Genomic DNA, 179,887 nt, shown 5'->3' with positions numbered 1-179,887 from the left:
GGTAATGAGGAAGTCTCGGTCGACCATCATCATCGCCGTTTGAGATTGATCSACAGASGCTTGTAATCGCGCCACATCATTGTCTCGATTGAACTTCTCGGTAACGTCATCCCACTCTAGAGTGTTACCGACATAATTCCCTTCGGAGTCAATCATCGCCGCCACGTTGAGCTCAATCTTCACCCCTTTCACATCAATCACGGTGTTGTAAGGCAGGTTGTTTACATCCGCGAGCAGTTGACGTTGGTGCGATGGGTCTTTATGAAAACCATCAATACAGTAACCAATTAAGTGCTCTTCGGTTGCTTTGAARTTCGACCACACGCTTTGGAACAAGGCTTCGTGCGTTTTCAATAAATTGAGCGTTTTTTTGTTGGCATAAGTGATGAGGAAGTCTCGGTCAACCATCATCATTGCCGTTTGTGCTTGGTCTACAGAGGCTTGCAAGCGTGCCACTTCATTATCTTTAGCCTGTTGAGCGGTTACGTCCTGCCATTCGAGCGTATTACCCGTGTAGTTACCGTGATCATCGATAATCGCGCCGACATTCAGTTCGATTTTTACGCCCTGAACATCGATGACACTTTTATGAGGAAGGTTTGCCGCGCTAGAGAGAAGCTGGCGTTGATGAGCAGGATTCGCATGGAAACCATCAATACAGAAACCAATCAGTTGATCTTCTTCGGCAACGAAACCTGGCCATTGCGATTGAAACAATGCCTCGTGATGCTTTAATAGCTTCATTGACTGTTGATTGACGTAGGTGATTTTGAAGTCGCGGTCAATCATCATTAATGCAGTTTGGGCACCGTTCAAAGCTGCCATCAGCTGAGAGTGAGACAAGGTACTGTTTGATGTGTCATCCATTAAGCTGTCATTAGCGTGCGCCACAAACTGAGTGGCTGTATCCTTTTTCTTATTCCAAAAAGCCATGTGTAACCCCTTAAACTGTCGCTTCTTCAACTGACGTATTGTTTAGCTCTTCGTTATCAAACAGAGCTTCTAAATTAATAAGTATTAGGTGACCACTGTCGACTGACGCAATCCCTTTTATGTACGATTGATCGACCGTCACTGATACGTGCGGTGCAGGTTTAATCTGTTCTTCGGATAAGTCGTAGACTTCAGATACAGCATCAACAATCACACCTAGCGGATGGTTGTTTGCATCGTTGAGCACAATCACGACCGTGGTGGTACAAATTTCTGCCGGCGATAAATTAAAGCGCATTCGAAGATCGACGATAGGTACATACTCGCCTCGAATATCGAGAAGCCCGTGAAGATAATCTGGCGAGTTAGGCACTTCACGCACCGTATTCCAACCTCTCACTTCTCGTACATCCAGTATTGGAACGCCATACTCTTCATCAGCCAATACAAAACTTAAGAACTCTTGTCTCGCCATTTTTCTGCCCTTGAAAGTTATTCTGTTTTTAGAATTGAACTAATATTGAGTAACGCTTCGGTATCAAGAAGAGACATCACTTCCTCGTCGACGTTGAGCACGCCATGCATATATGCCGTAACTCCCGAGTCTCCCTGCGCTGGGTGTAGTTCACTTTCCCCTTTGCTCACGACATCACTCACTGCATCAACCACTAACCCCATCAAGCGATCTGTTTCTCCGGCTGAACTTCTTAACACCAAGACCACCGTAGTTGGTAAGTAGGTGTAATCACCAAGAGCAAAGCGCGCTCTTAAATCGATAACAGGGACAATCATGCCACGTAAGTTGATCACGCCTTTGACAAAGCTTGGCGCTCGCGGAATCGGCGTTGGTGGCTCCCAAACTCGAATCTCTTCAACGTCATTAATCTCGACGCCATACAATTCGCTAGCGAGTCGAAAACTGAGGAAGTCTGCACTTTCATTGTTATCGTCATAGCGATCGGCTTGCCCGTTATACGACTCCGCATTATCGCCTGAAGACTGAGAACTAAGACTCGTATCCATATCGCCTCCTAGGCTGCAATGCCTTTGTTACCTGAATTAGTAGACTTGGTTAAGTAGCTTGTTATTAGTCCTTGAATATCGAGTATCAGAGAAACAGAGCCATCACCTAATATGGTTGCGCCAGAGATTCCCGGAACTTTGCTGTAATTGGACTCAAGACTTTTGATGACAACCTGCTGCTGATCCAATAATTCGTCGATAACAAGACCGACACGACTTCCCGCCGCTTCAACAAAACATAAAATACGATCGTTCATCTGTCCGCTTTCGCCCATTTCTAACTCGTCTTGCAGACGTAAAATCGGTATGTTTTCATCGCGAAGGCGATAGAGCTCCATCCCTCCCGACGCATGCTTGATGCAATCTGGGACAATCTGCATAGATTCAATGATGGTCAATAGCGGTATGATATAAACCTCACCACCCACTCGAACTAGCTGACCATCAAGAATGGCAAGAGTAAGAGGTAAATTGATCACAAAGTGGCTGCCAGTACCCAGCGTTGAATCTACTTCGATATGGCCACCCAACTCTTCAATGTTTCGCTTAACGACGTCCATACCTACGCCACGACCCGAGATATCAGATACTTCATCGGCGGTTGAGAAACCTGGTGCAAATATTAAATTGAGGACTTGCTTATCGGTCATCTCTTCACGACGAGAATCGGCAGGCAATACCCCTTTCTCGATGGCTTTTTTCCACAGCACATCGCAATCAATGCCTGCGCCATCATCTTTTATCTCGATGACAATCGCGCCACCTTGATGATAAGCATTTAACGAAATGACGCCTTCTTCGGGTTTTCCACTTGCTGCACGTACTGAAGGAATCTCAATGCCGTGGTCAATGCCATTTCTCACAAGGTGAACTAACGGGTCGACAATACGTTCCAATACGGTTTTATCGAGCTCGGTATTTTCACCGGTGATTTGAAGGTCTACCTGTTTTTCCAAGCGGCCACACAAATCACGAACAAGACGAGGGAAACGGCTGAAAGCAAAACTCATTGGGAGCATTCGAATATTGAGTACATTTTCTTGAAGGTCTCGGCTATTTTGCAGTAGTTGATCGAGCCCTTCTTTGAGTTTACCGAGTTTATCGATTGAGAAATCGTTGCCTATTTCATTCAGCATTGATTGAGTTATAACGAGTTCGCCAACAAGGTTAATAAGCCCGTCAACTTTGTCGATATCTACTCGAATGGAACTTACACTTGAGTCGCCCTTACTGGCTTTATTGCCCGACGCGGATTTGGCCTTCTCTTTCGACTCAGATGGTTCTTTAGTAGTAGCTTCTTCAACTATTGAGTTATCATCGACCTCAGTCGTAAGTTCTTCCGGTTGCTGAGCAGCAAGTTCGGTGTCTTGTGGAGCATAATGGGGTTCAATGGTTAAATCACATTCGTCCTCTACCCATTCAAAGACTTCTTCGATATCACTGAGTGGTACTTCTCCATTAATCGTGATTTCCCAATTTAAATAGGATAACTCTTCTTCTATTTCTGCTAATTCTGGTAGTTGATCTAAACAAGCCTTAATGCTTCCTTGATCGTTCGACTCCATTAGCTCTCTGATAATTCGAAGCGGGTCATTACCGCTAAAGAACATCTCTTTATGAGGCTTGAATTGAATAGTCCAAGTGAGGGGCGTTCGATTGTCTTCTTCTAGAGGCGCTTGTTCCGGTTCGGTCGATGAATCAGAATTTGTTTTTTCAGATTTTGCCGAAGAGATCTCGACTTTGGGCTCTTGGTCGTCATCGAGTAGTTTTTCAATAAGGGTATTCACTGAAGATTTCAGCTCTTCATCAACGACTTCTTCACTCTCATGCCCTTCAAGCATGTTACGAATGACATCACCGCCTTTAAGTAGTACATCGATACTGTATTTGGTTAGGTCTTTTTCATCATTTCGTACGAGATCAAGATAGGCTTCGATTGCATGGGTAAATTCACTAATATCAAATAGATTAAACGTAGCGGCGCCGCCTTTAATTGAGTGAGCTGCCCGAAAGATTGTGTTTATGGTTTCCTTCTCAACACTTTCTATTTCAATATTGAGTAATTCATTTTCTAGCACTTCGAGATTTTCACGACACTCCTCGTAAAACATCTTGCGAAGCTGGTCCATATCTAAAGCCATATCTAGTCCCTGCGCGTTGACGTTGTATTTATTTTTTTACTATTCGCTAGATGACGCGTTTCAACGTTTTAAGTAACGTTTCTGGATTGAACGGTTTCACTAGCCAACCTGTCGCACCCGCAGATTTTCCTTCCTGCTTCTTTTCGGTACTCGTCTCGGTAGTTAGCATAAGTATTGGAATAAACTTGTACTGGGGTTTTCCTCTGATCGCACGAACCAAATCAAAGCCCCCCATGATGGGCATGTTGACATCGGATATAACGACATCAAATTTAGTTAGCTGAGCTTTCTTCAAAGCATCACTGCCATCGTTGGCTGTTTCTACTTCGTAGCCGGCGTCTTTCAGTGTGTGGGCCACCATCTGGCGAATAGAAATAGAATCATCTACAGCTAGAATTTTTGTCATATTGCTCACCTTCAAACATCCTTTTCATCATTGATAACACTGGTTAACCCAAGCGTTTCCAGCGCTTCTGTTAGTACAGAAGTAGCATTGCTCAATTCAACAGTCACACTCAGTTGCTTCGCGCTCATAAAAAATGAAGCTAATAACTGAAGCCCTGCAGTGTCGACCTTAGAAACTTGTGACGCGTCAATACGCAACGAAGAGGATTGTTTAAGCCATTCTGTATATTGGATTTTGGAATCCATTACCGTAGAGATTTCTAGCGATTCACCTAACAAACAGTCCATGCAATATTTTCCTGTAATCTATTGTTATTAGTGCTTACTGATGTTGTTTCGTTGTGTACTGACGTTAATTCTGAGTGTAGGAAGGATTGGCTATTACGCAAACTGACAGAAGAGATAATAATCTTGAGATGTGGCTAAAATAGACGCTTTATTCAAAATTCCTTTGTTATATTAGCGACTTATAATTTAGAAGTAGCTCACAAAAAAAATACCCTACAATTTTTAATAGAATTGTAGGGTATGCACACTAAGTTGATATAAACAGGCGATATTTTGTGAGTTTACAATGTAAATTCAACGACGAATCTATGCCGACAAAAGGTTTACAGTGTAAATTCAAAATTGGCTAACAACGGTCGCTCGTTTTACAGTGTAAATTGGTCATTAGGTTTTCAGTATCTAGCCGTAATTGAGATTCACATTGTTTGCGACCCGTAGCCGAAACTAAGGGTGAACACTCAGCCCAACTCTTCTGCTGCAACACTTTAGAAATTAATAGGTCACTCACAAGGGAGGCATTGTTCTTTTGTAGCGAATCAGATACCTGCCGAAGAGATTCCATCAGTAAACGACGAATGAGATAAGCGACACTGTCAAAACTTGTTCCGCCTAAAACGTAATTGCTTAGCTGACTAATTTCTTGATCCGACAAATCGACCGTAGATAGTTGGGCGCCTTCGAGAATTGCACGCAGCGCATCAATCTCCATGTCGATGAGACTGTCAGTAATTCGATATTCAAGGTTTGCACAAAATGCAGCTTCAGCTAATTCTAACCAATCAACTCTGTCACTCTTAATCATGATGACAGAGTAACAGCCGCTCGCTTTGTCTCTTTGGCTTCCAAGCTTCACCGATACGAATCCATTTTGACGCCAGAAGTGGATTAGTTCGCTCGTCGCTCCGAAGCTAGTCGATAGGTAATGTTCAGTATTGAGATCTTGTAACTGACCTAGCATTGATGAGCCAATGCCCTTTCCCTGAAAGTCTGGGTGAACAGCAATCCGCATGACACGTATACTTTTGTCTTTTGCTGCCTTGGCTATCCCTAGTTGATTGGCGAGAGTGACAGAGACAAGCTGCCCACTGGGTCTGCGTTTTCCTTGCTGAACTAAAGTAATGATGTCATCACTTAGCCCACCCTCTTCAACCGTCAGTAGGCAACCGACACACTCCCCATTCCAAATAGTCGCGTATAGCTCAGTTTGGTCGTCACTCAATAGATGAAAAAGATCGTTCGGTGATGTTTGATAATGGGCGTTAACCAAAAGTGCGAAGCAACGTTTCAATTGTTCTGGGTGAGAGATGAGTTCTTGTTTACTTAACTTAGTAAGAACGAGAGAACTTGCATCTAAAGATTCAACTGACCTTCCTTCTTCAAATTCAGCATCAAGCAAAAATGTCTGATTATGCCACCGCTCTAACGGGTCATTTTCTTTCCAACGAATAGGTTGTCTAAGATGAGTATCAACGCTGTTTGCTCTCTGTAGCTTAAGCCAAGGAATAAACTTAAGACTAAAACCTCTTCCGGAACCTTCGTAACCATGAATTGTGCTCGACAATACCAATCGATGATAGCTTTCGACGTAAGCTTTAAGCATTGGAATTGGGATTGCAGCGGCTTCGTCGACAATCAATAAATCACACTCTATCTTCGTTTTTATTACCTCGTCGGGCGCTACAAAACGCAATGTAGAAGTAACGTGCTCGTCTGCATAATCAAGTACTGAGCAATTTGGAAGAGATGTTAGCGATAGTGATTCGGCGGCGTGTTTAAACAATGGAGCAACCGTTGCAAGTGACGGTGCAGTAATAATGATGGTTAACGATCTGCTTTTCATTAGCGTGGCAGAAGCTAGCCCCAATGCAGATGTTTTCCCTCGGCCTCGATCAGCAGTTAAAACTAATGGGCGCTTACGATGGCCTTCGACAACATGAATAGTTTTTTCGATCGCTTGTTCTTGCTCTCTGTAACCGACTTCATTCTCACAACCTTCTTTAACAGGCAATGACGGTAAGTGATCCCCTTGCTGAATATTGATTAACTTCTGTAAGCCTTGTTCTAACCATTTTCTATCAAGATTTTGTGAATCTAATGACGGTTCAATATCATCACTCACTTGATCGAAATAAAGAATAATTAAAGTACCGCCACCGACCAGTGTGCCGATTGCTGCGCTAAAACTATTGGCATCAAAACCGTCAGAGAAGTCACAAACCAGTACTTGGCACTCTTGCCCTAGTAGTTGCTTGCCTTGCTTGAATGAAACCCGCTTAGTATGAGGAAGCGATTCACCACCTAACTGAAAAATGGTGTTTGATTTATTCGCCTCAATAACCCCTTCGACCGTTTTAGTTTTCCATGATTTTTCGCCACGCAATACCACACCGAAGCGTGCATTATTGTGTTTTGCAATTGAAGACAACTGGGATAGAAACGTAATGGACGAAGACATATAAGGGGCATTCAAGCAATAAATGATGATGTCATCTTATCACAACCCATAAAAAAAGCCGCGAGAGCGGCTTTTTTTAACAGTGAGGATTAACCCAGTTTATTCTCAATAAACGAGAGAATATCTTTCATGGTTTCGTCATCAACCTTTTTAAGATTCAAGGCTAAATTGGCACCTTTACGACTGTACGTCGCTCGGCCTTTGATCAAATCAATTTTGTTACTGGCCACTTTCTTTGGTGGAGAAAGTTCGATTATCCAATTTTCAATGGTTTCAGATACTTCTTTGGTAAGCCTTGCCACCCCTTGAACTTTACTACGCTGCCAAACATAACCATCACTTGATTGGCATTTGTCTAACAAGTTCGACTGGTGCTCATCAGATAACTCATGGTATTGCTTATGAAGCTTTACAATAGTTGGGCGACCTAAGTCCCCAACATTTGGGTATGCTTGAAGTAATGCCAGTGGCAATGATGCCGCTTTTAATGCACCACTTACTAGAGCTTCACTGCATTGAAACATGCGAGCAAGCGCTTTTTGATCTTCTGCTTCACCGCTATCAAGCTTCGCCTGCATCTCTTTACCCTTTTCGTAAAGCGAGAGGGGTTTATGTGCGTTCGCGACATCAGACAGGAACTTAGCGTGCTGCGAGTTAATGTCTTCAGCAACATAAATTAAAAACTCTTTGTCCGCTAAGATACAAGACATACGACGACGGCTACCGTCTAAGACTTCAATCTTACCGTTTTTACCTTTTCGCCCTACTGCTGGATACTGCTGACCGCGCTCTTTTAGCGTTGTTAAGACATCAGAAAGTGCATGTTCGTTAAGAAAAGATTGTTCACGAGCATTGTCTGCAAACACCGTTGTGCGACTTTCAACTTCATTTGCAGGAATACGTACCAATTCAAACGATACTAGATCTTCACCGGCAACGGCCAGCTCAATGATTTGAGCCTGCTCTTTCGCTGCAGTTTGCGCTTCTTGAGGCGTCGTAGCTCTGCGTTTATTGGCCTTGCCAAATAGTTTTGCATTCAAGTCAGACGTTTTAATTGCCATTTTTTATTACCCCTGATTTAGTGAAGACCAGTTACTGTGTAGAACACGTTCTAATTCTAACGCACCCTTTTGAACTGCATCCTGGGCTGTTGCTAATGTTTTCTTACCACCTTCAAAATCACCAACGGTGAGATCAAATACCGTGCTGTACGTATCGGCACAAGTTTCAAATGCACGGCTTCTAGGAATGGTAGCCATTGTTACCTGATCACCAAGTAAATAGTTCATTTCGGTTAATACCGAGACTTGTTTTTTGTTGTCGTCTTCAAACATCGTTGGCATTAGACGAACAAACTCTAAGCCTTTCCAATCGTCAGGGAACATTTCGTACACGGTTGGTAAATGTTGGAAGAAATTCACTGTTGATGCCCAATCTAAACGCTTTGCCGCACATGGAATCAATAGCGCGTTTGAAGCGTACATTGCATTCCATACAAGTGGATCAACGTGTGGGCCGGTATCAATCATAATGACATCAAAATCATCAGAAATTTTATCAATCAGTTTCTCTTTTAACAGTTTGACGATATCGAGAGATTGGTTCTTGGAAAGGTGTTGCCACGCTTCCGCATTGAACATTGCATCTTCAGGGAATGCCGAGACTGTTTTTAGGTTCGGATATTGAGTCGGCATCATGACGTTTTTATGTAAAAAGTCTCTGTCTACTTCAACATCATCAGGCACGTTATCCAGCATAATATCGACAGCTGAATAAATATTCTCATGCTCCGCAATACTGATTTGAGGATTCAAAAATAGACGCAGTGACCCTTGTGGGTCTAAATCGATTAAACAGATACGGTAACGCTTATCTAGGTTCAATGCTAAACAAGCAGCCAAGTGCACCGCTGTCATTGATTTACCGGTACCACCTTTTTGGTTCTGTACGTTAATAATCCATGGCTTGTTATCGCCATTTTTTTTACGTTGATGAAATTTAGCAACGCCAGCTGCATCCATTAACATGTGTGCTTCTTGCAACGAAATTGAATAATGGTTAGCGTTATTTTTTGTAAACTGATGCCCTGCTGATTCTAGTTTGTTTATCGCTTCATCAAGTTTTCGTCTTGTTAATCCAGAGCGCGTTTCCATCAGAGCTTTTGACATAGCAGGAAAATGCTCATCACTTCTTTCTTCTAACACTATCTCAATACGGTCAGCTTGTACTTGCTGTGTTTGTTCAGCGAGCTGGTAGAGATTTTCTATCGTTTGTTCTCTTTTCATTGCTAAATTCCGTTATCAATTATCTAATTAACGAGTGTACAGCAATGTTTATTATACTCAAGTAAAAGGTGAACATTCACTTAAATATGACAATCACATCAACAAGACTATTATTGATGTTATTATTGATAATTGAAGTTTTTGATTGAAATATGCACAAATTTCTAGGGTAGCTACGTCAATAAATAACTCCAGAATAGAAGTGTTACCGCGTCACCTATTTACAATGTAAAATTAATATTTTGTTACTTATCAGCAATATTATGATTTAACACACGAAATATTGGCCATTTATCTCGGAACGATTATAAACATTGCTTGAATTACGGTCAGTGTCATTTGGATTTGTCTCTCTATCGAAAATATCGATAGTTGTACAGAAAATACTTGGAACTGAAATGGAGTTCGCTATGGTCGACAGTGGCTGACGAACATTTGGCCAATAGCGGAAGAATGATCAAGACCATCATGGTGATCATTCTTCCGGTGATAAACTGAGTTTTCGGAATGATGATCAAGGGTAAACCATTCAGTCATTCACTATTGAATACGATCGTATATTAAGATCAATCAACGGAACGATGATCAAGTGATATTTACCATCGGAAGCATGTAAATTTGCTCTTACTTTACGGAAGAATGTAGATGGAGTAGTGCCTAACGCCATATATGGTCATTAATCCATGCTAAGCGTATCTTTACTGTCAAGCAGGCGTTCAATCAGGAATACTCATGATCATGCTTTCAAAGATAAGAACTTATACCAACAATCACTCATAGTTAGAGCTAATCATGCAGTTCAACGCACGGTTGTATAAAAACCAAACATATTAAGATGCTTTCTACACTTTCTTGATCATGTTTCCGTAGAGGGGAATTATATTTTGACCTTGCTTTGAATTGTTCAGGATGACATTTGTGCGAATGCTATCCAGTGCTTGTGGATAAGCTGTATAAAGATGATGATCATGCTTTCACTATTGCTTTGATCATCTATCCCTGTTGTTATTGATCATGCTTTGGTAATTGATTGATCATGCTTTCATGCTCAGTATGATCATCGTTTCGGGATTCTTATGATCATGCTTTCAGCCACGTTTTTTTTATTTCGTTTTAATACAGTGAGTTACAAGCAATTTGTTGCCCGGATCATTAGATCATATAATCAATATAGATCATATTAATCAAATAGATCAGTTATTTAAAAGCAATAAATTTTTCTTTATTTATGATCTTTTTTTCTTTATTCTTTTGGAACTATAGCAATATTACGGTCAGTGTGATCCGGATCTAATAATGAGTTCAGAAGAAAAACTATTGATTAAGGCTCCTCGAAGCCACAAGGGTGGGCACCTTTTTGAGGTTTCAGAAGCAGCAGTCAGCTGGGTTGAGCAGTATCAACATTTTAAAGGTGTGACTAAAAGTATTGTAGAGCTTCTGAATCTTATTTCATTGCAAGGTTTTCGTAGCAAGGATGGTTACGTATCAACGACTGAATTAATTGAAGCAACAGATGGCCAAATAACTCGCGCGGCGATACAGCAACGATTGAGAGCAGCAGTTAGTATTGGGCTTTTTAAGCAGATCCCCGTTCGCTTTGAAGAGGGGCTTGCTGGTAAAACGATGTTGCACCAATTTGTAAATCCAAACTTATTGATTTCAGTACTAGGTTCAACCAGTTTGGTTACTGAATCTGTTAAACAAAATGAAAAACAGAAACGTTCTAAAGCACTCGCTCAAACGCAAGTAAATAAACGATTATTGAATGAACATGGTTTGAACATTCCACCAACCATGAAAGATGAAGCGGATCAGTTTATTGTTTCACCAACAAACTGGGCTGGGATCATTGATCAAGCGCTCGCGCCACCAAGAACTCGTAAAAATTATCAAAAATCAATGGTTTCGATCTCTGGTACTCGCGCTGTCATCGAAACACGATCATCTAAAAATATTATGACCGTTGATGATCTGATGACTCTTTTTGCGTTGTTTACCCTAACTGTTCAGTATCATGATCATCATCGCGAAGACTATCAACTTGAAGCCGAGCAAGCACCGAACAAAACGCCGCTCTACATCACTGATATTTTATCGTTACGAGGCAAAAAAGACAGTGGCCCGGCACGGGACTCAATACGCGATAGCATCGACCGTATTGAATTTACCGACTTCCAACTACATGAACTGACTGGTAGATGGCTCAGTGAGAACATGCCAGAAGGCTTTAAGAGCGACCGTTTCCGATTTCTTGCCCGTACTATCACTGCATCTGAAGAAGCCCCTACAGAGAACGCTGACGGCGAAATTCGTATCAAGCCGAATTTGTATATTTTGGTTTGGGAGCCTTCATTTTATGAAGAGCTAATGACACGAGATTACTTCTTCTTGTTTCCACCAGAGATCTTGAAACAACATACTCTTGTTTTCCAATTGTACTCATATTTCCGTACTCGTATGTCACGTCGTCACACAGACTCAATGCTACTTACGGAATTAAATCAAAAGCTTGCTCGTAATATCGAATGGCGTCGATTCTCAATGGATCTGATCCGAGAGTTAAAAAAATTATCAGAAGGTAAGGGCGATGAGGATCTATTCGTGGTTAACCTTTGGGGGTATCACTTAACGATCACATCAATGATCGAGAAGGGAAAGATCACTGATTACCAAGTCGATATTAAATGTGATGCTGAAGAAGTTTTACGCTACTCGCGTGCTCGTACGACCAATGCCGGCAAACGCAATATGGCTCCAACATTGCCAAACCCATTAAGACACGAGATGGTGTCTAAACAGAAACTGGCCGAACTTTCTGAAATCATCGATGGTGAGTTTGAACCGATCCAGCGTAAAGCGCCATCGCCACGTGGTCGATTAGGTCGTCGTGTTAAGCTAAGAAAGCACCTAGTTGAGATTAATGCGGATGAAATAACGATAACGCTTTCTAAATATACCTCTGAGGAAGCCCTAGAGCGCGGTATAACCGCTTTAGCTGCTATGACAGGGCATTCACACTCTTCAATCAAAGAAGAGTGTACAGAGCTTCTAGACAAGCTTGACTGGCTTCGTGTTGGTGAAACACCACTTCCGTATGAAACGTTGAGTAAGTTGGTTGAGTTATATAACCAGCAACGAGAAAACAAACACTTGTCTATTGAGCGCCTTATCTCAGGTCTAGCGGTGAGAAGAAAAGTGTGCAAACAGGTCTTTGACGGTCATTTAGATGAAGCTGTCTTTAGGGCACTGGATGAAGTCGCAGTTTAAATTGCTCGCTATCGGACGTTAAGTGTAATCAGCTAGCATGATTATCACTTTGTTACGTTTGTTAAGCATTAGACATAATTAGTTAAATTTGGATGTAATTTAAACAGTTTTAAGACATTGAGCTGACGTAGTACTGACATTAGAGAGCAAAACCGAGGCTAGTATTAATCTCGAATAGACAACCTTTTGTCCCTTCTAATTAAATTAATAGATTGGCTCATATTGTTACATTCATTCTGAATTGTTTTGCGAGTTCTTATGGACTCGCATTTTTTTTGTCTAAAATTCAGTGGATCTTCTTTATACTCGAAAGCATGATCAAGGATGTTGATGATCATGCTTTCAGTGATCGAAGTTTAGGCCTCCATTCTTATTCACGATTGTCGTTACTTGCGATCAATGAAAGACACTCGATCGACTTGTACCTTGATCATCGTTCTGTACATTTGCATCATGATCATTCGCGGCCATGAAGTGTACATGTGCTTCAATTATTTGATGTGACTGAAGTTTCCAATCGCTTAACTCTTGTTTACTTGTCAAGCTCTGCTGATTACAAAATTCAAGCAGTAGTACCACCAAATGCTGTATTCGCTTCATTGACCAATCTTTTAGCTCGTATTCAGCCGTGGGGTTGCAAACAACTTGTTGAAGCTTACTGTATGCGAGCTGAAGATACTGAAAGGCTTTTTCAGATGCTTCGTAACGATTGTTTTCAAATACTCGTAAACATGCATCTAACCAGCAGGCAATTGCTTTACTTTGTAGTGTGGTGATAGTTGGGCCCCATACTTGAGTTGGCGCTGCAATCACTAATGGTTCAAGAAGTTCCACTTGATCATGCTTTCGGAGTCCATACCAGGACTCCATTTGCTTAACCCAACTATCTAGTTCGTTCATGCTGCGTTATCCCATTGTTTTACGAAGTGATTATGTCCAATTTGTTGAGTGTCCGTTTGTAGTAAATTACAACGTTGGCGAACATTATCAGCGTCTATAGAGTAGTTTGGTTCACTTTGAACCAGTTTGCCAAACGGTAAGTCAGGATCGGGGACTGCTGAGATCAAAAGCTTTGTGTATGGATGTTGAGGGTTACTTAGGATAGATTGGGTGTCACCCCACTCAACAATTTGTCCTTTGTACATCACCGCTGTCTCTTCCGCGATGTAGTGGGCCGTTGCGAGATCGTGGGTAATATAAAGAAACCCAATACCCAGTTCTTTTTTCATTCTCTGCATAAGGTTGAGCACGCCAAGGCGGATTGAAACATCCAGCATTGAAGTTGGCTCATCCGCTAATATGACTTGCGCTCCAACCGCTAAAGCCCTAGCCAAATTGACCCTTTGTCTTTGACCACCACTTAATTCGTGTGGAAACTTTTTCAACGTATCAGGATCGAGTTCCACCATCGACAGCAATTCTTGAAGTCGATCTGGAAGCTCATTGGCATGTTTGATCTGTTTGTGGATCTTTAATGGACGAGTTAAATGGTGCTCAATGGTATGAGTTGGGTTTAAGGATCCAAACGGGTCTTGAAACACCATTTGAACTTTACCTCTATATTCTAAGATCTCTTTTCTAGACGTTATTTCGTTGATATTTCTGCCATTAAATAGAATCTCCCCTTCCGTTGCCGGATACACTTTTGTCATTAATCGGGCACAAGTACTCTTACCGCAACCAGACTCACCGACAAGCGCCAAAGTGCGCCCTGCATGTATATCAAAACTAATTCCTTGTAGAGCGCGAAAGATCTCTTGTTTACCAAACCCTCCACCAACAGTGAAGTCCTTGATAACATTCTTAACTTGTAAGATGGGCGGGTTCATAGTGATGTTCCTTGTAAATGAGTCTCAGAGGGTGTATGCGCGTTAATTTGACGGCTTTTAGGGCTTTCATGGATGTTAGGGAATGATGCCCACAACTTCTTCGTATAGGGGTGCTGAGGAGTATTTCGAATAGATTGAGAGGTATTCACTTCAACGATTTCACCATGGCGCATAATCGCAATGCGGTGGCATAGCTGACTCATCAGGGCCAAATCATGAGTAATAAACAGTATCGAGAAACCGAACTCTTCACGGAGCTGGTAGATTTGCTGCAATATTTCTCGTTGAACGACTACATCGAGGGCGGTTGTTGGTTCATCCATGACGATGAGTTTGGGATTGAGAGACAGTGCAATGGCAATCACCAGACGCTGACGCATTCCACCACTAAATTGATGCGGATATTCGCCTAAACGTTCACGTGGAATGTTGACTAAATCCAATAACTTTTCAGCGCGGTCTTTCGCCTGCTCATCGCTCATGCCTTTATGATGGCGCAGTACGTCGCAAAATTGTTCTTTGATAGTGAGAACTGGATTTAATGAGTTCATAGCACTTTGGAATACCATGGCGATCTCACTCCAGCGAAGGGTGTTAATTTCGTCATCAGACAATTTTAATAGGTCTTGACCATCAAAGTGAATTGCACCACCTGAAATGAACGCCGGTGGCTTGTGTAAACGGTTAAGAGCAAAGGCAATGGTACTTTTACCGCAGCCAGATTCGCCCGCAAGTCCAAATATCTCGCCTTTACCGATATCAAAGCTCACCGATTTCACGGCGTTAAAGTCACCGTTATCGGTAATGTAGTCAACGCATAGCTTACGAACGCTAATGATTGGGTCAGGGTGAAACGCATCATTTAAAAGAACTTTATCCATAACAGGTCCAAATATAAATTAATGAAATGATAATTATTATCATTAACATTTAATTCAGAACGACACAGTTAGCGGATAGAGAAAAAGTGAAGTGACTCGAAAAAATAAGCATGGCTCAGCGGTCGATCTGTTGGAAATTTCATCTTTTAGAAGGGCTGATGCTGATGCTTGAGAACAGAAAGTGGGATCGGGATCAAACCGACTTTGAAAAGGGTAATTCCTTAAAAGTACGACTACAATGAGAAGGGTGCAAAGGTTAAATGAGTGAAATATTAATTAGATTTTAGATTCATTATCTTTATCACATTCTGGCTCTAAAATTCTTAACAAGCTGAATACGGTTTGCTACAGATTACCTGTCCAAACATGGTTTATTCGGAGGAAATATGTCCATCAATTCTATTGACCATGATGATATGACTAACATTGCCAATAAGTGGGATCTTGAGGAAGAGGAGATCAACACTCAGCAGCCGGTTAAAAAAGTCAAATCCGCTGAAGCTCGTCGTCGCATTGAAGCATTACGAGAGATTCGAGAAAGTGGATTAACCATTGAAGAGGCGAGAGAGTTAGGCATTCTGCATTAACGGAACTTTGTTCTAATGGCAATTTGTACTAACGACATTAGCAATACACAGCAAGGGTGGCTTCATGCCACCCTTATTATTTTTGTAAGATAAATTGATCTGAATCGGGACAAATCCCCCAAAATACCTCATCTCTGTGCTATATTTCGTGCCCATGTGCTGACTACAACAAACCGTTATGACTATTAATCTCTCACTACTGCCTGCCGATGAAAAAAACAAGATTGAGCTTGATAAACAAGCGTCGTTCTTAGTTTGGAAACTCCGCGAGGCGAAATCGATTCCGAGCGAAATTATTGAACAAAAAAATAAGATTGCTGATGAGCAAGAAAGAGAGTGGTTTGAGCAGTCAGTTGCAAAGTACAAGCGAGTCATGGGCGTGATGTAGGATAGTACGTCTTTGTCTTTGCTGAGCTAAGAATTGAAATGGTTCAGCTTTTTGCTAAAATCCTTCGCGTTAAATTGAATTAGAGAGAAGACCCCGATGGGAAGAAGTTTTGAAGTGCGCAAAGCCTCAATGGCGAAAACAGCAGGCGCAAAAATTAAAGTTTATTCTAAATACGGTAAAGAGATTTACATGTGTGCGAAGAACGGCAGTTCTGATCCAGACATGAATCTACCTCTTAAGCACCTGATTGCTAAAGCAAAGAAAGATCAAGTACCGGCTCACGTTATCGACAAAGCGATCGATAAAGCTAACGGCGGTGGTGGTGAAGATTACGCACCTGCTCGTTATGAAGGTTTTGGCCCTGGCGGCACAAGTGTAATTGTTGACTGTCTAACAGATAACGGTAACCGTACATTCCAAGACGTACGCCAATGCTTTGTGAAAACAGGCGCGAAAATTGGAGTAGAAGGCACGGTTTCGCACAGTTTTTCTCATCAAGCTGTATTCCAGTTCAAAGGCGATGATGACGAAATCATTCTAGAAACGCTAATGATGGATGATGTGGACGTTACTGACGTTGAAGTTGAAGATGGCGTGGTTACGGTATTTGCACCGCACACAGAGTTCTTCAAAACGAAGACGGCTCTAAATACTGCTTTCCCAGATCTTACGCTAGATGTTGAGGAGATCACTTTTGTTCCTCAAACGCATACGCCGGTTGCGGAAGAAGATTCAGAAAAGTTCCAGAAGTTCCTTGATATGCTAGATGATTGTGATGATGTTCAGCAGGTTTACCACAACGCTGAGCTATAATTTACATCTGATTGTAGATAACAAGTAGATGACGAAAACCGAGCCACTGGCTCGGTTTTTTTATTTCTGCTTCAACAGAAGCATCCCTTGATCATTCTTCTGAAGTAGCACTGTTTTGCATTTGTATTCTTTGTACATACTTAGTGCAGTTGGCTGACGGAGCGCCTACAGCGAATGCGTTTAAAGGCGAGTCGCTGAATTCATTCAACTCCAGTGCGGCTTTTTCTCTGGGTTTGGTTGCCCAGATAGAAAACTTTCTTACAAGTGGTAAAACGGTAAAGCCGAGCAATAAAGCCACTGGAAAAGAGAGCAAGAAACTTTGTAGCCATACGGGCGGCCAGTCTGAGCTAAATCCCATTTTTGTTCCTGAAATAAAGCCTGACATTATCGATGCCATGACTAAGCAAGATAAAATCGTATTTAACCACATCTGTTTTTTATTCATGATTGTATCCTGTGAAGTTAGTCGGCAATGAAGGGTTGAACTTCGATATAGAAAGGTTATAACTATCCATATATGAAATAAATAGGTAGATATAGAACCATGAATTCCATATTTGGAAACGTTGATGATCTCTTTCTATTTTGTACCGTTGTGGAAGAAGGATCTTTACTGTCGGCTTCGAAGAAACTTCAGTTGCCTGTCTCTACGATGTCACGCCGGCTGACTGCTCTAGAAGCTCGTCTGGACGTCAGATTGCTTGAGAAGCAAGGAAGAGAGCTTGTGGCTACACAAGCTGGGGAAGCTGCTTTTGAGGCACTCAGCAGCGGTATGGAGTCGATACAAGATGCCTTTATGGGGCTGCTGACGGAGAGGGAAGCGGTCCAAGGAAGAATTAAGCTCGCGATTCCTCACAACTTTTACAAAGGGTTTGTAGCAAAAATCATTGAAGCTTTTTTAACTGAGTACCCGAAAGTACAGCTCGATCTCGTATTAAGCCAAGAGCAGCTGGTGCCTGAAACCGATAGGGACTTGCTCATGACCTTTGATATCTCATCGCTGGAAGGCATGATCGCGCGTCCACTGTTTAAAGCAAAGCATGGATTTTTTGCAAGTCCTGAGTATTTAAAAACCCATTCGGTGATTACAACGCCTGCGGATTTAGAAGAGCATGAATGGATTAGTGTTGATCATTTATTGCAACTGCCCGTTTATAAAGATGAGGAGCTTGCACAAATGATATCGATAAAGCCCAAGTTAACGGTGAATGATATACACGCAGTTGTTCAAGCGACAGAGAAGGGGATCGGTGTTGCATCGTTGCCTTTTCGGCATGTATCTCAAAATATGAACCTAATTCAAGTGCTACCTGAGTATCATCGTAGTGACCGACAAGCGTATTTGGTGTACAAAGAGAGAAAATATCAGCCAAAGGCGTTGACGTTACTGATTGAAGCATTGATTGAAGGGGTTCAATTGGCGCAGAACGCAGTTCCTGTCGAATAAAGGAGAAAAGAATGAAAGTTAGTTTTATCGGGCTGGGTGTGATGGGTTTCCCTATGGCAGGGCATCTAAAAAATGCAGGCTTTGAAGTTTCTGTATTTAACCGCACTCATACAAAGGCAATCGCGTGGGCTGAAAAGTTTCAAGGTAATGCTGCCAGCACTGTCGCGGAATGTGTTGCCGATGCTGACGTCGTACTTGTTTGTGTGGGGAATGATGACGATGTACGTAGTATGACAACCAGTGAGGCTGGTGCGCTCTCATTTATGAAATCGGGTGCGATCCTAGTTGACCATACAACGACTTCTGCACTGCTCTCTGAGGAGCTAGAACAAGCCGCGAAAGCCGTAGATGTTCAGTTTATGGATGCGCCAGTTTCTGGTGGTCAAGCAGGCGCTGAAAATGGTGTGCTTACTATCATGTGTGGTGGTGAACAGCCATTATTTGATTCTCTTCAGCCTATTTTTAAAGCTTACGGTAAATCGTCTGTTCTTATGGGCCGAGTAGGCCAAGGTCAGCGCGCTAAAATGGTCAATCAGATCTGCATTACTGGCATATTGACGGGGCTATCTGAAGGTCTTGTTCTCGCTGAAAAAGCAGGTTTGGATATTCCAACATTGGTTGATTGTTTGAAAAATGGTGCGGCAGGGTCGTGGCAGATGGAGAATCGAGCAGTGACAATGGCTCAAGATAAATTTGATTTTGGTTTCGCTATTGATTGGATGATCAAAGACTTAGGTTTTTGTCTCGATGAAGCGAAACGTCAAGGTGTGTCGCTGCCATTAACTGAAAAAACCAATGAGCACTACAAAGCGTTAAGTGAAGCAGGGGACAATCGTATGGATACTTCTGTGTTAATGCGAGCGATTAAAACACAATCAGAAAAGTAGAGCTTTCAAAACGATACTTTCAAAGCGATGTATTCGTTGCGTTAACAATTATTGTTCACTTTTAATACTTCGCAATAGGTCAGCTACCACTCTATAGCTGACCTATTTTATTGTAATGAGCTTAATTTGGCTTATCCGAGAATTTGTTTAATGGTGACTTCAGCGTTTTGATAGTCGATCGGCAGCTCTACAGTTCTTCCTTGTTTTTCAAGAAATAGAGACGGAAAGCTGTTTCCACCGATTGAGCGCGCAAACCCAATTTCTTTTAACAGTGCCTGCTGAGTCTCTTCGGCGATGAGCGTTTGTTGAAACTGTTCACGATTAAGGCCAATGCTATCAGCGAGTTCGATTAACACTTCATTATCGCTTGGGTTCTGTGCATTTAAGTAGTAGCCATGCTGTATCGCTGTGAGCATGGTTTGTTCTTGCCCTTGCTCACGGGCAGCCAGCAAAGCACGACAAGCCGGATAAGTAGAACGCCTTGGTGTGTTTTCATTCCAAAAATCGTAATTAAACTGAGTCCCTAAAAAGCCTTCTATTTTTTTCCAATAAGAGGCGATTTGTTGCTGCATCTCTTTGGGCATCGCTACATCGCTATCTGGCGCTAAGCCGCCGAGTACATAGACAAGTTCGACATTGTCAGCAACGCTATCTTTTATTTTTTGCCATGTTGGTTTGTATCCCCAGCACCAAGAGCACATTGGGTCATAAACATAATAAAGTTTTGGTTTGATAGATGAAGGCATAGTTTTTCCGTATTCGATTAGAGAAGCTTTACACTGTAAATGTATGCTACGTAGCTGATTCTATTTGTGTTAATCAAGACTCATGTTGGCAGTTCCAGCACAGTTCAAATGAAGGTTCATTGGTTTCTGAGCAGTTTGAGCAGACCCAAGTTGACCTGTTTATAGGTGCGTTAATGGATTTTATAGCATGGATAGCGTCGTCGTAATCACTATCATCAACCACCCACAACTCTGGCCAGCAATCAAACGCTGAGATCTCTCCTACTGCTCCTGTAGAGAACTCATTTTTGACAAACGTTTCAATGTCGAGAGCATCCAATATGTTCTTGGCATTAATGATAAGAAAGTGATTCTCACAGGTGTGAATTAGCTTCATACGCTTCCGTTAAATTATTAAGTTTTAAGACTTATCAATACGACCGGAGTTTTCAGTAAAAGTTTTCAAAATTAAGCATTTGAACCTTCGGGTACCACCATCGGTAGGTCAGTACAGCCATAATCTAATCCAAACTGGCTTAATAGGGTGGTTAGTTGACCTCGGTGGTGTGTTTGATGGTTGAAAATATGCTGACAAAATTCAGCGACATTTTTTTCAATCGTATTGCCTTCAGTTGTCGTGTAACGAACTATTTTGGAACACGTGTCGGAATCAAAACCTTGGGCCATATCAATGTAGATGCGATCAACCTTTTCTCGAAGGGATTTCAAAGAGTTCATATCTTCTGCAAAGGTGTCATGGATACGAGTGGCAATGGGCAGGCTTTGTTGGAGTCTTCCATCCAACTGTACGATTTGATTGCTCACAAGACGTTGAAGCATGATCAAGTCACCGAATAACACATGATTCCAATGATTCATTACTGAAGGGAAAAAAGCATGGGTATCTTGATGTAGTTGCACGTCAGTGAGCTGCTCGCAGACATTCAGCAATTGTGTGTTCATGCGCTGATTGTATCTTGCCAACATTCTGAAGTTAGAGGGTAAATCCATTTATTCCTCGCATATCTAATAGTATTAACGGTTTATTTATGGCTGCTTATCAAAGACTTTTACGCCTTGTGGAATGTCGTACCAACTTTGCTTTTCGCTCACCCAAACATGAACTGTTGGCTCGAATAGAGAATCGTCTTCTAAATCGGTTGGTTTCAACTTCAATTTTAGCGTTGAAAGATCGGCCGGGTTAAAGTGGTAAACGCGATTGCCACAGTCCGGACAGAACTTAGCGCTGTTCTTATTGCCGCTGTCAGCAGGGCGAGTCCACTCTTTTAGTTCGCCTTTAAATTCTATCGCGCCTGTTGGAAATACAGCGGTGACGCTAAAAGGGCTAGTTGATAACTTCTGGCACTCTTTACAGTGGCAAGCAAGCACAAGGTTAGGGGCTTGTTTAATTTGGTAGGTGAGCTGCCCACATTGGCAACTGCCCGAGATTGGGTATGTCATTATTAATTCCCTTTAATGAGTGTTGTGTTGGTTGATTTTTATCCACTGTAGCACAGGAGAAAGACATTAAAAGCGGTTTCATCCCAAGATGATTGGGCGTTAAATTGATGGGAGGAAACCGCGTTACGTGATCATTATCAGGGAGTTACTATTAATCGACGACAACCGCCGTACCGCTCGCTGAAACCATCAGCATGCCATTAGCTTGACCTAGTACTTCATAATCAATATCCACGCCAACCACCGCGTTTGCGCCGAGTTCTTTTGCTTTCATCTCGAGCTCTTGGAAGGCAATCAAGCGCGCTTTTTCTAACTCTCTTTCGTAAGTGCCAGAACGTCCACCCACCATATCTCGTACGCCTGCAAACATATCTTTAAATAGGTTTGCGCCTAGTATGGCTTCGCCAGCAATGACGCCTTTGTAAGCGACAATTCGTTTTCCTTCGACGGATTGGGTTGTGGTAACAATCATATTACTGTCCCTTTGTTTATGATGAATTTAACGAGTGAGTAGCAAGATTAGCTTAGTCGTGACGATCCGACTGTGAGGAGGTTTGTGTATTGGCTTTTCGATGGTTAGGCGCCTTGTTGTAGCAAGGCGCTTTTATTAGGCAAGTTCCGTTTATTCTAGACAAGCTTCGCCTGTTTCAGTCGGGATTCGTTTAGGCAGTATTAGCGAATATTTCGACCCAAAAGCTGAATTTCGTTGAAGTTATTCCAGGCGTTTTCTCTATTTCCATTACAGACGAAGCGTACGTAACGAGCAGTCAGCTTATCGACAGGGTAGCTTGTCATAATCTCATTTGTCACAGCGGTAGTGACCTGAGCGACATCGCTGAAGTTGATACCGTCGATACTGGTTTGGAGAGTAAAGTAATAAGGACGCACGTTGCCTTTGTTTTGCGACCACTGGATCTCGGTGAGTTCATAACTTGTGTCTAGCTCTAGGGTATAAGTGACCCCTTGACCTTCACCAGACCAACGGGTCTCTAGATCGCCATCAATAGCGTTATTGGTTTCTCCTGTACCGTTTGGATTCTCTTTGGAAGCGGAAGCATTGACGGGAATAAGCTGGTGGGGTTTTGCATCTGCATAGACGTAAAGTTCTGATAAGTTGAGGTATTCAGTCGTCGTAGGATTACTCTCTATTCGCACATAACGAACAGGCAGAGTTGAGAAGTCTCTTGGCGCTCCCTCAAACAGGTAGTGATCTTGTATTGGTAGCGCATCTGAACGCCATAACTCATTACGTGAAGCATCCAGAAGAATCATGTAGCCACCTTCGAGCCGTTTACTGTCACTGGTGCGATTTTTAAGGTGTATGGCGTTGATATACGCATCTTCAAGGAGATCAACTTCAACCCACTCTTCGAGCTCTTTATTGGTTTTCATGTAGTTAGATGCATCACCGTCAACTAATCGGTCAGGTGTATACGTCCCCTTATTAACGGATGAAGCGATGGCTGGTTTTCCAAGCGCAACATTGGTTCCGAACAGTTCTTCTAGTCGCTCGGTGTTGATGCTGCGAAGGGCCATGTACTCTTCCCAAGTTAAAGGTTCAGCAAGTATGTTATTGCTGAGATCCAATTTGACGGCAGTGTCAGGGATCCATCCCCCTCCTATTGGGCTACCAAATTGAGCGGCGATGTAAGTGTTGTCTTTATCTAACCACTCATCAGATACGTCGCCAGCGTGGGTTTCAGAAGGGTAGGGGATATAGTCAGGCTGCTGTTCTTTTTCCATGTACACACGATAGGGCTGTGGCCATGAGTCGATATCAAGCAGCATATAAGAGGTTGAGCCTGCGTTAAAAACCTTGCCACCAAAGTGAAGGTCAAAATGTGTTCGCTCTCGGCCGTTCAGTGCAGTGTCAGTGAGTTCACCAAACTGTATATCACCTTGAATAATAGAGGTATGGGCGTAATTCCAACGTTTATGAAATTCAAAGTCGACCACGTTGTTTGAATAGGCGTTGGTGAGTGTTGATGTCCCTTGGCGCTCGGTGAGTTGATAGCCAACTTCCATTCCCTCAATGTGCATATTGTCTAAACGTATTGAACCTGCATTACCAAATTTCTTAATGCCAATACCTGAAGGGTTGTCTAGGTCGCCGATCATGACAAAATTGCTGTAGTCGACGCCCCCAGCATACCAGCGGGTATCGCCAGTGCTTATGGTGTGGGCGACAACGCCATCGATGTCCCCTGATCCTCGTTCATCTTTGAGTGCGGTTGGTCCGCCATACACGATTAAGTTTTCATACAATCCACGGACCCCACTTTTTTCTACTAAGGTGTAGGCATCCACGTATTCTTGGTCATTGTATTTATCCGTGAGGTGCGCAATCGAGCGTGTATCAATTAAGTTATCGCCTGCATTGTCGATAAGCTCTTTCCATTGGTGGATACCCACATGAGCAAAACCAGACGCGATATTACCGTCCATTCTAATCATGCGAGATTGAACCCAGAAGGCACTACCAAAATGACCGAGGTCTTTGCCTTTGCTACCGAGCCCGTGGCCTCTTACGCCCAATCCTGGTGTTTTACTGCCAATGGAAAGCATGGCGATGTTGTCATCAAATCGGCCTAACTCATCACCCGCTTCAGAGGCGAAGCCTGCGCCCATCGTATTAAACGCAACGTTATGTTCAAATTCGCCATAACTGGAGTGGTTTACAAAGCCCCAAGCGGTTGAACCGTCAACTGCACTCCCTAATACATAAGCCGGCTGTCCTGCACCACCAGCGCGGTGTAAATGGAAGGGGTAGCGTGCAATTGGGTTAAGCCCAATGGTGTAGTTCCCAAGTTCATCAACGGTGGTATTGTTCTGACCCCAACGTTTGTTGGTGCGCCCCATGTTTTCAAATGAGGTGAATGCAACGTCAATCGCATTAGAGTGCATCATCATGATATGGCCACGTTTGGTGAATTCTTTGGTGTTGTAGCTATCTGTGTGTTCAACAAAAACGTCTTCGTTACCAGCAAAGGTTTTGAATGTGATGTTGCGAGTCAGGTTAATCACATGAGCGGTGAGCACTAGATTTTCTTTGGTGTGTTTTGGCAAGAGGTGGTCGTAAATCAAAGGGACGTCTAATGTTAGGCTCGTTCCATCAATCGCCGCGATGGTACGTTCTTCTTGCTGATTATTATCCTGCGTAATGCCCGCGACAACGATACGGTCTCCTGTTTTCCAATTAAGAGGGGCTTGTTCAAGGGCTATTACATTATCTCCAGCTAGCGCCTGTCGAAACTCCGCTACTGGTGATTTATCTTCACCGTGTGTTCTAACTGCCCCCATCGCGACAAGCCCAAGGCCTAGTTTATAGGGATCAAATCTCGGGTTAGTGGGAGTATCAGTAATAAACCCTAGATCAGCGTAATCTTTAAAGATGATAGTGGCTTGTTTCCCTTGCGTAATTGGATCTGCATGATGGCCGATCTCAAGAAGACCGATACGAGTCACTACGATCGTGTCGACGATCACCTCTGTGTCTGATAGAGTCGCGAAGGTCAATACCCCGTCGATCCTAATGGTATCGTGTTCAATGTTATTTTTTTGATTAAATTCAACGGTATGCCCAGCAGAAATAATCACTCGGGATCCACTGCTTGGAATGCTTCCGCCCCATGTTTCAGGGGCGAACCAAGAACCTGATGTGACTGAAATATGAGTCGCTTGAGCATCGCTCACCATATTTAAAACGGCTTGGTGTTCTCGCATCATATCTTCACGCATGTCGTGTCTTTCATCGGGGACTAAACTTGCGATATGACGATGTTCACCAATACCAATGGCGTTAACGCTGAACGATATTATTAATATTATGGGTAGCCAACTGACGTGTATCTTCATCCTTTTCTCCTTGGATTTTTCGGTAGAGCTTTCCGTTATCTCTAGGTGCTCGAGCTAGCTGCCAGAACATGGGAGTATCTTTCTAGAAACGTCGTAACTGATAAGCCTGTGAATCTTGTGAGGTCATCGAGAATATTGAAGCCACTCGATTGATATGAGTCTAGGTTGGTATTTGCTAGTGGGTGATATAACAATTGAGGTATTTCTTTGAAAGGTAATCTACTGCCCAGAACCAATGTAATAACAGGATCTAGTTTCATAAAGAAAGCAGTATTGAGTAGACGGGTGGGGGAGGAGCGTGTCTGGCTCAATACTGCGTATTTGTGGGCGCCGTATTTCTTGGTTTATTGAAGCTCGGTCTGCTGCCAGTGACATAGTTCAATCAAGGCCATGATCATCGCCTTTTCTAACCAGTTATCACTTACCTTTAGTCGCTCGAAGTAGTGTGTAACTAAAGGGGCGTTATTTTGTTGATAAGATTTTGAGCACATCGCTTTTCTCCTTCTCTTAATGACCTCAACAGTTTGAGGCTCAAAGAGGAAATGAAAAACAGAGTAAATTTACATTTATTGTTCCTATTTTGTCCGGTTTAGTTGGGTAACTGGTTGTATTTGGCGATTTTGGGATGAAATGAGGAACAACATGCAGGTAAGTGTTCTGCGTTTTTATGACGAATTTTCGCTAAAATAGGAGTATCAACCTAACTGATAAGGCTTAACTAGTGTCTGATTTGAATCTATTACGTTATTACACTCGTTTAACACCGCTTGGTGTGGGAGTGGAGATAAAAACAGCATTGGTCGATATCTCTGAATCGCTATTTACTAGTTTGCGCCACGCTCGAAATTTATTAAATCAAATGCAAGATTTAGGTTGGCTGACTTGGGAGCCTAAAGCGGGTCGTAATAAACGATCGAGCTTGATATTGAACCTAGAGCTCGACGTACTTAAAAAACAACTGGCCGCTGAGCGAGTTCGGGCTGGAAAATATGAAAAAGCACTCAATATTTTAGATAACGATAAAGTTGAGTTTGGCCGTTTATTACAGAGCACGTCAGGTGCTTCTATCCGTGAAGGGCAACTGCATATTCAGTTAACCTATAAACGGCCATTTGAACGTTTAGTCCCTCATCAATTGCAGCGCAGTAGTGAGCGTTATTTGTTGCGTCAGATCTATTGTTGTTTGGTGGCAAGTGGTTTTGATGGTCACGTAGAGCCCCAGTTGGCACACCACTGGGAGTATGACTCTGAACGCTATCAATGGACTTTTTATCTACGTCCAGGCCTGACATTTCATGATGGTTCTTCTATTGATTCTGATGCCATTGTCAGCTTATTTGCAAAGCTTTCTAGCCTTAAAGAATATCAAACAGAGTTAGCGCACTTAGAGAATGTGAATTCCCTACAGCCACTGAAAGTCGTGTTTACGTTATCAGAACCAGACCGAGGTTTTGCAGGCCTGATCTCGGGCGTTCGGTACGCTATTCAGCCAACGAGTCAGATCAACTCTGCAGCATCGTATTTCGTTGTAGGAAGCGGCCCGTTTGAGGTTGCTGAACACTCTCATGAAAAGCTACGTTTACAAGCTTTTGAACGTTACTACGCCTGCCGAGCCTTGACGGATAAGGTGACAATATGGCTGCTTAATGAACCCCAGACCAAGCCAAGCTTGATCGAAACAAATCAATTAGCGTCGATGAATGGCAAAGAGTGTCAACATTATGTGTCTTATCATGTTGGGGATGAACGTAATGATGACAATGAGATACAGCGAGGAATAAAGCACAGCCGAATTGAAGATGGCTGTATGTTTGTGTTGTTTAATCAAAGTACGAAGACTTTTTTAAATGAACAGCAACGGCGATATCTTTCGAGCGTCCTCTCTGCGCAGAATGTGTATAAGGAAATGCGTGAGCAAAAAAGCTTGTTCGGCTGTGAAATAGCAGGAAATTTACTGCCGATGTGGCACACGACTCTACGCCCATTTCGAGTCGAAACCTCTCTTCCCAAGTCTTTATCTATTGCCGTTTATGATTACACGGCATTGAAAAGTTGTGTCTACGGTATACAAGCTCTTCTAGAAAAACTCGGCATTAGCGTAGTAGTAAATACTTACTCATACCGAGATCTGGCTGAGCGCTCCGCTGCGGGAGAGTTAACTGAAGAGCTCGTTATTACCAATATTAACTTGGACGATAATCGTCATGCCTCCGCCTTTGGTTGTTTGTTCAATAACCCAACACTGCACAACTCAATTGGATTGTTAGCCAGTGAATGGTTAAGTCAGTCGTTAACGGTATTACGTGCTCAAACAGAGTTAAAGGATTACCTCAATGCTCTGGAGCCCATAGCGTCGACACTCATTTCTGAATGCTACTTGTTGCCACTGTTTCATCACCGGCAGACGCTCCGTTTTCACGGGGTGCTAAAGGATGTCGAGCTAACCAATTGGGGCTGGCCTGATATTCGAAATGTGTGGTCTGCGAATTAATACAGTGGTTAGTAGAGAGCTATTAGGGTGAATGATCGAGCTGCTCGTCTTTATTTTGTTTCATCATCTTTTGAGCACTATCGAAAAATAGAAGCTTGATTTTGTAGTTTGATTATCTATCGGGCAATCTTGGGCGCATGAGACAGTTTACTTTTATCATGCGTATTGTTAATTCGATTGAATTGATGCTACCGAGAAAGCTCGATGTGACGAAACTAGCTCAGCAGCTGAATGTCAGTAAATGGCACTTACAGCATGAGTTTAAACGTTATACGGGAATGTCCGTAGGACACTACTATCGCGCTCGTTTACTCTCACTAGCGGCAATTGAAATTGCTAATAGTGATAAGAGGTTAATCGACATTGCCCTCGAGTTTGGTTTCGATAGCCACGAAGCCTTTTATCGTGCGTTTAAAAAGCAGTTTCATGTCTCGCCAAAGCACCTAAAATACTCATCACGATTTGCCGAATTCATTTTCGAGTTGCCCATTACGCCGGCTTACCTTACGTTTGTTTCAACGATGGAAGCTAGCCCTCCAGTACGTTCAGTGTTCTCTTCTACTCGGGTTCAGGGCGTACCTGAGGTATTTCTTTCAATTTCGATCTGTGGTGATGAGTTTAGTGTGCCATTGAAAAAATTATGGTCTGAATTTGAGCAAGCAACAGACGGCTGGAATCATCAAGATAGAAAGTACTACACATTAGAATATCGCAACAATTGCACTTATCTTTCAGGGCTATTTCAAATGCTAGTGGTTTGTGATGGACTACCAGAAGAAAGTAAGCACACGCTAACAGAAGTCACCTTACCTACCAGAGACATGTGGCAGTTTAGAGTAGAAAATGTCGAATCTATTGCTGTTTTTTTTCAATATCTTCATTTAGTTTTTATGCCCAAACATCAGTTTACGGTAAAAGCTTTACCTATTATTTGGCACCAACAACCCGATGGCGTTTTGATATGTTCTATTGAACTACTGGCGCAGCAAGAAAACACCTTACCGAAAAGTGTACTTGAATTGGGCACTAAGCTCGTTACACGGCCTTTGCAGCAAGGGGCACTCGATTCTTATCAAATTTCTTCTCATTGTGTGCTTAAACATCAACGACTCTCTGAAGTCATTACCCATTTTAAATCTAAACAACAATTGATTAATTCGGGACTTGGGGCCATTTTGATTGGGCGAGATGACCAAGGCGTGTTTGAGCCAAAACACGATTATGACAGCGCTTTTTTTGAGTTTTCACAAGGGAGTGGTCAAGTACTACCCGCAAGTTATTTGCAGTGTAAATTGCAAGGAACAGTCAGGGAAATAGGCGATGATCTTGAGATGCTCTATTACTACTATTTGAGCGAGTCTCCATTTTATTTAGTACGAGGCTATGAGTGGATTACATCATTGATCTCTATAGGTCCAAAAAGTGAGGATCAAGAGTGGCAAATGGAACTCTTGATCCCAGTTAAGAAACGTTAGATCGACTATCAATATCAATATCAATATCGATAATCGATCATCTGTATCTCTTGAGTATTATTTTCGGTAACCTCAAAACCAATCATCGCGAAAGTGGGGGGCCCTTGAAGAATTGGGTTGTTTGAAAAACCAAGCGGCTCTTGTGGCACAACACCAGCCATAGTGAGTTGTCCATTGTTATCAATGTCTTGATAAACATGTACCGAGTAATACCCTCCTTTCAAGTTTTGAAACATGATTGGATTAGAGAATTCACTCATATCTATGTTCCTCTCCTCCAGTATTTGATCATTTTCCTGATGCAGCTCTATTCGAACGATGCCGCCTTCATCTGTAGTGCTGGATAGGTTTACCGCCAAAGTATGTAACTTTGAGCTATCGGCTAGATTTAGATTATCGAGGTTTTGTAACTGCTGGGCTGACTGGTCACAGCCCATTAATCCAATAGTGATCATTGGTAATAGTAAAAATTTCACTTATGTACTCCTGTTAAATGTGAATCGACGAATTGTTAAGTGTTTTTCTCTAATAAGAGGGGGGATAAAGAGCAGTAGAGCAACGGCTACCAGCATCAAGTTGTAATGGGTAGCACTTTGAATGAATAGGCGTGATAAAGGCGCGAGCGTAAAAATGACGACATAGTGCCAAGCAAACACGGGTAGAGAGTGACGACCGAGCAGTGCGAGAGGGCGAAACGTTAGATAATGAGGTTTATGGTGAATAACGTAGCTGATTAAATAGATAAGCATTGCTAGGTTTAATACTCTCAACCAACCGAGCGTAGGCTTGTTTGCGAGTTGATAAAGCGTGCCTTGATGAATCCCAAAGGCCTGAGCGAAAACATTGTGATGCGTAAGAAAAATAAACGTCGCGATTATCGCTGTGACGATTAGCGCGCTTTTGTATTTAAACCATTGGATTGAAAGGTGGTGATGACTATAGCCAAGGCCGATTCCTATGACGAATGGGAGCTGCCAAGCTAGCCAGCTAAAGTAACCGGTATTGATTGGTGTTAACGGTGCAACTTGAGCCGCCCAGAAGGATGCGTCAACCCACGAACTACTCAGCCACATGGCAAGGCTTATAGCGATGATTAAGACCACTTTCCCTCGGTATAATAGCGTGATAACGAGCGGTGCAAGCAGCATAAAAGCGATGTACATGGGTAAAATGTCAAAGTAGGCGGGTTTGTGGATCATTAAAAGAATGAGTGGCGTTGCCAGTTCAGGCTGTCTGGTGAGAAATGGAAACATCGAGTGAATAAAAGAAGGATCGATTGACCATAAATAGGATAGGGAAAAAGATAGCATGATGATGAGAATCAGTGAGGCAACATGATAGCTGTAGAGCTGCTTTACCCGAGTAAATAATGAGCGGGTAACCTGCGCAGCTGAAGGTCGACAATAGATCAGTCCAACCATTAGTCCCGAAATAAAGATAAACCCTTCTGCCGCTCCTACTTGACCGAAAGGCTGTAGCGTTAATCGCTGAACAACGGACCACCCTCCGGTTATCCAAATGTAATGATTGATGGCCATACAGAGCAGTAATAGCCCTCGAACTGAGTCTATGGCGTGGTTCCTTTTCATCATTTTCTCCGTCTATTGCAAAGCGAGATATGTCCTCGCTTATCTGTTACTGATAAGGCTAAAGAGATGAATAAAATAAAACTGACTTATTGTGTGGTTTCATCAACCTAGCGGATCTCTTGTCACACTTTTTACACTCTTCTGTCGGAGCATCTAGCGAATGTGCCAGTATGAGTTGGGATTGGGTACTTTTTGAACGTACGAAAGGGAAGAGTGATTTGGTCGAATTAGAAAAGGTTTATCGCTAGGTTTAATAGATGAAAAAACAACAGAGATACACATTTCAATATCCATTACTAAGTATGCTGCTTTGCGCCCCAGTTGTTGCGGAAGATAAACGTGTTTCAACTAACCTGCCCGAAGAGAGCGAGATATCTACCCCTGTCACACCTATTCAGCCAACGGTAACGATTGAAAAAGATCAAGGTTGGATGCAACTCACCTCGGGTGAGGTTTTACTTGGTAGCTTAACGGGAACGGTTCAGGAAGATCAGAATTCGTACGAGCTTGTTATTGAATTTGATAGTGATGAACTTGGTGACGTTGAAATCGATGTCGAAGATATTGCCGTTCTACAAACTGCGGATACTTTTCGAGTTCGTCTTGTTAATGGGGAAACTCACGAAGGGCGTTTGACCATCGTTGGCGATAAGCTAACGATTCAAAATGAGAGCTTGCACGTATACCCTGTGAGTTTAGTTGTCTCAATCTATAGCAGCGTTGAATCAGAACTAGAACGCTGGGAAACGGACCTGTTCCTCGGTGCTAATTTTAGTAAAGGAAATACCGATGAGTTGTCGGTTTCAGGTGAGGTGAGTGGTAAAAGACAAACCGTCAGCTCGCGTACATTACTTAAATACATTGGTAATGTGACTCAATCTTCTGGCGAAAAAACCGCTCAAAATCATCAGTTTGATGGTTCTTACGATATTTACCTGAGTAATCGGCTGTTCTTTCGTCCAATCAAAGCAACGGTCAACAGTGACAAATTTCAAAATATCGATTACCGAATTAACGCCTCAATGCAGCTCGGTTACTTTATTATTACTCAATCAGATTTAGAGTGGGATGTCTCGCTCGGCCCTGGTTTCCAGTACACCCAGTTCGATACGGTATTGGAAGGGGAGAGCGCCTCAGAAAACAGCCCAACGGTGGTGTTCTCTTCTGATTTGGAATACGAACTCACTAAAGACATCGATTTTAGCCACACCTACGACTTGAACTGGGCTAGTAATGCCTCGGGCGGGGTTCGACACAGTAACCACTTTAGTTTTGATATGGAGTTGGTGGACGATCTCGATTTTACCGTCAAATTTATTTGGGATCATAACTCAAACCCTAAGGTTGATTCTGATGGCAATATACCGGATCGAAATGACTATAAGCTCAACTTTGGTCTGACATTCGATTTCTAAAGTTTCAATATCCATCCCCCTTTCTTATGTCAAAACACCTATTCATCACCTGATACTTCATCGTTATAAGTATGCAAACTCCCGCTTTCCCTCAGGTTTAGTTAATTATCCCGAGATATCAAATCTTGTATGTATTTCTACGCTCAACATTTTCAATAATACATCTTTAAATAAAAGTGTCAGCTTAACTCAGGGTTTGAGATCTGGCTTTGAGTTTTCTATTAACCTTGTCACTAATATGGATAAAGAAAAATACACGACACAAGCTAAATGATAGGTGTTGTTCTTCACCGAAGTAGAGCAAGGAGTAATAATGGAAAATAATATTATAAAGCGAGCAGTAGAAGTCAGATGTGGTAGTTCAATATTGTCTACAGTGGTAATTTCGAGCTTTTTATTAACGACACTATTGATATCTAATGTTGCGGTTGCAAACCCTGAGGTAACATCGAGAGAGTACAAACTAATGCTTGATAAAAAGCAGTTTAATTTCTCTAACGAAACTCAGAAAGTCGATCTTTTTTTTCGTCAGATGAAATCTGCTGTTGAAGCGGCGATTGAACGGGAAGTCTCTGGCGAGCACGAACTCGCGAAAGTTCGTGAGGTTTCATTTTTTGATACCCCAGGCAGCTGCGTACTACGAAAAAATGGTTACTCTTACCGGGATCGTATTGATCACGGTGAGTCTACTACGTCATTAAAATTCCGTAGTCCGGATCGTTATATTGTTGGTTTTGAAGATGTATCTTCTATAGCCGATGGAGCGAAAAGTAAGTTTGAACTTGATATTGGTGCAAACCCTACTAATCCATTTGTGGGCGTCTACAGTGCTTCTACAAAACAGCCTAATAGTGAAACGGTTATGACGATGGGCGACATTAATCGTTACTTTACTGGCTTTGCTTCACGCTACGATTTTGATGATTCTCTTGTCTTGAGCCAAGTTAGTGACTTATTGGTTTATGAACGTGTATATCGAGGAGTTGAGATTGATCTTGGAAAATTCGATGCTGAAGTTGATTTAACTCTTTGGTACCAGGAAAACCCAACTAATGGCTCTAAACCAATCGTTGCAGAAGTCTCATTTAGTTATGAGGATAAGAAGGCAGAATATACGAGAAAAGTAGTAAATAGAGCTAAGACCGCTTTTGAGGCTATATCAAACATGAGCCCTTGGGTCGATGTTCACTCTCAAACAAAAACAAGCTTTGTATATAATTACGATGCAAACTTTTGTCATTAATGGAGGGTAAGCTAATGAAAGTAATGTTAATTGGTCCCCCGGGTTCTGGCAAAGGAACGCAAGCAAATGTGTTAGAGCAACGTTTTAATATCCCTCAAATTTCAACGGGTGACATACTTAGAAATGAGCTTAAAAAAGAGTCAGAACTTGCTTTTAAGTTAAGGCAACAAATGAATCAGGGCGAGCTTGTGGATGACGATACTGTCGTGTCTATTGTTAGATCCAGACTTTTGGAGGCCGATTGCCAACATGGCTTTATTCTTGACGGTTTTCCCCGCACTATTGCACAAGCTAAGAAGTTAGAGCAGCTTGGTATCAAGATAGACATAGTCGTTGAGCTAGATGTGAGTAGAAAGATTATTGTTGATCGCTTATCTGGCCGACGAATACATGAAAAATCGGGTCGTACTTATCATCTAAAATACAACCCACCTATCATTGAGGGTTTAGATGATAAAACAGGTGATCCGCTACTTCATCGAAGTGATGATCAATCCGATGTCATTCAACATCGCCTTTCTGTTTACCGTGAACAAACATCACCTTTGGTTAAGTACTATCAACATATCTCAGATGAAACGGCGATGCCGTACATTCACATTGATGTCGAAGAGTGGATGCTTAAAGGCGATGTAACCGCCCAATTGCTTGAGAAACTATATTGTATTGAAAACAAATACTGTCCGTATTGATTCGTTTTACTGTTCGAAGAGAGCGAATAATAAGCAGCCTAGCCACAATATAGGCTGTTTTTTTTTGTTTTTTGATTGAGTACAATCATTTAGCTTCAGTAAGCTGTAATATCATTTTCTGTAGAGTAAAAACTATCAATTGATTGGCGATAGTAATGTGAGGAAGAGCAGAGGCATAATGAAAGATGAATCGGTTCGATCAAAACTGGCATTTTTACGCTTGGCTGAAGAGCTAGGTAATGTATCGAAGGCCTGCAAGATATACGGCTATAGTCGAGATAGTTACTATCGACTAAAGAAACTCTATGAGCACGGTGGTGAAGCGGCTTTAGTGGAACAGGTTCGAGATAAGCCACTGCTCAGAAATCGAGTATCGAAAGAGATACAGAGTCAGTTGCTTGAGTTTACCTTTGAACACCCTGAACTGGGGCAAAAGAAAGTATCCGAAAAACTGAGTGAAATGGGTTTTGCTATCTCTCCAAATGGCGTTCGCTCCGTTTGGTTGCGTTATGATTTAGAAACCAAGCTTAAACGTGTTACTGCTCTCAAAGTAAAAGCCGATCGAGGTGAGTTCATGCTCTCCTCTAAACAATTAGAAGCAATAGACTTACTGACAAACAGCCTGAATAATGAATCCGGACAGCTTGCCACTAGTGGTCCAGGCGATTTACTCATTCAAGATTGTATAAAGTTTGAATACTTCCCTCAATTTCCAACCATCTACCTACATATTGCTATTGATAGCTATAGCCGTTTTGTTATTGCTCAGTTTTCTGAAGATAAAAGCCCACGCTCAGCGCGCACATTTCTACGTACTAAAGCGCTCCCGCTAATGTCATCTCATGATATTAATGTTGAACGCATGCTCACCGATAGGGGAGCCGAATTCTTCACTGCAGGAGATGGTAATGAGTATCAAGATTACTTATTACAGCACGACATCCAACACTTAAAAATTAAGGCTTATAATAGCTCTAAAATCAATGGATTGTGCTTCGAGTATTATCAGTACATTCTCGCTCACTTTTGTAGTCAAGCAGCGAGACAACACCGCATTGATACACTGAGTGACCTTGCTACTGTATTTGAGGAGTGGCTAGAGTTGGATAATACGACGCGCTCGGATACAAGTGCCTACTGTTTTGGCAAAACTCACTATGAGACTTTATTAAGTAACCAGTAAGCTATGAGACCTTATTAAGTAATCAGCAAATAGATATAAAAACACAGAGCCCATCAGCTAGGACTTATCTTATTGATGGGCTCTGTTAGTTTGGGCGTTTAACATTTCGCAATAAAGCTACCGCTCAACGAGACTGTGTTGGAGTAAGGTTGTAATATCATGTTGTAGTTGTCGATTGTATTGTTTGTTGAGTACGGTATCTTCCGCAGCTTGCCACTTAGAACTAAGGCTACTCAACGCTTGTACTAACTGCCAAGTGTGGTTGAACTCATGACCATCTAGCTGTAATACCGCGTTATGTCGTTCAGGTTGCAGCGTATTGACCCACTCGTTAGGTATCGTATCGAGTTGAACTTTTGTCGGTTGTAACAACGAATGCTTAATGATCGCTTTCGAGAATTTACCATCAACACCAAGCTCATCTATTTTCATCTGAAACGACCGAATATCATTGAATGTTTGCTGATGAATGGTCTTTAGTTCATTACTGTGGAATCCAAGCTTATTCAATTGTGATTCAACCTGTTGATTGACTTGATAACTCATTGGCGAGTAAACAATCAAACTGAAAACATTTTGTAGGCAGAACAGCATTAATATACAGCAAGTCATAGCGATAGGGGGGGTGGTTACCCAACCAGTGACAATCTTTCCTAATACTCTCCAATCAAGCTCTTGCCCTCCTTTTAGTAAGCCTATGCCAATAATTGCCCCTACAACAGCTTGAGAGCTAGAGACAGGAACAAGAGGAATCGTTGGAAGCCCGTTACTTGCAAGTACCAGCTCTAGCCCCTCAGAAGCAAATAAAAACAGCACAATAGAGTGCGCCATTACAACAATGCCAGCCGTTATTGGCGTGAGAGGCATCATGCTATTACCAACCGTTAGCATGACACGTTTGGAGTAGGTAAATATGCCAATTGCAATGGCGACAGCACCGAGAAAAAACAGTTGCTGGGCAGTATTGAAAGAAACTGAGCCAATGGCTAAGTCATCCAAAGTAATTGCGTTGACAAACACTCCCATTACGTTGGCGATATTGTTCGCCCCTAAACTGTACGACCCAAAAGCCCCCGCAATAATCAGTGCGGCTCTGGATGTCCAATCAAGATTTAAAATATGGGGTTTGACCGTATTTAATGTCCACTTCACTATGCCATGTAGTAGTACGGCCATGATTGCGGAAAGGATGGGGCACAGTACCCAAGTCAGCAGAATGTTGAGCAGTATACCCATGTCAGTTTCAATGCCGACAAAGATGTTCCAACCAATAATCGCACCGACGACGGCTTGACCGGTTGAAACGGGAAGTTGGCACTTTGTCATGACTAGCACAGTTAGAGCTGCGGCTAGCGAGACTACAAACGCCCCACCAAGAGCGTTTACTTCTCCAAGCTTCCCTAGTGTATGAGCCGCGCCCGATCCACTCAGTGTTGCCCCTAAAATAACAAAGACAGATGAAATGAGTGCCGCAGTTGAGAATTTCACCATTCGGCTACCAACTGCAGTACCAAACACGTTTGCTGCGTCGTTTGCGCCTAGAGCCCAACCAAGAAATAGACCACTTGATAAGAATATAAGTAAAAGTATGTCCATAATTATCCTTACAATGAGCGCTTAATGGCGTAAATAACCAGTGAATCAGCAATGTCTTCAGCATGATTTGCAACGTTATCAATACGTTCAATAAAGTAACGGATATGAATCTTCTGAGCTAAATCTAACTCAGATGAGAACACCTTCTGCTTCATTCGTGTGCTTACTCTATCGGCTTCACTTTCAACAAATATCACTTTATGAACATGATCTCTGACCTGGTTTTGATCTCGCATAAATGCGCGACATGCATCAATAAGGTGCGCCCCACACTTTGCAACGGTAGATTGCAACTCAATGAAATCATTATGGTATTCCTGAGGGATCTCCGGTCTTTCGTTGATGAGATTAAATGCTGAGGCTTGTTGTAGGTTAATTAGCACATCTACGCCTTCAATTATTTTTAGTAAATCACTTCGAAGATCAGGAACGAGTGTTTTTTCATACAAAATACTTTCAATATCTCGACGTAATTGATCAGCGGTTAGTTCTATTCGGCTCAATTGTTCAAAGCGAAGCTCTATCTGTATTTCATTATCTTTAGAAGCCGATAAGCTATTATCGAGATAGAGACGAAGAATGATCTCAAATACAGATGTAGAGTCACCGAGTAGGTCATAGAAAGAATCAATATTATTTTTTAGTTGAATAGTATTATTCATGAAACTAAGAATGTTTTTTTTCATCGAATATCCTTAATAATGAAAGCTATATTATAAATAAAGACAATTTGCAGATGGCAATGCACGAAGGCTATCTGTATTGAACTAGAAACAAAGACAAGAAGAGTGAGGAGTCAATATCAGGGATACTGACTCCTGTTTAGGGTTAATTTGGTGTGTGGGCTAGCGAGTTTTAATTAGAAGAAACCAGGTGAGATACCTATCCACACAAGCCATGTTTGGCCGGCAACTAGCATTAATAGCCAAGTGAAGATACTCGTCCATAAACCGTAGCGCCAAGTTTCACCCATCGTATACTTGTTAGTTCCATACAATAGAGCGGCAGGCTTTGAGTTAAATGGGAATGTCCAACAAACGTTAATGCAAAGTGCCACAGGTAGAGCTAAAGATAGGATGTCGTATTCCATCGCTTGAGCAATACCAATAACAATAGGAATGAAGATTACGGTACGCATGGTTTTACTTTGGAATATCCAGTGCGACGCAATAAAAATTCCCGTTAAAATTGTGTATAAAGAAAAGTAGCTCATGCTCTCCATACCCATCGCATTCATCATGTTAGTAATGGCTATTTCCATGATTTGCGTCTCTTTAAGCCCTGCGCCAATAGCGTATGCACCTGCTGAGAAAATTAATAAATGCCAAGGTAGGTCAACATCATTCCAAGTAATTAGTTTTGTTTGCGGTGCAAGCATGACGATAGAGCCAATGAGAGCGATCATTGTTGGGTGAACACCATGCAGCTTATCGGTGGCCCAAAAAGCAAGTACCGTTAAGAAGATAATCGCGGCTTTGATCTCATTCCATTGAATTTTTCCTAAGCCATCGAGTGCACTTTTAATTGAGTCCATTCCACCTTCAAGTTTTGGCTGTTCGTCTTCTTTGGTCAAAGGGAAGATAAACTTCACACCGATAATGTAGGTGAAAATACCTAATGCAATAGTGATTGGTAGCCCTGCTAGTAGCCAATCAAAATAGTAAAGAGAAGCGCCGGCACCTACCATCATTCCCGCTGCAACAAGGTTTGCCCCTGAACCGGTTAAGAACGCGTTACAGCCAGCATTAATCATCAAAAGGTTATGTAAAATCAGGTTTCGAGCAAAGTTGTTTGTTTTTGTTCCCGATGCACCATAAACGGCTGAAACAACCATAAAGATAGGCATGAGAAGCGCTGCTTTTGCTGCTGTCGCATTAATAAATGCACTGAGGATCAAGTTGACAGCAATAAAGCTGAGGAAGATCGATCCAGAGTTCCTTCCATACTTAACAATAAACAGTAGTGCTACCCTTTCAGCCAGCTTAGTTTTGACAAGGGCTGATGCGAGTATGAAAGCTGCGATATTTAGCCAAATGATTTGGTGGCCAAGAACGGATAGCGCTGCTTTTTGTGAGACGATATCAAGTAAAATAACGCTAACAATAAGTGCGATGGAAGTTAAGTAGTTCGGAATAGACTCTGTAACCCAAAGAACGATACAAGCAACGAATAACCCCAACATATACTGTGCTTTTTGATCCAGCGACTCAAAGTTAAAAATAAAGCTAAAAAGAACAAAACAAATAATAGAAGCAGGTAGCCCCCATTTCTTCATTAATAGCCCTGTTTTTGTTGGTGGCCTCTCAATGACTTTACCCATTTTATACTGAGACATATCCAGGGGATCTTTCTCATTCTCGACGTCTACGACGGCAGGGGACAATTCTTTTTCTGGGCTTCCAGCTGCTCCGGGAGACCAATGGTTTACTTTTTCCATATCGATGTCCTTATTTAATTTTCGTTATTATTTCTAACAGTATCTAGAGTGACATTAGGGTGATTTTATTCGTTGATCTCAATCAATTTAATCATTTCGAGTCTCGACTAGTTATGACATTTTTGCTTGCTGTCACGAATCGAATAATCCCTCCAGCTATGTCTATTTTGTTATAGCCTTTGAGTGGCAACGCTTGGCGATAGATTTTACCTGAGCAGAGTTAGATATGTTACTACACGTGTCAGATTTGGTTGGGGTTTATTTGAGATTGATCACTTTTATTTTTTGTCGGTAGGGATAACGTAAAAAGACATCGAGTGACAAATTAATTATCTAAAAGGAGAATACTGATGAGCGAAAAATTAGTCATCGGAGAAGTGTCAAAGCCACGTTTTGAGTTTCGTACATTTGGCCAAGATTTTGATCAAGCAGCTAAAAAAATGGCTAGATTATCGGTTCCTGTACCTGAAAAAGTATGGGAGCGAAAAAGTGATGAAGTTTATATTCTGTCTAGAACTAATGATGTGAATAACACTAAGATTAGAGATGGAAAAATGGACATTAAAACCTATGTTCAAACAGTAGATGGTCTAGAGCAGTGGAACCCACTAATGAAAGGGGAGTTTCCTATTCCTGCCGCATCATTAGAGGCTGAGGTTTTTCCAGCTTTCCAAGTGGAAATGTTACCTCTCACCCAAGAGAGCTACACATTAGAAGAGTTTATGGCAATCATTGAAGCTCATGAAGACTTGCAAGCGGTAAGAGTTCACAAGCATCGATTTGGATATATGGTAAACAATACTATTTGTGAGGTGGGTGAGGTGCTTATCAATGGCGCGAAGGTTCACACGATTAACTCTGAATCGACGGAAGTTGAAGACATTAAGAATACGATGGCAGAGGTTGGCATTGAATCGGTAGAGAACATTAATTATCTACAAGCGATTAAACGTGTAATTGGTATGATTAATAAACCGTTGGCGAATTAGGAGTTAAGTATGTTCGAGATTGAACGTAAGTTTTTAATTAAAAGTGATGACTTCAAAGTCGACGTTGTGAAACAAACACGTATTACACAGGGCTATTTAAGCTCAGTACCTGAGCGCACTGTACGTGTGAGAGTGAAAGGCGATAAAGGTTTCATTACCGTCAAGGGTATAGGAAATGAATCTGGTGCGAGCCGCTTTGAGTGGGAGCGTGAAATATCGGTTGAAGAGGCTCAATCACTTCTCAAAATTTGTGAGCCTGGCGTTATCGATAAAACCCGTTATCTAGTTCCGTGCGGTAAACATACATTTGAAGTTGATGAGTTTTATGGAGATAACCAAGGGTTAACGGTTGCTGAAGTCGAGCTTTCGTCAGAAAACGAAGCATTTCAAAAGCCTTCTTGGTTGGCTGAAGAAGTGACCGGACAAACCCGCTACTATAACTCTATGCTAATGAAAAACCCTTATAGCTCATGGGAGCTTGAAGCCGTTTAAAATAAGTCACGTTATCCTATTGGATTTGCCCTCTAAGCGACTCGACACTTAGAGGGCTTTTTTATGGGTCAATACTCTTAATTATGATTCTATCTTATTGATTGTAAATTGGAATTATCATTCGCTTAGAGCTACTGTTATAAGTCGGAATAGCTACATTAAAAAACAAATGTAAAGGAAGACACGATGTTGAAACTTATTTTGCTAGGATTTGCATTATGGGTGCCTATTTCATTGGCATCCTCAGTACAAGATCAAGATCCTAATTCATTTATCCAAGTTAATATCAGCTTAGATCTTCAAGGTATTGAAGAGTCTATTGATATGACGAGCCAATCATTAAACTCTTTAGCTGAATCATTAAATGCGATTGCGGAAAGCCCCGACCTCACCCCAACACAACAAGAAAATATTGAATCAACAATCAATAATGTTAATCAGCTCATTGACGTTTCAACTCGATCGCTAGAGCAACTTCCTGTCGCCTTCTCTCAATCTAAACAAGTGGTTGGCGACAAGACACAACGGTTTCTTGATGATGTGAAATTCAAACTTATTTTGATTTTGTCGGTGATGGTATTGGCACTGTTGGCCATCATTGGTTGCATCTATTGGCTACTTTTAAGGCCATTGCAGTCAACCGTATTGTCCGCCACTCACAATGTCTCTCAAATGGCGCAAGCGCTTCAAGTAACAGCAAAAGCAGTCGAAGTGTGCACTGAAAAACAACATGAAATTTCTCAGCAAATGTCACGTGACGGTTAACTCATTAAGTGTCTTTGAGGCAATCATTGTTAGTTCTCAATACCGAAAGTTAACGCTTGTTATTATGAGTCAGTGCGCCAAAGTAGAGAGAGAATCGATAGAAATTGATGACAGGGAAGTAGAATAATGAAGAATAAAGTCGTGTGCATGTTAGCAATATTGCTTGCTGGATGTACAACCTCAGTTGAGCCACAAAGACCGATGGATTTTGGTGTGGTGATTAGTGGAGACAGCCAGCGATTTCAATCTGTATCTACTTTTGCTTGGCATGAACGTTCTGGCACTGTACTTGTGAAAGATAAAGCACAAGCTCAAAAAGCATCACAGTTGTATCACTCGTTGGTTGAGCAGCAAATGTTAGAAAAGGGCTATCGTTTGGTTTCGCAGCCAATGGAGGCTAATGTATTGCTCGTGGTCGCTATTGCACAGCAATCGATGGTCAGTGATTCTGATATTTTTGCAAAAACACTCCTTTCAACGGGAATCATTACTGTTGATGAAGATGGTGACACGGTAGAAAAAGGGTCATTGTATTTGGCTGCTTTCCCTAATGACGCCATTGAACAGGCGGTGATTGAACAACCGATATGGAAGGCATTGGCTCAAAGACCGATGAAAGAGGGTGTTGATGAAGCAACGCGTCAAGCACTCGCCTCTGACTTAGTAAAACGAATGATGTCTTCTATTCCTGTGTCGAATAATTAATATAACTTGAACACTGTACAATTAGATTATATAACGTTGATTAACGTTATTTTGAGGGTAAGTGCATGGAATTAGTTTGTGGTAATGAAGAGCAATTAGCATTTGATCAAGAGCTAGACGCCACTTTTGAGCAAGTTCAGCAGAAATATAATCAAACGCCTTACCCCAGTTATGATGAACGTGTTGAGTTACTTCTAAAGCTGAAAGCTGAGTTGATCGCCAATCAAACCGAGTTGGTTGATGCGCTTAATCAAGACTACGGTTATCGCTCAACGTTCGACAGCACCATTTGCGATCTTATGCCGACAGTAAATCATATTGATTACACGTTAAAAAAGCTTAAAAAGTGGATGAAGCCAGACACCCGTTCGGCAGGTTTACTCCTTGCTCCTTCTAAAGCGCAACTTCACTTTCAGCCTGTAGGCGTCGTGGGTGTGATGGTTCCATGGAACTTCCCAATCGTACTGAGCCTCGCACCAATAGTAACCGCTATTGCGGCAGGCAATCGCGTGATGGTGAAGCTGAGTGAAGCTACTCCCCATACCAATGAAGCATTGAATAGAGTATTTGCTAGTTTAAGCGAGCATATCTACCCGATTGAAGGGGGCGTATCTCTTTCTGCTCATTTTAGTACTTTGGCTTTTGATCATTTGGTTTTCACAGGCTCAACGGCTGTCGGGAGAAAGGTTGCACAAGCGGCGGCTAAAAACCTGACTCCTGTTACGTTAGAGCTAGGTGGAAAGTCACCAGTGATTGTTGGTCAAGACGCTGATTTGAAAAAAGCTATTGATGCGATGATGCTCGGAAAATCGATCAACAGCGGTCAGATCTGTGTCGCACCTGATTATGTTTTTGTCCCTAAAGATAAAGTCTCGGAATTTGGTGCGCTCTATTTAAAGCGGTTTGAATCTCTGTTCCCAGTTAAGAAAGGCCAGCGAAATCTCACCAGTATCATCAATCAAGCTCAATACACTCGCTTGCAACGTTATCTAGAGGATGCAAAAGAGAAAGGCGCTAAGGTTGAAACCATAGAGTGTGACAAGCTTATTAAGCATCAAATGTTACCTCATATTCTGACTGAACTGACGGACGATATGTTGGTGATGCAAGAAGAGATATTCGGCCCACTGCTGCCTATTATTGGTTACGATTCTATGGATGAGGTTATTCAGTTTATTAATCGACGTGAAAGGCCACTGGCTTTGTATCTGATGAGTGATGATAAGGAGCTTCAAGCGAATATCCTCGAAAATACCCACAGTGGTGGTATCTGCTTTAATGACACGTTACTGCATGTCGCGTTAGATGACGCTCCCTTTGGTGGAAGTGGTGAATCGGGAATGGGGCATTATCATGGCATTGAAGGGTTTAAATCTTTCTCCAATCAAAAAACGGTATTGATAACGCCAAGTTGGCTAACTCGTGGCCGAATGATGCTGAAATGGCGAAATATTGCGCAAAAGGTTATTGGTAAACTGTTTATTCGCTAGTTTTAGCGTATCGATTGTAGTTTTAGCAAAAATAACACGCTAACATAGCCAAGCTTGAGTTTATGGCTAAATAGCCTAGGCAAAAAAGCACATACATTTATTTTTTATTCTCAGGGCGGGGCGAAATTCCCCACCGGCGGTAAATCTTATTTCTTTTTATTGATAAGATCAGCCCGCGAGCGCTCGATACGTCGAGGTCAGCAGATCTGGTGCAAACCCAGAGCCGACGGTTAAAGTCCGGATGAGAGAGAATGAAAACACGTCAGTAGGCAGCACTAACTTGATTGGTGATGCCTGCTGACGCATTTCGTTTTGGATATTTTATCCCTCATACAGCCCTGATTCTGGTGATATTTAGGAGTTTAACCATGAATCAGTCTTCAGTTCTTGCCGAATTTGGCAACCCAATCACACGTGTTGAAAACGCTCTCGAGGCTTTAAGAAAAGGCCAAGGTGTCATCTTGCTTGATGACGAGGATCGTGAAAACGAAGGTGATATTATCTATTCAGTCGAGCACCTAACGAATGCTCAAATGGCACTGATGATCCGCGAATGCAGCGGCATTGTTTGTTTATGCCTAACTGACGCACAAGCGACTAAGCTTGAACTTCCACCTATGGTTGTAAACAACAACAGCGCGAACCAAACGGCATTTACCGTGTCGATTGAAGCCAAAGTTGGCGTGACAACAGGTGTATCTGCGCAAGATCGCGTAACAACGATTAAAACGGCTGCAAATCCAAACGCGAAGCCAGACGATTTAGCTCGCCCTGGCCACGTATTCCCACTCCGCGCTCGTGCAGGTGGCGTTTTGACTCGTCGTGGTCACACTGAAGGTACCGTTGACCTAATGCAGATGGCTGGTCTTCAGCCTGCAGGTGTACTGTGTGAAGTGCAAAACGAAGACGGGACTATGGCGAAAACGCCAGAGTTGGTTGAGTTTAGCCGTAAGCACAACATGCCAATCCTGACGATTGAAGATATGGTCATGTACCGTACTGAGCATGACCTAAAGCTCGCTTAATGTCATAATCGATTTAGTATCGGTGAATATGAACAATACGCCCTAGCTTAACGAAGAGTTGAGCTAGGGCGTTTTCTTTTCTGTTGATTTATCTTTAGGTATAGAGATAGGTGATTAATTAGAAAAACGCTCAACCATAAACTGTATGAACGCCTGCAAGCGTTTTGGTCGATATCTGTCTTGATGATACAAAATAGAAAAGTCGACACTGGGAATATGCCAATCTTCAAATACATCGACTAACTTCTCTTGCTCTAATTCAGCTAAACAGTAAAGCCTAGGCACCCGAATAATGCCGTTACCACTGACTGCACTCTGCATTAACACTCGTCCATTTTTACACTGTAAATGCCCTTTAACCGACACATCAGCCTCGTGGTTAGCTGAGTTGAAAAAGGTCCACTTTCGCACCGAACCCGTTAAACAGCGATGCTGACTAAGTGACTTAGGGCTATCGGGAGCACCATATTTTTTGAGATAGCTCGGGCTAGCAAAGGTGCCCATTTCAACATCGATTAGCTTACGTGCAATAAATCCCGCATCGTCAATCTTTCCCATACGAAAGGCAACATCAAAGTCGTCACTGATAAGATCAATACGGTGGCTACTGAAATCCAAATTGATGGTGACATCGGGATAGAGCTGCATAAATTCACTTGAATACTGCGCGACCATCTCCTCTCCTAAATAGCCGCCCACACAGTTCACTCTAATTTCACCTTGAATGACGTCAATGTCATCAGATACGCCAAGAAGTGCTTGGTCTATCTGTACTAAGGCTTGTTGACACTGCTGATAGAAACGCTCGCCAGCGCTCGTGAGCTTGAGCGTTCGGGTAGTACGTATAAGTAATGTCGCACCAATCTGTTTTTCTAGATTACTAACTTGTCGAGAGACATGTGAACGAGAGACATCGAGTGTTTCCGCCGCCTTGGTGAAATTGCCAAGCTGTGCAATCAATACAAAAGATCGAATGTCCGCCAAATTGATGTCATTAATCATGTTCTTTCCTTCGTCATTTCGAGCCTGCGCACTATTGTTGTCTTATTGTTGCTGTATGACAACAGTGTTTTAACTATAGGGCTATATATCAACAATGCTGTCTCACTTAATATGGCGTCACTGCTTAGGGAGAGTGCTTCGAACTCTTCTTAGATTTTTTAAAGAATGGCCTGTCCAAATAAATAGGAAAAAAAGATGAACACGAATACAACACAACAAACTAAAAATCTAATCGTTATTACTGGTGCAAGCTCAGGTATTGGTGCGGCCATCGCTCGTCATTTTAGCGACCAAGGCCACCCTCTTTTGTTGTTGGCACGTCGTGTAGAGCGTTTAGAAGCAATGAATCTTCCTAACACTCTATGTGAGCAAGTGGACGTGACAGACAAAGCGAGCTTTGAAGCAGCAATTGCTAAAGCAGAGCTTGAGTATGGCCCAGCAGATTGCCTAGTGAATAACGCGGGTACTATGTTGCTAGGACAAATTGATACTCAAGACGCATCTGAATGGAAAAGCATGTTTGACGTAAACGTTCTAGGGCTACTTAACGGCATGCAAACGGTTCTAGCACCTATGAAGGCTCGCAATAGCGGTACTATCATCAACATTAGCTCTATTGCCGGTAAAAAGACGTTTCCGGACCACGCAGCGTATTGTGGTACTAAGTTCGCGGTACACGCTATCTCTGAGAATGTTCGAGAAGAAGTAGCTTCATCGAATGTTCGTGTCACCACTATAGCTCCAGGAGCGGTGGAAACTGAATTGCTTTCACATACAACCTCAGAAGAGATTAAAGAAGGCTACGGCTCATGGAAAGAGTCCATGGGTGGTGTGTTAGCTGCAGATGATATTGCTCGTGCCGTTGTGTTTGCATATCAGCAGCCACAAGGTGTGTGTATTCGTGAGATTGCTTTAGCACCAACCAAGCAACAACCGTAGAAGATACGTAGAGATAAGGTGATGTTGGTTGGGTACTCCTGACCTCACCTTTTCTTCAACAATCATAGGTTTTAGGCTAAAGGCCTAACTCAAAAACTTGATGAAATTGTATTCATATCTTATACCTATTTAAGTGCTAGCTAGATAAAAAAATAGGCTTAGATATGACGACAAATGCTGAAGAAGCGGAAAAAAAATCAATCGATTTATCTGATGATAATCAAAAAGATGGTGCCCAAGGCAGCAACAGTGAGTCTAACGGTGATTCCAACGAAGGCGCAGCTAAAGTCAATGACGCTAGCAATATTGTCTACGGAGAGGACGCGTTTAGCCGTGTAAACCCGCTCAGTGATGTTGCTTTTGTTATCTCGACTCCAACGGGGAAAGCTTTAAAGTGCCGATCTAAATTTATAGGTATTCATCCTAATAATTTGTTGGTCCTTGAGAAACCAGGTGTGAGCCCACAAGAGTTTGCGGTGTTTTTTCAGCGAGGTTACGCAATAAAAGCGTGTGCTATTGCCCAAAAAGGAGAAGGAGCCCGAGTCTATTTTAAGAGTAAAATTGAATACGTTGTTGATGCTGGCCCTGAGTGTTTGGTGTTAATCACATTGCCAAAAGCAACGCAAATGGCAGCAGGGCTTCGTTCTGAAGCAAGATTGGAGATTGCATTGGAAGGGCTATTGGACCCTGATGGTCACAAGTATTTGTGTCAGATTCGTGATATTTCCAATACTGGATGCCAAGTAGTGACCGATAGAGATACGAACAATTATAAAGTGGGCAATGTTGTCGAGGTTAAGATTCTCGATACCGACTGCCCAGATAAGAGTGCGATTGTATCGGGTATCGTTAGAAATAAGAAGTTATCTAGCCATTATTGGACTTATGGTGTTCAATTTGATGAGACGAGTCAAGACGTTGCCAATGAGCTGTTAGATAAGCTGTCGTTTGATCACGCAAGGCATCAATTTTTACTTTAGATTATTTATTGAAGAAAGAAGGGCGTACTTAAGTGCGCCCTTTTTTTCAATTGACAATTTATCAGAAGATTAAGATTGAAAAGTATTTAAAACGACTTGGTTACGCCCTAGCCCTTTTGCCTGATAGAGTGCTTTATCTGCTCTTCCTATTGATGAATGTTGGCTTTCATTTACTGAAGTTATGCCAATGCTTATTGTGTACTTAATTGTTTTCTGTTCGCACTCTAAAGACGTTTGCTCTACTCGATGTCTTAGCATTTCACACAAATCATAAGCATGGTTTTCATCGTTGGCCTTAAATAGAATTCCGAACTCTTCACCACCAAAGCGGGCCAAGCTGGTAGCCTTTGGTTTAGGGAAGCAAGCTTGCATCAATTTGGCAGTATGTATGATGATATTGTCGCCAGCCAAATGGCTGTATTCATCATTAATTGAGCGAAAATGGTCTATATCGACTAATGCTAAATAGACGTGTTCTTGCCCTAATTGATCATCTAATTGATTACGAATCGTTAGCTTATTATCCAAGTTCGTCATGACATCTTTACTCTGCATCTTTTGATTCAGCAGCAGGTTATTCAGTGCCACTTCCGCCGAGTTCCTAATCATTTGCAATAAGCTACGATGTGTGGGGAAGAACATCGGCATGTAAATAATGGCAATCAATCCTTGGGTATTAAACAGTGGAATCGTGTAATGGCGCGCATTGATATGCAGCTTTTTAGCTAGATCATCTCCATTACGCTTACCAAAATAGTAAATTTCATTTGAGTTATATAGTGTTCTGAATTTTTTATCACTATGAATGACCTTCTCATTACCATGAAAATCAATCGTTGATAACTGACCTGTATCTTGCTCATATAAACAAAACTGAACGCCTTGATGGTGACAGAATCGGTCGAGTATGGAGCGTAACTGGTGCTTATAATCCGCAATGGTCTCTTTAGTATTAAGCTTAGACAATGAGTTACTAAGTTGATAAATCAGATAATTAGTAGCAGCGATGATGAGCAGTAATGAGGCAATAACGACTGCAGCTAAGTTAAATTGGTAAGAGCTAGAAAGAATATCAGCTCGGTTAGTGCCAGAGACAAAAACTAAGTTTAAAAAGTTATCTGCATCATAAACAGACACTTTGTGCTGATTTTTATAGTAGTACTCAAAAGTTCCATAATTACTTCCCTGTTTAACTAGCTCTCGGATTCCACTTTGATAGCTGATTGACTCATCACCTATTCTCTGAGGGTTAGGGTGAAAGACCAGCTTACCGGTCAGTCTGTCCACTACAAATAGATAGCCATCATTGAGTGTTCTCATACCTTTAAGCAGGTTTGAACCATGTAAAAGATCAAATTCAACCCATAAGGCTTCGCGCTCATTTGGCTGATAACGCGTGGCGAAAACCCATCGGCCGTTAGTGGTTTTGTATATTGGGGAAATTGAAAAGTCAGAAGAAAGCCCCGTTATTGATCGCCACTCTAAATGGCTCAATGTGTCCACATCAGGCTCTGCACGACGAATTGATGTGTATTGATGAGCGTGTGAATCGACCAGCAAAATATCTGAATAGAGTAACGTGCTGCTAAGTATGTTTGTTGCTAAAGTTTCAAACGAGCTATTGCTACGCGCATCATGAAGCAGGTACAACTTACTCGCTGCAGCTTCAATATGCGAAGCAACCAGTAATGAGGCGGTGTGTATGTTTGCTTTTGATTGAATATATGCTTTTTCTTCAGAAGACTTAAGTTGTTGAAAGGCTAGGTATATCATCCCTATTATCAATAGGAATATGCACGGCCTAAGCGTGCGTATTAGTAGTTTTGGTAAAGCCATTTATTGAGCCAATTGATTTAATAATTATATTTTTATGGCGTCATACTAAATGGGATTAGTGAGCATATCAACGAATATTAATCCATACCCAATAATGATAAATGAGCGATATATATACTATATCGCTCACAGTTTTATGATTATTTTTTAAAATGAAAGATTGCTATAGAAGTCGGAGCGATAAGCACTTGCTTTTCATCGATCGTTTTATGCAGTTCGTGGGAGTCTGTATTGCACACCATCTTCCACTGCTGGCCATGATCCGTAGGAAGACTAAACCTAGCAGGTGCGTTTGTTTGGTTGATGCAATAGATCATCTCATCACCAGATTTACCAATACCAAGGTGCAGTGCAACGGAGCTTAGAGTATTCCAATCATCATGCTCCATATTAGTGCCATTAACGCGACGCCAGAATATACGGTTATCATTACGGCTATCACCACTAAACGCGTGAAGAAATGGCACCATGTAGGTATGTCTTGCCTGAATCATATCGGCAAGCCATTCTTGGAATGCCGCTTGATGCTTGTCTTGCTCCCAATTTAGCCAACTCAGTTCGTTATCTTGGCAGTAAGCGTTGTTATTGCCTTGTTGAGAGTGAGAAAGAACATCTGCCGTCAAAATGTGTGGCATGCCAAAAGCAAATAGCAAACTAGCCATAAAGTTACGCTTCTGCTTTTCACGCAGCTCTATGATTGTTCTATTTTCAGATGGCCCTTCTACCCCGTAGTTGTCAGAGCGATTATCACCATGACCATCTCGATTTTGCTCACCGTTTGCTTCGTTGTGCTTATGCTTATAAGAGACCAAATCTTGCATCGTGAAGCCATCATGGTAAGTGATGTAGTTGACGGTGAGGTTAAATGGCCAATTTGATGCACTATATAGATCGCGCGACCCCATAATGCGTGTGGCAAACTCTTTTAAATAGCCCTTATCACCGCGCCAGAAGCTGCGTGTGATGTCTCTTAGGCGATCATTACATTCATTCCAACCTAGTGGGAAATTACCCACCTGATAGCCGTTAGGGCCAATATCCCAAGGTTCAGCAATAAGCTTTACTTGCTTCAATACCGGATCTTGAGCAACCGCTTTGAAGAAAGCTGATTGATTATTGAAATGGTCGCCTTCACGGCCAAGCGTGGCGGCTAAATCAAATCTAAACCCGTCGATATGATATTCACTGACCCAGTAGCGCAGGGTGTCCATTACAAGGTTAAGCGAAGCTTGATGACTAATGTCGACGGTATTACCGCACCCGGTGTAGTTGGCGAAGTGCTGCCCATGTTTAAGGTAGTAACCAGAATCTAAAGGCTTCAAGTTAAAGACAGGGCCGTCTTCTCCTGATTCTGCAGTGTGATTGTAAACCACGTCGAGAATGACCTCGATGCCTTGCTTGTGCAGCTCACGAACGGTGGTTTTTAGTTCGGTTACGGCGTCACTGTTTGCGTATCTAGGATCAGGAGCCATAAACAAATAAGGGTTGTAGCCCCAGTAATTGACTTTGTCCATATTCAGCAAGTGAGGCTCATGCATACATGCAGCGATAGGTAATAGTTGGATGGTATTGATGCGTTGCTTTTGATAAAAATCGAGCATCTCATCGCTGACCAGGCCCAAATACTTACCTTGCTGGTTCTCTGGAACCTTTGGATTGAGTTTGGACACCCCTTTCACATGCGTTTCGAATATAACGGTCTCTTCTCTCGAGATTCGAGGAGGCAGTGTCTCTTGCCAATCAAATTGATCGCAGGTTACAACGCTCTTTGGCAGTTCGAAACTCGTTTTTGAAGTGAAAGGAGGTTGGTAGTAGAGCGGACCATCTATCGCTTTCGCGTACGGATCAGAAAGCAGGTGAGGCTCTTCATCGATTTCGATAAGAAACCCATATTTTTGCCCAACTTGAATGTCTTCAATAAAAATATGCTTAACACCTGCATAGTCGTTACTGATTTGATGAATCTGTTGATTGTTTGCCGCATCAAAAAGGACCAAAGCAATGCTTTTTTGGTCTGGTGCATAAATAGAAAAGTTGCATCCATGCTGGCTTAATGTCGCCCCTAAAGGGTATGGCTGTGAACTTATGCCTATCATTATTCTATATTTTTTGCTTTTTATTTAGGAGCTCTTAGTAAAAGACTTTGAGTAACAATGGTCAAGCTCCTTATCAATAAATTTTAGATGTAATTTTATTTCAGTTTTTTTGCGATTCGGTTAAAAAACTTGAGCTTGATATCATTTTGATCTGTGAAAACGGATGCTATTTAGTCGTACTCCCCCTTAGTTGTGTGATCCAACTCTATTAAACAGCGTATTTTTCAGTTTCTCCTCCTTTCTCATCCCCCTTAAATAAGTCAAAGGTGGAGGACGCAGCACTACTCCTCCCTAGGTAATCTAGCCACAGTCGAAACAAAAGGGATTCAATCCCAGCTTATCTTTTTCTTAATTAGGTCCATTTCTGCCTTTATGGGTTTAGTTAAAGAGATAAGAAAAATAAAAACCCTAAATGGAGTTAATAATGAAAAAAGTAAGTTTAATTGCTGCTGCAGTGGCTACGTCTCTAAGTGCTGGTGCGTTTGCAGCGGCTGTCGATTTCCACGGTTACGCTCGTGGTGGTGTTGGTCTTAGTGGGGAAGGCGAACATGTAACATACGAAAAGAACAAAGTAGGTCGCTTAGGTAATGAAAGTGACTTGTATTCAGAAATCGGCCTGAACGCTGAGCTGTACAACAACGATGATGTGACTTTTAAACTTGAGTCATTGGTTGCTTACGGCCAATCTGGTAACAATAACTGGGAAGGCGACGCGAGCGCACTTCGTGTTATGAACGTTCAAGCACAAGGTCTTTTTAGTGATAAAGAAGCCGTACTTTGGGCTGGTCAACGTTACTACCAACGTAAAGACATCCATATTACTGACTTCTACTTCCTAGACACATCTGGTGGAGCTGGTGGTGGTATCGAAAACCTATCTGTTGGTGGCGGTAAGCTATCTCTAGCTGTAATGCATGATGATGGTACTCAGAAAGTAGATGATGGTTATGCCAGTTCACTTACTGAGTCTGGAGCAGCTGCATGGAGTGCTTGTAATGGTGATAAAACTTGTGAGTTAGCTATCGAAGGTGATGCAAACAACTACGAAACGACAGCTCAAACTAAAGATGAAACCGTTTCTGGTTACACATTTGACATGCGTTACGCTGGTATTGACCTTTGGGAAGACGCTAACCTTGAGCTTGCTCTAGCGTATGATTTCGCTTCAGAAGCAGAAGGGCAAACTGTTGCTGCAGATAATGGTGTACTTCTTACTGCGGTTATTGGTCAAGGTCTAGATAACGGCTTTAATCAAACAGTATTACAGTACGGTACAGCGGCTTATGGTCATCAAATGGCAACATATGGTGGTGGCGGCTGGTATAACCGTGCTGATGATAACAATGACGCAGATGGCTTCCGTATCATTAACTGGGGTGTTGTTGGTTTCGGCGAATCTTGGGAAGTGGGTCACACCGTAATGTATGCACAAGCGTCTGATACTGTAGATGGTGATATCACTGCATACAATGCGGTAGTTCGCCCAGTTTACAAGTGGGATGACCACATGAAGACTGTATTTGAGGCGGGTTACTTTGCTGACGAAACTAAGAAAGGCGGAACAACAACAGACGCTTCTGGCTCTAAGCTAACGATTGCTCAGGCTTGGTCTGCTGGTTCTAATTTCTGGGCGCGTCCTGAAATTCGCGTATACGGTTCGTACTTCATGGACCATGAGAGTGACAGCTTTGCTAACAAAACAGATGACAACGAATTCAGTGTTGGTATCCAAATGGAAGCTTGGTGGTAAACATTCGTTGTCCACAATTGAATAGTTCATATTTAAATAGTCCATATTTAAGTAAGTGATAAATCAAGCCGGCTTTGTGTCGGCTTTCATCGTTGAGAGAAGTGAGGTTCATATGAAACGATTGGTTCTAGGTTGCGCGATCAGCATGGCATTATTAGGCTGTGCGACGACAGAAACCGTTGTCTTTGACGCCGAGAACATTGAGCAAGTAGCGCAGAGCTACGCTCAGATACATTGGGCGGAAGTTGAGCCGACTAAGCGTATAAATTTCTCAATTGATGAATTAAATCAAAAATTTGAATTGTCAGAGGGAAAAAGTTACATCGCAGCCTTTGATATTGATACTCAAGGAAAAGAGCTTGAGTTAGAGATAATCAGCCATTTTAAGAAAACCGTTTTCTACCCAAATGCAGTACTGCTGAATGAACACAATCAAATCATTAAGACGTTTGAAACCGATGACTTTGAATATAAGCACGCTTATGGAATGGATGGCGATCGTTTAGTATCTAAAGTGACTATCCAGCCCGTTGGAAAACAACGTGTTAAATTGCTCGTGTATACCACGCCTGAGTTAATTGAAGGGGAATCAGAGGTCTTACACCCGGTTAAGCTTGATGCAATTGCTCGTGGGAACTACCCGCCGGACGTACCAAATCCAATGATTCCACACTCGCCATTCGGTGAACTGAGTATTGTTGCGAAGGTGGATGACGCACTTGTATTGGATGAACCTATTACGGTAGCGAGTTCCGATACCGCGCAGCAAAAGTTCAAAACTGATCTTGCAGAGCAACAACAGCAAGTTGCCGTAGATAAAAAAGCGGCAATAGCCACTGTCTCATTGAGTGACTCAAACAGTGATATAGCGACTCTAAGTTCCGCTCAGCAGCAATTTTACCTAACCAGCATTGAAAGCGCAGTCAGTGTTGGCATGCTAGATAAAGCACTCGCTCTACTTGATGAAGCGAAAGCCTTGAACGTAGAAGGCGCTCAAGAAGCCTTTATAAAAGCCGTCAACGCTAGCAAGTAGCGATTTATACATCCAATATCAAAACTGCATTAGGCCCTCAATTAAGAGGGTCTAATTAATTGTCCGCTCGATCACTTCCCCTAACTGTATTCGTTTCTGCAATGAACGCTAGAGCTATCACCACTACGAGCTTACTTGTTAATAGCCTATTCATCTTGAATGTCTTACCCTAAAGGGATAGAACTTACGGCTTAACGGGCTCAATAATTTAGATGAACAAAGACTTTAACTTACTCCAACTTTTACTCGTTCTAAGTGAAGAGAAGCAGACGATATCTGCTGCGAGACGTCTGCACGTTAGCCAACCAACAATCAGCGTGATGCTTAGAAAGCTGCGTGAGCAGTTTAATGATCCACTGTTTGTGAGGGACAAAAATCAGCTTGAACCGACCGCTCGGTGCAAACAGTTACTGGAACAACTCCCAAGTGTGCTTGATAGTTTAGAAGCACTCTATATTGACGAGAAGTCATGGGATATTAGCCAGCTACGAGGAGAGGTTTCATTGATTTTCTCACCGCCTCTTATGCCAACTATTGCTACTCAACTGGTTCTAAAGCTGACTCAGTTAGCACCCAATGTCACCGTGGAGTGCTACCACTGGGGTTTTGATGCGCTGCGAGATTTAGAATTGAAGAGCCAATGTTGGGGCTTTAGTTACCTACCGATGGAAACCAATAAAAACCTCACTCAGATGGACATTGGGAATGACGAATTTGTGGTCGTAGCAAGGCACGACTTGCCGCTTGCTTCATTTAGCCTAACGGATTTATTGCAGTTTCCATTGTGTATCAACTTGATTCATGGAGAAACAGAAGCGTCACGTAGTGAGAAGTTGATTAAGAAACTCAACTTATCAAAACACATCAATGTTAGGACCAGTGATATTAATGTCATGTTGAACTTGGTTGAACATGGTAACTATATTGGGGTCGTCTCTAAGCATGCTGTCGCTAATCTTCCTGCGCATTTTCAATCTCTGGCGCTGCCTGAAGAGCTCACCAAAGAAGCGCAATTTAGGCCGGTATCACTGTTCACTCATCAACGTAACCGAATGGACCCTTTGACGCATTGGCTCTATCAAGAATCTAAAATTATCATCAGCTAAAATACGGCGTTGTGGTCACCTCTATTAAAATAAGTAATAGAGGATATCCAATCTATTCGATTTGAGCGGATAAACGCCTCTGATAGCCTGATCCAGTAAGTTCAATTACTGGATTAAGGTCTACCATGAAAAAATCATTTCTTGCCATCGCATTAGTCTCCGCTTTTAGTACCACATCGTATGCAGCAACCGAAGTTTCTGCCGAGGAAGAGTTAGCCTATAACCTAGGTATTCAAGCGTTTATCTATGGTACAGGGCCATTAACGGTCGCAGCAGTACGTCAGACATCAACATCGGTTGAAGCGCCAATGGATAACGCGATGGCACCACTGAATGAGATGGGGAAGACACGTGTTCTAGCAGGGCCTGAAGACCGTATCGTGCCAACCGTTAATAACGACACATTATATTCTCAAGCTCACTATGACCTTGATCTTTCAGGTCCGATGGTCATCGAGATCCCAAAAACCGATGATCGATACTACATCGTACAGTTATTGGATGCGTACTCTGATTCGATAGAAGATCTTCATCGAAATAACGTGGGGGATAAGGGCGCAAAGGTTCTTCTAATGAATCAAGATTGGAAAGGAGAGATCCCTGAAGGTATTGATGCGATAGTTGAGTCTCGAACGCCTTATGTATGGCTGATTCATCGTACCGGTGTTGCTGGCGATCAAGATCTTGATGCGGCGTTACAAGTCCACGATCGTTTTATTAGCTATCCGTTAAATGAACTGGGACAAGATCATGGGCCACTTAAATTGGCTAAATCAACCTCGAAGATCCCACCAATGGCCCGCCCATCAGGTCTTGAATGGTTCGCATTGATCGACCGAGAGTTACGTAAGAGCCCGATAGCCGAAGATGCAGCGATTGTCGATCAATTTGAATACATTGGAATTGGTGGTGAGCAACCTTTCAATCCAGACAATCTATCAGCCGATCAAAAGAATGGCTTAATGCGTGCACTCGCGTCATCTCAAAAAATAATTCAATACGCTGGCCGAAATGTAGGCGCAACAAACAATGGCTGGTCGATGATGTTTGAAGGTGGTCGCTACGGTAACGACTACTTAAGCCGCGCAAGTATTAACCTGCGAGCTGCCGGGTTAAACGTACCGGAACGCGCTCTGTATCCTAATCGCTATACCGATTCAAAGGGTGAGCAACTATCGGGCAAACATCAATACAGAATGACTATGCCTGCGAATACACCAGCAGAAGAGTTCTGGTCACTCACCATGTATGACGCAAAAGACTTGTACATGGTTGAGAATGATATCAATCGTTATTCGATCTCTACCAATCGTCAGGATGAGCTCCGATACGCAGAAGATGGCACGTTGCCTATCTGTATTCAGCATGACCGCCCAGCGGATGTGTCTTGTAACTGGCTTCCTGCCCCTAAAGATGACTTCTACCTACACGTTCGTTTATACGAGCCAACACAAGAAGTATTGGATAACCAATATCCAATGCCCCAAGTCGAGAAGCTGTAGCTCTTTTCTACCTTCTAGCGCTTCTTATTGAAGCGCTTTTCTATTTTACGTTACTTGCCGATGTAGATGTATTGGCACAGGACTTTTATGAAAAAACAATCCCTTTCTCTTACAGCGATCACATTGGCTGTTATCTCGTCATACAGTCACTCAGCGGCCACCCTTGTTTCTGAAATGAGCCACTTACATGTGAGTACCGCAGGCGCAGGGACTGCCGCCATTGCTGAAAGTGCCTCAACTGCTTACAGCAACCCTGCGGCTATGGCTTACTTAGAAAGTCGCTCATTATCAATTAACTTAGCGATGATGGATCTAACTGTTCGCTACGACGATAATCGATCTGATGCTTTGAGTAGCGCTAATGCAGGTGGGTTACAACCCTATGGCTCTCTTTATTATGTAGAGCCCGTCAATGACTCAATAGCGTTAGGTGTGGCGCTTACCTCAACAGGGGGAAGTGCGTTAGATTATGGCAGTCAATATGCGGGTTCATTGGCGCTTAATGACCTTCAGTTAACCGTAATGCAGCTCAACCCTTCATTGTCTTATGAACTCTCGGATAAAATGAATATCGGTGTGGGTGTACAAATTGATCACGCTACATTTGAACAAACCGCTTTGGCTAATCAAGCGACTTTGAACTCTGACTCGGTTGCGTTTGGTTATAATTTGGGTATGACTTATCAATTAAATGATGAACACCGCTTAGGCATGACATTTCGTTCAAAGATGGAGCATCAACTGCAAGGCGATCTTCAACTAGGCAGTCATTCGAGTGAAGCGGAAGTCACCTTGGTCAATGCGGCAAGACTTGAGATATCGGGTCTTCACCAATTAAATGATCCAACCAGCTTAGTTTGGAGTGTTGGTCAAGAGTATTGGAGCCAGAACAAAGAAACCTTGATTGATATTGGCCAAACAGCCGTGAGCAAGAATCGATCTTTTGACGATGTTTGGTTTGCCTCTTTGGGTGCACGTTATGAGGTTTCAAAGGAACTTCGATTGGAAGCAGGCGTGGGCTATGTGAGCTCACCTTTGGATGAGCCAACTCTACAGTCACCCGATCTTCCTGTTGCAGAGCAGAAAAAGTATAGCCTTGGCGTAACTTATCAATGGAGTGATGCTACAACTCTTAATGCTTATTACAGCTATGTCGATTATGGTTCTCCTGAGATTGATTCTGGTTTAATGAATGGTGCATTCAACAATTCGAATCAGTTCTTTGGTATTGAGATAGGGTATAGATTTTAATAATGCTCCCCCTCATTTCTGTGTTGAGAGTGAGGGGTATTACGTCACCATAACTCTTCGTTTATGAAGGCTTTACCTCCACCCTTCAACTTACATATTGAAACATTATTCTTAAATGTCCGATCTCATAGTGAATATCGACAAACAGTAGATCCCTTATTGACCATATTAAAAGTAAGGACTCCATTAAAACAGTAACTTAAATGATATTTCTTTGGCTGAAAAATTGGCTTAAAGATATATCACTGCCAATTCTTAGTAGAAACAACTCCCTTGGTTGCAATATCTGCAACTTAACATTGCCCCTTAGCTTGTTCTATTTGCCACTCAGCGCTCTAAAATTTGCCACTCAAAATAGTGACAACTCGTTTTCTCATAGACAGATAAGCAAAGTGAGTTGTTGCTTTGTATTCCAATAATTATTTTTATTTAGGAAGTTCTTTATGAAAAAGCACATTGCTGCATTGGCCGTTCCTGCACTGTTAGTTACCTCTAACGCAATGGCAATTGAGTTGTATAACGATAGTACCAATAGTTTTTCAGTCGGAGGGCGCTTGAATATTGCGTTTGAAAACAAAAAAACAGACGAGCGAAATACGACTGCGGAAGACATGGCTTCACGAATTAACTTTGTGTTTGGTCGTGATATGGGTAATGACTGGAGTGCAACGTCTGTACTCGAATATGGAATGGCAACGCCGCAAAGTGATAACTTCAATAGTTTCTATAACCGCTTAGGCTATGTACAGATTGGTCATGAAGATTACGGACGCTTCTCATTTGGTAAGCAGTGGGGAACCTACTTTGACGTAGCAGGTGTTACAGATGTTCTTTGGGTATACGGTTCTACGGCGAATGGTACTCGTGAGAACGGCGGTGTAGCGGGTACGGGACGAGCTAACGATGCACTTATCTACCGCAATAACTTTGGTAACGTGAATGTATCAGCTCAATACCAAGTGACTGATCAAAGTAATGGCCGTGACCGAGGGTATGCGGCAGCTATAGGTTATAACTTGGGTGATTTTACACTTGGTACCGTCTACAACGTGATGGAGCGTACTGATGCTGAGAAAGCGGATATAGGCGCTGGCGATGCACAGATGTGGAACACGTCGGTTCGTTATATGACGAGCAACATCTACTCAGCGGTAAGTTATGGCATCTATAAGGATCACATATCGATAGGTTCTTTGTATGGTAATGGGGAGCAAACGCTTGTTGCTGAAAAGGCTCACGGATTAGAAGCACTTTACATGTACACGCTAGATTCTGGCATTCAACTTTACACTGCAATGAACTCACTCAATGACGATAACAGTGACGCTCGCTGGCAATACTACAGCCTAGGCACCATGTACAACTGGAATGAAGTTCTGTTTTACGGTGAGTTGAAATTTGAAGACAGCAAAGATGAATTTGGTATTGATCGCAACGATAACATGGGTGCTATCGGTGTACGTTACCACTTCTAATTAATGCCTTAGTTAGCGTACTAATTAAAGATTTAATAAGGAAAATTAAATGCTTAATACAGCAGCACTATCCAACATTATGCAAAACACCCGAATTGTAGGTTATTTTTTAACGGCAATTCGTTGTTACTATGGTTACTCTTGGGCAAAAGCGGGCTGGGGGAAAGTGACCAGTGACTTTGATGTCGTCGGATTTTTTAACTTTTTTGTTCTACAAGATCACTCGAACGTTGTATTTCAAGCGCAACGTGGTGAGTGGGGGGCGACGATTTGGCAGTGGTTCGTTGAATCTGTTTTTATTCCTTTGGCACCAGTATTGAACGTGTTTATCCCTTGGGCCGAACTTATTTTAGGTGTCATTCTGATATTAGGTTTGTTCCGAGTATGGGCTTGTGTCTTTGCCATCTTCTTAAATCTAACGTTTATTATGTCAGGCATTGTCTGGCCTGGAGTGCATTTCGTATTCTTCCAAACACTCATTGCCGCTTCTCGCAACAAACATGAAATATGCGTAGATAATGCGTTGGTAGCGAGAAAGACTCTGAGTCAAAGCACACAGAATTAGGTTATAGATCAACTACCCATTCTTAATACTCGGCTAGAGTGAGCGCTTTAATATTCCATCAATACGCGTAAGGAGTAGTGGTGAATAGCAGTGATTTAGAAGCGTTCGTTCTGGTTGTGGAAAAAGAAGGATATACCCTAGCAGCGAAGTCCTTGGGTATATCCTCATCGACCTTGAGTCGCAGAATAAGCTCACTTGAAAAGCAGCTACAATCTAAATTGCTGATCCGAGACTCACACCGAGTGAATATGACCGCAGCTGGCAAAGTTCTATACTCCTCTGCACAGAATATTATTAGTGAAGTCAAATACCTGCAGTACACGCTTGATCAAAATAATGATTCACTCGCGGGTAAGCTAACGGTCCTGTCTTCCCTTGGAATGGCTAAAATTTCCAGCTCAACGATTGCGGCAATGGCCAAGCAAGATCATCAGCTTGAGGTTGAATGGGTCTTGAGTGAAGGTCGTCAGCATGAGATGGCGCGGATCAATTTTGATGTCATGCTTCATATCGACTATCCGCAAGATACTAGCCTAGTCGGTAAACTGGTTGGGCAACTTGAGCTCGATTACTATGCGACTCCTGAATACCTGACTAAAAATGGAAAAGTCGCTGAGCCTACTGATCTGAGCAGATTTAATCTGATTTATTCGTCAGTGAATAATCACTTACCAAAAGTTTGGACGATTCAGCATAACCAACAATCTTTTCAAGTTGATATTGCCCCTCGTTTTGTCACAGGTAACCCAGAGGTGTCGTTAGAGTTTGTATTGCAGCACCTTGGTATCGCCCGTTTGCCGAAGTTTTTAGCCAAAGAATATGAGGCGAAAGGAATTATATCCAAAGCGTTCATCCAGCCTCAGAAATTTAGTTTTCCTATCTATGCTATCTATCCTTGTCGCAAGTTTTTACCAAAGCGAACGCAATTGTTTATCGACTCTATAACTGATGTCTTAAGTAAGATGGATTAGATAAGCACGGCTTAGATGTTTTCAGGGACAAGCTACATAGAATTTAGGCGTCCTTGCCATGGTTATTATGGACTTTCAACGTATATAAAGTGGACGCTACAGTTGGTAGTTGAATTCGATACGGTGGTCGCCATCCGAGAAATCTGTGTGTTCGCTCCAGTTTGCAAAGTATCGAACATTGAATCGTGGTGTGAATTGGTAAGAAATCGCAAATTCATGAGTGAGGACACTGTCATGGTTTTCAAAGCCATGTTGCTTGTAAGTGTCTGAGCCCGATAAAGTGGTTAGCCACATAGGGTTGTAGTTCAACCACAGCTTGTCTGATAGATTCAGCTTTGCGTAGGTACCCACCACACCATATGTTCCTGGAATTGAATAGCCGCTTATCACATCACCATCATCACCGACAACGTTATTGCCAAAAGCGACACCTGCACCTGCTAATGGGAATAGGTTTATAGGACCGAGTGCTGGTAAAGCTTGGATAACACTGTATGAAGCCATACCAGATTCACTATTGAGGTCATATTTAGCATCAATTTGTCGAGCACGACCTGTTTTAATGTTCGCGTTAAAGTTACGAAGCCTAATGGAGTCAACGCTATTACTTAAGCGCTCTTCATTGTCATGCCAACCAAAGACCTCGCCACCTGCACCTTTTATTTCCAGTACGTTCATACCCGCGGTATTTTCGATACCCGTGTCGTAAGATTTTCCAAGTTTAAGGTTTAAGCCTTTGTCTGTGATCCCACCGCCCACTTGAGTGTATATCGCGAGTGGGTCTGACATGTCTTGTACTTCGCTCTCTTCAGCCATTGCCGGTAACGAGAGACCAGCAGTTATCATGATTGAGAAGTAGATTGCTTTATGTTTGTTCATTGAGAACCCTTATAAATTGAAAAGTGGCGGAGGCGGTACCGCCACTTTATTGTTGAGCTATTGTTGTGTTTACTATGATTTATTCGTGTGTTTGGGTAATACCCGGAACTGTCCATTCCATGTTGAGAACTTCCCCTGTTGGAATGTATAAGCGAGTTAGGACGTAAAATTGCCCATTTGGCGTAGGGAGCCAGTTGCTTTCATCGACCTTATCTTTTGGAGCCTGATGAGATAAATGCAGTTGGAATGAACCATCTGATGCTTTGTAAAGATCAGATAGGTTACTGATGTTGTAGCGAGCGATAGGGTTGTCGACGAGCATTTTTGTTTTTGCGTCATAGATAGTGACTGACCAAAAAGCGCCTACAGGTGGCTCTTTATCAAAGCTCATTGTGTAGTTATTCTTCCCCATTAACGGTTGACCGTTCACATCCATCGCAGCCATTGGGTAAATCGCTTCTTTTGGACCTTGTCCGCCTAAATAAGGGTGAGCAATCAGCGATCGCATCGCGTTATCATCACCAAATGCATCCAGTGCAAAGGTGTATACCCAACCGTCTTTCATTTCTAAGTTCGCAGGGTTTGCTTGTTGCGCCATCACGATTTGTTTGGCGTTACCGATAGAGCGCACTAATTCTGACTTTGCCGCTGCGTTCAGTACCGATGGGTCGAACCCTTCTTCTGTTAGTCCAATTTTTTTAAACTGACCTACCATTGCTTTTTGTCGCTCATTAAGAGGGTTCTGTTTTAGGTATTCACCAAGCTCAACAAAAAATCGGAGTGGATCGCTTGCCTTACCAGGGCGTGGTGATAACTCTTGAGGCTTATCCTTTATCGATTCACCGGATTGGTACTCATTGAGTGGAGTCAATGTGTACTGATCTTGTACAGCATGAGCGGCTGAATAATCTTGTTCATCAAATACTTGAGTGCGACCCCAAAGCCATACTTTGGAAGTGGGAGCTTCAATAATGGTGAGCTCTCGTGGAAGTTCTTCTGTTGGTTTCCAGCCTCGCTGAACGATTAGAAATTGCTTGGCTAGACTGCCCGTTTCTCGAGTGCCCACGTATTGAAATAGGTTGTGCCACATATCAAACATATTAATAACGAAGTAACGATCAGTGACCTCTGGCGTCTCTAAAACGATAGGACCTTGGCTAAGGTCTAAAACGGCACTTGAATACAAAGTATCGCGATTTGCGGTGGGCATATCGGTATCTTGAGGTGTACTTAAGCGCCTAGCATGTCCAAAAGTATTCAGTGGCGCACGATAACTGGTGTCCGCTTGTGGGGAAGAGACATCGGTATATTGTCGGCTAATCTGTTCCATTCGAACGAGCGTTGAGCCCCACAGGTAGGCACTTACAGCTAAATTGTGGGTTTCATTCACTAGTGCCTGCTCAACAGGGCTTAGTTGAGGGGCGGGAGATGCTGCCGCCGAGATAGATGGAAGCGAAAGGCCTGCTCCTAGAGCAATCACCAATGAAAGAGTTAAAGGTTTGAATCGAGTTTTAAACATAGGGCTTCTCCTCAGTTGCGGTCACTATACTGAAAAGACGAAAAACTATGTTCTATACCCTCTATTAAGATTATTAATAGAGGTTTGTTGAGAGGAATGGATTATTGGGATGGTAATTTATTTTATGACAGGCGGATTGAATTTAGCACGAGCTCGGTGAAGAGCTAGTCAATACTCGTGGAAGTGGTTATCTATTTAAACCTCTGCGCTTTGACCAAACTCTTTGCGGTATTGTCTGGGCGTGACGTGTTTGTAACGCTTGAATAAGCGGTTGAAGTTAGCTTGATTGTGATACCCCACTTTTTCAGCGATTAAGTGGATTGGTAGGTCGCTGTGGGTGAGTAACTCCGCTGCATGGTTCAAACGTACTTTCTTTAGATGCTGGCTAAAACTTTCATGAAAGTGCGCTTCAAATATTCTGTGAATGGAGCTTTCACTTGTGCATAGGGATTTAGCCAAATCAGCCAGTGTTATGGGCTCGTGGTAATTCTTTTCTATTAAAAAGCTCAGCTTTTCAATCTTGGCTCGATCGTATTTGTTATTGGTTGGCTCCCGTTCATCGGAGTGTTGTCTTTTGAAAGAGAGTAGTGTTGTGGCACTCTTGTCTTCCGCCACGATACCCAAAATCAATATAAGCGTTGATAAGCACTCGATGTGGCTATCGACTTTAAGCTTAATGAGTAACTGATAAATACGTTCTCCAGACTCTTTCGAAAGACAAATTCCTTTTTGAGCGCGCTTAAGTACAGCGTCGAGTTTTCTAAGCTCAAGGCAGTTAAATATCATGTTGGCTATCCACTCTCGTTTGAACCAAACACTATGACGTTCTGGAAGTGTCTCTTCTGAGAGGGAACGACATTCAAAAGAGTGTGGCGTATCTGGCGAGATTAGCCACAAAGTATTGTGCTCTAATTCACCTTGATAATGGCCAGCAAAGCCATTGCCTTGTATATGTCGATGCAGTACTAGCTCAAATTCCTGATGATAGTGCCAGTCACAAACACCTGAGCAATTTTTCGTTCTTAAGTAGCGCCATGAAACCCCAGGTCGTTGGGGGATTTTTTCAAACTTCGCTTTTTCCATATCGATACTCAATTAGAAAGTACTGTAATTTGACTTAATAGTACTTATATTTTGGCTGAATCCTATTCATTGATGAAATAGTACTGAAAGTTGACGATTGAGGATTAGATGATGGTCACAAAAATTCTACTCTAGCATCATCAAGACAGAGAGGGTTTCACATGAAAAAGCTACTAGAGACAATGTCAGAATGTATCACTAGCACTCGAATGGATTGGATTGCATTAATGGTTAAAGGGTATGGAATGGACTACCCAAATATGTGGAAGCTATTAGGCTACCCATCACAGCAACATTATCAATTTGAACTTACCGAGAGTGAAGCCAGCCTCCCTACCGCATTAACAAAGAATCAGCCTTTAAGTTAGGTTTTTCTCATAAAGGTATTGAGAGTCTGCTCTTTTAATCGTTCCCCCTATCTGGCGTCGTTAACTAGTCACTAGCGTCGCTGGATTTTTCAATCTTAATCATTAGGTGTTTATTATGTTTACGTATATTCAACGCTTGGGTAAAGCGTTAATGCTGCCCATTGCCACTCTTCCTGTTGCTGCGATGCTGCTCCGATTCGGTCAGCCCGACTTATTAGATATTGCGTTTATAGCAAAAGCGGGGGGGAGTATCTTTGATAATCTTGCTCTTATTTTTGCCGTTGGTATTGCAATTGGTTTATCAAAAGACAACTCAGGAGCGGCGGCGCTTTCTGGCATCGTCGGTTACTTTATATTGACTGAAGCAACAGTGGCGATTAACCCAGATATTAAGCTAGGGTTCTTTGCTGGTATTATCTCGGGCATCATTTCTGGTCATGCCTATAACCGTTTTTACCAAGTCACTCTGCCAGATTTCTTAGCATTCTTTGCTGGTAAACGATTAACGCCGATTATGTCCGGTCTATTCTGTCTGGTTGCTGCCTTTGTGTGTGGCGAGGTATGGCCGACTATTCAATCGGGTATTGATGCGTTCAGTTACTGGATTTCAGAAAGCGGCCCTGTAGGACACTTTATCTATGGCATCATGAACCGTGGTCTTATCCCTTTAGGTCTCCACTATTTCTTACACTCGGTTTTTTGGTTCAGTCTTGATGAGTGTGTGAGAGTGAGTTATGAAGTGGCTTCGTCGTTGCAGTTTGTTTGTCTAAACCCTGACGTAGTTGCACCTCTGTCTATTGGTCAAGCCCTTCCTACTGTGGGTGGCTCTGTGATTACAGAAATTTCACAGAATGTAGCTCGTGGTGATTTGAACCGATTCTTCTCTGGCGATCCAAATGCTGGAGTTTACATGGCGTGGGCATATCCGATTATGATGGGTGGTCTTCCTGGTGCCGCATTGGCTTTCTATGTTGCAACTGAAAAAGCAAAGCGTCCTCTTATTATAGGCATGCTGAGTTCATTGGCTCTGACGTCATTCTTAACGGGTATTACCGAGCCGCTAGAGTTCAGTTTCTTATTCATTGCTCCTGTATTATACGTTGTACATGCGGTGATGAGTGGCATCGCAATGATTGTGACTAACTCTCTGGGAATCTTGCACGGCTTTGGCTTCTCTGCAGGCTTCATCGATTTCGTACTTAACTGGGGTCTTGCAACCAATGCGTGGATGTTACTACCGCTCATTGCAGTATTCTTTGTCGCCTACTTCGTTATTTTCCTGACCATGATTAAGGTGTTCAAACTACCAATCCCAGAAGCAGAAGAGAGTGACACGGTTGAAAATGAAGGTTCTGCCGATGAAGTGGATGCAAACGCCTATGTTGCAGCCTTAGGTGGAAAAGATAATATCAAAAGTGTTGATGCCTGTATTACTCGCCTTCGTTTGCAAGTTGAAGACAGCACTGCCTTGAATGAAGAAAAGCTAAAAGAATTAGGCTCGAAAGGGGTAATAAAAATCGGTAAGTCTGGTGCTCAAGTGGTTCTAGGACCAAAAGCTGAAGTTGTTGCGACAAGCTTAAAAGCACATCTATTTTAAAGCCTCTTTTTAAGAAATTTATAGTGTAAATTACGTTTGGTATTGGCCTCTTTTAGGGATAAAAGAGGCCTTTATTTTGAGATTAATCTCGGTCTTGGTCAAAGTCCCCATGGAAATGGTCGTGATCAGACACACTGTCTGCGGCTTTGAGTTTGGTTCCCACGCGGAGCTTCTCAGTGGTATCAACACTGAATGCTTGCATCATTGGTTGCGGTTCTTCTGCTGGGAATAGTGGCTCACTGAAAGCGTAGTAAGTCGTCACATACGCGAGAGCCTGTGTATTTACGAACAATGCCTTGTGGCTGACATTATTAAGATCATCACACGCTTGGTGATAACAGATATCGTAAGCTACATCTATTTCACCGCCAAACTGGTCGACTTCCTCGGCTGATTTAACCTTTTCCGCACCCGTAAACAGTCCGCCAAAGGCAATACCCCAATCGGCGAAGCCTGCATAGTCAGAGCGTTTTGACAGTGCTTGTGGAACAGTCGCTTCAGATTGTCCATTGAAGAACTGATTAAAGATAGATTCGATATCTGAGGTGCCAAATGGAGGTTCGAAACTTCCAGTGTAGGCATTGTCAGGGCTATCTTTTGTATCAGACAAGTCACCATCCATTACGCCAAATACATAGTTTGGTGATCCGATCATATCGAAGTTGAGGTAAAGCTTGATGTTATTACTTTGCAGATAACGCTGCTCGATGAGGTCATAATGCTCTGCGGTTAATAGACTAGGGTCGTCAATACCAAGCTCTAACATCACGTCTGTTTGGGCTTGACCATAGAGCGCTGAAAACAGGTCGTTAGTATAGTATTCAGACCCTACCAGCCCTGCCTCTTCAGCAGCCCACCATGCAAAGCGGACTTTGTTTTTAACTGGGGCACGAAGATTAGCAAGGGTGACCGCGTATTCTAATAATCCTGCGGTGCCTGAACCGTTATCGTTAATACCAGGGCCTTCAGGCACGGAATCTAGATGGGCACCAAGCATGACGACTTGCTCTTCATTTCCGCCTTGTGTTTCTGCCAATATATTTTGAGTTAGAACTACTTCGTCATGAACATTGATGTTGAAACTCGCAGTAACTGGTGTGCTTTGACTGGTTTGATACCACTGTTCGCCTAAGTCGAATCTTGCTCCAAAAGCGGGAATAGTTGCTTGGCTATCGCTGCCGAGAGTCCCGTTCACAACGCTCTTACGCCCTTCATCGTTACCTTGGTTAAAGACAATAACGCCTTTTGCTCCGGCATTTTGTGCATTGATGACTTTAGAATTAAAGGTACAGCCACCACGTTGAATGACCGCGACTTTTCCTGTAACGACTTTGCCGTCAAAATCAGAGGCTTCACAGCCATCGGTACTGTCATAATCAGCGGCTTCAAATCGAAAATCGGGAGTGATGAAAGCGAGTTCACCAGAAAGGGGGCCATTTGAGTTACCAGAATAAGACATTGCTGCGAAATCAGGAACGATACCATCCGTAGCGTTACGTACACCGATTAGGTCGGAACCATCGACATTAAGTGTCGTACCTGCCAGTTCTTCCCACGCGCGGAAATCAAACTCTTGAGTGGTAACGATGTAGCCATGGTCTTGCATGGTTTCAACGATATAGTCGAGAGACTCCTTATATCCTTGTGTGCCAGCAGCGCGTGTAACGGATGCACCATCTGATGTGGCAGAAGCTCGACCTTCGAGCTCTTCAAGGTGTTCAACGACGTCGTCACTTTCTATTTTACTACTGACGTATTTTGCTGCTTTTACTGGGTCATCCCAGTAGCAACCGCTAAGTAACGTTGAACTGACCACGGTGGCGAGAATCGTTTTTATTGTTGTTGTGCTTACTTGCATTTGTGACTCCTTGTATTAATAAGCCAATACATAGTTGCCCAAACGTTACGTTAATAGAATGTTACAATTTAATGACGCTTGAGAATAGGAATCGATTTCAAAAAATATTGTTCTGTCTATTTTATCATTTACATTTGGTTACGACAGCAGGTCACATATTCAACAGGATTATATAACTTGTTGTAATGAAAAGAAGTTTTCAATTGCATAAATATACAAAAAGCCACGCTACTGCGTGGCTTTTTTAACTCATAACGAATCGTGCTAGCGAAACTTATGCGTATCTATTCATTTAAACTCGAACGTGATTCGAGAAAATAAGCTTAGAAACCTTTGATGTTCTCAGCTTCTAACTCAGAGAAGTACTTAACCGTTTTAACTTTAAGCTCTTGAGTTGATGGCTCATCACAAACGATCACTGATTTAGGGTGAAGTTGTAGAGCAGATACAGTCCATAGGTGGTTTACAGAGCCTTCAACAGCCGCTTGCAGAGCAAGTGCTTTGTTGTGGCCAGTCACTAGGATCATGATTTCATGAGAGTCCAGTAAAGTGCCAACACCGATAGTCAGTGCGTATTTTGGCACTTGCTCGATATCACCGTCGAAGAAACGAGAGTTAGCAATACGAGTATCTTCTGTCAGTGTTTTAATACGAGTGCGTGAAGCAAGAGAAGATGCAGGCTCGTTAAATGCGATGTGACCGTCGTTGCCTACGCCACCCATGAATAGGTTAATTTTGCCGTAAGACTTAATTTTGTCTTCGTAACGTTGACACTCAACTTCGTTGTCTGTTGCATTGCCATCAAGAAGATTGATGTTCTCATCTTGGATATCAATGTGGTTGAAGAAGTTTGAGTACATGAACGTACGGTAAGATTCTGGGTGATCTGAAGGAATACCAATATACTCATCCATGTTAAACGTAACAACGTTCTTGAAGCTAACTTCACCAGCTTTATGTAGCTCGATAAGTGCTTTGTACGTAGCAAGTGGAGTACCACCTGTAGGTAGGCCAAGTACGAATGGACGCTCTGCAGTTGGGTTGAAATCGTTGATGCGCTTAACGATGTGTGCTGCCGCCCACTTGCCTACTTGTGCTGCTTTGTTTAACGGGATAAGTCTCATTGTTTGCCTCGAATATTTGAATTTTGGATGCTTTGAAACATTAATTCGCATTATAAAATAAGTTTTTGCGATCTGCTATTGTTTTTGGTCAATTTTTTTGCGTTTACTTTCGCCAATGTCATCTATCGTTGTTGTTTCTAATAAATAATTCAATAATTTAGTCATATTTTCTCTTGCTAGTCTGTCTCGAGCATAATATTAGAAATTATGTGTACTGCTGTTAGAGCTATTGGGTTTAACAAACTTTACGCTGACACATTTTTTGCTGGGAACTTATGCAATGACGTAGTTTTTTATCCATACTCAGTATATGTAACTTAAGGGAGAGTCATACGATGAAAGACAGTCTAAACCCGAAAAAGATATTTCTTGCTTATGAGCAGGTGATGGCTTTAGGGGTGGTCACTCCAAATGGAAAAGTATTCAGTGGTATAGAGGCGTTTAGTGAACACGAAGGCTTTCTTGTTCATCTGCGCGGGGAAGGGATTGATTTAAAGGTCTGCTCTTCGCATCGTTTTCACATCGATTACAATGAACCCCACTGCCGTGATACATTTTTAGAAAAGCTGGCGACACTTGCAAAATAGCCACGATACTATGGATGGATATTTTGCTAATGCGGCCAGCGGAGGATTAGGTGCATTGTCAGGGATTGTCAGCCACCTGCTGTGGTGAAACCTGAATTGAACCTTGAGATAGATTTGAGTGGCTTAGTTCAGCCTCTTCTGAAGATAATTCGTCGAGTGAAATTTCAGTATCGTAATTTAACTCGTCATCGTTAGCAATGTAAGTACTCGTATGACGTCGTTGATTACTTCGCGGCTTTTCACTGCTGCTTAATGAGTGGAATCGTTTCTTGCCACGTGTTAGCTGGATGTATTTAAGCCAGACTTTTTCTAATTTAGATTTAGCTTTTTGTGGTGACTTTAATGCTTTGATAAACTGCTTTTCTTCTGAGTTTGTTGGCTCAATATCACCTTTTTCAAGTGCTTGCATGGTATCGCCATACATAACCATTAGCTCTTCTTCTGCAAGGGTGAAATCACCTGATTTTGCAAATCCTCTCGGGAATTTCTTGTTATCGTAAAATCTCTTTTTTCCGAATCTAAACTCAATGTCAGACATAACAGCCTCTATTAAATACAATCGTGAACATATCACTTTTAGGGTTTATTATTGGACGAAACGAACAGAGAGTTTTGTTTGTTTCGTTGCTTAATTTTGCTGATTTATATTTCATGAATATTGCAAAAAAAAGAAACAATAGAGACAGTGTTAGAAGTTTGAGGCAGCGCCGATAAAGTAAACTAAATATATGAGAAAAAGTGATTACGATTGAGTTCCGAAAATGGCTAGCTCAAGTAATCATTATTGTTACACTCTTACTCATTATAGGATTTTAAGGCAAAGGAAGATGGCTCTTACCCAATACTCAGCTTTGACTAGTGAACAATGCCAAAGTGCACGATTAACCCGAGATGCCCGCTTTGATGGCCAGTTCTTTATCGCGGTCAAAACGACGGGCATATTTTGTCGGCCGATTTGCCCAGCCAATTTGCCTAAAGAGCAGAATGTTGAGTACTTTTCAGACAAGGCTGAAGCACTCAATGCAGGCTATCGCCCTTGCTTACGTTGTCACCCTGACAGCTCACCTAACTCTTGGGCGTGGAAAGGCGTAGAGACGACTTTTCATCGAGCAGTTCAGTTGATAGAACAAGGCGCATTGATCAACGGCAATATTGAACAGCTATCTGACAGATTGGGAATAAGTAGTCGTTATTTGCGCCAATTATTTCAAACTTATCTTGGATTGTCGCCAAAACAGTATGCTCAATATCATCAGCTTATGTTTGCTAAACAATTGCTTCATTCAAGCTCGATGGCCGTGACAGGCATTGCTTATGCGAGTGGTTTTCAAAGTGTTCGTCGTTTTAATGATGCGTTTAAGAAAACACTCAAACTCACACCAAGTCAGGTGCGAAAACAAGAGAAAGGGAATTGCTTAGAAAATACTATTTCGATGGCATTTCGAGGCCCCTTTAACTGGCCACATATGCTTAATTTTTATCGAAACCGTGCAATAGATGGGGTTGAATTAGTGACGGAAACAACCTATGAGCGACATGTTCGAATCAACGGAAGTCAGGCATGGTTCAAGGCTTGGGTTGAGGGAAGCCAGTTGCATGTTGAAGTTAGATTGGACGAACTGAGTCAGCTTAGGCATCTGGTTAATCGAATTCGGACTATGTTTGATTTAGATGCTGACATCAATAATGTAGAGCAACATTTGTCTAATATCGCTCCGGGGTTAGTTCATACATCCGGAATTCGCATTCCAGGAGTCTGGAGCCCTTGGGAGGCTGGTGTTAGAGCCATTATTGGCCAACAAGTCTCAGTAAAAGCCGCAATCGGGCAACTTAATCTATTAGCTAAAAAGTTAACGAATGTAGATACCGGAGACAGATATTTTCCAACAGCACTTGAAGTTGCTAACGCGGATTTAGATTTCTTAAGAATGCCTCAAAGCCGTAAAGATACTTTAAAACGATTTGCTAATTTTTATATTGAAAGTGAAGAAGCAAATCCGCAGGAATGGATATCGATTAAAGGGATAGGGCCATGGACAATTGATTATGCACTGCTGCGGGGCTTATCCATGCCAGATCGATTCTTATCTGGCGATCTTATCGTTAAAAAAGCGATGAGTGCATTTCCTCAACTTAATCAAAATTCAGTTTCACCATGGGGTAGCTACGCTACTTTTCACTGCTGGGAATACTTGCCATGAACAGATACACCAATTATCAAAGCCCTTTTGGATTACTCACCTTACAAGCCAATGAGCATGGCTTATTAGGCGTTTGGTTTCCAATTCATACAACTCAACCAGCACAATTAGGACAAAAAGATGAGAGTTTTCCTATACTAAAAGAAACGATAACTCAGTTAGATGAGTATTTTTCTCAGCGAAGGAAAGAGTTTTCATTACCAATAGCGTCGCAGGGCACCGATTTTCAACAACAGGTTTGGCGCGCCTTATGCATGATCCCTTATGGTGAGTCTTGGAGCTATCAGCAGTTAGCCGAGAAAATTGGAAACCCCAAAGCAGTACGGGCGGTAGGGTTAGCAAATGGAAAGAACCCTGTTTCTATCATTGTTCCTTGCCATCGAGTGATTGGTAAAAGCGGTAAGCTAACGGGTTATGCTGGTGGTATAGATGTCAAAAAAAGCCTATTGAAGTTGGAAGGTATTTTAAAGTAAGGAAACAAAGGCTATGGACAAATCTTTGACACTTAAAGCTGTCATGATAATAGGGCTACTCGCCTCTTTGCAGGGGTGTTTTCAAGAAAAACTAGAAGAGATGGTGAACCACGAAACCTTAGCTTTCGAAGGTTTATATTCCAATCAATATAACGATAATACGTTGACGTTCAAAAAAGGAATAATGAATCAGCAATTTGAGGATCATTTGATTGTTCGAGAGTTTCAAGTTGAAGATAGCCATGTTTATATCAAGTTGGCGAATAGCTCAAAAGAGAAGCGAGAAGATTTAATAATGCGCATACATGGTGATGGAGAAGTGCTGACATGCAGTACTTGTGCGAAATACAACATGGTGAACATTTGGGTGAAAGAGGATTTTATCGCTCCCGCCCAACCTATGATACTTAATGATAAAAATTAGCCTTTCTGCCGGATAGAAAAACGCCACGTAACAGATCATCTATAACGTGGCGTGAGATAGTGTTATTTGTTATTAAGTAAATAGCTGCCCGTTAAGCATAAGATGCGCAGCGATACTGGCAATGTAACCTAACATGATGACAGGCATCCATTTAAGGTGGCCAAAGAACGTATATTTACCATGAGCCGCGCCCATAAGAGCAACCCCTGCTGCAGAACCAATTGATAGCAAACTACCACCAACCCCAGCAGCAAGTGTGACTAACAACCAGTTGCCCATGGACATAACCGGCTCCATGGTTAGAACGGCAAACATGACCGGAATGTTATCGACAATCGCTGATAGAACACCAACCATGATATTTGCCCAGACAGGATCCCACTGTGAGTACATGATCTCAGAGGCAAGTCCTAGATAACCGATCAGGCTTAGACCTCCAACACACATTACTACCCCGTAGAAAAATAGCAGCGTATCCCACTCGGCGTGAGAAACACGGCGAAATACATCAAAGGGAACCACAGAGCCTAAACGTTTCAGTGCATAGTCATCACCGTTAGCAATGGCCATCGCGGCTTTTTTGGTGAGTGATGTGTGTAGAGTTCGACGTAAGAAGAAACCAAAGAACTGCAAATAAGCGAGTCCCATCATCATCCCTATTACTGGTGGGAAATGCAGTACGGCATGGAAAGCAACCGCAGTAGCGATTGTAAGAATAAATAAGCCGACAATGCGTCGCGCTCCTCGCTTTAGCTCAACGTGTTTGTGTTCAACGTTAGGTTTAGTTGCAGGAATAAAGAACGACATAATGACTGCTGGTACAACGTAGTTAATGACCGATGGTAAAAATAGTGGCATGAACTCAGAGAATGAGACATGGCCTGCTTGCCATACCATTAACGTTGTAATATCACCAAATGGACTGAATGCGCCGCCAGCATTGGCTGCAATGACGATATTAATACACGCTAGATTTACAAATTTGGTGTTATCCCCGCCAACTTTTAGTACTACAGCACACATCAGAAGTGCCGTTGTTAAGTTATCGGCAATTGGGGAAATGAAAAATGCCAGTACACCTGTTATCCAAAACAGTGCTTTGAAATCGAACCCTTTGCCTACCATCCACGCTTGCAACGCATCAAACAGTCGCCGCTCTTCCATAGCGCTGATATAAGTCATGGCCACAAGCAAGAATAGTAGTAATTCCGCGTATTCAAGCAAGTTGTGTTCAAGTGCTGCTTTTGCAATATCTATCATGCCATTTTGCTGATAGACATAACCGATCATTGCCCAAATTAAACCAGCGGCAAGCAGCACAGGTTTAGATTTTCTAAGTTGGAGATACTCTTCTAACATCACGAGTATGTAGGCGAGGGTAAAGAGAGCGAGCGCTGCAAAGCCTACGGTAGATTGGGTAAGAGAAAGATACTGTTCACTATTAACGGATGCAAAAGATGGGGATGCAAAAAAGGTGAGTAGCGCACCGAGAATTAACCACTGCTTATTCATACATATTCACTCCTTGAAATGATGACTTGTGCCAGTGTATACATCTTTGTTTACATTCACTGTGAGGCATATCGGATCTGATTGAATTACATCCATTCGTTGATTTTACATACCTATTTATGACGTGAATTAAAATTCTTAAGTTATTTATTTCGATGGTGTATACCTCTGCTTTATTGATGATTGTGTAAAATTTGATCTTGGTTCGGTGTGGTATTTTAGTTAGAAGCTCTGCTTGATTTAGATCATCAAAATGGATGTGTTTTTAAGCAATATTATAGCTGTCTTGTTTTATATGCAGAGGTATTTATATGTCTAGTTCCATCGTGTCAGATCGTAAAGTAACGTGGGGGTGTTATGTTGCGCTCGCGTTTGCAGTGGTGTTCTTTTCTGGTTTATTTCAATCGAGTGAATGGTATGGCGTTTTTGACTTTACCACGCTCAATGGCGCGTTCGGTAGTGTAGCAGGGGCGGTAACCGAAACGGCAGATGGCGTTCAGGTTGCTACAACGACACTTCGCGGCCAAGGTGGCAGTGGTGCTAGAGATGGTTTCATCTTTGCGCTGACTTTAATTCCGACAGTTATGTTTGCGCTGGGTATGATCAATGTATTAGAGCACTACGGCGCACTAGAAGCGGCTCGTAAACTATTAACACCTCTACTTCGACCTTTAATGGGTATCCCTGGTAACTCTGGCTTAGCGTTAATTGCTTCACTACAAAGTACTGATGCGGGTGCGGCAATGACACGTCAGTTGAAAGATGAAGGCCATTTAACCAAGCGTGAAACGGATGTTTTTACTATGTTCCAGTTTACTGCGGGCGCGACGATTGTGAACTTTTTCTCATCTGGCGCGGTTCTGTTCACGCTAACTCTAGCCGATGGGTCTTTAGCTGTAACTTCCTCAATTGGCTTGGCTGTTGTGGTTATGTTTGCATTCAAGTTTATTGGCGCAAATTTGTTTCGTATTTACCTCAATATTACTGAGGGCAAAGAGGACGATTTAAAAAACAATAATGAGAAACAGGGCAACGACCAATCTGAGTTAACCGAGGAGAAAGCATAATGAGCGAAGTAAAAGCGAAAAAACCGATGGTGACGGACATTTTTGTCGAAGGGGCAAAAAAAGGTTGGGTGATTGCAACGACATCAACCGTTCCTAATGTTTTGATGGCGTTTGTGATCATTAAAGCGCTGCAAATTACGGGGGCTCTTGAGCTGATGGGGATTTTATTTTCTCCAATTATGGCGGTATTTGGTTTGCCGGGTGAGGCTGCAGCTGTTCTTATTGGTGCTTGGATGTCTATGGGTGGTGCTGTCGGTGTTGTGATTACACTATTTGATCAAGGCATTCTCAATGGTGTTCATATTGGGATTCTTGCGCCTGCGATCTATTTGATGGGTTCACAAGTTCAATATATGGGGCGTATTATGGGTCCTATTGGAACGGAAGGGCGCTACATTCCCGTGATGATTGCGATATCAGTGCTTAACGCATTTGGTGCAATGCTTGTTATGAACCTCATTCTGTAAGGAGAAACAATGGACTTTTCACTCAAACAATATTTAGAAGAGTTAAAGCCGCTCGTCAACTTGGATTGCGGGACCTACACCATAGATGGTATTGAAGCCGTAGCTGCTCAATTTGAGCAAAAGTATGTTGATTTGCAGGGCTGGAATATAAAACGCATTGATTGTGGCGTAGCTGGCGTTGGGCTTGAAGTTCGAAATAAGCCTGAGGCAGAGCATATTGATGTGATGCTTATTGGCCATTTGGATACTGTCTTTGCTCCGGGAATAGCCTCAGCTCGGCCGATGAGTATCGATGAGCAGAAAGCCTATGGTCCTGGTGTTTCTGATATGAAGTCGGGGCTGCTGAATGTTGTTTATGCGCTTCGAAACCTTGATCCAAAAACATTAGATAAACTCTCGGTCTGTGTCTGTATGAACCCAGATGAAGAAACAGGATCATTGTATTCCGTTGATTGGATTCAAGCGACAGCAAAGAAAGCGAAGCATGTATTAGTTGCTGAAGCCGCTCGCGCCGATGGCGGTTTGGTCAAAGCCCGAAAAGGCATGGCTCGCTACAAAATAGTCTTCCATGGAAAAGCCGCCCATGCGGGTAATGAGCCTCAAAATGGATGCAGCGCAATAACCGAAATGGCGCAATGGATCATTGCGATAAACAAGCTAACAAACTTTGAATCAGGCAGTACGTTGAATGTAGGCGTTGTTTCTGGAGGCTCAGGAGCCAATATAGTCCCAGATTATGCCGAAGCCATTGTGGATGTACGCTTTTGGAATAACGATGAATACGATGCGATTGACAGCCAGTTGACGGGAATGAGCCAAACTCCCTTCCTTGATGGAGTTAGCATAGCGCTTGAGCGAGAAGCTTATAAACCTTCTATGGTGCCAACAGAAAACACTCAAGTATTAATGAGTTTGGTTGAGCAAAGCGCCAGTGAACTTGATATTGATATCAATTGGAAAGAAGTTGGGGGAGGTTCAGATGCGAATAATACTGCGATTTTGGGTATTCCAACACTGGATGGTCTAGGCCCAATTGGCGCTGGTTTTCATAGTGACGAAGAGTACCTGCTACTTGAATCGATTGAGCCTCGCATTCGCTTATTGATGCGAGTGCTAGAAAAGCTTGCTAAGTAAACATGACTTAAGCTTGTCTCCAAAACGCGAAACAAAGAAAAAGCCCTAATCACTCTTTCATATATTTGAATAGAAAGTACGATTAGGGCTTCATTTTTATGTTGTGTTTGTTTCTGTATTTTCGTGTCTATATGACCGGGACTAGGCGTTCACTTTCTCTAAGTGGACTTCTTCTTCCTTCTCACCAGCCTTTGGATCGTTGAATACTGATTCATCCAACGCACCTTCAGATTTAGCAACAATCATTGTCACGGCGCTATCACCAGTAATGTTTACTGCGGTACGAATCATATCAAGAAGACGGTCAACACCCATAATCAGCGCGATACCTTCTAGCGGTAGGCCTACTTGGTTTAGAACCATAGCCAGCATGATCAAGCCTACACCAGGAACACCAGCTGTACCGATAGACGCTAACGTTGCCGTTAGAATAACAGCAAGGTAGTCACCCATTGTAAGGTCAATGCCGAATGCTTGTGCGATAAATGCTGTTGCAACACCTTGCATGATCGCCGTGCCATCCATGTTCACTGTCGCTCCGAGTGGGATAGTGAATGACGCAACTTTATTGTCAACGCCTAGACGGTTTTTAGCGGTTTCCATGGTCACTGGCATGGTTGCATTTGAAGAAGCGGTAGAGAATGCAAACATGATCGCATCTTCCATCTTCTTCAAGAAGGTAATAGGGCTTAGGCCCGTGAAACCTTTAAGTAATACGCTGTACGTTACTAGGCCGTGAAGCAGTAGTGTACCTGCAAGAACTGCGAAGTAACCTGCTAGGCTCCAAATAGCACCTAAACCTAAACCTGTGAATAGCTTCGCCATTAGGAAGAACACACCAAATGGTGCAATGTGCATCAGCAAAGCAACCAGCCTCATGATGACAGCATTAAGATCGACGAATAAGCTAGCAATACGTTCACCAGATTTACCCGCGGTGCTGATAGCAATACCGAATAAAATAGCGAATACGATAATTTGTAGAGTCTTACCTTCCGCCATCGCATTGATAGGGTTGGTCGGGAACATGTTAATGATAACTTGTCCCAAAGATGGAGCTTCTGCAGATTGGAAAGACGCCGCTGCAGTTAAGTCTGCACCTGCACCAGGCTGGAAGAGCGTACCCATAGTCAATGCTAGAGTAATGGCCACAGCAGTGGTGACGATATAGAACGCAAGTGTTTTACCACCCATGCGGCCTAAGGTTGAAAGATCTTTAAGTGAACTCGTTCCACATACAAGCGAAACAAAGACAAGTGGAACAACAAGCATCTGTAAGCTAGCAATAAAAATTTTGCCACCTACTTCAAATAGACCATTCACAATGTATGTGTGAACAAAGCCTTCATCACCAAACAGGAATCGAACGGCGAACCCTGTCAAAATACCCGCTACCATGCCAAGAATAATTCGGCCTGTTAGCGACATCGGTTTTTTTGTATTCATGAAGAACACTCCTTATTTTTATATACTTCAAGTTCGGTTTGAAGCGAGCAGGAGACTATCAGTCATTCTTGAAAATAAAAAAGCAAAAACCATGATCAGATTGATTGATGTGACTGCTATCACGTAATTTCATGGCATTTTAACGATGTATATCTATTTATCACAAGAGGTATTAACTGGTTTTATCATAACTGCAACATTTATTTCTTTGGTTATATCAACTCTGCTCACTTGTTAACATTTGTGGTGGCGCTTCTTGTATGAGACTGGTTGCAATAAAAAACGGGTTCTATTGATTTTTAATTAAGTGGAACATCGGAAAATCCGAGTTTGTTTTTCAGTTATAGCAAAGCTTAAACCCCCATGAATAAAGAGATTGAGTATATTTATGGTTACTTTGTGAACACGAAGAGACAGGAACTAAAGAGCACAAGTTAAGGTTGGATTAATTAGGCTAATAGAGTGGTTCTTTATTATTCACTAGGTAGATGTATTAGAGTTTCTATGTGTAATGTATTCGATTACACGGCTAGAAAACGTTCGAACTGAAAATGCACGGCATGGTTCAATATAGAAGGAAATGAAAAGCCGCTTGCCTGAGTGGTTAATTTAGAACGATCTCTATTGCGAATTAGTCTAACTAGGTAAGTGGAAGAATCGATCAATCCTAGTCGAAATTTACTAGGTATATAGAGGGAAGTAACTTTAACTAAAGAAAGTGAGCAATAAGAGTGTCGTGAGTGGGTAAAGAACATTGAACTTCACCCTACTTTATCGCTTAGTTACCATTGATATTGCATTGAGAGCCCGTAGCTGTCATTTTCTACCCATGGTATTAGCTGAACATTCTCATCAAATGCATCGGTGAACACCCAAGCAGAAACCGATCCTATTGCTGCGCCAGCCAATACATCCTTCCAATAATGTTGATCAGCTTCAACTCGCCCGACAGCAACCAGTGTTGCTAAGGTATAAGCGGGTAATCCAGCCTCCCAGCCATAACGTAAATGCAGTGTAGTAGCAGAAGAGAAAGCATTGGTTGTATGGCCTGATGGGAAGCTGTTGTAATTGCTTTTATCTGGTCTTTCCGCATCAATCGTTTTCTTACCAATAAATGCGACCCCCGCGGCTGATGCAATACTAAAGCCCGCTTGTTGGAATCCTTGCCAGTCTCCCTTATATGCCGGAACAGCTAATGCAGCGCCCACTAACCCATAAGCACCAATATCACTCACTGTTTTCCAAGAATCAGAGCTCATTGCTTGAGTAAAAGTCGACACAGCCAAAAGAGGAAGGGCAAGGTAAGCAGCCTTAAGGTTCATTCAAAATACCAATAGTTTATGATGGATAATGGTTTATGACGGTCAATTGATTAAAGCGTTGAATCATCGCCGCATTTATAACACAGCGAAGGGTATCTGAGTAGCGTACATCGAAAGACAAGGGGCAGTCAGGCTTATGAAAGAATGCGTTGGTGGTCATTTTTATGAGCGCGACACATTATTTAGCCATAGGTACTTGTTTTCAAGTGCTTTGAGTTCAGAAATATCTTGCTGAGCGAGGTCTAAAACCCACTCTACAATGTCAGCGATGATTGGCGATTTTGTGCGTTGGTGGCAATAGTATTGCCACGCACCGGACTTTACTTCTGTTCCTTCTGGGCAATAAAGAAACTTTTGCTGTAGCTCTGGAAGTATTAGCAAAAGATCAGTCACGGTTACCCCTTGTCCTGACAGGCAAGCACTCAGTGCAAGATCGAGAGTAAAGAAGGTTGTATGCTTTACCGAACTTGGTGAAGGAATAGGGTGAGAGGCGAGCCAATCATTCCAATCATCGTGTGCGAGGGTAGAATGAAGCCTGCGCATGGTTAGTAATGAGGCGAGATCCTGATTCTCAACCGTGCTACTGATACGACACACTGGAGCCATGTACTCATCACGCAATAAACGAACATCAGGTAAAGATGGGTATCCATCCTTTTGTCTAGAACTGAATATCAATAAGTCGTAATCACCGCTGTTTAGGCTAGCTTCCTCCTCAAGTGACGGTATCACCGTAATATCATGATCAGGGTAGCGTTCACTGAGTTGATGTATTTTGGGAATAAGGCATCGAGTCGCGTAGGTTAACGCCGATTTAATCACTATTTTCTCGCGCTTTGGTGCTTGCCATGACTCAATCAGTGTTTGCAATGATTGGTAGTTGTTCTGCAACGTATGCGAAAGCTGCTGACCTTTCTCTGTCAACTCAATAGAACGATGGTGTCGAATCACCAACGTTGCCATAAGCTCCCCCTCCAATTGTTTCACCTGACGGCTAACCGCACTTTGGGTGACGTGCAATTCATCAGCAGCCAATGTAAAGCTTGCTAGCCTAGCGACGGCTTCGAATGCTCTCAATCCGTTATGAGAATGAGGAAGGGTTGAATATGGTGTCATACAAGTGCCTTTCACATGAGTTTAAGGAATGTCAGTGTGACTGATATATCATTTGAATGCCATCTCTATCCCTCATAAAATTGGCGGAAATAGAAGAGGTCACCATGAAAAAGATACTATCACTCGCATTCCCATTAATCATATCTCAACTTATTGCTATGGCATTGGTATTGACTGACGTGTGGATGATGTCGCGAATTAGCGTTACAGCGATTGCTGCGGGTGGTTTAGGGGCGTCTGTCTATTTCTTTATCTTTATTATTGCAAGTAGCACAGTGGGTTGTGTTGCCAACCTCATTGCTATTGCTTATGGTCAGCGAGTTGCTCGCCCAGAGTATGGCAATCAACAGATCCGTTTTGCCATTAAAGGGGCAGTGGTCCTTTCCGTTATTTTATCTATATTGCTGTTGGTTCTATTTCACCTAGCACCTTGGGTATTAACAAAAGCAAACCAACCAAAAGAAGTTGTCACGCTCGCAATGCTTTATGTTGATGCTTTGAAATGGGCAATATTCCCCTCGCTCATCCTTTTAGTGTTAAGAGGATTAACCAGTGCGTTAGGTCATGTACGTTCAGTGATGGTTATGTCGGTGATCACTGTCATTATTAATATCCCTATCAGCTATCTTCTGGCGTTCCCGCTAGGTCTAGGACTCACAGGTCTAGGGGCAGGGACGGCGCTATCTGCATTATTAGTCGCGATTGGTTATGGTGCTTGGGTCTTTCAGCGTGAAGAGTTCGCACCATTTGCTCCTTGGGTAAATTTAGACGAATACTCGCTGTCTTTAACCAAGCCTTTACTGGCTATGGGGTTGCCTATTGCCGTAGCCGCTCTACTTGAGCATGGCCTCATCTATGGTGGTACTTTGATGGCAGGCACCATTAGTATCGCTGCGTTAGCACTACATCAAATACTACTTCAGTGCTTAAGCTTAACTTGGAATGTAAACTTTGGTTTATCGCAAGCGGCAGCAATATTAATCGGCCGAGATTTTGGTGCTGAAAATTATCAGGAAATGAAAAAGACTTCGTGGAACAGTTTTGTCTTAGTGACGCTGATTAGCGTTATTTTGGCGGCTGGATTTATCTTGAAACCAGAGTTGGTCGCCCAGTTCTTTGGTATTGATGACCCACATTTGGTGATGATGCTATCTGGTGTTATCTGGGTGGTTGCGCTTGGGTTTATTGTTGATGCGTGGCAGCTTCTTGCAATTAACCTTTTGAGAGGCATGAAAATTGTCGTCGCACCAACATTTGTTACCTTGGTTGGATATTGGTTATTTGGCTTACCTTCTGCTTGGTGGCTAATGAACCATTTCGAACTTGGCGGAATATGGGCAGGCATTGGTATTGGCCTTGGTGTCACCGGTGTCCTTCTACTGGTTCAATTGCTTCATGCACTAAATAGACATCAAGATAAAAACCAAACACTTACTGAACATGGTGATCTCGCCCGCGTTAGCTAGCCAATAGTTGTCACTAGTTAGTCGCGACTAAATCATTTTCAGATTTTAGATCAGACGTACTGAGTGTCAGCATGATAACGCTGGCAATTAGGACGACTAAGGCAGCAATCAGAAAACCAAGCTCCGTTAACTTAAAATGGCTTAACAGCGCAATAAGTACATAGCTTAGGCTTTGCATCATGGTCGCAAACATGGCCATGCCCCCATCGACACGACCCCGCTGATTAATCTGAACGGTTAAATGCATAAGATTAGTTCGAGCGATTCGATTCGTTGCGTTGATAAACCCAAAGCCGAATGTAAAGACCAGTAGATAGATTGGCTCGAGTGAAACCCCCATTCCGAATAGCATTACCACTAACCCTAACATTGAAAATTGCATCGCAGTTTGGTGCGTGAACGTACCTAAAATACGGCTAATCAGAAACCCTGTGAGTAACGCCCCGGCACCGAAGCTGACGTTATAGGCTGCAAGCCAGTTTCCTGTCACACCATTTTCAGCGAACCAAATAGGAACCAGTTTCCCTAGGAATGTCACAATAGGGTACGACAACGTCGACAACAGTAAAAATAGGTAGAATCGAGGAGCGAGACGATAGATCCCAATACTCTCTATTAGCTGCTTAGAGAACGGTGATTTTGGCTGTTGTAAACGGTTTCGTTGGTAAGGCGTGAGGAGATAGCAAACAGCAGCAATGGCCGAGGCAATTGAGGCAAATAGGGCGAACTCAAGCATTCCCCAAGTCTGAAGTAACACAATCCCCAGCGCCCCCGCACCTAGTGTCGTCGTTTGTAATACCACCTCTTGAAGGCCTGAGATCGATGTGTATTCATTCTTGTTGTAGTTTTCCTGAGTAAAGGCGCTGTTGGTCGCCCATGCAAAGTTACTTGATACCCAAAATATCAGTTGAGACGCAGCCAGTAGCCAGTGATTACCCATATCTAACCAATAAGCGATGGCAACACCCGCTGCGGTGAGTGACTGAATCCATTGGTTTAGTATCAGCAGAGACTTACGTGAATTTCGGTCAATAGAGGTCGAGAAAAATGGGGTCAATATGAATGAAGTTACTGTACAAGCTAGAGCGACTAGGGCGACGAACGTACCCATGTTCGGAGTCTGAAGAATCACCCAAGGCAATGCCATCATAAAAAGACCTGATGAGATACCATCAAAAAATCGTCCGGTTAAATAGGGGGCTGTTTTGTTTTTCATCGTCTTCTCCATGTATGAAACTCCATTTGGTGTTACTGTAAAACCTCAACCTAGATTAAGGTAAAGCTTTTTCTTTACTAAATGAACGGAACTAGAAATAGAGGTGCGATATGGATATCAGTATTGGGGAAGTCGTTAAACGTTCGGGTGTGAGTAGTTCCGCTTTGCATTTTTATGAGCGAAAAGGTTTGATTACGAGCTGGAGAAATCAGGGAAATCAGAGACGCTACCATCGAAGTGTACTGAGGCGGGTGGCTGTGATCAAAGCGGCTCAGCAAGTGGGTCTTACCTTAGAAGAGATCTCTGCCGCGTTGGCTTCCTTACCAAAACATCAGGCTCCAACTAAGAAGCAGTGGGCAACGCTAGCGAGTTCATGGCATGAGATGTTAGAGCATCGCATTCATACCCTGAAAGCGTTGCAACAAGACCTAGATGGCTGTATTGGATGTGGTTGCTTATCTCTTGATAGCTGTAATTTACGTAACCCTCAAGATGAAAATGCGAAAACTCATCAAGGTGCTAACTTTTTAGTGGATGACAACGGTGAGTGATTGGTTGGCTTAAATAAGTGCTTCTTTGCTGTATGGTTTGATCACAAGAAAAGAGCTTGTGGTGTAACTCATATGGACAGAAGTGAGTTAGTAAAATTGAACGGTTGAATTGATATCCTGAAATTAACTAAGGTAAATTCCTGATATTCAGTAATTGAGAACAGATGGTATTTATTACTTAAAACTACGCTCTGGTTGACTCATCTCGGTCACTCTTTAAGAAAAACCTTTTAAGTAATAAACCAAAAATAATTGAACCAGAAACATACGTATATATGACAGTCTCTAGATTTAAATCCCAAATTAAACGAATCAACGTAATGATTAGGCACATACTGCTAATAGCTATCGTGATGCGTTTAAATGCCGGGTACTTTGCTAGTAATGCATAAAAATCCTTATCGAATATCAAAAATGTAGATAGTAACAACATGCTGAACAATGCGAACATATTGAGTTCTATAGCCGCAAGTATAACGGCATGAATAGAAAAATATCCTACTGAACAAGCCCTTGACTTAAATGTATAACCTTTAATTCCCACCAAACCGTCCTTGAGATTCAAAACGTGATTACATCAATCAACTCCTAACGTAACAAAAAGATGCACAATTAAAAAGTAACGTTACAGGCAACCTAGAAGTATGAATAAATCTAGTTTAGTACTAACGAGAGAAGTAAAAACAGCAACGCTGAAAAGGAATGGGGCACCTTCGAGTTAGAAAGTGCCGACTATAGCTGTTCTGGATATTTTAGAGTTAGAGCTTCTAAAGATTAGAATAGATAAGGTCAGAATTGACAATAAAAATGTTTACTATCAAAGTACTTATCACCATTTCATATTTGAATATTTTTTGGCAGAAGCATTTCTGAAGTCAAATCGGTGGAGTGATGGATTCCGTGATTCTCATAAGAATAGTTTATTTTTTATTAAGATAATCATTGTATTTTTTTGCAATCCATTGATGCAAATGAAGTCCCGTTTTACGCTTTAGGAATGTATCGACCCCAGCTAAAATCAATAGCCCAATTATTGTTCCCATAATCATCTCCAAGCTTAGTTATAGTTCATAATTCAATTTAATTAATACAAGTCAAAATTATAATTAATCCATAGATTTCATTATCTTATCAATATTAAGTCCACCAAGTTCCTCTAGGTTACTTTTAATCTCTTCATCTATTGATAGGTGGCGTTCAACTTTCTTGATTTCCTTCTCAAGGAAATTTTCAACTTCTTGAGATACGTTGAACATCAACCCCTTTTCACGCGCTGCTTTTCTAGCTCGTTTAAGACGCAAATCTAAGTCTGATGAAATTTTAATGTTTAGTGATACTTTGGATTGTTTTCTCTGTAATGGCATATCGATTCTCAATTTCAACGTAATAAGACTATATATTTTTCTACCTTTTTAGCAAGAAAAATAAGCGTAGACTGTGACTGAATTGGAATCAGAACTGATAAGGTGACTGTATGTTAATCTCATGCCACTGACATCTTCTATAGGTACTCAGTGCCACAAGCCATTGATTAAAATCCGCTAATTGGCTCTGCACTACTGAGAAGTCACCATTTTCAATACTACTCTCAATCAGGCTGATTCATGAGAACGAACACAAACATGACAATCGATAGGATATAAAGAGGCTGCGTTTTCTAAAGCCCTATGCGCTCTAGCAAACACAACCCTATGGGCGTGGCCAATATTAGATACTCACATATATCACTATGAGTAGCCGTTTAAAGCATCTGTTCACGAGTATAAGGGTTAATACTCTTAATTTTTTAGCCAAGTAATTGATCTTACACAGCGATACCGTTATCAGTGTCGTTGAGCCTATTTTCAACAATATCCACAAACGTTAGAATCCGTTCCAATTTCATTTGGCACATTCAGCAAAAGGCTTCTGATGACTACACCAACTCAGTTCGAACTTTATAACATCCTCAAAACCTATGAAGATAACTACCAAAATGGTCCTTTCTTTGATGCCAAGATGCCGGTTCGCCCAGCCGTGACTCAGACTCACAAGGTGTTTGATTTTGAAGTGAACTCTCGTCTAGGCGTACCAGCAGGGCCACTGTTGAACAGTCATTGGTGTGATGTCTATGCTCAACTTGGCTTCGACATTCCTGTCTATAAAACGGTAAGAAGTGTTGAGCGTAACTGTCATCCTGCTCCAAACTGTATCTTTCTAAACAGTGACAAGCAGTTTAACCATACCGACATTAATACAGAGATTCAGCCCGGCCTGCGTCCATCACAGGATGAGCGCATTACCATCACCAATTCGTTTGGTGTCCCTTCGTTAGCGCCATCGGTTTGGATGAAAGATATTGAAGAAGGCAACCGCAAGATGGGCAAGAACCAGCTTATGATTGTCTCTGTGAATGGTACTCCCGGTTTGGCAGAGCGTGATCTAGTTGAGGATTATGGCTATGTCTCTGCAATGGCCAAAGAAGCGGGCTCTAAAGTAATTGAAGTGAATTACTCTTGTCCGAACCTAGGCGGAAGTAAAGAGGGCGCGCTATTCTCTGATCCAGAAAATTCAGCGTTGGTTTCTAAAAAAATCCGTGAGTCTATCGGTGATACACCTTTGCTGATAAAACTTGGTTGGATGCCAGCAGAACAGTTGGAAAAAGTGATTGAGGCGAACCGACCGTATGTCGATGGTTTTGCTGCCATCAACACTATCCCACGTCAGGTAATGACCCCTGATGGCAAAACGGCTTTACCGGGTGAAGGACGCCTTTCTAGCGGGACTTGTGGCTTTGCGATTGGCGAACTTGCTGAAGAAGTGACACAAAACTTGATCGATCTTCGCACGAAGTGGAAAGACGATTTCGTTATTTGCTCTGTGGGTGGAATGATGAATGCTGAAGACCTGCACCGCAGGCTTGATATGGGCGCAGATTTAGTAATGAGTGCGACTGCTGCCATGTGGGATCCGTACCTAGCGCAAAAATTCCATCAGTACAAATAAGCAACTCTTATAGTCACCGCTAAACCGGATGAAAATGCTATTAGCTCAATATTATTGGACTAATAGCATTTAAAAAACAGTATCGGGGTTAGGTTTTGGCTATCCATTAGTTTTATAAATGGCAAAAAAGAGTCTACATGTTACATATTCAAGAGCGTTAACCCATATACGGGCTAATCAAGTTAGCACTCCTCTCTTCGCTTATTTAGGCTTTTCCTGATTAACAAGCATTGCCATGTATTTGGTAAATCGTCTCTGTCTGGTTTCAGGCTTCTTTGCACTTAGTAATCCGTAAGCGATAACATAACGACTTGATTTATTCAGTGTTTCAAAAAACTGCCTTACTTTGGGCTGATCTTCTAATGCAACTAAGAAGTCAGAGGGTACTTCCATTTCACTGGCCACATAGGCTTTTTCCCAGCGACCGTCGGCTTTCGCTGCACGAACTTGCACAAGACCCGGCTCTTCCATTCGGCCATCGATAATCAAACGTTCAACATGCTCTGTGTTCCTTTTAGACCAGTTGCTTCGTTTTGTTCTGGGTGTTAGACGTTGAAGGTAGGCTTGTTCGTCAATAGACTTTTTGACACCGTCAATCCATCCCCAGCATAAAGCTTCGATTACAACGTCATTCCAAGTAACGCTCTGAACCCCCGTGTTTTTCTTGAATATTTTCACCCATAATTCATTTTCAGTTGAGTGATTCACCTTGAGCCACTCGCTGATCTCTGTCGATGTTGTAAATGAAATGGCTTTCAATAGATCTGGTTCGGGCATAAGGGTTGATTCTCTTTGGAGTGGAGCTAAATTGGCGGTCTCTATTCGCCTAGGTTTATAAAAACTATATCGCTCTAGTTTATTGAGTTGCCGTTAGTTCAGTGTTTCTTCACCTATATTGAGGTTGGTGTTCCTTTTCTTTGCCCAAGTGGTGACTAACCATGTGCTAAGAACAAAGGGGAAAGTGAATAACGTCATATCAAACAGATAACCAACCCAAGTTAGAATACTAGCGGTGATCGCACCTAAAATAATGGTCATTTTCGAATATGAATCAGATTGACATAAAGCGAGCGTAATCAGTGCACTGTTAAAGCCATAGAGACCTTGCGATACTGTATCGAATGAATCAGTCCCAGTTATTATACTATTGATGAACGCGGCTTCAAAGATTCCCCCTTCTAGTATCGTTACAACCACCCCAAAAGCAAGACCAATGCTCGCACCAATCAACGTCCATAAACCTGTTTTAAGAGAACTTGCTGCAATACCGATAAGAATAATGACACTAAACAATAGGCCTGATTGAAACAGTACTTGCCCAATACCATTTAGCAACGATGTTGAATATTGAAGTACTGTTGAAATAGGCTCTTCAATGGTTGGAATCGAATACTCTCTTAGTGATAATTCAAACAGCGGAGCAATATGGAATATAAAGGCAATTGTGATTAAGAAAGGAAAAGTGAACGGCGACACTTTCCAACGCCAGGTGTGCATAACCAATGATGTAAAGGCTGAGCCAATAAAAACCAGCAATGCTAATGACCAGCATGGTATGAAAAAGGTGGTACTTGCCAGCCCAAGTAGAGCGCCATTATACCCATACAGGCCTTGTTTAATGTGGTCATAGTTAGCCCCAATCAGGTAAGCCGTTGCCAACGACGTCAGAGCCCCGAATAGGGTTGCAATAAAAACAGAACTTTGGAGGAGAACCAACGCGTGTTCATCAAAATCGAAGCGATTCAAATCATGAAAAAGCAGCGCAATTAGAAACAGTGCGCCGGTTAGCGCACTGTTAACTAGGGCAATCTGCCCAATACCTTTGAGCGTTGGTCGCACTATTTGGTAGTAGAATGTTTTCATTAGAACTTAAACTGGCCTACTAAGGCTTCAAGGTGGTTCGCTTTTTGTCTCAACGCTTCACACTCTTCTGCTGTTCTTTCTACGCTCGCATCGTTTTGTCGTGCAATCTCAGAAATATTAGTGACGTGAGGCGATATTTCACTCACGACGTTGGATTGCTCGTTGGTTGCCGTTGCGATCTGCATATTGATGTTATTCATTTCACTGACATCAGAAGAGATAGACGTTAACTGCTGTTCAGATTTAGAGGCTTCAGTTTGACATTGGCCTGCCAGTTCCGCGCTAGTAGAAATAGCAGAAACAACCGCCTCTGTACGTTTTTGTAGCTTTTCTATAATGGCGCGAATCTCTTCTGTCGATGCTTGGCTGCGTGAAGCAAGAGTTCGAACTTCATCTGCAACGACGGCAAAGCCTCGACCTTGCTCGCCAGCACGGGCTGCTTCAATCGCCGCGTTCAGAGCCAATAGATTGGTTTGTTCAGATACGCCACTGATTACATCAAGCACGGTATCAATGGAGCTTGCATCTTGAGCTAGCTCATTGACCACATTGGTCGTTTCATTGAGCTGTTTGTTCATATCGTTAACGCTATCTGAGGTAACTGATACCGCTTGTAAGCCAATGTCGATGGATTCCATTGCAGAGGTGGCACTGGTTGCTGCTCCATCAGCACTGCTTGCTACTTCTGAAGAGCTTGCGCCTAACTCATGAATGGCTGTTGCCACTTGTTCAATTTGACTGGTTTGTTGTTTAATTTCCTCTTCCATTGAGTGCGCCATTTGATCAACGCTTTGAATGGAGTTGGAGATCTCTTTCCCGGTGTTAGAGACATCGCGCAGCAATTCAGTTAAGTATTGAACAAATTGATTGTAGCCTTTGGCCATTTGGCCGACTTCATCATGACGAGTATCATCAAGTCGTTTGGTTAAATCACCACCGCCTTTACCTATATCTTCTAAAAGCTGAGCGACATGGGCAAAAGGTGCGAGAAGTTTGTTGGTTGACCACGCAGCAATCGGAATATAAATAGCGGCAATCAGTAGCGCCATCCAGATCATGGTTTGACTAAATGTCTTTAGTTCAACCAATACATCGGCTCTGGGCTCAAGTGTAATCAGTGTCCAGCCAATGGTTTCAAGGGTTTTAGCACCAATAACTTGTGCTTCGCCATTAAGTATCACTTCTTGAATGACTGATTCTGTAGGGTTTAAGAAGGCGTTACTATCTTTGATCCCAATACCTTGCAGCGTTTGGTTTACGCGAGACTTATTTGGGTGGACTTTAATCTGTCCTGATTGATCGACAAGAAAGACAACCCCATTCTCTCCAATTCGATATTGACTGATTAGTTTTGTCACACTATCGAGTGTTAACCCAACACCAGCCACGCCAATTCGCTTGCCATTTTTCATAACGACATAGTTAACAAACATGGTTGGAATGCCTGTGGAGCTATCGGTATCAAATGAAAGCTCAAACTTCTTATTGGATTCAATAAACCGGTAAAACCATTGATCGCCACTGTCTCCTTTATCTAAGGTTTTGAGCACGCCTTCAGCAATATAATACGTTCCCGTTTCACGAGAGACAAAATACGAGGTGATGGCACTGAACTCTTGCTTAACAGCAGCTAAAAGTTGGTTGATATCTGCTTGGGGGGTCGCTGCAGAATAGTCAGTGAAAAGTGGTGAAGTGGCCAGAACTTGAGAGGCGATAACAGGCACGTCGAGCTGGGCATTCAGGTCATTACTTACTTCACCTAAAACCGCGGGAAGCTCACGCTCAAATGTTTTATTTAATAAGATACTCCAACTGGCGTTGACGGAATATGTCCCCATGACTCCGATGATCAGTAGCGCGGCGATCACGGTTGAAATTATGGCCTTTGCGCGAATTGTTAGCTTCATGCGAGTTCTCCTACTCATAGCATCCATTCTATTTTAGTCGTTTATTTAGCATACCGATCACTATGTAAATATTATGTTAAATTCTGACCTGTTGGTCAATAAATATTAAAGTTGTCAACGACAGGAGTGTGAGAAAGGGGCGTTTTCTTGTTATCTGGTGATCGTTTGGTCATCCAATGTAACCGGTAAATGATGCCAATATCACTGTTTATCATGGTGAAACATGTGTGAAGTTTTTGTGTTAATTGTTTGATAAACAATATGATTCATTGATTTATAAGAGAGCCATTATACACATAGTTTTTAATGGAAACGTCTGGTTACATTTGTGGTTGGATATGCATCGTAATTATGATCTAAATTAAGAAACAAGACTTTTGAAACTTCTATATTTCCGCTCGGTAAAGTCAATCAAATTAAAAATATAAGTAAAATATAAAGGAAATATATAATGAAAAAGCTATTAGCATTAGGTGTTGCAGCAGCACTTTCGTTCCCAGCAGCGGCGCAAGATACAGTAATCGATGGAATGGATTTTGGCCCACTAGCTCAACTAGTCGGTACGTGGAAATCAGTCGAGACGGGCGGCGTTGATATGTCTCCAGGTCAAGAAGGTTCAGATGCTGGCCTAGGTGGCCCTGCGGTAACACCATTCTACGAAGTAATGACATTTGAAGTAGCAGCGGATGCAACTAACGCAAGTGATCAATACCTTGTTGCTCTTTACTACAAGCAAGAAGTATTTAGAAAGGCTGACGATTCTAAGTTCCATGATCAGCGTGGCTACTTCATTTACGATAAAGCAAACAATACAGTGTATAACTCTTACTGTGTGCCTCGTACAACATGTGTGACGGCTGAAGGTGAAGCAGGCAACAGCATGACATTGAAAGCATCTAAGCGCGGTATCGCTGAGTCTGAGTACATGACAGACAACGCAACAACGACTGATTTCACAATGACGCTAAACATCACGCCAACAGAGTTTACTTACTCTCAAAATACGGTTCTTGATATCTACGGCAAGCCATTTGCTCACACCGATTCAAGCACGCTTAAGAAAGTAAAATAATTCGACTTTTGAGTTGTTAACAGACGAACAGCATAGAGCCTTATGACGCGATCGCTGATCTGCATCATAAGGCTTTTTATTTTCTTGTAGAACAGCAACTGAGTTTATCTATTCAATCACGGAAGAATTTCGGAAGTTTAAGTACTGTTTGAATTACGCCGTCAACACCACTCTAATTGCAAGTAGAATCAATACCACCCCCGACAACCGATCAATCAGAACGGCTTTAGAACGAAGAGTTTCAACCACTCTAGGGTTGGAAAGTAGCAACGTGATGAATGAGTACCACAACCCGTCAAGAACTAATGGTGTCGCTATGATGATGGCTTGATTGCTAATACTGTTGCCAAGAGCAACAAATTGGCTAAAGAGAGCAATGAAAAATAGAGCGATTTTAGGATTTAAAATGGAGATTAGAAAGCCTTCGCGAGCCGATTGCATGAGTGTAGCTTGTTCCCCTGATTCCAACTTTGCCGCCACGCCCCCCTTTGAACGCAAAGCATTGACGCCCAAATAAGCCAGATAGGCCGCTCCTCCTAGACTAATCACCTTAAATAGCACCGGACTTTGTTGCAATACAACAGCTAAGCCAATAAGCGTGATAAAGGCATAAACACCGATTCCCATCGCATGCGCCCACGCGGTCACCAATCCGTTAACTCGTCCTCCGGCAAGGGAGTGTTTCGCGACAATAGCTAAACTGGGACCCGGTGACATCGCCCCTAATAAACAAACAGTAAAAAGTGATAACCAAACAGTTAGTGACATATAATTTCTCCTCTTTGGCCATAACTTATCAGCACAAGAGGTATAATTTGAAATCACCATTTATCATGAGTCTTATGATCTAAAATCATAACTGTGTCATTTGTTAATGGCGGATCGAAAACTCAGATAATTGCATGACCGCTCGTACCTCTTCTCTAACCCATTTATGGGCAGAATCACTGTCGTACTTTGGGTGCCACATAAGCCAGTATTTATGAGCCTGAGTATCAATAGGGAGCTGCTTATGTGTAATACTCCAATACTTAGCAAGGTTCACTGCAATGTGTTTAGGTACGATCATTAAATGTTCGCTAGACACTAATCGATTGATGGCTGCGGAAAAGAACGGCACTTTTAACGTGATGTGGCGAGACAGCCCTAACTCTTTCAAAGCGAGGTCTGTGCTGGAATCTTTATCTCCACCGCCAGTAACTTTGATATGTGAATAACGAATCAAATCATCAATACTGAGTGTATCTTGATTGGCTAATGGATGAGTTGCTTTCATCAAGCACACAGAAATATCGGAACCGATATTAATACTCGATACTCCTTCTGGCTTTTCTGGGTACATCGACGACGCAATATGGATACCTGTTTCATGGAGTCTATCTAAGGTTTCTGGATGCCAAAGCTGATACGTCATATCCAACTGAGGAGCGAGTTTGGTAAGATGAGAGGCTATATCGGGTAGCACGTATTGGGCAACGTAATCACTTGATGCGAGAACCAATTCTCCTTGCCAGTCTTTGGGATCAAAGGGTTTATCATCGAGTAGATGGTCGAACTCTGATATTAGCCCATCCAACTTTTCTTTTAATAATAAAGCTCTGGGCGTTGGAATTAGTGTATTGCCTTGACGAACGAGAAGAGGATCACCACATAATTCACGCAACTGGGCCAACTGACGGCTGACCGCTGATTGCGTAATATTCAATCTTTTTGCCGCTCGGCTGACATGGCACTCTTCGAGCAAAACATGCAAAGAGCGTAATAAGTTTAGGTTGATGTTGTTCAGCACACACGACTCACTTCTGTTGCCAAGTTATTGATACTTATATTTAGGTCACTATTTTACAATTGATGTGTTCAACTAATTCCAGTCAGATATAGCAAAAACCACCGTTTTTGTCAGGGATCTATTCTATTTTTATTCTCGATTCGTTTTGTATGAAGGATTTGAGGGGCTAACCAACGCTATTCGTAGTATTTTTTATACAACAGCTTAGTTTCGCCGCTCTGGTACATATTCTTTAAAGTCTGTTCAAATTTGTAGGCTATCGATCCGGCACTGAGCATGCTGGGGCGATTGTGGTTAGATAATGGATCGTCGTTGTTGTAATTGGGGTTTGGCTGTTCAGAAATATGCTCTGATAAACGGGAGAAGCCAAGATAAGAGGGAATAATACCGCCACAACAGTCAGGGTGAAGCTTAATCTCACGATTCCCATCAACCTTAAGCTGATACTCCATTGACGCTTTATTATAGATAAAGAAATCACCTCTATTTTTAGCCAGTAATTCCATAGCATCAGTGATGGTCATTTCTGGCTCGGCACTGACAAAAACGCCTCCAATACCTTCAAGATAATCTGGCCCGCCAGAGGCTTTTAGTAGAGTGTAGCCTTTTAGCTGTTCTAGATGAGTGATGGTGGGAAAATTCATGCGAGAGGCGCCTATATCCCCGCCAGGCAACCCATTTTCAATATAGAAGGTGTATCTAGCGCGTTGGAGGGTAAAGTTGAATCCAGGGTAGAAATCGAGTTCACCTTCTCTAAGTTCTTTGAGTATGCGCTTTTTTGGAGCGCGGATAATGACGAGGTCACAGCCGATCTTTTCTGCAGCAACACGATACAATTCTGAATACAGTCCTTCGTTATTTGGAGCTTTGTTTATTAGCGGTGGTCGTTCGTTGGTTCGATAACCCATTTTTAATGTACAAGAGTGAGCAGGAGTACTGAGAAGTCCAAGTATTATTAAAGTGAGTATAAGTAGTGAAACCTTCGTAGGGTTTAGCAGTGCGATTGAAGCGTTGACAACTTTCATTAGCTGGCTCTCCAGACGATGAGTAATCCCTGACGATGACTAAACTATATAAGCGTAGACAAAAGAGAGCCGCTTGTGTGATTAATCCGTTAGCTTATTAGCTTATTAGCTTATTAGCTTATTAGCTTGCTAGGGGACTTGGGGCAATTTTGTCATTACTCATCAGGTAATACCGACTTCGCGATGCTCAATAACCAATGCGTCTTTTCGGTTTGGTAATTTTTGTAGTGGAAGTAACAGTAAATATCTGGGACGACAGAAGGTTCATTTAATTCAAATTTAAGAGTTCGGATGTCGCTTAGGGTATTGTAATTTGAGAAGCGAGAAACAGGCGCAATCATATCGCTAAATTGTACCGCTTCTAGAATAACTAAAGGCAGTTCAGAACGAAGGACAACATTGAGGTTCAAACCAAGTTTTTCAGCAATGATTTCAGCATTCGATACTCTTTCGTTCCAGTTTGGTGTCAGTATCAAGCCAAACGGATATTGGGCCACTTCCTCTGGGGTGATTGATGAACCTTTATGTGGGTGATCTTTACGGCACATCATATGCAATTTATCAGTGGCGAGCTTTTTCGAGACGAGTGATTTGAGGGTAAAATCACTGCTATAGCTGATCGCAAGATCGATTTCACCATTCTCGATTTCATTTTGTGTATTCTGATTCCAAGTTCTAAAGGTGACACTTAAATTGGGGGCGGCTTGGCTTATCAGGCGAAACATCTCAGAAGATATGGCACTCATGAGAATTGGGGATACGGCTATCGTTATATCACCGGTTAAATGGGCAGGGTCAAAATCCTGTCGATTATTCAGTGTGACTTCTAGGGTATCTAACACCGGGGATAGTGAAGAGAAAAGCTCTTCTCCATAAGGGGTTGGTGTTAACCCTTTAGTGCTTTTAACAAATAGGTCATCTTCAAAATGCAGGCGTAATTTGTTCAGTGATTTACTGATCGCAGGTTGGGTAACAAATAGTCGAGCGGCAGCAAGGCGCATATTTCGTTCTTGAAAAAGAATGCTAAAAACACGCAATAAATTAAGGTCAATATTTGTATAAAGGTCTTTGGCCATTGTTTCTGTTAACTACCTGATACGATTGGTAACAAGCTTAGCATAATTGGATGCAACTTTTTCGTCAGGTAAATGTCAGGAGCCCTTCTCACGTCTCAATATAGAGAGCTAAGCAGCCACTCCTTTACCATTTCTACCGCTTCTTGCTCACCATTAACAACAATCCACTTTTCATTCAAAGCTTGGTCTACGGTGATCTTTTGGTCAACGATGGCACTGAATACGCTCATCTCACTCATGATCATTAGATCTTCGGCTTTAGGCCTTCTGCTTTCAGGGTAGTTATCGAATAGGCGAAATGAGGCGTCTGAAATCATCGAGTAATGCCCTTCAATCGCTTGATAAAAGGTAATGTCTAAGTCTGGTTTTGTTGAGCCCATCTTTTGAGCTAGCTGCCAATTAAGCATGGCTTCTGGTTTTTCAAAGGCAGGGATAACTTCACTAGCGGATGCGACAGCAATGTTGGATATGCTAGTGAATAGGTTCGGATAGCTAGGTATCTGTAGTCCAAACCCGCCATGAAAATTACAGGCAGTGGCGTAAAAAGTAGAAAAGCCAATTAATAGCAAAGATAGAATACGTTTCATTATTAAGCTCCAATAAAGAAGGAGATGCATGCATCTCCTTATGAATCACTGTATTACGAGTGTTTAGTCACTAACGATTAACGAGCAATCAGCTTAAGCTCTTCACGTGGTGTTGGCTTTTCAAAGCTTGCCATGAACACTTGGAAAGATTCCATGTCGCCCGTTGTAAATCTGAATTCACCCGTTTGGATTGCTTGACCAAGAACGGCATTCGCCCCATCTTTTGCTGCTAGCATGTCGTTAAGCAGTGCACGAGTTGTTTCAATAACCGTTGTACTATCGCTCAGTACTTCTTGGTGAAGTTGTGCAATACCGCGGCGGATCTCAAAGGTGAAATCTTCGTTTGTATCGGTAAAACGAATCGCTGTTGAGAAGTGAGCATCAACCACATCTTCCGCTTTTAGGCGAACTGTCATCATGTCCATGATGTTTTTCGATGGTAGCTCACGCAGCACTTCATCACTGGTAAAGTCAGCACCTGTTTCAAAATCTAGGTTGTTTTGCAGTTCACCTACGGCGGTCATTGCCCAGTTACGCCAGTTTACATTCAATTGATCGTAGCCCCAGTTACGGTAAGCGTCTGCTTTAAGGTTACGTGCTTCAACATCGTCAACATTCATAGTGATCACAGGCGTTAGGATCTCTGCTGCAAATGTGAAGTCGCCATCTTTGATGTACTGCGCAGCCGCTTTCATTACTGCGTCACGTCCACCCATCATTTTTACCGTCTCTTCTGCACGACGGTCATATTGCATTGGTTCTAGCTGCCACGGATCTGCGTGGTAGAAACCAATATAGTTGCTGTATTGCTGTTGAACCGCGTGTGCAACGGTGCCGTAGTGCTCACCAAGCCAAGGATGCTCTGCAAGGTGCTTCGGCAGTTTCACTGCTTCTATCATCTCAAATGGGCGGTAGCCGTGGTTGATGTAACGAACCGATTGGTCATGCGTGTATTGAATCGCGTCACGATAAGCCGTTAGAACGTTCGCAACGTTGTCAGCACCTTCAACTGGGCGACCGTGTGCGTTAACCATAATTTCTGCTGGGAATTGACGCATTTGGTCAATACCGTTGAACCATACTTCAGCATCACGCGCTTTGGTGCCGCGAATTGTGTGTAGGTTCGGGAAGTTTTCACCTTGCAGTACTTCTGCAGCGTGAAGAATTTTTTGGTCAGGTAACCAAGCAACGATCTCATCATTAGTTTCTGATGGAATGTAGTGAAGCTCAATGTTTAAACCCGGAATGCTGATGTCCAGTACGTCAGCAAACGTATCGGTTGGTAGCATGAAACCGATATGGCCCACATCAAACTGAGAACCTAGAGCAGAGTTGATTGAACCGTGTGGACCAATACCTGAGAAAGAAGCCGCAGTGTATGAAGTACGGTGACCAAGAATGTTACCTACGTTTGAAGACCAGTTAGCCACAGCGCCTACAAGTGTGTCGTGTGCGTAGATTTTAGCTTTACCAGAATCTACATCTTCTTGTGAAACCCAACCGCGAACACCAGAGATATGGTCGATATGGTTGTGAGTATAAACAATGCCAACAACAGGTTTAGTGATACCAGTGGCAGCGCGGAACACTTCGTGAGTTTCTGCGCCATGCTCAGTGGTTTCACCTGGATCAACAACGATTAGGCCATCTTTACCTTCAAATACAACCGGGGCAGTAATACCGTAGCCGTAGATCATGTAGGTGTTGTCATCGACTTTGATAACAGACTGGTCCATCTTGCGTGAGTGTTCAGTTAGCTTAGGGTGAACGCGCTTATCATCTTCCGTGTAAGCTTTGTTTTCACCGTTGCGATCGATGACTTGAATACGGTCACCTTCGCCAAAGAATAGGTTTGACTCATGAACTTCTAGAGCAAGGGCTTGACTAGAAGCTAGTAGGCCACCAATCGCGAATCCAAGTAGGGTTTTAGTCATTTTCATTTCACATTCTCTTTCGATTATGGGTAGGAACGTGGTTAGTATCTTGGATATTGAAAGTTAGCACCATTGACCCAGGTGCATCTAGTACATAAGCTGTGCTTATCTTCGTAACATTCCAGGGTATTTCACATGAGTGGCTTTGAGCAGTTCGATCTCAACTTATATCGCACCTTTGTTACCGTGATGCAGACAGGCAGTTATGCCAAAGCAAGCGAAGCGCTGGGAATTTCACCTCCGGCGGTGAGCTTGGCGATGGGGAGATTACAAGGCATCTTAAAACAAGAGTTGTTTGTTCGCGGCAATGCGGCGATTCAACCAACAGGGGCTGCTCAGTCACTGTTTCGAACCATTGAGCCGCAAATGTTAATCTTAGAACAGAGCTTTAAATCGTTTGATCACTTTTCACCCTTAACCTCACATCATGTTTTCCACCTTTCAGTACCAGAAGAGCTGCAACCGTCATTGCTAGAGTCGCTGCCTCTTGATACTAATGAGCATATTCAATTTGATTTGGGTGGCCAAGAGAGTGAAGAGGGAGGAGTGATAGATACACTGCGTCATCGTCAAATCGATTTGGCTTTCGACAGCTATATTTTTGATGACCGAAGTATTGAACATGAGCTGCTTTATGAGGATGACATTGTACTTGTTGCAGCGGAAAGCCATCCAACGGTTAATGGAAAGATGAGTTATAGAGAGTATGAAGTACTTCCTCAAGCGGCTTTAAGTATTCGTAGAAACAACAAATATGCACTTAGCATGGTGGCTGATACCGCAAACTTACAGCGGAATATAGCTCACCAAGGGATCTCGCTTATTTCAAATATGCTGGTAGCGTGCCGAACAAAACTGTTTTGTCATACGACGCGTCGACTAGCGAATATGTACAAAGAGAGCCTTAAGCTACAGGTCATTGAGCCACCATTAGAGTTAAAGCGGTTGCCCTATTACATGATGTGGCACAAATCGAATAACCATGTTGCTAGCCACGAATGGCTAAGAGAGCGTATTAAGCTTTCTGCGAGAACGTGGTGATGATTGATTAGAAAGTATTGAAGTAAAGGGAAAAGAGATCTTGCTTAAAGGCAACTAGCAGTAGAGTACTGCTAGTTGTTTACAACTACAGGTTATTCTTGAAAATTAATGCTTTTTCGGGCCATTTCGGACTAAGTCTTTACCTGTTTCGAATATTTCTTGAGTAATCCAGCGAGCTAAAAGTAGTTTCTGTTGCTCATCAAAAACAGCGACAAAGTGACGGCCATCTGCATTGTTTGTAGCCATTCCAACGCCTGCAACGCCTTCTAATCCGAAGCCGCCATTCTCAACAGAGATAAGAAATTGTTCTAAATCTTGCAGGTTATCAATTACATCAGTATTGTTGTTCATTTGTTTCATTCTCATATTGGTTTAGCGTATTTAATTGACTAGGGCTAATCATATTCTGGCTAGATATCTCTAGTTTAGTGCTGATACTACTCCAATTAGGAGCCAGAAATTAAATAGCGGATTTTAGCCGCTTAGTCGATGAGCGTACTCTACAGATGAAGTGGAAGGATTGAAACTCTGTTCTTTTGCTTAGTCATGTAAATCCCAATCACCTATAGGTAATCAAAAATAGGAAAGAAGAAAGGGGCATGTTCCTCTCCTCTCTCAATCAACCAATTAGCTCTCAATTATGAGTGCTGGCTTTCTAGGGCAGGTAAAGCGATGACGGCCTCAATCTCAACTAATAAGTCGGAGTGAAAAAGCGCGTCTACTTTAACCAGTGAACTCGCAGGAAAGTGCCCGTTGTAGATGGTCATTAAGGCATCCCGTGCCTCGTTAAGAAGTGATAAGTCAGTAATGTAGACGGTCACCTTAATTATATCTTGAAGCCCTACTTTATGGTGGTTGGTGATTAAACGAATCTGGCGAAAGATATCGTTAATTTGAAGCTGAACATTTTTTTGTTGAGCATCGCCACCAAACGCGGTCAGGCCTGATGTGTAGAGCACATTTTGGAAAGAAGAGGCGTGAACATAGGGGCCAACAGCATCTCCGAGAACAGGGTAGTTATGTCTATTAAGAGTGGTTGTTTTCATATCAACTCCTTCTTCGTGATACTAAATAATAGAGAGGTCAAAGCTTGTACGTACGGTCCAAAGACAATTGAAATGATGGTTGCTGCCGGCCAAGCCAGAATAAAAGCCTTGCCCCATTGTGATAAGAAGTTAGTCACGTAGCCTAGATTCAGCCAAGTAACCCAGAGGGTCATCAAGCTTGATAGTACAAGTGACATTAACAGTCCGAAAACGATCCTTCTTGGCATAACGCTCTCCTAAACTGCTTCAAGTTTTTCGATATAAACCACATCAGTCAGATTGTGATTGAGGTAGGCCTTGGTATGACTCTTCTGGAAGTGTTTCGCCAATGATTGCTCATTGTCCCAACGTTCCCAAAGCGTGAAAGTCGTAGCATCTTCCTTATTTACGAGTAATTCAAAATATTGGCAACCTGGCTCTTTTTTTGTCTCCTCAACGAGCAGAGAAAGTTGCTCCAATGCGAATTCTCGGTCACTGTCAGCAGTTAATTTAAGTCCCGCATTGATGAATAAAGTCGTCATGTTGTTTTCCTTGTGAGTGATTTTTGTGCAAGAAAAGAATAGATAATTCCATAAATTATTTATATGGTTAATAAATCAATAACCAATTCCAAAAATGGCATCATGTTTGACGATATTGCTCTTTTTATACATATTGCACAGGCGCGGGGGCTTGCTGGGGCGGCAAAGCAGTTACACATCCCTCCGGCAACGGTGACTCGACGTTTAAAAAAGCTGGAAGAGAAACTGGGCTGCCAATTAATACATCGTTCGGCTCGGCAGTTTAAGCTGACATCTGAGGGTAAGGTCTACTACGAGTCCTTTAGTCGCTTGGTGAGTGACTTCGAGTCTATTTCTGAGGGGCTAAGCTCTGAGGCTCAATCTCTGCAAGGCAGCCTTACTGTCCTTGCTCCAACCAATATTTCGATTGGCTTTCTTCAACCAATGTGGTCTAAGTTCATTTGTAACTTCCCCGATATTCAGCTCAATTTGAAGCTCAATAACGACAATAAAGACATTATTGAAGAGCAGGCAGATATTGCTTTGAGGATTGGTCCACAACGAGATTCAGACTTATATCAAGTCGGGTTAGGCTCTATACCCACGTTATTGGTGGCTTCCCCTGAGTATTTACAAAATAGCCCCGTTTTGGAAAGCTTGGAGGATATTCACCAGCACAAGTGTATAACCGTCTCTCATCTCAGTTCGTGGCCTTTTAAGCATACAAAGTTTAAAACCGAGCTAACGATTAATCAGCGATCCAGTTTGGCGGTAGACGATATTAATATTGCGAGTCAGTTCGCTAAAGATGGGCATGGGCTTGCGTTATTACCGGCGACGGAGGTTTTGGACTATCTAAACCGTGGGGATTTGGTGTTGCCTCTGCCTGATTGGCAAGGCCCAAAACGAGAGTTGTATCTGATATGGCCGAGTGGCAAATTATTAGGTGCGAAAGCTCGCGGTTTGAAAGGTCACATACAAAGCTATTTAGCTGAAGCTCTTAAAGAGCTACAAACAATGGGCTAATTTGAACAAGTACGTGGGTTCCATATTCGTTGGTATTGATACTGAATAGGAACCCGAACTCGTCGCTGAAACATTAGGTTTTAGCGATACTCTCTAACTGAAGAACAGGCGCAGCATCAATATCTTCAGCATTCATCATGGAAGAGACGCGTTGCATTGAAGATAACAGTAGGCTCTGCTCCCAAGCTTCTAGATTTTGAAATTTATTGACGAAGCTATCCTGCAGAGGCTGTGGTGCTTTACTGAGTAAAACTTTGCCTTTTTCAGTGAGATTGGCATGAACTTTACGTCGATCCGATTCACTGCGAACACGCTGTACGTAACCGTTCAACTCTAAACGATCGATAATTGTCGTTGTCGTCGCTTGGCTTACATTGGTGTGATTTGATAATTCTTTGATCGTCACATTATGCATTTCTTGGATAGCACGCATCAAAATTAACTGAGGGCCGGTCAAGCCATACTCTTTACTTAATTTTTTTGATTGTAAGTCGATTGCGCGAATGATCTGGCGAATAGCGACTAGAATTTCATCATGTTTTTCCAAGTGACGGACCTTTGTATAATGCTGTATTGAAATGGAAGAATTACTTCGTTAATTTTTCGCATTGTACTCATGTTCGCACTATTCTCAATCTTTTCTAATGTGCGAAAGGGGAATCTCACCCCTTTGTTATAATTTTAGTCTATATATGTTGGCTTAAGCGGCATTATTGGATTGAAAATTGCCAATCAGAGCGTTGTAGAACTCACTATTATCGAGAATGCCGACTAACTGGTTATCTTCAACTAAAAGAATAGGGTAGTTACTGAGCTGCTTTAGTTTGATGGCATCACGCATACCTATTTCAGGGCTAGTGACGACAACAGTAGAAGCATCAATTGACTCTAGATCGCAGTTTGAATCGTGCCATTTGACCAAGGTTAACGTTGATTCACCGACGATTTTCACTTCATCTTGATGTTGTTTAACCCACAAATCTTTTGAATCACAGATCTGCCAGCGTTCATCATCTTGTGTTAAAGCGTCTAAAGGCTGCATCAATGAGCGACCTTTTAATACGTTAAGCGGATTGGTATGAGCGACAAAGTCTCGAACGTATTCAGTCTTCGGCGTGAGTACGATCTCTTCAGGCTTACCGTGCTGAATCAACTTTCCAGATTCCATAATGGCAATGTTGTTGCCAATTTTAAGTGCTTCATCTAAATCGTGGCTCACAAACAAAATCGTTTTGTTGAGTTTACTTTGTAGAAGTAACAGCTCATCTTGCAACTGGGCACGGATCAGTGGATCGAGCGCTGAAAACGGTTCATCCATCAGCAGAATGTCGGTATCCATAGCAAAAGCGCGAGCAAGACCAACACGTTGCTGCATTCCGCCAGAAAGCTCGTGTGGGAATTTACTTTCCCACTCGGCAAGACCGACCATTTCTATCTGTTCTCTGGCTTTCGCACGGCGTTCTGCTTTTGGCACACCTTGCATCTCTAAACCAAATGCCACGTTATCAAGGACTGATAACCAAGGCATAAGAGCGAATTTTTGGAATACCATTGAAACACGGTGCGTACGTAGATGACGTAAGGTGGATTCGTCACACTGGGCCAAATCAACCTGTGTATCGCCATCTTTAATTTCCAATGTTCCGCGGCTGATTTCATTCAACCCATTGACTGCGCGCAATAAGCTTGATTTTCCAGAGCCAGACAAACCCATCAAAACACAAATCTCACCTTCTTTAACAGAGAGTGATACGTTGTCGACACCCACAACTTGACCAGTTTCATCAATGATTTCTTGGCGAGTTTTACCTTGGTCCAACTGCTCTAGCGCTAATGCTGTTTTATCACCAAACACAACATCAAGATTTTTGATGGTAATCGCATCAGAACCTTCCTTATCGATAGATAGGGTCTCAATAACTGGAGTATCGTTCGATTTAATCGTCATCGTTATGCGTCCTTCTGGTTTGGTGTCTTACATAGGCGGTCAAGAATCATTGCTACCAGTACGATAGCCAGACCAGCTTCAAATCCTTGTGAGATATTCACGGTATTAAGCGCGCGAACCACTGGTTTTCCTAGGCCATCGGCACCCACTAATGCAGCAATCACCACCATAGAGAGTGAGAGCATGATGCATTGAGTCACACCGGCCATAATGCTAGGCAGTGCGGCAGGTAACTCTACTTTCAGTAGCAGTTTCATTTTGCTTGCACCAAAGGCTTTACCAGCTTCAATGAGCTCTTCGGGTACTTTGATTACGCCAAGGTAAGTCAGGCGTATAGGGGCTGCAATGGCAAAAATAATGGTAGAGATAAGGCCCGGTACAATGCCGAGTCCAAATAGAACCAGTGTTGGAATTAGGTATACAAACGTTGGAACGGTTTGCATGAGATCGAGAATAGGTCGAAGCGCGGTGTAGAGCCATGGTCGGTGTGCGGCCATGATGCCAATTGGAACACCGACTAATACAGAGATTGAGGTCGCAGCGAAAACGAGAACAAAGGTTTCTAGCATCTCTTGCCAGTAACCGAGATTGAGAATGGTGAGAAGAGCGGCGACTACGAATATGACAAGCGAAGGCTTGCGATGTAAAAACCAAGCAATGGCTGCAGTGATAAGAATTGGGAGAGCAGGCGGCATCCATTTGAAGATGTCGACCAAAAATAGGATGACCGTTTCTAAAAAGAATGAAATGGCGTCAAAAAAGCCTGCCGCATTGATTGTTAGCCAGTCAACGCCAGCCTCCATCCATTGACCTACAGGTATTTTGTTATCCGTAATAAAATTCACATTAATGCCTTTACTGTTTGTTTTTTCGTGATCTTTCTAAGAGATATTACTGAGAGAATCTTTATCGTTACTTTTATAAATCTATCGGTATAGGGTGGGCCGAAACCCACCATTACTTATAAAACCTAGCTATCTATTTTAGATATTTAGCTACGCTTTAACTTGCTTTAGATAATCAGTCACGGCTTGTGCTGCAACATCACCTTGAAGCGTTTTCACGTTTTCAAGCCATGCTTTTACTTGCGCTGGATTGTTTTTTAGCCACTGTTGAGCAGCTTCTTCTGGTTGTACGTTTTGGTTAAGAATGGCCTCCATCAACTCGTTTTCCATCTCTAGCGTGAACTCTAGGTTTTGTAGAAGCTGACCAACGTTTTGACACTCTGACAGGTAGTTAGAACGAACATTGGTGTAGACGCTTGCGCCGCCATAGTTAGCACCAAAGAAATCGTCGCCACCAGAAAGGTATTCCATCTCAACATTGCTGTTCATTGGGTGTGGTGCCCAACCAAGGTAAACGATCCATTGGTTACGACGAACGGCGCGAGTAACTTGCGACACCATGCCTGCTTCACTTGACTCAACAAGGTTGAACTCTTTTAGACCAAATGCATCTGAATCAATCATGTCTTGGATAAGGCGGTTACCATCGTTACCCGGTTCGATGCCGTAGATGCGGTCTTTAAATTTGTCGGCATGTTTAACTAGAGCTGCGAAGCTTGTTACGCCTGCATCGTAGACGTATTTCGGTACGGCTAATGTGTACTTTGCACCTTCTAGGTTAGCGCGTACTGTTTCAACGGTTCCTGCTTCACGGTATTTCGCGATGTCACCTTCCATTGTTGGCATCCAGTTACCGAGAAAAACATCGATATCGCCATTCGCCATTGATGAGTAGGTAACAGGAACAGAGAGAAGGTCAGTTTTTGTTGTGTAACCAAGCCCTTTTAGTAGTTCCGTTGTCACAGCGGTTGTTGCTGTGATGTCTGTCCAGCCTACATCGGCAAAACGCACGTTTTCACACTGTTTAGCTTCAATCGCTGCATAAGCGTTAAATGCGAGTGAGCTGATCGCGAGTGTTGCAAGTGTCTTTTTCATGGTTGACATAATGATTCCTTTTAATCGATCCTTGAAACTGGTTTAAGCAGTTCCTCTATATGTGATTACGGTCGGTGACGACTGACTATTTTCGTTCTAACTTATTGTTTTTATAATAATGTGTTTATCTAGTTGCCTTTAAGAGAGGTTATCGAGTTCTCTCAAAGGTTGATTAATTCGTTGTTTCTCTTCCCATTCTGGTGATATCCATACTGGAACATTCTGTTGTTCTAGCATTGAGTTACCAAGAATCATGTCTGCTGCTCGCTCGGCGACCATAATGGTTGGCGCGTTCAAGTTTCCATTAGGAATGGTTGGGAAAATCGATGAGTCCACAACACGAAGGTTGTTGATGCCGCGAACACGACACTGTTCATCGAGTACCGCCATAGGGTCGTTGTCTGCGCCCATTTTGCAGCCGCAAGAAGGGTGATAAGCACTCTCCACGTTCTCTTTTACCCATTTATCGATATCTTCATCCGAGGTGATTTCTTCTCCCGGTTGAATCTCTTCACCACGGAAGCCATCCATCGCAGGTTGAGATAAAATCTCGCGAGTTAAGCGAATGCAATCACGCCAATCTTGGCGATCTTGTTCGGTCGAGATGTAGTTGAATATGATTTCAGGTTCAGCGTGAGGGTCAGCAGAGGTGATGGACACCGTACCGCGGCTCTCTGGCTTATTCGGACCAACATGAACTTGGAAACCATGTCCATCAAATGCGGCTTGGCCGTCATAACGCATCGCGGCTGGAAGAAAGTGGTATTGAATGTTTGGCCATTTCAGCCCTTTGCGTGAGCGAATAAAAGCACACGATTCAAAGTGGTTAGTTGCGCCAAGCCCTTTTCGAGTGAGGATCCATTCTGCGCCAATCATCCCTTTGCTGACTAAATCGAGCTTGCCATTCAAAGTGATTGGTTTCTTGCAGTGATACTGGAAATAGACTTCTAAGTGGTCTTGAAGGTTTTCACCAACGCCAGCTAGCTCATGTTTTAGCTCAACGCCTGCTTTATCGAGCACCGCTTTAGGGCCGATGCCAGAGAGTTGTAGAAGTTGAACTGAGCCGATAGAGCCAGCGCTTGAAATCACTTCTTTGTTGGCACGAACTTCAATGATCTTGCCTGACTTTTCAAACTCAACGCCCACCGCGACTTTATTTTCGAGGCCTCTTTCTTCAAGAAGAACCTTACGGGTAACTACACCCTTCATAAGAGTGACGTTTGAACGTTTTAGAGCGCGTCGAAGATAGGCGTTTGAAGTGGAAGCGCGAATACCTTTATCAACGGTCATGTGCATCGGGCCAAAGCCTTCTTGCTGGTAGCCGTTGTAATCTTCAGTTTTCGGGTAGCCTGCATCTTGACCTGCGTCGATAAACGCTTGGTAAAGAGGGTTCAGTTCCATTTCATTACCGCCACAGGTGCCTAACGGGCCATTACCGCCACGGTATTTGTCTTCACCTTGTATCCATGTTTCAGCACGGCGGAAATAAGGTAAACAGGCTTGGTAGTTCCAACCTGCTGCGCCTTTTTCTTCCCACTCATCAAAATCACAAGCGTGACCACGAACATACACCATGCCGTTAATTGAAGAGCTGCCACCGAGAACTTTCCCGCGTGGGCAGTGCAGCTGTCGTCCATCTAGGCCAGACTCTTGCTGCGTTTCAAATTGCCACGTGTATTTGTCAGTGTTCATTGGGTACGAAAGCGCCGTTGGCATCTGGATGAAAATACTCATATCCGTTCCGCCAGCTTCTAAAAGTAATACGCTGTGTTGACCGCTTTCGGTTAGCCGATCAGCTAATACGCAGCCGGCCGAACCCGCACCGACGATAATATAATCGTAGCGTTGTTGCATGTTGTGTCTCCGTGGTGTCTAGCCCCGTTGTGTAATCTCTTGTTTGTGCTTTAGGTTTAAGCACTATTTTTTAATGAGGTTAAAGGGCTAGAAAACTTATAATTTGTGTTGAGTGTTCAAATCAGCATAAGGATTAAGCATACGGGCTGGCGTAGTCTCCAAGTTCGATGAGAATGCTCTTTGTTTGGGTATAGCTAAGTAAGGTTTCTGGGCCATTTTCACGTCCGATACCTGATTGCTTATAACCGCCAACAGGCATTTCAGCTGGAGAGTCACCCCAAGTGTTTACCCAACAGATCCCAGCTTGCATTTGATGAATTACGCGATGAGCACGAGATAGATTCTGTGTGAAGATGCCTGCGGCGAGACCATACTTAGTGTCGTTTGCGCGACGAATAACATCGTCTTCATCGGTGAATTTAAGCACTGACATGACAGGGCCAAAAATCTCTTGCTGCACATGGGGCATATCATCTTCGCAATCAACAAAAACGGTTGGAATGACAAAGTTGCCACTTTCCAGCCCATTTTCTGTTACCTGATAACCGCCAGTTAGCAAGGTTGCACCGGATTGCTTTGCTTGTTCAATGGCATTGAGCACTTTAGATAGATGATCTTTGGAGATGAGCGCGCCAATTTGAGTGTCCATATTCATTGGGTCGCCAACGACGAGCTTCTCTGTACGGGTTTTTAATTGAGCGATGAAATCGTCATAGATGTTTTCATGAACATAAACGCGCGTGCCGTTGGTACAAACTTCACCTTGTGTATAGAAGTTCGCAACCATCGAGGCCGACACAGCATCGTTTAACTTAGCGTCATCAAATACGATCAGTGGTGATTTACCACCAAGCTCCATCGTGACGCTTTTCAGAGTCTTAGCGCTGTCTGCCATGACCGCTTTACCCGTCCCTGTTTCGCCTGTGAATGATACTTTGGCAATGTCAGGGTGAGCCGTCAGCATTTGGCCAACACGATAGTCACCTTGAACGACGTTAAATACGCCATCAGGTAGCCCTGCTTCGGTGAATATTTCAGCAAGTTTTAGTGCCGTTAAAGGCGTTTCTTCTGATGGTTTGAAGAGCATCGCATTGCCTGCTGCTAGAGCAGGGGCTGATTTCCACATCGCGATTTGAATCGGGTAGTTCCACGCGCCGATACCTGCACAGACACCTAATGGTTCACGGCGAGTGTAGAAAAACTGGTTCTCGCTCAATGGTTGTTGCTCACCTTGCATAGAAGGAATAAGACCTGCGAAGTACTCAATAACATCCGCGCCAGAGGCGACATCAACTTCAATGGCTTCTTGTAGAGGCTTACCAGTATCGGCCACTTCAAGCTCAGCAAGCTCATTGTTTCGTGCTCTAAGGATTTCTACAGCTTTCAGCAATATACGGCTGCGCTCTACTGCTGACATAGCAGACCAAACACTAAATCCATGCTGGGCTGATTTAACTGCTCTTTCGATGTCTTGCTGTGAAGCTTGACCAAGTATTGCGATAGTCTCGCCATTAGCAGGATTCGTGCTAGTAAAATGTTCACCAGATGTTACGGGTGAGATTTTGCCGTCGATGTATAACGAGTTCATTTCCATTTGAGTATCTGACTTAATAATTAGTGGTGTTTGAGGTGCAAGCGTAAAACGTGAGCTGTTTTTCAAGGTAGTCATTGATGATGGCGCGCGCTCTGTCAGCGTTAATCCCTTCAGGGTTCAATGTGCCTCTCAGCCAAATACCGTCAATGAGGGACGCGATACCTTGTGCAACGAGTTCTGCTTGTTCTGTGTTCAATAGTGCTTTCAATTCGATTCGTAAATGAGACAGCAATCGCTTTTCATTTACGCGCTGTAGCCGCTTAAGTTGGGCGTCATGCATTGAGTAAGACCAAAATGCCAACCATGTTTTCGCCACCTTGTTTTCAGCCTGATAACCTTCAAAGTTGCCACTGATGATGGCGTTAATTCTTTGTTGGTGGGCATTGGCAGGTAATGCTTTGAGCAATGAACCAATGGTATCGGAGTGCTGGCGAAGGATCGCTCTCATGGTCTCTTCAAGAAGGCCATGTTTGCCACCAAAGTAGTGATTAATGATCCCTGTAGATACACCAGCTTCTTTGCTGATCAAAGCAATGCTCGCCGCGTGCAATCCGACACGATCAATGACCGTCATTGTCGCTTTAACAAGCTGCGGTTTACGTATATCAGGCATCCCGACCTTGGGCATTTTTGGTCCTTTTTATTTTTTATTGAACGTTCAATTAATTATAAAATGACAGATAATTCATTAGAGTTCAAACTATTATTTAGGGGTGGGTGAGTGCGGATTTCGTGGTTTTGTTAGGTTAGTTGTTTAAAAACAATTGGTTATTGATAGTTTGAGTGCTAAGCATTAGAGGTGTAAAGATTTGAGCTGTGATGTTTATTGGTCGAAGTTTATTGTGTTTATTAGTAGTGATGGTGCAGGTGAGTGAATGTTTGAATCTTGGCTTTTAGGTCGTTATTTTAAGGTAGAAGCCAGAACAAAAAAGCGCAGTGGATTAACTACGCTTTTGTGAGATGAGTGATTTATTGCGCGTGAAAAGGCGTTAATTAAACTCGTAGGTATATGAAATTCCCATACGGTTGTTTTGGCCGAAATCGTCGTCTGCCATAACACCAAAGAAATTGAATGATTGAGCTTGAGTCAGTTTGTGGCTTAGCCCCGCACCAACCCAATAACCAGAGTAGTCATCAGACCCCATCGAACCGCCACCAAAAGTCATCAGTGACCATTTCTCGCTGAGTGGCTTTAGAGCAAACATGCCCACATAACCACCATGAGAGGTAAAGCGAGTCATAACGTAGTCGTTGTCACTCTCGGATTTTTCTCCAGCGATTTCACCATCATTATAGCTGTAGCCCGCCATAGGGAAGATTTGCCAACCGTAAGGGGTAATATCAAAGTAACTCAGCGGAACAAATGAGCCGATGCTGTAGTTATTTTTATAACCATCGTGATCGTACTCTGCTCGGCTAAAGTTAAAATTGAGGATGCCCATCGGCAATAGCCAAGACCCCCCGACACGCCACTCATCTCCATCTGAGTTAATACGGGCGTTGATCATGCGGGCGTCATCTAGGCCTATTGAGCCTGAGAACTGCACACCATCAACGTAAGCAAGACCTGCTTTGGTGACAATTTTAGTCGGGTCTTCGTGGTGCTTTTCTTCTTCTGCTTGCACAGAAAAAGCACACGCGGTCAGTGCAAAGATAGAAATTAAAGATTTTTTCATGAATTAGACTTCAAAGTGAGTGCTGCACCCAAATATGGGTTGAGGGAGTCGGTGATACCGCTGATATTCTTGCTGTATCGCTTACACGGATAATGAAAACCTATCCAAATATTCGGCCATTATTGTAACGTTCGAAACTCTCTGCCTGCGCACTGAGAGTGCGCAGGCAGAGAAAGATCAAATTTATTTATGTTTTGTTTTTCGAGCACTAACTTAGAAAGTCACACTCATGCCAACGAAGTGGATTCGACCATCGAATGTACCGTTAATTCCCACATTTTGCCCACCTTTAGCAATATCTACGCTGCCAAGGTCAGCGTACTCATAGAATACGTCGAATGTGTAATCATCCCAAGTTGTCGTTGCGCCCACAGAGTAGCGGTATTGGTCACCCACTGGCAGGTCAACCCACTGTTTACTTGGGTCATCTTGTGGTGAAGTTTCGTAAGAGAAGCCTGCTTTCAAGCGCCAATCAGTATTGAGTTGGTAATCAGCACCTAGTGCAAACTTCCACACATCATCCCAGTCACGATCGATCGCAATTGGATTAGTATCAACTACCCCAAAATCAAACACAGTCTCGTCCCATTCACTCCAGCGGTGAAGTTGAATAGAGGCTAGAATGTTCAATTGGTTCGTCGCTGCGTAGCTAGCGCTCAAATCCACGATTGCAGGCACTGAAATCTCAGAAGCAACTGCTGGGTTGTTTCCTGCTGGACCGCTTAACGTTGTTGAGAAGTCGTGCTCTACTTTAGAACGGAAACTAAAGCCAAGGTCTAGCTTTTCACTTTGTTTGTACATTACACCAGCGTTAAAGCCGTAAGCCCAATCTGATGCTTTGTCTAGTTGTACAGAGCCTGAAGCCAATCCCATTTCAAGTGAAGCCCAGTTAAACTGCGCGCCAATACCCCAAGAAACTTGGTCTGTAACTCGGAAGCTAAGAGAAGGGTTGAATTGAAGTGCAGTCAGAGTTACATCTGTCATTAAATTGCTACCTGCCCAGTCGTTACCATAGCTAGCGCTAGAACCGCCAACAGTTCCCAGAGCCAAACCAAGGTGCACATCGTCGTTCAGTTGACGAGCATGGAAGATACCGATAGAGGGCATAACTGTATCAGCCTTGCCGTTTTGTTTATCGCCTGAATCTGCGTACTTCATTTCTAAATCGAGCAGCATGGTGTTAATAGTCGTAAGACTTTCACCCATGTGAGACATGGTTGCTGGGTTTGCCCACATTGCAGCAGCAGATTGAGTGTAAACACCGTCACCTGCGCCACCAGTACCAGCATTGGCAACGATAGCCTCTTGCATGAATAAGCCGCTTGCATTTGCAGCGGTAGCACTAAACATAGCCGCGCCTAGAAGAGACAAAGCGAAAATAGGGGTAGCATGGCGAGTTTTAGATTGTAGAGTCGGGGACATTGATGTTTGCATTATTCAGTCACTCTTATAGGAAGCTTCCTGCCTCGAACGAAAGCCTATGAATCCTTGTGACATAGACAGTTAAATTTGCGTTGAATTGTAACTAATCGTTCCCGTACAATTGGAATAAAGCTTATTCCGACTTAATACTTGCAATACAGTTGTAAAATCGACTTGAGAATAGAAGGGTGATCTTTATTCAGGAAAACCTTATCTAGTCAGAGGTCTCAAGCTAGGCTGTAATGATAGACTTGCGACATAATCGAATAGCTTTACGAAAAATAATAAAAATACAGACAGTGATTACTTATAAATGAATGATTTAAATGCCCTACATGTTTTTCTAGCGTTAATGCATACACGTTCTACCCAGCGGGCAGCAACGAAGTTGGGCCGTTCCCAATCGTATGTATCCAAAGTATTAGCGCAACTGCGTGAAGACTTAGGCGATCCTCTATTTTTACGCAATTCCATGGGTCTTGTTCCTACTAGTTATGCTGAATCAATAGAACCTAAAGTAAGAAATGCACTTGAGCAGTTAACCATTGCTTTAGAGCCAGAGCGTTTTGACCCAATGTCATTGGATAAGGTCACGATTCATATTGTCAGCCCTTACTTGGCTAATATTGGTAAAGATTTAATTGTCGCATTAAGAAAAGAGACCAAGGCGCTTATCGAACTTCGCGAATGGACTAATGGTTCAGAGCCACTGATACTGGCTGAGGAAGTCGATATTGGCTTACATGCGATCAACGACAAACCGCAAACTTTTTATCAAAAGCGAGTTCATTCAGGCGCTGGTTATTTTGCGGGCAATAAAGAAGGCGAGTACATTAAATTTCTAGTGCCAGGAATCAATGAGAGTGCTGATCATTTTCGTACGTTAGATCCTAATATTGAAGTCGGAATTATCATAGATAATCAAGTGGTTATGAATGATATGATGGATAGTTGCTTTACGCTTAAATACGAGCCGTACTTTGAGTCTGACCATCATGTAAAACTCAATCTAGATGTTGCTTTAATTATGAAGGCTTCTTTGCGCCACTCTCCAAAACAACAATGGCTTGCGAGCATCATCGAACCGATTATCAAACAGACAGTTGAAATATGGATAGAAAACAACAAAGGCATATAAAGCTTTTGTTTTGAAGAAAAGAAAAAGGGAAGCGCATTGCTTCCCTTTTTAGTATGTAATGAAAATGAACTATAGCGCTGAAAGGTATGCTTTATAAGCCTTTAAACGTACGGTAGCACCACCGATGATGTCCATGAAACCAAGCATTGGGTGAGGCTTTTTAGCTGAAACCCAACCTGAACCTGTAGCACCGATAGGTACGTTGTAACCTTCTGGCTCTTCAAATTCGATGATAATTGTACGGCCGTGTGATCCCATGTTATTACCAACGTGTTGGCGAACATGTTGTGAGCCGTTTAATACTGAAACGCGCGCTTCACCAGTACCGGTTGTTACACTGTGTACGCGGCCACGGAAAATTTCACCTGGGTATGCATCAACGTAAAACTCAGCAAATTGACCTATTTCGATGCCACGGAAGGTTTGATCTGCAATACGCATTTCAACAAACTTCTTACCAGTGTTGTACAAGTGCATGTTACCGACACGAGTACCGTCAACAAGGTTGGCGATCGCAAGTTGTCCATCAAATGGAGCTCGCACTTCACGGCGCTCATTTTGCCATTTAGCCGTCGCAACTTGTGCATCTAGAGCTAGGATTTGAGCGTGTGCAGAAGCGATTTGAGCATGAGTAGATTCGATGCTTGTTTGCAGATCGTCACGTGCAGACTGTTGTGCAAAGTCATTAAGTTTCGTTAATCGGTCAAGGTTACGCTCGTCGTTCTCAATTTTCAGTGTTAGCGCTAAGATTTCAGCGTGCGCTGCTTTCTTTTGTGCATCCAATCCTTCTAATTGGTACTCCGTATCTTCCGCTTTTAGCGTGTAGATAAGATCGCCTTTTTTAACCATTTGGTTGTGGTCAACAAAGACGGTTTCTACTTCTTGGCCCAATAGTGGGCTAAGAACAGCGTGTGGCGCTTTAACAGTCGTACTGTCTGTTAAATCCGCTGGAGACCAGAAACGGTGAGCAGTAAAGAGTGCAAATGCAAGCATTACACCTGTACCGACGATGATAACCGCGTTGCGTAGTGTCCACGAAATCACACCTGTTTTAACTAAGATCCAACAGATAAGTACATAAGGGAGCATTATTTCTTTCATGGCTTATTCCTCTACCTTGACTGCTGCTGGTTTACGACCGTTACGGATGATGTTTGAAAGTTCTCTTGCAAGAACATCCCAACGAGCGAATGCGATGATGATGGCAAGTACCCACCATGCTTTATCAATAAATAGGCCACATAGAGACAGTGCAAATACGATTTGAGTATGTGCGCTCGACATCTCTGCTGCCTTGTGGACAGCAACTTCATGCAGCTGCCAGAAGAGGTAAATAACATAAACGATGATGGCGACAGTGACGAAGAAAACGAAACCCATAAAGATTTCAGAATCAAGCAGCTTTAGAATTGTAGGGAAGCCATTAGAAAAATACTCTTCAGGAAGATCCTTACCATGAATGGTGCCAAGCTTAGATAGCCCAACAGATGAGCTAACTAATGTACCGAGAATGATAACGGTTTTGATGATAAACATTACGGTAGTTTTGACAATCCTAGTCAATTTAGCCCATTGCCCTTCCATAGGTGCTTGGGGTTCGTTATTGGTCGACATAATGTGTTGTACCTTATTTATTGATCTGCTGCGTACTTTACACACTGTGATATTTTTTATGGAATAACCTTTATTCCGAGTTCACCCTCAACTTTTATTTATTCACGCTTGATTTATAAATAGATTTAACATTAGTCCAAGTGTGGTCATTGATTTGAGTGTTTGTTGTTTTAGGAATAATCGTTATTCCTATACACAAATTGATATATCGCTACACTACCGCACAAATTTTCTCCTGCTCTTTATCAATTTAAGGAATCACTCGATCCATGAAATTCAGCACAAAAGTACTTGCTCTAGGCACGCTAATTAGTTTGATTGGCCTGTCAGTATTAAGCTTTATTCAGTACCGGACCATTAGCCAAGAAGTAGAAAAGACGATTGAGTCCACGATTGAACTGGCAGCGAGCCAAGTGGCTGAAGTGATTAATAGTGAGCTACAAGGGAAAAGAAATTTAGCCAACTACCTATCAGGTTTACTGGCAAGTACAGAAACTGAAGACGTTAAAGGCCTAATTGAGCAACAAAGCTTGGCCAGTGTTTTTGTTACTGCTGGGATTGGTTATGAGAGTGATGGTTCAATCATTCATAACGATTCTGGTTGGACAGCCCCTTCAAATTGGGATTCACGTACACGTCCTTGGTATCAAGATGCCAAGCGTAATGGAAAGCAGAGTGTAACCAAACCTTATGTGGATGAAGGCACAGGTGCGGTTCTTATCTCTATTTCACAGCCTGTATATAGTACAAGTGGTTTTGTGGGAGCGTCGTTTTTTGATGTAGATCTGACGTCACTGGCGTCGCTGATTTCTAACGTTGAGCTTGAATACGCAACGGTATTTGTTGTCGATGGTGATGGTACTGTCATCGCACACCCTGATAACAATCTTAACGGCGAGCACATGTCGAAATTTATTGGGCGCAGTGCGATTGTTGAACGCACTGAGCTGATTGATGTTCAAGGCAAACAGTATTACCTCGATTTCCATGCGACAGCTGGTGAAAACTGGTTTGTTGGTATTTTACTGCCTTATGACGAAACACATTTACCACTGGAAGAGATGAAAGTGACGGTGTTGATTCTATTTCTGGTTATCTCAATTATTTCATTCGCTGTGTTTATTGGCGCAATGAAGGTCTTAATGCGTCCGTTATCGGCACTCAATCAAGCGATGAAAAATGTTGCTTCAGGTGATGGCGATCTAACAAAGCGTCTTGATACCAATACAGATCAAGAGTTTAAAGAGCTTGCGACTAGCTTCAATGGCTTCGTTGCAGTGATTCAAGAGCTTATCCAAGATACCAAACAAACAGCAACGCACATTACTCAGTATTCAAGCGTTGCAGCGAATAGCGCGAAAGATTCAGAAGGGTTGTTATTTACCCAGCAACAAGAAGTTGAACAATTGGCGACGGCGATGAATGAAATGTCTACCACATCGGGTCTTGTTGCTCAGAATGCTCAAAGTGCCGCAGAGTCAGCACAAACCGCTGATGTTGCAGCGGGTGAAGGCAGTAGCATTGTCCTTGAAACCACGCAAGCGATTCAGAACTTAGGGGATCAGCTTGATGATTCAATGAGTGCAGTAAGAGATCTGGGTAACTCAATTGGTAATATCGAATCCATTGTTAGCGTTATTAATGAAATAGCCGATCAAACTAACTTACTGGCGCTCAACGCAGCGATTGAAGCAGCCCGCGCTGGAGAGTCAGGTCGTGGCTTTGCCGTTGTTGCCGATGAAGTGAGAACACTTGCAAAGCGTACTCAGGATTCAACTACTGAGATTCGCTCTATGATTGATAAGCTTCAAGAAGGCTCTCAATCGGTGACTAAGACCATGAATACCAGTCACAGCCTTGCGATGTCGACCGTTGAGCAGGCGCAAACCGCAAATCATGCGCTGGAAGATATTCGTTCAGCTATCTCTTCAATTACAGAAATGAACATTCAAATTGCTTCGGCTGCAGAAGAGCAAAGCCTTGTTGCGGAAGAGATCAATAACAACACCGTCAGTATTAAAGAGCTGTCAGACAAAGTCGCGGGTAAAGCTTCCCATACGAGTGACCAAGTGAACCAGCAGTCTGAACATATAGAAGAACAGAACAAGCAGCTTAATCAATTTATTGTTTAAATACGCTTAAGAAACAGACGAATAACGACACAATCTTGCTGTTGGTTAAATAAAATTGGCAGCAATATGACATATTGTAAGCATGAACATGTTCTATTTTCCAAATGAATGCTTTGATGTGACATAATTAGCACGACAATGCTTGTTCGTTGAATAGCGAACCCGCCATGTCGTTGATATTAAGTTTTCCATATATTTATGAGGAACCATTGATGAATCTTCATCACCTTGACTTGAATTTGTTGAAAACCTTATTGGTTTTACTGCAAGAAAAAAATACCAATAGAACAGCAGAACGTCTCAATACAAGTCAGCCAGCCGTTAGTCGAAATCTCGCTAAGCTAAGAGATCAGCTAGGTGATCCACTCTTTATTCGTCAATCTCGTGGGTTGAAGTTGACGCCTAAAGGTGAAGAATTGGCAGAGCGTTTACCTAAAGTGTTTGAGGATTTAACTGAAGCACTGTCGGGTGAAGAGTTCTTACCTGAAAAACAGGTTGGTGTGATTAAAATCGCGATGAATGGATTCTTAATAGAAACACATGGCTATCAAATTTGTGAGGCGATTACTCAATCAGCGCCGAACGTGACGGTCGAGCTATTGAGTTACTCAGCAAAAACTGGCGCGGAGCTGATTAATGGTGAGCTAGACTTTGCCGTTAGCTACTATCCACTTGATGTATCAAAAGAACTAAGACAAGTACCGATAGGCTTACTTGATTTTGTTGGTATCGTGCGCAAAGAGCACCCGCTGGAAGGCGCAACAGTCTCTATCAATGAAATGCTTAAATTCGATATTGGTGGTTTAATTATTCCTGAATTCAATCATAGGCATATGTTGCTTGCTGATTTCGTAAAGACGGAAGATTACTTCAGACCAAAATTTAGAAGCCAAGCTATTAATCCACTTCTAAGTTCGGTTCGTAATTCAGATTTGGTCTTTGTGGCTCCAAAGTCGTTAATGAACACCATTGATGACAGACAATATGGCTACGTAGAAGTTTTTGATATTGAAAAGCGCAATGAGATTAAAGTTGGGCTTTTGTATAACAGTAAGTATTTGAAATCAGAAAAATTCAGATGGATAGAGTCAATTTGTGATTCGATCATTCCACCTGATATGATCAAATAATTCCATGCTCGTGGTGTTATAAACGACACGAAAAGAAAACCCGATAACGAGTAATTCGCTATCGGGTTTTTTGTATCAGTAACGTTGCCGTTTACTTACCAGTACCAGTACCAGATTAGAATTGGTAGTTGTATTCAATTTTGTGATCACCGGTTTGGTAACGATTGTTCTCATTCCAGTTTGCGTAATAGCGAACGTTTGAACGTGGGTTAATTTGGTAACTTACAACCGCTTCGTGAAGTAAAATTTCTCCGCTATCAATCCCAAAAGCATTTGCTTTGTAATCATCAGAACCGGATACGCTGCCCATGTACATCGGGTTGTAGTTGAGCCAGATGTTATCAGTGATTTCAACTTTACCGTAAAGGCCAACGACATAGAACGTACCGTGTATGTCCCAGCGATCTTGTAATTGAGCATCACTACCATTAGAAGAGTTTGGTAACTCCTCACCAAACGCCATCCCCATACCCGCTAGTGGATATAGGTTAACTGGACCCATCTTTGGTAGAGCCTGAATAAAGCTGTAAGACGCTGAACCTTGAGCACCAAGGTCTTTATCAAACGCCATGTTTACGTCGACTTGAGCACCTCGTCCATTTGTTAAATCGACAGTAAAGTTGCGGTAGCGAATTGAGTCAATGCTGTCATCTGCGCCGCGACCATTCCAACCTACCGCTTCGCCTGCGATGCCTTTTACTTCAATGATGTTCATGCCCATCGTTGTATCACTACCTGTATCGTACGTTTGGCCGATTTTAAGGTTGATACCTTTGTCTGTGTAGCCAACACCTGCTTGGGTAAAGACAGCAAGAGGGTCAGACATGTCTTGAATGTCATCTTCAGCAAGTACGTTAGAAGATAATAGAACGGCTACTGATGCTGCAATAGCGGTTAGCGAAAGTGGCGCTTGGTTTTTCATAACATTACTCCAAAAAGGGATGAGAAGTAATGTCCGTTTACTTCAAAAAATTTGAAGTAAATATATAGGAGCAGATATAACTATCAATGGTCTAGAGGTTATACCAGATATACAATACACTTATATTAGCAATCTCTAAACTTAGGCAGAAAACTTGAGCGATACTGGTGCGGAAAATTGCTGTTAGTTAACTCTACTTAGTATGCGGTGGGTTAGTAGCAACTGTTTTGATAGTCGGTTATTTTTAAACCGCAATATGAGCTTCGGAACCCATATAAGGTGCGTTATTAATCGGCTTACTCGTTTTATATGAATCGTCGAAAGGTGAAACTCGTCACACCATTGCCTCAGTGCCGTTAATCGAGTTTCTTGGCTGACCCCTGACAGCCGGAATGAATCAAGAAGAAACAGCAGAATATCTCGTGCTCTAAGTAACGAACTTGCCGAGCGTCTCGCCTCCTCTAAGTCAAGCAGTATGACCTTACCTTGGCTATCCACGACCATATCGCGCATTGCAGGGCGACCATGAACGATCTTCGCTTTATGCAGAGAGTTCAGGCTATTAAGAGCGGAATAGAACAGAGTCTTGTTCTCTGTCTCTTGTTTCGTGGTGATTGGTTTTCCTGCACATAGGGTGACAAAGTAAGCTCTCCCTTTCGTGTAGAGGCGTGGAATGGGTAGATTGAGGCGCTGGCAGTCAGCCAGTATCGAGGTCTCTTTAGTAAAGCGTTGCATTGGAGATAGACCGCTGTGCAAGATCAGGTGTCTCCATGGTTTATAGATAGTTAGAAAACCATTAATTAATAGACTGACCGCGTTACGTTTTTCTTCACCGCGTTTTTTAAGCCAGTAGCGTTTCCCACCACGCTCAAGCAGGTGCACATATTCTGTATTCTCACTATGCATGAGCTACTTTCTCTTTGTATAGCGACGTGATTACGTCGGTTATCCATTTAGTGATAGGCTTATTGGCATTTTTTTGAGCGTACGAAATTACAATTGGAGTGTCGGCCAATTGAGCCTTATCGAAATCTAGTTGTAGTGGCCTCAGTGCAGTGCGTGAGGGATCACAAATTCGAAGTGATGAAGGTAGCAACATTTGTGAGCTTTCAGCAGCTTGAATGGCTAACGAGATGCTGTCGGTTTGAAGTTTGATCTGTGGTACCCCACCAAGGGCGTTGCAGACGTGATTGAACTTTTCTTGCTTCTCATCCCAACTTGGTACAGACAAAGAGATAAAAGGGAAGTCACAGATGTCGCTCCAAGATAGTAATGATTTTTTAAATAGCGGGTGATTTGGTTGAGCAAACATCTGAAATTTATCTTCTGCGAATGTTTGTTGAATAATAGATTTAGGATAATGAGCAGAGAAGTAGTTGACGCCTAGTGTAGCTCTATCATCAAGAAATTGTTCGACAGCATTGGATTCCCACCCTTTCAAATACCAAGTTGCATTAGGTGCTGCTTGTGACAGCTTTTGAAAAATATCAATGCCGAATAGTTGCTGGGTTGGGTGGTTTAGGAAGATCTGATATTTTCCCGATAATAATTTTGGGTCAAAATCAAAGTTAGTACTTACCACTTGCTCAAGGCTATCAATAATCAAGGGAAGTTTAATAAGCAACTCGGCCATTAAAGCGGTAGGTTCAAGCTTATTGGCAATCCGAACATAAAGTTGATCATTTAGAGTCGTTCTATTTTTAGATAGGATCCGAGCGACTGCTGACTGGGATAGGTCAAGCCTTTCTGCAGTTAAATACGTATTCTTTGTTTCATTTAAATCGATCAATACTCGCATTGATCGAATGTCTAAGTTATCAATCATCCTTACACCACTTACGTTTACTATAGTTAGGTTCGTTGCTGATTAAGTTCGTTGCTAATTAGATTTAAAGCCCACCTTATGATGAGCTTTAAATTGTCCGTCCATGACTGCTGCTTTTTTAGAAGCGACAGTTTTTAGAAGCGCCAGTCAAAGCCGATTGATACTTTTGCTTCTTCACCACGTAGGTAATCTCTACCCGGTAATCCATTCAGTTCGTTGATCTTAATGTTGGTGTATTTACCTTCTAAGTAGATATTGAAGATCGCTCCACCAACTTGTGTACGTGTACCTTGCAATAGCATTATGTCGACCATCTCCATTTCTACACCGCCATAAGATGAGCCACCAAAGGCTTGGAACACTGTGTAGAAAGTGTCATTCCATGGTTGCAAACCATACAGGTTAACCGAAACCATGTGAGCGTCATCGCCACCAAGTACACTTTCTACAGCCCCTGAATTAATACCTGAGATGCTATTAAGTGCATTAAAGACACCTGCTTGACCAGTACCCGTTGAGTAACCATTCATTTCGTTGGGTACGATCGTTCCACGAATATTTTGTGCGATCTGTTTAGTGTCAAAATCAACGTACGAGTAATTTACAGAAGGAAATAACATAGTTTTATCGTTCGTTGCGGTCAGTGGTAGCATGTAGCCACCGGTATACATATTCGTTGTATCGGTGAGGTAGATATCCGCGTATACCCCACCAAAACGCTCATCAAAATTGGCTAAACGAAAGCGAAAATCTTCTGATTGACTAAAGTACTCCCCAATCATAATCGTTTGTGTTTGATACTCACCTTCACCATATAGGTTGTTAAAGCCACCACCGGCAACCAGTTTAATCTCACCTTCATGGTCGGTTGCAATGCCGCCACGCCATGCAGTATTACGCGGGTCAGCATCATGAACCTCATGAGACTCTTCTTCAGCGTAAGCGTTAATAGAAGCAAGCGTACAAGTTGTTAGTGCAAGGCTAAGTAGTTTTTTATTAAACGTGTTCATAGTTTTATCACCCGTATAAGAGCTTTCGCTCTAGAATCAAATTTAGGGTGATTATCAATAGCTTCAGTCGATATGTTAACGCCACTTATTGACATTCAGCAAGTCGGTATTCGACTGGGAAATATATAAATAATATTTATATTATTTAAGGTTATTGTTTTTAAAGTGATTTATTTTAATGGGTTGAAAATTGAGAGCTTTATTCCAAATGGAATAATCATTATTCCAATTAAAATTCGACTTGAAGTGGTGGCGGGTGGAGATAAGAGAGGATAAAAAGAACCTTGGATAAGGGTAAGAGTGCTGATAGGCATCAACACTCCTTTCATGATTGAGTTAGGTAAGCAGCGCTAATTCTGCTTTAACTCACTTAACACGTGGTGAAGAGAAGAGCGAACAAGAGGGGAGAGAGCCAGAACTTCTTCGCAGGGTTCAACTAAGTCTGGGATCTGGTAAGTGATCATCTCAGCTGCAATGGCCGAGCGAACGCCATTGTTGGAGTCTTCGAATGCCAAGCACTGTGTAGGGTCTATATTCAAACGTTGTGCTGCAAGCAAGTAAATTTCAGGATCTGGCTTACCATGCTTCACTTCACAACCTGTCGTCAGGTTATCAAAGAAGTGATCCAATCCAGCAAGCTTTAGTTTAATAGCAGCCACGTCTTTTTGTGTCGAAGTCGCAACCGCAGTGGGGATGTTGTTGGACTTTAACCAAGTGAGTAATTCAACCACGCCTTCCTTCACAGGGATCGCTTGGTGTTTTACCACTGCATTATATCGCTCCCGCCACTCAATATGCAGAGCGGGGTAATCAAGGTCAGGGCCGTAACCTTGGCGAATAACTTGCTCAATACCCGCGGAGTTACGGCCAATAATCGAGAGATAAACATCCTCTAAGAAAGACACATTTTGGGCTTGGCATGCTTGTTTAAAAATCGACATGCAGACTCGCTCGGTATCGAGAAGTAATCCATCCATGTCAAAAATCGCGGCTTGAAAATTCATAGAGTTCGTATCGTTTATCTATCCAAAAAAGAGTGGGCATTGTGGCATGTTTAATTATAGACGACTACAAATGCGAGCCATTTGTTATCTACAAGACTGAATGTTAATCGAGTGAAATGAATGTGTAATTGTAAGGTAGCCATTTAGTGGTAATTTATGTGAATTTTGAGCTTGGAATTATCTAGATCAATGAATGTGCGATTAATCGTTTTTTGCATCGTTTCAATCGATATTTTTCAATAATTAACCCTCGACAATGAGGCTTATGAAAAGGTAATGTCACACGAAATTAACCTTAATATTAGTATGGTATTTACTTTACTAATGTGTGCTTACGGGACGGTAAGTGGCAGGGTATAGATAAAATAAAGAAAAGGTTTTATAGCGACGCATCAAGAATATTGCCGCTATTTCAATGGCCTAGAATATAAATGGAAGTAACGTCTCTTATTGAGCGAGGAAAATATGGTTCAAATTGTCATCGATGGCAAGTTTAGGATTGTTGAAGAAGGTCAATCACTACTAGAAGCATCAAAAGTATGTGGGTTAGAAATCCCTTCTCTTTGTGGTCTTAACAAATCGTCAGATAAGATCCCATGCGATCTCTGCGTTGTTGAAGTCGAAAGTGGCGGCATGAAGCGCTCATGTGAAATGGAAGTGTATGATGGATTAAACGTGATTACACAATCACAAGCCTTAACCGATCATCGCAAGCATGCGTTAAATCGTATTATGACTGACCACTACGCTGACTGTGAAGCGCCATGTAAAACAGCATGCCCCGCGGGCGTAGACATTCAATCCTACCTGTACTACATCGCTCAAAATGATCATAAAAAAGCGATAGAAGTAATAAAGCGTACACTACCAATGCCTTTATCTATTGGTCGTGTTTGCCCTGCATTTTGTGAAACAGAATGTCGCCGAAATCTTGTTGATGAGTCTATTGCGATTCGTCAGCTAAAACGTCACGCAGCTGATGCCGATTTAACCGCACAAGAGAGCTATACACCACCGAAAAAAGCCGACAAAGATAAGTGTGTCGCTATCGTTGGTGGTGGGCCGGGCGGGTTAACCGCAGGTTACTATCTTTCAAACGAAGGTTATTCAGTCACCGTATTTGAATCGATGCCGAAAGCGGGTGGTTGGCTTCGTTACGGTATACCAGAGTACCGTCTACCAAAGAGCATTCTTGATAAAGAAATTGAGCTGATGTGCCGTAATGGCATGGAAATCAAAACCAATCAAAAACTGGGCGAGCAGATCACGCTGTCTCAGTTAAGTGAAGATTACGATGCCGTGTGTTTAGCCGTTGGTGCATCGGCTGCGGTAGAGATGAATTATACAGGTAGTGATTTTGATGGCTGCTATTTAGGTGTTGATTACCTAAAAGATTACGTCACAGATCAGAACTACACGACAGGTAAGAAAGTCGCCATTATTGGTGGTGGTAACACCGCGATCGACTGTGCTCGTACTGCGGTTCGTGATGGCGCGGACACCACACTTATCTATCGCCGGACTCGCGATGAGATGCCAGCTGAAGATTATGAAATCGAAGAAGCGGAACATGAAGGGGTGAAGTTTCACTTCCTAACTAACCCTGTTGAGAATATAGCGGATGAAAACGGGCGAGTTAAAGAGATTCGCCTTGAGCGCATGAAGCTTGGTCCTGCCGATGCTTCTGGCCGTCGTAGCCCAAAACCGACCGGAGAATACTTCATTGAAGCGTTCGATACGGTTGTGGCTGCGGTTTCTCAAAAGCCAGATCTGAGTTTTATGGATAACGAGTCGCTTGAGATTCCGTTAACTCGTTGGAACACCGCCGATGTAAACCCAGATACTATGCACAGTGGTACGGGCAATATCTTTAGCATTGGTGATTTTCGCCGTGGCCCTGCAACGGCTGTAGAAGCGGTTGGCGATGGCCGTATTGCGGCTGAAGCGATGGATCGATTCTTTAATGGCGATATGGAAAACATTCCAGTTACGCCATTTAATTCTCGTAAAGAGAAAAAGCTGAAGCAGATTGATCCCCTTCAATTCGAAAATTTGCAAAAAATCGCACGAGTTATCATGCCAGAACTCACAGCAGAGCAGCGTGAACAGAGCTTTGAAGAAGTGGAAACAGGCTTTGATAATGCCGATGCAATTGCAGAAGCAGCTCGATGCCTAGAGTGTGGCTGTCAGGCAAATACCGCGTGTGACTTGCGTGATTATTCGACTGAGTATGGCGCGGTTCAGACATTCAAACCTACGGAACAATTAAGTCAAACCGTTGAGATGCAATCGGATGATTACTGGCAGCAACTTCGAAGTAAAGATGCGCGCCAAAAGTGCGAGATTGATACAAGCTCAGAGTTTGTTGTCTTTGATGCTAACCGCTGTATTAGCTGTGGCCAATGCGTTCAAGCGTGTCGTGAAGAGTCTGTTCATGGCGTTCTAAGCTTTATGACCAACAAAGACGGTACGCCAGCCTCTCGCCCAGAGTGTCGCCCTAATTTTGGTGCAAATGGCACTGCAATGGGAGATTCTAACTGTGTTCAATGTGGTGCGTGTGTTCAGGCTTGCCCTACTGGCGCAATGTATGATGCTCGGGACCGATCTCAAGGTCGAAAAGAGAACCTAAAAGCCGTTGATACCATCTGCACTTATTGTGGTGTGGGTTGTAAATTGACTATGTTTGTTGATGAAGCAAACAATAAGATCAAATACGTTGAAGGTGCTGATTCACCAGTTAACGAAGGCATGCTGTGTGTTAAAGGTCGCTTCGGTTTTGATTTTATCTCTGATGATACTCGTTTAACTACGCCACTGATTCGAAAAGATGGTTGGCTACAGCCTGCTTCATGGGAAGAGGCGATTTCTCTCATTGCTGAAAAGTTTGGTTCAATCAAACAGAGCTTTGGTGGCAACGCCCTAGCGGGTTTCTCATCAGCAAAAACCACCAATGAAGATAACTACGCATTCCAGAAGTTCATTCGTCGTGAACTAGGCACGAATAACGTCGACCACTGTGCTCGTCTATGTCACGCATCAACAGTGACAGGTCTTGAAGCGTCACTTGGTAGCGGGGCAATGACTAACGATATTCCGAGTATCAAACACTCGGATGTTATCTTTATTATTGGCTCTGACACGACAGCCGCTCACCCAATCATTGGCTCGCACATCAAACAAGCGGTTCGTCATAATGGCGCGCGCTTAGTAGTTGCCGATCCAAAACGCATTGATATTGCAGACCATGCAGAGCTTTACCTTGCTCACCGTCCGGGTACCGATGTGATGTTGCTCAACGGTGTAATGCAGCAGATCATTAAGCACGGTTGGTATGATCAAGAGTACATTGAAGAGCGTGTTGATGGCTTTGATACCCTACTGCAAGAGGTGATGTCACCAAACTACTCCCTTGAAAAAGTGGAGCTTGTGACGGGCGTTAAGGCTGACGATATCTTCGCTATGGCGCGTTTGATTGGTACGGCAGAGCGTACGGCGGTGTACTACTCAATGGGCATCACGCAGCACACGACGGGGCACGATAACGTTCGTTCTATTGCTAACCTGCAGCTACTGTGTGGCAACATTGGTATTGAAGGTGGCGGTATTAACCCATTACGTGGTCAATCAAACGTTCAAGGTGCCTGTGACATGGGCGCGCTGCCAAACAACTACCCAGGCTATCAGAAAGTGTACAACCCAATGGTACGTCAGAAGTTTGCTATGGAGTGGAACGTCTCTGATCTACCAGCAGAGATTGGTTTAACCCTTACTGAAATCATTGATGCAGCGTGTAAACGCGATGTTCGTGGTTTGTATGTCATGGGCGAAAACCCAGTACTAAGCGATCCAAACCAAGCGCACGTTATCGAAGGACTTGAAGCACTTGATTTCTTAGTCGTTCAAGACATCTTCCTAACCGAAACGGCGCAGTATGCCGATGTGGTTCTTCCATCCACCTCATTTGCCGAAAAAGCGGGTCACTTTACTAATACTGAGCGTCGTGTTCAGCGTTTAACGCCAGTGGTAAATGCGCCGGGAGAAGCGAAAGAAGATTGGAGAATCATCCAAGACATTGCTATTGCGATGGGCAGTGATTGGGATTACAAAAACGTAATGGATATCACCAATGAGATCGCTCGCGTAACGCCTCAGTATGGTGGTTTACGTTGGGAGGCGATAACAGCGGAAGGGGTTCAATGGCCAAGTAACAAGAAGAACCCTGACGGCACGCGTATTATGCACCAGACTCAGTTTACCCGTGGTCGTGGTCAAATGGAGGCGATTCCGTTTAGGTACGCAGCAGAGCTTCCTGATGAAGACTACCCGCTAGTACTAACAACAGGCCGTGTGCTTGAGCAGTTCCATACCGGCACAATGACACGTAAAACCAAAGGGCTTAATAACCTTGCAGGTCCACGTGCGATGGTGAGTGTGGCGGATGCGGAAGAACTAGGAATCACCAACGGTCAGATGCTGCGTGTTTCAACGCGACGTGGTTGCATTGAAATTGCCGCGTTTATTACTAAGCGTATGCAAACGGGCGTTGTGTTTATTCCATTCCACTTTGTAGAGTCACCAGTGAACCGATTAACTTCTACTGCAACGGATCCACACGCTAAGATCCCTGAGTTCAAGGTTGCTGCCGTTAAGGTTGAAGCGCTTGTACCGGGTGAAGTGGATTGTGAATGCAATGATGTCGTGTCTATGTAATTGATGTAACATCGCTCGATAAAAAAGGCTCGCTTGCTGATACCAGCAAACGGGCTTTTTTATGTGAGGAGGATAATTTGAGCAAGTCGCGTTAACTTTTAGGTGTTTGAAGGCTAATAATCAGAAAGTTCAAGTTCCCTTTTCTTCCAATTCACTCGGCTGTTACTAGAGCGCCTATATTATCGACATAAGTCACACTTCTATCTTCGCGTACTTTCTATTGATTCAATAAATGATTAACTTATCTTCAAAATAATGAAGATAAGTTAATCATGACTGTAAAATACATCAGTAAAGAAGGCTCAGCGATTATGAATATCGCTCAATATTTGATGACAACCGCAGAAGGTGATCGTCTAAGAACGATTGACCTGCTCTCTGAAGAGTTTTCAGTTTCTGTTGGCTTTATTCAAAAAGCACTCACAACCATCGAGCAACGTGGAGCTGTGGTACTTTCAAAACAGGGTCGAAACGGAACGTTTATCTCTCAACTTGATTATCGTGAGTTGGTTTCTTGTGCCGGGCTAAACAATGTCGTTTGTGCTATGCCACTACCTTACACGCGCCACTACGAAGGTTTGGCAAGCGGATTGAAAGATCAAATCGGTGACTTACCGTTGTATTTTGCGCATATGCGTGGGGCGAGCGTTCGCGCTGAGTGTTTAAGAAATGGCACTTATGACATTGCTATTATGTCCAAATTAGCCGCTAGAGAGCTTGCTGGTGGCCTTGTCACTGCGATTGATTTGGGCGCACATTCATACTCGCATGAACATAGACTCATTTTTAAAAAAGGCTGTTATGACAGCATTTGCCGTGTCGGCGTAGATCCTGATTCACCAGACCAAAAGATTCTCACAAGTGAAGCGTTTGCTAATAAAGAGATTGAAATTGTTGAAATACATTATGGTGAAAGTTTAACTCACTTAACCAATGGCGATATTGACGCAGTCGTATGGTTACCGGAAGCGATTGACATGGATAAATACGGCCTTGATGAACTGTCTTTGAGCCATACACCATCATGTAAAGATGCGTCAGAGGCCGTCATGCTCGTTAATGGTACGTCGTCGAGCATAACGATTTTACTAAGAAAGCTGCTGAACACCGGGCAGTTGCGAAGCCATCAACAATCTGTGGTCAGTGGCAGTATTACCCCGAGCTATTAAGTGCAGATAAATAATTACTGTCTATTAAGTAACGAAACTTAGGAATTAACATGGAACAACGATTTTCATTATTGCTGCAAGCAAACGCTATCAGTCAGCAAGCACATGATAACTGCTTACGAACTATCACTTTAATAGACAGTGAACTCGGTTTGCCACATGACAATGAGCAGTACCAAATGGCAGTCACGCATTTGTCTCGAGCCGCCGATCGTCTTTGGCAAGGAGAACCGATAGAGGAAGGGCTTGATGCTGATATTCTTGATGAAATCCATCAAGATCCAGATGTAAAAGTAATCATGGGTCTTCACGAAAAGATACTAGATTCGATGGCTTTAAGTAATGTCTGCTCTAAAGAAGAAGGCTTTCTAATCGCCAATGTTTACGCGTTATATCAGCTTAGTAAATCCATAGAAGCGTAGGAGCTCCTCCATGATAGACAGCACAGGTTACACATATTGCCACGAACATTTGCATATTGATTTGTCTCCTCAAAAAGGTGATATCGATTGCCGATTGGATCAGTACCAACTGCTTTGTGATGAAATGAAAACGCTTCAAGAACGTGGTGTCCGTAATATTGTAGAAGTCACCAATTCTTTTATGGGGAGAAATCCTCATTTTATTGAAAATTTAATAAATGACACAGGGATTAACGTCTTACTTTCTACTGGATTTTACATTGAAGGCTTCTTCCCAGAATTCTTGTACAAGATGAGTGTCGAAGAGATAGCCAAAGGGATGATTGATGAGATAGTCGATGGTATCGACGGCTCTTCCCTTAAAGCTAGCGTCATTGGAGAGATAGGAAGCAGCGAAAATGGTTTCACAGATACCGAGAAAAAGGTCTTTCGTGCTGCGGCGATCGCACACCTAGAAACAGGAAAACCTATTTCAACACACCAATCAATGAGCACTATGGGCAAGGCACAAATTGAATTACTTCAAAGCTGCAATGTTCCAATGAACAAAGTCACCATTGGTCACTGCGATCTACGAGATAACTTGGATGATATCGTCTGGATGCTCGATCAAGGCTGCTATGTGCAATTCGACACGATTGGCAAAAATAGTTACTACCCCGATACACACCGAGCAGAATCGCTGCGGACTTTGTGTGAACGAGGATATGCCGAGCAAATCATGCTTTCAATGGACATCACCCGTCGTTCTCATCTGAAGGCGAATGGCGGCCTTGGCTTTAGTTACCTAATTGATGAATTCCTTCCCTTGCTAAAACAGCGTGGGATTACTGACCACCAAATCAGCACCATGTTACAAGCTAACCCTACACGCTTATTTGGATAAAGAGCGACATGCTCATAAATAAAAGGACATAACATGAAAAAAATCGCTATTGCAGGTTTGCAACGAGAGCAAATTCGAGACCAGATAGAAGCCTGTGTGCCTGACACTTTCGAATGTCATATTCTGACGGATATGGATGCAGCGATGAAAGTGAAGGCTGGAGAAATGGACTATTTCATTGGGTGTTGTAATACCGGTGCAGGTGGCGCATTGGCCATGGCTATTGCCATTATTGGTTTCAATCAAAGTTGCACTATCGCTAAACCAGCTATCAAAGCGAAGGAAGAGCAAGTGGTCGACTTTATCGAGAAAGGCTACGTTGCATTTGGCCTTTCTGTCGAACATATCGAGCATGCTGTACCCATGCTTACCCGCTTACTCGCTGAAAAGTAGGAACCAATTATGGATATAATGCACATTGGACTCGTTGCCACATTATGCGCAATGACCGCGTTAATCGCGAATATGAGCGCCGCGGTTTTTCATGATGGAATTCGACCGATATTGCCTCAATTAGTTGAAGGTAACATGACTCGACGTGACGCTGGCTCAGTCGCTTTTGGTCTGTCGATAGGTTTCGTCGCGTCCGTTGGTATTTCGTTTACGTTATCAACAGGGCTACTCAACCCTTGGCTATTGTTCTTACCCACTGATATTCTTGGTGTTATGATCGGCAGTCGCTTTTTAGCCGCCGCGGCTGGTGGGTTATGGGGAGTGCTTGTTGTCACCTCACTTGCTGGTGTTAATGCAGTGCTTACCGGACTACCTGTCGACGCTCTCGGCGCATTGGGTGAATTAGGTACGCCGGTCATGTCAGCTTTCGCTCTGTTTCCTCTATTGGCTATCTTTTACCAGTTTGGTTGGAGAGCAGGGGCTATTGCGGCCGTTGTTATCTTAATGTCTCGCCTAATGATCATTAAGTTCACTGGTATTTACCCTGAGTCAATTCAGATCTTTGTCGGTATGTTAATGCTGGTTTTGTTTGCCATTCGTAAAGATTTATCTGACCGTAAAAAAGGCATTGAAGTACCTAATATGTCTGGGCTACATGGGCTCTTTGATGAGCGGACCAAACGAATCGTAAAGAACTTGCCTTTTTTAGCCGTTACAGGGGCATTAATAGCGGCTGTATCTAACATCGGGATTTTTGCCGGGTCAGAGGTTTCAATCTACTCACTTGCAGAGGCATACAATATTACAGAACCTGAAGCGCACGATGCTGCCATCAAGCAAGTTGCGTTATCTGAGTTCATGCGTGGCCTTGGTTTCATTCCGCTTATTGCAACAACGGCACTAGCAACCGGTGTATATGGTGTTGTCGGAATGACGTTTGTTTTCGTTGTTGGCTATCTATCACCAAACATGCCAGTCGCGGCTTTACTTGGGGCCATAACGATTTGTGGCGAAGTTTTCCTATTGCGTAGTATTGGCCGTTTCTTGGAGCAATTTCCGTCAATCAGAAATGCATCTGACAATATTCGAAATTCCATGAATACTTTAATGGAGTTTGCTTTATTAATTGGTGGTGTGCTGGCGGTAATGAAAATGGGGGCAACAACGGGATTCACTATTTTCGCTATCTTGTTCTTCTTAAATGAAGTACTTGGCCGACCAATATTGAAAATCGCTGCACCAGCCGTCGCTGCCATTTTAACAGGTGTTATTCTTAACGTTCTTCATGTATTAGGTCTGTTCGCTTTGTAATTAATATCAAAATTACCCAGTTATCTTATTAAGGAAAAGGTATTGAGCTGATCATCAGCTTTATATAACAACCCAGCTTTTATTATTAACTCGTTATTAAGCAAGTACATCAGAAATGATGTGCCGGATTAGCTCATGCCTAAAAAAGGGGAGAATATGTTTTTAGATGCGTTAGAACAGCAAAATCCCAATTTAATTAATGCCACACTTGCACTATTTAAACAGGGAAAGTTGCAACCGGATACCACCGTTATTGACGTAGACCAAGTGATTGACAATGCAAAGTTGATGAAACGTATTGCTGATGACAATGGAATACAATTGTATGCCATGACCAAGCAGATTGGTCGTAATCCAGAAATTGCTAAGCGACTTGTCGCAGAGTGCGGCTATAAAGGTCTTGTGTGTGTTGATTTTAAAGAAGCGCGCACCTTAGCTTCTCATGGTTTACCGATAGCTAACGTTGGGCATTTAGTTCAGCCACCAAGTAATATGATTAAGTCTTTGGTGTCGGATGTAAAACCCCAGGTCATGACTGTTTACAGCCTTGAGAAAGCACAACAGATTTCAAACGCTGCTGTAGAGGCCGGTAGAAAACAGGGGCTATTGCTTAAGTTTTACCACAGTAGAGATAAGCTTTACGTCAATCAGGAAGCTGGATTTGCATTGTCCTCGGTGGAAGAGGTCGTGAGTGCAATACAGGCGATGCCGGGTGTTTATATTGAAGGGGTCACCCACTTCCCATGTTTTTTGTACGATTCGGTTAAAGAAGAAACACAACCAACACCAAACCTAGTGACTTTGTTAGAAGCCAAAAGAGCACTAAATGCATTAGGGATTCCTTGCGCTCAAGTTAACGCGCCTTCCTCTACTAGCTCAGAGACAATTCCAATGTTGGCTGAGTTTGGATGTACGCATGGAGAGCCGGGACATTCGCTTACTGGTACAACTCCAGCCAACGCGGTTAATCCCCAAAAAGAGCATATTTCGATGCTCTATCTCAGTGAAATATCGCATCATTACGAAGAGGACAGTTACTGTTTTGGTGGTGGTTATTATCGCCGAGGATTACTCGAAAATGCCAACATCTATCAGAATAATGAGTATCAACGTGTTCCGATATTTAATGATGAAACGGACAGCATTGATTACCACCTTCGCATTCCTGGGCACCACTCAATTGGTGAGCCAGTCATTATGGCTTACCGAACTCAAGTCTTTGTGACGCGTAGTGATGTCGCGTTGATAGAAGGAGTATCTACAGGCAATCCGACGCTTCTTGGCATTTATGACGCATTAGGTAATGAGGTGCAAAATGGCTAGATTTATTGTGGTTGTCTTGGATGGTTTCGGAGTGGGTGAAATGCCCGATGTCGTTGATGTAAGGCCGCAAGATTGTGGGTCTGATACGGCAGGAAAGCTGCTCTCTCACTTTCCTCTTAAGCGTTTACCTGTTTTGGAAACGCTTGGGCTGCAAAATGTTGTAGCGAATAAATCCTCTGTTATGACAGTTAATCTTTCAGCTAATACTGGGCGATCCAACCTAGCCCATGAAGGAGGGGATACCTTTATGGGGCATCAAGAAATAATGGGCACGTTTCCAAAACCGCCACTCACTCAGCCCTTTCAGGTCGCATTGCCTGAGGTTGAAGCTGAATTAATAAAACACGGATACAGCGTCTGCCGTCATACTCAACAAGGGTTATCACTCTTAGTTGTGAATGAAGGGGTCATTATTGGTGATAATCTAGAAGCCGATTTAGGCCAAGTTTATAACCTGACCTGCAATTTCAATGTTATTTCTTTTGAAATATTGTTAGATATTGCTGCGGTTGTACGAGCTTCTAACCCTGTCAGTCGAAATATCGCCTTTGGTGGAAATATTCAGGTAGAGCGCGGTGCCAGCAATATAAACTTAGATACAGACAACATGGTCGCAATGAGTAGCATTTATAATGCCATTGAAGTCAAAAATAATGCAGAAGGGAAAGCTACTTATATCGGTGTTAACTCTCCTGAAACAGGAGCATACGAAAATGGGTTTCAAGTCGCGCATTTGGGTTATGGCGTTAATGCCAAGACTCAAGCCCCCTGGCTATTGCGTGGTAGCAATATAAAGACGTGGCTGTATGGAAAAGTTGCAGATATCGTAGAGAATACCTATGGCGAGTCGTATACGTCAATTGTGGATACTGACGAAGTATTCCGCCTGTTAAACCACGATCTATCTGTAGAAAAAACAGGGTTCTTTTGTGCTAACGTTCAAGAGACGGATTTAGCAGGTCATCAGCAAGATCCTAAACAGTATTGGCGAACTCTAGAAAAGGCGGATCGAGGTCTTGGTGAAGTTATTGAACAGATGACCGAGCAGGATATATTGATTGTAATGGCCGATCACGGTAATGACCCTTTCATTGGTCATGCCAAACATACCCGAGAACAAGTTCCTTTACTTGCCTATAAAAAAGGAAAACAGGCTTTAGATTTAGGTGTGCGAACAACCATGTCTGATGTAGGGGCAACGGTATGTGCTTTCTTTGATTCAGATCTACCAGAGAATGGAACGGTGATAATTCAACTATTAGATGAAGAGACTGGTTAAGATTGCGATGTTCGATTTGGGACGTTTATGTATCTATAGTGTGGGGCGATTTGGATAGCTATGTATAAAATAGCGGTGTATCAAATAGCCCCTTCTGTATTTACGGCAAATAAACTTATCGTGCAATACACATTGGTGAACCCGCTATCGGATCTTGAACAACCTTAGCATCAAGGCTAAATACACTTTCCAATAGCTGCTCGGTAAAGACTTGTTCTGGCGAGCCTTGAGCGACTAACTGCCCCTGATTTAAGACCACCAAATGATCACAATAACGACAGGCTTGATTTAAGTCATGTAAAACAACAATCACGGTTTTACCTTGTCGGTTCATATCACGCATTAATTTCATCAGTTCAATTTGATGGGAAAGGTCGAGATACGTTGTTGGCTCATCTAGCATCACCACTTCTGTATCTTGAGCTAAGATCATCGCAATCCAAGCTCGTTGACGCTGACCACCTGAGAGTGATTCTATCTTTTGCTCCGCGAGTGAAAATACCCCCGTTTCGCGCATCGCTTGGTCGACTTTTTCTTTATCGTTGTTGGTAAGCCTTCCCCAGTGAGATATATAAGGAGAGCGGCCATATTCAACTAACTTACGCACCGTTACACCTTCTGGACTAACGACCACTTGGGGTAGCATCGACAATCGCTGAGCGAGTAATTTATCTTTAATAGCCGATAGCGATTGGCCTTGAATCAAGATATTTCCGGCTGATATACGATTGATTCTCGACAGTGCTTTTAGCAAAGTCGATTTACCGCAACCATTAGGGCCAATTAGGGCTGTAATTTTGCCTTCTGGGATATTGAGCGATAAATTTTCAATGATGGTTTTATCACCATAGGCGACCGAAAGTTGCTGAGTCGTGATCATTACCAACCCTTATAACGTTGCAGTAAAAAAATAAAATAGGGTGCACCAATCAGCGAGGTAAGCACACCAGCGGGCAATTCAATGGGTGGCTGAATGCCTCGGGCAAGTACATCTGAAGCAAGCACCAATAGCGAACCGATAATGGCAGCGCCGGGCAGCAATAACTTATGATTATGGCCAAAGAGCATTCGAGAAAGATGCGGTGCTAGCAGGCCAACAAAACTGATGGTGCCGCACACAGAGACACTCACGCTGGCCAATATTACCGCACAGCCCAGCGCAAGAAGCTGAATTTTATTTGGAGAAACGCCAAGCGATGCAGCGGTTTCTTCACCAAGGCCCATAATATCAAGCCGCCAAGCGAGCCAGTAAGAGAGCGGAACTAGTAGCGCTAGTGTCCACCAAATGAAAGGCACTTGCTCCCAATTTCGTCCCCATAAACTGCCTGTTAACCAGATCATGGCGGTGTTGATCTCAATGGGGTTAACAATCATTAGAAAATCGATACCACTGCCTAAAAAAGCACTGATGGCAATACCAATAAGCGCAAGCCTAGCAGGGGTCGGATTAGAAAGGTAAGCGAGTGCTAAAATCATGAGTGCTGCCGCAACGCCGCCAGTTAGGGCGGATATAGGCAACCAAATTAAAGGGGCACTTGGCCAATAGACCAACAGCGCGGTCGCTGCTAACCCTGCACCAGCACTAATGCCCATGAGATCAGGTGATGCAAGCGGGTTACGAATGATCCCCTGTACTAGAGCCCCGGAAAGACCCAGCCCAGCGCCAACACCAATCGCCAGAATAAATCGAGGTAGCCGATATTGATTAATGATGAAGTCTTGTTCGCTCATTGACGTCAGCGCACTAAACACCTCATAGATGGAGAGATCCACTGCGCCGACAAAGAGGCTCGAAAACCCTATCAGAAAAGTAACTAGAGCCAAGGCAGACAACGTTTTGTACTGACTCATAAGCGGCTCCGAACAGCTAATAGAATAAAGCAAGGGGTGCCAATTAACGCGGTGATCACGCCCACTGAAGTCTCTGATGGAAATGCGATGCCTCGCGATAATCCGTCGGCCCAGACTAAAAGCAAGGCACCACAAAGCGCGCTTGCTGGAATCAATACTAGGGTATTGTTACCCACTAATTGACGAGCTACGTGCGGCACAATAAGCCCAACAAAGCCAATCGGTCCTGCTACGGAAACGCTCACACCAGTCAGAAGAACTATGGCAATGCAGGCTGCAATACGGGTTAAGCCTACGTTAAGCCCCAGCCCAGTAGCCACGTCATCTCCTAACGCCAATAGATTTAAGTTTCGGCTGATTAAGATGGCCAATACTAATCCAACAGCACTGGCGGGCCAGAGCTGATGCCACTGAGACCAATCGACATTCGACACCGTACCAGAGAGCCAATAGATCACGCTGTAAGCCTTATCATCAGCTAAGATCACCGAAGCTCGCGTTAGCCCAATGAGCAGTGCATTGACCGCAACACCAGCCAAGACAAGTTTAAGTGGGTGTGGCCGAGCAGAAAAGAATCCACCCAGTAGCATAACCAGCGCACCGCTCAGCACGCCCCCAGTGGTCGCCACCACCACACCAGGTAGTGTGTTGAGTGACAGTAAACCAACACTGGCCATTGCCATGCCACAAGCTGCCCCGGCATTAATGCCAAGAACAGAAGGTGAGGCGAGGGGGTTGCGTGTCATGCCTTGCATTAATACACCAGCCACTGCAAGGTTTGCACCAATCAACATGCTGGCGTAAACCCTTGGCGCGCGCAGAGTCGCGATAATTTGCTGCTCCATGCTTGAGGCATCAAAAGCAAATAAGTAACCCCAAAGGTGCTGCTTTGATAAGGTAAAACTAGACCAGCTGATCATGGAAAAGCAAAAGCCGGCAAACAAGATGCCGGCTATCGCAACAAAGTAGGAAGAAACTCTATTCATGATTAGTTTGTTAATATGCTCTCAAGATTTTGAGCAATCCCTTCCGCCGCCAACATGCCGCGATTCAATGACCACAGTTCAGGAGAGACCTTTACCGCTTGCTCTTTTTGGCTCACAGTCAACATTTTGTATAACGGGTTATTTTGCCAATCGTCGACCACAGTTTGCTCAGAGTATGGGCCAAGTAGTAGCCAATCAGGATTGGCTTTTAACAGCTGCTCAAAACTGGTTGGGAGATACGCTTTTTCGGTTTGATTTGGAATGGGGCTATTGAGGCCAAGCTCAGTGATGACACCACCTGCGTAAGAAGCAGGTCCATGCATCCACATTCCTTTCTCTGTGATGACTGCAAATTGAATAGTCTCTTGGTTGGCGAAGCGCTGCTTGTATGCCTCCATTGTGGCTTTATGCTGAGCAATACGAGCCTGCATCTGCTGCTCTTTATTAACCACAATGCCGACAATGGCAGCTGCTTCTAAATTCTCTTGATAGGTTTCACCACGGCTTTTGAGCAGCAAAGTTGGTGCAATACGATTCAGGTCTTCATACACAGCCGTATGTCGCTCTACATCTGCGATGATCAAATCAGGCTTAAGCTCTGCGATCACTTCCAAGCTAGGCTGAGAGCGTACACCCACAGAAGTCCAAGGCTTGATCACCTCACGTACAGCAGGGATCACGCGTTCTATTTTCTTGTCATCAGCAATGCCGACTGGGGAGATATTCACTGCCGCTAACGCATCAACAAACGAATATTCCAACACTACAATTCTTTCCGGTGTACCCGAGATTGAAAACGTACCGTGTTCATCGGTGACAGTACGCTGATCTGCAGTGGCAACCTGAGCGTAAAAAAGTACAGTGATAGAAAAAAGTGTTTTAAACAAGAGTCCTTTGTTCATAGCAAATATCCATGGAAAAGTAGTGGATTGAATACTATTTTATATTGTAATGATAATCAATATCATTTTTATTTATGGGTTGGGAAAGAGGTTTAATCATGAACGTTTTCCATTGCGCTGATTCTCTGCTGGTTGGCAAAAATCCGAGTTTATTGTAAATCGTTATATCGACTAGTCATCAAACTATCACTTAGTGAAATTAAAAAATTCACATCATATTCTGGAATATATGCCTATTGGTGCTATTAATTAAGTTGCATGCATTTGATGATGAGTGTTGTAACTAGTATCTATAAAGATGGGCTTCATCCCTGCAAGCACAAAGAAACCGATTATCTAAAAATCACTTATCGACATCGACCTTCCTAAAATGGCTTATATAGGAATGGTTATTTGAGGTTTTTGTTAAAAATTCTAATTTTTCAATAAATTACGGACATAAAATTATTATAAGGAACGTTTAATGGCTAAGGATAATGCAATGCTCCCTTTGTATGGGCGCAGCGAGTTTAAACAAGGTGTGCCAAAACTGAGGATACCTAAAGAACCAATGGCTCCAGAATCGGCTTATAGAATGATAAAAGACTCCCTGAATCTTGATGGAAGTCCTGCACTGAATCTCGCGACCTATGTCAACACTTGGATGGATGACTACGCAGAGAAGCTTATTCACGAAAACCTAGATAAAAACTTCATCGACCATGAGGAGTATCCACAAAGCTCCTTAATTGAAAAGCGACTCGTTCGAATGATGGGCGATATGCTTGGAACCGAGTTTGCCCCGGAAGATACTGACCCAGATACAGGTAAGGGCTTTTACGGTTCGGTAACGGTTGGCTCTTCCGAAGCGATAATGTTAGCGCTGATTGCACACCGTAAACATTGGCAAAACTGTAATAAAGGCATTAAAGATGAAGATGGAAAAATAGCTACACAAGGTAATAAAAACCGTCATCCGTTGGATCGCCCATTTTTACTGATGAGTACTCACGTACACAGTTGTTGGGATAAATATTGTCGTTATTACGATGTCGGTGCTTTATACGTTTCAATGGGGGCAGATAAATACACCTTGACGGGTGGCGATGTCGCTGAGGTTCTCAATTGTCCGATAGAAGACAGCCCCTATAGAAAGGATATCATCAATCTTTGTGAGTACCCTGATGAGTACCTTCCAACCTTAGATAAGAGAACGGTAGGTGAGCTTGTGATGGCGGTTGGCTCTATTGCGGGATCGACATTTACTGGTAATGGTGACGATACTGCAGGAATAGATAAAGTGGTAGACGATTATTGCAACCGTTTCTCACACGAGACTAAAGTTGATATCCCAATTCATATTGACGGTGCAAGCGGCGCCTTTATGCTTCCGTTTACGAACAAACGCGCTGAAAAGAAGATGCGAAAAGAAGAAAGGGAGCATAAGAAAGAGGTAATCAATTTCCAGGGCACCAAACGGGTACGCTCGATTAACGTCTCTAACCATAAGTTTGGGATGGTATACCCTGGAATGGGGTCAGTGATATTTCGTAATAAAGATGTTGTTGATAAGGATCTTATCTATGACATTACTTACCTTGGTGGCAGTTTCGTCGATTACACGGTGAACTTCTCGAGAGGTTCGGGCGTCATTATCAGCCAATATTACAACTTCTTGAGCTGGGGGCGTCAAGGGTACCAAGCTGTATTGAATAACTGCATGGACAATACCGACCACCTCATTAAATGCATATCTGATAACCCAACTCTTAATAAAATTTTCACTCCTATTAGTGACAACCTTCACTACCCGATTGTGGTCTTTAAACGAGACGAGCGTAAGGGTGGGTATGCTTGGAACATGTCTGATTTCGCTGATGAAATGCGCGAGTATGGCTGGATCATCGCTTGCTATAAGCTGCCGACTACCGACCCAGAAAATGCCGATGGTTCCTATGTGTTTCGAATCGTAGTGCGACAGGTGATTACCTCAGAGCAAATTGAGTCTATGGCTACCCACATGACAATGGTTGTTGATGAGCTAGAAAAGCTTGATCGTAAATCGCTTCAGATCCTACGCATTCAAAAACGTACTGTTTATACAGCATCAAGAATCTAAGGAGGCATGGAATGGGAATCAAGAAAGATCAAATAAATTGCCATGGCAACATGTGTTCCAAAGGTGAAACCATCAAGGACTGTCGTTACCCAATGGTGAAAATGAGCCTAACTGGTACTGAGCCTCCTAGATCCGGTGAGGGGCTGCGTATTGCAGTCTATCAGGGAGAGGGGTTAGCGGGAGACCAAAAAGCCATTGATTACAACCTTAAGTGTTTAAAAGAGTGGGCGGAAAAAGCGGCCAGTTATCAGGCTCAGATATTGGTACTGCCAGAGCTTTTTCTTTGTGGCTATAACATTCTACCTGACGACATCGATAAGGTTGTTCGAACGGCCTCTCAAGTACAGGACCTTGTGGGTTCCATCGCGATGAAAAACGAGATCGCTATCGTTTGCCCTTATGCAGAGCTAGACCCTGACACGGGAGAGCATTTCGATACCATCTTGATGCTAGATAAAGGGGGAGAGATCCTTCGTAACTATCGTAAGTGTCACCTGTGGGGAGTGGAAGAAAAAGCGAACTGGAAATACCCCTATGTGGACGACCCTAAAAAGGCATACCGCCCTTTCAAGGTAAACGGAATTAATGTCGGTCTGATCAACTGTTATGAGGCTGAGTTCCCAGAGGTATACCGAGTTTACGCACTGAAAGGGACTCAGGTAGTAATTGCACCAACGGCTGCTGATGTGGGGACGGTTGATAAGGACGGTGTTTTTGCTAGCTCTTGGATCTATCCAGACATATCGAAAACGGCCATTCCGGTTAACGCCTACAGTAATAAAATGTTCACCGTATATTCTAACCATGCGATGCGCCAGTTCCGATCAGATGGCAGCTTGTCAGGTGTCTATTTAGGTAACAGTGCGATTGCAGACCCTTATGGTGAATTACTCGCTCACGCCAACAACATGCCCACACTTTTAATTGCTGATTGTGTTCCGGGTAACTACCTGCCAACCCACCCCTATGGTGAAAGTGATTACATCAAAGATCGTCGCCCAGAGCTCTATTCTGCTCTAACCAAAATGAAAGCAACACTACCTGATGGGAGTACTTATCATTACCCCAAAAACCCCAATAAACATTCTAATGATGATTAACAATAATTCACTGAATAATCAGTCAGATAACAAACGATCATTAGTCTCTATGCTAGGAGAGAAACATGTTAAATAGAAAACAATCACATAAAAGAATAGTAAATAGCACTCTGTGTGCTGCTATTACATTTGGCTTATTTACCACACAAAGTAGCGTTGCTGAGGAGGTTTCTGTAGGGAGCTATTATGGCAACTATGATGTAACTCAGAAAAGCCCGGGCCAGCAGTCCCTTAGCCTACGAGGACCCATCATGGAAACGTGGGCTCTACCTGCTGTTCCAGATAAGAAGCTTCGTATCGGTATCAGCATTCCACATGTTCAGGACTCTTACTGGCACGCCGTAAACTACGGGCTTACTAGTGAAGCTGAACGGCTTAATGTCGAATTTGTTGTAAAAGAGGCGGGCGGATATTCCTACTTAAATACTCAGCAGCAACAGCTCAATGAGCTAGTTGAACTGGGCGTTGATGGCATCATATTGGGTTCGATCAGCTATAGCGGAAATAATGAATTAGTTCAGCAAATCGATACTCAGGGTATTCCTGTTATTGAAGTGATTAATGATATTGAAGCACAGAGCATATCAGCAAAGTCGATAGTCAGTTTTTATGATATGGGCTACTTAGCTGGTGAGTATGTCGCTAATGACGCTGAAGAAGCAGGCAAAAATAAGGTAAACGTCGTATTCCTACCCGGGCCAAAAAACTCAGGCTGGGCTGATGATTCCTTCACGGGTTTCCAATCCGCAACGGATTTCTTTCCCGGAGAGTTAAATGTCGTGGCTGTTGAATGGGGTGATACTTCAGCTAAAGCGCAAGGTGATTTACTTGCCAATGCGTTAGCAGCCCACCCTGACGTAGATTACGTCATTGGGAATGCCGTTGCAGCAGAGCTTGCTCCAGCTATTATTTCCAAGTCAGGTCAAAAGTCTAAAGTGATCGGAACCTATATCACTCCAGCACTCTATAAGGGCATTACAAACGGTACAATTGCAGCGGCGCCAGCAGATATGACTGTTGATCAAGCTCGTATAGCCATGGGGATGATGATTCGCCTACTTAAAGATGAAAAGCCAGGTACAGACTTTCCATTTAGAGCCGGACCACTCATTCCAGTACTCAGCAAGTCGAATATCACTGATTACTCTTACGAGAAGCTTTTTGGTCCTAAAGACTACTCCGTTCGAATGGACAATCTATAACGGCATAGAGGCCCTTTATCTAAAGGGCCTTAGCTTCGTAAATAGAAAGCAATCATTATGTTTTCAGGTAGATACGTTTACGAGTAGCTATGGTTACGGGTAGCAAGAATACAAGTAGCTAAGGAATAGCGATAACGATTTCTACTTCAAGACTCTTCTACTTTAAGGAATAAAGTATGTCGGTTAGAAAATTAATAATAAGTGGGTTTGGATTACTGCTTGTAATAATCTCGGTGATTACTGTTAAGGGGTACTTATCCGTTGAAAATGCTTCCCTTGGTTTTGTTTCCTACCAAGAGCTGGCTGATGATGCTAACTATGCGTCCAATTTGCGTGCTCAGCTTTTGGAAGAGAGCTTGCTGGCCAACAAGTATATTATTTCTGGAGATAAAAAGGCGCTGACCATCTATCAGGAAGCGGCTAGTGAGCTAAAAGGCAAACTTGACACAACCAGCGGTGAAATCGAGGATCCTGAACGAATTTCAATCATGGCAGACGCTAGGGAGCTACATGATAGTTACATTGGTGCATTTTCTGAAATTGAAGCACTTCAAAAGAAGAGAGAATCAGAGGCTGCAACGCTGACTACGCTTGGTGAGGATCTTCGCAGCTCGCTAACTGGGCTTATTGATAATGCATTTAAAAGTAATAATATTTCGGCGATCTATTATGGGCAAAAGGCACTTTCACATGTTCAAGCAGGTCGATTAGGCATCGTTAAATTCTTAAGCACCCGTGACGAAGCGGCGGTAGAGTCAACTCGTCAGGAGTTTCAGGAGTTTGGAAAAGTCTTGCAGGTGCTGGTCGGTTTGGTGCGAGATCCTCAGCAACGTAAAGTGTTGGTACAAGCCCGAAAGGCAGCTCGCCAATATGTTGCAATGACTGAACAGCTTGTTAGTACGGTCCATAACTGGGATTCTGCCATTAATGGTTCAGTTAGTGAGATAAGCCCGCAATTAATGGCGAAAGCTGAAGCATTTAATAAGTCAGTACAGGATGAGCAGTCTAGCCTTGGTCCTATGTTAGCTAAAACCAATCAAGCGACTTCTTGGACGATTCTCTCGGTAGGATCAATTGGGCTAATCATCGGTGTTATCGCAGCGGTCATCATTACCAGAGCGATCATCAAGCCAATAACCGCTGTTATTACGCAGCTGTCTGACATAGCCGAAGGAGAAGGCGATTTAACCAAACAACTCCCCGTTAATGGGCAGGGAGAGCTTGCTCAACTGGCGACTAACTTTAACTTATTTGTCGGGAAAATCCGTAATACGGTTGAGGACTTAACGTCGGTCAACAGAGAGTTGGTGGGTTACTCTGAGAACATGGCGGCAATAAGTTTGCAAACGAGTGAAGGGGTGAATGGTCAGCAGGAAAATACCGAACAAGTTGGCCTCGCCATTAATGAGATGAGCATTACTATTCAAGAAGTTGCCCAAAATGCCAATTCCGCATCAACGGCGACAATGCAGGCAGAACAGCAGTCCAAGAGCAGTAAGGGGATTATTGGAAATACAATCAATCATATAAACACACTTGCGGATCAGATAAACAAATCAAGCCAAGCGGTACATAGCTTAGAAGCAGAGACAGAAACCATAGTATCCGTACTTGATGTGATTAAAGGGATCGCCGAGCAAACCAACCTTCTTGCTCTCAATGCGGCTATAGAAGCAGCGCGGGCTGGAGAGCAAGGGAGAGGTTTTGCGGTAGTCGCCGATGAGGTTCGAAGCTTGGCGTCACGCACTCAAGAATCTGCGGGTGAAATCGATAATATGATTGAAGGATTGCGTAAAGAAGTTCGTAATACCGTTGAAATGATGAACATGGCACAAGAACATGCTGCTTCTGGTGTTGTTCAAGCAGAAAAAGGCGGGGAAGCGATTGAAGAAGTCGCCAAAACGATCTCTCAAATTACCGATATGAACAATCTCATTGCATCAGCAACAGAACAACAAGGCGCGGCTGCGAGTGAAATCAATTCAAGTATTAGTAGTATCAGTGGAATTGGTCAAGAGACATCACAAGGCGCGAATGAAACGGCCAGACTGTGTGAGTCGACTCAGCAAAAGGCCGCTCATATCAGCGAAATATTAAAACAATTTAAGGTGGCATAAGTTGTCTTACGTTTTATGAGCATGGGCAGCTCTCTTCAATCGGCTAGTACTGGGTGAAGAGGGCTGTGGCTGAAATTATGTGGTTCCAATTTAATTACATTTCTAGTTTACCTGAAGAGAAATGGGGCTGTGGATTTTTACCTGCCGATGTCAGGTGTGGACATTAAATTTAAAGCCAATAAACAATGGCGAAAATGGAAGTGTTTAGGCAGTGTGAGCGGTATTGCAAAGAATACACTGTTAAAGGAATTATTTTGGCTACCGCCAAGATATAAGGTCTACCGGAGACCATTGCAGGAAAGCTAGATCGCGTAATCCCACTGAGTGTTTCGGCTCTTTATTCATGTTTATATATTAATAAGAAAGGACTGAAGTTATGAATATAAAATGTTTATCGATTATGGCGTTATCTACTTTTCTGATCGCTTGTGGTGGTGGGGGAGATGGTGACTCTTCTTCAGGAAGCAGTGGCAGTAGTACAGACACCTATACTTACACCGCCATTGATGGATTGCTTGGCGATGCTGAGGTCTGGGTCGATAGAAACGGTAACTTACAAGCCGATGATGGTGAATATGCTGGCCTGACAGATGCAAACGGTGAAATTCAAATCACGGAAGCGGATGCTGTCTATGACATCATTGTTAAAGTCATCTCTGGGCAGACGACAGACACGGATGTCGGGGGGGTCGTAAACTACAATAAAGAAATGATTGCCGTTAAAGGCCAACGAACCATCACGCCTTTTTCGACCTTAGCTAAACTTCAAGGCATTTCTCTCAGTGATCTTGCGGCCATTTTGAACTTATCCGAGGTGGATATCGCGGGAAATTACGTGGCGAACGACGCGGCACTTGCGCATGCGATTGCTCGCTCTCTCCAACATCAGCTAGGTGAAACACTCAGTCAGTCTGGTGCAGATGTTGTGGCTCTACAAGAAAAAGCAGGTCGATTTGCCAATCATTTGGCTTCGTTTGACCCTTCAAACCTTCGCAATGTCGTTATCGAAATTGATGGTGATGGTAACTTGGTCGATAGCACGATATCCATCATCCGGGGAAAGTCTTATGTTGTCCCGGCCTTGGAACTGGCTTGGGAACAAACTAATTTTTCAGGCTTAACCTACGCAGGCTCTTTTCACCCTTGCTACACACGCAAGTGGGGGAATGTAATCATTGTTTCTGATTGTGCCAGTACGAAATTAATTTTACTGGACATGAAAGATGGGACCATCGTTGCCGAATCAGATACATTAAACGGCGAAACATGGTTTGTGGATGGTCTATATATTGGGCTCTTGGCAAACAGCACACTTCGTTATCTTAATCGTAACCTTGAACCTATTACCCCTAATTCAGAGAACCTTAAATACAATACAGGAAGTGTTATCGCGTTGGGTCGTCGTGGCGTGATAAAAAATCAAGTAACGTTTGCCGAAGTGCCGTACTACAGCTATCGAAATCAAATTGCACTCGATAATGAAGTGCAATTTTACGACGAATCCGCAAGTCGTATAAGAACATTCGAATATATAGGTGAACTTCATTCTACCGTTATTGTTTCTGTAGACACCGTTAAGCAAGCTATCTATGACATTGCTCCTCAGTTTGGTGCTGGCGGGGTCAGTCTCGATGACTATCATGTGGAATACATTTATGGCGAAGCGTTCGTTATAAGGTTGGACACGTCAGGGTCTGATGGTTATGTCAGTAATGATTATCACTTTATGTACACTGAACATGGCATGGGATATCTGGGACAAATGTATCAAGGCCATTGGTACTTTGGTTTGGATAGAACAAGTGTTAGTTACTATTCAACATACAAAGGGGCCGGAAATGAAAATCATATCATTCGACAATTTGATTTAGTCGAGGGGCAATCGCTAGGTGTGTGGACAAAAACGATGGCTCAATTCCCACCCAATTTATACGGACAAGAGCACACGACTCAAGGCATTATTGCCGTATCAGATTCATATTCAACAGTGTTATTGTTAAAGTGACAATCAATTAACCTGCTCCATTTAAAAGCCAGCTAATGAAATGTAGTTGGCTTTAAATAACGCAAGCATTACCACCAAGTAAAGAGACTGGTATTCGAATATAAATGTTTACAGCCTAAATTAAAGCCGTAAATCAGTTTGAAAACAGTGGCGGTTTACCGCTCTAATTATCTAAGTCTAATGTGGGAACCAACCATTTTGAACTTAATGGCATAAATGCTTCCAATTGGCAAGAAAACTCAGCTAAATAGCAAAACTTCGTGGTCTCGAAGAGGGAGTAATTTTAATTCTTCCCCCAAAAATTGGAAAGATGGAAATGTTGCGTATCGCTCATAACTTAGATGCTGCTAGATAAGGTGAAGAAACAATTTCACATGAAAAGCTCTTGGAATACTAGATTTCAAAGTGCAATGCTTTAGGAACAACGAATAAGGCTAGTTTGTTGAAATCAGCAAGCTGGCTTTTTTATCAAATCTAATTATATGAATTTTTATAATGTCACATTAATTGCTGGAATAAATTTACCTTTAGAATCCTCTCGTTACACCTTGCCTAAATCCTATTCAAACAGTTGTATGGCTTTACAGTTTTTCATTGTTATTTGAAGCAGCTTCATATTTTTAATGTTAGTGTGCATCAACTTTGGTCTTTGTAACTAATTGATTAATATCGATTTGTTGTGATGTTGTAAATATATAAAAAGAGAGCTTATGGATATTAGAAAAGCATTGATGTCACTTTCGGTCTTACTCCTTGTTGCAGGGTGCAGCGACAGTGATAGCGTTGGTAATAATGGTGGCAATAACGCAAATGTGAAAATTAAAACCCAAAATGCCGCCGCGTTCGCGATGACAGATAGTTCTACTGGTGAACTTCAAGTGCTTGATTCAAGTGTTATGTACACCTCTTCATCATGTTTAGATTTTGTGCGTGCTATTGAAGAAGGTCATATTAATGTACCAAATGCGCTTGCTCCTGTGTTTGAATTTCCAAATGACGTAGGGAACATCGATTGCACTGTTAATTCTGTCGTTGCCACCCCTGATAATTTATACCTTCAGGGTGATTTCTTGAACTTCTCACTTGCACCAGAAATTGGTGAGGATGAATTAGACCCTGAAGATGTAGCTCCGGTAAACATGAGCTGCAACATCCTTAAAATTCCAATGTATGATTCAGGTCGCCAAGGTGAAGTCGCAGAGTGCCTATCGGAAAGGATTGTTGGAGATTTCGAATGGCGTCATAACAGTGCTATTGCCCTAGACAGAAATACAGACACATTATACTTTACGGAATATGCCGGAGATGCGTCACAAGGGGATGCAACACTATATTCGCACAACGAGAACTATGGCTTAGTCGAAGTTTTAGCTAATATCGAGTTTTCAAATGTCGGCAATCGACACGAGGTTATCCTATCCGAAGATGGTCAAACAGCGCTAGTGAAGCATGGTGGTTTGACATATATCAACCTTGTTACTGGAAGCTACGAATCATTTGGTTATGATTGGAATGGTTGCTACATTCCTGACCACATGGAATATGGTTGTAATGATTGGGAAGGGGATACAATCAGTAGTCGAGTTGATGCACAGCACTTTGGTGATACCGTAGTAACGGGGCTATTTAAGGACGGTGGCTCTAATTTGGTTTTCGATTTAAGTAACGGCACATACGGTGAACTGAAGTTACCTCATCCTTTAAGAATTCGATACGGAGATAACAGACCACCACTTGTATATGGTGATCGCGTCAATGGCAGAATCTTCTCACAGGGTGTCCATTGCCTTGCTGACCCTTCAGTTTCGTGTCTAAGTGAGTTAGATGTAGACACTCTTGAGTTTAATAGAACAGGTCATGAGGGTGGTGCTTTTTCTGAGGTACAGAGTGATGGGAATATCTACTTCTATTTCCATGCTTGTGGCGATACTACTTGTGGTCAATCTGGCTCAGGTCAATTTGGTATCCCTCTTCATGTATGGGATGTGGGTAGCGATTACGTTGACCATCGTGATCTGACAAGTAAGTTAGTGACCGACTTCCCTGACATGATTCAAAGTCAAGTTATTGGCTCTTGGGTGGGCGGGGCAGTTCTTTTACTCACCGATCCGCTTGGTAAGACAGAAACGGTGTATATGAACCACCGAAATGATTATGAGCTGTACGAAGGCGAGAGTGCAACTGGCCTTGTTAATTATTATCAAATTCATTAGCACCACAATTTTTAGCTAATAAAAACCGTATTTATTGCGGTTTTTTATTCTCTGAAATATGACTTAATTCTGGGGTAATATTCACTTAATTTACATTTCAATGCTGAGTAACCGCTAGTCTGTAATATTGGCTCCCTTTACTGCATTAGCAATTTAACTGATTTACGATGTCATTAATATTCATTCTTTTATGCTTTAACATAAGTATTCATATTGAGTGTAGGGGAGATAACTTCCGAGGTGTGGTGTTTATTCCCTTCCATTTTGTTAAATCGCCAGGGAATAAGTTAACGTCAATAGCAACTGACCCACACGCGAAGATCCCTGAGTTCAAAGTTGGGGCAGTGAAGGTTGAAGCGCTTGTGCCTGGTGACGTAGATTGTGAGTGTTATGACGTAGTGTCTATTTAATCACGCTTTTTACAAACGATAAAAGCTGAAAAACCCAGTTTACTGAAATGAGTAAACTGGGTTTCTTTATTATACAACCTGTATTCAACTTACATCCTTTAAGATACAAGTGAAGATTGATGGTACAGGTTATTGAGCTTTCATAAACTGACGAATATAAGTAGCAGGGTGGTCATTTTCACCACGGTTACTAAACCATACTGCCGTCATGTTCTTGTCTGGAGAGATGTAGATACCTTGGCCTTCCATACCTGACTTAAACATATCACCATCTTCCCAAATCGCATCAAATTGATAACTTGCACCTAACGGCTGTTCACCAATCATGTTGACAAAGTGATTCCCCATTTCTTCATTGCCAAGGTAAACACCTTTAGTGAATGAAGTGCGTATGGTTTTGACTACGTTTTCTGAGATTAAGCGTTCTTTTGCAGTAGCTGGCCAGCTGTCAGTGAACAGCATTGCGTAGCGTGCCATATCTTCTGTATTGCTGCTGTAAATACCGTGAACAATTTCGAAACCGTCTGGTGTTAGGCTCATAATACCGTCTGAGCTCATCCCCGCTTTTGACCAGATACGTTGTTCGAACACTTTTGATAATGTTTTATTTTCAACACGGGCGATTAGCATGCCTAAAATTTGGGTGTTAGCTGAACTGTACTCGAAGGCTTTCCCTGCTTCAGACTGTTTTTTTGGTCGAAGTAAAGTGTCTAAATAGTCAGGGATATGACCTGTTTCAGCCATAAATATTTGAGCTATCGAAGTGTTTGGGTTTGAGCGTGCTTCAGCGTTTTCACGAACGTCCATGCCTGATTGCATGTTCAGCACATCGATTACTTTGACATCTTTCCAATCAGAATCTGCAAGCTCTGGTAAATACGTAATTAATGTGTTTGATACATCAATTTTACCTTCTTCTTCGAGCAAGGCGATAAGTAGGCCTGCAATAGTTTTAGCATTACTCATCCATACGTGCTGTTCGTTATATGGCATATTAAAATGCTCAAAAACTACTTTTCCATTTTTGGTGATCATTAGTGAATCTATGGCTGGTTTGTCACCAAGAAGTAAGTCACCGAGAGCTCTATCTGCGTAGTTTGTATTGTAAACAGTATTTGGGTTGAGAAGGTCTCGCTTTAAAGGGATTGAGCTAGCACTATCTGCTCTAATGCGGGACGCAGGGATGACTTGTTCCATATTACGCCAGTACCAAGAAGCCTGTTCTCCCGGTGCCATGAAACTCATTAATGAGAAGTTTTTACGATACTTTTGGCGAAGCTCGTTAGTCACGTTTTTTTCGTTGATGCTCGGTTCAAGAGTGTCGTCTAACATACTGTGTTTCAACATTATCTGGGTGCCTTTTATTGATTTAATAATTGGCTGTTATGTTAGTGATTGCACGGTATCTTGCCCCTATCATTTTACGACAAACCAAAGGATTCGTGGGATCAATATTGAAGTGTTTATATTAGTTCTCTGCGGCTAACAGTTGTGATGGGCTCAGACCGCAATGTTTTTTGATTGCACGTGTGAAATTGGCCGGCTCGTTGTAATTAAGAAGCACCGCCACGTCAGTGACTTTTGACCCTCTCTTAAGTTGATTAATCGCAAAATCAAATTTTAGTGTGTTAACAAACTGTCGAAAGCTATGGCCTTGAGAAGAAAATAGTCGTTGAATAGTTCGCTCTGATACACCAAACAGTTGAGCAATAAAGTCGATACTGAACTCTTCATGTCGCCAAAAACTTTGCGTGATCTGTTTTACTCTGAATAGGCTACACGGTATTTCTGTGGGTAGGTTTAATGAATCTATGTCGGCAGAATGAGCCATTTTAATAGGGACGTAACTTTCAGAGGAGCCACTAATTACTTTGTTCTGCGTTGTATGCGATACAATTGGTTTCGGTGGTTCTATTTGAGAGGATAAAGCTAAATACTCAGGACGCCACTCAGAGCCAAGAAAACGTCTGATTACGCTGATCACCCTTAATACGGTTAAGTATTGTAGTGAGGCTGACCCTCGAAGTGATGGTGCTAATCCATGGCCAAAATATAGTCTCATTTCTCCTTTTGTATATTGAGCGCGCATTTTGTAATGGCTGCCTTGAAGATGAAAAAGCTTGCTAGATGCTGTTAGGCAACTCAAAAGATCATCACTTGATGACATGAGCTGGCGCAGGTAAGGATGCACATCACTGAAATCTAAATCATGGTTGTGTATATCAACTATGTTTTCCGCTCCGACCTTTTGCATTGTTGCATCGACGATCATGCCCAGTGCGTGAGATGGAATAAACCCTGAGGTCTTGTTTAGGTTTCTAAAATCGCTCTTAAACTGCCAGAGTAACTGATTACCATCTCCGCCCCATTCGTTCATGTAGTTCACAAATGGTGCAGCGCTTTGCGTTGAGGAAAGAGGCATTGAGTTCATAGGGAATACCTCTTATAGCATACTCGATTGCTTCAAAGAGCAATGAAGGTAGAGTGACAAATAATGTACTGGATTATAAGAGAGCCTGAATGATTTATATACGCGTAATCAGGGCTTATGTTTTTTGTTTATTTAATTTCATTTTTAGAATAAAAAATGAAAAGGTTTTGGCTTGTTTAGTCTCCATATAAGCTCAATTTTTAAATATTTATAGGAATCACTCACCGGGTTTATACCTTCAATCGTTGATTCATAGTCACTACCAACAAAAATGGCAGTTCTCTTCATCCAGTCCATGGACACCTTTTTGGCTTGCAAGGTGTGCTTTACCTGCCTCAATCCCCATCTCATAGCCTGAATTCAGCGTTTTCTGGTTCATTGTCAGGCGTCGAATGGCGAACTCTTCTGGGGGGGCGATCACGCGGATCTTTACATCACTCGGCGGATTGCGAATAAACTCTAACGATCGATTGTAGTTGTTTGAACGCTGTAGCATAGCGTTGGCAATACTTGGGTATTTCGATAATAACTTCTTCATCATCCATGGGTATTTTACAGGACTCATTTGGTAGCTCAAAGGGTGTGACAGGATCACTGTGATTTCTTTTGCTCCACGGCGATAAGCCTCTTGAACGGGAATAGAGTCAGATACACCACCATCGGTATAGCAGCGCCCTGAAAAGCAGGGTGTTTCTTTATACGCGACAGGCAGAGCAGTTGTAGCTTCGACAACTGGACCTAAATTACTTGGCTGAACGTGATAATAATCGGCATCGCCTGTGTCGATATTGGTCACTGCTGCGTAGAGCGGAATTGAAGAAAAAAGCTGTTCCCAATCTAGTGGGTAGTCTTTATTTGATTGCTCCCACAACCAACGAACATCGACTAGGTTTCCTCCTTTTGCAAAACGAAGCGGGCTATAAAATCTTTTGTCTGTAGCGAGCTTGGTGATGACATTTAGACTTCGTTTAGGTGAATGGCCAAGATATCCAATGAGGTTCGTTGCACCAGCGGAAACACCTATCGCAAAATCATAAGGTAAAAATTGATTCTTCATGAAGGAATCAAGTACGCCGCTAGCAAAAATGCCACGCATGGCACCGCCTTCAACAATAAGGGCTTTTAACGGTTTGGAAGAAGTTGTCATAGGGGCACATAGGGTCGATAAAGTTTGTGCACAGGATAGTATTGCGACAGGTGTTTGAATAATGGATTAGGTGTATTACTTTAATAGGCAGAACCTATGTATATCTATACGGCAGACACAAAAAAGCCATACAGCATCTCTAGTTATGAGAGTGGTATGGCTTTTTAAGTTGACTAGCTTACTTAGTATTCGTTAAGAATATTTATGAGCCATTAGGCACCCGTAAGCGGTCATGAATGGCGCTTCTTGGTACTGTTTAAGGCCTGTCTCGCTGAACTTAACTGGTAGAGGGTTACGCTTTAGTTTCTCTTTAATTTCAGTTGGCTCGACAACTTCAACATCCAAGTCTTGGATAAGTTGGATTGCCGCTTCAAGTTTAAACCCGTATCCGCCACCTGCAAATTTACCTTTGGTTTGGCGTTTGCGAATAACTACTTTATCGACTTGGTAGTCTTCCATTAGTTTTGCGAAAGAGAACTGGAAATCTCTCATCTGTTGAGTATCGCTGCCGTTGGCAATAGACACTTTAGATACACGTACATCAGGGATATTAAATACACCTTCAGACAGTGAAAGTAGGCAAATAACCGCGTCATTACCTTTGATCTCAACACCACAAATTTTCATTTTATTACCTTTTAACTTTAGACCCCGACATTATAGAGGCTAAGTACCCTGATAAACCAGCATAACGAGCCAGTTTCCCGTTTAGTTTTTGATTATTTCTATTTATGGCTTAAGTCGTTGTGCCATTAAATCAATAAAGCTGCGCACTTTGGCTGACGAGTAGCGACCTTCACGATGAATAATATGGATAGGCAATGGATCAAGCTGATGATCTTCCAACACAATCGCTAACTCCCCATTGTTAACCTCACCTTCAACTTGATAGGAGACCACTCGTGTAATGCCAAATCCAAGCTTTGCTGCATTAATTGCTGCTTGGTTGGTGGTAACGGTTAACCGTGGCTTAATGCGGTGTTGTGACTTCTTATTACCGTGCTTAAAGTACCAATCGTGGGAAAAGTCATTCGAGCCAGAATTAATGATTGTGTGTTCATTAAGGGCTTCAGGGGTGTGGGGAGTGCCGTTTTGTTGCAAGTACTCTGGGGCGGCAACTAAGACCAGTTTTACTTCCCCGACTTTTCGGGCACGCATACTTGAATCGGCGAGTTCGCCAATGCGAATCCCTACATCAAAGCCTTCCTCCAACAGATTGACAGTGCGATCTAAAAATACCGCATTGACCTTGGTTCCGGGGTAGCGTTTTAGATACTCAACCACGCCGGGTAGTACATGCTTTTGACCAAAAAGAACGGGCGCGGTGACGCTCAAGTGTCCTTTGGGCTCTGCATTAATGCCCGCGGCGGCTTCGTTGGCAATTTCAATCTCTTGCACAATGCGTTTCGCATCTTCTAAATAGCGTAGCCCTGCTTCAGTGGCACGTACATAGCGGGTTGTCCGATTGAGTAGTTTCACGCCTAACGACTCTTCTAACGCTGCTATCGCTCTGGTGACTGCTGGTGGTGACATAGATAAACGGCGGCTAGCGGCGGCAAACCCTTCTTCTTCTGCAACCGCAACGTAGACTCGCATTAAGTGCAACTGATCCATTTGAAACCCTTGATTATTCCATATATCGGAATAATCAATTGTGAATGGTGGCTATTCTTTACGCAAGTGTTTTTCCGCATACTGATTTCAACGCTTCAGGGAGGCAACTTGAAGTGAGTTATAAATCAACGGTGACCCATTAATCACTAATAAACAACTAATCACCAATAACCTAAGCATAGAGAAAGGAAATCATTATGAGCCGCATTAACTTAGTTACTGAAAATGAAGCAAATGAAGAACAAAAAGCGCTGTACGAGGCGATTCAAACGCAGATTGGCATGGTGCCGAACTTTTTGAAAATATTTGCTAACTCTCCCACAGCGCTGCGTGCCTTTTTAGGGCTACACTCGATTGCAGGAGAAGGAAGTTTAGATCCATTAACGCGTGAACGCATTGCGTTAGGGCTTGCTGAGCAAAATGCCTGTGAATACTGCGTCTCAGCTCATACGGCCATCGGGCGAAAGGTTGGTTTGTCCAACAGTGAAATTGAAGCAAACCGCCTTGGAGAAAGCCTTGATAAAAGAGCGGGTGTAGCAGTCAAATTTTCACGCTCATTGGCACAAAAAAGTGGTGATGTTTCTACAGCAGAGCTTTTAGAGGTGCGTAACGCAGGCTTTAGTGATGCAGAGATCGTCGAAATTATTACTCATGTTGGGATGAATGTGATGACCAATATTCTGGGTAAGGCGAGCCGCGTTGAGATAGATTTCCCCAAGGTATCGCTTAATTAGATTTGCGGAAACGAGGTGGCCCGAGCTGGCGTTAAGCTCGGGATCTTCCACAAAGAAAAGGATTCAAAGATGGCACATCAATACACCAAGTTAGTGTTTACCGACAACGTAAAGCAGGTTCAGCGTGAGCAAAATAGCCGAGATGGCTACGCAACGATGGAACACGGTGAAGACTATAATTTTTTGCTATCAGAAAATGAGGCGAATTTTATCTCCGAGCGCGACAGTTTTTATATGGCGAGTGTCGGTGAAACGGGTTGGCCTTATGTTCAGCACCGCGGTGGGCCAATTGGTTTCATGCGAGTACTGGATGAACGTCGTCTTGGCTTTGCCGATTTTAGTGGTAACCGACAATACGTGAGTACTGGAAACTTTCGCAGCAACGATCGCGTATCGCTGTTTTTCATGGATTATCGAAATCAGCGTCGATTGAAAATGATGGGGCGTATTGAGCTTGTTGCTGATGATGATTGGGAGACGCTTGCGCAGCTTGAAGTGGAAGGTTACCCAGCTTCGGTTGAACGTGGTTTTATAATTCATATCGAAGGGTTCGACTGGAATTGCCCTAAGTTTATAACACCACGCTTTACTGAGAATGAAGTTGAACAGATTCTTTCTCCAATTTTATCTGAGAATGAGCAGTTAAAAGCGCAAGTCGCTGAACTTCAGTCCAGACTGAAAAACAGTGATAGTAACGTTCTGTCAGGTGAAGATAAAAGTGGAGAAAAGCTCAGTGGCCAATACTTTGATCAGGAGAAGCTGCGCTTAGAGATCACGTCAATACGTCAACTTACTCCTAGGATCCGTGCTTATGAACTGCGTCACCCTGAAAGACTCTATCTACCCAAAGTCAGTGCGGGCTCTCACCTTCTTGTGCCGGTTAAACTCGACTCTGGGGAATCCATTGAGCGCTGTTATTCCATTTGTTCTAACCCTGCAAGGCGTGATGTGTATGAGATAGCGATATTACGTGAAGAAGAGGGGAAGGGTGGATCTAAAACCATCCATCAGACATTTAAGATCGGTCAGCTTATTTACTGCTCCAAGCCGAAAAATCTGTTTGAAGTGCACGGCGATGATAGACCAACCATATTAATAGCTGCGGGTATTGGCATTACCCCGATTAAAGCGATGGCACAACAGTTGTCGCGGCAAAAGAAGTCTTTTGAAATGCACTACGCAGGACGAAGCCTAGAAGAGATGGCGTTTCAAGAGCGGTTAAAAAGAGAGTTTGGCGACACGTTAACCCTATACAGCGCTGAAGAATCACAACGACTGAACTGTGCTGAAATTCTACGTAACGCTGATGTAAACAGCATGATTTATGTATGCGGACCAATGAGGTTAATTAATGATCTGGTTGAGGCTGGGAAGACGCTAGGCATCGATCCCTCCCGTATTCGCAGTGAAGCTTTCTCTGCTCAGCGAGTAGAAAGCGATGAAGCGGCAAAGAGAGATAAAACCTTTACCGTTGAACTCGTGGAATCGGACCTTTCCATCACTGTAGAGCCAGACAAAACAGTATTGGATGCCATTGAAGAACAGGGCATCGCGATTCCTAATAGTTGTCATGCTGGCATTTGCCGAAGTTGCATTGTCACTGTCGTTGAAGGTGAAGTGGAACACCGTGATCTTTGCTTAACGGAAGAGGAGCAGAAAACGTTAATGTGCCCTTGTGTCTCTCGTGCCAAAGGCAACCAGCTTAAACTTTCACTCTAATCATCTTTAATTTGGGTGAGCGTTAATCTCACCCTTACTTTTCTTTAAAATATTTTCAGGACAATAAACCGTGAATAAATTTATTAATGCGATCACCGCAGGGATCGGCGCGTCTGTTGCTATCTTTCTTTTGGCTTACTTACATAAGTTTTATAGTTATCCATCTGATCACATGCTCTGGTTGATGGCCCCGTTTGGCGCAACGACGGTACTGGTGTTTGGCTTGCCTAATAGTCCGTTAGCACAACCGAAGAATGTCATTTTTGGGCATCTAATCACCAGCTTTATAGGCCTAATATTTGTAAGCTTTATTAGTGTCGACTTTTGGGCGTTGGCATTAGCGACGGGGCTTGGCGTGATAGCCATGCTAGCGACTGATACCACTCACCCTCCTGCAGGCGCAAACCCAATGCTTATTATGATGCTCCAACCAACATGGAGTTTCCTAATCAACCCTGTATTGTTCGGAGCGGTATTAATCGTCTTAGTAGGTTGGTTATACGCCCGAACAGTAAATGTAGTGAAGGGTTAGTAGCAAATAACTAACCACCAAATAGCTAGTCACTTAAAAGGCTAACATCTCGCCATCTTCTGGGATCAGTACTTTATTACTGATCCCTTTAGCATTGAGTGAGTTACGAAGCGTTTGGCGATCGACAGGGCAGTGGTTAAGCGCTTCCATATGGTTGGCAATGACAATGCTAGGGGAAAGTTTAATGAACTCCAGTATTTCCTCTTCAGGCATAAGCAGCGGTTTCCCAACATCCATTTGCGCTTCTCCTGTCGCTACCACGGTTATATCTGGTTGCAGTACAGTTAGCGTGTGTTTTACATCTTCAGTTAAAATGGTGTCACCGCTGATATAGATGGATGGTTCATTCGGTAACTCTAGGTAGAACCCTACACCATTTGCCATCACGTTATGAATCCAGCCGTGCCCGTGTTGAGCCGGAACCGCTGTTATTTTTCCACCTAAAAAGTCCAAGGTTTGCCAGTCTTCAATACCATGGGAAACCGTGATGCCATACTTTTCAAGATAAGCTTTATCTCGCCCTGGTGTGATGACGGGGATATTCTTCTCTGTCAGTAAGCGCTCACCTGCTTCATCTAAATGGTCAGTATGTTGCAGTGGCTTGAAGCCAAAGGTTTGGCTATGAGTGATGAGCGCGTGAGTCACCTTGCTAAGTAGTTCCTCTGCGTTGTGTGGCAGATCAACCGTTGGATTTCGCCTACGCTTGAAACGCACCATTGAAAACGGAGGAAGCGAACCTTTTTCACCCAACATCGGGTCGATTAAAATAAAGTGATTGTTCGACTCAATGATAAACGTCGCGCTACGAAGGTGGTGGATTTTCATGGCTCTTCCCTGCTGATAAAATAGTGAGTTATCAGTATGCAATGTTCATAGTTTGTGCAAAACTGTCCTAAAGGACATCTATCGCTCAATTTGGGTCAATATGAAAAACAAGCAAACGTATAAAGTTGCAATGGTGGTGGTAGATGGGATTAGCGCATTCCACCTTTCTGTCCCTTGTTTAGTTTTTCGCGATGCTTTTCAGGATGCATTTCCAGACCGGACACCTCTTTTCGAGTTGAATCTTTGCAGCCCATCTGGCCAAGATGTGGCGACGAGCTCAGGCTTCAGCATGACAGTTGATCATGATCTCGACCCTCTTAATCGTGCCGATATCATCATTATACCCGGCTGGGCCAATACCCTTCCTGAGCCGCCAAAAGTATTGATTAAAAAGCTATCTGACGCTCATCAACGAGGAGCGACTCTTGTGGGATTATGTTTAGGTGCTTTTGTAATTGCTGAGACAGGGCTGTTGAACGGTCAATCCGCTACGACGCACTGGGGATATTCCGAGCCTTTTACAGAGCGCTACCCCGAAGTGGAATTTGATAGCCAACCGCTGTTTATTGATCATGACCAGTTGATTACTTCCGCTGGTACTGCAGCCTCACTCGATTGTTGTTTACATATCGTACGTAAACTCCATGGCAGTGAGATGGCGAGTCAATTAGCGCGAGTGATGGTGACTGCGCCTTTTCGCTCTGGTGGCCAGCAACAATATATTCCAGCGCCAATCTCTACTCGTTCCGAGCAGCCAACCAGCTTTACTCAAGTGATTGAGCAAGTAGAAGAAAGAATTAACGAACCTCATAACATTGAAGGGTTGGCAGAACGATGCGCGATGAGTAGGCGCACGTTTACTCGTCAGTTTAAAGCGACTTATGGTTGCACCTTTGGCCAGTGGTTGTTGAATCAACGATTAAAGCTGAGTCAACAGTTATTGGAGGGCAGTCATCACTCAATAACACACGTGGCCGAACTGTCAGGTTTTGGTTCAGAAAGTGTTTACCGGAAGAACTTTAAAGCGGCATTCCAAATTTCCCCATCGCAATGGCGGATCAATTTCAGTGGAATAAGAGAGCAAGAATAATGCGCCCAATAAGTCGTGATATTTCATGAGTAAACCGTTCGAGTTCAAAACCATTCTATTGGCTTGCCTGATAATTAGTGTTGGGCAACTTAGCATGGGCCTCGTTTTTCCATCACTGCCGTGGATTGCCAAAGAATTCGATATATCTCTTGAAAAAGCGCAGCTTCTAGTCAGTATTTATCTGCTTGGCTTTGGCCCCTCACAGTTTATCTATGGGCCCATTTCCGATGCGTTGGGGAGAAAAAAGGTATTATTGACGGGGCTGTTTATTGCTCTACTTGGCTTATTGATGATTATCTTTTTTAGTCACTCGTTTACTGGAATGGTAGCAGGACGATTTCTTCAAGGTTTAGGCACGGGCTGCTGCGCCGTATTAGCCAGAGCATCAACACGCGATCGTTTCAATGGCGCTGACTTACCGATTGCGATGTCTTATATCGCGATGGTGGCGTCGATTACACCTCTGTTTGCGCCTGTTATTGGTGGTTTTATTAACTTTCATTTCGGCTGGGGAATGGTGTTTACCTCGCTTCTTGGTTATGTCTCAATTGCTTGGATCATCTTTGCACTTAGGTTTAAAGAAACCGTTGTGCAGCGCAGTGCGGTTCCATCGCCGACAAAGATAGTGAAGCAATATCGAGAATTGCTCACTTCTCGTTACTTTATGAGTTTCGCCAGTATCGGTTGGCTTAACTTCAGCTTGATGATAACGACTGTTTCGGTGATGCCGTTCATCATGCAAAACCAAATAGGCATGACATCGGATCAATACGCACTTTGGGCATTAATCCCTGCTTTGGGAATGCTATTGGGTACCAGTCTTTGTAACCGAGTACGTCCAATAATTGGCAGTAAGAAAATGCTGTTGTGTACACCAGTACTGCACTTAAGCGCCGCACTGTGGTTGTTCTTTTGCCCATTAGAGCCTCTATATTTGATGCTCGGTCAGTTTTTGATGATCCTTGGCAACGGTATTGCCCTACCGTGCGCACAAGCGTTAGTGATGCAGCCGTATAAAAAGAATGCGGGCGCCGCCGCTGCCATGTCCGGTGGTGGACAAATGATAGTCTCTTCCATAGTTAGTATGGGTTTGGTGTTGCTAGGGTTAGGGCATGCGTGGCACTTATCTTTGGTGATTGTCTTATTTACGGTAATCACACTGATCAATATTCTGCGTGGATTTAAAGAATCAGAGACCAATCAAAGCGGGCTAACGCCTAATTAAGCTGTTTTTTGTAACGACTGACAGCTAGTTCTTTTGCAGTTGAGAGATCCCTTCGCTCACCCAGTGAAGCAGTTGTTTTGTGGCTTTTGAGAGTATTTGGTTTTGTCTAACAATATAACCCAAGTCGGTAGTAGGGAAGTCGGGCAAAGGCGTTATTTTGGTTAAGAGGTTACGTTTAGCTGAAATGGCAAACTCAGGAATGATCGCCACGCCAAACCCTGCTTCAGCCCAATCTATTTGAGCATCAACACTGCCCACTTCCATCACGCGATATTTTGAGAGGTTAAGTTTGGGTAGCGCCTCGTCAATCAAGTCTCGAGTACGGGTGTCGTGACCCAGTAAGATAAGTGTGAGTTCTTTGTCTTGTACTTTATGTTGAGCCGTATTTCGTTCAAAACCATCCCCTAATGTGACCCATTTCACTTGCTGTAACTCCACAAAATGAAGTGGTTGTGACTGCTTTTGAGAAATGACAAATCCAAGGTCGGCTTCTGCACTCTTTACTCGTTCTGATGCTTGTGATGAGGTGGTGTTGAGCAGCGCGATATCGATACCAGGGTAGTGTTCTTTAAATAGTTTAAAGGCTTCAATCAGCAGCATGCGAGAAATAATATCGCTTGCGGCAATGGTGATCATCCCTGTATTTAAATCGTTCAAGGCATTGAGATCGGCTTGGCATACCTGCAATTCTTGTAAGGTGCGTCGGCTGCTCTCGAGTAAGCGGTCACCTGCCTGAGTTAAGTGAAATGGACTTCGCTCAATGAGCTTCACACCAGTCGCTTGCTCTAGCTGTTTGAGGTGTAAACTAACATTGGGCTGGGTCATGTGCAGTGCAACGGCGGCCTTACCGAAGTGTTTATATTCGGCTAACGTGGAAAACGTTTTTAGCCAGTGAATATCTAACATGCTATGCCCTTACTGTAAGTTAACCCGACGAATTACAAATTGATGCTGTGGAAAATCGATATGGAATTCTTATCGAGTTAATAATTATAATTAATTTCTCTTATTTTATCGACAGGACTAAGATGTTTTCTTAATCAATTAGGAGAAATGTTATGTCGTCTATTGTTGTTGTGGGTGCCAATTGGGGTGATGAAGGTAAAGGTCGCATTGTTGATTTTCTAGCAGCCGACGCCTCTGCAAGCATTCGTTTTCAAGGTGGAAACAATGCAGGTCATACTGTCGTCAATGATTTCGGTACATTCAAATTACACCAACTACCAAGCGGTATATTTAATCCTAATTGTATTGCTGTTCTTGGCCCTGGCATGGTGATCAGCCCTGCCGCACTGAGTGACGAAATTGCTGAAGTAAAAGCGACGGGCGTGGATGTGAAACTGTCCATTTCAGATCGAGCCACTTTGTGTCTTCCTCTTCATGCGTTAGAAGATACTCTTGAAGAGCAACGACTAGGCGATGCGGCATACGGTTCAACACGTCAAGGTATCGCACCCGCTTATGGTGACCGTGTGATGAAAAAAGGCATTCTTGTTGGTTGGTTAAATCAACCTGAAGTGCTAGAGCAGCGTATCCAATTTATGCTTGATTGGAAAATGCCGCAGCTGAAAGCCTTGTACCCAGAGTGTGATTACACCGAAAGCGCTGCTGAGTTAACTGCGTGGTTACTCGAAGTGACAGCAGCGTGGCGTCCGTTTATCTGTAATGTGACTGAGCCTCTTAAAGCTCTTCAGGCAAAAGACGCAAACTTATTGTTTGAAGCGCAATTGGGTGCTGGACGAGATTTAGTTTACGGAGAATACCCTTGGACAACCTCTTCTAACGTAACGGCTGCCTACGCAGGCATCGGAAGTGGCTTACCTGCGCTAAGACCTGAACGCGTTATCGCTGTTGCCAAGTCTTTCAGCTCTTCTGTGGGTACCGGAACCTTAGTGACTGCGATGGAAGAGCAAGACAACTTCCGCGAAAGCTCTAATGAATATGGCGCAGTTACGGGACGCCCACGTGATATGGGTTATTTTGATGCAGTAGCAACGCGCAATGGTGTGGAACTGCAAGCCGCAACCGAGGTAGCGTTAACCAAGATTGATTGCTTAACCGGCATGAAAGACTTGCGTATCTGTGTAGCCTACGAAGGTGACCACAGCGAAAATCCTATTTGGCCACAAACTGCAGCCCTAGCACCCGTTTACGAGAACATGCAGGGTTGGGATGAAGACATCACAGGCTGCCGTACATTTGAAAGCCTTCCACAAGGCGCTCAAGATTATGTGACACGTATCGAAGAGCTAATGGGTGTGCCAATTGTGATGGTATCTGTTGGTCCTGAGCGTGATCAGATGATTATTCGAGGCTAAGCTTTTCTTAATAACTTCGATGTTTAAAAGTGCTTGCCTAGGTGAGCACTTTTTATTTTAGTTTTCATAAATTATCAGTAAGGTTTTCTAGCACTGGCATCCACCTTCGCCTTTTTTAGAAGGGTTAAGTTGTATTGGTGGGCAGGGGACAGTGCCATAAGAGCAGAAAACACAGCAATCGCCATGAAGTGGCTTAAGGATTGTGTGGCAGTTCGTACATTCATAAAACCACTGACAGGCGTTGGTCGGCATCGTTTCCATTTTCTTATAACCGCAAGTCGGGCAGGTTAATTCAGATTCTAAGACCATTCCACTCATGCTTTAACGCTCCCTTTCTTTTATCTTTCTATGTCTTATCTTAGCTACACTTTTTCTTCGCTGCTCTCTAGCTAGAAGCGCATCAGCTACAATTAAGGTTCTCGTAACGCTATAGATTCGAACTTTATTGAGATTACTTGGAAGTGCTGATGAAAAAACTCACTGGAACATTTGTGGCTGTTGGATTGGCTCTTTCACAGCAGGCGTCTTTCGCTACCGAGTCAGATGACACAATCGTTGTTGCGTTCAGTGAGCTTGCGCCCTGGAAGGTTAATGAGGGGAACCAATATAAAGGCGTGTATGCGGAGATATTGAAAGAGCTTGCTAAGGGGTTAAACAAAGAGTTGAAATTTCGAAGCTGCCCGTTAAAGCGCTGTTTATTGATGATGGAAGAAGGCAGTGCAGACTGGATCATTGGCGTTAAGAACACATCAGAGCGAGAGCAATGGATCACGTTTATTGATACGCCTTATCGCCATACCGCGACCAAAGTGTTTTACGTCAGGTTGGGAGAAAGCAAGCGGTTAACCCAATATGAGGATCTTTATGATTTAACTATTGGCGTAAAAATTGGAGCTCGGTACTTCAAACAGTTTGATGCAGGGACGGGTTTAAGCAAAGAACAGGTGGCCAGGGACGAACAAAACTTTAAAAAGTTAGTGTCAGGGCGGATTGATACCTTCCCCATTAATGCTGAAACGGGGGCCATTCATCTCGCGAACTCAGAGTACCGAGATCTACTTGAACGAGCGGATTTTTCATATACAGCGAAAGGACTTCGATCTGTCGGAGTGTCAAAAAAGTCCAAGCATATCCATTTACGAGATCAAATGAACACGCTTATGCAGAATATGGTTGAGAGTGGGAAACTGGATGACATTTACCGTATTCATTTCTTTGAGCAGTATGGAGTAGCTAAAGGTGCCTATCAGTGGCGATAGTCTACAAAGTAAGCGTTACTTGAATGGAAGGTGGCGTAGCTCTTCGTATAAACCATTGTTTAAAACCGCGAGTATTTTTTCCCTTAGCCACAATGTTGCTTGATCGCGTTGATGCCTCGTGTGCCAAGACATAGATATGGGACCTGGAGCCATAGGGAAAGGCGTTCTTCTGATCACTAATTGCCCATTATTGACGTGTTTAAGAATGATAGGCAGCGGAATGGTTGTGATCATGTTGGTGTTGATGAGTAGCGTGGCGAGGTTATAGCAATGATTAACCGTCATGGATATTCGGCGAGTGAGTCGTTTTTTCCGTAACTCGATATCAACGCCCCCAGAAGCTTCCCCAGAGAGTGAAAGCAACAAGTGTTCAGCACTCGCAAACTTATCGATAGTGAGTTCTTCGTTTGCTAGCGGGTGATCGGGACGCATTGCGCAGACAAAGTGGTTATCGAATAAGTGCTGAGTATGGACCATCGAAGAATTTCCCTCAAAATAATCCAAGACCATGTCTACATCGGCATTGAGCAATAAGCTTTCTCCATTCACGTTATAAGGGACGGCGTGAATGTTCACATGCGGTGCCTCCTTCTCAATGCTTTGTCTTAATGACAGCCAGAATAAATCGGCCATCCAATCGGTTGTTGCGATTCGAAAAGTGCGCTGAAGTGTCGCTGGATCAAACGCACTCTTGACTGCCGCAAGTCGAATCGACTCTAGCGGATCCCCTATGTTTTCCCACAGTGTAATGGCGTAAGGCGTTGGCCGAATGCCTCTTCCTTGCTTCACAAATAAAGGATCATTCCAGACATGCCTCATACGGGAAACTGCATTGGAGACAGAAGGCTGAGTCATTGATAAACGCTCAGCGGCCGCCGTAATAGATTGCTCTTGCATGATGGCATCAAAAATGACCATTAAATTGAGATCGAGATTAGCCATGGCCTAGGAAGTTATGTGGGTCAGGTAAATCAGTATTGCGCAACTCATCATGTTTATCAATGTGTTTTATATGAAACATCAATTAGACGATATTCGTTGAGTTGGGCAAAGTAACCTTACTAAGACAAAAACACCGAAAACGATTAACTGACATAGGGACATGACGATGAAAGCGATCTACATAGAGCAATACGGAAATGCTGAGAAACTGACGTTTGGAGACATTGCCAAGCCAGCCATTAATGACAATCAGGTTTTGATAAAAGTGAAGGGAGCAGGCGTTAATCCCGTTGATTGGATGGTTCGTGAAGGTTTTCTACAGCAGAGTGGCGAGCATGAGCTTCCACTTATTCTAGGTTGGGACGCGGCAGGAGAAGTTGTCGAGTGCGGAGGGAGTGTCACAAATGTAAACCTTGGAGACAATGTCTATGTTTATGCGCCTATTTCAGGTCAAGGCGCTTACGCAGAATACATCGCTGTTGATGCTGACTTAGTTGCTCCTGCTCCAAAAACCTTAGATATGGTGACAGCTGCGGCGGTTCCATTAGCGGCGACTACTGCATGGCAAGCATTGATGGAGGGTTGCAAGTTGAAAGCTGGCAACCGAGTGCTGATTCATAATGCAGCGGGTGGTGTTGGCAGCTTTGCGGTTCAAATTGCGAAGGCGAAAGGCGCTTATGTGATTGGCACGGCATCAGCGGCGAAAGAGTCCTACGTGAAAGGGTTAGGGGTGGATGAGTTTATTGATTACCGAAAGCAGAAATTTGAAGACATTGTGAGTGACGTGGATGCAGTATTAGCGGCCATCAGTGGTGATGAGGTTGTTGAGCGGTCTCTTAACGTTGTTCGAAAAGGTGGCCATATCATTTCCCTTTTGGATGAGATTGAAGATGAAGTCGCGCAGCGTCATGGTGTGAACTTTCAACGCTGGTGGGTCATGCCCAATGCTCATGACTTACAGAGTATTTCTAAGTTGATTGATGACGGTGACATCAAAGTCAATATTGATAGGGTCTTTCCGCTAGAGCTTGCGGATCAAGCGCATGGTTTGAGTGAGTCAAAAAGAGCACGCGGAAAAATCGTTTTAGAAGTTTCTCAGTAGATAAGATTAAGGAAGATAATATGGCGACTAAACAAGCTTTTCATAACAAAAATTTACCAGACATGCGTAATGCCTTTAGTTGGGGCCTTAAGCTGAGCGAGTTCAACGAAGTGTTCTTTGTGACAGGCCATGCTGATTGCAGCCCTGAATTCATTACACAGCACCCTAATGATCCGGTTGCTCAAACTCGATTGATACTCGAGCAGATGAAAACGTTTTTGGAAGAGGCTGGGTACAGTGTTAATGATATTGTCCGTACCGATTGGACTTTCACCAATGATGTCACCTCTGAACAATTTGGGGACATAGCAAAAGTGTGGGAATCGTTTCTAGTTGATGTGGAAGTAAAACCTGCAACGGGGACTTTGCGGTATGTGCTGCGCTTGGGAATGCCCGACATGATGGTTGAATATGAAATGATGCTAGCAAGGTAATTGAGATTATACTTCACGATGCCAATTTACACTTTCTGGGATTGGTTCGGTATTTTAACTCTGGCAACTGCCTTTGCCATTTTCGGATTCTAAGGTGATTTTTCATTGTCGTATCAATGTGCTTATAATCGAATGGAGTAAGTGTCCTTTAAAAGCATTTCGGGAAGCTCGGAAACTGCGGCTTCGGAACTTCTCGAAATTACATTAAACAATGGCAATCTGTCGATTTACTCAACTTTGATCATCATCGGTTTACCAATATCACCGACTTGGAAAATAAGAAGTTCAAGGTCATCGGTTGAACTTGAGTTCTTACCTATCATTGCAGAGTCAATTTCTTCGGGATAGAGCTCACCCGCTTTAAAGGTTTTCGTTTCGTTTTCAAGTTCAATGGTCAGCTCCCCCTCGAGTACATAAACATAAACAGGTCCTGGGTGTGTATGTTTGCTGCTTATAAACCCGGCAGGTGCGGCCAAATGAACCACCGTCATTTCTTTACCATCTACCCCTGGCAGTGGAGCTTGATGTAATTTCTGCATCGTGGCTTTCTTTGGCACATATTCCTCACCGGCGGCTGAGGAAAAACTGATGATAGTAGTCAAAATAAATAAAGATGCGACTAATGAAGATACAATATTGTTCGTTATTGTTGTTTCCTTCATTGTTAACCCTCCTTAATGTTGTAAACAAGTAAAAGGATGCCATCAAAATACCGATGTAACCCTTTACCTTCCCAACCTCTATAAATTGTTCTAATTAGTGTTGGTATCACTTTAGCCTAGTGTAGAAAGCCGCCACTTTCCTTAGGTCTCCTATTTTACAAAGTTGTTTTTAACCCCAAGTTATATTGTTTTCCCCATTATCTCTCTTTTAAAATCATGTAATTACCTGAATGAAAATCACTTTATACTCAATAGGTCTATCGATGTCCCGCTCTCTCTTCGAGTTAAATTAAATTTCCCAAACTCGATTCAAAAATGGCGGAATCTGCATCTAAGATCGTTGAACGTAACTGTTTTAGGGGTTGATACTCGGGCGAGGTGTAAAAAGCATTTGCATGTTCCTTCGATGGGAACTCGACTAATACGACTCTCCCTTCTGGCATTTTCCCTTCAATGACATCAAGTTGGTCCGTGACGGCCAGGGCCTTTCCACCATGTTTTTCTAATATAGCGTGCGCTTTTACAAGGTAGTCGCGCTGGTGGGCTTCATGATCGTGGATACGGACAAAGGTAAGCATATAAGCAGGCATAATTATTTTCCTATAGGTCGAATGTTCGGTTTAGAAATACCAAGATAATGAACATAACGATATAAAGATAACGAAATGTTACTATCAAAATGATAGATTTAACTTATCATTATTGGGTGTACCAAATAGGGAAGTGCCAATGACTAATGAGCAGCTGAAAGCGTTTATCGCCGTAGTAGAGCAAGGTAGCTTTCGAAAAGCGGCAAAAGCGATATTCAAAACACAAGCTGCGGTAAGCAGTTCGGTTAAGAATTTAGAAGAACAATACGGTGTCACCTTATTTAATCGTGATGAGTATCGGCCAACACTCACTCAAGCAGGAGAGGCATTCTTTCATCACGCAAAACTTACTATGGGTCACTTTAATCAGCTCGATAACATTGGAAAGCAACTGAGTATGGGGATCGAGCCAAAGTTTACCATTGTGGTGAGCATCGCATTTCATCTTCCTCCGTTGCTCACGAAATTAAAGCCAATTATCGACAGCTTCCCAAGTACACAATTTAAAATTTATACCGAATCACTGAATGGCGTTGTCGAGCGAATAGATCGCGAAGAAGCGGATTTGGCATTTGGCCCTGAAATAGGGTTAAACATCGAGCATGAAAGACTACCTGTAGCCAAGGCCGTCATGATAAATGTTGCTGCTCCTGATTATTTCCCTTCAGCTTTAAATGACGTAATTTGCTTAAGAGACGTGGCTCAACATGACCAAATAGTGACTCGCGACAGCGCACAATATAAGAACAAAGCTTCGTTTCATACGACAGATGACCGAGCGGCATGGAGCGTTAATGACTTTACTACCAAGAAAGACCTTATTTTAGCTGGGCTAGGGTGGGGTGGGCTTCCTGAGTATTTGATCAAAGACGACATTGCGCAAGGCTGTTTGATTCCTATTGACGTAGAGGGAATACCAACGAGATCGTCTGGTGACCTGCATATGTTCAGAAATAGAAACCATCAGAAAGGGCCCGTGGCCACTAAAATCTGGAGTGAACTGAGTGAGGCTTACGGCCATTAACCATTATTCCTAACTTATTAGCCCCCTTAGTTGGTGGAAACAAACGATACGCAAGCATTGGTATCATTGTTTTTCAAAAAGTAACAATCGCACCATTCTTCAAAAATTGATGATAGTTTATCTGATATTAGAAGTATAAGTGACTGACTTAATGTTAGTTATTAATATTTCCTATGAAAGTGAGTCTACCGATATAGATGCAACGACCACGCACGATATAGCAAAATCATACAAAGGGATAAGATGAAGAAAACAGGGTTAATAGCCGTATCACTCTTGGTGAGTACCGTCAGTTTTGTCACTCAAGCGGAACAGTGTTCAGTGGACAACATGGAAGTGATCGGCCAAAAGGCTTTCATCGACATTGAGGGGTTTGATAGCGCTTACCGAGCTCGCATTGATACAGGTGCAACACGCACATCACTCCATGCAATGAACATAGAGGTTATTGACGGCGTAGATGAACTCGATGCCAATATCGGCAAGGAAGTACGTTTCGTTACGGGTAATGAACTGGGCGACTATAACCAACACCAAGCTGAGATTGTTGCTGTTCGCCGTATTAGAAACTCATTTGGTGCAGACATACGCTATAGCGTTAACTTTACTTTGGCGCATGAAGGTTATGAAAAAACGGTGGAAGTTAATCTTCGAGACCGCAGTAAAATGACGGATAAGCTGTTGATCGGCCGTGATTGGCTTTCATGTCAGTATTTGGTTGATGTCAGCCAAAACCCAACGACTTCCTCATAATGTATTTATGGTTTTTTACTCTAACAGAGCGTGCTTCTTGCTTCTGGATTTAGAGAGTTCGTTTTGAAAAGAGAGCATAAATATCAGTATGGAAACAAAACAGCTGTTATGTTGAGTGCATATTTCTATTCTGACCATAACCTGGGAGCGCTTTGTGATTGTTGAAAGTATTCATCATGTCGCCATTATTTGTTCTGACTATCAAAAATCTAAGGCTTTTTATACTGAGGTACTTGGTTTAAGCATCATCGCGGAAAACTACCGTGAGAGCCGAGATTCTTACAAACTAGATCTAGCCCTTCCTAGTGGCGGGCAGATTGAACTGTTTTCATTTCCAAACCCTCCATCAAGACCAAGTCAGCCAGAAGCACAAGGCCTAAGACACTTGGCGTTTGTTACTGAATCAGTGGAAGAGGCAGTAAAAGAGCTTAATGCACTAGATGTGGAAGTAGAGCCGATACGCGTCGATGAGTTTACAGGCAAGAAGTTTACTTTCTTTCAAGATCCTGATGGTTTGCCGCTAGAGTTGTATGAGAAGTAAGGGGGGAGGGAGAAAAGAAAAAGCCATAACATTTGTTCGTTGAAGAGGATTTTAGTCGCTAAGACATGCAGTTGGTGCGCAATAACAAAACCCTACTGACAGTTTCTGACAACAACGTCGATATACTCCTTTCTCATGTTACTCCGCTACGTTCACGATTATCATCAAATCAGGGAGATGTGATGGAACCGCTCAAAAACAACCTTTCGCCACAATTAGTACAGTGCTTTGGCCTGCTACTTGAGCGACATTTAAGTCACTTTGATAAAGCTGAGTTTGAGCAAACAATTATTCAGCAGCTTGATGCTCTGGAGCTAAAAGAGAGAGCAGCCTTCATTGCAGAAAAACTTTATCAGGTGTTGCCAAAACAAGAGGTCATTCGTTTTCAAATAATTAGAAAAATGTTGCGCCCCGTTTCTGGTGATCTTACGGTCGTTCAGAGTGATAAGGACGGCATCACTGGGTGGGGAACACTTCCGCTCGGTATTGTGGTCAGTCAGTTTGGTTATGAATCTTTTGATGATGCCATGGCGCTGTTAAAAGACATGACTGAACACTTTTCTTCTGAATTTGATGTGCGCTTTTTCCTCATTGACGATCAAGATAGAGCGCTGGACATTATGTCTAATTGGTTAACACACCGAAGTCATCATGTACGTCGGTTGGTGTCGGAAGGTACGCGCCCACGTTTGCCTTGGGCGATGCAACTGCCAAGCATCATTAAAGATCCTAGCTCCACTTTGCCTCTATTGACCGCATTACGAGATGATGAGCATGAATATGTTCGCCGCTCAGTCGCTAATCACCTAAATGATATTGCCAAAGACCATCCTGATCTAGTCGCAAAACTAGCAGTAGATTGGATGAATGACGCCAAAAGAACGCTCATAAATCAGCCTTTGGTGCATCGACAAAAATTACTTCGCCATGCTTGTCGTACGCTCATTAAGCAGGGGCATCCAGTGGCACTTGAAGCCTTTGGTGTTTTTCCGCCTAAACTCGATGTCAGCCCCATATTTTTACCGTCATCAGAGATTCATTTCGGTACTAAGCTGTGTTTTTCAGTGGAACTGCATTCGAGCAGCGATAAAGATCAGTCGCTGATTGTTGATTACGTTATGCATTTTAAAAAGGCCAACGGAGAGATGGCGCAAAAGGTGTTTAAATGGAAAAACGTCACGCTTAAAGCGCGTTCTCATTTGTCGATAGAAAAGGCCCATGGCATCAGGGAAATTACAACACGGAAGTATTACCCAGGTACACAAGCGGTGTCATTGCAAATTAATGGTCAGCCTTTTGGCTATAGTGAGTTTAATTTGATTATGGGTGAAGCGTAGACTGTGGCGGATGCAGTAAAGGCGCTTAACAAAATGGACGTTGAAGTAGAACCCATTCGAGTGGATGAGTTCACAGGCAAGAAGTTTACGTTCTTTCAAGACCCTGATGATTTGCCGTTAGAGCTTTATAAAAAATAAACGGTCTATATAGCAGGTGAAAAAGCTCATTCCAGTTCGTTATCACTGATATTTCACAATGTGATTATTCTAATTGCACAGAACCGAATAACCTACAGCGATAAGACCCCTGTATTTTAAGTCGCGCACTTTAATTGAGGGATAAAAGAACCATCTTTAATGGAGTCGGTTCTTTTTTATAATTATGGATAGCTCAACGAATTCAAAAAATGAAGCGTAGTTTATTGGTTATTAGTCTATTTGTTTCTCCTGTTCAGGCTGAGATAGTGGATTCTATAGAGAAGTTTACAGATATATTTGGAGTTAGCTTTTCTAAAGATATAGATGGCTCTACTGTTACCACATTAGACGCTAGCTATGATGTAACAGAAAAATTGAGAGTCTTTGGTGACATTGATACCGAATCGAATTGGGAAGCCGGTATCGGTTACTCTTTCTGGCAGGGTGAAGGTTATTACACCGAAAACTCGCTGAAAATAAGCGATGGAAAATACTCAACAGGGATATTTATCGCCAAATCATTACATGAAAAGTGGGTAGCTATCGGTGATGTAAACTATAACAATAAGAAACAGATAGCGGATCCATTTTGTGGCTCAGAGAGCACTTGCGGTGGGAATCATTTGAATGTTATCGCACATCCCTCTGATAGCGTCGATTATAGTATTGGTGCTATGTGGAGCCCTATTGAACTCTTTGACTTAGTTTATAAATTCAATCATGAAGTTGGTTTGAAAGAAAATTATATTTCGTTTGATAAGCCTATTACTGTCAATGATGAACGGTTATCAAGATCTTATGGGAAAACTAATTATCACTATCATGAGGCTATTGTTTATCTTAATGCGAAGTATATTCGCCCCTCTATTACATATACCTACTTTGAAGGTGGCCAGGATTATATCGAGTTTGGACTAACTTTTGATTTCTAGTTTCCATTATTAACTCTGATAGAGAATTATAAAACAGCACACTATGTGCTGTTTTTTGATCTTGGTAATAAACTTCACCTCATTCCATTTGTTTATCACCATTATTTCAATTCTCGATTATTCAAGATGAGCTCGTTTCGTTAATCTATACGCAACTAAACAGAACAGCACGGATGCATTTATTTTTATAGAAGAGATAAATGATGAAAAAAACACTTTTAGCAATCACTATGGCAACATTAATTTCTGCACCAGCAATTTCGGCTCCAGTTAAAGTTGACCGTGCATTGGCAAACCAATACACAGCAGAGCTTATTGAAGCACAAATGAATGAGATAGATGCTCGTGTATTGGCACAGCTTAATGCCCAGCCAAGCGCAACGACGACCGCAACGGTTGACGATGTTGTTTATGAAAAGCAATCAGATGGTACATGGGCAGCTGTTGGTACCGTATCGGCAACTTTACTGGCCGGTCTACTAAGCTCGTCTTCAAGCACTGGTGGGCAAGTTGATGATTTGCCTGATCTGCCAATTGATGCGCCGAGACAGTTGCCTGATGTAGACGTTAGTACACCAGATAATACTAAACCAGATTTTGATTTCATTAGTAACGGTACTGGTACGATCCAGATTGTAGTTGATGGTGTTATTTTGGGCACCATCGAAGGGTCTGCTAATACTCGTCATTTAGAAGTCGGCCCGAATGGTGGTGTTTGGTATAACGACCCACAAACTCCGGTTTCAATCCCTCTTCCTTTTAAAGTTGAAACGGCTGTTACTGGTCACCTAATTATCACAGATCTTCGTACAGGCGAAATTGTGGGGGTAGGCGGTCAGTTTGGTGGAGATATGGCTCCCATCAAATTGACAGTCGTGAAGTCAGATTTAGGGTGGACGATATTTGGAACACAAGGGCGCTCAATCACCATTAAAAATGTAGATTTAGAGCGTCCAGATCCGGAAAGCCCAATCGATGGAATCAATGATAATCCGATCCATAACAATCCAGAATGGAAACTAGAAGCCAGCAATGAAGCCGGAGTCTACACCGTTTATCGAGATGGTGTTGTTATGGGAAGGGTTGTGAGTGAAGCATCGGGATTAACGGTGATTAGAGGAAACTCAGGAGGTGTTGTTAGCATTGACCGTCTTAATCGTGAAGTTACCACTGATGAGCAAGCCAAAGAAACAATAAAGACGTTAGTAAAACAGCCTCGTTTTGACGATGTACGTAACAAGGTTAGAGCTAAGCTTGCTCAGTAGTACCTGTTCTCGCTGAAAAATAATAGCCACTGTTGAGGTGGCTATTATTTCTAACTGTATAGGTTATTAAGAGAATGAAAAAATTAGCCACACTTATCAATGAAATATCAAGAAGATTTGAAATCTACGATATGGACAGTTACTGCTTAGGTAACGTATACGTCCAATGTAAGTCAGAAAATCTTCACATTACTATTCATAGTGACTTAGTCGATGAAGAAGAGATAGTCTCAGTCGTTAATGTTGGTAAAGATAAAGACAATTCATCTGAGGTACTCACATTATATGAGGGCCGTCATGTATCTGGAGTACTAGATTTTTTACAGCGTCTTGAATCCTAGACGGAGCCTTTAGATAAAATACTTTTCAATTTGTCCAACAACCATAACGTTTGAGCGCTATTGTTATTTTTATTGTGATAATAACTATAGATATTGGGTGATTCCTGATCATAACCGAAATCAAACTCTAAGAGTTTAATGCCTTTTATAAAATCGTAATTAGAGAACTTAGAGATGGCAACAATCATATTACTTGTATGAACGGCTTCAAGTAATACTGATGGAATCTCAGAACGAAGTGTAATATTGAACTTGATGCCTAAGTCATCTGCAATGATTTCCGCGACCGATTTCTTTAAGTTCCAATTGGGGGCGAGGACCGTACCAACAGGATATTTGGCAACTTCATGCGGTGTTATTTCACTGTGTATTATTGGGTGATCTTCTCTGCATATAATTCGTAATTTGTCCTGCCCCAACTTTTTTGCATGGAGAGTCTTAATCGTGACATCGCTGTCATAGCTAATGCCCATGTCAATTTTGCCGCTTTCAATTTCAATTTGAGTATCCTGACTCCAGCAACGAAAATGAACAGAAGCGTTAGGTGCATCTTTTTGAATTTCAGCGTATATGGTGTTAGCTAGGGCAGTCATTAAAAAAGGTGATATGGCAAAGATAATGTCACCTTCTATTTTTTCTGGGTTAAACTCCGTTTGATCATTAATCGTATTTTCAAGCTCTAAAATGATTGGTCTAAGAGAGTGATAGACCTGTTCGGCGTAAGGGGTTGGTGTTAGCCCGGTACTTGTTTTCACAAAAAGATCATTGTCTAAAGTTTGTCTCAGTTTACTGAGGTATTTACTGACCGCCGGTTGAGTAACGAAGAGCCTTTCTGCTGCTTTTCGCATGTTTTTTTCTTGATAGAGAATAAAGAAAACTTTAAGTAAGTTTAGGTCTAGTTTGTCATAGAGATTGTGAGCCATCGTTTTCCTTAACTTCAGGTCCAAGCAATTGTTACTTTATTATGTACTTATATGATAGCAACTCACTAATTTATTATTGTGATTGCGAATTGAACCTAGAAACGTCATCGATTGATATTTAGGCAATTGCTTTATTGAGCGTCAAACAAAGAGGTGTGGATAGAAAAGCTTAGCGGGTTTCCATTGAAGTAGAATAAATAATTGATGGTAGATGATCTTGTCGAAGACTATCCTTAACCTGCCTTCCGAGAAGGCAGTTAAGTTATTTCTAGTTTTACTTTTATTTGATGAATTCTAACTTGTCACCTCATCCACCAAATACAAAATTGATTGATACGGTACGCCGCTATGATGTGAAAGACCAATCTCGCAGGTTTTACTGTTACTAAACCCTCGGCTGCAATTTTCAGGTACTTGTTCTCTGAGTGGATGAACCGCTGCGGCGTTCAGCTCTGGTGTGGTGAAGCCTTTATCGCCAGCCCAACCGCAACATTGAATGTGCTCTGGGACGATGACTTCAGAGGTACAGGCTTTAGCCAGTGATAGCATGTCATTCTCTAATCCCATTCTTCTGGAACTGCACGTTACATGTAGCATCACGGTTTCATCAATTGGTTCAAAGCTTAAGTGTTCTTTAAGGTGTTTTAATACAAAGGCTGTTGGCTCAAAGATAGCTAACGGCCTATTAAACTGTTCAATGCTGCGTTTGGCACATGGACTGGTGTCCATCAGTACGGGATATTTACCGTGTTCACTGGCTTGCCAAAGTGCTTCTTCTAGCTGCTGTGATTTCTGCAGCGCAATATCGTTTGCCCCTTTACTGTCATAGGGCATGCCGCAGCACTGATCACTGAGGCTTTTTGGTGTGATTAATTCGAAGCCCGCTTTGCTAAGAAGTGACTGCGTAACTTCGGTTAAAGGTCGCTGGTCTTGCGCACTGGTTTGCTGTCCCATATTTCGGCTTGCGCAAGAAGGCATATAAACCACTTTCCGCTCTGAGTTGATCCTTTTAGCTGGAATCTCCTTGTCTTGAATAAGCTGATGGGTGTTGGCTTGTGGGTATTCTGCTAGCCAACTTGGAGTAGCTCCGTGGGTCAGTTTCCGAAGCCCCTTAGTTAGCTTACTTACTGATTTTTCGCCCACGATAGTTGAAGCAACGCTGTTGGCCTTTAGCCCGACTTTTGCCATGGTGGTGGTAGCGCTGAAATGATCCGCGCTCCATTGGGCTGTCCATTTTATTAGGGGAGTCAGCTTTAAATATCTCTCAGAGCGAAGCTTTTTCACCAAATCTCCGGTGTTGATACCAACTGGGCAACGCTCTGCACATAGTCCTGTTGCTGCACAAGTATCAACGCCTTGGTAGTCGAACACTTTCTCTAGTTCGCTCGCTTCAACGGTTTCACCAGCCGTTCGTCGTCGTTGCAGCTCTCGGTATAAAACAATACGTTGGCGAGGGGATAGAGTCAGAGTGCGTGATGGGCATACAGGTTCGCAAAAGCCACACTCAATGCATCGATCAACTAAATCATCAGCAGCGGGCATAGGTTTGAGGTTTTCAAGATGGGCTTTAGGATTGTCGTTAATAATCACTCCAGGATTAAGTAACCCATATGGGTCAAACAGCGCCTTGATTTTTTGCATTAGTTCATAGCCATCCTTGCCCCACTCAAGCTCGATGTATGGAGCCATATTACGGCCGGTTCCGTGCTCCGCTTTCAGCGAGCCTTGGTATTTAACGGCAACCAATTCAGCAACGTCATCCATAAATCCACCGTAGCGATCGATCTCCTCTTGACTATCAAAGCCTTGGGTAAAGACAAAGTGGAGGTTTCCTTCAAGCGCGTGACCAAAAATTATCGCTTCATCGTATCGGTATTTATCAAACAAGGTTTGGAGATCGCGCAGACCGTGAGCAAGGTTTTCAACAGGGAAGGCCACATCTTCGATGATGACGGTTGTGCCTACTTCTCGCACTGCCCCAACGGCAGGAAACATTCCTTTTCGAATCCCCCACAATGTAGAGACTGTTGCCGCGTCAGAGGTAAAGGGAACGGATTCAATGATGGTGTATTTTGCGACTGCATCCATCACATGGTGACACTGCTTGGTTAAGGTCGCTGCATCGCTAGCGTGTGACTCAATCAAAATAGCGCACGCTTCTAAATCGAGTTCCGCTATAAACGCAGGTAAGCCTTTATTGTCAGCCACAGAGCGTAGTGCTCGTCCATCCATCAGCTCAACGGCAGCCACTGGAGTGGTTGAAAGCGTGGTTACTGCTTGGCTCGCTTGTTCTATATCAGCAAATACAAGCAGCGAAGAGGCTTTATGCGCGTGTTCAATAACTGTGTTGTAGGTTACCTCGGCAATGAATCCGAGTGTGCCTTCTGAGCCAATCATCAGGTGCTCAATGATCTCTATCGGATCTTGGTAATCCACCAGTGCATTGAGCGCATAGCCTGTGGTGTTTTTGAGGCGGTATTTGTGGTGAATGCGCTGGGTTAGTTCAGCGTTCTCTAAGGTTTCATCATGCAATGCGTTAATGCCCGCGATAAGCTCTGGGCGATCACGGGTAAACTCGGCAATGCTGACGTCATCACCGGTATCTAAGATTGAACCATCGCTGAACACGACTTTCATGCTATCGATGGTCTTATAGGAATTCTGCGCCGTTCCACAACACATACCACTGGCATTATTTGCGGCTATACCACCAATTTTACAGGTATTAATAGAAGCTGGGTCAGGGCCAATTTTACGTTGAAACGGGGCGAGATATTTATTGGCATCGGCGCCAATCACCCCCGGTTGTAAGCTGATTTTTTTGCCTTCATCGATGATCGAATGGTTACGCCAATCGTCGGTGAGCGTAATTAGAACAGAGTCAGACACCGCTTGGCCTGAAAGGCTGGTTCCCGCCGCGCGAAAGGTGCAGTGAATCGCCATTTCACGGCAACACTTAATGACATAGATAACTTCATCAAGGTCTTTTAATTTCAGTACGATTTTTGGCACGAGGCGATAGAAACTGGCGTCCGTTCCATAAGCTAAGCGCTTGGCGTGCTGAGTTATAATACGCGCGGATTCAATCTTGGCTGCGAACAATGACTCAAGTTGTTGATAGCGGTTATCGCTGTTCTTATTAACGCTGCTCTTGTTTACGTAAGGTGTGTCCGACATGTTTGCTTCCTTGTGCTCGCTGCGGCATTCTAATTTTTATGGGGTCAGCTGTTGAAACGGTGTCACAGTTGCACATCATTTGCTGTGACACCTTTTGAATTTACTCAATATTTAGCGAGATAGGTCTATAGACGCTAATGAATCTTGATTTAAGTCTTTGATACTTTTAGCACCAGTGAGCGTCATCGCAACGCGCATCTCTTTTTCGTAAAGGTCTAGAAG

The 179,887-nt window shown here is 42.9% G+C and carries 160 protein-coding genes, 6 pseudogenes and 1 riboswitch (1 of these 167 only partly in view); of the genes and pseudogenes, 79 read left to right on the top strand and 87 right to left on the bottom strand.

Features of this window, described 5'->3' with window-relative positions; translation table 11 throughout:
• From L4C54_RS16670 to L4C54_RS16630, 9 genes are all read right to left on the bottom strand, one after another.
• A partial coding sequence (locus L4C54_RS16670) for a PAS domain-containing protein (protein WP_428809048.1) occupies positions 1-933 on the bottom strand: 933 nt, incomplete at its 3' end.
• A 10-nt stretch (positions 934-943) separates the two neighbouring features.
• Positions 944-1,408: a chemotaxis protein CheW gene (locus L4C54_RS16665; protein ID WP_428803139.1), complete on the bottom strand. Its 465-nt coding sequence runs from the start codon at positions 1,406-1,408 to the stop codon at positions 944-946.
• 17 nt (positions 1,409-1,425) lie between these two features.
• Positions 1,426-1,956, bottom strand: coding sequence for a chemotaxis protein CheW (locus L4C54_RS16660; protein ID WP_428809047.1), 531 nt, complete (start codon positions 1,954-1,956; stop codon positions 1,426-1,428).
• An 8-nt stretch (positions 1,957-1,964) separates the two neighbouring features.
• The gene (locus L4C54_RS16655) at positions 1,965-4,097 is read right to left on the bottom strand and encodes a chemotaxis protein CheA (RefSeq protein WP_428809046.1); all 2,133 of its coding nucleotides are present in this window, start codon (positions 4,095-4,097) and stop codon (positions 1,965-1,967) included.
• 46 nt (positions 4,098-4,143) lie between these two features.
• Positions 4,144-4,503: a response regulator gene (locus tag L4C54_RS16650; RefSeq protein ID WP_428803136.1), complete on the bottom strand. Its 360-nt coding sequence runs from the start codon at positions 4,501-4,503 to the stop codon at positions 4,144-4,146.
• A gap of 11 nt (positions 4,504-4,514) precedes the next feature.
• Positions 4,515-4,790 carry an STAS domain-containing protein gene (locus tag L4C54_RS16645; protein WP_428803135.1) on the bottom strand — a complete coding sequence of 92 codons (276 nt, stop codon included), beginning with the start codon at positions 4,788-4,790 and terminating at the stop codon, positions 4,515-4,517.
• A gap of 346 nt (positions 4,791-5,136) precedes the next feature.
• Entirely contained in the window at positions 5,137-7,245 is a 2,109-nt protein-coding gene (locus tag L4C54_RS16640; RefSeq protein WP_428809045.1) for a tRNA(Met) cytidine acetyltransferase TmcA, read from the bottom strand.
• A gap of 89 nt (positions 7,246-7,334) precedes the next feature.
• The gene (locus L4C54_RS16635) at positions 7,335-8,306 is read right to left on the bottom strand and encodes a ParB/RepB/Spo0J family partition protein (RefSeq protein ID WP_428809044.1); all 972 of its coding nucleotides are present in this window, start codon (positions 8,304-8,306) and stop codon (positions 7,335-7,337) included.
• 6 nt (positions 8,307-8,312) lie between these two features.
• The gene (locus L4C54_RS16630; RefSeq protein WP_428803132.1) at positions 8,313-9,530 is read right to left on the bottom strand and encodes a ParA family protein; all 1,218 of its coding nucleotides are present in this window, start codon (positions 9,528-9,530) and stop codon (positions 8,313-8,315) included.
• Positions 9,531-10,826: 1,296 nt separating this feature from the next.
• Between L4C54_RS16630 and L4C54_RS16625 the strand changes: the two genes are divergently transcribed.
• Complete coding sequence (locus L4C54_RS16625) at positions 10,827-12,797, top strand: replication initiator protein RctB domain-containing protein (protein ID WP_428803131.1); 1,971 nt, start codon at positions 10,827-10,829, stop codon at positions 12,795-12,797.
• 396 nt (positions 12,798-13,193) lie between these two features.
• On the opposite strand, the gene L4C54_RS16620 is transcribed toward L4C54_RS16625, so the two are convergent.
• Genes L4C54_RS16620 through L4C54_RS16610 form a run of 3 tightly spaced genes read right to left on the bottom strand, consistent with a single transcriptional unit; the run spans position 13,194 to position 15,507 of the window.
• Complete coding sequence (locus L4C54_RS16620; RefSeq protein ID WP_428809043.1) at positions 13,194-13,697, bottom strand: transcriptional regulator; 504 nt, start codon at positions 13,695-13,697, stop codon at positions 13,194-13,196.
• Positions 13,694-14,626, bottom strand: coding sequence for an ABC transporter ATP-binding protein (locus L4C54_RS16615; RefSeq protein WP_428809042.1), 933 nt, complete (start codon positions 14,624-14,626; stop codon positions 13,694-13,696). The genes L4C54_RS16620 and L4C54_RS16615 overlap by 4 nt, the downstream gene beginning before the upstream one ends.
• Positions 14,623-15,507 carry an ABC transporter ATP-binding protein gene (locus tag L4C54_RS16610; RefSeq protein WP_428809041.1) on the bottom strand — a complete coding sequence of 295 codons (885 nt, stop codon included), beginning with the start codon at positions 15,505-15,507 and terminating at the stop codon, positions 14,623-14,625. Before L4C54_RS16610 ends, L4C54_RS16615 begins: the two co-directional genes overlap by 4 nt.
• A 386-nt stretch (positions 15,508-15,893) precedes the next feature.
• Here L4C54_RS16610 and L4C54_RS16605 point away from each other — a divergent pair, with 386 nt between their 5' ends.
• The 3 genes from L4C54_RS16605 (at position 15,894) to L4C54_RS16595 (ending at position 17,295) form a co-directional block, all read left to right on the top strand.
• Positions 15,894-16,094 (top strand): PA3496 family putative envelope integrity protein, encoded by a 201-nt coding sequence (locus L4C54_RS16605; protein WP_102402987.1) that lies wholly within the window; start codon positions 15,894-15,896, stop codon positions 16,092-16,094.
• A 178-nt stretch (positions 16,095-16,272) separates the two neighbouring features.
• Entirely contained in the window at positions 16,273-16,482 is a 210-nt protein-coding gene (locus L4C54_RS16600) for a DUF3283 family protein (protein ID WP_428803127.1), read from the top strand.
• A 96-nt stretch (positions 16,483-16,578) separates the two neighbouring features.
• Positions 16,579-17,295: a YebC/PmpR family DNA-binding transcriptional regulator gene (locus L4C54_RS16595; protein WP_428803126.1), complete on the top strand. Its 717-nt coding sequence runs from the start codon at positions 16,579-16,581 to the stop codon at positions 17,293-17,295.
• Between the two features lie 199 nt (positions 17,296-17,494).
• On the opposite strand, the pseudogene L4C54_RS16590 reads toward L4C54_RS16595, so the two are convergent.
• Positions 17,495-17,740 (bottom strand): annotated as a pseudogene (locus L4C54_RS16590) (DUF2798 domain-containing protein); the annotation flags it as partial.
• Between the two features lie 99 nt (positions 17,741-17,839).
• Between L4C54_RS16590 and L4C54_RS16585 the strand changes: the two are divergent.
• Positions 17,840-18,742, top strand: coding sequence for a LysR family transcriptional regulator (locus L4C54_RS16585; RefSeq protein ID WP_428809040.1), 903 nt, complete (start codon positions 17,840-17,842; stop codon positions 18,740-18,742).
• A gap of 11 nt (positions 18,743-18,753) precedes the next feature.
• A complete protein-coding gene (locus tag L4C54_RS16580; RefSeq protein WP_428809039.1) occupies positions 18,754-19,629 on the top strand; it encodes an NAD(P)-dependent oxidoreductase in 876 nt (291 codons plus the stop codon).
• Positions 19,630-19,760: 131 nt separating this feature from the next.
• Here the strand turns inward: L4C54_RS16580 and L4C54_RS16575 are convergent, their stop codons facing one another.
• From L4C54_RS16575 to L4C54_RS16545, 7 genes are all read right to left on the bottom strand, one after another.
• Positions 19,761-20,375 (bottom strand): DsbA family protein, encoded by a 615-nt coding sequence (locus tag L4C54_RS16575; RefSeq protein WP_428809038.1) that lies wholly within the window; start codon positions 20,373-20,375, stop codon positions 19,761-19,763.
• A 73-nt stretch (positions 20,376-20,448) separates the two neighbouring features.
• A complete protein-coding gene (locus tag L4C54_RS16570; protein ID WP_428809037.1) occupies positions 20,449-20,751 on the bottom strand; it encodes a putative signal transducing protein in 303 nt (100 codons plus the stop codon).
• 71 nt (positions 20,752-20,822) lie between these two features.
• On the bottom strand, positions 20,823-21,365 hold the full coding sequence (locus L4C54_RS16565; protein WP_428809036.1) for a DinB family protein: 543 nt from the start codon (positions 21,363-21,365) through the stop codon (positions 20,823-20,825).
• A gap of 36 nt (positions 21,366-21,401) precedes the next feature.
• A complete protein-coding gene (locus tag L4C54_RS16560) occupies positions 21,402-21,815 on the bottom strand; it encodes a GFA family protein (protein WP_428809035.1) in 414 nt (137 codons plus the stop codon).
• Positions 21,816-21,966: 151 nt separating this feature from the next.
• Positions 21,967-22,287 carry a heavy metal-binding domain-containing protein gene (locus L4C54_RS16555; RefSeq protein WP_428809034.1) on the bottom strand — a complete coding sequence of 107 codons (321 nt, stop codon included), beginning with the start codon at positions 22,285-22,287 and terminating at the stop codon, positions 21,967-21,969.
• Positions 22,288-22,487: 200 nt separating this feature from the next.
• The gene (locus L4C54_RS16550; protein ID WP_428809033.1) at positions 22,488-25,670 is read right to left on the bottom strand and encodes a discoidin domain-containing protein; all 3,183 of its coding nucleotides are present in this window, start codon (positions 25,668-25,670) and stop codon (positions 22,488-22,490) included.
• Between the two features lie 344 nt (positions 25,671-26,014).
• Positions 26,015-26,161, bottom strand: a complete 147-nt coding sequence (locus tag L4C54_RS16545) for a hypothetical protein (protein ID WP_428803116.1) — start codon at positions 26,159-26,161, stop codon at positions 26,015-26,017.
• 230 nt (positions 26,162-26,391) lie between these two features.
• Here L4C54_RS16545 and L4C54_RS16540 point away from each other — a divergent pair, with 230 nt between their 5' ends.
• Both L4C54_RS16540 and L4C54_RS16535 read left to right on the top strand, forming a co-directional pair.
• Positions 26,392-28,161 (top strand): SgrR family transcriptional regulator, encoded by a 1,770-nt coding sequence (locus tag L4C54_RS16540; protein WP_428809032.1) that lies wholly within the window; start codon positions 26,392-26,394, stop codon positions 28,159-28,161.
• Positions 28,162-28,298: 137 nt separating this feature from the next.
• Positions 28,299-29,636 carry a helix-turn-helix transcriptional regulator gene (locus L4C54_RS16535; protein WP_428809031.1) on the top strand — a complete coding sequence of 446 codons (1,338 nt, stop codon included), beginning with the start codon at positions 28,299-28,301 and terminating at the stop codon, positions 29,634-29,636.
• A gap of 20 nt (positions 29,637-29,656) precedes the next feature.
• Here the strand turns inward: L4C54_RS16535 and L4C54_RS16530 are convergent, their stop codons facing one another.
• Complete coding sequence (locus L4C54_RS16530) at positions 29,657-30,112, bottom strand: DUF2141 domain-containing protein (protein ID WP_428809030.1); 456 nt, start codon at positions 30,110-30,112, stop codon at positions 29,657-29,659.
• Positions 30,113-31,228, bottom strand: a complete 1,116-nt coding sequence (gene opgC, locus L4C54_RS16525) for an OpgC domain-containing protein (protein WP_428809029.1) — start codon at positions 31,226-31,228, stop codon at positions 30,113-30,115. It abuts the gene before it with no gap.
• Between the two features lie 254 nt (positions 31,229-31,482).
• Here opgC and L4C54_RS16520 point away from each other — a divergent pair, with 254 nt between their 5' ends.
• From L4C54_RS16520 to L4C54_RS16505, 4 genes are all read left to right on the top strand, one after another.
• Positions 31,483-32,640, top strand: coding sequence for a DUF481 domain-containing protein (locus tag L4C54_RS16520; RefSeq protein ID WP_428809028.1), 1,158 nt, complete (start codon positions 31,483-31,485; stop codon positions 32,638-32,640).
• A 313-nt stretch (positions 32,641-32,953) separates the two neighbouring features.
• Positions 32,954-33,883, top strand: a complete 930-nt coding sequence (locus L4C54_RS16515; RefSeq protein WP_428803110.1) for a hypothetical protein — start codon at positions 32,954-32,956, stop codon at positions 33,881-33,883.
• Positions 33,884-33,897: 14 nt separating this feature from the next.
• On the top strand, positions 33,898-34,575 hold the full coding sequence (gene adk, locus L4C54_RS16510) for an adenylate kinase (protein ID WP_428809027.1): 678 nt from the start codon (positions 33,898-33,900) through the stop codon (positions 34,573-34,575).
• 178 nt (positions 34,576-34,753) lie between these two features.
• Positions 34,754-35,758 carry a helix-turn-helix domain-containing protein gene (locus tag L4C54_RS16505; protein ID WP_428803108.1) on the top strand — a complete coding sequence of 335 codons (1,005 nt, stop codon included), beginning with the start codon at positions 34,754-34,756 and terminating at the stop codon, positions 35,756-35,758.
• A gap of 117 nt (positions 35,759-35,875) precedes the next feature.
• On the opposite strand, the gene L4C54_RS16500 is transcribed toward L4C54_RS16505, so the two are convergent.
• From L4C54_RS16500 to L4C54_RS16490, 3 genes are all read right to left on the bottom strand, one after another.
• Entirely contained in the window at positions 35,876-37,354 is a 1,479-nt protein-coding gene (locus tag L4C54_RS16500) for an inorganic phosphate transporter (protein ID WP_428809026.1), read from the bottom strand.
• Between the two features lie 8 nt (positions 37,355-37,362).
• Entirely contained in the window at positions 37,363-38,040 is a 678-nt protein-coding gene (locus L4C54_RS16495; protein WP_428803106.1) for a DUF47 domain-containing protein, read from the bottom strand.
• A 173-nt stretch (positions 38,041-38,213) separates the two neighbouring features.
• Positions 38,214-39,791 carry an SLC13 family permease gene (locus tag L4C54_RS16490; RefSeq protein WP_428809025.1) on the bottom strand — a complete coding sequence of 526 codons (1,578 nt, stop codon included), beginning with the start codon at positions 39,789-39,791 and terminating at the stop codon, positions 38,214-38,216.
• A 350-nt stretch (positions 39,792-40,141) separates the two neighbouring features.
• Between L4C54_RS16490 and L4C54_RS16485 the strand changes: the two genes are divergently transcribed.
• From L4C54_RS16485 to ribB, 6 genes are all read left to right on the top strand, one after another.
• The gene (locus L4C54_RS16485; RefSeq protein WP_428809024.1) at positions 40,142-40,780 is read left to right on the top strand and encodes a hypothetical protein; all 639 of its coding nucleotides are present in this window, start codon (positions 40,142-40,144) and stop codon (positions 40,778-40,780) included.
• A gap of 9 nt (positions 40,781-40,789) precedes the next feature.
• Complete coding sequence (locus L4C54_RS16480) at positions 40,790-41,272, top strand: CYTH domain-containing protein (protein WP_428809023.1); 483 nt, start codon at positions 40,790-40,792, stop codon at positions 41,270-41,272.
• A gap of 186 nt (positions 41,273-41,458) precedes the next feature.
• A complete protein-coding gene (locus L4C54_RS16475; protein WP_428809022.1) occupies positions 41,459-42,037 on the top strand; it encodes a hypothetical protein in 579 nt (192 codons plus the stop codon).
• A 126-nt stretch (positions 42,038-42,163) separates the two neighbouring features.
• Positions 42,164-42,742: a DUF4136 domain-containing protein gene (locus tag L4C54_RS16470; protein WP_428803101.1), complete on the top strand. Its 579-nt coding sequence runs from the start codon at positions 42,164-42,166 to the stop codon at positions 42,740-42,742.
• A gap of 65 nt (positions 42,743-42,807) precedes the next feature.
• Positions 42,808-44,232 (top strand): coniferyl aldehyde dehydrogenase, encoded by a 1,425-nt coding sequence (locus L4C54_RS16465; RefSeq protein ID WP_428809021.1) that lies wholly within the window; start codon positions 42,808-42,810, stop codon positions 44,230-44,232.
• 102 nt (positions 44,233-44,334) lie between these two features.
• Positions 44,335-44,489, top strand: a riboswitch (FMN riboswitch).
• 111 nt (positions 44,490-44,600) lie between these two features.
• Complete coding sequence (gene ribB / locus L4C54_RS16460; protein ID WP_248009219.1) at positions 44,601-45,257, top strand: 3,4-dihydroxy-2-butanone-4-phosphate synthase; 657 nt, start codon at positions 44,601-44,603, stop codon at positions 45,255-45,257.
• 114 nt (positions 45,258-45,371) lie between these two features.
• Here the strand turns inward: ribB and L4C54_RS16455 are convergent, their stop codons facing one another.
• Positions 45,372-46,259, bottom strand: coding sequence for a LysR family transcriptional regulator (locus L4C54_RS16455; protein ID WP_428809020.1), 888 nt, complete (start codon positions 46,257-46,259; stop codon positions 45,372-45,374).
• A gap of 195 nt (positions 46,260-46,454) precedes the next feature.
• Between L4C54_RS16455 and L4C54_RS16450 the strand changes: the two genes are divergently transcribed.
• Together L4C54_RS16450 and L4C54_RS16445 are read left to right on the top strand one after the other, a co-directional pair.
• Complete coding sequence (locus L4C54_RS16450; RefSeq protein WP_428809019.1) at positions 46,455-47,198, top strand: SDR family oxidoreductase; 744 nt, start codon at positions 46,455-46,457, stop codon at positions 47,196-47,198.
• A gap of 164 nt (positions 47,199-47,362) precedes the next feature.
• Positions 47,363-48,178 (top strand): PilZ domain-containing protein, encoded by an 816-nt coding sequence (locus L4C54_RS16445; RefSeq protein ID WP_428809018.1) that lies wholly within the window; start codon positions 47,363-47,365, stop codon positions 48,176-48,178.
• Positions 48,179-48,247: 69 nt separating this feature from the next.
• On the opposite strand, the gene L4C54_RS16440 is transcribed toward L4C54_RS16445, so the two are convergent.
• Both L4C54_RS16440 and glgX read right to left on the bottom strand, forming a co-directional pair.
• Entirely contained in the window at positions 48,248-49,951 is a 1,704-nt protein-coding gene (locus tag L4C54_RS16440; RefSeq protein ID WP_428809017.1) for a sensor domain-containing diguanylate cyclase, read from the bottom strand.
• Positions 49,952-50,154: 203 nt separating this feature from the next.
• A complete protein-coding gene (glgX, locus tag L4C54_RS16435) occupies positions 50,155-52,110 on the bottom strand; it encodes a glycogen debranching protein GlgX (protein ID WP_428809016.1) in 1,956 nt (651 codons plus the stop codon).
• A 424-nt stretch (positions 52,111-52,534) separates the two neighbouring features.
• On the opposite strand from glgX, the gene lamB reads away from it, so the two are divergent.
• The 8 genes from lamB (at position 52,535) to L4C54_RS16395 (ending at position 61,763) form a co-directional block, all read left to right on the top strand.
• Positions 52,535-53,860 (top strand): maltoporin LamB, encoded by a 1,326-nt coding sequence (gene lamB, locus L4C54_RS16430; protein WP_428809015.1) that lies wholly within the window; start codon positions 52,535-52,537, stop codon positions 53,858-53,860.
• A 112-nt stretch (positions 53,861-53,972) separates the two neighbouring features.
• Positions 53,973-54,893: a MalM family protein gene (locus L4C54_RS16425; protein ID WP_428809014.1), complete on the top strand. Its 921-nt coding sequence runs from the start codon at positions 53,973-53,975 to the stop codon at positions 54,891-54,893.
• Between the two features lie 212 nt (positions 54,894-55,105).
• The gene (locus L4C54_RS16420; RefSeq protein WP_428809013.1) at positions 55,106-55,999 is read left to right on the top strand and encodes a LysR family transcriptional regulator; all 894 of its coding nucleotides are present in this window, start codon (positions 55,106-55,108) and stop codon (positions 55,997-55,999) included.
• Between the two features lie 125 nt (positions 56,000-56,124).
• A complete protein-coding gene (locus L4C54_RS16415; protein ID WP_428809012.1) occupies positions 56,125-57,501 on the top strand; it encodes a DUF1254 domain-containing protein in 1,377 nt (458 codons plus the stop codon).
• Positions 57,502-57,588: 87 nt separating this feature from the next.
• Entirely contained in the window at positions 57,589-58,752 is a 1,164-nt protein-coding gene (locus L4C54_RS16410; RefSeq protein ID WP_428809011.1) for an OmpP1/FadL family transporter, read from the top strand.
• Positions 58,753-59,195: 443 nt separating this feature from the next.
• On the top strand, positions 59,196-60,227 hold the full coding sequence (locus tag L4C54_RS16405) for a porin (protein WP_428809010.1): 1,032 nt from the start codon (positions 59,196-59,198) through the stop codon (positions 60,225-60,227).
• Positions 60,228-60,276: 49 nt separating this feature from the next.
• The gene (locus L4C54_RS16400) at positions 60,277-60,792 is read left to right on the top strand and encodes a hypothetical protein (protein ID WP_428809009.1); all 516 of its coding nucleotides are present in this window, start codon (positions 60,277-60,279) and stop codon (positions 60,790-60,792) included.
• A gap of 80 nt (positions 60,793-60,872) precedes the next feature.
• Positions 60,873-61,763, top strand: coding sequence for a LysR family transcriptional regulator (locus tag L4C54_RS16395; protein ID WP_428809008.1), 891 nt, complete (start codon positions 60,873-60,875; stop codon positions 61,761-61,763).
• A 96-nt stretch (positions 61,764-61,859) separates the two neighbouring features.
• Here L4C54_RS16395 and L4C54_RS16390 read toward each other — a convergent pair whose 3' ends face one another.
• The 3 genes from L4C54_RS16390 to L4C54_RS16380 all read right to left on the bottom strand — a co-directional run bounded on the left by L4C54_RS16390 (position 61,860) and on the right by L4C54_RS16380 (position 65,244).
• A complete protein-coding gene (locus L4C54_RS16390) occupies positions 61,860-62,642 on the bottom strand; it encodes a hypothetical protein (protein ID WP_428809007.1) in 783 nt (260 codons plus the stop codon).
• A gap of 79 nt (positions 62,643-62,721) precedes the next feature.
• Positions 62,722-64,161: a DUF1254 domain-containing protein gene (locus tag L4C54_RS16385; protein WP_428809006.1), complete on the bottom strand. Its 1,440-nt coding sequence runs from the start codon at positions 64,159-64,161 to the stop codon at positions 62,722-62,724.
• Positions 64,162-64,356: 195 nt separating this feature from the next.
• Positions 64,357-65,244, bottom strand: coding sequence for a helix-turn-helix transcriptional regulator (locus L4C54_RS16380; RefSeq protein ID WP_428809005.1), 888 nt, complete (start codon positions 65,242-65,244; stop codon positions 64,357-64,359).
• 161 nt (positions 65,245-65,405) lie between these two features.
• On the opposite strand from L4C54_RS16380, the gene L4C54_RS16375 reads away from it, so the two are divergent.
• Together L4C54_RS16375 and nagE are read left to right on the top strand one after the other, a co-directional pair.
• Positions 65,406-65,612, top strand: a complete 207-nt coding sequence (locus tag L4C54_RS16375) for a hypothetical protein (protein WP_428803083.1) — start codon at positions 65,406-65,408, stop codon at positions 65,610-65,612.
• Positions 65,613-65,727: 115 nt separating this feature from the next.
• Positions 65,728-67,209 carry an N-acetylglucosamine-specific PTS transporter subunit IIBC gene (nagE, locus tag L4C54_RS16370; RefSeq protein ID WP_428809004.1) on the top strand — a complete coding sequence of 494 codons (1,482 nt, stop codon included), beginning with the start codon at positions 65,728-65,730 and terminating at the stop codon, positions 67,207-67,209.
• Between the two features lie 82 nt (positions 67,210-67,291).
• Here the strand turns inward: nagE and L4C54_RS16365 are convergent, their stop codons facing one another.
• Both L4C54_RS16365 and nagB read right to left on the bottom strand, forming a co-directional pair.
• A complete protein-coding gene (locus tag L4C54_RS16365; protein ID WP_428809003.1) occupies positions 67,292-69,067 on the bottom strand; it encodes a M28 family metallopeptidase in 1,776 nt (591 codons plus the stop codon).
• 323 nt (positions 69,068-69,390) lie between these two features.
• A complete protein-coding gene (gene nagB, locus L4C54_RS16360) occupies positions 69,391-70,191 on the bottom strand; it encodes a glucosamine-6-phosphate deaminase (protein WP_428803078.1) in 801 nt (266 codons plus the stop codon).
• 335 nt (positions 70,192-70,526) lie between these two features.
• Between nagB and L4C54_RS16355 the strand changes: the two genes are divergently transcribed.
• A complete protein-coding gene (locus tag L4C54_RS16355; RefSeq protein WP_428809002.1) occupies positions 70,527-70,778 on the top strand; it encodes a DUF3081 family protein in 252 nt (83 codons plus the stop codon).
• Between the two features lie 187 nt (positions 70,779-70,965).
• Here the strand turns inward: L4C54_RS16355 and L4C54_RS16350 are convergent.
• Positions 70,966-71,316, bottom strand: a pseudogene (locus L4C54_RS16350) (MaoP family protein); the annotation flags it as partial.
• 289 nt (positions 71,317-71,605) lie between these two features.
• Between L4C54_RS16350 and L4C54_RS16345 the strand changes: the two are divergent.
• The 3 genes from L4C54_RS16345 to L4C54_RS16335 are packed head-to-tail and all read left to right on the top strand — an operon-like array spanning position 71,606 to position 73,876.
• Positions 71,606-72,979, top strand: coding sequence for a DNA-3-methyladenine glycosylase 2 family protein (locus tag L4C54_RS16345; protein WP_428809001.1), 1,374 nt, complete (start codon positions 71,606-71,608; stop codon positions 72,977-72,979).
• Positions 72,976-73,452, top strand: a complete 477-nt coding sequence (locus tag L4C54_RS16340) for a methylated-DNA--[protein]-cysteine S-methyltransferase (protein WP_428809000.1) — start codon at positions 72,976-72,978, stop codon at positions 73,450-73,452. Before L4C54_RS16345 ends, L4C54_RS16340 begins: the two co-directional genes overlap by 4 nt.
• A 13-nt stretch (positions 73,453-73,465) precedes the next feature.
• Positions 73,466-73,876 carry a hypothetical protein gene (locus L4C54_RS16335; RefSeq protein WP_428808999.1) on the top strand — a complete coding sequence of 137 codons (411 nt, stop codon included), beginning with the start codon at positions 73,466-73,468 and terminating at the stop codon, positions 73,874-73,876.
• 72 nt (positions 73,877-73,948) lie between these two features.
• Here the strand turns inward: L4C54_RS16335 and nhaD are convergent, their stop codons facing one another.
• Positions 73,949-75,388, bottom strand: a complete 1,440-nt coding sequence (gene nhaD / locus L4C54_RS16330; protein ID WP_428803073.1) for a sodium:proton antiporter NhaD — start codon at positions 75,386-75,388, stop codon at positions 73,949-73,951.
• Positions 75,389-75,699: 311 nt separating this feature from the next.
• Here nhaD and L4C54_RS16325 point away from each other — a divergent pair, with 311 nt between their 5' ends.
• The 3 genes from L4C54_RS16325 to L4C54_RS16315 are packed head-to-tail and all read left to right on the top strand — an operon-like array spanning position 75,700 to position 78,056.
• Positions 75,700-76,455, top strand: a complete 756-nt coding sequence (locus L4C54_RS16325; protein ID WP_428808998.1) for a nucleoside recognition domain-containing protein — start codon at positions 75,700-75,702, stop codon at positions 76,453-76,455.
• Positions 76,455-76,922 (top strand): YjiG family protein, encoded by a 468-nt coding sequence (locus L4C54_RS16320; protein ID WP_428808997.1) that lies wholly within the window; start codon positions 76,455-76,457, stop codon positions 76,920-76,922. Before L4C54_RS16325 ends, L4C54_RS16320 begins: the two co-directional genes overlap by 1 nt.
• Positions 76,923-76,931: 9 nt before the next feature.
• Positions 76,932-78,056, top strand: coding sequence for a M20 family metallopeptidase (locus L4C54_RS16315; RefSeq protein WP_428808996.1), 1,125 nt, complete (start codon positions 76,932-76,934; stop codon positions 78,054-78,056).
• A gap of 141 nt (positions 78,057-78,197) precedes the next feature.
• Here the strand turns inward: L4C54_RS16315 and L4C54_RS16310 are convergent, their stop codons facing one another.
• The 3 genes from L4C54_RS16310 to L4C54_RS16300 form a co-directional block, all read right to left on the bottom strand.
• Positions 78,198-79,502 carry a dicarboxylate/amino acid:cation symporter gene (locus L4C54_RS16310; protein WP_428808995.1) on the bottom strand — a complete coding sequence of 435 codons (1,305 nt, stop codon included), beginning with the start codon at positions 79,500-79,502 and terminating at the stop codon, positions 78,198-78,200.
• A 782-nt stretch (positions 79,503-80,284) separates the two neighbouring features.
• Entirely contained in the window at positions 80,285-80,824 is a 540-nt protein-coding gene (locus L4C54_RS16305) for a phosphatase PAP2 family protein (protein WP_428808994.1), read from the bottom strand.
• Between the two features lie 162 nt (positions 80,825-80,986).
• Positions 80,987-81,940 carry a LysR family transcriptional regulator gene (locus L4C54_RS16300; protein WP_428808993.1) on the bottom strand — a complete coding sequence of 318 codons (954 nt, stop codon included), beginning with the start codon at positions 81,938-81,940 and terminating at the stop codon, positions 80,987-80,989.
• A gap of 104 nt (positions 81,941-82,044) precedes the next feature.
• Here L4C54_RS16300 and L4C54_RS16295 point away from each other — a divergent pair, with 104 nt between their 5' ends.
• Positions 82,045-83,406: an MATE family efflux transporter gene (locus tag L4C54_RS16295; RefSeq protein ID WP_428808992.1), complete on the top strand. Its 1,362-nt coding sequence runs from the start codon at positions 82,045-82,047 to the stop codon at positions 83,404-83,406.
• A gap of 13 nt (positions 83,407-83,419) precedes the next feature.
• Here L4C54_RS16295 and L4C54_RS16290 read toward each other — a convergent pair whose 3' ends face one another.
• Positions 83,420-84,622 carry an MFS transporter gene (locus L4C54_RS16290; RefSeq protein ID WP_428808991.1) on the bottom strand — a complete coding sequence of 401 codons (1,203 nt, stop codon included), beginning with the start codon at positions 84,620-84,622 and terminating at the stop codon, positions 83,420-83,422.
• 110 nt (positions 84,623-84,732) lie between these two features.
• Between L4C54_RS16290 and soxR the strand changes: the two genes are divergently transcribed.
• A complete protein-coding gene (gene soxR, locus L4C54_RS16285; RefSeq protein WP_428803064.1) occupies positions 84,733-85,173 on the top strand; it encodes a redox-sensitive transcriptional activator SoxR in 441 nt (146 codons plus the stop codon).
• 1,106 nt (positions 85,174-86,279) lie between these two features.
• Here soxR and L4C54_RS16280 read toward each other — a convergent pair.
• Positions 86,280-86,537 carry a hypothetical protein gene (locus L4C54_RS16280; protein ID WP_428803061.1) on the bottom strand — a complete coding sequence of 86 codons (258 nt, stop codon included), beginning with the start codon at positions 86,535-86,537 and terminating at the stop codon, positions 86,280-86,282.
• A 547-nt stretch (positions 86,538-87,084) separates the two neighbouring features.
• On the opposite strand from L4C54_RS16280, the gene L4C54_RS16275 reads away from it, so the two are divergent.
• Positions 87,085-88,158: a beta/alpha barrel domain-containing protein gene (locus L4C54_RS16275; RefSeq protein ID WP_428808990.1), complete on the top strand. Its 1,074-nt coding sequence runs from the start codon at positions 87,085-87,087 to the stop codon at positions 88,156-88,158.
• Between the two features lie 201 nt (positions 88,159-88,359).
• Here L4C54_RS16275 and L4C54_RS16270 read toward each other — a convergent pair whose 3' ends face one another.
• The 3 genes from L4C54_RS16270 to L4C54_RS16260 all read right to left on the bottom strand — a co-directional run bounded on the left by L4C54_RS16270 (position 88,360) and on the right by L4C54_RS16260 (position 91,928).
• Positions 88,360-88,935: a YdeI/OmpD-associated family protein gene (locus tag L4C54_RS16270; protein WP_428808989.1), complete on the bottom strand. Its 576-nt coding sequence runs from the start codon at positions 88,933-88,935 to the stop codon at positions 88,360-88,362.
• A 93-nt stretch (positions 88,936-89,028) separates the two neighbouring features.
• Positions 89,029-90,021, bottom strand: coding sequence for an urea transporter (locus L4C54_RS16265; RefSeq protein WP_428808988.1), 993 nt, complete (start codon positions 90,019-90,021; stop codon positions 89,029-89,031).
• A complete protein-coding gene (locus tag L4C54_RS16260) occupies positions 90,021-91,928 on the bottom strand; it encodes a methyl-accepting chemotaxis protein (protein WP_428808987.1) in 1,908 nt (635 codons plus the stop codon). The genes L4C54_RS16265 and L4C54_RS16260 overlap by 1 nt, the downstream gene beginning before the upstream one ends.
• A 451-nt stretch (positions 91,929-92,379) precedes the next feature.
• Here L4C54_RS16260 and L4C54_RS16255 point away from each other — a divergent pair, with 451 nt between their 5' ends.
• Positions 92,380-93,000: a heme-binding beta-barrel domain-containing protein gene (locus L4C54_RS16255; protein ID WP_428808986.1), complete on the top strand. Its 621-nt coding sequence runs from the start codon at positions 92,380-92,382 to the stop codon at positions 92,998-93,000.
• A 153-nt stretch (positions 93,001-93,153) separates the two neighbouring features.
• On the opposite strand, the gene L4C54_RS16250 is transcribed toward L4C54_RS16255, so the two are convergent.
• The 6 genes from L4C54_RS16250 to L4C54_RS16225 form a co-directional block, all read right to left on the bottom strand.
• On the bottom strand, positions 93,154-93,768 hold the full coding sequence (locus L4C54_RS16250) for a LysE family translocator (protein ID WP_428808985.1): 615 nt from the start codon (positions 93,766-93,768) through the stop codon (positions 93,154-93,156).
• Between the two features lie 103 nt (positions 93,769-93,871).
• Positions 93,872-94,789 carry a LysR family transcriptional regulator gene (locus tag L4C54_RS16245; protein ID WP_428808984.1) on the bottom strand — a complete coding sequence of 306 codons (918 nt, stop codon included), beginning with the start codon at positions 94,787-94,789 and terminating at the stop codon, positions 93,872-93,874.
• Positions 94,790-94,965: 176 nt separating this feature from the next.
• The gene (locus tag L4C54_RS16240; RefSeq protein ID WP_428808983.1) at positions 94,966-95,814 is read right to left on the bottom strand and encodes a substrate-binding periplasmic protein; all 849 of its coding nucleotides are present in this window, start codon (positions 95,812-95,814) and stop codon (positions 94,966-94,968) included.
• A gap of 155 nt (positions 95,815-95,969) precedes the next feature.
• Positions 95,970-96,890, bottom strand: a complete 921-nt coding sequence (locus L4C54_RS16235) for a LysR family transcriptional regulator (RefSeq protein WP_428803052.1) — start codon at positions 96,888-96,890, stop codon at positions 95,970-95,972.
• Positions 96,891-96,985: 95 nt separating this feature from the next.
• Positions 96,986-97,477, bottom strand: coding sequence for a hypothetical protein (locus L4C54_RS16230; protein ID WP_428808982.1), 492 nt, complete (start codon positions 97,475-97,477; stop codon positions 96,986-96,988).
• Between the two features lie 77 nt (positions 97,478-97,554).
• Positions 97,555-99,417, bottom strand: a complete 1,863-nt coding sequence (locus tag L4C54_RS16225; protein WP_428808981.1) for an alkyl sulfatase dimerization domain-containing protein — start codon at positions 99,415-99,417, stop codon at positions 97,555-97,557.
• A gap of 129 nt (positions 99,418-99,546) precedes the next feature.
• On the opposite strand from L4C54_RS16225, the gene L4C54_RS16220 reads away from it, so the two are divergent.
• A complete protein-coding gene (locus L4C54_RS16220; protein ID WP_428808980.1) occupies positions 99,547-100,452 on the top strand; it encodes a LysR family transcriptional regulator in 906 nt (301 codons plus the stop codon).
• 105 nt (positions 100,453-100,557) lie between these two features.
• On the opposite strand, the gene L4C54_RS16215 is transcribed toward L4C54_RS16220, so the two are convergent.
• From L4C54_RS16215 to L4C54_RS16200, 4 genes are all read right to left on the bottom strand, one after another.
• Positions 100,558-100,803, bottom strand: coding sequence for a hypothetical protein (locus tag L4C54_RS16215; RefSeq protein ID WP_428808979.1), 246 nt, complete (start codon positions 100,801-100,803; stop codon positions 100,558-100,560).
• 287 nt (positions 100,804-101,090) lie between these two features.
• Entirely contained in the window at positions 101,091-101,498 is a 408-nt protein-coding gene (locus L4C54_RS16210) for a RidA family protein (RefSeq protein WP_428808978.1), read from the bottom strand.
• Positions 101,495-101,725: a DUF2798 domain-containing protein gene (locus tag L4C54_RS16205; RefSeq protein WP_489686423.1), complete on the bottom strand. Its 231-nt coding sequence runs from the start codon at positions 101,723-101,725 to the stop codon at positions 101,495-101,497. The genes L4C54_RS16210 and L4C54_RS16205 overlap by 4 nt, the downstream gene beginning before the upstream one ends.
• A gap of 9 nt (positions 101,726-101,734) precedes the next feature.
• Positions 101,735-102,019 (bottom strand): putative quinol monooxygenase, encoded by a 285-nt coding sequence (locus tag L4C54_RS16200; RefSeq protein ID WP_428808977.1) that lies wholly within the window; start codon positions 102,017-102,019, stop codon positions 101,735-101,737.
• A gap of 102 nt (positions 102,020-102,121) precedes the next feature.
• Between L4C54_RS16200 and L4C54_RS16195 the strand changes: the two genes are divergently transcribed.
• Positions 102,122-103,024: a LysR family transcriptional regulator gene (locus tag L4C54_RS16195; RefSeq protein WP_428808976.1), complete on the top strand. Its 903-nt coding sequence runs from the start codon at positions 102,122-102,124 to the stop codon at positions 103,022-103,024.
• Between the two features lie 73 nt (positions 103,025-103,097).
• Here L4C54_RS16195 and L4C54_RS16190 read toward each other — a convergent pair whose 3' ends face one another.
• The 9 genes from L4C54_RS16190 to L4C54_RS16150 form a co-directional block, all read right to left on the bottom strand.
• Positions 103,098-103,571: a MarR family winged helix-turn-helix transcriptional regulator gene (locus tag L4C54_RS16190; protein WP_428803044.1), complete on the bottom strand. Its 474-nt coding sequence runs from the start codon at positions 103,569-103,571 to the stop codon at positions 103,098-103,100.
• A gap of 153 nt (positions 103,572-103,724) precedes the next feature.
• Complete coding sequence (gene choV, locus L4C54_RS16185; protein ID WP_428808975.1) at positions 103,725-104,972, bottom strand: choline ABC transporter ATP-binding protein; 1,248 nt, start codon at positions 104,970-104,972, stop codon at positions 103,725-103,727.
• Between the two features lie 2 nt (positions 104,973-104,974).
• Positions 104,975-105,817, bottom strand: coding sequence for a choline ABC transporter permease subunit (gene choW / locus L4C54_RS16180; RefSeq protein ID WP_428803042.1), 843 nt, complete (start codon positions 105,815-105,817; stop codon positions 104,975-104,977).
• A gap of 150 nt (positions 105,818-105,967) precedes the next feature.
• Positions 105,968-106,921 (bottom strand): choline ABC transporter substrate-binding protein, encoded by a 954-nt coding sequence (locus L4C54_RS16175; RefSeq protein WP_428808974.1) that lies wholly within the window; start codon positions 106,919-106,921, stop codon positions 105,968-105,970.
• 129 nt (positions 106,922-107,050) lie between these two features.
• A complete protein-coding gene (gene betA / locus L4C54_RS16170; RefSeq protein ID WP_428808973.1) occupies positions 107,051-108,766 on the bottom strand; it encodes a choline dehydrogenase in 1,716 nt (571 codons plus the stop codon).
• A 133-nt stretch (positions 108,767-108,899) separates the two neighbouring features.
• Positions 108,900-110,360, bottom strand: coding sequence for a betaine-aldehyde dehydrogenase (betB, locus tag L4C54_RS16165; protein ID WP_428809064.1), 1,461 nt, complete (start codon positions 110,358-110,360; stop codon positions 108,900-108,902).
• Positions 110,361-110,373: 13 nt separating this feature from the next.
• Entirely contained in the window at positions 110,374-110,988 is a 615-nt protein-coding gene (gene betI / locus L4C54_RS16160; protein WP_428803039.1) for a transcriptional regulator BetI, read from the bottom strand.
• Between the two features lie 361 nt (positions 110,989-111,349).
• Positions 111,350-112,036: a hypothetical protein gene (locus tag L4C54_RS16155; protein ID WP_428808972.1), complete on the bottom strand. Its 687-nt coding sequence runs from the start codon at positions 112,034-112,036 to the stop codon at positions 111,350-111,352.
• Positions 112,037-112,249: 213 nt separating this feature from the next.
• Complete coding sequence (locus L4C54_RS16150) at positions 112,250-113,458, bottom strand: OmpP1/FadL family transporter (protein WP_428808971.1); 1,209 nt, start codon at positions 113,456-113,458, stop codon at positions 112,250-112,252.
• Positions 113,459-113,771: 313 nt separating this feature from the next.
• On the opposite strand from L4C54_RS16150, the gene L4C54_RS16145 reads away from it, so the two are divergent.
• Positions 113,772-114,596, top strand: coding sequence for a LysR family transcriptional regulator (locus tag L4C54_RS16145; protein WP_428808970.1), 825 nt, complete (start codon positions 113,772-113,774; stop codon positions 114,594-114,596).
• Between the two features lie 69 nt (positions 114,597-114,665).
• Here L4C54_RS16145 and L4C54_RS16140 read toward each other — a convergent pair whose 3' ends face one another.
• Both L4C54_RS16140 and L4C54_RS16135 read right to left on the bottom strand, forming a co-directional pair.
• The gene (locus L4C54_RS16140; RefSeq protein WP_428803035.1) at positions 114,666-115,697 is read right to left on the bottom strand and encodes an HlyD family secretion protein; all 1,032 of its coding nucleotides are present in this window, start codon (positions 115,695-115,697) and stop codon (positions 114,666-114,668) included.
• A gap of 3 nt (positions 115,698-115,700) precedes the next feature.
• Entirely contained in the window at positions 115,701-116,210 is a 510-nt protein-coding gene (locus L4C54_RS16135) for a magnesium transporter (RefSeq protein ID WP_428808969.1), read from the bottom strand.
• 269 nt (positions 116,211-116,479) lie between these two features.
• On the opposite strand from L4C54_RS16135, the gene L4C54_RS16130 reads away from it, so the two are divergent.
• Together L4C54_RS16130 and L4C54_RS16125 are read left to right on the top strand one after the other, a co-directional pair.
• Complete coding sequence (locus tag L4C54_RS16130; protein WP_428808968.1) at positions 116,480-118,342, top strand: methyl-accepting chemotaxis protein; 1,863 nt, start codon at positions 116,480-116,482, stop codon at positions 118,340-118,342.
• Positions 118,343-118,554: 212 nt separating this feature from the next.
• Entirely contained in the window at positions 118,555-119,472 is a 918-nt protein-coding gene (locus tag L4C54_RS16125; RefSeq protein ID WP_428808967.1) for a LysR family transcriptional regulator, read from the top strand.
• A gap of 115 nt (positions 119,473-119,587) precedes the next feature.
• Here L4C54_RS16125 and L4C54_RS16120 read toward each other — a convergent pair whose 3' ends face one another.
• The 5 genes from L4C54_RS16120 to L4C54_RS16100 all read right to left on the bottom strand — a co-directional run bounded on the left by L4C54_RS16120 (position 119,588) and on the right by L4C54_RS16100 (position 124,233).
• Entirely contained in the window at positions 119,588-120,394 is an 807-nt protein-coding gene (locus tag L4C54_RS16120) for a hypothetical protein (RefSeq protein WP_428808966.1), read from the bottom strand.
• A 183-nt stretch (positions 120,395-120,577) separates the two neighbouring features.
• The gene (locus L4C54_RS16115) at positions 120,578-121,300 is read right to left on the bottom strand and encodes a BUD32 family EKC/KEOPS complex subunit (protein WP_428803030.1); all 723 of its coding nucleotides are present in this window, start codon (positions 121,298-121,300) and stop codon (positions 120,578-120,580) included.
• Positions 121,293-122,219: a LysR substrate-binding domain-containing protein gene (locus L4C54_RS16110; protein WP_428808965.1), complete on the bottom strand. Its 927-nt coding sequence runs from the start codon at positions 122,217-122,219 to the stop codon at positions 121,293-121,295. The genes L4C54_RS16115 and L4C54_RS16110 overlap by 8 nt, the downstream gene beginning before the upstream one ends.
• A 134-nt stretch (positions 122,220-122,353) precedes the next feature.
• Complete coding sequence (locus L4C54_RS16105) at positions 122,354-123,229, bottom strand: hypothetical protein (RefSeq protein ID WP_428808964.1); 876 nt, start codon at positions 123,227-123,229, stop codon at positions 122,354-122,356.
• Positions 123,230-123,579: 350 nt separating this feature from the next.
• Positions 123,580-124,233, bottom strand: a complete 654-nt coding sequence (locus tag L4C54_RS16100; protein WP_428808963.1) for an HAD family hydrolase — start codon at positions 124,231-124,233, stop codon at positions 123,580-123,582.
• Positions 124,234-124,698: 465 nt separating this feature from the next.
• Between L4C54_RS16100 and L4C54_RS16095 the strand changes: the two are divergent.
• From L4C54_RS16095 to L4C54_RS16055, 9 genes and pseudogenes are all read left to right on the top strand, one after another.
• Positions 124,699-126,481: pseudogene (locus L4C54_RS16095) on the top strand (FAD-dependent oxidoreductase); the annotation flags it as partial.
• Positions 126,482-126,558: 77 nt separating this feature from the next.
• Positions 126,559-128,943, top strand: a pseudogene (gene fdhF, locus L4C54_RS16090) (formate dehydrogenase subunit alpha); the annotation flags it as partial.
• Between the two features lie 272 nt (positions 128,944-129,215).
• Entirely contained in the window at positions 129,216-130,112 is an 897-nt protein-coding gene (yhfZ, locus tag L4C54_RS16085; protein WP_428808962.1) for a GntR family transcriptional regulator YhfZ, read from the top strand.
• Between the two features lie 50 nt (positions 130,113-130,162).
• Positions 130,163-130,534: a hypothetical protein gene (locus tag L4C54_RS16080; protein ID WP_428808961.1), complete on the top strand. Its 372-nt coding sequence runs from the start codon at positions 130,163-130,165 to the stop codon at positions 130,532-130,534.
• Positions 130,535-130,544: 10 nt separating this feature from the next.
• Positions 130,545-131,420 (top strand): phosphotriesterase family protein, encoded by an 876-nt coding sequence (locus L4C54_RS16075; RefSeq protein WP_428808960.1) that lies wholly within the window; start codon positions 130,545-130,547, stop codon positions 131,418-131,420.
• A 33-nt stretch (positions 131,421-131,453) separates the two neighbouring features.
• The gene (locus L4C54_RS16070) at positions 131,454-131,813 is read left to right on the top strand and encodes a DUF2620 domain-containing protein (RefSeq protein WP_428808959.1); all 360 of its coding nucleotides are present in this window, start codon (positions 131,454-131,456) and stop codon (positions 131,811-131,813) included.
• Between the two features lie 9 nt (positions 131,814-131,822).
• Entirely contained in the window at positions 131,823-133,124 is a 1,302-nt protein-coding gene (locus tag L4C54_RS16065) for a YhfT family protein (RefSeq protein ID WP_428808958.1), read from the top strand.
• 156 nt (positions 133,125-133,280) lie between these two features.
• Positions 133,281-134,447 carry a YhfX family PLP-dependent enzyme gene (locus L4C54_RS16060; protein ID WP_428808957.1) on the top strand — a complete coding sequence of 389 codons (1,167 nt, stop codon included), beginning with the start codon at positions 133,281-133,283 and terminating at the stop codon, positions 134,445-134,447.
• Positions 134,440-135,726: a phosphopentomutase gene (locus L4C54_RS16055; RefSeq protein ID WP_428808956.1), complete on the top strand. Its 1,287-nt coding sequence runs from the start codon at positions 134,440-134,442 to the stop codon at positions 135,724-135,726. The genes L4C54_RS16060 and L4C54_RS16055 overlap by 8 nt, the downstream gene beginning before the upstream one ends.
• A gap of 115 nt (positions 135,727-135,841) precedes the next feature.
• Here L4C54_RS16055 and fecE read toward each other — a convergent pair whose 3' ends face one another.
• Genes fecE through L4C54_RS16035 form a run of 4 tightly spaced genes read right to left on the bottom strand, consistent with a single transcriptional unit; the run spans position 135,842 to position 139,465 of the window.
• Positions 135,842-136,606: a Fe(3+) dicitrate ABC transporter ATP-binding protein FecE gene (gene fecE / locus L4C54_RS16050; RefSeq protein WP_428808955.1), complete on the bottom strand. Its 765-nt coding sequence runs from the start codon at positions 136,604-136,606 to the stop codon at positions 135,842-135,844.
• On the bottom strand, positions 136,606-137,577 hold the full coding sequence (locus L4C54_RS16045; protein ID WP_428808954.1) for an iron chelate uptake ABC transporter family permease subunit: 972 nt from the start codon (positions 137,575-137,577) through the stop codon (positions 136,606-136,608). The genes fecE and L4C54_RS16045 overlap by 1 nt, the downstream gene beginning before the upstream one ends.
• Positions 137,574-138,563, bottom strand: coding sequence for a FecCD family ABC transporter permease (locus L4C54_RS16040; RefSeq protein WP_428808953.1), 990 nt, complete (start codon positions 138,561-138,563; stop codon positions 137,574-137,576). Before L4C54_RS16040 ends, L4C54_RS16045 begins: the two co-directional genes overlap by 4 nt.
• A 2-nt stretch (positions 138,564-138,565) precedes the next feature.
• Positions 138,566-139,465 (bottom strand): Fe(3+) dicitrate ABC transporter substrate-binding protein, encoded by a 900-nt coding sequence (locus tag L4C54_RS16035; RefSeq protein ID WP_428808952.1) that lies wholly within the window; start codon positions 139,463-139,465, stop codon positions 138,566-138,568.
• A 463-nt stretch (positions 139,466-139,928) separates the two neighbouring features.
• Between L4C54_RS16035 and L4C54_RS16030 the strand changes: the two genes are divergently transcribed.
• From L4C54_RS16030 to L4C54_RS16000, 7 genes and pseudogenes are all read left to right on the top strand, one after another.
• Positions 139,929-141,563: a pyridoxal-dependent decarboxylase gene (locus L4C54_RS16030; protein WP_428808951.1), complete on the top strand. Its 1,635-nt coding sequence runs from the start codon at positions 139,929-139,931 to the stop codon at positions 141,561-141,563.
• 11 nt (positions 141,564-141,574) lie between these two features.
• Positions 141,575-142,663 carry a nitrilase-related carbon-nitrogen hydrolase gene (locus L4C54_RS16025; protein WP_428808950.1) on the top strand — a complete coding sequence of 363 codons (1,089 nt, stop codon included), beginning with the start codon at positions 141,575-141,577 and terminating at the stop codon, positions 142,661-142,663.
• Positions 142,664-142,728: 65 nt separating this feature from the next.
• Positions 142,729-143,865, top strand: a complete 1,137-nt coding sequence (gene torT / locus L4C54_RS16020) for a TMAO reductase system periplasmic protein TorT (RefSeq protein ID WP_428808949.1) — start codon at positions 142,729-142,731, stop codon at positions 143,863-143,865.
• A gap of 176 nt (positions 143,866-144,041) precedes the next feature.
• On the top strand, positions 144,042-145,982 hold the full coding sequence (locus L4C54_RS16015; RefSeq protein ID WP_428808948.1) for a HAMP domain-containing methyl-accepting chemotaxis protein: 1,941 nt from the start codon (positions 144,042-144,044) through the stop codon (positions 145,980-145,982).
• Between the two features lie 376 nt (positions 145,983-146,358).
• Positions 146,359-147,987, top strand: a complete 1,629-nt coding sequence (locus tag L4C54_RS16010; protein ID WP_428808947.1) for a hypothetical protein — start codon at positions 146,359-146,361, stop codon at positions 147,985-147,987.
• Positions 147,988-148,697: 710 nt separating this feature from the next.
• Entirely contained in the window at positions 148,698-150,200 is a 1,503-nt protein-coding gene (locus L4C54_RS16005) for a hypothetical protein (RefSeq protein ID WP_428808946.1), read from the top strand.
• Between the two features lie 236 nt (positions 150,201-150,436).
• Positions 150,437-150,610, top strand: a pseudogene (locus L4C54_RS16000) (molybdopterin dinucleotide binding domain-containing protein); the annotation flags it as partial.
• A gap of 129 nt (positions 150,611-150,739) precedes the next feature.
• On the opposite strand, the gene L4C54_RS15995 reads toward L4C54_RS16000, so the two are convergent.
• The 5 genes from L4C54_RS15995 to L4C54_RS15975 form a co-directional block, all read right to left on the bottom strand.
• Positions 150,740-151,957, bottom strand: a complete 1,218-nt coding sequence (locus L4C54_RS15995) for a serine hydrolase domain-containing protein (protein WP_428808945.1) — start codon at positions 151,955-151,957, stop codon at positions 150,740-150,742.
• Positions 151,958-152,078: 121 nt separating this feature from the next.
• On the bottom strand, positions 152,079-153,041 hold the full coding sequence (locus tag L4C54_RS15990) for a helix-turn-helix domain-containing protein (protein ID WP_428808944.1): 963 nt from the start codon (positions 153,039-153,041) through the stop codon (positions 152,079-152,081).
• Between the two features lie 259 nt (positions 153,042-153,300).
• Positions 153,301-154,188, bottom strand: coding sequence for a patatin-like phospholipase family protein (locus L4C54_RS15985; protein WP_428808943.1), 888 nt, complete (start codon positions 154,186-154,188; stop codon positions 153,301-153,303).
• A gap of 192 nt (positions 154,189-154,380) precedes the next feature.
• Positions 154,381-154,815 carry a DUF3010 family protein gene (locus tag L4C54_RS15980; RefSeq protein WP_428803014.1) on the bottom strand — a complete coding sequence of 145 codons (435 nt, stop codon included), beginning with the start codon at positions 154,813-154,815 and terminating at the stop codon, positions 154,381-154,383.
• Positions 154,816-154,917: 102 nt separating this feature from the next.
• Entirely contained in the window at positions 154,918-155,802 is an 885-nt protein-coding gene (locus L4C54_RS15975; RefSeq protein WP_428808942.1) for a LysR family transcriptional regulator, read from the bottom strand.
• Positions 155,803-155,999: 197 nt separating this feature from the next.
• Here L4C54_RS15975 and L4C54_RS15970 point away from each other — a divergent pair, with 197 nt between their 5' ends.
• The 3 genes from L4C54_RS15970 to L4C54_RS15960 all read left to right on the top strand — a co-directional run bounded on the left by L4C54_RS15970 (position 156,000) and on the right by L4C54_RS15960 (position 158,787).
• Entirely contained in the window at positions 156,000-156,536 is a 537-nt protein-coding gene (locus L4C54_RS15970; protein ID WP_428808941.1) for a carboxymuconolactone decarboxylase family protein, read from the top strand.
• Between the two features lie 69 nt (positions 156,537-156,605).
• Complete coding sequence (locus tag L4C54_RS15965) at positions 156,606-158,255, top strand: 2Fe-2S iron-sulfur cluster-binding protein (RefSeq protein WP_428808940.1); 1,650 nt, start codon at positions 156,606-156,608, stop codon at positions 158,253-158,255.
• 70 nt (positions 158,256-158,325) lie between these two features.
• Positions 158,326-158,787 (top strand): HPP family protein, encoded by a 462-nt coding sequence (locus tag L4C54_RS15960; RefSeq protein WP_428808939.1) that lies wholly within the window; start codon positions 158,326-158,328, stop codon positions 158,785-158,787.
• A 33-nt stretch (positions 158,788-158,820) separates the two neighbouring features.
• On the opposite strand, the gene L4C54_RS15955 is transcribed toward L4C54_RS15960, so the two are convergent.
• Positions 158,821-159,612 (bottom strand): MBL fold metallo-hydrolase, encoded by a 792-nt coding sequence (locus tag L4C54_RS15955; protein WP_428808938.1) that lies wholly within the window; start codon positions 159,610-159,612, stop codon positions 158,821-158,823.
• A 100-nt stretch (positions 159,613-159,712) separates the two neighbouring features.
• On the opposite strand from L4C54_RS15955, the gene L4C54_RS15950 reads away from it, so the two are divergent.
• Positions 159,713-160,702: a GlxA family transcriptional regulator gene (locus L4C54_RS15950; RefSeq protein WP_428808937.1), complete on the top strand. Its 990-nt coding sequence runs from the start codon at positions 159,713-159,715 to the stop codon at positions 160,700-160,702.
• Positions 160,703-160,727: 25 nt separating this feature from the next.
• On the top strand, positions 160,728-161,927 hold the full coding sequence (locus L4C54_RS15945) for a multidrug effflux MFS transporter (protein ID WP_428808936.1): 1,200 nt from the start codon (positions 160,728-160,730) through the stop codon (positions 161,925-161,927).
• Positions 161,928-161,951: 24 nt separating this feature from the next.
• Here L4C54_RS15945 and L4C54_RS15940 read toward each other — a convergent pair whose 3' ends face one another.
• Positions 161,952-162,833, bottom strand: coding sequence for a LysR family transcriptional regulator (locus tag L4C54_RS15940; RefSeq protein WP_428808935.1), 882 nt, complete (start codon positions 162,831-162,833; stop codon positions 161,952-161,954).
• A 152-nt stretch (positions 162,834-162,985) separates the two neighbouring features.
• On the opposite strand from L4C54_RS15940, the gene L4C54_RS15935 reads away from it, so the two are divergent.
• Positions 162,986-164,245 (top strand): adenylosuccinate synthase, encoded by a 1,260-nt coding sequence (locus tag L4C54_RS15935; RefSeq protein WP_428808934.1) that lies wholly within the window; start codon positions 162,986-162,988, stop codon positions 164,243-164,245.
• 87 nt (positions 164,246-164,332) lie between these two features.
• On the opposite strand, the gene L4C54_RS15930 is transcribed toward L4C54_RS15935, so the two are convergent.
• The gene (locus tag L4C54_RS15930; protein ID WP_428808933.1) at positions 164,333-164,563 is read right to left on the bottom strand and encodes a GDCCVxC domain-containing (seleno)protein; all 231 of its coding nucleotides are present in this window, start codon (positions 164,561-164,563) and stop codon (positions 164,333-164,335) included.
• Positions 164,564-164,712: 149 nt separating this feature from the next.
• On the opposite strand from L4C54_RS15930, the gene L4C54_RS15925 reads away from it, so the two are divergent.
• Entirely contained in the window at positions 164,713-165,504 is a 792-nt protein-coding gene (locus L4C54_RS15925; protein ID WP_428808932.1) for a substrate-binding periplasmic protein, read from the top strand.
• 15 nt (positions 165,505-165,519) lie between these two features.
• Here the strand turns inward: L4C54_RS15925 and L4C54_RS15920 are convergent, their stop codons facing one another.
• Positions 165,520-166,446, bottom strand: a complete 927-nt coding sequence (locus tag L4C54_RS15920) for a LysR family transcriptional regulator (RefSeq protein ID WP_428808931.1) — start codon at positions 166,444-166,446, stop codon at positions 165,520-165,522.
• Positions 166,447-166,612: 166 nt separating this feature from the next.
• Between L4C54_RS15920 and L4C54_RS15915 the strand changes: the two genes are divergently transcribed.
• Both L4C54_RS15915 and L4C54_RS15910 read left to right on the top strand, forming a co-directional pair.
• Positions 166,613-167,548, top strand: a complete 936-nt coding sequence (locus L4C54_RS15915) for an NADP-dependent oxidoreductase (protein WP_428803000.1) — start codon at positions 166,613-166,615, stop codon at positions 167,546-167,548.
• Between the two features lie 20 nt (positions 167,549-167,568).
• On the top strand, positions 167,569-167,982 hold the full coding sequence (locus tag L4C54_RS15910) for a RidA family protein (protein ID WP_428808930.1): 414 nt from the start codon (positions 167,569-167,571) through the stop codon (positions 167,980-167,982).
• 227 nt (positions 167,983-168,209) lie between these two features.
• Here L4C54_RS15910 and L4C54_RS15905 read toward each other — a convergent pair whose 3' ends face one another.
• Complete coding sequence (locus tag L4C54_RS15905; RefSeq protein WP_428802998.1) at positions 168,210-168,644, bottom strand: cupin domain-containing protein; 435 nt, start codon at positions 168,642-168,644, stop codon at positions 168,210-168,212.
• Positions 168,645-168,928: 284 nt separating this feature from the next.
• Positions 168,929-169,234 (bottom strand): DUF1330 domain-containing protein, encoded by a 306-nt coding sequence (locus L4C54_RS15900; RefSeq protein ID WP_428802997.1) that lies wholly within the window; start codon positions 169,232-169,234, stop codon positions 168,929-168,931.
• Positions 169,235-169,373: 139 nt separating this feature from the next.
• Between L4C54_RS15900 and L4C54_RS15895 the strand changes: the two genes are divergently transcribed.
• From L4C54_RS15895 to L4C54_RS15860, 8 genes and pseudogenes are all read left to right on the top strand, one after another.
• The gene (locus L4C54_RS15895; protein WP_428808929.1) at positions 169,374-170,258 is read left to right on the top strand and encodes a LysR family transcriptional regulator; all 885 of its coding nucleotides are present in this window, start codon (positions 169,374-169,376) and stop codon (positions 170,256-170,258) included.
• 243 nt (positions 170,259-170,501) lie between these two features.
• On the top strand, positions 170,502-171,011 hold the full coding sequence (locus L4C54_RS15890) for a putative ATP-dependent zinc protease (RefSeq protein ID WP_428808928.1): 510 nt from the start codon (positions 170,502-170,504) through the stop codon (positions 171,009-171,011).
• 157 nt (positions 171,012-171,168) lie between these two features.
• Positions 171,169-171,552: an SMU1112c/YaeR family gloxylase I-like metalloprotein gene (gloA2, locus tag L4C54_RS15885; RefSeq protein WP_428809063.1), complete on the top strand. Its 384-nt coding sequence runs from the start codon at positions 171,169-171,171 to the stop codon at positions 171,550-171,552.
• Between the two features lie 182 nt (positions 171,553-171,734).
• Positions 171,735-172,889: a DNA alkylation repair protein gene (locus tag L4C54_RS15880; RefSeq protein ID WP_428808927.1), complete on the top strand. Its 1,155-nt coding sequence runs from the start codon at positions 171,735-171,737 to the stop codon at positions 172,887-172,889.
• Between the two features lie 9 nt (positions 172,890-172,898).
• Positions 172,899-173,027 (top strand): annotated as a pseudogene (locus L4C54_RS15875) (VOC family protein); the annotation flags it as partial.
• A 209-nt stretch (positions 173,028-173,236) separates the two neighbouring features.
• A complete protein-coding gene (locus L4C54_RS15870; protein WP_428808926.1) occupies positions 173,237-173,959 on the top strand; it encodes a hypothetical protein in 723 nt (240 codons plus the stop codon).
• Positions 173,960-174,159: 200 nt separating this feature from the next.
• Positions 174,160-175,224 (top strand): hypothetical protein, encoded by a 1,065-nt coding sequence (locus L4C54_RS15865; protein ID WP_428808925.1) that lies wholly within the window; start codon positions 174,160-174,162, stop codon positions 175,222-175,224.
• A 74-nt stretch (positions 175,225-175,298) separates the two neighbouring features.
• Positions 175,299-175,565, top strand: coding sequence for a hypothetical protein (locus tag L4C54_RS15860; protein WP_428808924.1), 267 nt, complete (start codon positions 175,299-175,301; stop codon positions 175,563-175,565).
• On the opposite strand, the gene L4C54_RS15855 is transcribed toward L4C54_RS15860, so the two are convergent.
• From L4C54_RS15855 to lldD, 3 genes are all read right to left on the bottom strand, one after another.
• The gene (locus tag L4C54_RS15855) at positions 175,562-176,488 is read right to left on the bottom strand and encodes a LysR family transcriptional regulator (RefSeq protein WP_428808923.1); all 927 of its coding nucleotides are present in this window, start codon (positions 176,486-176,488) and stop codon (positions 175,562-175,564) included. The two genes, L4C54_RS15860 and L4C54_RS15855, sit on opposite strands and share 4 nt — an antisense overlap.
• 294 nt (positions 176,489-176,782) lie before the next feature.
• On the bottom strand, positions 176,783-179,665 hold the full coding sequence (locus L4C54_RS15850; RefSeq protein WP_428808922.1) for an FAD-binding and (Fe-S)-binding domain-containing protein: 2,883 nt from the start codon (positions 179,663-179,665) through the stop codon (positions 176,783-176,785).
• 111 nt (positions 179,666-179,776) lie between these two features.
• Positions 179,777-179,887, bottom strand: partial view of an FMN-dependent L-lactate dehydrogenase LldD gene (gene lldD / locus L4C54_RS15845; RefSeq protein WP_428808921.1) — the 3' portion only. 1,038 nt of this gene lie beyond the right edge of the window; 111 of the gene's 1,149 nt are visible here — the last part of the coding sequence; its start codon lies beyond the right edge, outside the window; it ends in the stop codon at positions 179,777-179,779.

The organism is Vibrio lamellibrachiae (genome assembly GCF_050337265.1).
In the GTDB taxonomy this organism is placed as follows: Bacteria; Pseudomonadota; Gammaproteobacteria; order Enterobacterales; family Vibrionaceae; genus Vibrio; species Vibrio kyushuensis.
This window is presented reverse-complemented; position numbering and strand designations above follow the sequence as displayed.

Coding starts and splice junctions, on each gene's coding strand:
- L4C54_RS16665 (WP_428803139.1), bottom strand. CDS start 1,408: ATGGCGAGACAAGAGTTCTTAAGTTTTGTATTGGCTGATGAAGAGTAT.
- L4C54_RS16660 (WP_428809047.1), bottom strand. CDS start 1,956: ATGGATACGAGTCTTAGTTCTCAGTCTTCAGGCGATAATGCGGAGTCG.
- L4C54_RS16655 (WP_428809046.1), bottom strand. CDS start 4,097: ATGGCTTTAGATATGGACCAGCTTCGCAAGATGTTTTACGAGGAGTGT.
- L4C54_RS16650 (WP_428803136.1), bottom strand. CDS start 4,503: ATGACAAAAATTCTAGCTGTAGATGATTCTATTTCTATTCGCCAGATG.
- L4C54_RS16645 (WP_428803135.1), bottom strand. CDS start 4,790: ATGGACTGTTTGTTAGGTGAATCGCTAGAAATCTCTACGGTAATGGAT.
- L4C54_RS16640 (WP_428809045.1), bottom strand. CDS start 7,245: ATGTCTTCGTCCATTACGTTTCTATCCCAGTTGTCTTCAATTGCAAAA.
- L4C54_RS16635 (WP_428809044.1), bottom strand. CDS start 8,306: ATGGCAATTAAAACGTCTGACTTGAATGCAAAACTATTTGGCAAGGCC.
- L4C54_RS16630 (WP_428803132.1), bottom strand. CDS start 9,530: ATGAAAAGAGAACAAACGATAGAAAATCTCTACCAGCTCGCTGAACAA.
- L4C54_RS16625 (WP_428803131.1), top strand. CDS start 10,827: ATGAGTTCAGAAGAAAAACTATTGATTAAGGCTCCTCGAAGCCACAAG.
- L4C54_RS16620 (WP_428809043.1), bottom strand. CDS start 13,697: ATGAACGAACTAGATAGTTGGGTTAAGCAAATGGAGTCCTGGTATGGA.
- L4C54_RS16615 (WP_428809042.1), bottom strand. CDS start 14,626: ATGAACCCGCCCATCTTACAAGTTAAGAATGTTATCAAGGACTTCACT.
- L4C54_RS16610 (WP_428809041.1), bottom strand. CDS start 15,507: ATGGATAAAGTTCTTTTAAATGATGCGTTTCACCCTGACCCAATCATT.
- L4C54_RS16605 (WP_102402987.1), top strand. CDS start 15,894: ATGTCCATCAATTCTATTGACCATGATGATATGACTAACATTGCCAAT.
- L4C54_RS16600 (WP_428803127.1), top strand. CDS start 16,273: ATGACTATTAATCTCTCACTACTGCCTGCCGATGAAAAAAACAAGATT.
- L4C54_RS16595 (WP_428803126.1), top strand. CDS start 16,579: ATGGGAAGAAGTTTTGAAGTGCGCAAAGCCTCAATGGCGAAAACAGCA.
- L4C54_RS16585 (WP_428809040.1), top strand. CDS start 17,840: ATGAATTCCATATTTGGAAACGTTGATGATCTCTTTCTATTTTGTACC.
- L4C54_RS16580 (WP_428809039.1), top strand. CDS start 18,754: ATGAAAGTTAGTTTTATCGGGCTGGGTGTGATGGGTTTCCCTATGGCA.
- L4C54_RS16575 (WP_428809038.1), bottom strand. CDS start 20,375: ATGCCTTCATCTATCAAACCAAAACTTTATTATGTTTATGACCCAATG.
- L4C54_RS16570 (WP_428809037.1), bottom strand. CDS start 20,751: ATGAAGCTAATTCACACCTGTGAGAATCACTTTCTTATCATTAATGCC.
- L4C54_RS16565 (WP_428809036.1), bottom strand. CDS start 21,365: ATGGATTTACCCTCTAACTTCAGAATGTTGGCAAGATACAATCAGCGC.
- L4C54_RS16560 (WP_428809035.1), bottom strand. CDS start 21,815: ATGACATACCCAATCTCGGGCAGTTGCCAATGTGGGCAGCTCACCTAC.
- L4C54_RS16555 (WP_428809034.1), bottom strand. CDS start 22,287: ATGATTGTTACCACAACCCAATCCGTCGAAGGAAAACGAATTGTCGCT.
- L4C54_RS16550 (WP_428809033.1), bottom strand. CDS start 25,670: ATGAAGATACACGTCAGTTGGCTACCCATAATATTAATAATATCGTTC.
- L4C54_RS16545 (WP_428803116.1), bottom strand. CDS start 26,161: ATGTGCTCAAAATCTTATCAACAAAATAACGCCCCTTTAGTTACACAC.
- L4C54_RS16535 (WP_428809031.1), top strand. CDS start 28,299: ATGAGACAGTTTACTTTTATCATGCGTATTGTTAATTCGATTGAATTG.
- opgC (WP_428809029.1), bottom strand. CDS start 31,228: ATGATGAAAAGGAACCACGCCATAGACTCAGTTCGAGGGCTATTACTG.
- L4C54_RS16520 (WP_428809028.1), top strand. CDS start 31,483: ATGAAAAAACAACAGAGATACACATTTCAATATCCATTACTAAGTATG.
- L4C54_RS16515 (WP_428803110.1), top strand. CDS start 32,954: ATGGAAAATAATATTATAAAGCGAGCAGTAGAAGTCAGATGTGGTAGT.
- adk (WP_428809027.1), top strand. CDS start 33,898: ATGAAAGTAATGTTAATTGGTCCCCCGGGTTCTGGCAAAGGAACGCAA.
- L4C54_RS16505 (WP_428803108.1), top strand. CDS start 34,754: ATGAAAGATGAATCGGTTCGATCAAAACTGGCATTTTTACGCTTGGCT.
- L4C54_RS16500 (WP_428809026.1), bottom strand. CDS start 37,354: ATGGACATACTTTTACTTATATTCTTATCAAGTGGTCTATTTCTTGGT.
- L4C54_RS16495 (WP_428803106.1), bottom strand. CDS start 38,040: ATGAAAAAAAACATTCTTAGTTTCATGAATAATACTATTCAACTAAAA.
- L4C54_RS16490 (WP_428809025.1), bottom strand. CDS start 39,791: ATGGAAAAAGTAAACCATTGGTCTCCCGGAGCAGCTGGAAGCCCAGAA.
- L4C54_RS16485 (WP_428809024.1), top strand. CDS start 40,142: ATGAGCGAAAAATTAGTCATCGGAGAAGTGTCAAAGCCACGTTTTGAG.
- L4C54_RS16480 (WP_428809023.1), top strand. CDS start 40,790: ATGTTCGAGATTGAACGTAAGTTTTTAATTAAAAGTGATGACTTCAAA.
- L4C54_RS16475 (WP_428809022.1), top strand. CDS start 41,459: ATGTTGAAACTTATTTTGCTAGGATTTGCATTATGGGTGCCTATTTCA.
- L4C54_RS16470 (WP_428803101.1), top strand. CDS start 42,164: ATGAAGAATAAAGTCGTGTGCATGTTAGCAATATTGCTTGCTGGATGT.
- L4C54_RS16465 (WP_428809021.1), top strand. CDS start 42,808: ATGGAATTAGTTTGTGGTAATGAAGAGCAATTAGCATTTGATCAAGAG.
- ribB (WP_248009219.1), top strand. CDS start 44,601: ATGAATCAGTCTTCAGTTCTTGCCGAATTTGGCAACCCAATCACACGT.
- L4C54_RS16455 (WP_428809020.1), bottom strand. CDS start 46,259: ATGATTAATGACATCAATTTGGCGGACATTCGATCTTTTGTATTGATT.
- L4C54_RS16450 (WP_428809019.1), top strand. CDS start 46,455: ATGAACACGAATACAACACAACAAACTAAAAATCTAATCGTTATTACT.
- L4C54_RS16445 (WP_428809018.1), top strand. CDS start 47,363: ATGACGACAAATGCTGAAGAAGCGGAAAAAAAATCAATCGATTTATCT.
- L4C54_RS16440 (WP_428809017.1), bottom strand. CDS start 49,951: ATGATATACCTAGCCTTTCAACAACTTAAGTCTTCTGAAGAAAAAGCA.
- glgX (WP_428809016.1), bottom strand. CDS start 52,110: ATGATAGGCATAAGTTCACAGCCATACCCTTTAGGGGCGACATTAAGC.
- lamB (WP_428809015.1), top strand. CDS start 52,535: ATGAAAAAAGTAAGTTTAATTGCTGCTGCAGTGGCTACGTCTCTAAGT.
- L4C54_RS16425 (WP_428809014.1), top strand. CDS start 53,973: ATGAAACGATTGGTTCTAGGTTGCGCGATCAGCATGGCATTATTAGGC.
- L4C54_RS16420 (WP_428809013.1), top strand. CDS start 55,106: ATGAACAAAGACTTTAACTTACTCCAACTTTTACTCGTTCTAAGTGAA.
- L4C54_RS16415 (WP_428809012.1), top strand. CDS start 56,125: ATGAAAAAATCATTTCTTGCCATCGCATTAGTCTCCGCTTTTAGTACC.
- L4C54_RS16410 (WP_428809011.1), top strand. CDS start 57,589: ATGAAAAAACAATCCCTTTCTCTTACAGCGATCACATTGGCTGTTATC.
- L4C54_RS16405 (WP_428809010.1), top strand. CDS start 59,196: ATGAAAAAGCACATTGCTGCATTGGCCGTTCCTGCACTGTTAGTTACC.
- L4C54_RS16400 (WP_428809009.1), top strand. CDS start 60,277: ATGCTTAATACAGCAGCACTATCCAACATTATGCAAAACACCCGAATT.
- L4C54_RS16390 (WP_428809007.1), bottom strand. CDS start 62,642: ATGAACAAACATAAAGCAATCTACTTCTCAATCATGATAACTGCTGGT.
- L4C54_RS16385 (WP_428809006.1), bottom strand. CDS start 64,161: ATGTTTAAAACTCGATTCAAACCTTTAACTCTTTCATTGGTGATTGCT.
- L4C54_RS16380 (WP_428809005.1), bottom strand. CDS start 65,244: ATGGAAAAAGCGAAGTTTGAAAAAATCCCCCAACGACCTGGGGTTTCA.
- L4C54_RS16375 (WP_428803083.1), top strand. CDS start 65,406: ATGAAAAAGCTACTAGAGACAATGTCAGAATGTATCACTAGCACTCGA.
- nagE (WP_428809004.1), top strand. CDS start 65,728: ATGTTTACGTATATTCAACGCTTGGGTAAAGCGTTAATGCTGCCCATT.
- L4C54_RS16365 (WP_428809003.1), bottom strand. CDS start 69,067: ATGCAAGTAAGCACAACAACAATAAAAACGATTCTCGCCACCGTGGTC.
- nagB (WP_428803078.1), bottom strand. CDS start 70,191: ATGAGACTTATCCCGTTAAACAAAGCAGCACAAGTAGGCAAGTGGGCG.
- L4C54_RS16355 (WP_428809002.1), top strand. CDS start 70,527: ATGAAAGACAGTCTAAACCCGAAAAAGATATTTCTTGCTTATGAGCAG.
- L4C54_RS16345 (WP_428809001.1), top strand. CDS start 71,606: ATGGCTCTTACCCAATACTCAGCTTTGACTAGTGAACAATGCCAAAGT.
- L4C54_RS16340 (WP_428809000.1), top strand. CDS start 72,976: ATGAACAGATACACCAATTATCAAAGCCCTTTTGGATTACTCACCTTA.
- L4C54_RS16335 (WP_428808999.1), top strand. CDS start 73,466: ATGGACAAATCTTTGACACTTAAAGCTGTCATGATAATAGGGCTACTC.
- nhaD (WP_428803073.1), bottom strand. CDS start 75,388: ATGAATAAGCAGTGGTTAATTCTCGGTGCGCTACTCACCTTTTTTGCA.
- L4C54_RS16325 (WP_428808998.1), top strand. CDS start 75,700: ATGTCTAGTTCCATCGTGTCAGATCGTAAAGTAACGTGGGGGTGTTAT.
- L4C54_RS16320 (WP_428808997.1), top strand. CDS start 76,455: ATGAGCGAAGTAAAAGCGAAAAAACCGATGGTGACGGACATTTTTGTC.
- L4C54_RS16315 (WP_428808996.1), top strand. CDS start 76,932: ATGGACTTTTCACTCAAACAATATTTAGAAGAGTTAAAGCCGCTCGTC.
- L4C54_RS16310 (WP_428808995.1), bottom strand. CDS start 79,502: ATGAATACAAAAAAACCGATGTCGCTAACAGGCCGAATTATTCTTGGC.
- L4C54_RS16305 (WP_428808994.1), bottom strand. CDS start 80,824: ATGAACCTTAAGGCTGCTTACCTTGCCCTTCCTCTTTTGGCTGTGTCG.
- L4C54_RS16300 (WP_428808993.1), bottom strand. CDS start 81,940: ATGACACCATATTCAACCCTTCCTCATTCTCATAACGGATTGAGAGCA.
- L4C54_RS16295 (WP_428808992.1), top strand. CDS start 82,045: ATGAAAAAGATACTATCACTCGCATTCCCATTAATCATATCTCAACTT.
- L4C54_RS16290 (WP_428808991.1), bottom strand. CDS start 84,622: ATGAAAAACAAAACAGCCCCCTATTTAACCGGACGATTTTTTGATGGT.
- soxR (WP_428803064.1), top strand. CDS start 84,733: ATGGATATCAGTATTGGGGAAGTCGTTAAACGTTCGGGTGTGAGTAGT.
- L4C54_RS16280 (WP_428803061.1), bottom strand. CDS start 86,537: ATGCCATTACAGAGAAAACAATCCAAAGTATCACTAAACATTAAAATT.
- L4C54_RS16275 (WP_428808990.1), top strand. CDS start 87,085: ATGACTACACCAACTCAGTTCGAACTTTATAACATCCTCAAAACCTAT.
- L4C54_RS16270 (WP_428808989.1), bottom strand. CDS start 88,935: ATGCCCGAACCAGATCTATTGAAAGCCATTTCATTTACAACATCGACA.
- L4C54_RS16265 (WP_428808988.1), bottom strand. CDS start 90,021: ATGAAAACATTCTACTACCAAATAGTGCGACCAACGCTCAAAGGTATT.
- L4C54_RS16260 (WP_428808987.1), bottom strand. CDS start 91,928: ATGAAGCTAACAATTCGCGCAAAGGCCATAATTTCAACCGTGATCGCC.
- L4C54_RS16255 (WP_428808986.1), top strand. CDS start 92,380: ATGAAAAAGCTATTAGCATTAGGTGTTGCAGCAGCACTTTCGTTCCCA.
- L4C54_RS16250 (WP_428808985.1), bottom strand. CDS start 93,768: ATGTCACTAACTGTTTGGTTATCACTTTTTACTGTTTGTTTATTAGGG.
- L4C54_RS16240 (WP_428808983.1), bottom strand. CDS start 95,814: ATGAAAGTTGTCAACGCTTCAATCGCACTGCTAAACCCTACGAAGGTT.
- L4C54_RS16235 (WP_428803052.1), bottom strand. CDS start 96,890: ATGGCCAAAGACCTTTATACAAATATTGACCTTAATTTATTGCGTGTT.
- L4C54_RS16230 (WP_428808982.1), bottom strand. CDS start 97,477: ATGAAACGTATTCTATCTTTGCTATTAATTGGCTTTTCTACTTTTTAC.
- L4C54_RS16225 (WP_428808981.1), bottom strand. CDS start 99,417: ATGAAAATGACTAAAACCCTACTTGGATTCGCGATTGGTGGCCTACTA.
- L4C54_RS16220 (WP_428808980.1), top strand. CDS start 99,547: ATGAGTGGCTTTGAGCAGTTCGATCTCAACTTATATCGCACCTTTGTT.
- L4C54_RS16215 (WP_428808979.1), bottom strand. CDS start 100,803: ATGAACAACAATACTGATGTAATTGATAACCTGCAAGATTTAGAACAA.
- L4C54_RS16210 (WP_428808978.1), bottom strand. CDS start 101,498: ATGAAAACAACCACTCTTAATAGACATAACTACCCTGTTCTCGGAGAT.
- L4C54_RS16205 (WP_489686423.1), bottom strand. CDS start 101,725: ATGCCAAGAAGGATCGTTTTCGGACTGTTAATGTCACTTGTACTATCA.
- L4C54_RS16200 (WP_428808977.1), bottom strand. CDS start 102,019: ATGACGACTTTATTCATCAATGCGGGACTTAAATTAACTGCTGACAGT.
- L4C54_RS16195 (WP_428808976.1), top strand. CDS start 102,122: ATGTTTGACGATATTGCTCTTTTTATACATATTGCACAGGCGCGGGGG.
- choV (WP_428808975.1), bottom strand. CDS start 104,972: ATGACGATTAAATCGAACGATACTCCAGTTATTGAGACCCTATCTATC.
- L4C54_RS16175 (WP_428808974.1), bottom strand. CDS start 106,921: ATGTCAACCATGAAAAAGACACTTGCAACACTCGCGATCAGCTCACTC.
- betA (WP_428808973.1), bottom strand. CDS start 108,766: ATGCAACAACGCTACGATTATATTATCGTCGGTGCGGGTTCGGCCGGC.
- betB (WP_428809064.1), bottom strand. CDS start 110,360: ATGGAAATGAACTCGTTATACATCGACGGCAAAATCTCACCCGTAACA.
- betI (WP_428803039.1), bottom strand. CDS start 110,988: ATGCCCAAGGTCGGGATGCCTGATATACGTAAACCGCAGCTTGTTAAA.
- L4C54_RS16155 (WP_428808972.1), bottom strand. CDS start 112,036: ATGAAAAAATCTTTAATTTCTATCTTTGCACTGACCGCGTGTGCTTTT.
- L4C54_RS16150 (WP_428808971.1), bottom strand. CDS start 113,458: ATGTCCCCGACTCTACAATCTAAAACTCGCCATGCTACCCCTATTTTC.
- L4C54_RS16145 (WP_428808970.1), top strand. CDS start 113,772: ATGAATGATTTAAATGCCCTACATGTTTTTCTAGCGTTAATGCATACA.
- L4C54_RS16140 (WP_428803035.1), bottom strand. CDS start 115,697: ATGAAAGAAATAATGCTCCCTTATGTACTTATCTGTTGGATCTTAGTT.
- L4C54_RS16135 (WP_428808969.1), bottom strand. CDS start 116,210: ATGTCGACCAATAACGAACCCCAAGCACCTATGGAAGGGCAATGGGCT.
- L4C54_RS16130 (WP_428808968.1), top strand. CDS start 116,480: ATGAAATTCAGCACAAAAGTACTTGCTCTAGGCACGCTAATTAGTTTG.
- L4C54_RS16125 (WP_428808967.1), top strand. CDS start 118,555: ATGAATCTTCATCACCTTGACTTGAATTTGTTGAAAACCTTATTGGTT.
- L4C54_RS16120 (WP_428808966.1), bottom strand. CDS start 120,394: ATGAAAAACCAAGCGCCACTTTCGCTAACCGCTATTGCAGCATCAGTA.
- L4C54_RS16115 (WP_428803030.1), bottom strand. CDS start 121,300: ATGCATAGTGAGAATACAGAATATGTGCACCTGCTTGAGCGTGGTGGG.
- L4C54_RS16110 (WP_428808965.1), bottom strand. CDS start 122,219: ATGATTGATAACTTAGACATTCGATCAATGCGAGTATTGATCGATTTA.
- L4C54_RS16105 (WP_428808964.1), bottom strand. CDS start 123,229: ATGAACACGTTTAATAAAAAACTACTTAGCCTTGCACTAACAACTTGT.
- L4C54_RS16100 (WP_428808963.1), bottom strand. CDS start 124,233: ATGAATTTTCAAGCCGCGATTTTTGACATGGATGGATTACTTCTCGAT.
- yhfZ (WP_428808962.1), top strand. CDS start 129,216: ATGACTGTAAAATACATCAGTAAAGAAGGCTCAGCGATTATGAATATC.
- L4C54_RS16080 (WP_428808961.1), top strand. CDS start 130,163: ATGGAACAACGATTTTCATTATTGCTGCAAGCAAACGCTATCAGTCAG.
- L4C54_RS16075 (WP_428808960.1), top strand. CDS start 130,545: ATGATAGACAGCACAGGTTACACATATTGCCACGAACATTTGCATATT.
- L4C54_RS16070 (WP_428808959.1), top strand. CDS start 131,454: ATGAAAAAAATCGCTATTGCAGGTTTGCAACGAGAGCAAATTCGAGAC.
- L4C54_RS16065 (WP_428808958.1), top strand. CDS start 131,823: ATGGATATAATGCACATTGGACTCGTTGCCACATTATGCGCAATGACC.
- L4C54_RS16060 (WP_428808957.1), top strand. CDS start 133,281: ATGTTTTTAGATGCGTTAGAACAGCAAAATCCCAATTTAATTAATGCC.
- L4C54_RS16055 (WP_428808956.1), top strand. CDS start 134,440: ATGGCTAGATTTATTGTGGTTGTCTTGGATGGTTTCGGAGTGGGTGAA.
- fecE (WP_428808955.1), bottom strand. CDS start 136,606: ATGATCACGACTCAGCAACTTTCGGTCGCCTATGGTGATAAAACCATC.
- L4C54_RS16045 (WP_428808954.1), bottom strand. CDS start 137,577: ATGAGTCAGTACAAAACGTTGTCTGCCTTGGCTCTAGTTACTTTTCTG.
- L4C54_RS16040 (WP_428808953.1), bottom strand. CDS start 138,563: ATGAATAGAGTTTCTTCCTACTTTGTTGCGATAGCCGGCATCTTGTTT.
- L4C54_RS16035 (WP_428808952.1), bottom strand. CDS start 139,465: ATGAACAAAGGACTCTTGTTTAAAACACTTTTTTCTATCACTGTACTT.
- L4C54_RS16030 (WP_428808951.1), top strand. CDS start 139,929: ATGGCTAAGGATAATGCAATGCTCCCTTTGTATGGGCGCAGCGAGTTT.
- L4C54_RS16025 (WP_428808950.1), top strand. CDS start 141,575: ATGGGAATCAAGAAAGATCAAATAAATTGCCATGGCAACATGTGTTCC.
- torT (WP_428808949.1), top strand. CDS start 142,729: ATGTTAAATAGAAAACAATCACATAAAAGAATAGTAAATAGCACTCTG.
- L4C54_RS16015 (WP_428808948.1), top strand. CDS start 144,042: ATGTCGGTTAGAAAATTAATAATAAGTGGGTTTGGATTACTGCTTGTA.
- L4C54_RS16010 (WP_428808947.1), top strand. CDS start 146,359: ATGAATATAAAATGTTTATCGATTATGGCGTTATCTACTTTTCTGATC.
- L4C54_RS16005 (WP_428808946.1), top strand. CDS start 148,698: ATGGATATTAGAAAAGCATTGATGTCACTTTCGGTCTTACTCCTTGTT.
- L4C54_RS15995 (WP_428808945.1), bottom strand. CDS start 151,957: ATGTTGAAACACAGTATGTTAGACGACACTCTTGAACCGAGCATCAAC.
- L4C54_RS15990 (WP_428808944.1), bottom strand. CDS start 153,041: ATGAACTCAATGCCTCTTTCCTCAACGCAAAGCGCTGCACCATTTGTG.
- L4C54_RS15985 (WP_428808943.1), bottom strand. CDS start 154,188: ATGACAACTTCTTCCAAACCGTTAAAAGCCCTTATTGTTGAAGGCGGT.
- L4C54_RS15980 (WP_428803014.1), bottom strand. CDS start 154,815: ATGAAAATTTGTGGTGTTGAGATCAAAGGTAATGACGCGGTTATTTGC.
- L4C54_RS15975 (WP_428808942.1), bottom strand. CDS start 155,802: ATGGATCAGTTGCACTTAATGCGAGTCTACGTTGCGGTTGCAGAAGAA.
- L4C54_RS15970 (WP_428808941.1), top strand. CDS start 156,000: ATGAGCCGCATTAACTTAGTTACTGAAAATGAAGCAAATGAAGAACAA.
- L4C54_RS15965 (WP_428808940.1), top strand. CDS start 156,606: ATGGCACATCAATACACCAAGTTAGTGTTTACCGACAACGTAAAGCAG.
- L4C54_RS15955 (WP_428808938.1), bottom strand. CDS start 159,612: ATGAAAATCCACCACCTTCGTAGCGCGACGTTTATCATTGAGTCGAAC.
- L4C54_RS15950 (WP_428808937.1), top strand. CDS start 159,713: ATGAAAAACAAGCAAACGTATAAAGTTGCAATGGTGGTGGTAGATGGG.
- L4C54_RS15945 (WP_428808936.1), top strand. CDS start 160,728: ATGAGTAAACCGTTCGAGTTCAAAACCATTCTATTGGCTTGCCTGATA.
- L4C54_RS15940 (WP_428808935.1), bottom strand. CDS start 162,833: ATGTTAGATATTCACTGGCTAAAAACGTTTTCCACGTTAGCCGAATAT.
- L4C54_RS15935 (WP_428808934.1), top strand. CDS start 162,986: ATGTCGTCTATTGTTGTTGTGGGTGCCAATTGGGGTGATGAAGGTAAA.
- L4C54_RS15930 (WP_428808933.1), bottom strand. CDS start 164,563: ATGAGTGGAATGGTCTTAGAATCTGAATTAACCTGCCCGACTTGCGGT.
- L4C54_RS15925 (WP_428808932.1), top strand. CDS start 164,713: ATGAAAAAACTCACTGGAACATTTGTGGCTGTTGGATTGGCTCTTTCA.
- L4C54_RS15920 (WP_428808931.1), bottom strand. CDS start 166,446: ATGGCTAATCTCGATCTCAATTTAATGGTCATTTTTGATGCCATCATG.
- L4C54_RS15915 (WP_428803000.1), top strand. CDS start 166,613: ATGAAAGCGATCTACATAGAGCAATACGGAAATGCTGAGAAACTGACG.
- L4C54_RS15910 (WP_428808930.1), top strand. CDS start 167,569: ATGGCGACTAAACAAGCTTTTCATAACAAAAATTTACCAGACATGCGT.
- L4C54_RS15905 (WP_428802998.1), bottom strand. CDS start 168,644: ATGAAGGAAACAACAATAACGAACAATATTGTATCTTCATTAGTCGCA.
- L4C54_RS15900 (WP_428802997.1), bottom strand. CDS start 169,234: ATGCCTGCTTATATGCTTACCTTTGTCCGTATCCACGATCATGAAGCC.
- L4C54_RS15895 (WP_428808929.1), top strand. CDS start 169,374: ATGACTAATGAGCAGCTGAAAGCGTTTATCGCCGTAGTAGAGCAAGGT.
- L4C54_RS15890 (WP_428808928.1), top strand. CDS start 170,502: ATGAAGAAAACAGGGTTAATAGCCGTATCACTCTTGGTGAGTACCGTC.
- L4C54_RS15880 (WP_428808927.1), top strand. CDS start 171,735: ATGGAACCGCTCAAAAACAACCTTTCGCCACAATTAGTACAGTGCTTT.
- L4C54_RS15870 (WP_428808926.1), top strand. CDS start 173,237: ATGAAGCGTAGTTTATTGGTTATTAGTCTATTTGTTTCTCCTGTTCAG.
- L4C54_RS15865 (WP_428808925.1), top strand. CDS start 174,160: ATGATGAAAAAAACACTTTTAGCAATCACTATGGCAACATTAATTTCT.
- L4C54_RS15860 (WP_428808924.1), top strand. CDS start 175,299: ATGAAAAAATTAGCCACACTTATCAATGAAATATCAAGAAGATTTGAA.
- L4C54_RS15855 (WP_428808923.1), bottom strand. CDS start 176,488: ATGGCTCACAATCTCTATGACAAACTAGACCTAAACTTACTTAAAGTT.
- L4C54_RS15850 (WP_428808922.1), bottom strand. CDS start 179,665: ATGTCGGACACACCTTACGTAAACAAGAGCAGCGTTAATAAGAACAGC.